This is a genomic window from Streptococcus sanguinis (assembly GCA_013378335.1).
In the GTDB taxonomy this organism is placed as follows: Bacteria; Bacillota; Bacilli; order Lactobacillales; family Streptococcaceae; genus Streptococcus; species Streptococcus sanguinis_I.
Genome location: CP040556.1, coordinates 865074 through 1095759, shown reverse-complemented (window position 1 = coordinate 1095759; position 230686 = coordinate 865074). Strand labels below are relative to the sequence as shown.

Annotated in this window: 202 protein-coding genes, 1 tRNA gene, 43 pseudogenes and 1 riboswitch (1 of these 247 running past the window's edge); of the genes and pseudogenes, 35 read left to right on the top strand and 211 right to left on the bottom strand. The window is 42.3% G+C overall.

Translation table 11 applies throughout. From position 1 onward, the window contains the following. Window positions 1-42 precede the first annotated feature (42 nt). The 4 genes and pseudogenes from mnmE (at window position 43) to FFV08_05830 (ending at window position 3313) form a co-directional block, all read left to right on the top strand. Window positions 43-1416 (top strand): tRNA uridine-5-carboxymethylaminomethyl(34) synthesis GTPase MnmE, encoded by a 1374-nt coding sequence (gene mnmE / locus FFV08_05845; GenBank protein ID QLB52190.1) that lies wholly within the window; start codon window positions 43-45, stop codon window positions 1414-1416. A gap of 140 nt (window positions 1417-1556) precedes the next feature. After that, window positions 1557-1841 (top strand): annotated as a pseudogene (locus tag FFV08_05840) (hypothetical protein). A 69-nt stretch (window positions 1842-1910) separates the two neighbouring features. Beyond that, window positions 1911-3016 (top strand): IS3 family transposase gene (locus tag FFV08_05835; GenBank protein ID QLB52189.1). Its coding sequence is split into 2 segments (ribosomal slippage): window positions 1911-2187 and window positions 2187-3016, totalling 1107 coding nucleotides; the frame shifts between segments, so codons are not numbered across the junction. Window positions 3017-3064: 48 nt separating this feature from the next. Then, window positions 3065-3313: pseudogene (locus tag FFV08_05830) on the top strand (hypothetical protein). A 281-nt stretch (window positions 3314-3594) separates the two neighbouring features. Here the strand turns inward: FFV08_05830 and FFV08_05825 are convergent. The 8 genes from FFV08_05825 to FFV08_05790 all read right to left on the bottom strand — a co-directional run bounded on the left by FFV08_05825 (window position 3595) and on the right by FFV08_05790 (window position 8265). After that, window positions 3595-4332 (bottom strand): alpha/beta hydrolase, encoded by a 738-nt coding sequence (locus FFV08_05825; protein ID QLB52188.1) that lies wholly within the window; start codon window positions 4330-4332, stop codon window positions 3595-3597. A gap of 29 nt (window positions 4333-4361) precedes the next feature. Continuing rightward, window positions 4362-4433: transfer RNA gene (locus FFV08_05820), tRNA-Arg, on the bottom strand. Window positions 4434-4473: 40 nt separating this feature from the next. Continuing rightward, a complete protein-coding gene (locus FFV08_05815; protein ID QLB52187.1) occupies window positions 4474-4821 on the bottom strand; it encodes a 50S ribosomal protein L19 in 348 nt (115 codons plus the stop codon). A gap of 118 nt (window positions 4822-4939) precedes the next feature. After that, window positions 4940-5290, bottom strand: a complete 351-nt coding sequence (gene crcB, locus FFV08_05810; protein ID QLB52186.1) for a fluoride efflux transporter CrcB — start codon at window positions 5288-5290, stop codon at window positions 4940-4942. After that, on the bottom strand, window positions 5263-5637 hold the full coding sequence (gene crcB, locus FFV08_05805; GenBank protein QLB52185.1) for a fluoride efflux transporter CrcB: 375 nt from the start codon (window positions 5635-5637) through the stop codon (window positions 5263-5265). The genes crcB (FFV08_05810) and crcB (FFV08_05805) overlap by 28 nt, the downstream gene beginning before the upstream one ends. Continuing rightward, window positions 5637-5900 carry a chorismate mutase gene (locus tag FFV08_05800; GenBank protein ID QLB52184.1) on the bottom strand — a complete coding sequence of 88 codons (264 nt, stop codon included), beginning with the start codon at window positions 5898-5900 and terminating at the stop codon, window positions 5637-5639. The genes crcB (FFV08_05805) and FFV08_05800 overlap by 1 nt, the downstream gene beginning before the upstream one ends. Before the next feature lie 417 nt (window positions 5901-6317). Beyond that, a complete protein-coding gene (gene sufB / locus FFV08_05795) occupies window positions 6318-7700 on the bottom strand; it encodes a Fe-S cluster assembly protein SufB (protein QLB52183.1) in 1383 nt (460 codons plus the stop codon). A gap of 124 nt (window positions 7701-7824) precedes the next feature. Continuing rightward, window positions 7825-8265, bottom strand: coding sequence for a flavodoxin (locus tag FFV08_05790; GenBank protein ID QLB52182.1), 441 nt, complete (start codon window positions 8263-8265; stop codon window positions 7825-7827). Window positions 8266-8370: 105 nt separating this feature from the next. Between FFV08_05790 and FFV08_05785 the strand changes: the two genes are divergently transcribed. Both FFV08_05785 and FFV08_05780 read left to right on the top strand, forming a co-directional pair. Continuing rightward, window positions 8371-9306, top strand: coding sequence for a bifunctional oligoribonuclease/PAP phosphatase NrnA (locus FFV08_05785; protein ID QLB52181.1), 936 nt, complete (start codon window positions 8371-8373; stop codon window positions 9304-9306). Between the two features lie 107 nt (window positions 9307-9413). Then, complete coding sequence (locus FFV08_05780; protein ID QLB52180.1) at window positions 9414-9656, top strand: type B 50S ribosomal protein L31; 243 nt, start codon at window positions 9414-9416, stop codon at window positions 9654-9656. A gap of 73 nt (window positions 9657-9729) precedes the next feature. On the opposite strand, the gene FFV08_05775 is transcribed toward FFV08_05780, so the two are convergent. The 25 genes and pseudogenes from FFV08_05775 to uvrC form a co-directional block, all read right to left on the bottom strand. Further along, entirely contained in the window at window positions 9730-10674 is a 945-nt protein-coding gene (locus FFV08_05775; protein QLB52179.1) for an IS30 family transposase, read from the bottom strand. Between the two features lie 195 nt (window positions 10675-10869). Beyond that, on the bottom strand, window positions 10870-12828 hold the full coding sequence (locus FFV08_05770) for a CAP domain-containing protein (GenBank protein QLB52178.1): 1959 nt from the start codon (window positions 12826-12828) through the stop codon (window positions 10870-10872). Between the two features lie 704 nt (window positions 12829-13532). Then, window positions 13533-13823 carry a cupin gene (locus FFV08_05765; protein ID QLB52177.1) on the bottom strand — a complete coding sequence of 97 codons (291 nt, stop codon included), beginning with the start codon at window positions 13821-13823 and terminating at the stop codon, window positions 13533-13535. Window positions 13824-13855: 32 nt separating this feature from the next. Then, window positions 13856-14641: a D-alanyl-D-alanine carboxypeptidase family protein gene (locus FFV08_05760; protein ID QLB53276.1), complete on the bottom strand. Its 786-nt coding sequence runs from the start codon at window positions 14639-14641 to the stop codon at window positions 13856-13858. Between the two features lie 10 nt (window positions 14642-14651). Beyond that, window positions 14652-16382, bottom strand: coding sequence for a hypothetical protein (locus FFV08_05755; GenBank protein ID QLB52176.1), 1731 nt, complete (start codon window positions 16380-16382; stop codon window positions 14652-14654). Window positions 16383-16400: 18 nt separating this feature from the next. Then, window positions 16401-17495, bottom strand: a complete 1095-nt coding sequence (locus tag FFV08_05750; protein ID QLB52175.1) for a hypothetical protein — start codon at window positions 17493-17495, stop codon at window positions 16401-16403. Between the two features lie 98 nt (window positions 17496-17593). After that, entirely contained in the window at window positions 17594-17881 is a 288-nt protein-coding gene (locus FFV08_05745; GenBank protein QLB52174.1) for a rhodanese-like domain-containing protein, read from the bottom strand. 18 nt (window positions 17882-17899) lie between these two features. Next, a pseudogene (locus tag FFV08_05740) lies at window positions 17900-18861 on the bottom strand (zinc-binding dehydrogenase). After that, window positions 18858-19031, bottom strand: a pseudogene (locus tag FFV08_05735) (ProV protein). Before FFV08_05735 ends, FFV08_05740 begins: the two co-directional pseudogenes overlap by 4 nt. 104 nt (window positions 19032-19135) lie before the next feature. Further along, a complete protein-coding gene (locus FFV08_05730) occupies window positions 19136-19624 on the bottom strand; it encodes a prolyl-tRNA synthetase associated domain-containing protein (protein QLB52173.1) in 489 nt (162 codons plus the stop codon). A gap of 12 nt (window positions 19625-19636) precedes the next feature. Then, on the bottom strand, window positions 19637-20221 hold the full coding sequence (locus FFV08_05725) for a uracil-DNA glycosylase family protein (GenBank protein ID QLB52172.1): 585 nt from the start codon (window positions 20219-20221) through the stop codon (window positions 19637-19639). A 53-nt stretch (window positions 20222-20274) separates the two neighbouring features. Then, window positions 20275-21681: a dipeptidase PepV gene (pepV, locus tag FFV08_05720; protein ID QLB52171.1), complete on the bottom strand. Its 1407-nt coding sequence runs from the start codon at window positions 21679-21681 to the stop codon at window positions 20275-20277. A 69-nt stretch (window positions 21682-21750) separates the two neighbouring features. Then, a complete protein-coding gene (locus FFV08_05715; protein QLB52170.1) occupies window positions 21751-22356 on the bottom strand; it encodes a nitroreductase family protein in 606 nt (201 codons plus the stop codon). A 293-nt stretch (window positions 22357-22649) separates the two neighbouring features. Then, window positions 22650-23105 (bottom strand): annotated as a pseudogene (locus tag FFV08_05710) (DUF4274 domain-containing protein). Window positions 23106-23113: 8 nt separating this feature from the next. Further along, the gene (locus FFV08_05705) at window positions 23114-23599 is read right to left on the bottom strand and encodes a hypothetical protein (protein ID QLB52169.1); all 486 of its coding nucleotides are present in this window, start codon (window positions 23597-23599) and stop codon (window positions 23114-23116) included. Window positions 23600-23609: 10 nt separating this feature from the next. Next, the gene (locus FFV08_05700; GenBank protein QLB52168.1) at window positions 23610-24098 is read right to left on the bottom strand and encodes a hypothetical protein; all 489 of its coding nucleotides are present in this window, start codon (window positions 24096-24098) and stop codon (window positions 23610-23612) included. Window positions 24099-24189: 91 nt separating this feature from the next. After that, a pseudogene (locus FFV08_05695) lies at window positions 24190-25295 on the bottom strand (IS3 family transposase). A gap of 70 nt (window positions 25296-25365) precedes the next feature. Beyond that, window positions 25366-25521, bottom strand: a pseudogene (locus FFV08_05690) (50S ribosomal protein L7/L12). Window positions 25522-25559: 38 nt separating this feature from the next. Continuing rightward, window positions 25560-26033 carry a hypothetical protein gene (locus tag FFV08_05685; GenBank protein QLB52167.1) on the bottom strand — a complete coding sequence of 158 codons (474 nt, stop codon included), beginning with the start codon at window positions 26031-26033 and terminating at the stop codon, window positions 25560-25562. 532 nt (window positions 26034-26565) lie between these two features. Further along, window positions 26566-28167 (bottom strand): annotated as a pseudogene (locus FFV08_05680) (hypothetical protein). Next, window positions 28164-28643, bottom strand: coding sequence for a hypothetical protein (locus FFV08_05675; protein QLB52166.1), 480 nt, complete (start codon window positions 28641-28643; stop codon window positions 28164-28166). The pseudogene FFV08_05680 and the gene FFV08_05675 overlap by 4 nt, the downstream one beginning before the upstream one ends. Continuing rightward, window positions 28619-29314: a hypothetical protein gene (locus FFV08_05670; protein ID QLB52165.1), complete on the bottom strand. Its 696-nt coding sequence runs from the start codon at window positions 29312-29314 to the stop codon at window positions 28619-28621. Before FFV08_05670 ends, FFV08_05675 begins: the two co-directional genes overlap by 25 nt. After that, on the bottom strand, window positions 29311-29646 hold the full coding sequence (locus tag FFV08_05665; protein ID QLB52164.1) for a hypothetical protein: 336 nt from the start codon (window positions 29644-29646) through the stop codon (window positions 29311-29313). Before FFV08_05665 ends, FFV08_05670 begins: the two co-directional genes overlap by 4 nt. Continuing rightward, the gene (locus FFV08_05660) at window positions 29647-30078 is read right to left on the bottom strand and encodes a hypothetical protein (protein QLB52163.1); all 432 of its coding nucleotides are present in this window, start codon (window positions 30076-30078) and stop codon (window positions 29647-29649) included. A 127-nt stretch (window positions 30079-30205) separates the two neighbouring features. Then, a complete protein-coding gene (gene uvrC, locus FFV08_05655) occupies window positions 30206-32041 on the bottom strand; it encodes an excinuclease ABC subunit UvrC (protein QLB52162.1) in 1836 nt (611 codons plus the stop codon). Between the two features lie 363 nt (window positions 32042-32404). On the opposite strand from uvrC, the gene FFV08_05650 reads away from it, so the two are divergent. From FFV08_05650 to FFV08_05640, 3 genes are all read left to right on the top strand, one after another. Further along, entirely contained in the window at window positions 32405-33655 is a 1251-nt protein-coding gene (locus FFV08_05650; GenBank protein ID QLB52161.1) for an extracellular solute-binding protein, read from the top strand. Between the two features lie 79 nt (window positions 33656-33734). Next, window positions 33735-35093 carry a sugar ABC transporter permease gene (locus tag FFV08_05645; GenBank protein QLB52160.1) on the top strand — a complete coding sequence of 453 codons (1359 nt, stop codon included), beginning with the start codon at window positions 33735-33737 and terminating at the stop codon, window positions 35091-35093. Continuing rightward, window positions 35093-35929 (top strand): sugar ABC transporter permease, encoded by an 837-nt coding sequence (locus FFV08_05640; GenBank protein ID QLB52159.1) that lies wholly within the window; start codon window positions 35093-35095, stop codon window positions 35927-35929. Before FFV08_05645 ends, FFV08_05640 begins: the two co-directional genes overlap by 1 nt. 233 nt (window positions 35930-36162) lie before the next feature. Here FFV08_05640 and FFV08_05635 read toward each other — a convergent pair. The 4 genes and pseudogenes from FFV08_05635 to FFV08_05620 all read right to left on the bottom strand — a co-directional run bounded on the left by FFV08_05635 (window position 36163) and on the right by FFV08_05620 (window position 39467). Continuing rightward, a pseudogene (locus tag FFV08_05635) lies at window positions 36163-36228 on the bottom strand (NUDIX hydrolase). A 13-nt stretch (window positions 36229-36241) separates the two neighbouring features. Continuing rightward, window positions 36242-38806, bottom strand: coding sequence for a secretion protein (locus FFV08_05630; protein ID QLB52158.1), 2565 nt, complete (start codon window positions 38804-38806; stop codon window positions 36242-36244). A 187-nt stretch (window positions 38807-38993) separates the two neighbouring features. Continuing rightward, window positions 38994-39152: pseudogene (locus FFV08_05625) on the bottom strand (tRNA (guanosine(37)-N1)-methyltransferase TrmD). Beyond that, complete coding sequence (locus FFV08_05620) at window positions 39153-39467, bottom strand: helix-turn-helix transcriptional regulator (GenBank protein QLB52157.1); 315 nt, start codon at window positions 39465-39467, stop codon at window positions 39153-39155. A 95-nt stretch (window positions 39468-39562) separates the two neighbouring features. Here FFV08_05620 and FFV08_05615 point away from each other — a divergent pair, with 95 nt between their 5' ends. Continuing rightward, on the top strand, window positions 39563-40180 hold the full coding sequence (locus FFV08_05615; GenBank protein ID QLB52156.1) for a nitroreductase family protein: 618 nt from the start codon (window positions 39563-39565) through the stop codon (window positions 40178-40180). A gap of 49 nt (window positions 40181-40229) precedes the next feature. Here the strand turns inward: FFV08_05615 and trmD are convergent, their stop codons facing one another. Both trmD and rimM read right to left on the bottom strand, forming a co-directional pair. Continuing rightward, the gene (gene trmD / locus FFV08_05610) at window positions 40230-40943 is read right to left on the bottom strand and encodes a tRNA (guanosine(37)-N1)-methyltransferase TrmD (GenBank protein ID QLB52155.1); all 714 of its coding nucleotides are present in this window, start codon (window positions 40941-40943) and stop codon (window positions 40230-40232) included. Beyond that, window positions 40933-41451 (bottom strand): ribosome maturation factor RimM, encoded by a 519-nt coding sequence (gene rimM, locus FFV08_05605; protein ID QLB52154.1) that lies wholly within the window; start codon window positions 41449-41451, stop codon window positions 40933-40935. The genes trmD and rimM overlap by 11 nt, the downstream gene beginning before the upstream one ends. 198 nt (window positions 41452-41649) lie before the next feature. On the opposite strand from rimM, the pseudogene FFV08_05600 reads away from it, so the two are divergent. Further along, window positions 41650-42107: pseudogene (locus tag FFV08_05600) on the top strand (hypothetical protein). A 251-nt stretch (window positions 42108-42358) separates the two neighbouring features. On the opposite strand, the gene FFV08_05595 reads toward FFV08_05600, so the two are convergent. From FFV08_05595 to FFV08_05575, 5 genes are all read right to left on the bottom strand, one after another. After that, complete coding sequence (locus FFV08_05595) at window positions 42359-42952, bottom strand: hypothetical protein (protein ID QLB52153.1); 594 nt, start codon at window positions 42950-42952, stop codon at window positions 42359-42361. A gap of 5 nt (window positions 42953-42957) precedes the next feature. Next, a complete protein-coding gene (locus FFV08_05590) occupies window positions 42958-44607 on the bottom strand; it encodes a hypothetical protein (protein QLB52152.1) in 1650 nt (549 codons plus the stop codon). After that, window positions 44607-45161, bottom strand: a complete 555-nt coding sequence (locus FFV08_05585; GenBank protein QLB52151.1) for a hypothetical protein — start codon at window positions 45159-45161, stop codon at window positions 44607-44609. Before FFV08_05585 ends, FFV08_05590 begins: the two co-directional genes overlap by 1 nt. Before the next feature lie 52 nt (window positions 45162-45213). Further along, complete coding sequence (locus FFV08_05580) at window positions 45214-45486, bottom strand: TIGR04197 family type VII secretion effector (protein QLB52150.1); 273 nt, start codon at window positions 45484-45486, stop codon at window positions 45214-45216. A 158-nt stretch (window positions 45487-45644) separates the two neighbouring features. Further along, a complete protein-coding gene (locus FFV08_05575; GenBank protein QLB52149.1) occupies window positions 45645-46448 on the bottom strand; it encodes an alpha/beta hydrolase in 804 nt (267 codons plus the stop codon). Window positions 46449-46698: 250 nt separating this feature from the next. On the opposite strand from FFV08_05575, the gene FFV08_05570 reads away from it, so the two are divergent. Then, window positions 46699-47007, top strand: coding sequence for a VOC family protein (locus FFV08_05570; GenBank protein QLB52148.1), 309 nt, complete (start codon window positions 46699-46701; stop codon window positions 47005-47007). On the opposite strand, the gene FFV08_05565 is transcribed toward FFV08_05570, so the two are convergent. The 17 genes and pseudogenes from FFV08_05565 to lepA all read right to left on the bottom strand — a co-directional run bounded on the left by FFV08_05565 (window position 46929) and on the right by lepA (window position 66263). After that, window positions 46929-47450, bottom strand: coding sequence for a GNAT family N-acetyltransferase (locus FFV08_05565; GenBank protein ID QLB52147.1), 522 nt, complete (start codon window positions 47448-47450; stop codon window positions 46929-46931). The genes FFV08_05570 and FFV08_05565 overlap by 79 nt on opposite strands. Window positions 47451-47608: 158 nt before the next feature. After that, complete coding sequence (locus FFV08_05560; GenBank protein ID QLB52146.1) at window positions 47609-48280, bottom strand: TrkA family potassium uptake protein; 672 nt, start codon at window positions 48278-48280, stop codon at window positions 47609-47611. Window positions 48281-48290: 10 nt separating this feature from the next. Continuing rightward, a complete protein-coding gene (locus FFV08_05555; GenBank protein QLB52145.1) occupies window positions 48291-49640 on the bottom strand; it encodes a TrkH family potassium uptake protein in 1350 nt (449 codons plus the stop codon). Further along, window positions 49637-50188: a hypothetical protein gene (locus FFV08_05550; GenBank protein QLB52144.1), complete on the bottom strand. Its 552-nt coding sequence runs from the start codon at window positions 50186-50188 to the stop codon at window positions 49637-49639. The genes FFV08_05555 and FFV08_05550 overlap by 4 nt, the downstream gene beginning before the upstream one ends. A 252-nt stretch (window positions 50189-50440) precedes the next feature. Beyond that, on the bottom strand, window positions 50441-50680 hold the full coding sequence (locus FFV08_05545; protein ID QLB52143.1) for a KH domain-containing protein: 240 nt from the start codon (window positions 50678-50680) through the stop codon (window positions 50441-50443). A gap of 19 nt (window positions 50681-50699) precedes the next feature. Continuing rightward, a complete protein-coding gene (rpsP, locus tag FFV08_05540; protein QLB52142.1) occupies window positions 50700-50972 on the bottom strand; it encodes a 30S ribosomal protein S16 in 273 nt (90 codons plus the stop codon). Between the two features lie 232 nt (window positions 50973-51204). Further along, entirely contained in the window at window positions 51205-51894 is a 690-nt protein-coding gene (locus tag FFV08_05535) for a noncanonical pyrimidine nucleotidase, YjjG family (GenBank protein ID QLB52141.1), read from the bottom strand. Window positions 51895-51974: 80 nt separating this feature from the next. After that, window positions 51975-55099 (bottom strand): annotated as a pseudogene (locus FFV08_05530) (type I restriction endonuclease subunit R). An 11-nt stretch (window positions 55100-55110) separates the two neighbouring features. After that, entirely contained in the window at window positions 55111-56232 is a 1122-nt protein-coding gene (locus FFV08_05525; GenBank protein ID QLB52140.1) for a restriction endonuclease subunit S, read from the bottom strand. A 1-nt stretch (window position 56233) separates the two neighbouring features. Next, a pseudogene (locus tag FFV08_05520) lies at window positions 56234-58992 on the bottom strand (type I restriction-modification system subunit M). 196 nt (window positions 58993-59188) lie between these two features. Continuing rightward, a complete protein-coding gene (locus FFV08_05515; protein ID QLB52139.1) occupies window positions 59189-60115 on the bottom strand; it encodes a DNA repair protein RadC in 927 nt (308 codons plus the stop codon). A gap of 53 nt (window positions 60116-60168) precedes the next feature. Continuing rightward, window positions 60169-61002, bottom strand: a complete 834-nt coding sequence (locus tag FFV08_05510; protein ID QLB52138.1) for an AraC family transcriptional regulator — start codon at window positions 61000-61002, stop codon at window positions 60169-60171. A 196-nt stretch (window positions 61003-61198) separates the two neighbouring features. Beyond that, entirely contained in the window at window positions 61199-61693 is a 495-nt protein-coding gene (locus FFV08_05505; GenBank protein QLB52137.1) for a YkgJ family cysteine cluster protein, read from the bottom strand. A 154-nt stretch (window positions 61694-61847) separates the two neighbouring features. Beyond that, window positions 61848-62492 (bottom strand): hypothetical protein, encoded by a 645-nt coding sequence (locus FFV08_05500; GenBank protein QLB52136.1) that lies wholly within the window; start codon window positions 62490-62492, stop codon window positions 61848-61850. Window positions 62493-62596: 104 nt separating this feature from the next. Further along, the gene (locus FFV08_05495) at window positions 62597-63388 is read right to left on the bottom strand and encodes a nicotinamide riboside transporter PnuC (protein ID QLB52135.1); all 792 of its coding nucleotides are present in this window, start codon (window positions 63386-63388) and stop codon (window positions 62597-62599) included. 447 nt (window positions 63389-63835) lie between these two features. Next, window positions 63836-64171 carry a DUF3592 domain-containing protein gene (locus tag FFV08_05490; GenBank protein ID QLB53275.1) on the bottom strand — a complete coding sequence of 112 codons (336 nt, stop codon included), beginning with the start codon at window positions 64169-64171 and terminating at the stop codon, window positions 63836-63838. Between the two features lie 259 nt (window positions 64172-64430). Beyond that, entirely contained in the window at window positions 64431-66263 is a 1833-nt protein-coding gene (lepA, locus tag FFV08_05485) for an elongation factor 4 (protein ID QLB52134.1), read from the bottom strand. A gap of 113 nt (window positions 66264-66376) precedes the next feature. On the opposite strand from lepA, the gene FFV08_05480 reads away from it, so the two are divergent. Next, window positions 66377-67192, top strand: coding sequence for an HAD family phosphatase (locus tag FFV08_05480; GenBank protein ID QLB52133.1), 816 nt, complete (start codon window positions 66377-66379; stop codon window positions 67190-67192). 77 nt (window positions 67193-67269) lie between these two features. On the opposite strand, the gene FFV08_05475 is transcribed toward FFV08_05480, so the two are convergent. The 6 genes and pseudogenes from FFV08_05475 to FFV08_05450 form a co-directional block, all read right to left on the bottom strand. Next, window positions 67270-67635 (bottom strand): hypothetical protein, encoded by a 366-nt coding sequence (locus tag FFV08_05475; protein QLB52132.1) that lies wholly within the window; start codon window positions 67633-67635, stop codon window positions 67270-67272. Window positions 67636-67686: 51 nt separating this feature from the next. Continuing rightward, window positions 67687-68784: a ferrochelatase gene (hemH, locus tag FFV08_05470; GenBank protein ID QLB52131.1), complete on the bottom strand. Its 1098-nt coding sequence runs from the start codon at window positions 68782-68784 to the stop codon at window positions 67687-67689. Between the two features lie 192 nt (window positions 68785-68976). Further along, window positions 68977-70260, bottom strand: coding sequence for a glycosyltransferase family 1 protein (locus tag FFV08_05465; GenBank protein ID QLB52130.1), 1284 nt, complete (start codon window positions 70258-70260; stop codon window positions 68977-68979). Beyond that, a complete protein-coding gene (locus FFV08_05460) occupies window positions 70229-70891 on the bottom strand; it encodes a hypothetical protein (protein ID QLB52129.1) in 663 nt (220 codons plus the stop codon). Before FFV08_05460 ends, FFV08_05465 begins: the two co-directional genes overlap by 32 nt. Further along, window positions 70869-72058: pseudogene (locus tag FFV08_05455) on the bottom strand (ceramide glucosyltransferase). The gene FFV08_05460 and the pseudogene FFV08_05455 overlap by 23 nt, the downstream one beginning before the upstream one ends. Next, window positions 72013-72783 (bottom strand): SDR family NAD(P)-dependent oxidoreductase, encoded by a 771-nt coding sequence (locus tag FFV08_05450; GenBank protein QLB52128.1) that lies wholly within the window; start codon window positions 72781-72783, stop codon window positions 72013-72015. Before FFV08_05450 ends, FFV08_05455 begins: the two are co-directional and overlap by 46 nt. 139 nt (window positions 72784-72922) lie before the next feature. Between FFV08_05450 and pepT the strand changes: the two are divergent. After that, a pseudogene (pepT, locus tag FFV08_05445) lies at window positions 72923-74145 on the top strand (peptidase T). 111 nt (window positions 74146-74256) lie between these two features. Here the strand turns inward: pepT and FFV08_05440 are convergent. The 11 genes and pseudogenes from FFV08_05440 to FFV08_05390 all read right to left on the bottom strand — a co-directional run bounded on the left by FFV08_05440 (window position 74257) and on the right by FFV08_05390 (window position 91144). Continuing rightward, window positions 74257-75054, bottom strand: coding sequence for a hypothetical protein (locus tag FFV08_05440; protein ID QLB52127.1), 798 nt, complete (start codon window positions 75052-75054; stop codon window positions 74257-74259). Window positions 75055-75255: 201 nt separating this feature from the next. Then, on the bottom strand, window positions 75256-78801 hold the full coding sequence (locus tag FFV08_05435) for a pneumococcal-type histidine triad protein (protein QLB52126.1): 3546 nt from the start codon (window positions 78799-78801) through the stop codon (window positions 75256-75258). A gap of 9 nt (window positions 78802-78810) precedes the next feature. Beyond that, on the bottom strand, window positions 78811-79749 hold the full coding sequence (locus FFV08_05430; protein ID QLB52125.1) for an adhesion protein: 939 nt from the start codon (window positions 79747-79749) through the stop codon (window positions 78811-78813). 277 nt (window positions 79750-80026) lie between these two features. Further along, a pseudogene (carB, locus tag FFV08_05425) lies at window positions 80027-83205 on the bottom strand (carbamoyl-phosphate synthase large subunit). A gap of 23 nt (window positions 83206-83228) precedes the next feature. Then, a complete protein-coding gene (gene carA, locus FFV08_05420) occupies window positions 83229-84305 on the bottom strand; it encodes a glutamine-hydrolyzing carbamoyl-phosphate synthase small subunit (GenBank protein ID QLB52124.1) in 1077 nt (358 codons plus the stop codon). Between the two features lie 114 nt (window positions 84306-84419). After that, on the bottom strand, window positions 84420-85337 hold the full coding sequence (locus FFV08_05415; GenBank protein ID QLB52123.1) for an aspartate carbamoyltransferase catalytic subunit: 918 nt from the start codon (window positions 85335-85337) through the stop codon (window positions 84420-84422). 107 nt (window positions 85338-85444) lie between these two features. Continuing rightward, window positions 85445-86727 (bottom strand): annotated as a pseudogene (locus FFV08_05410) (uracil permease). An 8-nt stretch (window positions 86728-86735) separates the two neighbouring features. After that, complete coding sequence (pyrR, locus tag FFV08_05405; GenBank protein QLB52122.1) at window positions 86736-87254, bottom strand: bifunctional pyr operon transcriptional regulator/uracil phosphoribosyltransferase PyrR; 519 nt, start codon at window positions 87252-87254, stop codon at window positions 86736-86738. Window positions 87255-87487: 233 nt separating this feature from the next. After that, on the bottom strand, window positions 87488-90028 hold the full coding sequence (locus FFV08_05400; GenBank protein ID QLB52121.1) for a pneumococcal-type histidine triad protein: 2541 nt from the start codon (window positions 90026-90028) through the stop codon (window positions 87488-87490). Window positions 90029-90165: 137 nt separating this feature from the next. Next, the gene (locus FFV08_05395) at window positions 90166-90798 is read right to left on the bottom strand and encodes a hypothetical protein (GenBank protein QLB52120.1); all 633 of its coding nucleotides are present in this window, start codon (window positions 90796-90798) and stop codon (window positions 90166-90168) included. Window positions 90799-90805: 7 nt separating this feature from the next. Further along, entirely contained in the window at window positions 90806-91144 is a 339-nt protein-coding gene (locus tag FFV08_05390; GenBank protein QLB52119.1) for an alkylphosphonate utilization protein, read from the bottom strand. 274 nt (window positions 91145-91418) lie between these two features. Here FFV08_05390 and FFV08_05385 point away from each other — a divergent pair, with 274 nt between their 5' ends. After that, complete coding sequence (locus tag FFV08_05385) at window positions 91419-91943, top strand: hypothetical protein (protein QLB52118.1); 525 nt, start codon at window positions 91419-91421, stop codon at window positions 91941-91943. 38 nt (window positions 91944-91981) lie between these two features. Beyond that, on the top strand, window positions 91982-92494 hold the full coding sequence (locus FFV08_05380; protein QLB53274.1) for a transcription repressor NadR: 513 nt from the start codon (window positions 91982-91984) through the stop codon (window positions 92492-92494). A gap of 43 nt (window positions 92495-92537) precedes the next feature. Here the strand turns inward: FFV08_05380 and FFV08_05375 are convergent. From FFV08_05375 to FFV08_05330, 10 genes and pseudogenes are all read right to left on the bottom strand, one after another. Beyond that, window positions 92538-92882, bottom strand: a pseudogene (locus tag FFV08_05375) (8-oxo-dGTP diphosphatase). 61 nt (window positions 92883-92943) lie between these two features. Next, window positions 92944-94140, bottom strand: coding sequence for an FRG domain-containing protein (locus FFV08_05370; GenBank protein ID QLB52117.1), 1197 nt, complete (start codon window positions 94138-94140; stop codon window positions 92944-92946). A 441-nt stretch (window positions 94141-94581) separates the two neighbouring features. Further along, window positions 94582-95049: an 8-oxo-dGTP diphosphatase gene (locus FFV08_05365; protein ID QLB52116.1), complete on the bottom strand. Its 468-nt coding sequence runs from the start codon at window positions 95047-95049 to the stop codon at window positions 94582-94584. 23 nt (window positions 95050-95072) lie between these two features. Next, window positions 95073-95515: pseudogene (locus tag FFV08_05360) on the bottom strand (hypothetical protein). Beyond that, window positions 95493-96034 (bottom strand): annotated as a pseudogene (locus tag FFV08_05355) (hypothetical protein). Before FFV08_05355 ends, FFV08_05360 begins: the two co-directional pseudogenes overlap by 23 nt. Further along, window positions 96024-96569, bottom strand: coding sequence for a DUF1697 domain-containing protein (locus FFV08_05350; protein ID QLB52115.1), 546 nt, complete (start codon window positions 96567-96569; stop codon window positions 96024-96026). The pseudogene FFV08_05355 and the gene FFV08_05350 overlap by 11 nt, the downstream one beginning before the upstream one ends. A 61-nt stretch (window positions 96570-96630) precedes the next feature. Beyond that, a complete protein-coding gene (locus FFV08_05345; protein QLB52114.1) occupies window positions 96631-97317 on the bottom strand; it encodes a hypothetical protein in 687 nt (228 codons plus the stop codon). A 178-nt stretch (window positions 97318-97495) separates the two neighbouring features. Next, window positions 97496-99484 carry an excinuclease ABC subunit B gene (gene uvrB / locus FFV08_05340; protein QLB52113.1) on the bottom strand — a complete coding sequence of 663 codons (1989 nt, stop codon included), beginning with the start codon at window positions 99482-99484 and terminating at the stop codon, window positions 97496-97498. 161 nt (window positions 99485-99645) lie between these two features. Continuing rightward, the gene (locus FFV08_05335; GenBank protein QLB52112.1) at window positions 99646-100593 is read right to left on the bottom strand and encodes a CPBP family intramembrane metalloprotease; all 948 of its coding nucleotides are present in this window, start codon (window positions 100591-100593) and stop codon (window positions 99646-99648) included. A gap of 67 nt (window positions 100594-100660) precedes the next feature. Next, on the bottom strand, window positions 100661-101605 hold the full coding sequence (locus FFV08_05330) for a CPBP family intramembrane metalloprotease (GenBank protein QLB52111.1): 945 nt from the start codon (window positions 101603-101605) through the stop codon (window positions 100661-100663). 194 nt (window positions 101606-101799) lie between these two features. On the opposite strand from FFV08_05330, the gene FFV08_05325 reads away from it, so the two are divergent. Both FFV08_05325 and FFV08_05320 read left to right on the top strand, forming a co-directional pair. Next, complete coding sequence (locus FFV08_05325) at window positions 101800-103968, top strand: ABC transporter permease subunit (GenBank protein ID QLB52110.1); 2169 nt, start codon at window positions 101800-101802, stop codon at window positions 103966-103968. Beyond that, entirely contained in the window at window positions 103968-104708 is a 741-nt protein-coding gene (locus FFV08_05320; protein QLB52109.1) for an amino acid ABC transporter ATP-binding protein, read from the top strand. Before FFV08_05325 ends, FFV08_05320 begins: the two co-directional genes overlap by 1 nt. Window positions 104709-104765: 57 nt before the next feature. Here FFV08_05320 and FFV08_05315 read toward each other — a convergent pair. Continuing rightward, window positions 104766-105014 (bottom strand): annotated as a pseudogene (locus FFV08_05315) (methicillin resistance protein FmtA). Between FFV08_05315 and FFV08_05310 the strand changes: the two are divergent. The 3 genes and pseudogenes from FFV08_05310 to FFV08_05300 all read left to right on the top strand — a co-directional run bounded on the left by FFV08_05310 (window position 105006) and on the right by FFV08_05300 (window position 106734). Continuing rightward, a pseudogene (locus FFV08_05310) lies at window positions 105006-105593 on the top strand (IS256 family transposase). The pseudogenes FFV08_05315 and FFV08_05310 overlap by 9 nt on opposite strands. 106 nt (window positions 105594-105699) lie before the next feature. Continuing rightward, window positions 105700-105818: pseudogene (locus FFV08_05305) on the top strand (TIGR00730 family Rossman fold protein). Next, window positions 105790-106734, top strand: coding sequence for an IS30 family transposase (locus FFV08_05300; GenBank protein ID QLB52108.1), 945 nt, complete (start codon window positions 105790-105792; stop codon window positions 106732-106734). The pseudogene FFV08_05305 and the gene FFV08_05300 overlap by 29 nt, the downstream one beginning before the upstream one ends. 10 nt (window positions 106735-106744) lie before the next feature. Here the strand turns inward: FFV08_05300 and FFV08_05295 are convergent. Next, window positions 106745-106828: pseudogene (locus FFV08_05295) on the bottom strand (DNA polymerase III subunit delta). 263 nt (window positions 106829-107091) lie between these two features. Here FFV08_05295 and FFV08_05290 point away from each other — a divergent pair. Further along, the gene (locus FFV08_05290; protein QLB52107.1) at window positions 107092-108618 is read left to right on the top strand and encodes an ABC-F family ATP-binding cassette domain-containing protein; all 1527 of its coding nucleotides are present in this window, start codon (window positions 107092-107094) and stop codon (window positions 108616-108618) included. Window positions 108619-108831: 213 nt separating this feature from the next. On the opposite strand, the gene FFV08_05285 is transcribed toward FFV08_05290, so the two are convergent. From FFV08_05285 to FFV08_05245, 9 genes are all read right to left on the bottom strand, one after another. Next, window positions 108832-110568, bottom strand: a complete 1737-nt coding sequence (locus tag FFV08_05285) for an ABC transporter ATP-binding protein (GenBank protein QLB52106.1) — start codon at window positions 110566-110568, stop codon at window positions 108832-108834. Beyond that, a complete protein-coding gene (locus tag FFV08_05280; protein QLB52105.1) occupies window positions 110558-112300 on the bottom strand; it encodes an ABC transporter ATP-binding protein in 1743 nt (580 codons plus the stop codon). Before FFV08_05280 ends, FFV08_05285 begins: the two co-directional genes overlap by 11 nt. Window positions 112301-112395: 95 nt before the next feature. Further along, window positions 112396-113583: an MFS transporter gene (locus FFV08_05275; GenBank protein QLB52104.1), complete on the bottom strand. Its 1188-nt coding sequence runs from the start codon at window positions 113581-113583 to the stop codon at window positions 112396-112398. Between the two features lie 156 nt (window positions 113584-113739). Continuing rightward, a complete protein-coding gene (gene asnS, locus FFV08_05270) occupies window positions 113740-115086 on the bottom strand; it encodes an asparagine--tRNA ligase (GenBank protein ID QLB52103.1) in 1347 nt (448 codons plus the stop codon). 21 nt (window positions 115087-115107) lie between these two features. Beyond that, window positions 115108-115473, bottom strand: a complete 366-nt coding sequence (locus tag FFV08_05265; GenBank protein ID QLB52102.1) for a VOC family protein — start codon at window positions 115471-115473, stop codon at window positions 115108-115110. 179 nt (window positions 115474-115652) lie between these two features. Continuing rightward, the gene (locus FFV08_05260; GenBank protein ID QLB52101.1) at window positions 115653-116003 is read right to left on the bottom strand and encodes a hypothetical protein; all 351 of its coding nucleotides are present in this window, start codon (window positions 116001-116003) and stop codon (window positions 115653-115655) included. 9 nt (window positions 116004-116012) lie between these two features. Beyond that, the gene (locus FFV08_05255) at window positions 116013-116606 is read right to left on the bottom strand and encodes a hypothetical protein (GenBank protein QLB52100.1); all 594 of its coding nucleotides are present in this window, start codon (window positions 116604-116606) and stop codon (window positions 116013-116015) included. Between the two features lie 14 nt (window positions 116607-116620). Continuing rightward, a complete protein-coding gene (locus FFV08_05250) occupies window positions 116621-117040 on the bottom strand; it encodes a hypothetical protein (GenBank protein ID QLB52099.1) in 420 nt (139 codons plus the stop codon). A gap of 233 nt (window positions 117041-117273) precedes the next feature. Further along, the gene (locus FFV08_05245) at window positions 117274-117729 is read right to left on the bottom strand and encodes a hypothetical protein (GenBank protein ID QLB52098.1); all 456 of its coding nucleotides are present in this window, start codon (window positions 117727-117729) and stop codon (window positions 117274-117276) included. 348 nt (window positions 117730-118077) lie between these two features. Here FFV08_05245 and FFV08_05240 point away from each other — a divergent pair, with 348 nt between their 5' ends. After that, window positions 118078-119334 (top strand): ISL3 family transposase, encoded by a 1257-nt coding sequence (locus FFV08_05240; GenBank protein QLB52097.1) that lies wholly within the window; start codon window positions 118078-118080, stop codon window positions 119332-119334. Between the two features lie 65 nt (window positions 119335-119399). Here the strand turns inward: FFV08_05240 and FFV08_05235 are convergent, their stop codons facing one another. Both FFV08_05235 and FFV08_05230 read right to left on the bottom strand, forming a co-directional pair. After that, complete coding sequence (locus FFV08_05235) at window positions 119400-120581, bottom strand: pyridoxal phosphate-dependent aminotransferase (GenBank protein QLB52096.1); 1182 nt, start codon at window positions 120579-120581, stop codon at window positions 119400-119402. Beyond that, on the bottom strand, window positions 120578-121066 hold the full coding sequence (locus FFV08_05230; protein QLB52095.1) for a peptidase: 489 nt from the start codon (window positions 121064-121066) through the stop codon (window positions 120578-120580). The genes FFV08_05235 and FFV08_05230 overlap by 4 nt, the downstream gene beginning before the upstream one ends. A gap of 113 nt (window positions 121067-121179) precedes the next feature. Here FFV08_05230 and FFV08_05225 point away from each other — a divergent pair, with 113 nt between their 5' ends. Together FFV08_05225 and FFV08_05220 are read left to right on the top strand one after the other, a co-directional pair. Then, entirely contained in the window at window positions 121180-121626 is a 447-nt protein-coding gene (locus tag FFV08_05225) for a MarR family transcriptional regulator (GenBank protein ID QLB52094.1), read from the top strand. 87 nt (window positions 121627-121713) lie between these two features. Next, window positions 121714-122262, top strand: coding sequence for an NAD(P)H-dependent oxidoreductase (locus FFV08_05220; protein QLB52093.1), 549 nt, complete (start codon window positions 121714-121716; stop codon window positions 122260-122262). 99 nt (window positions 122263-122361) lie between these two features. Here FFV08_05220 and FFV08_05215 read toward each other — a convergent pair whose 3' ends face one another. From FFV08_05215 to FFV08_05150, 14 genes and pseudogenes are all read right to left on the bottom strand, one after another. Further along, a complete protein-coding gene (locus FFV08_05215; protein ID QLB52092.1) occupies window positions 122362-122661 on the bottom strand; it encodes a DUF4176 domain-containing protein in 300 nt (99 codons plus the stop codon). A gap of 31 nt (window positions 122662-122692) precedes the next feature. Continuing rightward, window positions 122693-123238: a hypothetical protein gene (locus FFV08_05210; protein ID QLB52091.1), complete on the bottom strand. Its 546-nt coding sequence runs from the start codon at window positions 123236-123238 to the stop codon at window positions 122693-122695. Then, on the bottom strand, window positions 123235-123777 hold the full coding sequence (locus FFV08_05205; protein QLB52090.1) for a hypothetical protein: 543 nt from the start codon (window positions 123775-123777) through the stop codon (window positions 123235-123237). Before FFV08_05205 ends, FFV08_05210 begins: the two co-directional genes overlap by 4 nt. A gap of 97 nt (window positions 123778-123874) precedes the next feature. Further along, window positions 123875-124429, bottom strand: coding sequence for an ABC transporter permease (locus FFV08_05200; GenBank protein QLB52089.1), 555 nt, complete (start codon window positions 124427-124429; stop codon window positions 123875-123877). A gap of 63 nt (window positions 124430-124492) precedes the next feature. After that, window positions 124493-124756 (bottom strand): annotated as a pseudogene (locus FFV08_05195) (hypothetical protein). A gap of 85 nt (window positions 124757-124841) precedes the next feature. Then, complete coding sequence (locus tag FFV08_05190; protein ID QLB52088.1) at window positions 124842-125507, bottom strand: hypothetical protein; 666 nt, start codon at window positions 125505-125507, stop codon at window positions 124842-124844. A gap of 295 nt (window positions 125508-125802) precedes the next feature. Continuing rightward, window positions 125803-126318, bottom strand: a complete 516-nt coding sequence (locus FFV08_05185) for a hypothetical protein (GenBank protein QLB52087.1) — start codon at window positions 126316-126318, stop codon at window positions 125803-125805. Between the two features lie 226 nt (window positions 126319-126544). Beyond that, window positions 126545-127034 (bottom strand): annotated as a pseudogene (locus tag FFV08_05180) (hypothetical protein). A 215-nt stretch (window positions 127035-127249) separates the two neighbouring features. Continuing rightward, window positions 127250-127780, bottom strand: a complete 531-nt coding sequence (locus FFV08_05175; GenBank protein ID QLB52086.1) for a thiol-disulfide isomerase — start codon at window positions 127778-127780, stop codon at window positions 127250-127252. Continuing rightward, window positions 127770-129346: pseudogene (locus FFV08_05170) on the bottom strand (ATP-binding protein). The gene FFV08_05175 and the pseudogene FFV08_05170 overlap by 11 nt, the downstream one beginning before the upstream one ends. Continuing rightward, window positions 129337-129695 (bottom strand): annotated as a pseudogene (locus FFV08_05165) (hypothetical protein). The pseudogenes FFV08_05170 and FFV08_05165 overlap by 10 nt, the downstream one beginning before the upstream one ends. After that, the gene (locus tag FFV08_05160; GenBank protein QLB52085.1) at window positions 129695-129958 is read right to left on the bottom strand and encodes a TIGR04197 family type VII secretion effector; all 264 of its coding nucleotides are present in this window, start codon (window positions 129956-129958) and stop codon (window positions 129695-129697) included. Before FFV08_05160 ends, FFV08_05165 begins: the two are co-directional and overlap by 1 nt. Before the next feature lie 9 nt (window positions 129959-129967). Continuing rightward, window positions 129968-130711: a peroxide stress protein YaaA gene (gene yaaA, locus FFV08_05155; GenBank protein ID QLB52084.1), complete on the bottom strand. Its 744-nt coding sequence runs from the start codon at window positions 130709-130711 to the stop codon at window positions 129968-129970. Beyond that, window positions 130712-131296, bottom strand: coding sequence for a VanZ family protein (locus FFV08_05150; GenBank protein QLB52083.1), 585 nt, complete (start codon window positions 131294-131296; stop codon window positions 130712-130714). Between the two features lie 129 nt (window positions 131297-131425). Here FFV08_05150 and FFV08_05145 point away from each other — a divergent pair, with 129 nt between their 5' ends. The 3 genes from FFV08_05145 to FFV08_05135 all read left to right on the top strand — a co-directional run bounded on the left by FFV08_05145 (window position 131426) and on the right by FFV08_05135 (window position 133906). Further along, entirely contained in the window at window positions 131426-131887 is a 462-nt protein-coding gene (locus FFV08_05145; GenBank protein ID QLB52082.1) for a DUF1836 domain-containing protein, read from the top strand. After that, entirely contained in the window at window positions 131853-132518 is a 666-nt protein-coding gene (locus FFV08_05140) for a hemolysin III family protein (protein QLB52081.1), read from the top strand. The genes FFV08_05145 and FFV08_05140 overlap by 35 nt, the downstream gene beginning before the upstream one ends. Window positions 132519-132586: 68 nt before the next feature. After that, a complete protein-coding gene (locus FFV08_05135; GenBank protein ID QLB52080.1) occupies window positions 132587-133906 on the top strand; it encodes a PLP-dependent aminotransferase family protein in 1320 nt (439 codons plus the stop codon). 49 nt (window positions 133907-133955) lie between these two features. On the opposite strand, the gene FFV08_05130 is transcribed toward FFV08_05135, so the two are convergent. The 30 genes and pseudogenes from FFV08_05130 to miaA form a co-directional block, all read right to left on the bottom strand. Beyond that, entirely contained in the window at window positions 133956-135695 is a 1740-nt protein-coding gene (locus FFV08_05130) for an ABC transporter ATP-binding protein (protein ID QLB52079.1), read from the bottom strand. A gap of 1 nt (window position 135696) precedes the next feature. Further along, window positions 135697-137439 carry an ATP-binding cassette domain-containing protein gene (locus tag FFV08_05125; protein ID QLB52078.1) on the bottom strand — a complete coding sequence of 581 codons (1743 nt, stop codon included), beginning with the start codon at window positions 137437-137439 and terminating at the stop codon, window positions 135697-135699. 87 nt (window positions 137440-137526) lie between these two features. Next, entirely contained in the window at window positions 137527-138198 is a 672-nt protein-coding gene (locus tag FFV08_05120; protein QLB52077.1) for an MmcQ/YjbR family DNA-binding protein, read from the bottom strand. 34 nt (window positions 138199-138232) lie between these two features. Next, entirely contained in the window at window positions 138233-138868 is a 636-nt protein-coding gene (locus tag FFV08_05115; protein ID QLB52076.1) for a copper homeostasis protein CutC, read from the bottom strand. Between the two features lie 61 nt (window positions 138869-138929). Beyond that, complete coding sequence (locus FFV08_05110) at window positions 138930-139790, bottom strand: GNAT family N-acetyltransferase (protein ID QLB52075.1); 861 nt, start codon at window positions 139788-139790, stop codon at window positions 138930-138932. 90 nt (window positions 139791-139880) lie between these two features. After that, window positions 139881-140480 (bottom strand): hypothetical protein, encoded by a 600-nt coding sequence (locus tag FFV08_05105; GenBank protein QLB52074.1) that lies wholly within the window; start codon window positions 140478-140480, stop codon window positions 139881-139883. Window positions 140481-140683: 203 nt separating this feature from the next. After that, entirely contained in the window at window positions 140684-141730 is a 1047-nt protein-coding gene (gene rfbB / locus FFV08_05100) for a dTDP-glucose 4,6-dehydratase (GenBank protein QLB52073.1), read from the bottom strand. Window positions 141731-141946: 216 nt separating this feature from the next. After that, window positions 141947-142012 (bottom strand): annotated as a pseudogene (locus FFV08_05095) (NUDIX hydrolase). Window positions 142013-142122: 110 nt separating this feature from the next. Further along, on the bottom strand, window positions 142123-142716 hold the full coding sequence (locus tag FFV08_05090) for a dTDP-4-dehydrorhamnose 3,5-epimerase (GenBank protein QLB52072.1): 594 nt from the start codon (window positions 142714-142716) through the stop codon (window positions 142123-142125). A 4-nt stretch (window positions 142717-142720) separates the two neighbouring features. Beyond that, a complete protein-coding gene (rfbA, locus tag FFV08_05085) occupies window positions 142721-143590 on the bottom strand; it encodes a glucose-1-phosphate thymidylyltransferase RfbA (GenBank protein ID QLB52071.1) in 870 nt (289 codons plus the stop codon). Between the two features lie 33 nt (window positions 143591-143623). Further along, window positions 143624-143725: a hypothetical protein gene (locus tag FFV08_05080; GenBank protein ID QLB53273.1), complete on the bottom strand. Its 102-nt coding sequence runs from the start codon at window positions 143723-143725 to the stop codon at window positions 143624-143626. Next, window positions 143725-144549 (bottom strand): ZIP family metal transporter, encoded by an 825-nt coding sequence (locus FFV08_05075; protein ID QLB52070.1) that lies wholly within the window; start codon window positions 144547-144549, stop codon window positions 143725-143727. The genes FFV08_05080 and FFV08_05075 overlap by 1 nt, the downstream gene beginning before the upstream one ends. A gap of 22 nt (window positions 144550-144571) precedes the next feature. Further along, entirely contained in the window at window positions 144572-145042 is a 471-nt protein-coding gene (locus tag FFV08_05070) for an 8-oxo-dGTP diphosphatase (GenBank protein ID QLB52069.1), read from the bottom strand. Between the two features lies 1 nt (window position 145043). Further along, complete coding sequence (locus tag FFV08_05065; GenBank protein QLB52068.1) at window positions 145044-146138, bottom strand: FAD-binding oxidoreductase; 1095 nt, start codon at window positions 146136-146138, stop codon at window positions 145044-145046. Window positions 146139-146149: 11 nt separating this feature from the next. Next, window positions 146150-146947 carry a Nif3-like dinuclear metal center hexameric protein gene (locus FFV08_05060; GenBank protein ID QLB52067.1) on the bottom strand — a complete coding sequence of 266 codons (798 nt, stop codon included), beginning with the start codon at window positions 146945-146947 and terminating at the stop codon, window positions 146150-146152. Further along, the gene (locus tag FFV08_05055) at window positions 146934-147623 is read right to left on the bottom strand and encodes a tRNA (adenine-N(1))-methyltransferase (protein QLB52066.1); all 690 of its coding nucleotides are present in this window, start codon (window positions 147621-147623) and stop codon (window positions 146934-146936) included. Before FFV08_05055 ends, FFV08_05060 begins: the two co-directional genes overlap by 14 nt. Window positions 147624-147763: 140 nt before the next feature. After that, window positions 147764-148552, bottom strand: coding sequence for a glutathione-dependent disulfide-bond oxidoreductase (gene yghU, locus FFV08_05050; GenBank protein QLB52065.1), 789 nt, complete (start codon window positions 148550-148552; stop codon window positions 147764-147766). A gap of 67 nt (window positions 148553-148619) precedes the next feature. Beyond that, window positions 148620-149300, bottom strand: a complete 681-nt coding sequence (locus FFV08_05045) for a DnaD domain-containing protein (GenBank protein QLB52064.1) — start codon at window positions 149298-149300, stop codon at window positions 148620-148622. A gap of 8 nt (window positions 149301-149308) precedes the next feature. Next, window positions 149309-150250, bottom strand: coding sequence for a homoserine O-succinyltransferase (locus FFV08_05040; protein QLB52063.1), 942 nt, complete (start codon window positions 150248-150250; stop codon window positions 149309-149311). A 147-nt stretch (window positions 150251-150397) separates the two neighbouring features. Beyond that, window positions 150398-150910, bottom strand: coding sequence for an adenine phosphoribosyltransferase (locus FFV08_05035; protein ID QLB52062.1), 513 nt, complete (start codon window positions 150908-150910; stop codon window positions 150398-150400). 276 nt (window positions 150911-151186) lie between these two features. Continuing rightward, window positions 151187-153409 carry a single-stranded-DNA-specific exonuclease RecJ gene (recJ, locus tag FFV08_05030; GenBank protein QLB52061.1) on the bottom strand — a complete coding sequence of 741 codons (2223 nt, stop codon included), beginning with the start codon at window positions 153407-153409 and terminating at the stop codon, window positions 151187-151189. A gap of 162 nt (window positions 153410-153571) precedes the next feature. Beyond that, window positions 153572-153637 (bottom strand): annotated as a pseudogene (locus tag FFV08_05025) (NUDIX hydrolase). Between the two features lie 33 nt (window positions 153638-153670). Beyond that, window positions 153671-154261, bottom strand: a complete 591-nt coding sequence (locus FFV08_05020; protein QLB52060.1) for an HD domain-containing protein — start codon at window positions 154259-154261, stop codon at window positions 153671-153673. Window positions 154262-154384: 123 nt separating this feature from the next. Beyond that, complete coding sequence (locus FFV08_05015) at window positions 154385-155347, bottom strand: acyltransferase (protein QLB52059.1); 963 nt, start codon at window positions 155345-155347, stop codon at window positions 154385-154387. A gap of 106 nt (window positions 155348-155453) precedes the next feature. Further along, window positions 155454-156164, bottom strand: coding sequence for a methyltransferase domain-containing protein (locus FFV08_05010; protein ID QLB52058.1), 711 nt, complete (start codon window positions 156162-156164; stop codon window positions 155454-155456). Between the two features lie 6 nt (window positions 156165-156170). Next, window positions 156171-156926: an SDR family oxidoreductase gene (locus FFV08_05005; protein ID QLB52057.1), complete on the bottom strand. Its 756-nt coding sequence runs from the start codon at window positions 156924-156926 to the stop codon at window positions 156171-156173. Further along, a complete protein-coding gene (locus FFV08_05000) occupies window positions 156923-157852 on the bottom strand; it encodes a ribonuclease Z (GenBank protein ID QLB52056.1) in 930 nt (309 codons plus the stop codon). The genes FFV08_05005 and FFV08_05000 overlap by 4 nt, the downstream gene beginning before the upstream one ends. A 10-nt stretch (window positions 157853-157862) precedes the next feature. Then, the gene (locus tag FFV08_04995; protein ID QLB52055.1) at window positions 157863-158546 is read right to left on the bottom strand and encodes a cystathionine beta-lyase; all 684 of its coding nucleotides are present in this window, start codon (window positions 158544-158546) and stop codon (window positions 157863-157865) included. Next, window positions 158479-159717, bottom strand: a complete 1239-nt coding sequence (gene hflX, locus FFV08_04990; GenBank protein ID QLB52054.1) for a GTPase HflX — start codon at window positions 159715-159717, stop codon at window positions 158479-158481. The genes FFV08_04995 and hflX overlap by 68 nt, the downstream gene beginning before the upstream one ends. A gap of 31 nt (window positions 159718-159748) precedes the next feature. Beyond that, window positions 159749-160633, bottom strand: a complete 885-nt coding sequence (gene miaA / locus FFV08_04985) for a tRNA (adenosine(37)-N6)-dimethylallyltransferase MiaA (GenBank protein ID QLB52053.1) — start codon at window positions 160631-160633, stop codon at window positions 159749-159751. Window positions 160634-160714: 81 nt separating this feature from the next. Between miaA and FFV08_04980 the strand changes: the two genes are divergently transcribed. Continuing rightward, on the top strand, window positions 160715-160885 hold the full coding sequence (locus FFV08_04980; GenBank protein ID QLB52052.1) for a DUF3042 family protein: 171 nt from the start codon (window positions 160715-160717) through the stop codon (window positions 160883-160885). Window positions 160886-160977: 92 nt separating this feature from the next. On the opposite strand, the gene FFV08_04975 is transcribed toward FFV08_04980, so the two are convergent. The 10 genes from FFV08_04975 to FFV08_04930 form a co-directional block, all read right to left on the bottom strand. Next, window positions 160978-161376, bottom strand: coding sequence for a hypothetical protein (locus FFV08_04975; protein QLB53272.1), 399 nt, complete (start codon window positions 161374-161376; stop codon window positions 160978-160980). Window positions 161377-161456: 80 nt separating this feature from the next. Next, on the bottom strand, window positions 161457-161684 hold the full coding sequence (locus FFV08_04970; protein ID QLB52051.1) for a hypothetical protein: 228 nt from the start codon (window positions 161682-161684) through the stop codon (window positions 161457-161459). A 762-nt stretch (window positions 161685-162446) separates the two neighbouring features. Beyond that, window positions 162447-162674: a ComC/BlpC family leader-containing pheromone/bacteriocin gene (locus FFV08_04965; protein QLB52050.1), complete on the bottom strand. Its 228-nt coding sequence runs from the start codon at window positions 162672-162674 to the stop codon at window positions 162447-162449. A 468-nt stretch (window positions 162675-163142) separates the two neighbouring features. Continuing rightward, window positions 163143-163790: a CPBP family intramembrane metalloprotease gene (locus FFV08_04960; GenBank protein ID QLB52049.1), complete on the bottom strand. Its 648-nt coding sequence runs from the start codon at window positions 163788-163790 to the stop codon at window positions 163143-163145. Between the two features lie 24 nt (window positions 163791-163814). After that, complete coding sequence (locus FFV08_04955) at window positions 163815-163961, bottom strand: ComC/BlpC family leader-containing pheromone/bacteriocin (GenBank protein QLB52048.1); 147 nt, start codon at window positions 163959-163961, stop codon at window positions 163815-163817. Between the two features lie 14 nt (window positions 163962-163975). Then, the gene (locus FFV08_04950; protein ID QLB53271.1) at window positions 163976-164128 is read right to left on the bottom strand and encodes a bacteriocin; all 153 of its coding nucleotides are present in this window, start codon (window positions 164126-164128) and stop codon (window positions 163976-163978) included. 390 nt (window positions 164129-164518) lie between these two features. After that, on the bottom strand, window positions 164519-165478 hold the full coding sequence (locus tag FFV08_04945) for an LPXTG cell wall anchor domain-containing protein (protein QLB52047.1): 960 nt from the start codon (window positions 165476-165478) through the stop codon (window positions 164519-164521). A gap of 464 nt (window positions 165479-165942) precedes the next feature. Continuing rightward, entirely contained in the window at window positions 165943-166158 is a 216-nt protein-coding gene (locus tag FFV08_04940) for a bacteriocin (GenBank protein ID QLB52046.1), read from the bottom strand. A 6-nt stretch (window positions 166159-166164) separates the two neighbouring features. Beyond that, the gene (locus FFV08_04935; protein QLB52045.1) at window positions 166165-166551 is read right to left on the bottom strand and encodes a hypothetical protein; all 387 of its coding nucleotides are present in this window, start codon (window positions 166549-166551) and stop codon (window positions 166165-166167) included. Window positions 166552-166581: 30 nt separating this feature from the next. Next, window positions 166582-166800: a ComC/BlpC family leader-containing pheromone/bacteriocin gene (locus FFV08_04930; protein ID QLB52044.1), complete on the bottom strand. Its 219-nt coding sequence runs from the start codon at window positions 166798-166800 to the stop codon at window positions 166582-166584. Between the two features lie 247 nt (window positions 166801-167047). Between FFV08_04930 and FFV08_04925 the strand changes: the two genes are divergently transcribed. From FFV08_04925 to FFV08_04915, 3 genes are all read left to right on the top strand, one after another. Then, window positions 167048-169201: a peptide cleavage/export ABC transporter gene (locus FFV08_04925; protein QLB52043.1), complete on the top strand. Its 2154-nt coding sequence runs from the start codon at window positions 167048-167050 to the stop codon at window positions 169199-169201. Between the two features lie 14 nt (window positions 169202-169215). Continuing rightward, the gene (locus FFV08_04920) at window positions 169216-170577 is read left to right on the top strand and encodes a bacteriocin secretion accessory protein (protein QLB52042.1); all 1362 of its coding nucleotides are present in this window, start codon (window positions 169216-169218) and stop codon (window positions 170575-170577) included. Window positions 170578-170701: 124 nt separating this feature from the next. Continuing rightward, window positions 170702-170830, top strand: coding sequence for a ComC/BlpC family leader-containing pheromone/bacteriocin (locus FFV08_04915; protein ID QLB52041.1), 129 nt, complete (start codon window positions 170702-170704; stop codon window positions 170828-170830). 75 nt (window positions 170831-170905) lie between these two features. Here FFV08_04915 and FFV08_04910 read toward each other — a convergent pair whose 3' ends face one another. From FFV08_04910 to aroA, 33 genes and pseudogenes are all read right to left on the bottom strand, one after another. After that, complete coding sequence (locus FFV08_04910) at window positions 170906-171940, bottom strand: GHKL domain-containing protein (protein ID QLB52040.1); 1035 nt, start codon at window positions 171938-171940, stop codon at window positions 170906-170908. Window positions 171941-171948: 8 nt separating this feature from the next. Next, window positions 171949-172278, bottom strand: coding sequence for a hypothetical protein (locus tag FFV08_04905; protein ID QLB52039.1), 330 nt, complete (start codon window positions 172276-172278; stop codon window positions 171949-171951). A gap of 25 nt (window positions 172279-172303) precedes the next feature. Beyond that, window positions 172304-173044 (bottom strand): response regulator transcription factor, encoded by a 741-nt coding sequence (locus FFV08_04900; protein ID QLB52038.1) that lies wholly within the window; start codon window positions 173042-173044, stop codon window positions 172304-172306. A gap of 1 nt (window position 173045) precedes the next feature. Beyond that, window positions 173046-173387: a LytTR family transcriptional regulator gene (locus FFV08_04895; GenBank protein QLB52037.1), complete on the bottom strand. Its 342-nt coding sequence runs from the start codon at window positions 173385-173387 to the stop codon at window positions 173046-173048. A 241-nt stretch (window positions 173388-173628) separates the two neighbouring features. Then, a pseudogene (locus tag FFV08_04890) lies at window positions 173629-174093 on the bottom strand (GNAT family N-acetyltransferase). An 11-nt stretch (window positions 174094-174104) separates the two neighbouring features. Further along, window positions 174105-174854 carry a hypothetical protein gene (locus FFV08_04885; GenBank protein ID QLB52036.1) on the bottom strand — a complete coding sequence of 250 codons (750 nt, stop codon included), beginning with the start codon at window positions 174852-174854 and terminating at the stop codon, window positions 174105-174107. Between the two features lie 33 nt (window positions 174855-174887). After that, window positions 174888-175201, bottom strand: a pseudogene (hisE, locus tag FFV08_04880) (phosphoribosyl-ATP diphosphatase). Window positions 175202-175327: 126 nt separating this feature from the next. Then, window positions 175328-175672: a phosphoribosyl-AMP cyclohydrolase gene (gene hisI / locus FFV08_04875; protein QLB52035.1), complete on the bottom strand. Its 345-nt coding sequence runs from the start codon at window positions 175670-175672 to the stop codon at window positions 175328-175330. Then, window positions 175672-176430 (bottom strand): imidazole glycerol phosphate synthase subunit HisF, encoded by a 759-nt coding sequence (gene hisF / locus FFV08_04870; protein QLB52034.1) that lies wholly within the window; start codon window positions 176428-176430, stop codon window positions 175672-175674. The genes hisI and hisF overlap by 1 nt, the downstream gene beginning before the upstream one ends. A 2-nt stretch (window positions 176431-176432) precedes the next feature. Continuing rightward, window positions 176433-177161: a 1-(5-phosphoribosyl)-5-[(5-phosphoribosylamino)methylideneamino]imidazole-4-carboxamide isomerase gene (gene hisA, locus FFV08_04865; protein ID QLB52033.1), complete on the bottom strand. Its 729-nt coding sequence runs from the start codon at window positions 177159-177161 to the stop codon at window positions 176433-176435. Then, window positions 177133-177756: an imidazole glycerol phosphate synthase subunit HisH gene (hisH, locus tag FFV08_04860; protein QLB52032.1), complete on the bottom strand. Its 624-nt coding sequence runs from the start codon at window positions 177754-177756 to the stop codon at window positions 177133-177135. Before hisH ends, hisA begins: the two co-directional genes overlap by 29 nt. A 34-nt stretch (window positions 177757-177790) precedes the next feature. After that, entirely contained in the window at window positions 177791-178375 is a 585-nt protein-coding gene (gene hisB / locus FFV08_04855; GenBank protein QLB52031.1) for an imidazoleglycerol-phosphate dehydratase HisB, read from the bottom strand. Window positions 178376-178386: 11 nt separating this feature from the next. After that, on the bottom strand, window positions 178387-179679 hold the full coding sequence (hisD, locus tag FFV08_04850; GenBank protein QLB52030.1) for a histidinol dehydrogenase: 1293 nt from the start codon (window positions 179677-179679) through the stop codon (window positions 178387-178389). Then, window positions 179676-180319: pseudogene (locus tag FFV08_04845) on the bottom strand (ATP phosphoribosyltransferase). The gene hisD and the pseudogene FFV08_04845 overlap by 4 nt, the downstream one beginning before the upstream one ends. Next, window positions 180316-181305: an ATP phosphoribosyltransferase regulatory subunit gene (locus FFV08_04840; protein ID QLB52029.1), complete on the bottom strand. Its 990-nt coding sequence runs from the start codon at window positions 181303-181305 to the stop codon at window positions 180316-180318. Before FFV08_04840 ends, FFV08_04845 begins: the two are co-directional and overlap by 4 nt. Window positions 181306-181360: 55 nt before the next feature. Continuing rightward, window positions 181361-182418: pseudogene (locus FFV08_04835) on the bottom strand (histidinol-phosphate transaminase). A gap of 457 nt (window positions 182419-182875) precedes the next feature. Then, a pseudogene (locus tag FFV08_04830) lies at window positions 182876-183180 on the bottom strand (DUF4298 domain-containing protein). A gap of 33 nt (window positions 183181-183213) precedes the next feature. Beyond that, window positions 183214-186888 carry a helicase-exonuclease AddAB subunit AddA gene (gene addA / locus FFV08_04825; protein QLB52028.1) on the bottom strand — a complete coding sequence of 1225 codons (3675 nt, stop codon included), beginning with the start codon at window positions 186886-186888 and terminating at the stop codon, window positions 183214-183216. Further along, on the bottom strand, window positions 186885-190166 hold the full coding sequence (gene rexB / locus FFV08_04820; GenBank protein QLB52027.1) for an ATP-dependent nuclease subunit B: 3282 nt from the start codon (window positions 190164-190166) through the stop codon (window positions 186885-186887). The genes addA and rexB overlap by 4 nt, the downstream gene beginning before the upstream one ends. 201 nt (window positions 190167-190367) lie before the next feature. Continuing rightward, a complete protein-coding gene (locus tag FFV08_04815; GenBank protein QLB52026.1) occupies window positions 190368-190679 on the bottom strand; it encodes a hypothetical protein in 312 nt (103 codons plus the stop codon). Between the two features lie 46 nt (window positions 190680-190725). Next, window positions 190726-191546 (bottom strand): annotated as a pseudogene (locus tag FFV08_04810) (DUF4300 family protein). 59 nt (window positions 191547-191605) lie between these two features. Next, window positions 191606-192145 (bottom strand): annotated as a pseudogene (locus tag FFV08_04805) (ClbS/DfsB family four-helix bundle protein). Between the two features lie 159 nt (window positions 192146-192304). Further along, window positions 192305-194062 (bottom strand): alpha-glycosidase, encoded by a 1758-nt coding sequence (locus FFV08_04800; GenBank protein ID QLB52025.1) that lies wholly within the window; start codon window positions 194060-194062, stop codon window positions 192305-192307. A gap of 226 nt (window positions 194063-194288) precedes the next feature. After that, window positions 194289-195166, bottom strand: a pseudogene (locus FFV08_04795) (phosphotransferase family protein). Window positions 195167-195475: 309 nt separating this feature from the next. Beyond that, window positions 195476-197017 carry an ABC transporter ATP-binding protein gene (locus tag FFV08_04790; protein ID QLB52024.1) on the bottom strand — a complete coding sequence of 514 codons (1542 nt, stop codon included), beginning with the start codon at window positions 197015-197017 and terminating at the stop codon, window positions 195476-195478. A gap of 131 nt (window positions 197018-197148) precedes the next feature. Next, window positions 197149-197763, bottom strand: a complete 615-nt coding sequence (locus FFV08_04785) for a hypothetical protein (protein QLB52023.1) — start codon at window positions 197761-197763, stop codon at window positions 197149-197151. Further along, window positions 197756-198496 (bottom strand): ABC transporter, encoded by a 741-nt coding sequence (locus FFV08_04780; GenBank protein QLB52022.1) that lies wholly within the window; start codon window positions 198494-198496, stop codon window positions 197756-197758. The genes FFV08_04785 and FFV08_04780 overlap by 8 nt, the downstream gene beginning before the upstream one ends. Continuing rightward, a complete protein-coding gene (locus FFV08_04775; protein ID QLB52021.1) occupies window positions 198486-199385 on the bottom strand; it encodes an ABC transporter ATP-binding protein in 900 nt (299 codons plus the stop codon). The genes FFV08_04780 and FFV08_04775 overlap by 11 nt, the downstream gene beginning before the upstream one ends. A gap of 89 nt (window positions 199386-199474) precedes the next feature. Beyond that, window positions 199475-200829, bottom strand: a pseudogene (gene rlmD, locus FFV08_04770) (23S rRNA (uracil(1939)-C(5))-methyltransferase RlmD). 84 nt (window positions 200830-200913) lie between these two features. Further along, window positions 200914-202263, bottom strand: coding sequence for a LytR family transcriptional regulator (locus tag FFV08_04765; protein ID QLB52020.1), 1350 nt, complete (start codon window positions 202261-202263; stop codon window positions 200914-200916). Window positions 202264-202281: 18 nt separating this feature from the next. After that, window positions 202282-203115, bottom strand: coding sequence for a prephenate dehydratase (gene pheA, locus FFV08_04760; GenBank protein QLB52019.1), 834 nt, complete (start codon window positions 203113-203115; stop codon window positions 202282-202284). Further along, entirely contained in the window at window positions 203112-203588 is a 477-nt protein-coding gene (locus tag FFV08_04755; GenBank protein ID QLB52018.1) for a shikimate kinase, read from the bottom strand. The genes pheA and FFV08_04755 overlap by 4 nt, the downstream gene beginning before the upstream one ends. Beyond that, a complete protein-coding gene (gene aroA / locus FFV08_04750; protein QLB52017.1) occupies window positions 203581-204864 on the bottom strand; it encodes a 3-phosphoshikimate 1-carboxyvinyltransferase in 1284 nt (427 codons plus the stop codon). The genes FFV08_04755 and aroA overlap by 8 nt, the downstream gene beginning before the upstream one ends. Between aroA and FFV08_04745 the strand changes: the two are divergent. Next, window positions 204800-205055: pseudogene (locus FFV08_04745) on the top strand (hypothetical protein). The gene aroA and the pseudogene FFV08_04745 overlap by 65 nt on opposite strands. On the opposite strand, the gene FFV08_04740 reads toward FFV08_04745, so the two are convergent. The 10 genes and pseudogenes from FFV08_04740 to FFV08_04695 form a co-directional block, all read right to left on the bottom strand. After that, window positions 204998-205336 (bottom strand): YlbF/YmcA family competence regulator, encoded by a 339-nt coding sequence (locus FFV08_04740; protein ID QLB52016.1) that lies wholly within the window; start codon window positions 205334-205336, stop codon window positions 204998-205000. The pseudogene FFV08_04745 and the gene FFV08_04740 overlap by 58 nt on opposite strands. Window positions 205337-205354: 18 nt before the next feature. Next, entirely contained in the window at window positions 205355-206461 is a 1107-nt protein-coding gene (locus FFV08_04735) for a prephenate dehydrogenase (GenBank protein QLB52015.1), read from the bottom strand. 15 nt (window positions 206462-206476) lie between these two features. After that, window positions 206477-207643 carry a chorismate synthase gene (gene aroC, locus FFV08_04730; GenBank protein ID QLB52014.1) on the bottom strand — a complete coding sequence of 389 codons (1167 nt, stop codon included), beginning with the start codon at window positions 207641-207643 and terminating at the stop codon, window positions 206477-206479. Window positions 207644-207732: 89 nt separating this feature from the next. Beyond that, entirely contained in the window at window positions 207733-208800 is a 1068-nt protein-coding gene (locus tag FFV08_04725; protein ID QLB52013.1) for a 3-dehydroquinate synthase, read from the bottom strand. A 10-nt stretch (window positions 208801-208810) separates the two neighbouring features. After that, window positions 208811-209665: a shikimate dehydrogenase gene (locus FFV08_04720; protein ID QLB52012.1), complete on the bottom strand. Its 855-nt coding sequence runs from the start codon at window positions 209663-209665 to the stop codon at window positions 208811-208813. After that, window positions 209655-210332 carry a type I 3-dehydroquinate dehydratase gene (locus FFV08_04715; protein ID QLB52011.1) on the bottom strand — a complete coding sequence of 226 codons (678 nt, stop codon included), beginning with the start codon at window positions 210330-210332 and terminating at the stop codon, window positions 209655-209657. The genes FFV08_04720 and FFV08_04715 overlap by 11 nt, the downstream gene beginning before the upstream one ends. Next, window positions 210329-211492 carry a class I SAM-dependent rRNA methyltransferase gene (locus tag FFV08_04710; protein ID QLB52010.1) on the bottom strand — a complete coding sequence of 388 codons (1164 nt, stop codon included), beginning with the start codon at window positions 211490-211492 and terminating at the stop codon, window positions 210329-210331. The genes FFV08_04715 and FFV08_04710 overlap by 4 nt, the downstream gene beginning before the upstream one ends. Before the next feature lie 340 nt (window positions 211493-211832). Further along, window positions 211833-212371, bottom strand: a pseudogene (locus FFV08_04705) (HlyD family efflux transporter periplasmic adaptor subunit). Window positions 212372-212412: 41 nt separating this feature from the next. Further along, window positions 212413-213087, bottom strand: coding sequence for a hypothetical protein (locus tag FFV08_04700; GenBank protein ID QLB53270.1), 675 nt, complete (start codon window positions 213085-213087; stop codon window positions 212413-212415). A 234-nt stretch (window positions 213088-213321) separates the two neighbouring features. Then, a complete protein-coding gene (locus FFV08_04695) occupies window positions 213322-213468 on the bottom strand; it encodes a hypothetical protein (protein ID QLB52009.1) in 147 nt (48 codons plus the stop codon). A 101-nt stretch (window positions 213469-213569) separates the two neighbouring features. Between FFV08_04695 and FFV08_04690 the strand changes: the two genes are divergently transcribed. Continuing rightward, window positions 213570-215765 carry an LTA synthase family protein gene (locus tag FFV08_04690; protein ID QLB52008.1) on the top strand — a complete coding sequence of 732 codons (2196 nt, stop codon included), beginning with the start codon at window positions 213570-213572 and terminating at the stop codon, window positions 215763-215765. 194 nt (window positions 215766-215959) lie between these two features. Here FFV08_04690 and pulA read toward each other — a convergent pair whose 3' ends face one another. The 4 genes and pseudogenes from pulA to FFV08_04670 all read right to left on the bottom strand — a co-directional run bounded on the left by pulA (window position 215960) and on the right by FFV08_04670 (window position 221818). After that, window positions 215960-218257 carry a type I pullulanase gene (gene pulA / locus FFV08_04685; protein QLB52007.1) on the bottom strand — a complete coding sequence of 766 codons (2298 nt, stop codon included), beginning with the start codon at window positions 218255-218257 and terminating at the stop codon, window positions 215960-215962. A 23-nt stretch (window positions 218258-218280) separates the two neighbouring features. Continuing rightward, entirely contained in the window at window positions 218281-219231 is a 951-nt protein-coding gene (locus FFV08_04680) for a YegS/Rv2252/BmrU family lipid kinase (protein QLB52006.1), read from the bottom strand. Window positions 219232-219240: 9 nt separating this feature from the next. After that, a pseudogene (ligA, locus tag FFV08_04675) lies at window positions 219241-221198 on the bottom strand (NAD-dependent DNA ligase LigA). A gap of 105 nt (window positions 221199-221303) precedes the next feature. Continuing rightward, a pseudogene (locus FFV08_04670) lies at window positions 221304-221818 on the bottom strand (queuosine transporter QueT). After that, window positions 221816-221951, bottom strand: a riboswitch (PreQ1 riboswitch). It overlaps the preceding pseudogene by 3 nt. Before the next feature lie 28 nt (window positions 221952-221979). On the opposite strand from FFV08_04670, the gene FFV08_04665 reads away from it, so the two are divergent. Beyond that, window positions 221980-222420 carry a GtrA family protein gene (locus tag FFV08_04665; protein QLB52005.1) on the top strand — a complete coding sequence of 147 codons (441 nt, stop codon included), beginning with the start codon at window positions 221980-221982 and terminating at the stop codon, window positions 222418-222420. A 71-nt stretch (window positions 222421-222491) separates the two neighbouring features. Here the strand turns inward: FFV08_04665 and FFV08_04660 are convergent, their stop codons facing one another. From FFV08_04660 to FFV08_04620, 9 genes are all read right to left on the bottom strand, one after another. Then, complete coding sequence (locus FFV08_04660) at window positions 222492-223199, bottom strand: hypothetical protein (GenBank protein ID QLB52004.1); 708 nt, start codon at window positions 223197-223199, stop codon at window positions 222492-222494. 17 nt (window positions 223200-223216) lie between these two features. Then, complete coding sequence (locus FFV08_04655) at window positions 223217-223666, bottom strand: MarR family transcriptional regulator (protein ID QLB52003.1); 450 nt, start codon at window positions 223664-223666, stop codon at window positions 223217-223219. Window positions 223667-223785: 119 nt separating this feature from the next. Continuing rightward, complete coding sequence (locus tag FFV08_04650) at window positions 223786-224790, bottom strand: hypothetical protein (GenBank protein ID QLB52002.1); 1005 nt, start codon at window positions 224788-224790, stop codon at window positions 223786-223788. A 46-nt stretch (window positions 224791-224836) separates the two neighbouring features. Beyond that, entirely contained in the window at window positions 224837-225748 is a 912-nt protein-coding gene (locus tag FFV08_04645) for a YihY/virulence factor BrkB family protein (protein QLB52001.1), read from the bottom strand. 48 nt (window positions 225749-225796) lie between these two features. Continuing rightward, on the bottom strand, window positions 225797-226654 hold the full coding sequence (locus FFV08_04640) for a methionyl aminopeptidase (protein ID QLB52000.1): 858 nt from the start codon (window positions 226652-226654) through the stop codon (window positions 225797-225799). A 21-nt stretch (window positions 226655-226675) separates the two neighbouring features. After that, window positions 226676-227971 (bottom strand): CBS domain-containing protein, encoded by a 1296-nt coding sequence (locus FFV08_04635; GenBank protein ID QLB51999.1) that lies wholly within the window; start codon window positions 227969-227971, stop codon window positions 226676-226678. Then, window positions 227946-228497 carry a GNAT family N-acetyltransferase gene (locus FFV08_04630; protein ID QLB51998.1) on the bottom strand — a complete coding sequence of 184 codons (552 nt, stop codon included), beginning with the start codon at window positions 228495-228497 and terminating at the stop codon, window positions 227946-227948. The genes FFV08_04635 and FFV08_04630 overlap by 26 nt, the downstream gene beginning before the upstream one ends. Window positions 228498-228530: 33 nt before the next feature. Beyond that, window positions 228531-229790, bottom strand: a complete 1260-nt coding sequence (locus FFV08_04625) for a UDP-N-acetylglucosamine 1-carboxyvinyltransferase (GenBank protein QLB51997.1) — start codon at window positions 229788-229790, stop codon at window positions 228531-228533. Between the two features lie 267 nt (window positions 229791-230057). After that, window positions 230058-230686, bottom strand: partial view of a methionine adenosyltransferase gene (locus tag FFV08_04620; protein ID QLB51996.1) — the 3' portion only. It continues 562 nt past the right edge of the window; only the last 629 of its 1191 coding nucleotides appear in the window; its start codon lies off the right edge, out of view — the gene reads right to left on this strand; its stop codon occupies window positions 230058-230060.

Below are 230686 nucleotides of genomic sequence, written 5' to 3'. Positions count from 1 at the left end.
CAATTAGGGTAATTGATTTTAAAACACAAGGAAAAATACAGTATGATTACCAGAGAATTTGATACCATCGCTGCCATTTCTACGCCTCTTGGCGAAGGGGCCATTGGCATCGTCAGACTAAGCGGGACTGACAGCTTTGCTATTGCCCAAAAAATCTTCAAAGGGAAAAATCTGAGCGAAGTAGAAAGCCACACGCTCAACTACGGCCATATCGTTGACCCACAAAATCAGGAAATTCTAGACGAGGTCATGCTTGGTGCCATGCGCTCTCCCAAGACCTTCACGCGCGAGGATATCATCGAGATAAATACCCACGGTGGAATTGCGGTCACGAATGAAATCCTACAGCTAGCTATCCGCGAGGGCGCTAGAATGGCTGAGCCTGGTGAGTTTACCAAGCGGGCCTTTCTCAATGGGCGCGTAGATTTGACTCAGGCTGAGGCTGTTATGGACATCATCCGCGCCAAAACTGATAAAGCTATGAACAATGCTGTCAAGCAGCTGGATGGTTCTCTCTCCAACCTTATCAACAATACCCGTCAGGAAATCCTCAACACACTGGCGCAGGTGGAGGTCAATATCGACTATCCTGAGTACGACGACGTGGAAGAGATGACGACCCAGCTGATGCGAGAAAAAACAGCTGAGTTCGAGACTCTGCTGAGTAATCTCCTCAATACTGCACGACGAGGAAAAATTTTACGTGAAGGTATTTCCACTGCTATCATCGGACGGCCTAATGTTGGCAAGTCCAGCCTGCTCAACAATCTCCTGCGCGAGGACAAGGCCATTGTGACCGATATTGAGGGGACGACTCGTGATGTGATCGAGGAGTATGTTAATATCAAGGGCGTGCCGCTCAAGCTCATCGATACTGCAGGAATTCGAGAAACCGATGACCTTGTAGAGCAGATTGGAGTTGAGCGCTCTAAAAAAGCCCTGCAGGAAGCTGACTTGGTTCTCTTGGTTCTCAATGCCAGCGAGCCCCTGACAGACCAGGACAGACAATTGCTTGAAATCAGCCAAGACAGCAATCGCATCGTCCTGCTTAACAAGACTGACCTTGAAGAAAAGATTGAGCTGGATCAGCTGCCAACTGATGTCATCAAGATTTCTGTCCTTCACAATCAAAATATCGATAAAATTGAAGAAGGCATCAATCAGCTCTTCTTTGAAAATGCTGGTATCGTTGAGCAAGATGCCACCTACCTGTCCAACGCCCGTCATATCTCCTTGATTGAAAAAGCCCTGGAAAGTCTGCAAGCCGTCAACCAAGGCTTGGAAATGGGTATGCCGGTAGATCTTCTCCAAGTCGATATGACCCGAACCTGGGAAATCCTCGGCGAAATCACCGGCGATGCGGCACCAGACGAACTCATCACCCAACTCTTCAGTCAATTTTGCTTGGGGAAATAGAGAAACAATAAATACCTGTCATTTCCAAACTTACATTTGTTCTACTTTCCTTAGTTCTATCAAGTTCCACTGCCCTCTAATAAAACTATTGCTAAAATCTTCAAATTCATATAAAATAATTCTATCATATCAAAAAGGAGATTCTCCATAAAAAAAACTTTCAAGTATTCTTACTAGCAGCTAGTCTATTAAGTTTGGCTGCTTGTGCCCAATCTCAATCAAAGAAGCCAGCTCAATCAAGTGATAAGGCTAAAACTTCCAAAAAATCATCCTCTAGCAGTAAGGTCAGTTCTAAATCATCTAGTAAATCTGATAGCTCTTCGTCATCCAGTTCATCTTCTGACTCTAGCAGCATTCCAAGCACTAACAGCAGCTCAAGCTCTACTATAGTAGATGGCAAGGAAGTTTCTATTACTTCCGAAGGTGTGAATCGGTTACACTAAACTAGACAGATTTTATAAAGTGTTCTACACTAAAGAAAAGAGGAGAACAATATGTCTAGAAAAACTCGCCGTCACTTCACAGATGACTTCAAACAACAAATCGTTGATCTTCATAATGCTGGTATGAAACGAAGTGAGCTTATCAAAGAATATGATTTAACACCCTCTACCTTTGATAAGTGGGTCAAACAGGCAAGAACGACTGGTTCCTTTAAGTCTGTTGATAATCTCACTGATGAACAACGTGAGCTCATTGCTCTTAGGAAGCAAAATAAAGAGCTTGAAATGCAATTAGATATCTTAAAGCAAGCGGCAGTGATTATGGCACAAAAAGGGAAGTAATCACTGCTAATAAGGATAAATATTGCATTTCAGCCATGTGTCATTGCTTGAACATCCCTCGTGCTAGCTATTACTACAAAGCCATAGAACCAAAGTCTGAGGCAGAGCTTGAAGAAATGATTAAAACCATTTTCCGTGAGAGCAAGTCTAGATATGGTGCTAGAAAACTCAAGAAATGTCTGGAAAACGAAGGGATTATCTTGTCTCGTCGGCGGATTCGTCGCATCATGAAGCGATTGAATCTCGTATCCGTCTACCAGAAGGCTGCCTTCAAATCGAATTCTAAAGGGAAAAATGAAGCACCTATTCCAAACCTATTGGCTCGACAATTTGACCAAGAAAAGCCACTTGAAGCAATTGTAACAGATTTGACCTACGTCCGTGTTGGAAATCGTTGGGCTTATGTTTGTTTGATCATTGACCTCTTCAACCGTGAAATTATTGGTCTGTCAGTTGGGTGGCATAAGACTGCAGAGCTCGTCAAACAAGCCATTCAAAGCATTCCTTACGCGCTTACCAAAGTCAAGCTGTTCCATTCTGACCGTGGTAAGGAGTTTGATAACCAGCTGATTGATGAGATGCTAGAGGCATTTGGCATCGCTCGGTCTCTAAGTCAAGCAGCTTGTCCCTATGACAACGCCGTTTCTGAGAGTACTTACCGTGCCTTCAAACTCGAGTTTGTCAACCAAGAAACCTTCCATTCGCTGAAAGAACTAACCCTTAAAACAAAGGACTACGTTTACTGGTGGAATCATCATCGCATTCACAGCAGTCTTAACTATCAAACCCCAATCGCTAAGCGAATCAGCACTTAACAAAAAACACTTTATAAATTTTGTATAGAAAAGTGTTGCCTTTTCAGTGCTTTTATCACTTTTCCTGAAATCGGTAAAGTCGTGAAGAAAGATGATGGCTATCTATTCGCTTCGCAAGGCCTTTGGGTAATGATTAGAACTGATGGACAATATATGTCTATCACATCAGAAGGTAGAAATATCAATAGCATTGATGTTGATCCTGGTCCAGTTAATGACGTTTATGCAAAATTTGGAGTTTCTGGCACTGCCGATATTGACGCGATTATAGAAAAAGCCAAATCATCAAACAACTAGAGTAAAAATGAAGCATCCCTAACTAACTTTGCTTTGGGAAATAGAGAACAAGAGTTTGGGACAAAAGTCCAACCTCAAATATAAAAAGCGAACAAAACTAGTTTTCTGGTAATCAGAATTCTGCTTTGTTCGTTTTTCGCATTTAATTATAGATCTGAAGGGCCTAATAATTAAGATTTTTAAAAATTGAAATCTTTTTGTCCCAGACTCTTTTCAAATGCAATATTTCATTCTTTAAAGTCATTAATTATCGTTTTAAATGAAAAAGAGTATTCTAACTCTCAATCTAAAACAGACCTTACCATCTTAGCCAGCCCCAAAGGATTGTCTCCATAGATATTGTGTCCGCAATCTTCAACTTCCATTAACTGAACATAATCAGGTAATTCCTTCAATGCCTGAACTTTCCAATTCGGATCAGATTCACCTTGCTGAGGAATAAATAAATAGATTTGACGGTCACTGAGCTTAGATAAACAGCCGTAGACAAGTCGTCTCAATGTCAGCAAGTTTGTCACTATTTGCTGAGAAATTCGCAGCTTCCAGACCTGGGTCTTCTCATCAAAGATTAGATTAGTTTTGACAGCTTTAGCGCAATTCTCCGACCAATATCTTGCTTCATCGTGCTCCAAGGAAATAGCTTCCTCAATACTGCTATAGGAAGTCTGCTCCAAATAGGCAAGAGCATCTCCCATCTCTTCTTCCAGATTACAGATTTTGTCTAGGTTTAAGTAGCCACCATCCAGTAGAATTAACTTCTTAACAGAAGGAAAGACAGAAGCCAAATAAACTGCAAAATCAGCCCCAATGGAATGGGCAAGCAGGGTCACATCTTCGTTCAAATCAACTTGCCGAGCAAACCACTGCTCCAGCTCAATCGGTCGGCGAATTTCTTGGCCATATAAATCCAGATATAGAAATGGAAGACCTAAAGCAGTGAAAAAGTCTTGCGGATAATAAAGATTGCATCCCAGACCACCAATAAAGCAAAAAACTATCTCTTTTCCTCCTGAGAGTATTGAAAAAAGCCTTAGACAGGCTTTTAAAATGTCCCCTGCCGGAATCGAACCAGCAACTACTCCTTAGGAGGGAGTTGTTATATCCATTGAACTAAGGGGACTTAGAGAAAAACTCTGCCCAACGACAGAGTCTTTCTGAGATTAACGGCGAATTTCTTTGATACGCGCTGCCTTACCTTGCAATGCACGAAGGTAGTACAATTTAGCACGACGGACTTTACCGTAACGAACGACTTCAATCTTGTCAACACGTGGAGTGTGGATTGGGAAAGTACGTTCAACACCGATACCGTTAGAGATCTTACGAACGGTGTAAGTTTCTGAGATACCAGCACCTTTACGAGCGATAACCACACCTTCAAAGATCTGGATACGTTCACGACTTCCTTCGACAACTTTCGCGTGAACGCGGACAGTGTCACCAGGACGGAATGCAGGGATGTCAGTACGAAGTTGACCTTCAGTCAAACTTTGGATTAATGGATTCATTTTTTCTACTCCTATCTTACTAATCTTAAGGTTCATGACCGCAGCGGATTAGCCGTTTTTTGTGCTTCCATTAGGCACAAACTATATTATATCAAAATTTCTAAAAATGTAAAGATGTTTAAATGAAAATTCCCAAAAGAATCGCTAAAAATCCGAGGATATAAGTCAAAGCCAAGTAGAGAAGAAATTTCTTTCGCTCCGAAAAGAGACCGGCCAGCTCAGCATTCAAAGTGGAAAACGTCGTCAAACCACCACAGAATCCTGTTGCCAAAATCACATAAAACTGCTTGTCTTCTATATGATTATAAAAATATCCAATGAAAAAAGCACCTAGCAAATTTGCTAATAAAGTTCCAATCGGCAGAGATGCTCTGCTATTGACCTTGGAGAAAACATAACGCACAAGAGAACCAGCGCCGCAGCAGATTAACATCGCCCACATCATGACTTCACCTGCTTCCCGGCCCATAGGGCGATTGCAAGGCCACCACCTACACTTAAAACTAGATAGATAAGAAGCTCCATATAGCGCCCTGAATCTGCTAGTTTGATACTGTCTAGCAGAAGACCAGAAAAGGTCGTCAAACCTCCGCAAAAACCGGTCGAAAGAGCTAGAATTAGGCACTGAGACTTAACTTTACTGCTAAGATAGCCCTTGATAATATAGACTAGCAAAAAAGTTCCCAAATAATTGACCAGTAAGGTACCTAGCGGAAATGAATCATCAAAAACTGATATGAGCGCTACTTGGTAACGTAGCCAACCGCCTGCCATAGCAGATAAAGCCACAGCTATCGAATTCTGTACTTCTTTCATTAGATATTTTTATTCTGAAATTCACGCGAACGTTTTAAAATGTCAGAAAAGGTCGCAACAACTGTTTCTTTGTAGTCCTTGTTTTCAACCTTATCCGCAACTCTGGCAAAAATCACATCTTCTCTCTTGCTATCCAAGACAGCTGTTCCTGTTGATTTTTTTAAAGCCACGACTTGGCCAACCAGATTCATGCGTTGCTCCAGCAGGGCAACGATTTCATCATCCACTTGATCAATTTCCTGTCTGATTTCTTCTAACGTCATCTACTTCCTCCTTGTATTCTATCTATCATAACAAAAAATAGTAAAATTTTCTAGTACAATTCTAAATAAAAAGCTACAAGTACCGTGATTAAAAGAAAACTCGCAAAGACGAGTCCCTATCTAAATATTAAAAGAGTCTGGGACAAAAGTCCAGCCTTAAATATAAAAAGCGAACAAAACTAGTTTTCTGGTAATCAGAATTCTGCTTTGTTCGCTCTTCGCATTTAATTATAGATTTGAAGGGCTTAATAATTAAGATTTTTAAAAATTGAAATCTTTTTGTCCCAAACTCTTTTAAAGTGCACTCGCTTAAGCGAGTGTTTATCCGCAACCTAAAAATACCCGTTAAGAGTTTCTCTAGGTAAACCGACTGACTTCGGTTCTTATCTACAGATTAAAAAGGTCCACTGGACCTTTTTAACCAACCGATCCTTCCATACTCATGTTGATGAGTTGGTTGAGTTCGACGGCGTATTCCATTGGAAGTTCTTTGGTAATGGGTTCCATAAAACCGTTGATAATCATAGCTGTGGCTTCTTCTTCGCTGATGCCTCTGCTCATCAGATAGTAGAGCTGGTCCTCAGATACTTTGGAAACCTTGGCTTCATGCTCTAACGCGACATTGGAATTATGGATTTCATTAAAAGGAATAGTATCAGAACTAGACTCACCATCCATCAGAATGGTATCGCACTCAATATGAGATTTGGAGCCAGCGCTATTCTTACCAAAGCGAACCTGACCACGATAGTCTGTCTTGCCACCATCCTTGGCCACTGATTTAGAAATTAAGGTACTGGAAGTCTTGGGTGCATTATGAAAGACCTTACAACCCGCATCCAAGTGCTGACCATAGTTGGCAAAGGACATAGAGAGGACAGAAGTCCTTGCATTACGGCCATTAAGAATGCTACACGGATATTTCATATTGACCTTGCTGCCTAAGTTCCCATCAATCCACTCTAAGGTACCGCCTTCATCAACAATCCCCCGTTCCGTTACGAGGTTATAGACATTGTCCGACCAGTTTTGAATGGTTGTATAGCGAAAAAAAGCATCCTTTTTTACAATGATTTCGACATTTGCCGCATGAAGACTATTGCTTGTGTAAGTCGGTGCTGTACAACCCTCGATATACTGGATGGAACCGCCCTCCTCGATAATCATCAAGGAGCGCTCAAACTGGCCGGCATTTTCACCATTGATACGAAAATAGGTCTGAACAGGAACTTGGCACTGGACGTTTTTAGGCACATAGATAAAGGTTCCGCCGGACCAAACCGCACTATTAAGCGCAGAAAATTTATGCTCAGCATTTGAAATCACAGTACCAAAATACTGCTTGACCAAGTCCGGATATTCCTGAACAGCCGTATCCGTATCAGTGAAGATAATCCCCAGCTTGGCAAACTCTTCCTTCATATTGTGGTAAACCACTTCAGATTCATACTGAGCCACTGCTCCAGATAGAAACTGCTTCTCAGCTTCTGGAATTCCCAATCGGTCAAAGGTTTTCTTAATCTCTTCTGGGACTTCATCCCAACTGCGAGCCCGATCTCCGCTTAGCTTTTGATAATAGATAACATCATCAAAGCGAATCCCTGACAAATCAGGGCCAAAGTCGGGCATAGGTAACTTATGAAAGAGTTCCAAGGAGCGCAGACGATAGTCCAGCATCCACTGGGGCTCATTCTTGATTTCTGAGATTTCTCGAACTACTTCTTCTGTCAGGCCTTTACCAGTCGAAAAGAGCGGCTTGACATCATCATGAAAGCCAAAGGCATAGTCGCGTTCTTTCATAGGAACTCCTCCTTTATCTGACGGTTAGCGCTTACCTACATTATACTCCTAATCATGAGAATTGTCAGAAAATAACACTTTCGCAAAATAAAAACGGCCGCAGCCGTTTCATCTATCTATCACTTTAAACTTTATTAACCAAGCCTTCTGCAAAAGCTTCTAAGCGTGCAATATCATCATCTTCCGCAGATAGGTCTACTTTAACACTTTCTGCCCCCTTCACTGCTCTTGTAGCAGCAAAGGCAGCATCAAAGTCATCAACAGCCTTGCAGAATTCATCATAGAAAGTATCGCCCGAACCGACCACTCCGTAGACCTTGCCAGACAAATCCAATCCGGACAAGTCTTCGTAAAAGTCCATCATCTCATCAGGCAACTCACCATCACCATAGGTATAGGTCGCTACAATCGCAATATCTGCTTCCAAGAAATCTTCTGCATCGACAGTGGTGCACTCGTCCACTTCAACTTCTACATCCAGGTCTCTTAGCTTATCCGCCACAATATCAGCAATTTCCTCAGTGTTTCCAGTCATGCTGGCAAATACAATTTTTGCTAAGGTCATAGTTTCCTCCAAATTCTAATCTGCTCTCATTATATCATATCTTTTTTATTTTAAAAATAAAAACTCTTATGCTACAATGGGTAAAGAAAGTTGACGAGGTTATTTATGACTCTTTATCATGATATTTTAAGTAAGATCAAAGAATACGATACTATTATCATCCATCGCCATATGCGGCCAGATCCCGATGCTCTTGGCAGTCAGGTCGGACTGCAAAAGCTGCTTCAGTACCACTTCCCAGAAAAGACGTTCAAAGCGACAGGCTACGATGAACCCAATCTCATGTGGTTGGCACAAATGGACCAAGTCGCAGACGAAGAATACCAAGAGGCCCTAGTCATTGTCTGTGACACTGCTAATACAGCCAGGATTGACGACCAACGCTACACGACAGGCGACTTCCTCATCAAAATCGATCATCATCCTGATGATGAGGTTTACGGAGATATTTCTCTGGTAGATACAAGTTCCAGCAGTGCCAGTGAAATGATTGCTCTCTTTGCCTTTGAAAATAACTTAGACTTGAGCAAGGAAGTTGCAGAACTCCTCTATGCTGGTATCATCGGCGACACTGGCCGCTTCCTTTATCCTTCTACTAGCGCCCGCACATTCGAAGTAGTTGCCAAGCTGCGCCAGTACGATTTCGACTTATCAGCCTTGTCTCGCAAAATGGACTCTATCAGCCGCCAAGTAGCTAAACTGCAGGGCTATGTATATGAGCAATTGGAAATAGATGAAAATGGTACTGCGCGTGTCATTCTGCCTCAGGAAGTTTTACAAGCCTATCAACTGACCGATGCTGACACAGCAGCCATCGTCGGGGCACCTGGACGAATTGAAGAAGTCGGTCTGTGGGCTATCTTTGTTGAGCAACCTGAAGGTCACTACCGTGTCCGCATGCGCAGCAAGGTTATTCCTATCAACGGTATTGCTAAAAATCATCACGGCGGAGGGCACCCCCTAGCCAGCGGAGCCAATGCATTTTCTAAAGAAGAAATAGAGCAAATCTACACCGAGATGAAAGAATTGGCAAAAAAGTAAGAAATTAGTCTAAAAGTCTTGTCAAATCAACCAGAATTTGATAAACTATCAAAGTAACTAATCTATGGCTCGCAAAGAGACCATGGCAGAAAGGAAATTTTTGTAAAATGAGAAAAGATATTCATCCAGAATACCGCCCAGTTGTCTTCATGGACACTTCTACCGGCTACCAGTTCCTTAGTGGTTCAACTAAACGTTCAAACGAAACAGTTGAATTCGAAGGGGAAACTTACCCATTGATTCGTGTAGAAATTTCATCAGACTCACACCCATTCTACACTGGACGTCAAAAGTTCACTCAAGCAGATGGACGTGTGGATCGTTTCAACAAAAAATACGGTCTCAAATAATCATAAGCACCAATCGGTGCTTTTTTTGCGCCCGAAAGTTTCTTTCTGCTTTTTAAAATCCTAAATTGTCAAATTAAGTTAGACTTTTCAAGTAACTCAGAAAAACTTGGTATGGTGTTTGATAATTTAAAGATTTCCTAGGAATTCTATTTCTTTTATCAGCGATAGCTGATAAATAATTTTGAGAAATAGCAGTAAAATCCATTTGTTTCGGTAATCCATTTCGTCTTAATAAGCCATTAGAATGTTCATTGAGGCCTCTTTGACCAGGACAGCCTGGATCCGCAAAGAAAATATCAATGTCATGCGCATTCGAAATAGACTTCCAATTAGAAAATTCTTTCCCACAATCAAAAGTTATCGACTTAAAAAGATGGCTGGGAACTTGAGACAACCATTGATTGATGGAAACCTCAATATCACTTGCTTTCCGTCCATTAGTTTTCAGTGTGATGATGGCTTTTGAGAGGCGTTCTACCAAGGTAATAACCGCACTTTTGTGTTTCTCGCCAACAATGGTATCCCCTTCTAGATGACCAAATTCTGTCTTAAAATTAGGATAAATGGCTGCTCTCTCACGTAAATCTCTGCGAAACGCTTGTTTTCCTCGTTTTTCGCTATGACCATTTGGTTTTCTTTTGCCTTTCCAAGGGAGATCCTCTTTCTTTAGAATACCACGGTCTGCTAGTCGATAGAGAGTTCTCATAGAACAAGAAACCCTATCTGGATAAGTTCCTTTAATGACATCAAGGCTCCAATTTTGTTCCAAATGAGTTTGGATAAAATTTTTTTCTGATTGTATAAGCCTTGTTTTATTCCGACCACATCGTTTCTTATTGACTTTATACCGTTCATAGTAGTCATAGGCAGAGTGCCCTTCTTTCAGATAGTTGATGACATTGTAGATGGTCTGTTTTGATCTTCCAAGAGCTTTTATAATATCTGTAACTTTTATACCTTCTTTGTAGTAAGCCTCTATCATTACAAGCTCGTTTGTGGTAAGATGAGTATAGGTCATTTATGTTAGTTCCTTTCAGACAAATGTGGTGTTTATCTGAGCCTAACATAGATGGCTTTTTCTGTCTAGCTTAATTTTACAAATTGGGTCAACAAAAAAACTCCAAAAGTCAGACGGTTAAAATCCAACTTTTGGAGTGTGGTTTATATGCAACCAAAGATTAAGAGCACAGATATTTAAGAATGCAATTCCTTATTATTTATAGCTGTAAGCCCAGTAGTAAACACCGTTTCCGTCTACAACTGTCGCTACTGCACCTTCAGTTACGTTAGGATCAAGGAGCAATTCTCTCAAACCGCTGTTAGCCCATTTCTTAACGACAACAGATGCATCTTCATCACGACGTCCAACAAAGCCTGAGCTATCGTATTGACGTGAGATTTCATTTACTTTTGGAAGTGCTTGATTTTGATAAATGTCCTCTGACCAAGTCAACTCTTTCAAACCTTGAGCTTTACGCTCTTCATTGATTTTAGCGAAAGCTTCTTTAGCTTTTGAAACATAGTCATAGTTTGTATCGTTTGTTGCTTCAACACGGTAAACAAACTTCACATAACCAAATTCTACATCACTGTATTTCTTGTCCTCAACACCACTCTTAAGGTTTGCAATCAAGACATAATCCTTAGCATATGGGTTTTCTTTAGTATTCTCAAAGATTTCTGGATCTTCGATTTCCCACTCAACTTTGGCATCCCATCCTGCGTTATCAAGGAACTTAGGATTCATCTTTTCGATAACATAGTTCTTGAATTCTTCAACGTTTTTGAATGGCAGCGGTTGACCTGCTTTAGCAGTTGTCACTAGGTTAGTTGAGTACAATTTCACGCTAGAGTCTTTATCACTGTACATGTATTCATCATCAGCAGTGTTTTCGTGAAGTTTTGGATCAACACCTGGATCGTTTGGATCAGTCATACCTTGCAGTTTCCATTTTTGTCCAATCCACTTCCAGTATGCTGAATAACCTGTACGCTCTGTGTTAGATGGTACATAATAGTAGTGTGTACTACCATCGAAGTAGTAATTTTTATCATTCTCAAGGGCTTTATCACCTGGTTTTCCTGGTGGGTAAACCAATTTTGGAGTTTGTCCATTTGGTGCCCATGCTAAATGCTCAAGACCTTCTGCAGGTTTTTCAACGTATGACGGGATTTGATCTTCACTTGGTTTATCAGTCGTTACCAAACCAGGAGTCTCTGGCACAGCAGGTGTTGTCGGAGTTTCTGGTTTTGGTTCTGCTGGTTGCTCTGGTTTCGGAGCAAATGGATCAAACTCACCTTCTGCACCGTTAATTGGAGGATTTTCTGGCAAATCAACACTTGGAGTTTCTGGTTGGCTTGGTACCTCTGGTTTTGGTTCTGCTGGAGTTGTTGGTTGTTCCGGTCTATCATTTGGAGCTGGAGTTGGTTGCTCTGGTTCCGCTGGTGTCGGAGTTGGAACTTCTGGTTTAGGTTCTTCCGGCTGGCTTGGAGTTGTTGGATTAGTTGAGTTATCAGCAGAATCCTTAACAAACACCCACTTACCATTTTTATAGTAGTAATAGTCTCCATTATCTAATACATAGTAATGATAACCATTTTCATAACGATAATGCGGATCGTTTTCCAAGTTGTTATTGGATGTGCTGTTATTGTTAGTATTTGTCAGTGGCTTCCACTCACCATCACGATAGATACGGTAAGAACCATCCGTCATACGGTAGTAATGGTTACCATTCCAGTAAATATAGTTCTCATCATTTGCCAGATTGTTGTAGTTATTCCAACCATTATAGCCATAATTGTTGCTATAGTTGTAATTCCAGTTGTTATAGCCTGGATAATGGTTATTATAACCATAGTCGTAATTATAGCCATTGTAACCATAGTTATATCCGTAGTTATAATTGTTATAGCCATAATTGTAGTTATTGTAACCATAGTTATAATTGTTGTAACCATAGTTCCAATTATTATAGCTTGGATAATAATAGTTATTGTAACCATAATTATAATTGTTATAGCCGCCATTCCAGTAATTATAGCCTGGTTGATAGTAATTATAACCATAGCCATAATCTTGTGCTTCAACATTATTCGCAGCAGCGATTGCTGGAATAAGAGCTGCAGCAGCCACAACAGATCTTGATAAGAGTCTGAAACGATTGTTCATATTAATTAAACCTCCAAAGTGACCAACATCACTTCATATTTTTGTGGGGGGAATTTATATTTTGTGCACAACTTCATAAAAAAGAATTTCTCGAAAAAACGCCAGCTGGCAGCTGACCACTCCATCTTTAGCAAATGGTAAAAACTCGAATCACTAGTTAGTGAATCCACCTAAATAAAGGCTGCACCATAAATGTTTTTATATCATTTGTTTAAGAAAGCAAGCAGTCAATATGCTAAAAAATACTTTTTTATGCATATCTCACCCTCGAGATGAATTATAGCACAAGAAATTTTTGAATGCAAGTATTTTGGTTAACAATGTGTAAATTATTTTTATGGGTAATTTTTTATAGTTCGTATTTTTGTTCGTTATCCTGTTTTCTATCTATGAAAATCCATATAATCTTCTTATTGACGAACTAAATTAATATAAAAAAGTTTATAATTTGGTTTACATTGTGTAAATTATTTTTGTTGTTTATTTATAGAAAATCCACTCCCTATCATTCTGTTTTTTTATTTAAGTTTATTTTAAGCTTATCTTAAGCCTTTTTTAAGCATATCTTAAGTTTATTTTAAGAATAAAAGAATCTGTTAGCGATTTTTTTGCTTATGGGTTTTTATGTACAGAAATGAATAAGTGTTAAAAAGTAGTAAAAAATACTAGAAGCATTTATTCCAGCTTCTAGTATTTTGAATTTATTAATATTTTAGTTGTTTGATAACCAAGAGGTGGCTATCTTCTTCTCCAACTAGGCTGTGTAGCTCATTGGGCTCCATCGTTAGAAAGGAACCTGCCACTAGCCGTACAGTATGCTCTCCAGCAGAAAAGCTTACATTTCCTGATAAACAAACGACTGTTACTAGTGCATCAGCACTGTGCTCTGGAACTTCTTTTCCTTTAGCAAGATGCAGATGATGGATGATTCTGCCTTCTTCTTGCACAGGTGTTTCTGCAAAATCATTATTGGGATTGGTAACAAAAAATTTCATTTTCTTCCTCCTTGTAACGGATAATAGGATGATTATTCTTCGTAATCACCGCCAGTAATTCCGAAATATTCTTCTAAGGACTTGCCTGATTGAGCGATTTCTTTGGCTTCTTTACCAATATAGCGCAGATGCCAGCTTTCAGGCATGTAGCCAGTTGAACCTTCCTTACCCTCTAGATAGCGAACGATAAAACCGTATTTATAGGCGTTATCTAGAAGCCACTGACTTGCTCCAGCTTCTTGTACGAGATTGCCATTTTTATCAATCAAGTCAAATGCCAAACCAGTCTGGTGCTCGCTGTAGCCTGGCCGAGCAGAATAGCGGTCTGCAGCAGCTTTACCGTCCTGATTGACATAATTTTGATAGAGTTCGGTCTGAGTATCATAGCTGCGAAAACCACTGTATTGGTCGCTAATAGCATAACCTTGTGCCTGCATGTCTGCAATCAGTTTGAGCAATTCTGCTTTAGCAGTCGCATTCTCACCTGGGTTATAGGAAGCTGACAAAGGATAGTGTTTGTTGACTACGAGAATCTCACCATATTTCCCTTTGACACTGTAGTAGCTGCCGTTATAAGAAACATTTTGATCAAGAGTTTTGGCCTCATGATTTTGCTCCTTTTTAGTATCAGCGCTCTCTGAAGATGTTGTCGTATCTTGGCTAGAATTTTTGTCTTTTTCAGCGTCTTGTTTCTTAACTGTACTAGTTGAGCTAGCCGCTTGTTTATCAGAACTGTCTCCAGTAGTGTCTTTACCTGACGAACATGCGCCTAGAACAAGAACAGATGCTGCAAGAATAATTAGTTTACTGTATTTCATTGTCATAATATCAACCTTCTGAAACTTCAAGATTATAGATTACAAAAGAATCCCCGCTAGGTTTCAAGTAATAAGTCTTATTTTTACGATTTACACTATTTGGAGTGTTATCGGTATAGTGGACTGTATAGTCCTCATATGTTTTCACGATATAGGAACCATTTTCTTCCTTGATTTCGCGGATATCCAAAGCTCCTGGCTCATAATAGTTAATTTTTGCTTTCTTAACACCACCACCAGTGGTCCACTCAACCATTTCTCGATATACTGCGCTAGAGGTATCGTAGTATTGAGAATAGCTGTTGCTCCTGTTAGAAACAGAGCTGAAAACAGCACTGCGGTAGTCATTCAGGAAAGTAGAGACTTTTGCTTTTTGAGCCTCAACCTTTTTCGCTTCTTCGTTCTTTTCTCTAATCTTAGAAACCACTTCCTTAGGAAGAGATAATTTCACATTGGTGGTGTCATCTTCCACAACAACTGTCTCTTTATTGGTAGTAAAGGTAGTATCAGAAATAGTAAATTTAGCATAAATTTCAAGTTCTTGATAAGGAACAAGCTGCAACTCAGGGGTCAAACTGCTACCACTTTCTTTACCATTAACAACGATTTTAATATCTGTTGCTTTTGAAGTTTCAGAAGGCATAGTTATTTTTAGCTGTTTCTTTTCAGACTTGAGATCCAGTTTGATTTCATTATCCTTAGCCGTAGCTAAATCAAGCTGAACCTTACTCTCTACATCTCCAACATCCGTCTTACCTTTGAGAGTAAAGTCTTGTTTGATAAAGTGATATTCCCCCAATTCAGTGTCTGTATTTTTCTTAAGAGTAATAGTTTTTTTCTCACCAGGTTTAATGGTAGCATTATCCAAATTGGTATTGACTTTAACTTTGACTGGATAGGAAACCATCTGATATTCCTGGAAAATACCGAATTTCTTACTCTTTTCAGTAACACCTAAAATCTTATTATTGTTGTCATCGATATAAGCAGATTTGCCATTTGACTCAACAATGTTATCTAGCTCAGTTTCGAGATTAATCTCCTGGCTCTCTAAGTGCTCAACTAGTGCTCTTGCTTCAGCACGTGTCCACTTATCGGATTGAGTAGAAAGAAGACTTGCAACTTCATCAAAATCTTTACTAGAGACTGCTTTTGCAAAATGGTCTGTAACAACTTTAACCCCAGTTATAGAGTTTAGATAGAAGAAAGCTCCAATCAAAGCGGCAACTAGAAGGGTTGCCCCCCCAATCATGATTGCTTGCTTTTTGGATATTCTCTTTTTAGCCTTTTTTACTGGTTTCTGTGGTAATTGTGAGTCGACCAGTTCAGAGCGGATAGGCAGGTTAGAGAATCCTTGGCTCTTAGCTTCTGTAAATTCTTCTTTGGTAGGTTTTCGACCAATATTATTTTCAAAAGCTTGCAGCCAATTCTTGCGAAGTTCTTCATATTGGCTAGACTCAGAATAACCTTGCTTCTCATCTTGGGAAGATGGTTGAATCGATTCTTCTGTGATAGGATCTTCAGAAGGTGTCTCCTGAACAATATTTTGATTATCAGAAACTTCATCAGTAGTATTTTCTACTGACGAAGTTTCTGTGGTTTCTTCCTCTGCTTCGCCTGCAATCTCCTTAATCTTTTTTGGATCAAAGTTAGATTGTTTGCCGGCTAAGAACTCACTTGCAGTTGGTTTTCGACCAATTACTTTTTCAAAGAGATCAACCCATTTTTCTTTTGTTGCCATAAATCTCCTCCTCCAGCATTACATCATTACCATACTAGCTAGTAGAGAAAAAGCGATGAAAGAGAAGATAATTGTAATCACACCATTGATAATAATGGCTAATAGATATTTATAAAAAGGATCCATAGAGTTGTTTGTCTTAGAATAAATCAAAGCAAAGGTCGCTCCAACTCCAATCAACAAAAGACCAATCCATGTGAAGAACAGAGATAAATGAATAACATCCAACAGAGCAAACAGAGCTGAAACAGCAATAAATGGAAGAACTATAGCATACAGTCGACCGTACCAATCAAAAGCCTTGTTAAAGGTAAAATTTCCATCCTGATAGACCAAACGCTTCACAACAAAACCACCTAAAATAATAGAAAAAAGGAAGAGAGCCGCTGCTATCAGGGAAACAAAGAAAACTTTGAAATTAAAAGTCGGTCCATTATACATACCTAAGCTTATGATGCCAAGGGTACTGAAAATATTGTAGTTTGCGACAATAGCAAAAAAGAACACTGTCAAACCTAGAGATAGGTAGCCATTCACCTTGCTGCTCTCAACTTCAGATGTCGGTGATTTCCAAGCTGAAACAAGCCAAGTCCAGAAACCTTTCATTGTTTTAGAAAACTCGTTGGGCTGAGGAGGTTGTTGACTGTAATAAGCCTGTGGTCCTTGTTGAGGTACTTGTGAATTGAACTGTCCTTGCTGTGGGTTGTTCTGATAAGCTTGCGGGCCAGAAGACTGAGGCTGTCCAGTAAAGGAAGTCGCTTGCTGAAATCCTTGTTGCTGATAAGCTTGTCCCTGATTAGCAAATTGATTTGGATTTGCTTGTTGCTGAGGAACTTCTTGATATTGTTGAGAAGCCTGCTGAGCAAAAGGCTGTTGGAAATTTTGTTGCTGGGCAAAGTTTTGTGGTTGACCTTGTGTTTCAACTGTTTGAGCTTCTTGTTGCGGCTGTTCAAAGCTTGATGAAGCTGGGCTAGCTTCACTAGGCGCTTGCTCCGCACTTACCTGTTCCACTTCAAGAAATTCTCCAGCAGCCAAAGCTTGAGCAATTTCTTCCTCTGTAGCTGAGCGTCCATTAACGGCCTCAAAATATTCAAGCCAATCTTCTTTTGACATAAAATATCTCCTATCTATAATTTATTATACTACTATAGTATACAAAAAAAGGTCCGGAAATTCAATCTATTCCGGCATTTGTACTTCTTAATCGCTTGTCATGTCGTCAATTTAGCGGGAAAAGCTTCCACTCCTCCTTCGACATTGATTACTTGGTAACCCTTGGCTTCCAAAAATTCGCAGGCGCGCGCTGAACGGCCTCCTTTTTGGCAGATGATATGGTAGGGAATTTGTTTATCCAATTGCCCATAATTCTCCGGTAGGCTGCTCAGAGGCAAATTCTGAGCTCCAGAGACATGTCCAACTGTAAATTCGTCCACCTCGCGGACATCAATCAACTGCAGTTCTTCTGCCTGCAATTTGTCATATAAATCTTTAGCACTAATTTTTGCATCATTTTTCTCCTATTCATTCATAATCACAATTTTTCCAAAACCTGCCGTCCCCTCTATAAAAGCATGAGCTTTGGGCACTTGCTCTAGGGAAAAGACACGCCTTGGTGTAACATTGACCTGATAGCGGTCAATATAGTTAAATAACTCATCCATCAAGTCTTGGCTCACATGAGCAGAGTGAAAACTTGTCAGAAAACTGTTATTTTTAATTTCTTCAATTGGGTTGAAATCATCCAGTTCCCACTGCCCCCCAAGAGACCGGTGACACAGATAATCCCCCCTTCTGCGATATGGTCAAAAGAATCCTTGATAGTTGCCGGACCGACCAACTCAAGGATTTTATCAAACTTATCCTCTGTTTCCAGTCGGCCATCCTGGTCTATAATGATATCGTCGTAGGCTTGGTTCTTGAGTAGAAACTGTTTGGAACCACTATTGACAGAACCGACGATATGTGTGTCTGGAAATTGTGCCTTGACCAGACGAGCAAAGGCCAAACCGACACCGCTAGTAGCAGCTCGGACTAAAATCTTGTCATTGGGCTCAATGCACAGATTTTTCATAGAGCCTAGAGCAGTATAATAAGTCTCTGGCACTGCTGCCAGCTCAGTCCAGGTCAGGTTGGTCGCGACTGTATAAATTTGGTCGTTAGGCAGGAGGACATACTCAGCATAAGAACCATCAAAAGCTCGCCCCATTTCACCCATGATGGAAACCACTTTCTGGCCGACCTCTAAATCTGCTCGAGTCGTCTCGGCAACTTGGCCAACACACTCAATGCCTAAAATCCGAGGGAAGGTGACACTAGGCGATAAGCCCTCACGAGTAAAAATCTCCGAGTGGTTAATCCCAAATCCTCTGACCTTGACCAGGGTCCAGCCTTCTTGAAGTTCTGGAATCGGTCTTTCTTCCAGCAGAAGCTTTTCTGGGCCACCCGATTCGTAAATGACTATAGCTTTCATCGTTTTCATAGAATCACCTCGCTTTCTACAAAGTTTAGCATTCTAAGCTTAGACTTTTCAAAAAATCAGTCAGATACTCCAGCAAGATCTAATAGTTGTTTGACAAAAACATTATCCAGCTGTTGGAGAATTCCCTGAGCCAAAGCAAGTTGCTGGATACGTCCTTCATCCAAGTTCAAAATAGAGGGACAAGACGCTAGCAAACGAGTGATACCAATCCGCTAGGTTCGACCATCCGAAAGAGCAGCTAGATAGCGTTCCTCTATCACAGTAAAACGGTTAGTTACAGCTCCAGCACTTGGTAAGAGTAGCCCAAATCTTGCAAGAATTTAAACAAATCTGTTGTAGAGACAAAGATAGTCTTTTCATTGGTATTAGGATGGAAACTCATGCGTTCTTCGTTGATAATCTCTTTATCAAAATAAACTTGAATATCCTTTCCCTTATTGTTTAGCAGACCAAAAGGCGATACAGTTCCTGGTGGCAGCTGCATTTTTTCGAAGAGAGAATCCGCTGAAGCCATGCGAATACGGTTGGCTGAAACCAGCTCTTTAAACAAGTCCATATCCAGACTTTTCTTGTCATCCATAATCAGCAGGTAATACTGAGTTTTCTTCTTATTGGTCAAAAACATGGTCTTGGTTCGAACGCCCTCGATTCCTTCAATAAAGGCGTCTGCTTGCTCTGTGGTAAATGCAGGTGGGTGCTCCACCACATCAAAGGTAATCCCCAACTCTTGCAACTTATTAGCTACTTGTTGATAAGCATCCATAGTTTTTCTCCTTTATTGATGAATAATCTTTTGTATCAATTTTTGTAAATCTGGCACAACATGCTCTGCAAACCAAGGATTTTTAGCCATCCAAATTTGGTTGCGGGGCGATGGGTGAACCAAAGGGAAAAAATCAGGCAGGTAGTCTTGATAATGCTGAACCGTCTCGGTCAGCTTGATATTTCCTTTTTGATGCAGATAGTATTTCTGTGCATACTGACCAATCAAAATGGTCAGCTCAATATCTGGCAAAAGCTCTAAAATCGGCTGATGCCATTTGTCCGCAAAGCCCTTACGAGGTGGTAAATCTCCAGACTTCCCATGTCCTGGAAAATAAAAATCCATGGGCAAAACCGCAAAGTATCCAGAATTATAAAAAGTCTCTTCATCGACACCAAGCCATTTTCTCAGCCGGTCACCACTCTTGTCCTTCCAGTAAAGCCCTGCCTCTTGGGTTTTCAACCCCGGCGCTTGACCAACAATGTTAATCCGAGCATTCTTAGGTGCCGCAAAAAGAGGCTTAATCCCCTGCTCCGTAAATTTCTGATTATCTGGATCAGCCATGATGGCCTTAGCAATATCCTCTATTGTATGCATAGCAGCTCCTTGCAAAGAAACTCATCCAGCAAAGCCAAACGAGTTCTTCTTTTTTATTTGATTAGCTCGTAGATAGCCTCCGCGTAAATGGCCGCAGCACGGAAAAGGTCTTCTACATCTGTAAATTCATTGGCTTGGTGCATAGTGTTGACATAGTCAGGGAACATAGCTCCAAAAGCCACACCGCGCTTCAAAAGACGGCCAAAGGTTCCACCACCAATGACTTGCTCATGTCCTTTGAAACCCGTTTGTTTTTCGTAAACACTCAAAAGTGTTGCTACAAACTCATCATCTGCTGGGACATAGTGTGGAGTGTGTCCATGCTCAGATAGGCTTACTGACACAACACCAGCAACTTTTTCAAGACCAGTTTGAATCGTTTTCGGATCAGTACCTTGAGGGTAACGGATGTTCAGAGCAATGGTATTATCAGCCTTGGCACTGTCAAAATGGAAGACACCAGCATTCATGCTGAGAGAGCCCATTTTAGCATCTGTATAAGCAATTCCTAACTTCTCACCTGTAAAGTCCTCGTGCAGAACTTGAGCTGCCACTTCCAGATAAGACTTGGCGTCACCAGCAAAGTCAAATTGGTTGAGGAAGAGAGCTAAATAAGTTGCTCCGTTGATACCATCCTCTGGTGTAGAACCATGAGCTGATTTCCCAATGACTGTTACTTCAAGAGCGTCGCCATTTTCTTTCAGACTAGCTGAAACCTTGTGGGCAACAGCAAAATCTTGTAATTTCTTATCCAATTCCGCTGCGTCAACTGCTGCTGTAAAAATAGCTGTCGCTGATTCTGGCACCATATTCTCACGAAGTCCGCCAGTGAAGCTCTTGAGTTTAAAGCTGCCATCATTACTATTACCAAAGTGGAGATATTCTGTGATATTCCCTTTTTCACCGTTAATGATTGGAAATTCTGCATCTGGTGAGAAACCAAAGTCTGGCTCAGGTAGTCCAACATGTTTGAAATAATAGTCCATGTCTTGCCAACCGGATTCCTCGTCTGTCCCCACCACAAAGCGCACACGCTTAGATACTGGCAATCCCAAGTCTTTGATGATTTTCAAACCGTAGTAACAAGCTATAGTCGGCCCTTTGTCATCAGATGAACCACGCGCATAAAGCTTACCATCAATAATTTCAGGTTTGTAAGGATCTGTATTCCAGCCACTCCCGGCAGGAACCACATCCATGTGGGCAAAAATCCCAAGTTCTTCCTCACCCTCACCAAAAGTAAAGTGACCAGCATAATTGTCCACATTTTTGGTTTCATAGCCATCGCGTTCAGCGATTTCTAAAAACTTATGCAGAGCTTGAACAGGACCAGGTCCAAAAGGATGTTCCTTATCCGCCTTGGAATCATCTCGTTCTGAGTTGATTTCCAAAAGACTGAACAAATCAGCCAAGAGGGCTTCTCTGCGTTTTTCAACTTCCGCTTTAAAATCAATTGTCATTATTTTACCCCAATTTCCAATTCGATTTAAATCGATATAATTATGAATTAAATCGAAAATATAACTATATCAACGTTTCTCAATGATTTCATCAACTGGCAAACGATAACTAGGTTCTAGTTTTTCATCAGTATAACCAACAGTAATCAAGAGTTCCGGACGGAAACGCCCATCAATTTCCAGAACCTCATTAACCTTAGATTTATCGAAGCCTAAGATGATGTTAGATCCGATATCTTGGTCAGTCAGAGCCAGAACAAGATTCATGGCCACTAGACCAGCATTGAGAGCTAAATAATCGCTCTTTTGTTGTTCACTATAGTGAGCAAACTCAGCTGGCAGATTCTGCATATAGAATTGGAGCTGCTCGTCAGAGAAATTTCTCACTCCAGCCACACGCGCAATCTTACGAGCCCTCTTAGTCAAATCTGTATCCGTAAAGAGAGCAATGGTTACTGGTGCTTCCTTAATCTGGTCCATATTTCCACCGAAAGCTGTTTCAGCTAAGGCTTGGTTGCGCTCTCGTACCACAACGAACTTCCATGGCTGGCTATTGTGAGCACTGGGTGCCAACGTTGCAATTTCAATGGCTGTGCGAACATCCTTTGGATCCACAGGTTTGTCATTGAAATGCTTGGTCGCATGACGCTTTTTATTGAGTTCTAGAAATTTCATAGGTCTCTTCCTTTTCTTAATATACTAGCTTCATTTTATCATATTTTGTAAGAGTTTGCAGGAGTTTTTCATTCTCTATAAAATATGGCTATCATCTCTTGCGACTTGATAAGTTTATTCTGTCGCAGAGGTTTCGTTTTCTCCATTTTGGCTACTTGAATCTCTTAAGCCCCTTATCAAATCGCTATAACTAGAGCTTCTTTCTTGATCAAAGACATTAGTTTTGATTTTTCATAGATATCTCAAGTCTCGGTTTAGGTTTTCATTTTTCAGATGTTTAACTAATTATTTGATTAAATTATTATATTCAAATCTTTCCCAGAAATTTCATCAAGGAAAATTGTATTTAATGCCGGTTTTAATTTTTTAAGTTTAAACTTTTGAATTCTCGTTATTTCGGGTTGAAAAATGATATTCCCATGCGGAAATTTCTTTCTGAAAATTTTATTATAGAAATCTTTTACAAAATCTTCCCATTCCTTAGATAAAGAATTTGCAAAGGCCGCTTCTCCCTCAAGTAAATACCTGATACCATCTGCACGATAAAGAGCTAATAAAGCCACTGAAAGACTACATTTGGGATGAGTTAGCACTGCTTTTGGCACTTCAAATCCATTATTCCAGTTAAAATTGTCAAGCAAGACAAACAGTTCATCTTCAGTTTGAAGCTTCTCAAGGCTCGCCACAGCTTTAGCATTGCTTTCAGCATACAAAATATCAGATATTTGTTGAATTTATCGATTATCCATTTCAAACGTCAACTCCCTTCTAATAAAGCTAAGCTATCTAATTTTTTCAAGGCATTATTTTTTGAAGGCGATGAATCCATCAGCACAAAATTTTCAATTTCTTCAAGATGATTATAAAAATTGATATTGATTTCTTTTAAATTCGCAATAAATAAGTCTATTAAAATTGAATCAATATTTTCCAAAGGGGACGGCAGTTGCTGATTGTCCAGCAGATAAGCTTCCTTAGCAGTTGCTCCGATTGCATAGCTAAGATTGTCCCAAGATGGAAGATTAGCCTCATTCTCGTCTAATTGCATGTAGATGAAAATTCCCTTAAAATCAGTTCCATCATCTAGCAGACCGTAAAGCTCTTTTCCCGTTTTGTTTCTGTTCTCCACAAAACTCCAGCAAGCGTCCAAGGCAACTCGAATTTGTGGCTTATATTCTGTTTCCATATGACTTAAGATAGCTTCTGAATAGACCAGCATGAGGTAAAGTTGATTAGTATTCATATGCTCGCATTTACTCCTCAAATAAAAATTTCAAATAACTGCTAACAGACGGATCTACAAAGCTCGCCTCCTCCTCAAGCAATTTCGTTCTCCTTGCAATGTCATTGTACCTTTTAACCAGTTGTTTATAATGAATAAAATAATCTTCGAGCGTATCTTCATCAACACACTCTATGGTTTGGGGCAAATACCGCTGTCCAACTGCTTTGTATGAATGATAAACTACTAACGCAATGAACGAATCAATACATCTCCACACAGCTGGATCGGTGCTTTTATCCAGCTCCGAATAGGTTAAGATGTCTTCCTCGTCTAAATTTTCCAATCTATCATACAATAAACCTGGGTCAGACTCACTAAGCCTATCAATAAACCCGCCTGCAATTTCTAACGTTTCACACACAAATTCCTTATAATCCGAATTACCTATATATCCTTCTAGCGATTCTGTTAATTTTTGCATAAATTGCAAAAGATTTAGATTAAGAGTAAATTTCATTTTGATTCCCTTCTGAACTTAGGACGCCGAAAAAGCTACCTTAGCTGAAAAGGCAACACTTTTCTATACAAAATTTATAAAGTGTTTTTTGTTAAGAGCTGATTCGCTTAGCGATTGGAGTTTGGTAGTTAAGACTGCTGTGAATGCGATGATGATTCCACCAGTAAACGTAGTCCTTTGTTTTAAGGATTAGTTCTTTCAGCGAATGGAAGGTTTCTCGGTTGACAAACTCGAGTTTGAAGGCACGGTAAGTACTCTCAGAAACGGCGTTGTCATAGGGACAAGCTGCTTGACTTAGAGACCGAGCGATGCCAAATGCCTCTAGCATCTCATCAATCAGCTGGTTATCAAACTCCTTACCACGGTCAGAATGGAACAGCTTGACTTTGGTAAGCGCGTAAGGAATGCTTTGAATGGCTTGTTTGACGAGCTCTGCAGTCTTGTGCCACCCAACTGACAGACCAATAATTTCACGGTTGAAGAGGTCAATGATCAAACAAACATAAGCCCAACGATTTCCAACACGGACGTAGGTCAAATCTGTTACAATTGCTTCAAGTGGCTTTTCTTGGTCAAATTGTCGAGCCAATAGGTTTGGAATAGGTGCTTCATTTTTCCCTTTAGAATTCGATTTGAAGGCAGCCTTCTGGTAGACGGATACGAGATTCAATCGCTTCATGATGCGACGAATCCGCCGACGAGACAAGATAATCCCTTCGTTTTCCAGACATTTCTTGAGTTTTCTAGCACCATATCTAGACTTGCTCTCACGGAAAATGGTTTTAATCATTTCTTCAAGCTCTGCCTCAGACTTTGGTTCTATGGCTTTGTAGTAATAGCTAGCACGAGGGATGTTCAAGCAACGACACATGGCTTAAATGCAATATTTATCCTTATTAGCAGTGATTACTTCCCTTTTTGTGCCATAATCACTGCTGCTTGCTTTAAGATATCTAATTGCATTTCAAGCTCTTTATTTTGCTTCCTAAGAGCAATGAGCTCACGTTGTTCATCGGTGAGATTATCAACAGACTTAAAGGAACCAGTCGTTCTTGCCTGTTTGACCCACTTATCAAAGGTAGAAGGTGTTAAATCATATTCTTTGATAAGCTCACTACGTTTCATACCAGCATTATGAAGATCAACGATTTGTTGTTTGAAGTCATCTGTGAAGTGACGGCGAGTTTTTCTAGACATATTGTTCTCCTCTTTTCTTTAGTGTAGAACACTTTATAAAATCTGTCTAGTTTAGTGTAACCGATTCAAATTCATCTAGTTTCAAATCATTGACTGACATTACCGGTTTGTGTTTTTCTATTCTAGACTTTATTTCACTTAAAGAGAATGGAGTAAACTCTCTTAGTACCTTATATGTCATTGTTTTATTTGTAATGTATTTGATTATTATATCTACTGTTTTCATGACTAAAATAAACTTAGAGTTAATTGTAATTTTTAAAATTATTGCTTTTCAGCAATCTTCAAAAATGCTTGCTTAAAATCTTCATACATTTCAAAAGCGATTTTCATGACATCCCGAAAATCAACGTAGTCGGAAATAATTGGTTGTTTTATAATATAATCACGATCAATCATCAACCTAGCATATCTAGTCCAAGGAGACCCAAGGAGCACTTCATCTTCTTCATAAACAACCCAAATCAATTCTAGTCTACCTGATTTAAGAGCAAAATGAAAACCAAATTGAAATTTTTCGACTGATTCCAAATCAATATAGAAAAAATGTTCTCGTTTATCATAATGAACTTTGTAGCCTAATAATTCCACAATCTCCATCAGAAAATCGCCATCAAAATAATCTAATTCCTCTCCTTTTGGAGTTCTTTCCCTACTGTATTTTTTAGAAATATTCTCATACCTTTCTACAAAATTAATTTCCTTTAAAGCTTTTTCAACTTTTGGGTTCAATACCATTCTATTCCTCCGTAAATCTTAATTCGACATTGTATTCTCTTGCAATGTTTTTATACCTTTCAATATCCGGCAAAAATCTATTACTTGCAGGAATTTCCAGTATATATTTACCTTCTAACTTTAAACCATCCAGCTCTGGATATGCGTTTGAACGAATAGTTTCGCCAACAGAATATTTATCGTGAATTTCTTCTAAATACCCTCTAAATGTCTTCTCCTGAATCTTATCTAAATCTGTAGCTTTACGAGATATGATCTCCCCAAAATCAGGATCGTAAGAATCTAGACGTTTTCCGCTCTCTAAATTCACTTCATGATATTGATACAAATCACTTTCTTTAACAGTCTCATTAAACCTGTTCCCGCGAGCAATAGGGGAATTTTGAGTATAATAATCACTTGCCTCTTTCCAATCCAACCGGTCTCGAATTTTATCAGCTTCAATACCAAGCTTTTGTTTACCCTGAACATACTTTTGATATCTTTCTTCAAGCTCAGGATTATCAAATATACCATCTTTATTAAGCAAATGTTTTGAACTACTATTTCCTCCAACACCCTCAAAATCCTGAATCTGCTGTCTGCGCTTGACAGAAAACTGCTGGATCTTTTGAGATAAGTTTTCCATACTTTCAGAGAAATTAGGGTTGACTCCAATGCCTGGGGCACCTCCTGCCAACTGAAACTCAGGAACAAGACCTCCTTGCATAGCCGTCAGATTTCTCTGGAAGTTTTGCTTTTGAGCTCCCCATTTCGCATTAAGGTTATCCAAGTTCTTAGATAGCTTCTCTCCTCCTGAGGCAAGAGTTTGATTCATCTTATTGGCAGTCTTCATTTTGAAGTCATCCCAACCCTGACTAGCTTGGGCTCGGACATTTCCGACCTTGGTCTTGACATTTGTCCAAGAATTACCTAGTCGTTCCCGAATACTTCCTTTGTAGGAAGCTGCCTTTCCGCTTCCCAGATTAACATCTGCTGCTTTACTAGCTCGATAAGTCTGAAAGCGCTGGCCAAGATGCCCCACCGTTCTACCGATTAGCTGACTGGTTGCTAGGTTAGTCAGGGCCATTTGCGGATCTTCGATAAAGTCATGGCCAAACTGGGCAACATCATAGGCATTAGCTCCTAAACGAGCAACCTTATCCGCATTGAGCAAGCCTTGGGAGACTGTCCGTTCTGCAATACTAGCTCCCTTCAGATAGGAACCAAGACCGCCTGATACAAGAGTAGTAACTGCCTCTGCGCCGGCCCATATTCTCTGCTCATTCGTTAGGACATCGCCTGTAATGGTTTCTCCGGAGATAGCGCGATAAGCTGCTTCTCCACCTAGAAGGGCTGTTCCCAGACCCAAAGCTACTGGAGCTAAAGTTCCACCAGATGCGAATGTTCCGACAACCAAGGCTGCTGTTCCAACGACCTTGACACCTATATCCACCCAACCTAGCCACCATTCATTATCCTTTGACCAAGTAGATTTAAGACGTTTGTATTCACCTAGTTCTGTAGGGAAGAAAGTCTCAACTAGCTCTTTCTCAGACAGGTCTTTGACTTTATCATAGGTCTCCTTGTCTTCCGCTTCCAGCTTTGCAAGGTTTTCTTTGGCGACCTTGAGCTTATCCTGATATTTAGCTGCAGCTGATGAGATAGGGCTCTTATCGCTGTTCAAGATATCGGACAGGCTGTAATAGGCTTTACGTTTGCCCTTAGCTGTCTGTATGCCATAGCCTGTCTGATAAGATGTCTGATAGGTGTACGTTTCTTCATAGGTCAGGTGCTCAGACTTATATTTATTCTTCCCTTCATTGATCTTATTCAGAGCCTCCATCGCATCTTCCAAACCACTTATGTACTTGTTCTCAATGTTTTGGACAATCTCCCGATGCACCCGTTTCATCTCTTCCATCATGTCTAAGATTCTATGTTCAGAATCAACGAATGTTTTTTCTGGCATATCTTTGCCTAGGGTCGCGCCACCTTGAGCAATATAAAGATGAGATAAATCATTATTCTTGACGATTTCAGCTGTTTCAGAAATATCTTTAAGTAGATCCTTGACTTGACTAACATTATCCTCAAACCAACCAATCCGCTTCCCCTGCTCTAAGTCGCTTTTATTAGTATAGTACTCTGTCATGAAGCACCTCCCTGAGAAGTCTGACCACTATAAAGTATGGCTTCCTCTGACTTAGGTCCTTTATAGTCTGGCGCTGCTTGATCTTTTTTCAAACCATCACGTGTCAACTCAAAAGCTTTCTGAGGATCCTGCTCTAAGGCTTGACGAGTTTCAGAATCTAGGTTTGGATCTACCAAGGCCGCATTGACAATATCCGCTGCTAAAAGTTTATCAGTATCGATAAAGCCACGGTAGGTTGCCTGTATATGGTGAAAAAGAAGCTCTGTTAGCGCCTGAAAAGTCTGCGCTTTTGCAGTGAAATGATTGAGAGGAAGTTCACCCAGACGAGATTGGAGAGATCCTTCTTTACATACAGCAGGAATTTTATCAATCAGACCTTGCAATTGAGTTGTTAGCTGGCTAGAGCTTGTTGCTAGCTCACGGGATGCTAACAGTAATTCCTCCTGTTCTGTTAAGGAAATACTAATTTTTGGCATGGTTGTATCCTCACTTTCAACTGGTTGATGATTTCTTTCTTTAACTCGTCAGTACTGATAGAGCGGATTCTCTGCTCAAGAACATCATACTGATAGATAGCCGAAGGCGCATTCAGATAAAGATAATCTCTGGATTTATTTTGTCCTGAGTATGACGTAATTCTCAAAGCAGGGGCTTTACCATAGTAGATAATCAATCTCTCTTCAGAATAGGCTCTCCATTCCGCCGCTGCTGGATTGGGATCTCGTTCTGGTATCTTCTCACTCAAGAAGAGATGCTCCTTTATAACCGTACCTAAAAATTGGAAGCTATGTATACGATCCAATCTATAGGCGTTTTTGTCTACTTTTTCAATGACGATATGATACCAACGATTGGAGTCTACTAACTGGGCACAAAAATACTTATCATCTACTTCGCAGTGAGAATAGGCCTCTTGGTACTTTTGAAGATAGACAGCTTTGGCCATGCAGGCTGTTGTCGGATCACTATTTTCATCAATAAGCCCCATAGACTGGAGGTCAGAAAAACCTTTTTCCAGTATCTGCTTGAGCTGCACAGGCTTCTCCTCATCGGTAAGTTCTGGAAGAGGAAGCAGAAACAAATCCTCAGAGTAACCATTATAATTCAGCATATGCAGAGCATATAAAGATTCTAGTGTAAATATCATTTGCTTTCTATATCCTTCAGTACTTGTGCATCTTTGATGTGATAAAAGAGAGTTTCTAAGCCGTCAGTAGCTTCGTGAAGCTTTCCTACTGCTTCTGCAAAATCTGCCTGATACTGTTCAATGAAGTCCTTAAGTCCCAAATACTGTTCCTTAGTCTCACCCGACCAGAGCGAATCTTTTTGTGCCAAGGTGTTAACTTGAGAAGGAATAGTTGTATTGATTAAATCATGGAGCGTCTTAAGATGAGAGATGATATTCCTTAGTTCTCCATCATCATAACGAATTGTATCATGAGAAAATCTATCTTGAATGCTATTGATATTTGTATCCATTTAAAAGATGCCTCCTCCAAAAAAATCAAGCGGATTTTCATCCAAACCAAGTCTATTGAAGTGCTTCTTGCCTTTATTGTACTCTGTTTTAATACTTTCTAGCTGAGATTCTAAAGAGCTAATCTTGGCTACAACATCATTATAAAGGCTTATAAAGGACGAATTAGAATTCTGCACAAAGTCTACATAATCCTGTAGGACTTGCTTATGCTCTTTTAATTTGCTCGAAGCTGACTCCAAGTAAAAATAACCACTTTCACTATCAATGGTATTAACAATACTCTCAATATAGCTGATATAATCTTCCATATCTGAAGTAGAACGTTTGTAATCTAGCCGATGACTGGAAATACCATCACGTACTCTCCGGTAACGGTCTAGATCCGCTTTGACACTGTAATACTGACTTTTTAATTCTGCATCGCTTGCCATTTTACACCTCGCATTCTTTTGCTGCCTCTAGTTTACCATAATTATTATTCCTTTTACACTTTTAGCAGTTTTTTATACCAGATATATTGTTTTATTTTTTAATCACTTAATGATTAAAAAATCCCATCTACTCCAAACCTATTTGTGGCTCCGCCACCTCTCGCAACTGTGCTTGTTCCTGCTCCTGAGTTTTCGAATTCAACTTCTCCCGCACTGCTTCTGCCACTGCTCGTGGTACGCCGACTTCAACAATTTGGTCAACACTGGCTTCTTTAATCTTGGTTAGCGATTTGAAGTGTTTCATAAGATTTTGCTTGCGTTTTGGTCCCAAGCCTTCAATGCCATCTAGTTGCGATGAGAAGGAATTTTTAGACCGGAGCTGGCGGTGGAAGGTAATAGCAAAGCGGTGGACCTCATCTTGGATACGCTGGAGTAGGAAAAATTCCTGCGAATTGCGGGATAATTCTACAACCTGCAGAGGGTCACCAAAGAGCAATTCATGGGTCTGGTGCTTGTCATTTTTTTGCAGTCCAGCGATAGGAATATCCAATCCCAACTGCTCCTGGATTACTTCCTTAGCGACATTGACCTGGCCCTGTCCACCGTCAATGACAATCAAATCAGGCGGAGTCAGTCCATCCCGAATCACCCGACTATAGCGCCGCTTGATGACCTCACGCATACTTGCGTAGTCATCAGGTCCTACCACAGTCTTAATCTTATACTTGCGATAATCCTTCTTGCTTGGTTTACCATTGACAAAGACCACCATAGCCGATACAGGACTGGTCCCCATGATGTTGGAGTTATCAAAAGACTCAATACGAACAGGTGTCGGAATGTTAAGGAGCTGCCCTAGATTCTCGATAGCCCCTTGAGTCTTTTCAATAGATTTCTCCAAGAGGTCAAATTTCTGCTGAAGACTGACTCGGGCGTTTTTGATAGCCAGATTGACCAACTGCTTCTTCTCGCCTCGCTGTGGCTTAAGCACCTTGGTATCGACCATGGCTCGGACAGCTTCTTCGTCAATATCTGCCGGAATCAAAATTTCATTGGGCTTGAGATGGGACTTTTCCTGGTAGAACTGGCCGATATAGGTCAGAAAATCTTCATCCGGATCATTGTAATAGGGAAAAAGGTTGACATCACGTTCGATTAGCTTGCCCTGACGGACAAAGAAGACCTGTACGCACATCCAGCCCTTATCCACATAGTAGCCAAAAACATCACGATTCTGCAGATCCTTAGCCATAACCCGCTGCTTGGTTCGCAGGGTGCCAATGGACTGAATCAAGTCGCGGTACTCCGCTGCCTTTTCAAACTCCATAGCTTGTGCTGCGCCAGCCATTTTCCCCCGTAAATCCTCAATAATCTGGTCATCCTGACCCTTGAGAAAGGCTGCTACTTCCTGGGCTAGCTCCTTGAAATACTGGCTGTCTGCCTGGCAAATAGTGTGGGCCTTGCACTGCCCCAGATGGTAGTAAAAGCAGACCTTTTCAGGTGGATTGGTACACTTGCGAAAAGGAAAGAGCCGATCTAAAAGACGCTTGATTTCATTGGCCGCACCGACATCCGGATAAGGGCCAAAATAAAGTCCGCCGTCTTTTTTGACTTGGCGCGTGATGATTAGGCGCGGATAGGTTTCGTTGGTAATCTTAATAAATGGATAGGACTTATCGTCCTTGAGCATGATATTGTACTTGGGCTGGTTTTCCTTGATTAGATTGATCTCCAGAAGCAAAGCCTCAATGTTGGACTCGGTGACAATAAACTCAAAATCCTCAATCTCAGAAACCAGAGCCTCCGTCTTGGTATCATGGCTACCGCGGAAATAAGAACGAACCCGATTGCGAAGATTCTTGGCTTTTCCGACATAGATGATGCTACCGTTTTTGTCTTTGTGAATGTAACAGCCAGGACTGGTCGGCAACAGTTCCAGCTTTGATTGGATTAGCTTGTTCATAGGTCTATTATAGCAGAAAAGGGAAGCATTCAACAGGTAGACACTAGATTATTAGAAAATCATAAGTTTGATTCTTTTCATAGGTAATGATGAACTATAACTTCTCATCATCTCTTCATACAAGTACCAAAAATATATTGCGAGTGAGACAAAATTTTCTTCATAATAAAGCGTTTTCTAAGCAAAATCAAGCAAGCGATTGCACAGCCATTTTAATAGGCTTTGATTAAATAAACAGAAATAAAATAGAAAAGTTTTAGAAAAATTAATATATTTTTAAAAAAATTTCAAAAAAAGGCTTGACAAAAATTGCAAACGGTTGCATAATAGGATTGTAAATAAAAATTCCGGGAGGAAATAGGAATGAAAACATGGAAAAAAGTAGTATTGGGCAGTGTCAGCTTGCTGGCTGCAGGAACGCTCTTAGCAGCTTGTAGCTCGAATAGCAGCAAGGAGAGCTCTTCTTCTGATAGTAAAACTCTGAAGCTTTGGGTTCCTACTGGCGCTAAAGACTCTTATGCTGAGACTGTAAGTGCGTTCGAGAAAGAATCAGGCTACAAGGTTGACGTAGTCGAAATGGAAGATCCAAACGCTCAGGAAAACCTTACAAAGGACGCAAGTACTGCTGCTGATGTCTTCTCACTGCCACACGATCAGCTTGGTAAATTGGTTGAAGCTGGTGCTATTCAAGAAATCCCTTCTGATTATGCAGCAGAGATCAAGAAGAACGATACAGAACAAGCAACTCTTGGTGCTCAGTATAAAGGTAAAACTTACGCTTTCCCATTCGGTATCGAGTCACAAGTAACCTACTATAACAAGTCAAAACTTTCTGCTGATGATGTTAAATCATACGAAACAATTACATCTAAAGCTAAATTCGGCGGAAACTTGAAAGAAGCTAATGCTTACGTTACTGCTCCACTCTTCCTTTCTGTAGGAAACACTCTCTTTGGTAAAGACGGTGAGCAAGTGGACGGAACAAACTGGGGTAACGAAGCTGGTGTGAACGTTCTGAAGTTCATCGCAGCTCAAAGAGACAACAGCGGTTTTGTAAACGTCGATGCTGCTAACCTTCTTGCTAAATTTGAAGATGGTTCAGTTGATGCTTTCCAATCTGGTCCATGGGACTATGCAGCTGCTGAAAAAGCTGTCGGCAAAGACAACCTTGGTATCTCTGTTTATCCAACTGTTAATATCGGTGGACAAGATGTTCAACAAAAAGCATTCCTCGGTGTAAAACTTTACGCAGTTAACCAAACACCTTCAAATGGCGACACTGACCGTATCGCAGCAAGCTACAAACTGGCTCAAGCACTTACTAGCAAAGAAAGTCAAGAAAACCAATTCAAGTTTGAAGGACGTCACATCATCCCAGCTAACAAAGAAGTCCAAGAGTCTGAAGATGTGAAGAAAGATGCCTTGGCACAAGCTGTTATCACAATGGGATCTTCTGATACCTACACAACAGTTATGCCTAAACTTAGCCAAATGTCTGTCTTCTGGACTGAAAGTGCTGCACTCATCAGCGATGCTTTCAACGGTAAATTTGGTGAAGATCAATTCCTCGCAAAATTGCAACAGTTTGATAAAGACTTAGCAGCAGCTAAATAATACTCAAGCAAATTTAAATAAGCATTGAAGTGAGGGGCAGCCTTCTCACTTCTTTCTTTGTAAATATAAGGAGAATACTATGACTCAGTCATCTTATGACAATGCATCCATGGTTCAGGTCTTTAAAGAGGGAACCTGGGATGTCAAACTCTCTTTTCTGATAATGGGGCTGAGCAACCTCGTAAACAAACAATTTATCAAGGGGCTGCTCTTTCTCTTCTCAGAAATTGCTTTCCTGATTGCTTTTGTTGTTCAGATTGTACCAGCTATTAGCGGCATGATTACACTTGGGACTCAGGAGCAAGGCGAGACTATAAAAAAAGTAAACGGCATTGAAATCACCGTTCAAGTAGCTGGTGACAACTCTATGCTGATGCTGATTTTTGGACTTGCTTCTCTTATCTTCTGTGCGGTCTTCGCCTATATCTACTGGTGTAATCTGAAAAGTGCTCGTCACTTGATGGCTCTCAAGCAGTCAGGCCAGAAGATTCCTAACTTCGTTGAGGACTTTAAGACACTTGCTGACGGCCGCTTCCACATGGGCCTAATGAGCATTCCACTTATCGGAGTATTGCTCTTTACCGTCCTGCCTCTGATCTATATGATCTGTTTGGCCTTTACTAACTTTGACCATAACCATCCAGCTCCTAAGTCACTCTTTGATTGGGTTGGTTTCTCTAGTTTTGGTCATGTTTTCTCAGGTCGTATGGCTAGCACCTTCTTCCCAATTTTAGGCTGGACTTTGATTTGGGCGGTTGCTGCGACAGCTACTACTTTCTTCTTCGGTATTGTTTTAGCTCTCTTACTCAATACCAAAGGCCTCAAGTACAAGAAAGTTTGGCGCACACTCTTCGTTATCACTATCGCAGTTCCACAATTCGTATCCCTGCTCTTGATGCGTAATTTCCTGAATGACAATGGACCTTTGAACGGATTATTGCAAAGCCTTCATCTCATTCAGCATCCGATTCCATTCTTGAGTGACCCTGTTTGGGCTAAGTTCTCAATCATCTTTGTCAATATGTGGATTGGTATTCCATTTACCATGCTGGTAGCGACCGGGATTATCATGAACCTGCCTAGTGAGCAAATCGAAGCTGCTGAGATTGATGGAGCTAGCAAACTTCAAATCTTCAAGAGCATTACTTTCCCTCAAATTCTCTTGATTATGGCGCCATCACTCATCCAGCAGTTTATCGGGAACATCAACAACTTCAACGTTATCTACTTCCTGACAGGCGGTGGACCTACTAACTCTTCCTTCTATCAGGCAGGCTCAACTGACCTCTTGGTTACCTGGCTCTATAAACTAACCGTTTCTGCCAAGGACTACAATCTGGCATCTGTTATCGGTATCCTGATCTTTGCAATCTCTGCAACCTTCAGTCTCTTAGCCTATACTAGATCCGCATCATTCAAGGAAGGAACTGCTAAATAATGAAAAATAGAAAAAAACTCAGTTTATTAGGGATTTACGTCTTACTGACTGTTTTAGCACTCATCTGGCTAACGCCGATTATCTGGATTTTTCTAACCAGCTTCCGTGGTGAAGGTTCTAATGCGGTCCCTTACTTCTTCCCTAAAACTTATACTTTTGACAACTATATCAGACTATTTAATAACAACACATATCCTTTTGTTCAGTGGTTTATGAATACCCTGATTGTTGCAACAGCAACCTGTATCCTATCTACTTTGATTACTGTGGGTATGGCTTACTCACTCAGCCGTATCAAATTCAAGCATAAAAACCGTTTCCTCAAGCTGGCTTTGGTTCTTAACATGTTCCCAGGCTTCATGTCTATGATTGCGGTTTACTACATCTTGAAAGCCCTCAATTTGACACAAACCCTGACCTCACTGATTTTGGTTTATTCAGCTGGAGCAGCTCTAGGCTTCTATATCGCCAAAGGATTCTTTGATACCATTCCTTATTCTTTGGACGAATCCGCTATGATCGACGGAGCTACCCGCTTCCAAATCTTCCGGACTATCACACTGCCGCTGTCAAAACCGATTATCGTTTATACGGCACTTATGGCCTTCATGGGACCTTGGGTCGACTTCATCTTCGCCTCTGTCATCCTAGGCGATGTCAAGGAAAAATACACGGTTGCTTTGGGACTTTTCCAAATGCTTAATAAGGACGCCATCAATAAATGGTTCTTGCCTTTCACATCTGGAGCGATTATCATCGCTATCCCAATCACTCTTCTCTTCATCTTCATGCAGAAATACTACGTAGAAGGTGTAACAGGCGGGGCAGTCAAATAGAATCTATTATATATATTGAAAACTTCCGACAGTTAATATCGGAAGTTTTATTCTTAGAAAATGCAGAACTTGGCTTCTCTTTCCCTTTTATATGAGATTGCTTATTAGCTATAGACAAAAAAATGAGGCTGGGACAAAAGTCCTAGCCTCTCAATTGTCTTTGGATTGTCGAGGAAGACGCAGTGGTTGAGTGGGCTCTATTACGCTGATTTCATCAGCTTTTACAGCCCTACTCAACTGTGCGGAGGTGGGACGACGAAATCGAATTCTAACGAATTACCGATTTCTGTCCCACTCTCATTTTATATTTCTTTAATTATAATCTTCGTCTCTGCGACGGCGCTTGTTGGTTCCCAAAAAGGCAGCTGCACCAAGTGCCATACCAAAAATCGCAAAACGTTCTGCTTCTGAACCAGTATTGGGCAGAATAGCAGGAACTGTTGGAGCCTTATCAGCAGTTGTAGCCACGCTAGCAAGCTGAGCTGCAGGATTTACAACAAATTCAGTGAATGCACCACTACCAGCGGTTTGAACGGCACCTGTAGTTGCTCCTTTGACTTCACGAGTGTTCGCATGAACTTCTGCAGTCTTAGCATCTGAATCTTTCTTAGATTCATCCTCTGTACCTGGACCAGCTGCTCCGCCTTTTACAGCAGTTAGAGGCTCTTCATCTTCACCTGAGCGATAGTTGCTATTCAGAGCATTTCCATAAAGGAGAAATGCTTGGTTCAAGATATTCAAGAGAGTTTCATAATTGGCTTGAAGACTGTTGTAAGCCTCTTCAAGAACAGCTAAAGTAGCAGTTTCTTGATTTAAGATTGCTTGTTTAGCTTCATAATCAAGCTGCGCTTCTGCCAACTCCCGCTCTGCTTCTGCAAGTAACTGAGGAGCATTTTGAAGGTCAATGACTTTCTTTTTAGCTGCTGCTAATGTTTTTTGAGCAGCCAGCAAATCCTCTTGAGCAGTTGCCAAATTAGCTTTCGCAGATTCTTGATCTGACTGAAGTTCTGCCAACTTATCCTTAGCTGCTGCTAGAACTGCCTGAGCGTTGCTCAAGTTAGTCTGATAAGGTGCTAGGTTTGCTGCAATCTTAGCTGTCGCTCTGTCGAGAGCTTCCTGCTTAAGGGCAACATTTTGCTTGGTCAAAGCTAGATTATTTTCAGCAGTTGCTACCTTCTGACGAGCTGCTTCAACTGCTGCAATTTGAGTTGCCGCTGCCTTTTGAGCATCAGCTAATTGAGCATTGAGGATATTGATAGCTGATTCCTGACCAACTTTTTGAGCCTTGAGTTCAGCTAACTGATTCTTAAGTGCTGTAACATTTGCGTTAGAACCTGCAGAACGACCACCACCAGCACGTAACAACTGCTCCATAGCCGCAACAGTCAGCAAAGTACCATTATTAACACGTTGGTCAAAGTTGCTAATATGATGGAAACCAACTTCGGATGTACCATGAGGTGTACCCCATTGGTTTGGATGTTTATCATAAGCTGCTGAGATTGCATTGGCTTTATTGTCCATCATCTGAACATAGTGACCAATCTTAGCAAATACTTCTGCTCCAACTCTCATGTAGATAGCATTAGCATCAATCTGAGTTTCATCAGTAGGCAGTCCATATTGCGCTGCAATCTCTTGGTAGTGTGCTTTTTCTTCATTATGCCAGAAATTGACAGCCCCTTGCGGATCAAAACTAATCGCCACATTCTCGTTACCAATCAACTTACCCATGTGCATGTTATTGCGCTCAAAGTAGATAGTCTGAATCTGGCTGGCCACATTCGCATACGGATCAACCAACAACTCTTGTAAGCCGGCATTACGACGGTAAGCATTGATGGCCTTAACCAACTCTAAAGCTTGCAGGTTATTTTCTAAATTAGCTGGACTTGTTGGGTCAGAATTAACTGAAATACCAAATTCATTTTGTCCGCGTTGGTAGACTGCAAGAGCGTTGTTGGCAGCATCACGAATTTCCTGATTAGCCGCATTGTTACGAACATTTTCTAAAAATTGAGAATAAGTCGTATTGCGAAGGTCAACAGGAGCTGTTGCTGCTGCTTTCTCGGCAGCCGGAATCTGTCCTTCAAGAGAGTTAATAGCTTGATTGGTTTGGCTCAAAGATTCCTTTGCCTGATTAATTTTATTCTGGATTTCAGCCTGCACTTGGGGAGCAGAAGACGCTGCTTGTTCTGCCTTTGTCAGTTCAGACTTTGCATTGTCTAAAGCAGTCTGTGCTTGACTTTGTTGGCTCTTAGCAGTTGCTACAGCTTGCTCTTCTGAGTTAAGTGGTGTTTTAGCTTGTTTCAATTCAGTCTCTGCAACATCTACCAGAGATTGACTCGCCTTAATAGTATTTGCTTGGTCTTTAACAGCCTGTTCTGCCTTAGCAGCTTTAGCAGCAGCTTCTCGGACGGCAGTGTCTTTTGCGCTAACCTCTTGCTCTGCCGTTTTCACTTCCGCTTCTGCTTTAGTGATATTTTCTTCTGTTGCTTCTGCTTGGTTTTCCTTAGCAGCTTCAACAGCAGCCTCTGCAACTTTCACACTTGTTTCCGCATCTTCAGCTTCTGTTTTAGCAGTATCTACTATTGATCTTTGTTCATCAAGTTTAGCTTTGGCAGCTTCAGCATTTTCTTGGGCAACAGCTACATCTGCTGCTGTCACTGGTTTCTCAGTTACTTCAGTCGCTTGTGGAGCTGTTACAGTTGATTCAACCAACTCATCCGCGTGCACTTGATGGGTCAGTCCACCAGAAATAATAGTTGTAGCCGCGATACCAGTCGCTACAACAGACTTGCCTATTTTCTTTTCCATAATCAATCTCCTTTTTATAATCTCACATACTATAATTAATTTGGGTATAGCAGCCCACATAGTAATATACTATCACAAAACGCTAGTATTAACTAGTAGCAAACGTATCCTTTTAATAGTTTTTTTATTACATTTTTGTTACAAAAATGTTGTATTAGAAAAATAAGGTGGCTTTCCCAACAAAAATGAGCATTTCTGTATCGAATAAAGCAAAAACTCCTAGATTCTTTCTAAGAGTTTTTGCTTGTCAGTTCGATTGAGCTTGTCGAATTTCCTCTAACATTGCTTCTTCTTCGGCCGTCATTTGATAGCGTTCCAGCAAGTCAGGACGTCTTAGATAGGTCTTTTTAAGACTTTCATAAAGACGCCACTTGCGGATATTTTCATGATGGCCGCTCATAAGGACTTAAAGATTTTCTTTCCCCCACTGATTTAATTCCAGTAACAAAGGAAATAGCTTTTTCCCCTTGTCAGTCAGGGAATATTCCACCCTAAGTGGCATAGAATGAAAATCCTTGCGCAGTACTAGTTCATCAGCAATTAATTGATTCAGAGAGCGAGTTAGACTAGTTCTCGTAACTCCTTTTACCCTTCTCAATAAATGATTAAAGCGGATCTGTTTATTTGAATAAATTACCCATAAAATATTCAACTTCCATTTTCCACTAACTGAATCCATTACTCTCGTAATGCCACATTCCCAATGTTGATGGCTATTCATCTTTCTCTCCTCAGTCACAAAAATGTGCCTACTGTTTTTTTCACTTTATCCATATTATAATGAAATAGTTATTATTTTGTAAAGGAGAAAATTTGATGAAAACGAATCTCGATTTCCTCAATAAACGACAATCCATTCGATCATTTGATCCAAATGACACTATTTCAGATGACACCATTTACCAAATATTGGAAAGCGCTAGTAAGGCGCCTTCGAGCAATAATTTTCAACCTTGGAAAGTTGTAGTTTTTAAGAACAAAGAAATCCAAGAACAATTAAAAAACTTTTCCTATCAACAACAGCAAGTAGCAGATGCTTCTGCTGTCTTTCTACTGCTTGGTGATAAAAAGGCCTATGACATTGACAAACTACTAACATTCTATATCCAAAATGGTATAATGGACTCTTCTGAGGGTGAAGGTCGTAAAAAAAGGATTGAAGCTTATTTTTCTTTACATCCCGAGGATAAGGATAAAGAAGGACTACGCTTTGATTTAGGTCTATTTGCCATGAATTTAATGTATGTTGCCCAAGCGTATGGTTATGACTCTGTCCCCATGCGAGGTGTTGATTTTGAAGCCATCATGACTACATTTGAAATTGATCCCGAATTAGATCCAATTCTTCTTTTGCCTATTGGAAAAAAACTATCTGAAGGTTTCCCCAAAATACGTTACTCTGTGGAAGATTTTAGTACTTTTATCCATAAATAGCCATCATATTGAAGAAGCTTCGTGAGGCAATCATCGAAGCTTCTTCTATTTATAATTTTTTTATTTCCTCTAGCATAGCTTCTTCTTCGGCCGTCATTTGATAGCGTTCCAGCAAGTCAGGACGTCTTAGATAGGTCTTTTTCAGACTTTCATAGAGACGCCATTTGCGGATATTTTCATGATGGCCGCTCATAAGGACTTCAGGAACAACCATACCCCGATAGTCATAAGGTCGAGTGTACTGAGGATATTCCAAGAGTCCAGATGAAAAACTGTCATCTGTATGACTGGCTTCCTTTCCAATAACCTCTGGAATCAGGCGAACGGTAGCATCAATCATGGTCATTGCCGCCAATTCTCCCCCAGTAAGGACATAGTCCCCAAGCGAGATTTCGTCTGTCACTAAAGTCTTGATCCGCTCATCATAGCCTTCGTAATGGCCACAAATGAAAATGAGTTCCTCTTCCTTAGACAGTTCCTCAGCATAGGCTTGGTCAAAAGTCCGACCAGCAGGATCCAGCAAAATCACACGCGGTTGCTTCTTTTCAATGGCATCATAGGTATCAAAAATAGGTTGGGCCCGTAGCAGCATACCCTGGCCTCCGCCGTATGGCTCGTCGTCTACATGCCGGGATTTTTCAGCCTTTTCTCGGAAATTGTGGTAGTTGATTTCTAAGAGACCTTTTTCCCGAGCTTTACCGACGATAGAGTGTTCCAAGGGCGCAAACATCTCCGGAAAGAGAGTCAAAATATCAATTTTCATCGTCCAGTCCTTCCGGTATCTCTACATCAACCCGACCTTGCTCAATGTCAATCCCCAGCACCACTGGCGGAATATAAGGCAGCAGCAAGTCGCGCTTGCCTTTACGCTTGACCACCCAGACATCATTGGCTCCTGGCTGCAGAATTTCCTTAATCGTACCAAGAAGAATGTCATTTTCATAGACTTTAAGGCCGATGATTTCATGGTAGTAAAATTCCCCGTCTTCCAAGTCCGTCAAATCTTCCTCTCGGACTTTCAGAATGAAATCACGGAATTTCTCGATGTCATTGATGTGGTACATCCCCTTAAACTTGATAATATCAAAGTTCTTGACCTTGCGATGACTGGCAATCTCCACATCCATGATAAACTGATCCTTCTTGTCAAACAGGGCAAGGGTATTGCCTTTTTTAAAACGCTCTTCTGCAAAATCCGTCACTGACAAAACCCGCATCTCACCTTGCAGACCTTGCGTATTGACAATTTTTCCAACATTAAAATAATTCATCTCGACTCCAACATATTATACTCTGCCTAGTATTTTATCATGATATAGGGGAATGTACAAGGGAGATAAGGGGGAATTCTCTTGCCTATATTTATTTGATTAAAGTTACTGTTTAATGTATAATTATACATATAGAACCTCAATACTATAAATACCCAAGTGTGTTTACGCAAAACCAGAAAGAAGTTGGTGATAGCTATGGGAAAAAAATTAATCAAGCTCCTGCTCTCTACTGCTCTTCTAGCCACAACAGCCGCCAGTCTGACTGCTTTGACACAGGTCAAAAAAGGCCAAGCAATGGAAAATGAAACGAGAGAAACTAGAAATGTTTCAGCTCTTGACGAAAAAATTGCTCAAATTGACAATCCAACCATCAAGGCTTTTCTAGAATACTATGCGAGTCAGAACATGACCTCCGCATCGTCTCTTCCAATGATAGATGATCTGGAGTCCAATACGCGCATCATCGTTATTGATATAGACTATGCAGATACAAGCATCCCCCTGCCATTGGAACATCAATCGATGGATCCGAAGGGCCTGTCGGGGGAACTGTTGATGATGATGGCCAATATATCGAGTTTGATACCAGTAACCATAGCAAATCCGCAACTGTTCAGGAGATTCGAGATGCTATTGCTGAGATTCTTGGGTAGACTCATCTTAATATTAAAATTACCAGCTAAAACAAACGAAGTCATTAAAAAATAAACGGCAAGCTCGACGAAAGTTTTACTTATTTCAAAGAGCGTCAATTTCAAACTCAAATATGATAATAGTTTACATAAAAAACGCATAAAACCAATGTTCACAGAAGCATTAATTTTATGCGTTTTGACTATTGAAAAATTTTTTCCACTACCTCTTTATTAGATAGGTAATTCATATTATCACAGCTATGCCTCTCTTACTTCCATTTTTTTACAACCTTTACATTGCCTTTATCACTGGGAGAGAAGCGGCCGCTTGAAACAGCTTCCCATTCTTTGAGGAAAACTTTCTCAAACAAAGAAAACTTTTCTTCAATCTTAGCTTGAGTCAAGCCATAACTTTCAAACTTATCTCTAGGAATGACAACATCTTTGCTGTCATAGTCTAGCAGTTTAGCTTCCTGTGTGAGAGACTTCGTCTTTATGTCATAACTAGCTGTCAAGGAAAGCTGAACGTTCTCATCCCATTTCTCTTCATAGTCAAAAATAAGCATCTGATTTTTATTTGCGATAATATTGAGATTGCTGTTTTTTGGGAAATCCTTTGATTTATAGATTACCATCACTGTTCCAGCCTGAAAGTCCGAACTATCCTTTTCCGTGACAAGATCTGCTCCTTTTATTTTCAAGAGCTTCATCTGACTCTTATCGCCAGAACTCACATATTGGATTACATCCTTGTAAATCTCATCAAAAATACTGCTAGACTGACTACTCTGATAGTAAAAGACTAGAAAAACAACTACCAAAAGTAAGGCAAGAACTGATATAAAAATTAGATTCTTTTTCATAATTATCATTCACTTTCTGCATAATTTCCCAGTTGATTATCACGTTCCTCTAAACTTCTGAGGAAGTTATAGGAGTCAGGATAATGTTCTTTAATATAGGCGAGTTTTTCTTCATCAGTCCGACTGGCATATCGAAATCCATCTTTATTAGATGCAGGTACCGTTTTTGGCGGAACCATATCAAAAATTTCTTTTTTTACGTGATTGATATCAGTAGATTTAAGAAAGAGCTCTGAGCGAGTCATCTTGTCTGTATTAGGATCTGCTTTTTCTTCCAGCTGATTGTAATAATAATTAGATGCTGCAACATAAGAAACATTCTTTTCTTTCATAATATTTGTAATATTTACGGCATCTAAGTCAGCTTTATAATCAGCATTCCCCATTGAAGGATTTGCTTCTGCATCTTTTGTCACATCTCCGCGCCAACCTGAAACTTCCTCAAGATCTTTTTTACCCCAAAACCACATTCTTGCCAAGCCCCAACCAGAATACAGATGAGTAGCTGTTGTGATGGACTGATGAGCAAAGTCTGTCTTATTAGCATAGCGTTCATTTTGTTCCCTCCAGTCTTTTAGGAAGGCAGCTTCTATTTCAGAATCAGACATGCCTGAAGTATCATGATTCTCCTTGTATAGCTTTAAACGTTCAGCATAGCGCGCTTTATCTGCTGTAGGATCTACCACCTCGCCAGGATCTAAAGCAGAAAAGTCATTTTGTTTTTTGATTTCATAATACAAGATTTTAGCTTCAGCATCTGTCAGCCCCATTTTTCTATAGAACTCCTGAGGGGAATCTCCTTCAAGATTACCTGCAGTATTATCCCACCAAAAACCATCATAGTTTGGAGCTCCTAAAGCTCGGTTGAGCAGATAATCTCTCTCTTCCTGTGACTTATCAGGGTATTTTGTATCTATCCCCTTTTTAAGTTTGAGTATTTTGAGAGCTGTTTCTTGATTGAAACCATACTGTTCCATAAGGTTTTCGACATATTTTCGCTCTTCTGGCTGTAAATTCGAAAGGTCTGTTGGTTTATAATTTATCAATTTAGTTGCCCAAGTCAAATTCGCTGGTAAAACATAAACACCCTTATTAGCATCCCAGCCAGTACTCAGTTGACTAAGACCGATATCAAGCAGATTTTTCAGAATTTCAATCTCTGAGAAAATTTGGGGCGATGAAAGATTGAAAGCTCTTAGTTTCTGTAGTTTTTCTTGGAGAACTCGTCGCGCCTCATTTAAAATATCAAGCATCTTCTGATGGCCAGCCACTAATGCTGGTGCTACCAATGCGCTTGAAAGCATGGAAGCTTTAGTGGTTGTTATCAAGGCATCTAGTTTCTGAATATCAGCTTCTAAATCAGACTCCTTTAGGCTTTCATTGGCAACCTGTACGACATAGAATTCTGGAAATTGCTTGACTGTCTTCCCGACTGCTTCTGATAATAGTTTTCCACCATGGGCCAAAGGGCGAAGAACTCTGGCAGAATAATTTCGAGCAGAATCATAAGCTTTTCCCTTTAGCGATTCCGCACTGGATTCAAAATCTGTCAGACTTCTTTCCAGTTCTTCATAAGCTCTAATTTCCTCTTGTATCATTGTCTGGGTACTGTTCGCTTGAGACTGCGAATCTCCTAAATACATGTCTATACTCATCAATGTTTCCCCTTATCTTCTAAACTGTTAACCATTCGAACGCGCTCATGATGGATTTTATCACGCTCCTCAGAGACTTCTTTTCTTTGCTGTTTTAAAGCACCGCTTTCCTCTTCAAAACTTCCCTGAAAGCTCTGCCAGTTCTGAAAAAAATCATCGCGCATATGCTCAAAGCCATTTTGAGAACTGTAGCGATAAGCCAGATCATCTAAAAAAGCATGCATTTGATGCGCATCAGACTCTACAGACTCATAATATTCAGTAACCTTTTTTAAATCACCATCTATCTGGTATTCCTTTTCCAGTAAGTCCGATTCTTTGCGGCAAAGGTCCTCAATCTGCTCCTCTGGGGACTTTATTTTTTCCTGCTCTTTCTGATATCGCTGGCTTATCTTATACATAACCTTATCTTGATTAGCCAGCATTCGCTTCAGCTCTTCCTGCTCCCGCAGATTTTGCAGCTGCTCGCGTTGCGCACGCAAGCGCTCTGCCAGAGTCATATCAGGATCATATATAAACTTAATTGGCTTCTTCTCTGTATTTTCTTCTTCCATGAGCAGTCTGTTCTCCTTGATTTCTGGGTAAGCGTTGTATCTTTAACTTTATTTAACCATTTACAGACTCCGCTATCTGCTGATCCACTGCTTCAAATTCGCCAGCAACACTATGGATATTCGTCACCATTTCAGAGAGAGCATTGGAAATGCCTTGTCTGGCAACTTGGGATGCCTTCATAGCCTCATGAGCATTTGAATTCCCCGAAACGGTCGTTTTATCATCCTGTTGGGCCTGTCCGATTCCTGATAAGTTGGAACTCCCTTGTTTGATTTTGGTTGCATAATTCTGGGCATCTGACATACTACTCTTAATTTCAGACATCTTTTTTCTCCTTTATTAAATATACTAACATTTATCTGTAGCATTTTTATTATAATGTCTTTGCAAAGATATTACAAAATAATACAGGATAATATCTCTCATTAACAAGGAATATTTTATATTACTTTGAACTTTCTCTACATACCATCATCTTGCTTTTAAATGCTGGCTTCGCAATCACACTTCAAAAGAAGCTCAGCTATCTTTTCTGACTGACTCCAATGTAAATAATGATGGTTGCCTCCTAAAATAATCCGAGTATTTTGTGAAGCAAATTCGGAATCTTTATATTCTTGTTCTCGATAGGCCTGACTCAGAATAAAAATCGGGAATTGAAAAGAGATATCTAAGTTTTGAAAATCGCTTTTTGCGATACTGCAATAATGTTGAAATCCTTCTTGTACAGATTTTAATCTATCAGAACTCCTTTCTGCCTTCGCCCATAAGATTTTAAAATCAGCTACTGAAAAACTCTTTTGTCCTATTTTTTTCAGATATTCATATCCTCCACCGAGCGTCTGAACTTTCTCCTGTAAGGATAAAAATTCGGGATAAGGATTCTGAGCTAATTCGCCATATAGAACAGAATAAGTGGTCGGCTCAATTAAGATTAGTCCCTGACAAAACGGCTCTGATTCAGCAACTTTAACTGCTACAAGACCACTAATACTGTGCGCGCAAATAGCATACTGGAGGACTTTAAAATGTGATAAAACCTCTATAATAGATTGAACCAAATCGTCCAAAACAAAATTTTCTTGATTTTCCAGTGCGCTTTGGCCAGCATTAGGGTAATCTATTGTTAAATAACCCCAATTTTTAGGTAACTTCCGAATAACTGGCAAAAAATTTTCATAGGTCGGCAGACTCCCTACACCGCTTAAAAATACAGCAATCTTTTCCGCAGGTTGATAAGATACAAATAGCTGTCCTACTTTCGTTTTGATTATTTTTTCTCTCATATTGTTTCCAATCAATTCTTACAAATATTATCCGGGCACACACTACTATCTGAGAGCTAGCTATTTTACTAGCAGAATAAGGACACCCCAATACCAAAAATTATATACCAAAAATTTTTTATATTCAACCAAGATCCGTATTACAAGAGGCAGTTGCTTGCACTGTAAATGAAGGCTAATCTCAAGGCTTGTTTTTCCTAAAAATCTATGCTAAGGTAAAGGAAAAATATAAGAAGGAGGAACTGCTGGGATGAGGAGTGGGCATCTTATTTACAAGGTTAAAAAGTTGCAAGAAGCGGTCAAGGAATGGGAAGCAAAGGGTTTTGTCGTCGAATACGGCAGAAGGGAAAAACCCAACAATGCCTTAATATACTTTAGTCAAGGCCCCTATATTGAGCTACTGGAAAATACAGGCATTCCTGTAATAGCCAAAATCATAACTAAGCTATTTGGCAGGCCTAGAAATCTAGAGCGCTTTTTCTATTGGGATGAGTGCGTGGAAGGCTGGCAAGGACTTTGCATCGAAAAAGATTCTTCGTCAAAAGAATCCCCTCGATAAAGAATTTCAAAGCTAAGATCCTCATATTCCAGAAATGCATTCGACGAGCGGAAACCCTTGCTTTTATAAAATTCCCAGCGAGCCTGACGCTGTTCAAGATTATCACACGGCTCATCTAGGCGCTTGATTTCTAAAAGCATGGTTCGCTGATAGAAATTGACCATCTTTTCGATGATTTCACCGCCATAGCCATGGCTGCGCAAGTGGGGCATAATAGCAAAGAAACTAACATAAAAGGCTTGCGCGTTGGAGATGGCAAAGGCAAAACCAACAAATTCCTTTTCATGATAAAAGGCGAAAAAATTAGCATCTTTCTGTTCCTCATATCGTAAAAATTCACTGAGCGCAATCCTTTCCCCTTCTGGGAAAGCTTCATTATTCAAGGACTCTACCTTATCCAAATCTGAAAAATCTGCTGTAATGATCTGGCTGGTTAAGCTCATAAAATCACTCCTTTTCTAGTGATAGTATAAGAAATTTTGCAACTGGTTTCAAAAAAGAGCCCTGAAAGAGCTCCTATGTATCCATTTTTTCTTCATATAATAGAAAGGTGCCGAATGCCTAGATAGAATCGGTTGGCCCCCAGCGAAGAGGAATTATCCTAGCTGCTACTCACTATTTCACGTAAATTATCCAAATGCTGGTTATCAGTCACAACCATAATGCTGACGCCTGCTGGCCAGACAAAGTCTGGGGTAAACTGGCTTTCCAAAGGCTGATTTTTTTTCAGACGATAGCCGATAATATTAAGATGATAAAGCCTGCGAGCATCTACTTCACGGACCGTTTTCCCGACCCAGCTAGCAGGCAACTCAAACTCAGCCACCACTACATCATCATCCAGCTGGAAAACCTCAATCGAATAGTTAAAGAGAATGGTCTTGGCCAATGAAATACCAGCCTCCACTTCAGGCAGGATAACTAGATCAGCTCCTACCTTTTCTAGCACCTGTTGGGTCACTTCATCCTTGACCTTGGCAATGACATTTTTTACGCCCAATGCCTTGCAGTGCATGACCGCTAGGACGCTGGATTCCAGACTTTCTCCCGTCGCTACGACCACCGTATCACAGGAACCGACGTCTGCCGCCTCCAAAAGCTCCATATCGGTAATGTCCCCGATCACACCAACGGCAATCATGTCTTCATACTGATTGATTGTCTCTTCGTGATTATCAATCGCAATGATTTCTACATCTTGAGAAATCAAAGCCTCAATGATACTCTGTCCAAAAATCCCCAAGCCGAGGATTCCAACTGTTTGATTTGCCATTTCTTTTCTCCTATCCAATCATAATGTCCGCCTTGCTGTAATGCAAGGTTGCAGCCTTCTTCGGTTGATAATGGTTGAGACTGACCATAAGAGTCAGCGGCCCCACCCGTCCAATAAACATTAGCAACATAATCACAATCATACCAGCTGTATTGAGGCTGGTAGTGATATTGGCCGTGACACCAACTGTAGCCAATGCCGACACAGTCTCAAATATCAGGTAAATAAAACGATGACTGCTATCGGTCACTAGCCCAAGAGCCAAAAGACCAAGCAGAAATGTCAGCTGAAAAATCACTGTCACACCAAAAGCCTTCTGCACTAGCTGAGGAGACAGCGTTCTCCGTCCCATATTGGTATGAGGCAAGCCCAGGATTTCCTTTCGAGCAAAAAGCAAAAGAACTAGGAAGGTCGTAATTTTCAGACCGCCAGCTGTACCACCCGGAGCCCCTCCCAGAAACATCTGGAGCAGATAGATAAACAGGGTTACTGGACGAGCAGCTGTATAATCAATGGAAGCAAAGCCAGCTGTCCTCATACTGACTGTCTGAAAAAAGCTGACCAGTAGCTTATCGCCAAAGGAAAGATTGCCAATCGTTCCAGGATTACTGTACTCCGTCCAGAGACTCGTGACCGTCCCAAAAACGAGGAGACCAGCAGTCAGCAGCAAGACTACCTTAGTATGAAAGTGCAGCCCCTTCTGTTTTCCTCCCAATTTAGTCGCCAAGTCAAACCAGACCATAAAGCCCAGTCCTCCAGTAATGATGAGGAGAGCCAAGGTGATATTGACCAAAACATCTGTCTGCAAGCCTAGTAGGCTATCATTGCCAAAATTATCAAAGCCCGCATTACAAAATGCAGAAACGGCTAAAAAGATAGAATTAAAAATCCCTTTTCTCAGACCAAACTTGGGAATGAAGCGAATCATGAGAAGGAGCGCACCCAGTCCTTCGATAGTAAAAGTCGTGATAAAAATCGAACGGACAAATTGACCTAAGGTACGATTGTGACCATAACTAAAACTATCCCGCAGAATACGGCGATCCTTGAGGCTGAGCTTTTTCCGACTTTCCATGGTGAAAAATCCGATAAAAGTCAGGATGCCCAAACCACCAATCTGAATCAGCAGCATACAAAGGAGCTGTCCCCAGACATTATATGTATCCACAACCGATCGAGTAAAAAGCCCTGTCACACAGACCATCGAGACAGCAGTAAAAAGATGATCCAGATAGCCCGCTTGGGAACTTGCCGTCTGCACCCAAGGCAGACTGAGTAGCAAGGAGCCACAGAATATCACCAGAAGAAAAGACAAGATAATCTTTTGCGCTGGTGACAAGCGTGAAAATAAATGCTTCATAAAGTTTCCTTTCCTGATCTAATAAAAGCAGAGGCCAGCTCTATCTGCCCTTCTCTTTCCTTGACAGCCCGCTGCAAATCATCTGGACTCTGCAAGTTTCTGACTTTGATGGCATAATCCGCTGCGACAATAGCATGGCCCCGCATGTGGGCTGTTGCAACCGCTTGGGCAAAGACACGCGCAGCATATTTACCGATTTGTGATTGGGCTTGTCGAGACAGTTTGTTAGCCAAGAAACCAGCCGTCCTTAGTTCATAGGCAGATGCCCTCCCATCAAGTCGAGCCTGAAAAATCGCTCCTATCTGAGGCAAAATCCTCTGCTTTTCAGACTCATCTTTCGCATCAATCAGAAGTATAAAGCTTGACGCTATTTTCATAGCCCATCGAGCCAGTTGCCCCTGAGGAAGCTGTTCCAAAACAAGCTCCAATTCCAATCTCTCCTCACCATCATCCAGGATTTTCAGCTTGTATGGACTCGGTAAAATCACTTGGCTATTCTCATAACACTTGCGCTCATGAGCGTTCCAAGCATAATCTTCTGGCTTCATATGTCCTCCAGTTTCGAATTTTTCTAAACTCGCCCCTGCATTTCGTTCTTCTCTTAAATGAAGTGTCTAGTTCTCACATACGCTCGAACTGCATCAATTCCCCTAAATTCAACTGCGCCTAACGGCTTGTTTCATTAAGGGGCTTGTACCCACGCTTTGCTGGGCATCAATTTCTCTAAGCTCACTTGAGAGCTGTGCACTCAGTTCGCTAAGAGAAATAGAAAAAAAACGGGACACATGCCCCGCTGCTTCTTATTTCTCATCAATGACGATGCGAACTTTTTTGTACTCGGTTGGGACAGAGTAAACAATCGTCCTTATAGCGGAGATAGTACGACCTTTACGACCGATTACACGTCCAACATCACTCTGATCAAGATCCAGGTGATATTCTAAAAATTCAGGTGTATCCTCAATCTTGATAGTTAAGGCATCTGGCTGTGAAATCAAAGGTTTCACTATCGCAATAATTAGATTTTCAATCGTGTCCATATGTCAACCTACGCTTCTATTATTTAGAGTATTTTGAATCGTGGAATTTCTTCAATACGCCTTCTTTTGAAAGGATGTTGCGTACAGTATCAGAAGGTTGTGCACCATTACCCAACCACTCAAGGATACGGTCTTCCTTCAAAGTTACTTGGTTTTCAGCTACAAGTGGGTTGTAAGTACCAACTGTTTCGATGAAACGTCCGTCACGGGGTGAACGTGAGTCTGCAACATTGATACGGTAGAAAGGTTTTTTCTTAGAACCCATACGAGTCAAACGGATTTTTACTGCCATTATTAAGGTCTCTTTTCTTTATTTTTTTCTTTTGGTGAAATAGCAAAGCTATTAAGCACATGTTCTATTATAGCAGATTAAAAACAGCTGTCAAGTTTTTTTTCTTGACAGAGTTAAAAATTTTTTAGATTAGTCTTTTTGTCTTAAAAACACAATGCGTTTTTACTAGCTTACTTGATAAAAATATATTTAAGAGAAAACAAGGCAAGGATTTTTTTCATTTGCAGTCTCCTTATGGAACCAAGAGTCTAATAATGTCGTCGTAAGAATAGGCGGTATAGGTCGGTTGAAAAAGACTTTCATTTTCTAGCTGCTTGGGATTGTACCAGATAGAGTCCAGTCCGGCATTATTAGCGCCAGCAATATCAGCTGTCAAGGAGTCTCCAATCATCAAAGTCTGAGACAGGTCAAAATCTGGTATCTGCTCTGCTATTTTTTCATAAAATAAAGCTTCAGGCTTCTGAGTCCCCATCTTTTCCGAGATAAAAATATGATTAAAATAAGGAGAAATGTCGGAATGGGCCATGCGGCCGGTCTGAATAGCCGTGATGCCATTAGTCGCTCCGTAAATCTCATAGTCAGCCTCTGTCAGACTGTCCAAAAGCTCGCTTGCACCAGAGTAAGTTTGCCCTTGCTGAGCAATATGCTGCTGATAAAGGAAGGCTAACTCGGCGCCATCCTTCTCAATGCCAAAATGGGCAAAAAGACGAGAAAAACGAGTATTGACCAGCTCTGGCTTGGTAATTTTACCCAGCTCCAGGTCTCGCCAAAGCCCTTTGTTCATGGGAATATAATAGTCTTTGTAGGTCTGAATCTCTGTCACGCCCTGCTCCTCCAAAAAATTAGTCAAGGCAATATCTTCTGCCGTATCAAAATCCAGCAACGTATGGTCAAGGTCGAAAAGTAGAAATTTGTATGACATTTAATGGCCTTTCTGAAATGAATTGATATTCACGATGATAAAATATTTGAACTAAGAATATCAGGATGAAAGCAAATTAATTAGACTTCAAAACCGCCTTCAAGAATAAATCTCTTGAGTAAATTTGATGTTTTTACATTTACCTTAAACGGTGCCAGTGTTTCTCCAGTTATATTTTCAAAATATGACTTAGCTTTCTGTTTATCAACAGAATTTTTTAAAAGATCAAAACGACCAAATTCATTCAATGTTGTTTCAGTCAACTTCATAGACATCATTTGTCTTAACAGTTCTTCATCAAGACCAAAGGTATCGGTCAAACGTTTAATTCGATCATAATGAATTCGAACCTGATAATCATTAATGTAGTCACGAAGTGTCAGCGCACTATCTACCTCTATCTCACCATTTTGAATATCATGTAAGATTAAATTTGCAATTTTTTGCTCTTCTTGTGTCAATGTTGCAAAGGTTTTGTGCAGTTCATTCAAAAGACTTTCAGATTCCTCCGTTCCCAAAGCTTTAATATACTTTTGGAAACGAGAATTCATATAATCAGCATCAATAATTCCAGTATCAATTTCAATTATAGAGGTTGATAAATCAAATGGTACATCATCTGGACCATTGCCTCCACCACCATTACTCATCAGTTCCTTATAACGAATAACTAAAATGTTATAAGTCATCTCATCGCAGACTACATTCACAACTGACTTTCTCTTTCCAGCACCTTTTGAAATTTCATAGTGTAATTTAGACCATTTAAAGCCCTGGATCCGAGCTGCTTCAAGATAATCGTTAAACGAATTAAATAGTTTAGCAAATTTTGCTTTTTCACTTCTCTCAGCAGGGAGTTTCTCGAAATTTTCTACACCTGCACTTTCAAAAATGTCCTGAATCTGATAAAAAAGAACATTTAACATTTCTAAATTCTGATCTAGCTTATTGACAAAAAGCTCTACAGGACTGTCGCCTGAATAAAGCTGAACTGCATCTTCAATATTCCGTTCCATAGTGTGAGGCTTACGATAATAACGGATGGTACCAAATGGTTTGTCCTCTCCAAAAATCCGATTGGTCCGAGAAAATGCTTGAATAATCAGTTCATCCTTCATCAACTGGTCTACATAAAGAGTATTAATCCATTTAGAATCAAAACCTGTCAACATTTGATTTACAACGATAAGTAAGTCTAATTGCTTTTCTGGCTCTCTCTCAATCCATTTATGCTGGTGTTTGTGCGCCAAGCGATTAGAAACATCCTTTTTGAAATGGTCATGAGATGCCAAAGTGTAAGGATGGCCATACAGTTTCTCATAATCAGTTAGAATCTCTACAAGAGCATCTTCTTTAAAATCAAAGCCGTCATTATTATCAACATTTGGATCAAATAATGCTGTTACTCTTAACTCAGGCTTTGTTGCTTTTAGCAATCGATAATAGGAAATAGCTTCCTGGATACTGCTAGTCGCAAAAATAGCATGGAATTTTCCGTTACGACTCAAGGTTAGCCAGTTATCACAGATGTCCTTCACAACAGCTTTCTGATAGTCAGGTGTCTGATATTGACTTTTTGGTAAGTAGTCTTCAATTCCTTTGATGTACTTATCTTTTTTATTCATAAAGCCTGCCATCTTGACTTTTGAACCATTCATAAAGTGATAGTAGACTTCACTCTTTTCTGGATTACTGAGTGCTTCTTCTACACTAGACGCTTTCGCCTGATCAAGGGCTACTTTTTCTCTGATTTCGCGATCTTTATAGATTAGGATTTTATAAGGATCAAACCCTAGAACATTTTATCGCGAATTCCGTCCGCAATGGTGTAATGATGTAATTCTTGACCAAAAATCGAAGTCGTTGTATTCTTTTTTCGCTCATTTTCCTTTTTAATAGGCGTACCAGTAAAACCGAAGAATAGAGCTTGCGGAAAGGCCTCTTTAATGGTAATCATCATCTCGCCAAAAGTAGAGCGATGGGCCTCATCGATGATAAATACAATCCTGTTCTTTCTCATCGCCTCCAGCTCTGCATCTGTCATCCCGTCCTCCTCTTTGATATTACTCATCTTTTGAATGGAGGTGACAATCAAAGTATTTTCAGGCGATTTACTTTTCAACCGAGTCTTGAGCATAGCTGTATTTTCTGTTTCTTGAACTGATTCTCTCTCCTCAGCAAAACCTCGGTATTCTTTTATAGACTGAGTTCCTAGCTCAATTCTATCCAATAAAAATATTACCTTATCTGCATCTTTTGAGTTAGCAATTAGCTGGGCTGCTTTAAAACTAGTCATGGTCTTGCCAGATCCAGTTGTATGCCAAATAAAACCGCCAAGCTGATTGCGATCTGCCCACTTATTTTCAGCTACCCGGTCAGAGATTGCAGCAACTGCATAGTATTGGTAACTACGCAAAACTTTTAAAATTCCATCCGACTGATCAGCTATAGTGTAATAGCCAATTAGCTGATGTGCCATCGGGATTGATAAAAGATAAACAGCAATATCTTTCCAGTTGTTAATCAACTCATTATTAAAATCTTCCCAATGGAAATAATAATCTGGATTAAAACGTCCATCTGGCCCTGGATTGGCAAAGTAGACAGTTTCATTCGGCTCCATGGCCACAAAGATTTGAACCAAAGAGAAGAGGCCTGTGAAAATGCCCTCTCTGGCATACTTTTCGATTTGTGTTGTGGCCTGGCTAACTGGAATACCACTGCGTTTTAGCTCCAAGTGAAAGACTGGTATGCCATTAATCAAAAGCATCAAATCGCCCCGTCTGTCATGGAGAATGGGAGATTTGGTGGGAAATTGAGGTTGTCTTGCGATCTGATAGCGACTTGAACCTGCAGCAATCTCCTTACGATTATAGATTTTGAGACTAATCTCTTTTCCAAAATGCTCAGGATCTGCTGGATTGTCTCTTTTGACCGATACCGAACCTCCGTTGATGAAACCGTTCAGCTTTAGTGGTGTTCGGAGGTTTTCAATCTGCTCTAAAATCTGAGCCATTTCACCGTCTGTTAAAGGCTGGTCATTGAGACGGTCGCGTTCACGGTTGTTATCAAAGAGGATCTTAGCCCAATTCTCAATCAGATCCTGCTCAGTGGGATAGTAGAGGATTTCTTTTTCCCAGCCCTTGGTAAAAAGTACCTCTATCAAGGCCTGTTCAAAATCAGCTTCTTTGCTAAAAACAGTCATCTGTAACTCCTTTACATCATCATTTGTTCAAGTAAAGCTTTTTTCATATTCTGCAGTTTGTCCAGTCTACACTGTTGAAGGGTAATGAACTTGTCCAGATCTTGGAAGAAACTGCCAATAGCCCTTTGTTCGGGAGGGGTAGGGAGTTTTAAAGGTAATTTCATCATGATATCTGCATTAAGTTTTGCTCTACCGCCACCAACTAAATATGGTTTAAAATTAATTTGTTTCATTGCAAATGCCAAAAACTTAGTATCTACCATTTTACTTCGTCCCTGTACTACATGAGCATGATTATTAACCCAAACTTTCCCATTAACATATTGAATCGGATAATCTTTTAGATCATTAGCACCATCTTCAGCAATCAGAACATATTCCCCATCATGAGTATAACCATCTACATAATCTTGTATTCCGTTAGCCCCATAGTATGGAATGGAACCAGATTTTCTTTTGTTTGCAGATACTGGTATTCGCAAATTATCAAATCTATCTGCCACTTCCTCCAACTTCCACTTTTTCCAAGCGACACCTGAAAATTCTTTGAAACGAATAGCCGGAACAGTTTGTTTATTCCCTGGAAACATCTTTTGCAACATGGCCTTTTTGATACGACGGCTTTTTTCGAGCTTACGCTGTTGAAGGGTAATGAGCTGGTCTAACTCTTGGAAGAAGCTACCAATGACCCTTTGTTCAGGAGGGGTGGGGAAAAAGGATTGAATATTATTGATAGTAATTTTTGACAAAGATGGAACCCCTGTCGATTCATCAAGATTTTTCCAAGTAACATTATTAAAAACAGAATAAACAAAATAAAGATTATTAGCATCTTTTGGTATACAGTAAAATAAAGTATCAACAGTCCAAAATGGAGCTTTTAAAATATATGGTTTATCTATCGTTCCTTTTCTACCAATACCGATGCCATCAACATCTGAGAGTGATTCTGAAACAGAAAGCATGTACCCACCTGTACCATAGACAGGGATCGTACCCGTAGACAGATGTTTATAATCTTTTCCACTATTAACTTCCACGACCTCCTCCAACTTCCGCTGTTCCCAAGCTTCCGCATTTTGACCTGAAAATTCTTTGAAACGAATAGCAGGTGCTTTTCTTTCTTCCGTCATCTTATTTTCTATTTAGGAGATTTTGAAACTCCCTCAATCCTTTCATATCAAATTCTGACCCCACCAACTTGTCAATCATATCAGAGAGACTTTGCTCGACAGCTGCTAGATCCTTGCTGACATCTTCAAAAGTTTCTGAGTATTTATCCGCTACTCCTGTGACATGTTTTATCAGCTGAGTAAATAAGGAATCTGGTAATTGCTTCAGCTGCTCAACGACTGGAACAATCCATTTCTTCTCAAGCAGTTCATTGGCCTCCTCATCTGACAGGTTTTCAATAACTTGCTTCGTTTTCAAATGGAGATCTTTCTCGGCTTCCTTAACTGTAGCAGCTAGGTACTTTTCTTCTTCTTGAAGTTCAATGACATTCTGTAAAGTGGCCTCAAAGCTTCCTTCCTCAAAAACTGTTTGACTCTGCAACAACCGAATATAGCTTCTCACACCAACTACTCCGTAAGTTTTGTCTTTTAATGCCTCCATTGATGACCAAGATACTTCAGGGTGAGCAGCTATAAAATCTATTTTTTCTACTTTCTTAGCTTTCCTATCTAACAGATCGAGATAAGTTCTTAGAGCCGAAATTTCCAAGCTATCCACATTGGCATAAATGTCCTCCAGCAACAGATTGACTTCCTTAGTGATAAAAGCATCTTGCTCCTCATTTAAAATCTGAAGTTCTTTTTCTTCTTCAGAAAGATTATCAATCAATTGAACATATGTCTCCTTAATGTCCTGCAGCCTAGCTTCTTGCGCTTTTATCTGTTCCAATTCTTCTTTAAGGTAGACTTCCTGAACCAACTCAAAAGGCAGTATGCGACCTAGCCAGCCTTTCTGTTGTTGTTCTTCTGATTCTTTTCCCTTCTTCTTTATGACAATATTGGGATCCACGCGCTTAACAGTTTGAAAGCCTTCAGTCTGAATCATCTCCAAATCCTGAGAAATTTCCTGCCATCTATCGTCTAAAAGTTGATAGGCAGTGTAAGGATCAACTATAGGATAGTTATGTAAATTCTTGAATAGCTGTTGACTAATCACAGACTCGGCCTGGGGCAAAGGAACAGATAAAGCCTGAACCACCAAATAATCATATAGAAATGCAGGAAATCTTTCAAAGCTCCGATGATAATCAGATAAGAATTTTTTTACATCCTTATTGTCTAAAATCACTTGTCTTAAGTCTGAACTTTTAACCACGACATAAGGGGAACCATCATCTTCAAAAAGATCAGAAAATAAACTAGGGAAAGTACGCCAAAAAGAATCTAATTTGGCCAGCTCTGATTTAGGAATTCCTCCATACATAGAGGCATAAATATCCCAAGATTCCTGAGGTTCAGATGAATCAACATAACGTGGAATATTGAGGTTATAGTCTTGTTGGCGAAGCTCTTCTTTTGATACCAGACGAGAATATCGCTCTATCCTTTCACGATTATTCACGGTATCAACAATCTTCTTAATGTCAGAAGCACGAAGTTGGTTGTTTTTTCCTACTTTTATAAAGCCTTTAGAGGCATCGACAATCAAGATATCATCTTGATCCCTATGCTGTTTTAGCACCATAATAATCGTAGGAATCCCTGTGCCAAAAAAGATATTTGAAGGCAAACCAATAATTGCATCAATCTTGTTTTTTTCGATTAAATTCTTACGAATTTCTTTTTCTTCACCCCTCGGAAAAGGACACCGTGAGGAAGGACGATAGCCATAATACCATCCGGCTTTAGATGGTATAAATCATGAAGCAAAAAAGCATAGTCTGCTTTGGTTTGAGGAGCTAAACCAAAACCAAAATAGCGGGGATCCTCTCCCTTATGTTCAGAATCCCATTTCTGCGAATAAGGTGGATTTGAAACAACAGCATCAACGTAGAGTGGATTATAAGTATTGACAGGATCGTTTTCATTAAAATAAGGCCAGTCATCCTCCAATGTATCCCCGTTTCGAGTGATAATATTGGACGGCAAAATCCCTCGCATAATCAAATTCATACGTGTTAGATTGTAGGTATTGCTCTTTAATTCTTGGGCATAATATTGGATTTTATTTTCCCCTTGGATAAATTTTGAAGCCGATTGCCCGATGTTGATGAGCAAAGAGCCCGATCCACTAGTCGGGTCATAAATTTTAATCTCATCTTTATCATGGAGATGATGGGCTACAATTTCAGATATCAGCACAGAGACTTCATGAGGGGTATAAAACTCACCTGCCTTTTTACCAGCATTTGCCGCAAACATACTAATCAGGTATTCGTAAATAAAGCCCAAAACATCATAGTCTCTTCTTCCTTCCATGGGAATTGACTTTATTAATGTAAGAAGCCTGCTAATAGCTTTTGTCTGAGAAGCAGCTGATTCCCCAAGTTTACTTAGGCCCGTCTGTAGAGTATCAAAAACACCTTCAAAAACATGTTTATGTCCTTTACCGATTAATCGATTAAATGCTGATAAGGCATCTCGAACATTCGATACATCGAAATCAACCCCTTTTTTAATCCAAGTAGAAAAGAGATTATCATAACTGATAAAATAACCAATTTTTTCTTGTATGTATTTTACAGTTTCTTTATCAGACTCTGATAAATCAGATAAATCATCACCATATCCTTCTTGAAAAAGAAATTGTTCTTCTTTATCTGATAAAAACTTGTAAAACATAAATCCTAAAATATAATCTTTATATTCGTTGGCTTCTATTTTAGAACGCATTTCATTGGCTGATTCCCAAATTTTTGCAGCTAATTGTTGCTTATTCATCTTTGTATCCTATCAATTTAAAAAATATTTATTCTCTATTATACCACAAGCTACAAAAAAACCAGCCGCTCAAAAATGAACGGCTGATTTCTAATCTATTTCACTACTGGTATCCAGACTTTCATTTGATAATTTGGTTGCTCTTGTTTTGATTCTGTTGGATTACCAAACAGTATCTTCGCTTTTCTCACTTCTTTTACTCTTCTTTATAGTGAATACACAAATCTCTAAATTTATTATCTAGCGCAGCAATATCATACAAGACTTCTGATAGTTTCTGATAATCTTCCTTGATACAAAATAGATGAGCTTGGCCGAACAATCTTGCTAAATTTTCTTTTATTTCTGATCTGACAGCATCGTATTCTTTTAAGAAGTTGCTCATGTATAGATTTCTGATAGAAGCTAATTTGAAACTAAAGTATTGATGAAGATGTTTTTGTTCTTCATTCAAGCCATTGTTCGCTACCGACTTAGCATATCTTGCTATCACATTCTCCTCGCCGTGCTCATATCGTTGCTTCATCAGTATAGATGTTTTCTTATAAATCTCTTTGGAAGTTGAAGATTTGATTTTTTGGAAGTTTCCCCACATGGAGAAAGAACCTCTTTTATAGTCGATATTTTTAGCTTCCCAGGCATTCGAAAATTCTGAGAAAGTCATTTTCATACAAGCAAAACCTGCTGGATCATGGAAATAGATAAACTCATCATCTAGATCATAAACCGAAACAAAATGGTCCACCCCATACAAATGAATATGATTGGGATTATAAGTCAGATACCCCATGTCCAAAGGGCCAAGAACAACTGGTCCGCTGAGCAAGAACTTACTTAAGATCTCTCTGATAGAGAGAAGATCCACCGCATTTGAATCCTTTATATAGTATTCATCATATGTAAAACCCAGAATGTTTAAAGAATGGCTGATAGAACTATCTGGCATCCCATTATCAAAGAAGACTAAGGGGTGTTTTTCATCTTCCTTTACAATACTAGCGCCATTTCCCATCACCATAATGGCTTCCAAAAACTCAGGGCGAACATCATACCCATACGAATGCAGCGCCATCGCAAGTGAATATGTATAGCAAAGAGAAACGTCCCCAAAATACATCTGCATAGCATTACCCTCCTCTGTAATCAATAGCTAAAAAATGACTTGCAATCGGCATTTTATTTCACCACTGGTATCCAGAGTTCCATTTGATAGTCTGGGGAGTACATATCACCCTCGGTGTAAACTTCAAAATCTGGTGCTCCTGAGTGGCGATAGCCAGTTTCTGGGAAAAAGACTTCCAAGACATATTTCCAAGCATGGTGGATGCTGGCTGGTATAGCGCCTTTGACTGGTACGATGGCATATTCAGCTTCTGCAATTTCTTTGATTGACAGACCCAGTTCTTCTGCTTTCGCTTTATCCGTCACATCATAAGAAGCCATATAGTTGATGATTTCGCCTTCTTTGACATCCGAGCAGACGCCAAAGGATTGGCCACTTCCCAGACTCTCTAGGCTTTCAAAACTGTGATTTGCATAGAGCTGCTCCCATGCATACGGGCACTGGCTATTGTCAATAGCTTCCAATAGGACGCCTGCTACGGTAAAAGCAGGTTTCTTTTGAATCTTGATATCCATGTTCTTTCCTCCTGTAATCTTTAAGGATAATTGAAGTCTAGGAAAGACCCGATAAGGTTTTCCATTTCGAACTTCTGAGGGGGTCGCACCATGGAATTTCTTGAAGGCTGCGCTGAAGGCATCCGCAGACTCATAGCCGTATTTCATCGCAATGTCAATGACTTTCTCAGAGCTTTCCCGCAAGTCCGTCACAGCTTCTGACAACCTGCGATTGCGTAGATATTCTGCTAACGTCATATCCGCAAGGATGGAAAAGAGCCTGCTAAAGAGAGCATAAGAATAGCCTGATAGCTGCTGAAATTTCTGCAAATCCACTTCTGCATCCAACTTACTTTCCAGATATTCCATGGTTTGATTGAATTGATGCATCATATTCTTTTTCACCTCACAAAAGATATTAAGGCCGTTAAAAACAAAGTGAAAATAGGAAAATTGGCGGAGGGGCTCCTGCTCCGAGAAATTTTATCTTTTTCACAAAGCTTTTAGGCCGTGTTCAATTCTAACTATAGTCTAACAGATATAAGATACTTCCGCCCCAGAATTTTTGTACAAGATTTAGAGGGGGATTCTACAACCTATCCCGCAACTTCTCCACAAAGAGATAAGCCGCAGGACAGGTCAGGGTATTTTTGATTGTCAGATGATTAATCTGATGAATCTTCTTGCGGTCTGTGTGGGGAAATTCTCTGCAAGCCTTGGGACGGACATCGTAGATTGAGCAGAGATTGTCTCCACCTAAAAAAGGACAAGGCATGGCCTTGAAAACCTTGTCACCGTCTTCGTCCACCTGTAGAAACTCCTCTTCAAAAGCCGGCAGCTTCATCTTGAAATACTTAGCAATACGGACAATATCAGCTTCCTTAAAGTCTGGCCCTAAAGTCTTACAGCAATTGGCACAAGCTGTACAGTCAATCTCCTCAAAGACCTCATAATGGATTTGCTGGGCAATCTTATCGAGGTCTTTTGGTGGCTTTTTCTTGAGATTTGCTAAAAATTTTCGGTGCTCTTTCTGCTTTTGCAGGGCTAATTGGTGGTACTTTTCAAGGTCGATTTCTTGAGTCATATATTTTTCTTTCTGTATTCAAATTGTTTTTATTATATCATAAAATGAGCGCTCTTAAATGTTGTCAAACCCCAAAAATATGACATATTCCACCTCACAAAAAAATCTGAGAACGAGTCCCAGATTTGCTTTTTATAAACTTAGAGAGTTATCATCAAATGCTTGTCCCGCCGTCTTTGCTGACACTCCATGTATCTTCGATATAGGGGATAAATTCATACAGAGTATCTTCATCGCCTTCAAAGGACATCATATAGACCTTATCGCCTTGTTTGAAGACCCAAACCGTTAGGTTTTGAGTGGATTTTAAAACAACATTAATCTGAAAGGCTTCATTTCCAGCTACGGTACTCTTTGCACCCCAAAAATCATCGACTTCCTTATTATCCTTCCAGTGGTAAGCAATCCGTTGGGCAATGGTTTCAGCGTTGAATTCTTCACCTTCTCCGATGTTAGCTTTTTCTTTTGTATAAGCGTTCATCGTTACAATGTTATAGCCACTTCCATCCGTATACTGGACACTGTCGCCACCATCTACATCTGTAAACTTAATCCAATTATCAGGAATACTAATATAGCCATAATCATCAGAGCCAACCCGCTGCGTACCAGTAGTCTTTGACGAATCTTTGTTTCTACGACTGCTACTACTTGTATCGCTGTCATCTCTCAGGGAAACCCGACTGGAAGAATCAGATGGTTTCCGACTGCTATAGCTCTTAATAAGGCTACAAGAAGACAGAGAGAGACCGGCTAAGATTGTCAGTGAGAGCAGAAAGTACTTCTTTTTCATGGTCATTCCTTCCTAAATCTAATAAATTTTACTAATACTAGTTTACCATATTTTTAGTACGAAAGGAAAGAGATACATTGTCACGTCCGATTAATGTTCCGTTTATAGGACTATGCTTTTTTAGCAGCCTTATTCCACTGGTACCATCCGACCAAACTGTTGATTAAATAGATCAAATATTTCCCTTGAATTTGAAGACTTTCACCCCACCAGAGGTAGATAGAAAAAATATTGGTTGCTGCCCAGAAAATCCACTGTTCACGATAAACAGCCGTCATCAAGATTTGCCCTACTCCATTTGTCGCATCCGTGATTGAATCACGATAAGGACGATTGGCACCAACAGACTGATAAATCAAGCCAAAGACCAACCACCAAAGCACACTGAGCGATAGATACTTTGTCCATCCTTTAGCATCTAGCTTACGAGCAACAAACTCTTGCTTTTCTTTTTTGAACTGACCTTGGTAAATCCATACCAAGAGTCCAATTGGCTGCATGATTGTAAAGTAAAGAGTCGTCAGGACCTCGCCATAGAAGCCTTTCTGCAAAGCCAAAATCAAGTAAATCACAGAATTGATCAAACCAAAGAGGTAATTGCTAGCCCGTCCTTCAGAAACGAAGATCACACAGATAATCCCAGTCAGACTGCAAATCATCCCCGTCCAATCCACGATGCGATGTTCATATATCAGCTCCAGCCAGAGCGGAAAACTCCCTAGAATCAAGAGGTAAACCCATTGACCTAGACTGCGATGAGCAAACAAATCGTCCCAGATAAGCTTCAAGGTACCAGAAAAGCCGAGCTTCTTCATGCTAGTCACCATGCGTTTGTAGCCACCAGACATTTCAGAAAGCGTCAGCTTCATGTTTGCGATTTTCTTTTGGATATAAGTATTCATTCTTTCTCCTTTTGTTTTTTAAGAGCCGTGTCAAATTGACTTACGGATGCAACGCTCTATTATTTTCGAACACGTACAAGATTTGTCTTATACAGTGTTCACATTTTATCACATTCCTATTTCAGAAAATGTCAAGTAAAATCAAAAAAAGATTTTCTAACGTTCGGATTTCAAGAAAAGACCTACAAGTTTTTGTAGGTCTTTTCACTTGAATTTGGTAGTAGCCGAACTTTTTTCTGATTTGTTACTATCTTTTTGTGAAGCATAATTAAATGCATCATTAAAATTTGACGATTTATGATTGCTATAATTTTCATTAGACTATAAGTAACAAGAGATAAAGCTACCAAGACTATCAGGAAAGTTAGAAGACATTTTTGAGACTAAGGCATTTCATAGCTGAAAATGCAGAATAATGAGCAAACTAGTTTCAAATAAGTATCAACTCTAACAGGAAATTACTAGAACTATTGCGATAAGAACAAAACCAATAATGGAAAAAATTATTATTAGCAACTTAAAGATGATTCTATCATGGCTAGCATAACGTTCTACAAAGGCTTTTTCAGGCCTCTCAGGATTATAATAAACCGCCATGGCTGAGCCTTTTGGAAATATTTCTCTTAACTGTAAATTCTTTCCAGCGCTAAGAATATATTTCCTGTCAAAGACATCTTTTTGCTCTTTCTTCCTGGGAGTTTCTACATAATAAGCATATTCAAATTTTTTTCTGTATGTTGTCCCATTCACGAGATATTCTACAACAGGCAAAGGGATAGCCATTTCATTACGGTTGTCATAGTCAACCACAAGACCTTCAATTTTAGAAGTACATTTTTTCTGAATATCCTTCTCCCGTCGATAAAATAGGTATAAAACCAAATTTGTAAGACCGATAAAGAAACTTATGGCTACAATCATGATAATCGTTTTATCCAAGATTTGCCTCACTCTCCTATTTCCAAGCTCGGATGAATAACATCACCTGAAATTTTCTTCGCTTTTATAATTCAGGGCTCAGGCGAATAAAGTTCATCGGACTTTATTCCTCATCCATGCTCAAAACACTGAGGAAGGCTTCTTGCGGGACTTCGACAGAGCCGATAGCTTTCATCCGTTTTTTACCGGCTTTTTGTTTTTCTAGGAGTTTGCGCTTCCGAGAAACGTCACCACCATAACACTTGGCCAAGACATTCTTACGCAGAGCCTTGATGTCTGTCCGAGCCACGATTTTCTGACCAATAGCGGCCTGAATGGGTACTTCAAACTGCTGACGAGGAATGATTTTCTTGAGCTTGTCTACAATCAGCTTACCACGCTCATAGGCAAATTCCTTGTGAACGATGAAGCTGAGAGCATCAACCTTGTCGCCATTGAGGAGAATATCCATCTTCACCAGCTTGGACGAGCGATACTCAGAGATTTCGTAGTCGAAGCTAGCATAGCCACGAGTAGATGACTTGAGCTTGTCAAAGAAGTCAAAGACAATTTCAGCAAGTGGGATTTGATAGATGACATTGACCCGATTATCATCGATATAGTCCATGGTCACAAAGTCACCGCGCTTGCGTTGAGCCAACTCCATCACCGCTCCGACAAATTCTTGGGGCACCATAATCTGCGCCTTAACATATGGCTCCTCGATGGAATCAATCTTGGTCGGATCCGGAAACTCGCTCGGATTGGACACATCAAGGGAGGCACCATCTGTCATATTGACCTTATAGATAACGGATGGTGCCGTCATGATGAGGTCGATATTAAACTCACGCTCCAAACGCTCCTGAATGACATCCATGTGCAGCAAGCCCAAGAAGCCACAGCGGAACCCAAACCCTAGTGCTTGCGATGTTTCTGGCTCAAACTGCAGACTGGCATCGTTTAGCTGGAGCTTTTCAAGAGCCTCGCGCAGGTCATTGTATTTATTGGACTCGATAGGATAGAGACCAGCGAAGACCATAGGATTCATTTGCTTGTAGCCAGCTAGTGGCTCTGCAGCTGGATTGTCCGCCAAGGTCACTGTATCTCCGACTCGAGTGTCCTGTACCGTCTTGATAGAGGCTGCGATATAGCCAACATCCCCAGTAGCCAAGAAATCACGACCAATGGCTTTGGGAGTAAAGATGCCGACCTCAGTCACATCAAAGGTCTTACCATTGCTCATGAGCTGAATGGTATCTCCTGGCTTGACCACACCGTCCATCACCCGCACTTGCAGGATTACCCCACGATAGGCATCGTAGACTGAGTCAAAAATCAAGGCCTTGAGCGGTGCTTCAACATTTCCAGTCGGAGCTGGAACTTTTTCTACTATCTGTTCAAGGATTTCTTCAATTCCGATACCAGCCTTGGCAGAAGCCAATACGGCTTCGCTAGCATCCAGTCCAATCACGTCTTCAATCTCTGCCCGCACCCGCTCTGGATCCGCAGCTGGCAGGTCAATCTTATTGATGACTGGCAGGATTTCCAAGTCATTATCCAGCGCTAGATAAACATTGGCCAAGGTCTGAGCTTCAATCCCCTGAGCCGCATCCACGACCAAAATAGCTCCTTCACAGGCTGCCAATGACCTCGATACCTCATAGGTAAAGTCCACGTGTCCCGGTGTATCAATCAAGTGGAAGATATAGGTTTCGCCGTCCTTGGCAGTATAATTAAGCTCGATGGCATTGAGCTTAATGGTGATACCACGCTCCCGCTCCAAGTCCATGCTGTCCAAGAGTTGGGCCTGCATTTCCCGGCTGGAAACCGTCTCAGTCGCCTCCAAAATCCGGTCGGCTAAGGTTGATTTCCCGTGGTCGATGTGGGCAATGATGGAGAAATTGCGGATCTTCTCCTGACGTTTTTTCAAATCTTCTAAATTCATTTTTCTCATCCTTTTAGGGTATTCTATTTATTATAACACAAGACCAGTGATTTTTCCTATAGACTCGGACTTTCTCTATAAATTATGCTATACTAGTCAGAGAATAATTTTGGAGACACTTTATGATTAAAATTCTTGCACTTGATATGGACGGCACCTTGCTCAACAGCAAAAAAGAAATTCCCCAGGCTCACATTGAGGCTATCCACCAAGCTATTGAAAAAGGAGTCAAATTGGTTCTTTGCACAGGTCGTCCCTTGGTTGGCGTCAAGCCTTATTATGACAAGCTGGGCCTGACACAAGAAAATGAATATATCATCGTGGACAATGGCTGCGCTACACACCAGACCAGCGACTGGAGTCTGGTAGACTGGCAAGAGCTGAGCGGTCAGGATATTCGCTATCTATATAGCCTTTCTGAAAATAGCCCTGTCCAGCTGACTCTCTTTGATGAAGAGCATTATTTCGTCGTCGGAGAAAAAGCCAGTTCCTATGTCGTGAATGACGCTAGCTTAGTCTTTACTAGTCCAACCGAGATTAGTCTGGAAGAAGCTTGCAGTGATCAACACAGAATGTTTCAAGCTATGTTTTTAGGCAGCCAAGAGCAGGTAGATGCTTTTGAAGCTGACTTTGGTCAAGAAATCTGCCAGCGTTTCAGCGGCGTTCGCTCTCAGTCAGTCATTTACGAGGCCATGCCGTCTGGTGTGACCAAAGCCTTTGCCCTGGAGCGATTGGCTAAACAATTGGACGTCAAGCCTCAGGAAATCATGGCAATCGGTGATGCCAACAACGACATCGAGATGCTGGAATATGCAGGTCTCGGTGTTGCTATGGGTAATGCTTCAGACTATGTCAAAAGCCTAGCCGATGCCGTCACAGACAGCTGTGACGAAAATGGGGTCGCTACAGCTATTGAGAAGTATATTTTGAACTCATAAAAGGCAAAAAGGAAGAGCGCTGTCTCTTCCTTTTTTGTTCTATATCTCTAATACTATGCCATCTTGGCACTTGGGAATCAGACAATATCTATTCCCTTATCCTTCAGATTTTCCAAGCATTCTTTCAGATAGGCTGCGTCATGCTCCGGATAAATAGGATGTTCGAGCTCCTCAGCTGGCAACTGCTGGTAAGGTGGACAGGTCTTGCCACGGTAGTCCTTATCCAGCCAAAGAGGATCCGGCTGATAGCCCCGTCGTTGCATCTCCTCCATAATCAAGAGATGATAAGCACACAGGTAATAAGGGCTATGCTCAAAAACATAGTTGACCGTCGCATGCGGCTTGCCCCACCCTCGACCACGTAAGGCTGCACACTCTCGGTGCTGGCCTAAAAGCTGCTGGCGCGGAAGTTTTTCAATTAAATCTTGGTGCCAAAGTCTCACGGTTTTCTCCTTCTAGAATAATCTTATAAAGTCATCAACGAATATGAACAATCAACTCTTGGGCAGCTTTCCTGCTTTCTCCAGCATTTTCTTGACAAAATACGGCATCTTAACATTCTCACGCCCCTTTTTCTCAATTAGCTTCTTGACGAAATCTGGCATTTTCAGCTCTGCATCCTCTGCAAGAATCTGGCTGCTCTCCTCCGATGGCTGTAATTCATCGAAGGTTTCTTCTTCTGGAAAACATTCTTTGAAGGGTTCATGCTCATGGCGGCGGATACTTTGAATCAGGGTATCAATTAGACGGTCATCTGCATTGGGCATAGGCGGTCTATGATAGGCAACACCCAAATCTTCGCAAAGTTCCTTGCACTCCACGTCATTGTCAAAAAGGACCTCTATATGCTCACTGATAAAGCTAATCGGCACAAAAATATAATGCTGCGGATGTGTTTCTTGCTGGCGCATGTAGTCCAGTACATCAGGTTTGATCCAAGGGAGCCCAATGTCACTCTCACTCTGCCAAACATTGAGATAATCCTCCTCTGTCAAACCCAACCTGTCAGCAATCAAACGGGCATTGTCATAAATCTGATCAATGTAAGGATCTCCGAAATCCAAGGCCAGAATAGGCACACTGTGGGCTGAAAAGAAAATCTTGAAGGTCTCTTCTCCAACCTCTTCTGTAAGAATCTTTCTCAGCTCCTCTGCCCAATAATCAAGAATAGCTTCTTCCTGGTACCATTCCTTAATGATATTAAAGCGGATGGAATCACTCTGGATAAACTTCTCATAGCCCATGACAGAATAGTAAGAAAAATGAGGCTCTAGAATCAAACAGATACTATCCTCAATACCATCCTCTTCCATCTGCTCAATCACATCTGGTATAAAAGGACGTGAAAATTTATTGGCAAAATAAACCGCATACTCACCAGCCAAACGCTGACGAACCTTTTCCACCTCTTCTAGACTGATACGCTGCAGAGGCGTTCCACCGATGAGGACATAGTTATCATAGAGGGTCTGAATCTCATGGTCTTGCGGTCTGACACCGCGGCGAATATTGGTGAAAAATTCAGCCACTCCCTCAAAGCTAATCTCCTCTGGCGAGCCAAAAGTCATCATTAGAATTGCTTTCTTCATCATCTTTCCTCTTCTGTCACTCCGAGAAAGCCAAGAAGACTTTCCAATGACTTGTTTGTAATCACTTTCATTTTAACATCTTAAAAAAGACTTGAATAGACCAAAAAACCTATTCCTTGAAAAGAATAGGGAAATTTAATAATTCAGATATTTTAATGTTGGAGACATACTTTAATAGTTTGTTGAATTCTCCAATTATAAATCAATATTAAGCAGGCACCCCAGCTCTTGATAGAGAATCTCTGTAGGCTGATATTCTTTGCTTTGCTGGGCAAGAGTTTTCAACTGAGACCAGTCCGCGCGATTCGTCAATTCTTTAAAAAGCCGCAGCACTTCTGCATCAGTCTTTCTGCGAGCAACCAACCCCACCTGGGCCAGCTCAGCACGAACGGCATTGTCAAACTGGTCATAATCCTGCGGCAAAATGAGACTGGGAATCTCATGCTCAATACAGGCCATCATAATACCCGTTCCTGCGTGCTGAATGGCAAAATCTATCTTATCCAGAATATCGGTATAGGGCAGATAGTCAAAGAGCAGCAGGTTTTCCGCAAGTCTCTTCGGAGCATTGCCCAAGCCACTAGATTCTCCCAAGGTGACGTAAAAGAGGTAATCTGGGTAGAGCTGGCTTAGCTTTTTCGCCCGCTCCACCATGCGCTCCTTCTCCCATTTCAAATGAGTGCCGCAAGTCACTAAAACCCGCTTCTTTTCGGTCTCAAAATAAGACTCATGAGCTGCAGGCAGACGATCAAAGGACAGGCATTTGTAACCAACCCAGCGAAGCTGCTTAGGAAAATCGTCTCGAAACTCTAGCTCTTTCATGCCCAAAGCTAAGATAGAGTACGGCGAATAAATGGCTTCTGTACCGTCTTCCCGATAGAGTTTAAAATCTTGATAATCTCCCAAACTCTTCCGGACTAAAGCAAAGGCCATTTTCTTTCCACAACGAATAGCTTGCCTGCCTAAGACATCTCTGAATTTGTACAAGACACCCTGATGAGGTTTCCAACCTCCCAAATAGGTCGGAGTTGTCGTCCGGCACTCAATCGCAACGGGACTCGGAATCGTAGTTATCCAGGGAATGCCAAAGCGATCAGAAATCAAGCCTGCTGGCGAAGCAACAAAGTCCGCTATGACCAAATCCGGTTTGCTGCCCTCTTGCCAAATTCGATTTAATTCGTCTATAACTTCTGGAATTAGTCTAGAATTAGCCCGAAACTGCTGATAAGTAATCAGGGGATTGCTTTGCTGCGGTGTATTGGCGATGTCCTCCATCACTGTCGGTCTTTCTGGAAAGAGTGCCAGACAGTCAAAACCGATTTCCTCTACCAGCTCTTTCTTTTGACAGCCAGTGATAACCCGAATCTGAAAACGCGGATCCGCTAGCAGAGGCTTGACTAAGGTCAAAGTAGGCAGCAAATGTCCACTAAAAGGCACACTAATCACATCAATCTTTATCACTTTTTCTAATCCAGTCATAAACTAATCCTTTCACATCTTCCCTGTATTCATAATCAAAATGGTTGCTATCCACCATCACATCAGCTGGATGGCCATCTAGAAATCTGCTGTAAATGTCATTCCTGCCCTTAATGACCAGCAAGTCAATATCCTTGCGATTTAGGAGTCTCTGTGAAACAGGCCCCAGCGCAATCACTCTCAGTCTGTACGGCAGATTTTCCTCACCCAAGCCCTCTAGCCACTGGGTTAGCATATTGAGTCCAGAGCTTTTGCAGATAATGACAGCCTCCTCAGCATCCAGTAAAGGAGACAAGTGATGCTGTAAAGCCTCCTGAAAGCGAAGATTGCAGAGAGTATGCCAATAGTAACGGATATTGGAAATGGATGCTGTCAACAAGGAAACTTGGGTTTGTCGCTCATGCTCAAATTTCTGATTAAATGGAAAATTGCTAGCCACCACTGAGAAATCCGGTGGACAAATCTGTTCAAGAAACTCAAGCTGTCCAGCAGTGAGACTAGCGCAGTCCAAATGACTGCTGCCACTGAGAAAAAGCAAGACCTTGCTAGATTTCAACATGGTTTGGCCTAGCGACAGAGCATCCAACTTATCCAAGTACTGCTTCATCTTACTCATAGCGGATTTTCCCATCCGTCACTCGAATCTTTCTTCCCCGCCAGTTAATCAGAGGCGGACTAAGCAAGACATAGAGGAAAAGCCAAGGCAAGACAAGGTCATTCAGTACCTCGTAAAACACCTCATCCAGATACGGCCGGCCGGTTAGGATAAGGCGACGATAAGCCAGCATCCAAACCGCCTTGACCAAGAGCAAAAACAAAGCCAGAAGTACAAAACGCCAGCCAAGAAAGAAACTAATGAGCAAGGCAGTAAGAGGCAGGAAACTAGGCAATGCAATTAAAATAATAACTTTCCAGTCCAAGTGCTCCTTCAGATAGATAGAGCTAAAAAGCAGCCAACGCTTCATCTGCAGCAAATATTGCTTGGCATCCTTGATAGTAGTCCGAACATTACAGGTTACCCGCGTCTGGATAATCTCCACTCCCTTGCTGCGCAGAAAATCCGCTACAGCCAAATCATCACATAGGTAGTCCTTTATAACACTGAAAAGCTTCTGCCCCCTAGCCAGTTCAAGCGGTAAAATGTAGAACATTCCATTAATTGAGTGATTGGCTTTGACTTCTGCCATGGTAAAATAGGTAATGAAAGAATTGCCATTGACAAAAGCAGCTACTAGTTTGGACCAGAAATTGCTTCGCTCCTGATTATAGGGAATGCCGGTCAGAATAACATTCTCTCCCATATAATCCGTCAACTCTCCCATTTTTGAAAAATCAATGACGCTGTCGTCGTCGAGAACAATCAGATAAGGCCGGGTCAGCTCATCTATAATCTGCTCAATCTTATAACTCTTAGGATTAATCCCCTGAGGGACATCCTCCATGAGAAAAATGTGAATACGCTGGGCATAAGAAGGATTTTGACAAATCTTATCAGCCACTCGCTGAGCCTCTGGGTCAGACTGATCAATCAGCCAATAAAACTCTACTTTGTCTGTCTGCTGGAGATTGGCTAGCAAGTCATTTTCCAAACGAGGGTCACCAGATAGGATGGGCTGGACCACCGTATAAAGCTCCTCTTGAAAGTCTGATGAAGAGCTCTGCCCTTTTTCAAATAAGCCAAAGACAAGAGCCAACGCAAGATAAAAATAAGCAGGTAGGCAGCAGCCAACAGGAAAAAAATAAGTTTCATGATTAAAGCCCCTTTCGTAGATAAGCGCCAATCAAACGGATAATCCATCTTTGCGGAAGTAGCTTCATGAGCCAAACCAGTAGTCGATATCTCTTGCCCACTATAGCATAGGAACGGCCTTGATAGAGCAGTCTGATGATGCGTCGTGCTGCTATCTCCGGGCTCATCTGCAACTGACTTCCACCCAAAGCATCCTGCAGCTCTGGAGGAAAGATATCAGTCTGAACCGGTCCTAAAATGTAAAGACAAACTTTCGCCTCAGAGCCTTTGAGCCGCAGCTCTTCTTGCAAGGCTAGACAGTAAGTCTGCAAAGCGGCCTTGCTAGCGCTGTATGCCGCTAGATAAGGATGGGGACAAAGCGCTGCCAGAGAGGAAAGTTGGACAAGTCTTATCTTGCGATTGCGCTCCACAACTTGCTTCATCAGCCGAATCGCTGCTTGGTAATTAACCTGCCAGATCGCATTTTCATCTGCTTCCGAAAGAGATAGCGCTGGACCAAAATTAGCCAGACCGCAGCAATTAATCAGTAGATCCGCCTCTAGCTGCTGAGCAAAATCGTCCACAGCAGTCGCATCCAGCAAATCCAAAACTCTGCAGGAAAGCTTAGCTCTAGCTCCTGACAAGTCCTCTTGCAGCTGAGTGAGTTTCGCTCCATCTCTGCCGACCAAGACCAGATGGTCTGTCCTTTGAGCTAGTTCACTAGCCAACTGACGACCTATACCTCCCGAAGCCCCCAAAATCACAGCTTTGCTAATTGTTTTTTCCATTTGCATAGATATAGTTTACCAGATTTTGACAAGATAGAAAACTAATTGCTAGATTTTACCTTTGCCCTCAAGAAACGAAAAACATTTCTCACCTGCCCCTGAATATGCTAAAATAGACTTAAATGAAATGAAACAAGGAGCATTTATGAAATATCCCAATCTTTTAGAGCGTTTCCTGACTTATGTCAAGGTCAACACGCGCTCAGACGAGACATCTACTACTACACCTAGCACCCAGAGTCAGGTGGATTTGCCAAAAATGTCCTCATCCCTGAGATGAAGCGGGTTGGCTTGGAAAATGTCTACTACTTGCCTAATGGCTTTGCTATTGGGACTCTGCCAGCCAACGACCCTAGCTTTACACGGAAAATTGGCTTTATTTCCCACATGGATACGGCGGATTTCAACGCAGAAAACATCCAGCCGCAGGTTATTGAGAATTATGACGGCGGTGTGATTCCGCTGGGGCAATCTGGCTTTAACTTAGATCCTGCTGACTTTGCTAGTCTCCATAAATACAAGGGTCAAACCTTAATTACGACCGATGGAACCACTCTTTTGGGAGCAGACGACAAGTCCGGTATTGCTGAAATCATGACAGCTATCGAATACCTGTCTGCCCATCCAGAAATCAAACATGGAGAAATCCGAGTTGGCTTTGGACCAGACGAAGAAATCGGTATCGGTGCTGATAAGTTTGACGCTGAAGACTTTGATGTGGACTTTGCCTACACAGTAGATGGCGGACCTCTAGGCGAACTCCAGTATGAAACCTTTAGCGCTGCTGGAGCAGAACTAACCTTCCAAGGCCGCAATGTCCATCCGGGAACTGCCAAAGACCAGATGGTCAATGCTCTGCAATTGGCTATTGACTTCCACAACCAACTGCCAGAAAGCGACCGACCAGAGAAGACCGAGGGCTACCAAGGCTTCTACCACCTGATGAACCTGACTGGTACAGTCGAAGAAGCTCAAGCTAGCTACATTGTTCGTGACTTTGAGACAGAGGCTTTTGAAAATCGCAAAGCTGCTATGCGGACCATTGCTGAAACGATGAACCAAGAGCTGGGCAGCGAGCGCGTTATCTTGACCCTCAAAGACCAGTATTACAACATGAAGCAGGTCATTGAAAAGGACATGACACCTATCCATATCGCCAAAGCAGTCATGGAAAGTCTGGACATCCAGCCCATTATCGAGCCTATCCGTGGCGGAACTGACGGCTCTAAAATTTCCTTTATGGGCATCCCGACACCTAACCTCTTTGCTGGTGGCGAAAACATGCACGGCCGCTTCGAATATGTCAGCCTAGAAACCATGGAACGTGCTGTCGATACCATTATCGGCATTGTTTCCTATCAAGATTAAAAACGAAACCACAGAAGTTCACGAGGAATTTCTGTGGTTTTTCGTGATTTGCAGAGAATAATATATTCGGATAATTTAAACACTTTACTCCTAAACATTTCTTATCAACTATCATTCCGTGAACTTATTTTGTGTTTTCTTATATTCTTTCGATTTTTCTCCATACCAGTCCTTAACTGTGTAGCCAAATTGTTTCCGATATTGTTCGGAATATTTAAAGAGATAGTATCCTCTCAGAATGTCAATAGAAAAAACATATATAGCAAATAAAAGAATCGCAGGCACAAAAGGTGTGACAATAGCATTAATTGCTCCCCTAGTATCACTTCCTGTCGAACGATCAAATAGTGCTAAAAAAGCAGTAATTCCCGTTCCCCCTATAAAAATAAGGCCATCAGATACTTTCTCCGTAAACAAAGCTGATAAAGGAACAAATGGTTCCCGATTTTCTATAGATTCTCTTATTTTTCTAGGAACGGTTCTCATGAGATAATAGCAGACAATTACAAACAGAAATCCCGATAGAATTCCTAGAAGATTTCTTCGTGAAGCTATTGATAAAGTTAAACAAATTTCCATTATGAATATTAACAAAAGCATATAACAAAAAGTTATATATTTTAAAATCATTGGATTGTTTCTATATTTTATAGAGGAAATAATATAAATGATGTAAAACATAAGGAACATAAGAATTAAAGGTACATTGAACCAACTGAAATTTTGCGTAGTATATATAGTATCACCGCTTAATAGTACAGGAACTACTAAAGATAAAACATATAGCAAGATTGAAAACAATGCAAATCCTATGAATCTTTTATAATTTCCTTTCGTCTTTACTTTAGTTACAATATCTTCATTAACGAAAGATTGACTTTCTTCAAATGTATAATTGAATAATCTCATTTTAATATTCCTCTCCAAGCAATGGTCAAATCATTCCAATAATAAGCATACCTTGCCAATCCTTATTATTTTCTCTGTTTATTTTAACACAATATCAATCAAATAAGTATAGGGTTGTCAAAATCAAAAACGAATGATGGTCTTAGACTTGGCTTGGTCTTCATCATTCGTTTTATTCTTGTTTTACATCAAAATGTAAGCTTAGCTAATCTGAACAGTTTTCAGTTGGCCGTCAGCTCCTGTAAAGCTGATGCTTTTGCTTGCTGGATTGTAGCTGAAAGTCTCTGAGCTGACACCGTAGAGCTGAGAAAGCTCCTGCAATTTCTGGTTGAATGCTTCCTCTGTCATTCCAAAACTCGCTGCTAAGCTTGATTGACCAGCTGGATCTGCAGCTGCCGAAGCTTCTGCTGGTTTGTCAGCTTGGTTTTGAGCTGCTTCTGCAGCATCAGATTCGGAAGGTAGATTGCCATTTTGCGCAGTATCTAGAGCACTGCTGCTGGCTGGCTGACCAGAAGCAGGTTGTTCAGCCGGTGCTTTCAGAAAGCCTTTTTGCACCGCATAGGCATCTGCTGCTTGGCGCTCGGCTTCTGACAAGTCCTTCTGGTAAATATAGTGCTCGTGGTCCAGATGGGCTACCCGATAGCCTTGCTCATCCGCTCCGACCATATCCTGCAGATTAAAGTGATAGCCGTCATCGTCCCCATGCTGAGAATGAGACTCGCTTACCCCCTCAGGATGGACGAGTGACTGCTGGAAGGCCAGGATTTCCTTAAGCAGCTCTTTCTTGTCAGCAGCTCTCTGTCCAAGCTTATCAAAAAGCTGGTCCAGCTGCTGGTATTGCTGCTCACTTCCTTGATTCTTTTCCAGATACTGATGGATAGACATGAGCAGATTATAAAGCTGCTGATAAACTTCCTGATTTTCCGTATTAGCTGGCTCTTCCTTTTGCCCAGCAATGGTCCGACTCATCTGGTCCAAAAGCTTCTGACTGGCTGCCAGCAGAGCTTGCTTGTCTGAGCTGCTGCTCTTTAACTCCTTACCTAATTCCAAGATTTTAGCTGCATAATCTGACCGGCTGTTCTGGTCCTTTACTTCTCCAAGCAGTTCCTGCGCTTTTCCAAGGAAGACAAGGGCTTGAGTGCTCTTTTCGCTATCATCTGTCGTTCCAAAATCGTTATAAATGCCCTTCAAAAAGTCATAAATCATGGCCTTATAGGTCGGCTGATCTGGCTCACCCTGATCTAGCTCTGTCTTTTCAGAAGACGGAGAAGGCTGATCGCTAGCAAGGGCAGCTGCAATCTCTTTCTTAGTCTGATAGAGAGCGGGGAAAAGCTGTTGGAGATCGGTCGCTTCTATAAAGGCTTGAGACTTATAGAGAGTCAAGGTCAGCCCAGCTGCTTTTCTGCGCAGCTCAGGGCTCAAACGCCCGTCCTCTAAAGCTTGGTAGAAATAACGAATATAATCAACCGCTGTGACACCTGTCCGATCATGATAATCTTCTAAAGCGGATAGTAATTGTCCAAGCTCTGCCATTTCAGCATGATTCTGGCCAGCATAAGCATTTTGCAGACGCTGCAGCAAGTCAGCTTTCTTCATTCCATAACTATCCGTGTCAAGTCGGTTCATTCTCTCCAAAAGTCCTTGATAGGTCTTGTCTAGCTCGGTCTCTTGGATTGGCTTGACCGTCTGATCCACATGGATAAACTGCTTATCAAAGTTATCCAGACTGTTCAGATAACCAGCTGTTGAGTTACTAGGCAGCTTATTCATGGTTTCCACGAACTGCCCCAAAGCAAGCTCAATCCGCCGCTGCATAAGAGGATCATCGGCATAGAGACGCTGACTGTCTGCTTTCAGGCTTTCTACTTTTCGCAAAATAGCAGTCTCATCATAATCGCCTTGCTCATACTTAGATTGAATCTGAGGCAGACGATTTTTCAGGGCTTCTGCAGCTCCCTTGGACTGGATCTTGATATAGTGATTGTGGTCGCCATGAGGAATGACAAACTGACCATCTTCTACCTGCAGACTGTAGGGCGAAAGACCTGAGCGCAAGGCTGTTGTGTAGAGTTCATTCATGAAGTCCAGCTCTGCATTGCCCGTTACCAGAGGAATGCGAACATGCTCCTTGCGGACAGCATAGGGGTGGATATGAGTCGGATCATAGGCTTGGTCAGGGTTATTAAAGACAAAGAAGCCATTTGAGATGCGAACCGCTTCCTTGGGAACGCCATAGGTTTGGGAGATATAAGCAATCTTTTCCTCATCGCTGGCATCGCGTGAATAGCGTTCAGCGTCATTGACTGCTACAGACGGTTTTGTGGGCTGCTGCTTGGCCAAGACTTTCTCTGCTGCTTGAATCTGCTCAGCAGTCAAGTCTTTCTTGTAAAAGTAATGAGCATGATCTCCATGCGATACCATGTAGCCTTGATCGTCCTTGCCAATGACAGCCTCCGCATGAAAACCATGGTCGTGATCAGGCTGTGATGGTAGCTGAGGCTTCAAAGATTGCAGAGGATCTCCCAGCGGCTGATAGGTATAACCTATAGGAATCAAGCGGGCAATCTTCGCTTCCAAGTCTGACAGCTTGTCATAAGGAATGAAATGATGGTGATCTCCGTGGGGGATAACAATCCCATTTTCTGTCCGACGGCTGATTTTCAGCGGGTCAAACACCACTCCGTCCCCTTCATGATAGCGCTGAGATTGAGGCAGGGCATAGAGTTGCTGCAGCAGACTTGGCAAGGATGGCTTCGATGGTTGAGACGGCTGGAACGGATTGGACGGACTCGGCTGAATAACCGCTAAGCCAGGACTTGGCTGCTCAATCTTTGAATGATTTGGCAGCTGTGGAGTCGGATTTGAGACTGTTCCACCCTGATTGCCAGCACTATTCTGATTCCAAGTATTGGAAGAAGCAATCGTCCTGCCGTAGTTAGGCGGATTCACCCTTCCGCCAGCCCGTCTGCTATTCCAGTAGCTCTGAGCCGCAGCTAATTCTGCTGGCGACAGGTCGCTCTTAGGAATATAGTGAAAATGCCCGCCATGCGGCACGATAAAAGCATCGCCAGTATCCTCGATGACATCAGAGGGACTAAACGTATAACCATCATTCGTCCTATATCCCCCTTGGCCTTGATAAGAAACTCCTGCAAGATCTGCTGCCGTCTTTCCCGCAGCTAAGGACTTGCTAGGCTGGCTAAAATCGCGAGTCCTGCTTGATTTTGTAGTGAAAGAATTGCCACTATCGCCTTCTTCCTTGGTCTTATGAAGCTTCTTCTGCCGCGCAATCTCATCTACCGAGCGGACATTACTGGTATGCTTGGCATCCTTGAGGTAGAGATAATACTTCCCCTCCACCTTAATGATATAACCATCCTTGACCTCATTGACTATATCTGCTTCCTGCAGCGTGTAGTTAGGATCTCGGATAATCAACTCTTCGCTGATAATGGCATCAAAAGGCACTTTCCCATCAAAGTAATGATAATGGTCTCCATGGGAAGTGACGTAGCCCTGATCCGTGATTTTCACGACAATCTGCTCTGCTTCAATACCTTCCTCATCATTGATTTGGTCAGATGTCAAATTTTTATCCGTCTTGTCACCCGAAGTCTTATCCTCAATATAGGCTACTTTGTTATCTTTGGTCTGAGGTCGGGGCTGAGCTTGCCATTGGATAAGCCCGTAAGTTCCGAGACCAAGAGCTAATACGGCAGCTGAAGCAAGGAAATATTTCTTTTTCATGGTTTTCCTTTATCCTTTCAAATCTTTAGCTAAAACGGCTAAATTTTTTTCTAAATTTTCTAAATAAGATAGTTGATTGGCCGGGTCTGCTTCCAGAGGATTCAGCTCCTTGATTTGTACACCGGTCGCCTTGACCAAGGTTTGAGCCACTTTGGAAGAAGCATTGCTTTCCACAAAAATGGTCTTGACCTGGTGCTCCTTGACAAAGTCTTCTATTTCTGTCAGCTGGCGTGGGCTAGGCTCCTGCTCCGGTGAAATACCAGCAATGCCCAGCTGAGTCAGCCCGAAGCGCTTGGCTAGATAAGAAAAGGCTGTATGCTGGGTGACAAAGGTCTTGTTGGGCACTTTATCAAAAATCTTCTGATAGCGTTCTGTCAGCTCCTTGGCCTCTTCTTGAAATTTTCGGGCATTGGTCTGATAAGTATCCCGATGGTCACTATCCAACTCTGACAGCCTATCGGCGATAATCTGGGCTTCCTCCGAAGCCTTCTGAGGATCCAGCCAGGTATGGGGGTCATAGAGCGTCTTCTCATCCACTCCCTCTCCCGCTTGGACATCTTCTAAGCCAGCGACTCGATCCAGCTCCATACCCTGTGAAGCCTCAAGGACTTGAACCTTGGAATTCTTGAGACTAGGATTCAGCTCTCCAGCCCAGGACTCCAAAGTCCGTGAGTGATAGACAAAGACATCTGCATCATAGATGGCCGCCACGTCATTGGCTGAAGGCTCAAAATCATGAATACCACTGCTAGACTGAATCATGCGCACATCATTCTGATCGCCCGATATAGCCTTAACCATGGAGTAAATAGGATAAAAGCTGGTTACAATCCTCAATCCTTGCGACGAACTGGATGGACTGGATTCCTTTTGAGACTGACAAGCCCAGAGACACAAGGCCAGGGCCAGCAGGCTAAGACAAGCTGAGATTTTTAAAGCTCGTTTCATAATATCTCCTTAACTAATTATTAACCGGTTTATTAACTGGTTAATATCATACACTTTGTCAACTTCTTTGTCAAGTTTTTTAAGAAAATAAAGAAAAAAGGAGGTAGGATTCTTTCCCACTTCCTTTGTTTGCTTTTAATTCCAATATATCTGAACGGTTATTTATTATGACTATTCAAGTATAGAATAAGATTGGACAGATGCATTTTTCAAGCTTAACTGTATGAGATTACTTTTCAGACTGTCAAATGACAATCTGGAACTGAAAACTCCAGCTCTATATCGCCTCTGTAGTGAAACTACGGCTTTCCAGCACTTTCAGCATGGCATCGGCCGTGTCCAAGGCTGTGAAGAGGGGCACTCCGTGCTCAATAGCTGAGCTGCGGATAATTTGGCCATGCTTATCTGCTGTCCGCTTGGTTCCGACTGTGTTGATAATAGCTTGAATCTTGCTCTTGCGGATATAGGCTGGGATGTCCTTGTGATCATCACTGCCGATTTTTTCCACCAGACGGACGTGTAGGCCGTGATTTTCAAAATAAGAGGCTGTTCCCTTTGTTGCCCAGATACCATAGCCAATATTGGCAAAACGCTGAGCCAGCTGCAAGGCTTCTTCCTTGCTATCATCTGCAATAGTAAAGACGACATTTCCAAAGTTTGGCAGATGGAGATAGGAAGCCTCAAAAGCCTTGTAGAGCGCTTTTTCCAAAGTGCGGTCACTGCCCATGACTTCGCCGGTAGACTTCATCTCAGGTCCCAAAAGACTGTCAACCTTCGCTAGCTTGGTAAAGGAGAAGACCGGCGCCTTGATATGAACCATGGAACTTTCTGGATGGAGACCATCTTCATAGCCCAGCTCTGCCAAGCTTCCCCAAGAATCAAACGAGTCGCTACTTGCGCCATCGGAATATCGGTCACCTTGGACAAGAAAGGAACAGTCCGGCTGGCACGCGGATTGACCTCAATGACATAGACCTGCTCATCTTTGATGACGAACTGAATATTCATCATGCCGATACAGTTCAGTCCCAGAGCCAAACGTTTGGTATAGTCTACAATAGTATCCTTGACTTTCTGAGATAAAGTTTGTGGCGGATAAGCCGCCATTGAATCCCCTGAGTGAACCCCTGCCCGCTCAATATGCTCCATAATCCCTGGAATCAAGACCTGACGGCCATCAGAAATGGCATCCACTTCGCACTCATCCCCAACAATGTAAGAATCGACCAAAACCGGATGGTCTGGACTGGCCTTGACCGCTGTTCTCATATAAGAGCGTAGATCCGCTTCGTTTTCTACGATTTCCATGGCACGGCCACCCAAGACATAGGAAGGCCGCACCAGAACGGGGAAGCCAATCTTACGAGCAGCCTCTACTGCCTCCTCTTCATTAGTGGCCGTCTGACCTGGCGGCTGCGGAATATCCAGCTCCTTCAGAGCTTGCTCAAATAGATCCCGGTCCTCAGCTCGATCCAAGTCCGCTACTTGAGTGCCTAAAATCTTCACACCAGCCTTGGACAAAGGCTCTGCCAGATTAATGGCTGTCTGCCCGCCAAACTGAACGATAACCCCCTTAGGCTGCTCCAGCTCAATGACATTCATGACATCTTCAAAGGTCAGTGGCTCAAAATAGAGCTTGTCAGAGACAGAAAAGTCAGTCGATACAGTCTCTGGATTACTGTTCATGATAATCGCTTCATAACCAGCTGCCTGAATAGCCTTTACAGAATGAACGGTCGCATAGTCAAACTCGACCCCTTGACCGATTCGGATAGGACCTGAGCCCAGCACCAGAACTGATTCCTTTCTGGATTTGACAGATTCATTTTCAAAACCATAGGTGGAGTAGAAATATGGCGTCGCAGACTCGAACTCAGCAGCACAGGTATCCACCATCTTGTAAACTGGAACAATCTTCTGCTCCTGCCGGATGCGACGCACCTGCTCAGCTGTCATGTCCCACAAGGCAGCAATCTTAGTATCCGCAAAGCCATTTTGTTTGGCTTTCTTAAGCACATAACTATCTCCGATATGACTGCCCAGTTCCTGTTCGATTTCGTAAATGTGGAGCAGCTTATCCAGGAAAAAGACATCTATCTTGGTCAGCTCGGCAATTTCATCCGGACTGTAACCACGGCGAATAGCCTCTGAGATATAGAAAAGCCGGTCGTCTTGCGCCTTGACAATCTTCCTCATCAGCTCATCATCGCTTACTTGACTGAGAGCAGGCAGCTCGTTGTGGTCTGCACCAACTTCAAGAGAACGGCAAGCCTTGAGCAAACTCTCCTCAATATTGCGGCCGATAGCCATGACTTCACCTGTCGCCTTCATCTGGGTTCCCAGACGGCGCTCACCCTGCTCGAATTTATCAAATGGAAAGCGTGGAATTTTAGCGACCACATAGTCCAGAGCCGGCTCAAACATAGCATAGGTAGAGCCTGTTACCGGATTGATGATTTCATCCAATGTAAGCCCGACTGCGATTTTCGCCGCAAGCTTGGCAATCGGATAGCCAGTCGCCTTAGAGGCTAAAGCTGATGAGCGGGAAACCCGCGGATTGACCTCGATGACATAGTATTTGAAACTATGCGGGTCCAGAGCCAGCTGCACATTACAGCCGCCCTCAATCTTCAGCGCACGGATAATCTTGAGACTGGCGTCCCGTAGCATCTGGTATTCATAGTCTGAGATAGTCTGACTAGGTGCAAAGACGATAGAATCCCCTGTGTGGATACCAACTGGGTCAAAGTTTTCCATATTACATACGACCAGCGCATTGTCGGCGCCATCCCGCATGACTTCATATTCGATTTCCTTAAAGCCTGCTATGGAGCGCTCGATCAGACACTGAGTAACAGGAGAAAGTTTGAGGCCGTTTTCTGCGATTTCCTGCAGCTCTTCTTCATTGCTACAGATACCGCCCCCAGTTCCTCCCAGTGTAAATGCCGGACGGACAATGACTGGATAGCCGATGCCAGCCGCAAATTCCAGTGCTTCATCAACTGTATTGACAATCTCTGACTCAGGGATGGGCTGGCCTAGCTCTTCCATCAGCTGCTTGAAAAGGTCTCGGTCTTCCGCTTGGTCAATGGCCGATAACTTGGTCCCTAAGAGTTCTACTCCCAGCTCTTCTAAAAGCCCTGACTTGGATAATTCCATGGCCATATTGAGTCCGGTCTGGCCGCCCAAAGTAGGCAGAAGAGCATCTGGCCGCTCCTTACGCAATATCCTCGCAACAAACTCCAGCGTGATAGGCTCGATATAAACCCGGTCTGCAATTTCCTTGTCCGTCATGATGGTCGCTGGGTTAGAATTAACCAAGACAACACTGTAGCCCTCTTCTTTCAAAGACAGGCAGGCCTGGGTTCCAGCATAGTCAAATTCCGCTGCCTGGCCGATGACGATAGGACCAGAACCAATGACCATAATTTTCTGAATATCTTTACGTTTTGGCATAGTGCACCTCTCAATCTTGCTTCCTAGTAAGCCTGATGGGCATCCATCATTTCCATAAACTCATCAAAGAGATAGTCTGCATCATGCGGTCCCGGCGCAGCATCCGGGTGGAACTGCACAGAAAAGGCAGGATAATCCCGATGGCGCACACCTTCGACAGACTTATCATTGATTTCTTCATGAGTCACAATCAGGCATTCCGGCAAATCCTCACGGCTGACTGCATAGCCGTGATTTTGACTGGTAAAGTCAACTCGGCCTGTCGCAATCTCACGCACCGCATGGTTGAAACCACGGTGGCCGAACTTCATCTTATGCGTCTTAGCACCGTTAGCCATGGAGAAGAGCTGATGTCCCATACAGATTCCGAAAATTGGAATCTTGCCCTGAACACCACGAATCATGTCCAGAGCCTCCGGCACATCTTCCGGATTGCCCGGGCCATTTGAGAGCATGACGCCGTCAGGATTGAGCTGGAGAATTTCCTCAGCGCTGGTATCATAAGGCACCACTGTCACGCTGCAGTTGCGTTTGGCTAACTCCCGCAGGATAGAATGCTTCAAACCAAAGTCCACCAATACCACGCTGCGACCCGTTCCCGGAGCTGGATAGGCTTGCTTGGTAGAAACCTGCTTGATATTATCAGTCGGCAGAACAGTCGCCTGCAGCTGGTCTTGCAGATGCTCTATGCTATCCTCTGCATTAGCAATGGTCGCCCGCATGGTTCCATGCTGGCGGATAATCTTGGTTAGTGCCCTTGTATCAATTCCCGAAATTCCTGGTATCTTCTTGATTTTGAGGAACTCATCCAAAGACAATTGCTGGCGCCAGTTGCTGGCACGACGTGCATACTCATAGACTACCACTCCCTTACAGGTCGGCAGAATGGATTCATAGTCGTCCCGGTTGACACCATAATTTCCAACCAAAGGATAGGTAAAGGTCAAAATCTGGCCATTGTAAGACTGGTCCGTAATCGATTCCTGATAGCCTGTCATGCCTGTGTTAAAGACGATTTCCCCTGTTACAAAAAGATCCGCTCCAAAAGCTTCCCCTTCAAAAATCATGCCATTTTCTAATATTAAAAGTCTCTTTGCCATTGTTCCCTCCTGTCCAAGATGCAGACTGCCTGTCGACCCTCCACATCAAAATATAATAATAGGGAGTGGGATTGCTTCACATAGCTTCACCCACTCCCGGCCTACTGTCCGAGATTATTGACGACCTTTCAGAACTGCTTCGATAATAGCCATTCTGACAAAGACGCCGTTGGTCATTTGTTCAACGATACGTGATTTTGGCGCTTCGACCAAGTGATCCGCAATTTCTACATCACGGTTAACTGGAGCCGGATGCATCAGAATTGCTGTATCTTTCATGCGGTCATAACGCTCTTGAGTCAGACCATGCAGTCTGTGGTAATTTTCTTTAGAAAAGATGGACTCGTAGTCATGGCGCTCATGCTGCACGCGCAGGAACATCATGACATCCACTTGATCAATCACCTCATCAATGGTGACAAATTTACCATAGTCCGCAAACTCCTGGCTCCGCCATTCTTCCGGACCTGCAAAGTAGAGCTCTGCTCCCAAGCGCTTGAGAATCTGCATATTTGACTTAGCCACGCGCGAATGATCCAAGTCACCAGCAATCGCAACCTTGAGTCCTTCAAAGCGACCAAACTCTTGATAAATGGTCATCAGGTCCAGCAAGCTCTGGCTAGGATGCTGACCAGAACCGTCTCCTCCGTTTACGATAGAAGTCGTAATGGTTGGGCTTTCAACTAGCTCTTTGTAATAGTCCACCTCTGGGTGGCGAATGACACAAACATCGACGCCAAGGGCAGACATAGTCAGGATTGTGTCATACAAGGTTTCTCCTTTATTGACCGAGCTGGTCTTGACATCAAAGTCCAGAAGATCGCAGCCTAACTTCAACTCTGCTACCTCAAAGGCCTTGTGTGTCCGCGTAGAAGGTTCAAAGAAGAGGTTAGACACGATATGCTGCTCATCATAATGGACTTTAGCGCCATTTTTAAATTCGATTCCGCGTTTAATCAGCGCCATAACTTCTTCATTTGACAGAGTTTCCATAGAAACAAGGTTCTTAAGAGCGATTTGATTGGATGACATGATGTAATTCTCCTTTATGAAAGAATGAGGGCTTCCAGAGTGCTGCAAGTAAAGTCGCTCTGAGAGCAAGCTATTTTTGTACGAAAGTTAATGATTTATCGCCTAGCTCAATCCTTGGGCTCAGGCAGGACAAGATAGAGGACAATTCCCAGAATAGTTGACAAGGCAACTCCTGAGATTTGCAGACCCGACAGCTGCAAGGTCAGACCACCGATACCAGATACCAAGATGACACTGGCAATCAAGAGATTCTTTTTATTGTCAAAGTTGGTCTGTGCTTCGATCAGAATTTTGAGACCGCTCGAAGCAATTACCCCAAAGAGAGCGATGGAAATACCACCCAGCACAGGACTCGGGATGGATTGGAGCAGGGCTGAGACCTTGCCCACAAAGCTCATGACAATAGCCAGCACTGCTGCACCTGCAATGACATAGACGCTGTAGATTTTATTGAGCGCCATGACTCCGATATTCTCTCCATAGCTAGTCACGGGCGGTGCTCCGAAAAGCCCTGCAATAATCTGAGCCAGACCATCACCAGTCAAGGTCTTGTCTAGACCTGGATCCTTGAAGAAATCCTTGCCTGTCAAGCTATTCAGTACCATGACATGCCCGAAGTGTTCTGTCATGGTTACAAAGGCGATAGGCGCCATGGTTAAAATCGCACTAGGATAAAATTTCACATCGTAGTCCAAGAAAGGCAGACTCATAGGCGGAAGGTGGAACCAAGAAGCTTCCCCAACCTTGGCAAAAGACACAATTTCCTGACCAGTCACAGCCCCTAGAATCAAGCTAAAGATGTAGCCGACTATCAAGCCTAGTAAGACTGGGATAATTCCCACAATCTTCTTACCATAGATATTAAAGAGGATGACTGCCAAGAGAGTAACCATACCGATAATGAAATAGGTCAAATCATAAACCTTTTCGCCATTAGCTGCAGTCTTGTTCATCACATCGCTAACAGCTGTTCCAGCCAGGCTCAGACCGATGACCATGATGATGGGGCCAACTACTACTGGCGGCAGCACCTTGTCAATCCAAGCATTGCCAGCAAACTTAACAATCAGTGCTACAATGAAATAAACCAAACCACCGGTGATGGCTCCCTGTGCAACCGCTCCGATGCCATCAGTCTTCATCAGCATCTGCATGGCTGCGATATAAGCAAAGCTGGAACCCATGTAGGCCGGAATCTTATACTTGGTAACAGTCAGATGGGCCAGTGTCCCAAACCGCTGGAAAAGAGGGCCACCGCTGGGTCAATTCCCACCAGAATCGGTACCAAGACTGTCGCCCCGAACATGGCGAACAAGTGCTGAAAGGATAGTCCTAAAAGCAAACCTGGCTTTGGCATATCATGCACATCATACTTAACATCTTGACTCATTTAGCTTATTACTCCCCCATAATCAACACGCGATCTTGACCGTCTGTCTCAGTCACCTCAACAACAATCTCCTCAGTTTGGCTAGTCGGAATGTTCTTGCCAACATAGTCTGCCCGAATCGGCAGTTCGCGGTGACCACGGTCTACCAAGACAGCCAGACCAACTCGAGAGGGCCGTCCATGACTGACCAGATTGTCGATAGCTGCTCGGATGGTCCGGCCTGTGTAGAGAACATCGTCGATCAGGATTACTTGACGGTCGGTAATATCCACTGGAATCACTGTCGTATCTTCCTCAACCTTGATATCATCTCGGAAAGGCTTAGTGTCTATTTCTGCGACTGGAATATCAATATTCTCCAACTGAGCCAATCGCTTCTGAATCCGGTGTGCCAAGTGAACCCCGCGGGTCTTAATGCCAGCCAAGACTACTTGGTTCAAGTCCTTGTTGCGCTCGATGATTTCATAGGTAATCCGCGTAATCGCACGGTTCATGGTAATGTCATCGACAACTTCTTTTATTTTCATTCTTTCCTCCTCAAACAACAGAAAAAGTCTCCTCATACAAGGAGACTTCAGAAAAATCTAGTCAGGCAAACTAAAACAAGACGCACTTGCTTACACTCCACCCATCTTTTTACTTGCTCCTTGTCTATCTCTCTGGATAGAATTAAAGGATTATTTAATTTTTTTATACTATATCACAATTTCAAAACTATTTCAAGAAAAAATTGTATTTTTTCTGCTCAACTGGATAAGGATTAGTGATTAGCTTCTTTCTCTTCTTGTTCCTTATCTTTTGAATCCTTTTGATTTTCTTTGCCTTCTGCTTGAGCTGACTCAGATTTTAATGCAGGATTTTCAGCAGTTGGTGCTTCTTCTGATGATGGTTTAGAAGAGTTTTCTAGTTTCTCAGCTTGATTGTTTAACTCTGCTTCAGAAGATCCAGCAGCATGCTCGCTATCATTTGAAGCTCCTTGGCCGCTTGCTTCAGATAAGGCTGGCTTATCGGATGCTGGCTTCCCTTGGACACCTGCCTTATTAGGCTCACTTTGCTTAGGCTCTTCCTTCTTTTCGTTCTTTGCATCGGCCGGCTTATTATTGTCAATGCTGCCACCCTGAACATCTGGGAAATGCTGCGCCAAGGCTTTCGGAATTTTATTTTCATTCAATTCAAGCTCTTCTTTAGGGATGTGATTGTCGCTGACATTGATATAAGTCACCGTTTTATTTGGTTCCTGCAACGCTAAGGTATTGATTTTATTCTTGTTGACAGCAAGATTGTCTAAAGACCTAAACTGATTAATTCCTTCCAAATTTTTCAGCTCATTTTCAGCCAAGTTTAAATTCTTCAAGGAAGACTGAGCGGCTGGAATGTCCAAAGATGTAATCTTATTTTGACTTGCGGACAAAGTTACTAAATTTTTAGCAGCTTCAACTCCTACCAGCGAAGTCAGACGATTGCCATTTAGGCTTAGAGTTGTCAGATTTGGATTAGACTTCAAGAAGTTCAAGTTATCAACATTGGAATTGTCAGCTGTTAATTCTTCCAGATGGGAAGCTTTGAGGGTATTGAGATTTAAGTTTGGGTTGTTGGATAAGAAAAGCCTTGTTAAATCTTCTTTTTGGCTCAGAGCAGAAATATCGTGCAGCTGATTGTGCTCTAAACTTACCGCTTTTAATTTTGAAAGCTTGGTCAAAGCAGAAATATCTGAGATATTGTTGTAGTCAAGGTTCAATGACTCCAGATTTTTCAGCTTCGCCAAAGGTGAGATATCGGTAAGGTCATTTCCCGCTGCTGCCACTGTTTTGAGGTTCGGATAATCTTTCAAAAAAGATAAATCAGTGATGCCATTCTGGGAAATGTCCAAGCCTTCCAAGTTCGGAATCTCTTTTAAGAAATCATAGTTGGTAACGCCCGTCTTTGTCATCCACAGCTGTTTTAAATGTTTAAATTGCAGCACTGGTCTGATGTCCTTTATCGGAGTAAAGCCAATTCCCAGAACTTCAATATTCGGCATCAGTTCCAAGCCTTTTCTTTCCAGCGGATCTTTGCGCTGGCCGATATTTAGATACTTCACAGTTGCCAGCCAGGCTTTCATCTTTTCCGTATCCGTCTCATCTGATGGGAATGGGGTATCTGCCGTAGCATGTAAAATATCCTCAATGATTTCATCATCAAATCCTAGAGCTTTCAAGGTTGCCATACCAACTGCGTCATGAGCATGCGGATTTCCATGAGGGTCAAAAGGCTTGCTCGGATCAATCTCACTGACCAAAGTCGAATGGCTATGATCACCATGTGGATAGATAAATACCTTTCCTTTATCTGTATCGCTCACCTGAATCAGACTTTCATCGATTCCTAATTGCTGAGCCAAATAGGCCTTTTTCTTGGCAATTTCTTCTTCCTCGTTTGATGGGCTAGGCTCAGGATCAGGCGTCGGAGCTGGTGCTGGCGACGGTTCTGGTGAAGGCTGTGCTTGCACTTGCCGGCCATAGTAGGCATCCTCAGCAGCTTTCTTATGTTTCGCTGGAATCAATGACTCCCAAGGTGAAGCAATCAGCTGCTCATAGGGGATGAAATGAGTATGACCATTATGATCTGCCAGCAAGCCAGTGGCCAACTTGCCGGTTACTCCGGTACCTTTAAATAAGAATCCATCACTTGTAGGATAATCAATCCCAGCAAACTGGCGTTTAGTTGTCCCTTGCTGCTGGGGAACAGACGGTCTAAGCGTTGGCTGATAAACAGGTCCGGTAGTATTGCTAGACGGCGTTGGACGATAGCTCGGTGCTTGTGCAAGATTACCAACAGACTGTTTCAAAATGTAATGGAAATGATCCCCGTGGCGCACAACATAGCCGTATTGGTCTTCTGAAACAATGTCTCTAGGATTAAAAACATAGCCATCATCAGCAATGCTCATTTGATTTGCCAGCTGAGGGGAGTCTGCAGGCACTTGCCCATCTTTTGGTATCAGATAGGCCCATTTACTATTCTTTAGGTCAGAATAAAAAATAAAGTGCGTATGGCCATCATGCTCTAAAATCAAACCTTCACTAGTTCTAGCTTTAATTTGAGACTCGCTTTTGAAGAGAAAACCATCATCCGTCGGCTTATCAACACCAGGAACTTGTCCTTTTTTGGTCGCCTTGCTTTTCTTCTTCACTTCTTGCTTGGTCTTCACCTTTTCTTGACTGCTTTCCTGTTGAGACGGCTGAGACTGACAAGCCGCCAAGCAAAGATTACAAGCAAGAATGATTCCTGCTAGACCTAACAGTTTCTGATTGTGTTTCATTTTTTCCCCCTGTTTGTTTAACCAGTTAATAATTAACTAGTTAACTATATCATACAAATCTGATATTGGCAAGAAAAAATCGAAGCAATATAAAAAAAAACAGAGCAAATCTGTTTTTCATCTACAAGTACATGTCTCTAAGAAGTCTTCTTCTTTGAGAAAGAGATGGATTTTATCCCGTAAAAGATAAAACCAAAGATAAGATAGGCCGCAAAGATAATCAGACACATCTGGATGACATAGGGCCAGCCTTTCTTAAAGACATTGAGGAAAAAGTAAGGAAATGGATTATCCTTGGATCTTGGAATATCTATTTTCAAGAAAAAGCCATTAAAGAGAGCAAAGGCCATGTAGACCAAAGGCACACTTGTCCAAGAAATCGGATCAAACCAGCGGTACTGACGCGATTTGTCAAAGATTACTGTATCCAGAAGAAACGCCAAGGGTACTATATAATGACATAAAAAATTCTCTAGGCGGTAAAAATCTGTCGCAATTGGGGCTAGCAAGAGGTGATAAACGACACAAGTAATCATGATGGACATGGTCACCCCGCCCTTGATTCGCAAGATTTTCGGAGCCTTCCAAGCATCGCCAGGTCTCATCATCAGATAGACAAGATAGCCCGTAAAGAGCAGGACCAAGAGATTGGACAGAACCGTATAGTACATGAGCATGCCCACGCCATACTTAGTGATTTCCAGATACACACCCAAAAAGGCGAGAATAAAAAGAATAATTCGATAAATTAAGATAAAACGACGATTCATAGAGACCTCAAATTTTCTTAACAAACTCTGACTTGAGCTTCATCGCACCGAAGCCGTCAATCTTACAGTCAATATTATGGTCGCCTTCCACGATGCGGATATTTTTCACGCGCGTTCCCTGCTTGAGATCCTTGGGTGCTCCTTTGACCTTCAGATCCTTAATCAAGGTAACTGTGTCCCCATCAGTCAGCTTATTGCCATTAGCATCAATCGCTACAGGTCCTTCTTCTGCTTCTTGGACCTCAGCTGGATTCCACTCATAGGCACACTCTGGGCAGACCAAGAGCGTTCCATCTTCGTAAACATACTCTGAATTACATTTGGGGCAGTTTGGTAAGTTGTTCATTTTTTCTCCATTTCTAGTCAAGGCTGCTAAATTTCCATACCAGCCTTCTCTATATGATTAAGCTCTTCTTTCATTTTTCAAGTCCAGCAGAACACTAATCGATGTGAAGGTCAACTAAATTCTAAAAATCTAGTTTACTCCTATTTCCACACCTTTCTAGTATAAGCTATTTTAAGGATTTTGACAAATCTCTTTTAGGATTTCCTACAGGTCTTGACCTTTCTGCAAAAACAGTGTACTATACTAGTGTATATACAGATAAAAAGGAGTCGCTATGAAACCAAAATCTAAAAATCAGTTTATGACACTGACCGCTTTTTTGACTGCACTAGCTATTGTTATCCCGCTGGTTATGCCAATTAAAATTGTCATTCCGCCCGCTTCCTTCACCTTAGCCAGCCATGTCGCTATCTTTTTGGCTATGTTTATCTCCCCTCTCATGACGGTGATTGTCGTGATTGGTTCTGCTATTGGGTTTGGAATGTCCGGACTTCCTTTTATCATCACGCTCAGAGCCCTATCCCACTTGCTCTTCGCTAGCATCGGCGCTCTTTATCTGCAAAAGCACCCGGACACACTGGACAGCCAGAAGAAGACTTGGATATTTAATTTCCTACTGGCCTTGATTCATGCCTTTGGCGAAGCGGTCGTCTGCATCCTCTTTTACACGACTTCTGCCTATCCAGCTAATGCTTTCTATATCTTATTTGGTCTGGTTGGACTTGGTACGGTCATCCATAGCATGGTCGACTTTGTCATTGCTAAATTCATCTATCAAGCACTGAAAAAGATTCGCTAGAGCTTGAAGATTCCTGACTTTTGGTTTACAATGAAACCATGACCAAGCAAAGACGAGAAGAACTATTAGACCTTTTGAAAACATCATCTACTGCCCTCAATGGCCAGTCACTGGCGGAACATTTTCATGTGACTAGGCAGATTATTGTGCAAGATATCGCCCTCTTGCGGGCAGACGGCGCACCCATCCTCTCAACCAACCGTGGCTATCTTTATAAAGACCGCCAAGAAAGCACTGCTGTTCATCAGCTATTCAAGGTTCAGCATAGGGCTGAGGATATGGAAGCTGAGCTGCTGGCTATCGTGGATAATGGCGGACGCGTACAGACTATTTTGATTGAGCACCCGGTTTACGGCGAAATCCAGACTTACCTGAAGCTGACCTGCCGCCGCGATGTCCAACATTTTCTCCAACAGGTCGCATCCTGTGCCTTTCGCCCCTTATCTGAGCTAACAGATGGAGTCCACTATCACCTAGTACAAGCCGACTCCCAGCAGGATTTGGACTATGTAGAAGCCGCCTTGAGAGACCTAGGATTTTTACAAGAATAAAGAACAAAAAAAGACTGATTAGGCCCCAACCTAGTCAGTCTTTTTAGTACATACTCTTGCGCCAACCACCTTCTATGCGCTCGTGATAGTAATATTCAGATAATTCCTCATCTTCCATCATACGCAGAAGTTCAAGCATATCGTAAGCCAAGTCCAGCTGTGGCAGGCTATCCTTGTCTACCCAAGAAATCTCACCCTCTTCAGTCGAGTGAATCTGACCAGAAAATTCGGTTGCTTTGTAACAAAAGACGATGTAGCGAACCCCTTCATCCGTATGCCAGTTCTTAACTCCGACCAATTTCGGATGACTAATAGTCAAACCCGTTTCCTCTAAAATCTCACGGACAACTGAATCATGGAGAGACTCACCCTTCTCAATATGCCCACCTGTTCTTAAGTTAATGTAATTTAATGCAGTTAATCTAGATAGTGATTATTAATCATTCTTCTTATCGATTTAATAATGCACTGGAACGATGTCTAATATCAGGATAAATAAATCCTTCATCTACTCCAATTAAAGACAATTCGTTCTGAATAACTTTCTTCTTATCATTTGGAATCACAATATGAGAATATTCTTTATCTCCTATCCTTATTGACATTGCTTTTTCTATAATTGAATTATGAATTTCTTTTTTAATGTCGTCAAATGCTTTACTAATATCTGCATTAGTAAAGCGCGGATATATAAACGCCCCTTGTTGCTGTCTTAATCGATCTGTTCTTTTTGATGATAGCATAATATGTGCATCTGTTAAATCTTCATATATTCTAACAGGATATCTCAATTTTTCACTTAATTTCGCTCTTTGGTTAATTAGTTCTAAAAATTCTTCAAGTATCTGCTGAAGAGCATTTCTCAAAACTTTATTTGAATCACTAGAATCTAAATCATTAACTTCCGCACAAAATGCATCATATTCATCTTTCTTTAAAATTACCTCTAATGGTATTCCAAAAAAAATCCACTGATTTTCATTCTTTAGTTCTAAAAAATCCGACCAAAGACATGCTTCATCTAATAATTCATTGATGCTTTCATAAAGAAAATATCTATTTCTACCATTTTTATAGCGAATTAAACCATCTCTGTCACCTAAATTTGCAATTAGCTTACTCATAATGATTATGAAAGTATTTATTTTCTCTTGAGAAATAAGATTTAGAGCACTTTTTATAGCTACAGTATGACCAGTATCAAATTTTTCATGATTAATTTCTTCACCGAATATGTAAATATGGCCATCTGATTCATAGTCTTCTGTATTTTTCTGTACACCATTGTTTTCCTCAGTTGCAAAATATAAAGCAACTAACGGATTTGAAGAAATATCAAGCATTCTTGTTTTAGCTTCATAGTGTTGCAATTCAGACAATAATTGAAATAATGAAAAGCTATCACTATAATCAGCTCTACCTAACTCATTAATTAATGAACGGTAATAAAACTCCGATCCTTGCCTTACTAATTTTTCACTATGTTCATGCGTATAAAAATTTGGCAATCGCAGTGGATAATATTGCTTTTCCCCTCGATAATAGAAATTATATTTTGTTTGAGCTTCTCTCGTCCCTTCAATAATACAATTCAGAAATTCAGTAACCGATTCTACCTTAAAAGGTTTATCCATTTGTCTTTGCATCTAATTTCCTCTCCATTAGAATAGCTATAATAAATTCATTATAACACATTTTCTAACAGAAAGAGACTCAAAAATCCTCTTCTGATTTTTTTATAAATGATACTAAATAGCTCCAAGTGATCCACGACAACTCTTTCAACATTTTTTTATTTCTTTGGTTACTGGTCTTACTATTATTAGTAGGAATGCTGTCGAAAATTCTTATTCATATCCTATTTCTATTGCATGATAAACAACTGCTAGAAAGAACTCAAAAACAGTGATAAAAGTATAAAGCTATTTTTAAAATGCAGACGGAAATCTCGAACCGAAACAAGCATTTCTAGAAGGAAAAATGGTTTAACCTCCCCCCAAAAAATGCAACAATAGCAATTCATAGTGAAATCATCACAGCCATCTACCTTTCTATCTTTGCACTTCAGACACAAAAAGAAACACTTTTTAGTACATACTCTTGCGCCAACCACCTTCGATGTGCTCGTGATAGTAATATTCGGATAATTCCTCATCTTCCATCATACGCAGAAGTTCAAGCATATCGTAAGCCAAGTCCAGCTGTGGCAGGCTATCCTTTTCTACCCAAGAAATCTCTCCCTCTTCTGTCGAATGAATCTGACCAGAGAATTCAGTCGCTTTGTAGCAAAAGACGATGTAGCGAACCCCTTCATCCGTATGCCAGTTCTTAACTCCGACCAGTTTTGGATGACTAATAGTCAAACCCGTTTCCTCTAAAATCTCACGGACAACCGCATCATGGAGAGACTCGCCCTTCTCAATATGCCCACCAGGAAAGGCATATCCAGACCAACGATAGCGCTCAGGAGAGCGATATTGCATTAGAAGTTGACCGCGCGACACATCTTCAACAAGGCAGATATTTGTTAGGATTGTTTCTTGGGAACGTGACATGGATTCACTCGCTTTCTAAGTTTTTAAAACGTATCTTCGTTATATTTCACTTCTGACTTCATGACAAAGGGATTAATCAATTCATGATGTTCATAGGTACTATGGACCAAAAAACCTCTGACAATGATGATTTCTTTATCTTGTATATGATAGTCTATATTGATAGGCATGGCTGGATTCGGAATGATTGACAAAGCAAAGAATGCCAAAACCAAAGATAAAGTGCTACTAGTGCACTGAATAATTCAAAAATGAGGTGATACCAATGAAAATCTCTTGTCCTAAAAAAGACTATCCAAGAATGGATAAAAAAGGTCAAACAAAGAATAAAAAACCAGCTATTCCACAAAACCGGAGTAAAGGATAGACCAAAAGCTAACAAAATCAAATGAAGAATGACAAAGGTTAGCAAGGCCAGATAGAGTGTTTTAAATGAAAATAACTTAGAGAGATTTTCTTTGGTCATGTTTTTTCCTCTTTATTTCATTATATTTCAAAATCAACATCGTCAACGCTGGTATAAAGAAAAAGATTAGATAGGTAGCAATCGGAAACCAAACATAGCGAGAATCCAAACTGATTAGAGGTGGTGCAAAATGTTTTCCATCTTTTGATCGAATTCCTATAAAATAATGGATTAAGAAAACCGGCCCGTTCAGATAAAGAAATGCTTCCGCTAAAATCTTCAGAGAAGTAAATCCTTCTTTTCTCAAGCTACCAAATCGAGAATAATAAGGAATAAGCACCAAGAGGAGCAAGTTTACACATAAAGGACTAATATAATTAAAATGACGAAGTGGAGCAGGAATGCTCTCATTACCAAAAGTTAAATATCCCACACCAATCGCAACAACTATTAAGACTAAAAATTTAAAAAAGCTTCTACTACCCGATGTTTTTCCAACCAAAGACTAAACTTATTCCCCTGAACTTTTACTTTTCTTTTATTTTTCTTTTTCTTTTTCTTTTTGGTCTTACTTCTCATTCACCAACTCCACAATCTTCTGGAAAGTCTTGCCATTTCGGATAGTTAGTTGCTTATAGAAACTGGACTTGAGCAGTTTTTTATGGTAGTTGGACTTGAGATAGTCCGCTTGGTCAGCATTGCTATAAAAGAAAGCCGTCTGCCCAAAGTGCAGTTGCTCCTTGTCATTTGCCCAACTGCCAGCCAGCTCTTGAACACTCTCCCTATCTGTCTCCGGCAGATAAAAGAGAACATCTCGCCGAAAAGCTGTTTCATCCTTCCACCAAGCAGGAAGATTGGCTGTTTCTTTTTCAAGCATGGCAGAGCTGACAAGGACAAAAGGCAGAGGAAAATCGTAAGACCGACTGAAATAAGCCGACAATATCTCCCGAATCCTATCCTCCTGCTCCTCGCTATCAAAGAAAAGATTGCCACTATTGATGTAGGAAACTGGATTTTCAAAACCCAACCCAGCCAAATCCTTCTTCAAATCAGCCATAACGACCTTGTTTTTTCCGCCGACATTGATGCCGCGGAGTAAAAGTGCATAACGCATGTGTGCTCCTTTTATCTATTCAGTAAGGCTAAAATAGTAAGTTATATCTGATGATATTCTATTACTTCTCTTTTGAACTTTGTTCATCGCTTCTAAACTCCACTGAGCCTAATTGTGTAATATCAATCCTCTTCACAAAAGGAAATACGGCAAATATAGAACTAGTCAACAAAAATGCTAAATCAATCCAAGTTAGTTCAATTTTACAAATTTTACAAATTAACCATATAGCAAATATAATTAATGCTAGAATTGGGCTTATGAATTTCAATCTATTAAAAGCTTCTCTTAAGCTTTTCTTATTTTCATAATTTTCAGCAGTAGAATTTCGTCTTAACAAATCTTCATAAGTTGGTAAATCTGTCTCTTTGAAAGTAAATTTGGACTTGTGCTCATCATCCTCTTCTTGAAATAGTCTATTAACTGTAAATGGTACTTGATCCTCATTGCTTTTTAAAACATAATAAACTGGGACGTCCATACCATTAGTCTGAATAAGTTGTTTAATTCTACTATTAAAGCCAGACAATTGTTGTTGGTTAAAGGAGTCCGCTTTACTCATTTTTAATTCGAAAATGGCAATAATTTCTTTTGTATCTTCTTTTATAATTGCGAAATCAGTTCTAAAATTTCCAAGTTTACATTCTGGTATCACATTTTTTTCCGAATATTGTTGCAATAACTGTTTCTTAAATTCATTGGCAAACTCTTTTTCAAACCCTACTATGTTAGTTTTATTAGACATCATTATCTCACTTTCCAAATTTTTTTCTCAACATTCTCAATTATAGTACAATAGTTATAATTCTGAACAAATATAAATTCCTGCTCATCCATAGATAAGTTCTCATTATCACGATTTCATAAACATATTATCCATAACCTTGGTTATCTGAATTTATTTAAATTATTATTACATACATCCCTCAATCCATCGCCTTTATTTCCAGAATCATATCGCGGATTTGCGCAGCCAGCTCGAAGTCCAGAAGTCCGGCAGCTTCTTGCATTTGACCTTCTAGTTTCTTAATCATGTCCTTGCGCTCTTGCTTGTTGAGGCTTTCGATTTCGACAGTTTCTTCCTTGTCTGGTAGGGCAGCCTTGGTCACGCTGATCAGATCGCGGATTTCTTTCTTGATGGTCTGCGGTACAATGCCATGCTCTTCATTATAAGCCATCTGGATTGCCCGCCGGCGGGCAGTTTCATCAATAGCGCGCTGCATGGACTGAGTCATGGTGTCAGCATACATAATCACATGACCCTCGCTGTTGCGGGCTGCCCGGCCGATGGTCTGAATCAGGCCACGCTCGTTACGGAGGAAACCTTCCTTGTCAGCATCAAGAATTGCCACCAGACTAACCTCCGGCACGTCAATTCCCTCGCGCAGCAAGTTAATCCCAACCAGAACGTCAAAGACACCCAAGCGCAAGTCACGGATAATCTCGGTCCGTTCCAAAGTCTTGATGTCCGAGTGCATGTACTTGACCTTGACACCCATTTCCTTGAAGTAGTCCGTCAAATCTTCCGCCATCTTCTTGGTCAAGGTTGTGATAAAGGTCCGCTCATTCTTCTCTGCACGCGCAGTAATTTCGCCTAAGAGATCATCAATCTGCCCCATAGTTGGGCGGACTTCCACTTCTGGATCGAGAAGCCCTGTCGGCCGGATAATCTGCTCAATAACAGTATCCGTCTGTTCATTTTCATAGTCGCCCGGCGTAGCCGATACATAGACAATCTGGTGAACATGGCTCTCAAATTCTTCTCGGCGCAGCGGACGGTTGTCCAAGGCAGACGGCAGGCGGAAACCATAATTGACCAGCATCTCCTTGCGAGAGCGGTCGCCATTGTACATGCCCCGAATCTGTCCCATGGTCATGTGACTCTCGTCAATCATAATCAAGAAGTCATCAGGGAAAAAATCCAGAAGGGTATAAGGCGGCTCTCCTTCGCTTCGACCATCCATATGGCGAGAATAGTTCTCAACACCGTTAGTATAGCCCATTTCGCGCAGCATTTCGATATCGTACTCTGTGCGCTGCTTCAAGCGCTGAGCTTCCAGAAGCTTGCCTTCCTTCTCAAAGATAGCAAGCTGCTCCTCCAGCTCAGCCTGAATCTTGGCAATGGCTACTTCCATGTGATCTTCATTGGTCACGAAGTGAGTTGCTGGGAAGATGGCCAAATGGTCCACCTCACCCAAAACTCGACCTGTCAAGGCTTCGACCTCACGAATCCGGTCAATCTCATCTCCGAAAAACTCCACCCGAAAGGCATGCTCATCCCGAGAAGCTGGGAAAATCTCCACCACATCGCCACGAACCCGGAATTTCCCCCGCTGAAAGTCAATGTCATTGCGCTCAAACTGGATATCTACCAAGTCATTGAGCAACTTGTCACGGGAAATCTCTAGTCCAGGACGCAGGCTAACCACGCTATCAGAGTATTCCTTAGGTGAACCCAGACCGTAGATACACGAGACCGAAGCCACGACAATCACGTCGTTGCGCTCCAAGAGGGCTGATGTCGCTGAGTGACGGAGCTTATCAATCTCGTCATTGACTGAGCTATCCTTTTCAATATAGGTATCGCTGGAAGGCACATAGGCCTCAGGCTGGTAGTAATCATAGTAGGAAACGAAGTATTCCACCGCGTTATTGGGGAAGAACTCCTTGAACTCACCATAAAGCTGGCCGGCCAGCGTTTTATTATGGGCAATAACCAGAGTCGGCTTGTTGACTCGAGAAATCACCTGACTCATGGTATAGGTCTTACCAGTACCAGTCGCCCCCATGAGAATCTGAGCTTTCTCGCCTCCCTCGATATTGTCCACCAGCTGCTCAATAGCCTGAGGCTGGTCACCAGAAGGCTCGTACTTGGAAACCAATTCAAATTTATTATCTGTTATTCTGTTAATCATCTTTTATTCCTTAAATTGTGCTTCTATCATTTTACCATATTTGCCCTATTTTCTCTGGATTTGGGTGTAGGTAGAATGGCCACGTTTCTACCATTGTCTGTCTCTTGTCACACCTCTCGTTAAAAGACATAAAAAAGGCCCAGCTCAACTGGGCGAAATACTTATTTCTTAAACATCAGCGCCTGAGGCAGGCGATTTTCTTTTTTGAGTGACCAGTAAAGATAGGCAATGCAGCCAATCAAGACGATACTGGCAAAAATAGATCCTTCAGCACCAAAAGCCCCACCGGATAGCAAATCCACAGAAGATTGTGAGCTGTAGTTCAAGATTGAGGTAGATGCTCCTTGGCCACTGACCTGAATACCATAGATATTTCCTTGCACAAAATTCCAAGCGCCGTGCATGCCAGCCAGTACCCACATATTGTCATACTTGAGCATAAGGAAACAAGCAAAGATACCGTCTAGTATGATATTGACAATAGAAAGAATGCTCACACCAGGGTTAAAAAGGTGCAGAGCCCCGAATAGAGCGCTAGAAATCAAGATACCAATGAAGATATTTGACTTAGCGCTAACTGCTGGAAAGAGCCAACCACGCGTCACTAGCTCTTCTGTCCCACCTTGGAGAATCCAGAAAGGAATGATAGCTAGGACGAAAATAAAATCTTGTAAGCTAACCTGACCTAATTTCAGACTGCCTGTCCCCGTAACCAAGAGCAAGACCACAACCATTGAAAACTGAACTGCTCCAATAAGGAAGCCTTTGAGGAGATTTTTGAACCAGTCTTGTTTATAGAATCCCAAACTAGAAAAAGGACGCTTCTCACGATACCGAACCCAGAGGAAGACTGCTAGGGCGATAAAAAAGAAACCAGCTAGCTGAAAAAAGACCGTATAGGGACCAATCACCGCCATTGCTTCTTTCGGATCAACTGTCGGATTTGCAAAACCAATCAAGAGTCCGATAATTATTCCAATCGGTAACATTCCAATAAAACTTAAAATCCCACCTCCATAAACAAAACCAAGAGCAATCAAGATAGCCAACCAAATCGGCGGAATATAACGCGATTGCTTGATAGCATCCAACATACGAGATTTAAACATATACACATTCCTTTCCTTGTTTGAATTTATTATAGCATATTATTTTAGGATGGGCAAAAGCTAGCTGTCAATACTGTTTCTGAGCCATTCTCACTAAATCTGTCAAACTGCCGTCTTTTTTCATCCTGAAACGCAAGTAAAGCACGGCCAGCAAGAGAATGAGCGAGCTGAAAACAGAGGCTTCAGCGCTGAAAGCTCCTCCAGTCAGCCAACTCCATTCTGACTTAGGGATAAAGTTCAGGACTGCCGCGTCAACACCAGTACCACTAACACTGAAACCATAGATATTTCCTTGAGTAAAGTTCCAAGCAGCATGAAGTCCAATAATCCCCCAGATATTGTCCGTCCGGAGTAGATAGAGACTTGCAAAGAGGCCAAATAAGGCAATGTTAAGAATGGGAAGAATACCAATATCTGGATTGCCTAGGTGCAAGAGGGCAAAGAGCAGGCTCGAAGTTAGCAAACCGATGGGCAGGTTGGTCTTTTTGACAGCAACTGGCAGCAGCCAAGCTCGTGTCACTAGCTCTTCTGCACCACCCTGAATCATCCAGAGCGGAAGCAAGATCAGGATATAGAGAAAAGGTTCCAGCGTCAGCTGTCCCCATTCAAAAGAGCCAGCTCCGCTCAACAGCATAAGCAGAGCGACTAGACTAAAGAGGAGAAAACCTATTGCCAATCCTTTGACTAGCTCCACCAAGCTTCCTTTTTTAACAAAGCCCAGAGTCGCGAGCGGTCGTCCTTCAGCACAGCGCACCCAAAGAAAGAGAGCCAGTATCATAAATACAAAGCCAAATAAGAGAAAAGGCAGGGCAAAATTGAAGAAGATTTCAAAGAATCCTCCTTGCCCTAAGAAACCTAGCATAAGACTGAGGACAGCCGAAATTGGCTCCAAAGCCAGATAGGCCAATTGTTGTCCTCCTTGCACGAAAACAACTGCCAGTAAAAGAGACAAAATATAAGGAGGAACAAAGCGAGCTTGATTAACTCCGTCCAAGATACGTGATTTTTTCATAAGAACCTCATTCTATCCTTGCTTTCATTTATTTCCAGTATAGCAGACTTTACGCTAAGAACAAAGAAAACTTGCGGTTCAACTTACAAAAATAGAGAGTTTATATGTCAGAAAACCTAACATAAAAACAGAAGAAATTTGCCTAATCAATGTTTTTTTGCTATAATGCTAGAATGCTAAAAAGGAGGAAGAAAATGAAGAAAAAATTCTTAGCAGTCTTGCTAACATTATTTCCATTTTTTGCGTTAGGGGCGACAGCCCAGGCAGATACGGTCAAAATCGTATCCGATACTGCTTACGCACCATTTGAATTTAAAGATTCTGATCAGACTTACAAGGGGATTGACGTTGATATCATCAACAAGGTCGCAGAAATCAAGGGGTGGGACATTGACATGAGCTTCCCAGGCTTCGATGCAGCTGTCAATGCGGTCCAATCCGGCCAGGCGGATGCCATTATGGCTGGTATGACCAAGACCAGCGAGCGCGAAAAAGTCTTTACCATGTCTGATACCTACTATGACACCAAGGTCGTTATCGCGACGACCAAGGCAAACACCATCAGCAAATATGAACAGCTGAAAGGAAAGAAAGTCGGTGTCAAAACTGGAACGGCTGCCCAACGCTTCCTTGAGAAGAACAAGGATAAGTATGGTTACACTCTAAAAACCTTTGATACGGGCGACTTAATGTATAACAGCCTTTCTGCTGGTGATGTCGATGCAGTGATGGACGATCAGCCGGTCATTGAGTACGCCATCAATCAAGGCCAAAACCTGAAAATTTCTATGAAAGGTGAGGCTGTTGGAAGCTTTGCTTTTGGTGTCAAAAAAGGCGGCAAGCACGAGCACTTAGTTACTGAGTTTAACGAGGCTTTGGCACAGATGAAGGAAGACGGCAGTCTGGAAGAAATCATCAATAAATGGACGGCTTCTAAAGGCAGCTCTGACTCGGCTGTTCCAGAGACTTCTACTCCTGCCGGTCAAAAAGCTACTCCGAAAAAAGACAAATACATTATTGCCAGCGACTCATCTTTTGCTCCTTTTGTCTTCCAAGATGACAGCAACCAATATACTGGTATTGACATGGAGCTGATTAAGGCTATTGCCAAAGACCAAGGCTTTACAGTGGAAGTAACCAACCCTGGCTTTGATGCAGCTATCAATAGCGTTCAGACCGGTCAGGCTGACGGAATTATCGCCGGCATGTCTGTCACTGATGCCCGCAAGAAAACTTTTGACTATTCCGATCCTTACTATACTGCCAACTCTATCTTGGCAGTCAAGGACAGCAGCAATATCGAGTCCTACGAGGAACTCAAGGGCAAAACCGTCGGTGTCAAAACCGGTACCGCTTCTCAGACTTTCCTTGAGGAAAACAAGAGCAAGTACGGCTACTCTATTAAAACATTCTCAGATGCAGCTTCCATGTATGACAGCCTCAACACTGGCTCTGTCGCAGCTGTGATGGATGATGAGCCTGTTGTCAAATACGCTATCAAACAAGGCAAGAACCTTAAAACACCTATTGAAGGTACACCAAGTGGTCAAGTCGCTTTCGCAGTTAAAAAAGGCAGCAATCCTGAGTTGATTGAGATGTTTAACAATGGACTGGCCAACCTGAAAGAAAGCGGCAAGTACCAAGAGATTTTAGACAAGTATCTGGCTAGCGAGGTAAAAGAATCCACTGTAGATGAGTCCACTATTTGGGGCTTGCTGCAAAACAACTACCAAGAACTTCTTAAAGGTCTTGGAGTGACGATTGCTTTGGCTCTGATTTCATTTGCCATTGCTATGGTCATCGGGATTATCTTCGGTATGTTCAGCGTCAGCCCTTATAAACCGCTGCGCTGGATTGCAGAAATCTTTGTCGATGTCATTCGTGGTATTCCACTGATGATTGTGGCAGCCTTTATCTTCTGGGGGATTCCTAACTTAATCGAATCCATGACTGGTCAACAGAGCCCAATCAATGCTTTCGTTGCAGGAACCATCGCTCTCTCTCTCAATGCCGGCGCCTATATCGCAGAAATTGTCCGCGGGGGTATCCAAGCCGTTCCAGTTGGACAGATGGAAGCCAGCCGCAGCTTGGGGATTTCCTACTCCAAGACCATGCGCAAGATTATCCTGCCACAGGCAACCAAGATTATGCTGCCAAACTTTGTCAATCAGTTTGTCATCGCACTCAAGGATACAACGATTGTCTCAGCTATTGGACTGGCCGAACTCTTCAAAACGGGTAAGGACATCATCGCTCGCAACTATCAGAGTTTCCGCATGTATGCTATCCTAGCCGTGCTCTATCTCATCATTATCACGCTCTTGACCCGCTTGGCAAAACGCTTAGAAAAGAGGATTAAGTAATGGCAAAATTAAAAATCGATGTGAATGATCTTCATAAATACTACGGGGAAAACGAAGTCCTAAAGGGCATTACTGCTAAATTCTACGAGGGAGATGTAGTCTGCATCATCGGTCCTTCTGGATCTGGTAAATCAACCTTCCTGCGCAGTCTCAACCTGCTAGAGGAAGTGACCAGCGGGACCATAACAGTTGATGGCTTTGATCTGACGGACAAGAAGACTGATGTGGATCTGGTCCGAGAAAATATCGGTATGGTCTTCCAGCACTTCAACCTCTTCCCGCACATGACTGTTCTGGAAAATATCACCTTTGCTCCTGTTGAGCACAAGCGCTTGACCCAAGACGAAGCAAATAAGCTGGGTATGGAGCTTTTAGAAAAGGTCGGCTTGGCTGATAAGGCTGATGCTAGTCCAGACAGTCTGTCTGGCGGTCAAAAGCAGCGGGTAGCTATTGCTCGCGGTCTGGCCATGAGTCCAGATATCATGCTCTTTGACGAGCCTACTTCTGCCCTTGACCCTGAAATGGTCGGCGACGTTCTCAACGTTATGAAGGATCTGGCTCAGCAAGGTATGACCATGCTGATTGTGACCCATGAGATGGGCTTTGCCCGTCAGGTAGCCAACCGCGTTATCTTTACAGCTGATGGTGAATTCCTAGAGGACGGCAAGCCTGACCAAATCTTTGACAATCCACAGCATCCACGTCTCAAAGACTTCTTGGACAAGGTGTTGAATGTATAAAACCAAACGAAGAGCCAGCTTATATGCCGGCTCTTTTCTTGTTTCTGAATTTTTAAACTACATCACCCACCATTGATAAAGTGACCAGTAGAGGATATTAGATACTATCGCAAGGGCAGATAAACTAGTCAGAACCGTCAGGAAAAGGCGACCTTTTCCGAGCCCCTTTCGAGCCTTGCTAAAGAGCGGATAAACCGCACATCCTGCTAAGAATAGACCCAGTCCTGCAAAGACCATATAACGCCAAGATTGAACAATTGAGTAGTCCTGATTCATGGCAGCCAGTAAAAGCAGAATGAGATTGCCCCAAATGAAAATAATGCTTCTTGGTCGACTATGCTAGACAAGCTTCAAAATCAAGGGATTCAACAGGTTTCACTCGTAGTCACAGATGGCTTCAAGGGACTTGAGCAGATGATCAGTCAGGCTTATCCATTAGCCAAGCAACAACGTTGCTTAATTCATATCAGTCGAAATTTGGATAGTAAAGTCAAACGAGTAGATAGAGCAGTCATTCTGGGGCAATTTAAAAGGATTTATCGTGCTGAAAATTTAGAAATGGCAGTACAAGCTTTAGAGGACTTTATCGCTGAATGGAAACCAAAGTATAGGAAAGTCATGGAAAGTCTAGAGAATACGGACAATCTTTTAACTTTTTATCAGTTTCCCTACCAGATTTGGCATAGCATTTATTCTACAAATCTTATTGAATCTCTCAACAAAGAAATCAAACGTCAAACGAAAAAGAAGGTTCTTTTCCCTAATGAGGAGGCTCTGGAACGTTATTTAGTTACCCTGTTTGAAGATTATAATTTCAAGCAAAGTCAACGAATCCATAAAGGATTTGGCCAATGTTCTGACACACTTGAAAGCTTTTTTGATTAACACTTCGTAACTCTGCTTGAGTGTTTACACAAAATTATTGACAGTATCGCCTTGAAACCAATATACTTAGAGAGTTTATAAAATAGTATCCAAAAAAACTTTTAAAAACCCAATTTGTAAAATTAAGATAGACAGAAAAAGCCATCTATATTAGGCTCAGATAAACACCACATTTGTCTGAAAGGAACTAACATAAATGACCTATACACATCTTACCTCAAATGAACTCGTAATGATAGAGGCTTACTATCAAGAAGACATAAAAATTTCAGATATTGCGAACTCACTAGGAAGATCGAAACAGACAATCTACACTGTCATCAACTATCTGAAAGAGGGGCACTCTGCTTATGATTACTATAACCGATATAAAGTCAATAAGAAACGCTGTGGTCGGAATAAAACAAGGCTTACGCAAGCAGAAAAAGATTTTATCCAAACTCATTTAGAACAAAATTGGAGCCTTGATGTCATTAAAGGAACTTATCCAGATAGGGTTTCTTGTTCTATGAGAACTCTCTATCGACTAGCAGACCGTGGTATTTTAAAGAAAGAGGATCTCCCTTGGAAAGGCAAAAGAAAACCAAATGGTCATAGCGAAAAACGAGGAAAACAAGCGTTTCGCAGAGATTTACGTGAGAGAGCAGCCATTTATCCTAATTTTAAGACAGAATTTGGTCATCTAGAAGGGGATACCATTGTTGGCGAGAAACACAAAAGTGCGGTTATTACTTTGGTAGAACGCCTCTCAAAAGCCATCATCACACTGAAAACTAATGGACGGAAAGCAAGTGATATTGAGGTTTCCATCAATCAATGGTTGTCTCAAGTTCCCAGCCATCTTTTTAAGTCGATAACTTTTGATTGTGGGAAAGAATTTTCTAATTGGAAGTCTATTTCGAATGCGCATGACATTGATATTTTCTTTGCGGATCCAGGCTGTCCTGGTCAAAGAGGCCTCAATGAACATTCTAATGGCTTATTAAGACGAAATGGATTACCGAAACAAATGGATTTTACTGCTATTTCTCAAAATTATTTATCAGCTATCGCTGATAAAAGAAATAGAATTCCTAGGAAATCTTTAAATTATCAAACACCATACCAAGTTTTTCTGAGTTACTTGAAAAGTCTAACTTAATTTGACAATTTAGGAAATTTTTATTTTTTTGAAAGCGCTTGACGTATCTACTATCTTTTGCTAGACTTAAGACAGAACTATTTCGGAGGTACACGGAGACATGAAAAATTAAATCTATTTTTTAAAGGAAACTTTATTTAGTAGATTTTGTCATGTTTCTGCATATCCGCGGGATGTTCGTTTTTTGTGCCTTCTAGCTTTTATTTGCTTATCTTTAGATTACTATGACAGTGGAAGCTGGAAGCCTATAGACGAATAAGCCTACTTGGACACTCCTATGTCTGCTTTGTGCAATCTCAACAGCTCTGCTAAATAAAGCAGGGCTGTATTTTGTGTTAAAAAACGAAGGAGACATCTATGCTTCAAATAAGAAATCTAACGATCACCCACCTAAAAGACCTGAAAGAGTTAGTCAAAGATTTGTCACTGACTGTCAATCAAGGAGACAAGATTGCTATTATCGGTGAGGAGGGCAATGGCAAGTCCACCCTGCTCAAGCTCCTGCTAGACGAGCGACTGGTCAGTTCCTATGTCAGCTACAGCGGACAGATTGACAAGTCCTATACTGCTGCTGTCTACTTACCCCAGCAGCTTCCTTCAAAGGATGCCCAACTAACGCTCAATGACTATTTCTTTGCTGATTTTGAGACCGAGCTAGACTATGCCAAGCTCTATCGCTATGCTGGCGAGCTCAACTTTGACAGCCAGCGTTTTGCCAGTCAGCAGCAGCTCGCCAGCCTATCTGGAGGAGAAAAGCTTAAAGTTCAGCTCATCAAGAAACTAGCCAGTGATTGGGATATTCTCTTTCTTGACGAGCCCTCTAATGACCTTGATCTCGAAACCCTGACTTGGCTGGAAAACTTTATCACCCATATCCAGCAAACTGTCCTTTTCGTCTCTCACGACGAGCACTTTCTCGCTCAAGCTGCGACCAAGATTGTTCATCTGGAGCGAATCAAAAAGAAGCAGGAGGCTAGAACCAGTGTCAAGAGTCTGAACTATGAAAATTACCGCCATCAACGTCAGGAATCCTTTGAAAAACAAGGTCAATTGGCACGGAAAGAGCGGGAAGAACACGCCAAGACCATGGAAAAACACCGACGGGTTAAGCAGAGTGTGGAGCATACTTTACGAAACACCCATGACGCTACTGCAGGTCGACTGGTAGCTAAGAAGATGAAAAACGTTCTCTCACAGGGCAAGCGATTTGAAAAGGCAGCTGCTGAAATGACAGAAATCCCAACACAGGAAGATGCCATCAGCCTTCACTTCTCAAACATAGAAGCTCTGCCATTGAGCAAAAGAATCCTAAAATTAGAAGAAATGGAACTAGAAATAGACGAACGACAACTGGCGGAAAACCTGACTCTGGAGGTCTGCGGCCAGGAAAAAATCGGACTGATTGGTGCTAATGGCTCAGGCAAGTCTACTCTGCTTAAGGAAATATGGAAGATTCTGCGTGAGCGGACAGATATGCGGGTCGGCTACATGCCCCAGCATTATGGAGACTTGCTGGCTGATGAGAGCAGTCCTTTGGACTTTCTGGCTCCCTCTGGCGACAAGTCCCAGGAGGAGAAAATCCTGACTCATCTGGCCAGTCTCCAATTCACGCGCGACGAGGCCCGCCACCCGATTGGGCAGCTTTCCGGAGGTCAAAAAGCCAAGCTCCTCCTGCTCAAACTTGTCCTAGACCGTCCCAATGTCCTCCTTCTGGACGAACCAACCCGCAACTTCTCTCCCACCTCTCAGCCTCAGGTTCGCCAGTTTTTGGCGACCTATCCTGGCGCCATTATCGCTGTCTCCCACGACCGAATCTTTCTCAAAGAAGTCTGCCAGAAGATTTATCGACTTACGGAGACAGGGTTGGAGGAAGTTGAATTATAAGCAAAAAGAGTCTGGGACAAAAGTCCAACCTCAAATATAAAAAGCGAACAAAACTAGTTTTCTGGTAATCAGAATTCTGCTTTGTTCGCTTTTCGCATTTAATTATAGATTTGAAGGGCTTGATAATTAAGATTTTTAAAAATTGAAATCTTTTTGTCCCAGACTCTTTAGTTTTGTTTAGCATCAATCTTTGAACTTTAATAATGCTCCCTTCTACTCCTGCGCCGTCTGCATTTGGTAATAAACGCCTCTGGCTGCCATGAGCTCCTGATGATTCCCATGTTCGACGATATTGCCATCTACCATAACGAGGATGATGTCAGCATTTTGAATAGTAGACAGGCGGTGGGCGATGATAAAGCTAGTACGCCCCACCATGAGCTTGCTGAAAGCCTCCTGAATCAAGACTTCTGTCCGAGTATCGATAGAGGAAGTCGCCTCATCCAAGATTAGGATTTTAGGAACCGAAAGGAAGACACGCGCAATGGTCAAGAGCTGCCGCTGACCTTGAGAAAGGGAGTCCCCAGCATCCGCCAGGTAAGTATCATACCCCTGAGGCAGCTGCTGGATAAAGAAATGAGCATTGGCCGCCTTGGCAGCTTCAATGACCTCCTCTCGGCTGGCATCTGGCCGGCCAAAAGCTATGTTGTCATGAATGGTCGCCGTCTTGAGCCAAGTCTCTTGCAGTACCATGCCAAACTGCTGACGATAAGAGGCTCTAGTGTAATGACTGATGGGAACATCGTCTAGTGAAATAAGACCACTATCAACATTGTAAAAGCGCATGAGGAGATTGATCAGAGTTGACTTGCCAGCACCAGTGGGACCGACAATGGCGACCTTGCTAGCTGCTGGAATCCTTATATTCAAATCCTGAATCAGCTCTTTTTCAGGCTCATAGCCAAAAGCTACATGCTCAAAACTAATCTGTCCTTTTACATCTTCAGACCGAAGAATTTCCTGACCAGACTCTGCCATTTCTTCTTGGTCCAAAACGCTATAAATCCGCTCTGCACAAGCTAAAGCGCTCTGCAATTCCGACATGACTGACGATATATCATTGAAAGGCTTGGTGTACTGGTTGACGTAGTTGAGAAAAGTTACCAGCTGCCCAACCGTAAAGCCTGTTCCCTGAATGATTCGGACAGCCCCAAAGCCTACAATTAAAGCATAGATCAGGGCATTGATAAAACGAGTCGAAGGATTGACCGTCGAAGAATAGAAAATAGCCGCCTGAGAATAGTCCGCATAGGTTTGATTGCTGCGAGTAAAAGCTGCATCAAACTGCTCTTGAGCATTAAAAGCCTGTATCAGACTTTCCTGGGTCAGACTTTCCTCAATCAGTTGAGTCTGCGCTCCTCTGGCCTGCGTCTGACGTTGGAAAAAGCTAAAACTCTTTTTGGCTATAAAGCGCGCTAAGAAAAGAGAAAGGGGCGTCAAAAGCAAGACCAAAAGCAGGAGGAAAAAGTCCAACTGAGCCATACTAATGATGGTCACTAAAATTGTCAGCAAACCCACAAAAAATTGATTAAAAACCATAAGTAGGCCATTGCTGAGCTGCTCCAAATCTGTCGTCACCCGACTAACCAAGTCGCCAGTTCCCTGCCGATCCAGATAGGCCAAAGGCAGATAGTGTACTTTCTTGATAATACCCTGTCGGAGCTGCTGGCTATAGCGATAGACCAGCTGATTATAGAGCAAGGGATTGAGCCACTGAATCAGCGTATTGGCTAAGATGACCAACAGCATCTGCCCCAAAATCGGCATCAAATGCTGCTCCGCTTGAGGAAGAAGAACACTATCAACCGCATTCCCGATTAAAACTGGAAGAAGAACAGTTAGAGCCACTTGAGCCACCGTTCCCAGACTAGCTAGGAGAAAGAGCCAGCGCGCCTGCAGCAAATCTCGAGTCAAACGCCTCAAGCTACTAGGTGATGTCTTATGCTTCATGCTTTCCCTCCTCTCCTTGACTATGCTGTGAGTGATGAATTTCTCGGTAAATGGCGGAGCTGCCTAAGAGTTCCTCATGGCGACCAAGAGCCACCTGTTCTCCCTTATCTAGGACTAAAATTTGGTCCGCTGAGCGCAAGCTATTGGTCCGCTGAGAGATCAAGACCAAACTGGTCTCTGTCAACTCATTCTTAATAGCATGCAAGAGTCTTGCCTCTGTCAGATAGTCCAGAGCTGAGGTCGCATCATCTAAAACCAAGAAAGGCGCCCTCCGCAAGACAGCTCTGGTAATGGTTAAACGCTGACGCTGACCGCCAGAAAAATTCCGGCCAAAGGCCTCTACAGTCGCATCCAAGCCACCTTCCTTCTGAGAGACAAAGTCTGCCGCCTGAGCAATCTCTAAAGCCTGCCACAAGTCTGCGTCCGTTGGCTTGGTTGACAGTCCTAAAGTCAGATTGGAGCGAACAGTTCCTTGAAAAAGCTCCGCCTTCTGAGGTACCAGACTGATCCAAGACCGCCATTCGCTCAGATTTTTAGGACTGCGTCCTTGGGAAAAGATGGTCAACTGACCAGCAGCAACTGGATAGAGATGAGCCAGCAGCTGAACCAGGGTAGACTTACCTGAACCTGTCCCACCAATAACACCTAAAGTCTGGCCGTTTTTCAAATCAAAAGTCAGACCTGTCAGGGCAGGACTAGCTGCATTTGGATAGGAAAAGCTGACCTGCTGGACTTTAATAGCTTGATCTAGCAGAGCTGTTTCCTGCACTAATTCCTGCAGGACATCTTCTTCTGCTTGCTCGAAGACCTGACTAATGCGGCCTGCACTGATATAGCTTTGATTGAGTGAGTTGACTAGCATAGCCAGCTTGAGCAATTCCACCAAAATTTGCAATAAATAATTGACCAAGGCCACTAGCATCCCCTGGGTCAGCAATCCCTTACCAATAAAAGCATTCCCCTGCCAAATCACAGCAACCAGAGTACCATTGACTGTAAGAAAGGTCAGAGGGCTAATCAGACTAGCCAGAGCTCCCGTCCTGATTTGCCAGGTTTTATAGAGCTCGTTACGATTGCGAAAGGTCTGAACCTCGCGCTGAGTCTGACCGAAAGCTCGTATAACCCGCATGCCCTGCAGCTGCTCACGCGTCAGATTGACTAGCTGATCTGTCAGCTGGCGAATCTTAGCATAGAGAGGATTCATGAGACGAGACATGAAAACGATAATAGCCGTTAAAATTGCCACCATGAGCAAGAACCACAAGGTAATGGCCGGACTGATAGTAAAGGCCATAATGATGGAGCCAAAAACGATGATAGGCGCCCGCAGAAAGAGACGAAGAAATTGATTGATGCCCATCTGGATCTGATAGGTGTCGCTCGTCAGCCGAGTCACCAAGCTTGAGGTCGTCAGCTCATCCCGACTGGCCTTGGGCAAGCGCAGAATCTTTTGATAGAGGTCACCTGTCATCTGACGAGTAAAGCCCACTGCCGCCTTTGACGAATAATACTGGGCCACCACCGCTACCACCACACCCAGCGCAGCCAAACCCATCAAAAGAAAAACCATCCAGTAGAGATGGGAGCTGTCTTGTCTAGGAATGGTCTCGTCCACAATCCTCGCAATCAAAAGCGGAACCAATAGTTCAAAACTGGCTTCCAAAAGCTTGAACAAGGGCCCCAGCAAAGACTCCCTGATATAGCCCTTGAAATATTTCAATAAATCTTTCATACTGCCTTCTTCTCCATTAAACTGTATTTATTTTACCATAATTTTCAAAGGGTAAAAATATTCTCCTTCTGACCAGCAGAAAGAGAATATTGATATTAGACCTCTTGTAAATTCTGGCTTATTTTCTTTAGACCCATATGCAAAAACGGTGTCGTTGCTAATAAGAAGCCGCCCAAAGCTATAAAAGTCCAGGCAAAGCTAAAGTAATCAATCAACCAGCCTGTCACAGGGAAAATGACGATCATACTCAGGCTGAACATCATAGAGTAGACACTGAGCATGGTCGCCCGTACCTCACTTGGCAGCTGTTTTTGTAAATCATTGTCAAAAACCGGCTGGAAAAGAGCATACAAGGCGTTGCTGATTAGATAAATCAAAATATAGATGATTGGCGTTCCAAAATAGGACAGCAGATAGCTTGCTCCAGTAAGAAGGACCACTGAAGGAAAGAGTTTTAGGGCAGAATACTTCTTCCCAATCACACTCGCCAGATAGACCGCTAAGATATTCAAAGCACTGCCAATCAGCATGACTACCGAAATCTGCCAATCTTTTAAGTCAGGCAATTGATTCTGATAATAAAAATAAAACATACACATCAGTGTTCCGATGATTTGGGAAAGAATCATCCAGATAAAAAGACTAGGATTTCTTTGCAACTCCTCTTTGACAGCCCAGATAATCTTTTTCATGGTCAGACGTTCTGCTTTCTCTGCTTTGACACTTGGCTCCTTCAGCATCCAAGTCAAGAAAAGAACGATGATAGAGGTCCCAATCATGATATAGTAGGTCAGATGCAATTGTCCATGGACAAAAAATCCAGCCCAGACCGTTCCCAAAGACCGGGTCGCTTCAGCCACTCCAGACATAAAACTGGAGATGGATAAGTAACGTTCCTTGAGTCCAGCCTCTACAGAAGAATCATAAACCATGGCCGCACTTGTACCCGAATCAAAATTATAGGACCAAGCACTAATCACCATAGCCAGTGCATAAACCCAAAAGTTCCCCTGCCCCGCCAACATGAGAACAGAAGACACAATCCCAGCTATCCGGCTCAGATAAAGATTGGTCTTGTAGGAAAAGCGATCCGCCAACATCCCAGAAGGAATTTCACAAATAAGGCTAGTCGCATGAAAAATACTTTCCAAAAGCCCAATCTGCCAAAGTGACATGCCGTTTTGACTTAGAAATAAAATCCAAAAACTAGTAATGCCTAGAAAGGCAAAAAATTCTACTCCAGCCATCAGGCCGATATTTTTCCGATAACTTCTTTTAAACATATTTTCTCCTTTAACAAGTGTTTTCTAATTTCTATCCTTTGTCACTTGTTAATCTGCTGTTTACATGACTCCTACCTCTTCTTTCTCTAAAATTTTGTATTTGGATTATTTCATAGTTTACTGTTGAAAAAACGCCCCATGGGCGTTCGATTCGTTTTATGGTTTAATACGGTGCAACATTCGTGGGAATGGAATGGCTTCACGGATATGCTTGGTACCTGCTACAAAGGTTACCATACGCTCGATACCGATACCGAAGCCACCATGTGGAACTGTTCCATACTTACGAAGATCAAGGTAGAATTCATATTCTGTCGTATCCATACCAAGGTCATTCATTTTAGCAACAAGAGCATCGTAGTCTTCCTCACGCATGGAACCACCGATGATTTCGCCATAGCCTTCTGGTGCCAGTAGATCCGCACAAAGGACACGGTCTGGATTTCCAGGAACTGGTTTCATGTAGAAAGCCTTGATGGCTGCTGGGTAGTTCACGACAAAGGTTGGTACACCAAAGTGGTTTGAAATCCATGTTTCATGCGGTGAACCAAAGTCATCACCATGTTCCAGATGCTCATAATCTGCATCTTCATCATTTTCATGAGCTTGCAGGAGGTCAATCGCTTCATCATAGCTAACACGCTTGAAAGGCTCAGCAATATAGCGTTTCAAAAGTTCTACATCACGTTCCAGAGTTTCCAAAGCTTGAGGAGCACGGTCAAGAACACCTTGAATCAAGGCTTTAACATAAGCTTCTTGCAAGTCAAGTGACTCATCATGCGTCAAGTATGAATACTCTGCATCCATCATCCAGAACTCAGTCAAATGACGACGGGTTTTTGATTTTTCGGCACGGAATACAGGACCAAAGTCAAAGACACGACCAAGAGCCATAGCACCTGCTTCCAGATAAAGCTGACCAGATTGGCTCAAGTAAGCTGGAGTTCCGAAGTAGTCTGTTTCAAAGAGCTCAGTTGAGTCTTCTGCTGCATTTCCTGACAAGATTGGGCTATCAAACTTCATAAAACCATTCTTGTCAAAGAATTCATAGGTAGCATAGATGATGGCATTGCGGATTTGCATCATAGCCACTTGCTTACGAGAACGCAGCCACAAGTGACGGTTGTCCATGAGGAAGTCAGTCCCATGTTCTTTTGGCGTGATTGGATAGTCATTTGACTCGCCGATGATTTCGATGTCTGTAATGTCCAGCTCGTAGCCAAATTTTGAACGCTCGTCTTCCTTGACAATCCCTGTCACATAGACAGAAGTTTCTTGGCTAAGCTTTTTAATCGTATCAAACTTCGCCAATCCTTCTTCTTCGCCAAATTTCTCGATGAAGTTGGGCTTGAAGGCCACCCCTTGGAAAAAGGCAGAGCCATCACGCAGCTGCAAGAAAGCAATCTTACCCTTACCTGACTTATTGGCTACCCAAGCACCAATGGTCACTTCTTGACCAACATAATTTTTCACATCAATAATTGTTACGATTTTCTTTGACACGTTTTTTCTCTTTTCTATTTTTTATTCTTTATGACAGACTGCCTCGACATTATTACCATCCGGATCCAAGACAAAGGCTGCATAATATGACGAAAGGTTCCCCCGATAATTTGGCGCACCGTTGTCTTTTCCCCCTGCCTTTAAACCAGCCTCATAACAAGCTTGAACCTGCTCATGGTTTTCTGCCAAAAAAGCAAAGTGAATCGGAGACTGCTCTCCCTCCCCCAACCAAAAATCTCCACCAGGATGTGGGCTGTTGGGAGCAACAAAACTGAGTAGAGAACTACTTCTAAAAGCCAATTTGTAGCCTAGAGGAGAAAGAAAACTTGTATAAAAGTCTTTTGAAATTTGTAGATTCCTGACCTTTATCTCAAAATGATCAATCATATCTGCCTCCTAGATTGGTTGCTAAATGTCACTTTATTTCAAGACAAATCTTTTGGACATCTGTTCTATATTTTACCATAAAGCGATTGCAATAGCTATCCTTGAAGAGTCTAAATCTCAGAAAAATTAAAAAACCAGCCTCCTAAAGGCTGGCGGATAACTCTCTCTGAATAAGAGGACTAATTTTTTGTTCCATATAGCAGTCGATCAACCATGTCATCATCATAGTTCAAGACTTTTTTCAAAGCCATCTTAAAGCGCTGATCGCTGAGAATCTGACCTCCTGGACTCTGATCGATCGTCGCATAATTCCCCTCCCAATCCTGAGTAAAGGCTACAGTCAGCTCTTGGTCAGGGTCTTCACAAACATCTCTCTGCGGATCTTTTGAACTGGTAGACGGTCGAAAGTCCATTCTTTGCAGACGAAACGACAGTTCTTTATGAAAAGCCGCAATGTCCTTCTGACGATTGACCACCGGCTCATGTTTGTCCAGCCAAGTCAAAAGATCTTCTCTTGTAATATATATCATCTTCCCCTCCTAAACCAAATCAAAGTTCGCCCTGTAAATGACCGTATCATAGCTTGGGCTAGCTGCTGACAGAGCTGCTTGAATGATATGGAGCACGCGCTGCTGTTGACCTTCGAAAGCTAAGGGCAGAAGCATATTGGAGACATTTTTGACAATCACTCCCTTAGTGAATTCCCCATCTTCATAAGAAAAATCCTGCTGATGAAAAATGGTCTTGGTCTTAAATTCAATCACCTGTCCTTGCAAGATTAGCTTATAAGTCTTCTTCCAGTTGGTTCTGCCACCAAAGCGATAAAGGACCAGATAAATCCCCAAATCATGATCTGCAACCCAATCACCCGTCTCAAAGACTAGCTCATCATCAATCCCAGCCTTCTTTAAAAGCTCAATCCCTTCTTCAGAAATCATCTCGTGCACAAACTTCCAACTTCCTTCTTGAGGAAGAGTTGCTGTTCCCTCAGTCTCCTTCTGAGGGCCACTACTGACTTCTTTATGGTGAACTCTTTTAGGGGTAAATTCTTCCTCCCAAGTCATCTCTTCTTCTATGTCACTGACAGCCCGCCTAGTCGGGAAAAAATCCAGACACTTTTCTAATAATCCCATATCCTATCTCCTCTTTATCTGTACTCCACGTGGTTTACTTCCCTTATCTTTGTATCATAATAAGGGTTAATCTGCGACAGGGCATGTTGAATCACTGTTATGATCTTGTCCTCTCGTCCTTTTAAAACCTTGGGAATAACAAGCTGGGAGATTGTTTCTGTCGATAGACCTTTTACACTTTGATCTTCTTCATTGCGGGCTGGATATCTATCAGCCCTCTCTTCTTCTAGGCGAAATTCAAGCAAGTGGCCACCGAGAATCATGGCTAAGACTTGATATTTCCCTTCCCCAATACGAAATTGCTTGACGCAGAGAAAAATTCCTCTCTCCTCATCCTCTAGTAAAAATGGCAAAGCCAGTTCTTTTTCTTCAATAGAAAAATCCTCGAGAAGCTTCTTCTCTCTTTTCCCTATTTCCTTTCTGATAAAACCCATTTTATCTCCTTTTGTACAAAATAATCTTCATCCCTATTATTACTTAAGTAAAAAGACCATGAGGAACACACTGCAAGTGAATAGAATGCAGGGCTAGACCAAATGGACCTTCTTTTATTATACACCGAAACACCATCGTCTTCAACTAAATACTCCTCAAATTTTTAAGTCGTCTGGTGATTCCTATCAGAAAGTTACTTATACTTAGTTAATCTGCCATTGATAGCTGCTATTTAATCAACAGGCGGATCATCCTTTATCTCTTCTTCCGTCTTCCAGTAGGTCATACTGCTCTTCTCAGTATCTACCTCCATCTTTTTATTAAGTCTAATATCAACCTTATAATAGGCACGTTTAATTAAAAACTTTTGACTGTTCTCCGCAAAACCCCAAGTTCTACAAACCATCAAAAAGCGTGCAGAGCCCTGTCCAGATATCTCCTCCTTAGTGTAAGAACTGGGAGCAGTTGGGCGTTCTAAGATTCTCATATTTAATCTCAGTTCTGGCTGATATTTGCTCAAATACCAGTCTATTCTGGCCGAGTCATTCTCATAATATTGGATACGATAGAGATGACCTTTGGCTTGCAAACTATAGCCATTGGATTCGGAAATAGTGGTCCACCCCACCTCTGAATCAAAGAAAACATAAGCTCCTAGCAAGAATAAGAAAATCAAACGACGTTTCATATTATTCTCCTTCCAATATTTCTTAAAATCCGGTATCAGTTAAATTCTAAGCGAAGCAAATTAACATTTATCCATGCTAAAGCTTTCTAATTTTGGCTAAAGTAAAAAACACTTCCATATCTTTCAATATTATTTAACTCATTGCCAGTACAGTCAAAAATAAATTGAAAAGGACGAACGCTGAGTTCATCCTTATCTATTGTTTATAAATCTTTGTAGGTTTTCTTGGCTCTATAATATCTGTAGTTGGTAAATCCGACACAGAGGTTATAGGGCTTTTTGAATGTATACAAAAAGTCCCATACGACCTATAATGAAAAGCGCAAACAACTCATTAGAAAGACTCATATGGAACACATCAAGAATACCACAGAATTGCTGGGAATGAAAGACTTAAATATCAAAATTACCTTCATCTTGCAGCACCAGACCCATCTTGAAATTCGGGCTAGACTGGATTATGCAGCTCCTTCCTGCCCTCACTGCGGCGGTAAGATGATTAAGTACGGTTTTCAGAGGTCCTCTAAAATCCCACTCTTGGATGCACAAGGGTTTCCAACTCTGCTCCGTCTCAAGAAGCGGCGATTTCAGTGTAAATCTTGTCATCGGGTGACCGTAGCTGAGACACCCATCGTAGACAAGAACCACCAGATTTCACACCTGGTCTGGAAGAAGCTCACCCAGCTCTTGACCGAAAATCGAGCCAATACCGATATTGCCAGAACCCTCCACATCTCCGTCTCAACCGTCCAGAGAAAGCTGGCTCAGTTCACTTTCAAAGAGGATTACACCAAACTTCCCGAGGTCATCTCCTGGGATGAATTTTCTAGGAACAAAGGCAAATTAGCCTTCATTGCACAGGATTTCGAGACCAGGAAAATCATCGCCCTCCTCGAAAACAATCGCCAGAATACCATCAAAAATTATTTCTACCGCTACCCGAGAAAGGTCAGAGAACAGGTCAAAGTCGTGACCGTGGACATGTCTGGCACTTACATTCCAATCATCAAGCAACTATTTCCTAAGGCCAGAATTGTGTTGGATAGGTTTCACATCGTCCAACATCTTGGCAAAGCCATGATGACCACTCGAATCGCTATCATGAAGACCTTTGACAAGAAATCTCTGCCTTATCGTGCGCTGAAAAACCACTGGCGACTATTTCAGAGAGAAAGCAGAAAACTGTCTCGTCATCGCTTTTATTCCAAGACCTTTAGGCAGACCCTAAAGCCTAAGGAAATCGTGGACAAGACACTTCAATTCTCAGAAGAACTCCGTTATTACTACGATCTCTACCAGCTCTTGCTCTTCCATTTCCAAGAGAAACGTACTACAGAATTTTTTGAAATCATCGAAGACAACATGAATCTTGTCAATTCGACCTTCAAAAGAGTTTTTGAGAGCTTCCTAAAACTCAAACCTTACATCACAAATGCACTCCAGTTCGACTATTCCAACGCCAAGCTCGAGGCTACCAACAAGCTCATCAAGGATATCAAACGAGCGGCCTTCGGCTTTCGCAATTTTAAGAACTTTAGAACTAAAATCCTCCTCGCTTTGAACATACAAAAAGAGAGAACCAATTTGGTCCTCTCTCGGATTTAAACTTTCTACCAACTACAGTTGACAAAGAGCCGTTTTCTTTAGCAAGCAATGCCGGATTGTGTTCTCTATTTACTCTCCATAAATTGCTGCAGGCGTCCAACAGCTTCTTTGAGTGTTTCCATATCTGTCGCATAGCTAAGACGGACATTTTCTGGAGCACCGAAGCCTGCTCCGGTCACCAGAGCTACGCCAACTTCTTCTAAAATTGCTGTCGTAAACTCGGTCACATTGGTATATCCTTTCATTTCCATGGCTTTCTTGACATTTGGAAAAAGATAGAAGGCTCCTTGTGGCTTGACCACTTCAAATCCTGGCACCTTAGCCAAGAGAGGATAGATGGTATTGAGACGCTCTTCAAAGGCTTGACGCATAGTCTCAACCGTTTCCTGACTGCCAGTCAGAGCTTCGATAGCTGCATATTGAGCCGCTACTGTCGGGTTAGAAGTCGTCTGACCTGCAATCTTACTCATAGCTGCTATAATCTCTGGCTCACCAACTGCATAGCCAATCCGCCAGCCTGTCATGGAGTAGCTCTTAGAGACACCATTGATGACCACTGTCTGCTTGCGAATCTCCTCAGATAGACTAGAAATTGGCGTAAATTTATTGCCGTTATAAACCAGACGTCCATAAATGTCATCTGCCAAAATCAGAATGTCATGCTCTACAGCCCAGTTCCCAATCGACCTCAGCTCATCCGCTGTATAAATCATACCCGTCGGATTGGACGGCGAGTTCAAAACCAAGACCTTGGTCTTATCAGTACGAGCAGTTTCTAACTGTTCCACCGTTACCTTGAAATTATTTTCCTCAGTAGCTTGGACAAAAACAGGAGTCCCCTCGGCCATCTTAATTTGGTCCCCGTAGCTGACCCAGTAAGGCGTCGGAATGATAGCTTCATCACCTGGGTCAAGCACACTCATAAAGAAGGTATAGAGGGAGAACTTAGCTCCGGTTGCCACCGTCACTTGATTAGGCTGGATTGTGTAGCCGTAATAGTTGGCAAAATACTCCACCACTGCTTCTTTTAGCTCTGGCAGACCGCTAGTCACTGTATAAAAGCTAGCACGTCCATCCTCAATTGCTGCTACAGCCGCATCTCGGATATTCTTAGGCGTCGGAAAATCCGGCTCTCCCAGAGTCAAAGACAGGATATCCCGCCCCTGCGCTTTCAAAGCCTTAGCACGCGCTGCTGTTGCTAAAGTCACGCTTTCTTCCATCTTTAAGACACGATTTGATAATTTCATAGTCCCTCCTTGCTGACCAAGAGTCCGCTTTCAAAACCAATCAGGTAGTAGGTGCCTCCCGACTTGACTTCCCAGATGGGCTGATCCTGAAAATAGCCCATGGTCACCTTATCAATAGTTCCTGCTCCATTTTCCTTGGCAATGCTCTTCGCATCAGCCTGACTGACACCTTGGTCCAGTCGATAGACCCGAATCTCATTGGAATCTTTTGCAATCAATACAGCCTTTTCGACACCCTTACTTGTCTTGCCAAGCAGACTGTAGTAAGATTCCTGCCCATTGTAGATAGCAAATGAGTCAACTTTTTCAAGATCTGCGTATTCCGTGGCCAAGCGGCTGCTTGCTTCCTTAGCCGACTGTCTCGGCTGCATAGATACTTGCAAAACTGCAAAAAATGAAAAGACAAGAACACTGAGAACGATAAAAATACCGATAAGGTACTGCCAAATTGGAAAACTGGCTTTATTTCTATTTTTATATTTCACTCCGTCATTATACTACAAATACTCCTATTTTTCTATCTTTTTTGATGAGAATATTCTCAAAATTCTAAAGCAATATCCTTGCATATGATACTATTTATTGGTAAAATATTGTTATGAAGATTACAGACGATTTAAGCAAAGAAACTCTGCTTGATTTGAAAACCATGATTGTCTTTCATAAGGCAGAAAGAACTATCCGTGCCATTGAAGCCCAAATTTTTAAAAAGCATGATTTGACTCCTACTCAGTTTTCCGTCTTAGAAACCCTGTACAGCAAAGGAGAGTTGCGCATTCAGGACTTGATTGACCGTATACTGGCTACTTCTGGCAACATGACTGTTGTCATCAAAAATATGGAACGCGACGGTTGGATTGTCCGCACCTGCGACCCAAATGACCGCCGGGCTTTTTTGATTGGCTTGACGGAACAAGGCAGAGCTAAAATTGAAGCCGCCCTGCCTGATCATATCAAAAATATCCAGCAAGCTCTTTCCATTCTCGAAGAAGACGATAAGCATGATTTGATTCGCATTTTAAAAAATTTCAAAAAAATGAGCTAAATAATTGCTAACTAGTGATTAATGTTGTAACATATATTGTAACAAGAGAAATTTCTCTTTATATTTTATTAAAAAGGAGACAATACAATGTCTAAAGTATTATTCATCGTCGGATCGCTTCGTCAAGGTTCTTTCAACCACCAATTGGCTGAGCAAGCTGAAAAAGCTTTGGCTGGCAAGGCGGAAGTTTCATATCTTGATTACAAAGAAGTACCATTCTTCAACCAAGACATCGAAAGTCCTGCTCCAGCTGCTGTTGCTAAGGTTCGTGAAGAAATTTTGGCCGCTGATGCCATCTGGATTTTCTCACCTGTCTACAACTGGGCTATCCCTGGAGTAGTGAAAAACCTCTTGGACTGGGCTTCACGCGCTCTGGATCTGTCAGACCCAACTGGCCCATCTGCTCTGAATGCTAAGGTTGTTACTGTTTCATCTGTAGCTAACGGCACATCACCAGATGAAGTATTCAAGCACTACCGCAGCCTGCTGCCTTTCATCCGTATGAATGTGGTAGAACCATTCACAGGAGTTAGTATCAACCCAGAAGCATGGGGAACTGGTCAACTGACTGTCGCAGAAGACAAACTTGCTGAACTCTCAGCACAGGCTGATGCTCTTTTAGCAGCCCTTAACTAAAAAGAGAAGATTATAAAAAGAAAAGAAAACTTATAAGACACTAACCCCCCGCAAATAATTGCGAGGGGTTTTAGAATACTTTACTAACAGGAACAGGTATTATAAATCAGCTAAAGAATATTTAGGATAAGGAATTTGAGATAATTTATCTGCTATTTTTGCTAGCATTTTCTCTTCTGATTCATCAATATACCCCTCAAACCAAACTTTTTCAATATCTTCTTGGTTAAAGAAGCAAGCTTGATTATCCGTCATACCAAAAGGATATACACAACCAGAATAGTCTAAATACCCAATTTCACCCTTGTTATCATAAAGGGGATAACGGTTAATAATCATAATTTTTACCTGTCCATTTTTAAGTTGGACAACACTCCCTATCGGTAGTAGCTCAGTCATTAGAAACCTCCTTTAAAAATTTTCTCGAATTCTAAGTATTTTTCTTTCTTAATCTTTTCAGAACTTTTATCTGTTTGAATAAATGGGATCTTATGAGACCAAAATAAGCAATAAAGAAGCCCATATCACTTAGCAAATAAGACAAATAGCTGCCTTTGCTTAAATACTCAACAGATTGATAGATGGCAAAAACAGCAAAAATCAAGCCAATTCCAAACTTCCCATATACATTTCGACTAAAAATATATAAAAACTCATCTTTTATAGGTAGTGTTTCAAAATGAAACTCTTTAAATGACGGCTCTTTCTTTGTCCTTGCAAGCAATTCTACTAGATACCCAACAATAATATAACCAAAAACTAACAAGATCATTTTCCATAGGAAGGACAAGTGGCTATTCGAAACAGAAGTAAATCCATGTAGCAGCAGAATGCTAGCTGCGGGAACATATTTCGTGATATCCAGATGGAATTGTGGACTATGAACATTTGCATAAATTTTATTAGTTTTAAGATCCAAATAATAGTTTCTACCCTGAAAGGTCAAGAGATAGGTTAAATATTCTTTTTTCTTCATTTTGATTGCTTTTCCAACCTTTTAAGGATAATCAATTTTTCTATTGGCTTGTTTCCAAATAATATGAGTCCTGATACTGGGAGAAAACCAATGATGCCCATAAAAGAAAGAAAGCTTCCTGAAAAATAATAATCAATTATAAATTTAATTGACGTAAAAAATAGTATAGTCCCCAAAAACAATATTCCTTTACATTGTGTTTGTTGCTTATAAAGAAAATTAGGCCAGTCAAAATAAAGTTTCTGATTAAAATTTTTCATAGTTCCTTTTCTAATACTTCTTAGAACAAATATTATCAAAACTAAAACGCTGAGAATAGTCGAACACAAAATAAATATTCTGATAGGCACACTGGCGACCTGAGGTGCTGTTGCTTCTGAATAAATGTTTCGTAAAAGAAAGGAAGCAGGCAGAATAGCCCAAGTGAGATTAGGAGCTTTCTCTTCTTTCTTATCTATAGAGTATAGTTGTCCAGTTTTTCTATCATAAAAAATATTTTTATCTCTGAAATTACCTAACCAAAATAAATTCTTATTCATTGATTTACTCCAAGTAGAGACGGTTCATAATCATAGCACTTCCATTCAATAATTGTTCATACATTATCTTGATCCATAGATTATAAGCTAAAACTCTTTATTTATTTTTCATCAATTGCTTTACTGCCATCATTCTTTTTATAAAATTGCTTTTTGCTATTACCATATAAAAAATAAAATAAAAGGCAATAACTTCTATTAAGTTTGTCATAGTAGGAGCATTCAAATATTCTCTCATTTGAAAAGCAGTTAAGAAAGAACTCACTACAAATGTAATAAGCAGAATGTATAATCGGTTTCTCTCTTCTTCTAAAAAATTACTCCAACCTACATGTTCATATAATTTTGGATTAAATGCTTCAACGTTTTGTCCTAAATACTCGTCTTTAAATCCAAAGTGACAAACCAAAGATATAAGAATAAGACACGCACACAAAACAATGACTCTTAAAATAGGGGATTCAAATTTTATATTGTTTACTTGAACGAGAAAAGCATTTCCTAGAATTCCAAAGGATATTACTAACCATCTGAGATTAGGAAAAACTCTCTCATTTACTTTATTAGAATATAGTTTTCTACTCTTAACGTCAAAAAAAATATTTCTGCCTTGAAAGCCACCTATAATAATCATAAATTTCGTTTTCTTCATTTTTCAATACCATCATATTAATAAAAAAACTAGGACTGAGAGGAAGCAAATCCTTCCTAAACTTTACCTATCCACCACTTGAGCTTCAAATTTAGCCGATTTATTATCTACATTGGTGATAGTGGTAGTGTAGGGGTTGTTATAAGATTCAGCTATCTCTAGCCAGCTCATCTCTGACCCATTTGAACACATTTTGATTACTTAGATTATAATGTAACTAACTACCACTTACAGACTAATAGACTGTCCAGGTTGTAGGGTATACTTCCTAAGATTCTGTGCCCATAAATAAAAGAGAAAAGCAGATACCAGAACTACAACAAACAATAAACAACAACCTAAATTCCAATTCCATTGTTTTTTTCAAGGTCATTTGTGAATCTCCTTATAGTCGTCATACCATCTTGGAGCTCTATCCATTCTGTAAGATTTCGTTTTCGTTCCTTTTTCTCTGCTGACCCGACCACCTGATACATAGCAACAGTACTATCATACGAAGAATCAAATAGACCAAACGAAAGATTCTCATCTTACCAAGAGCAGACAAAAACTCCTCCCTTGTATTCCCCACTTCTTGACCTAACTGTTCAACCGTTTTGCCTGTTTCCTCTTTAATAACAGCTGCATTCTTGGAAATCAAATAATAATTTTGCTCCAAACTGGTGGTATAGGCTCTGGAAATTGGCTCGTCTAAGAAAAAATATACCCTATCAGCATACTTATCTTCAGACAGAGTATAGTATATTTCAACTTCACTCTCCCATTTTTTAGGAAAACTAGTTATTCTAATATTTTCATAGTCTAGATGCATAATTCCATTTAAAACATCACTAGTCCATTCTTCCGCATAGTGGTAAAGATTTGCCTTTTTATCTACCATTGGCCAGACCATAACATACCGACTATGCATGAATTCCTTGGTCAAAGCCGAGTTGCTAGCCAGACTGGTCGCACCAATATCATATAAAGACCAAACAAGCACAATGAGCGTCAAGAAAGCTTGAACGGGTTTTGTTTTGAAATACTCTTGAAGTAAGCTAACCTTAGTATCAGTTTCCCTATTCTGTTTTCCAAACATCTTTAAATTTTACTTCTCCTCAATTCTGTAAACTAAACGAAACAAATAATTGTTTTTTTGTTCATAAGATTGCTTCTTAAAAGCGTCATATTGATAACGCTTATAAACAAAATAGAAAGGAATAAGGATCAGAAGTAAGGACAAAACAATAGTCAGGTATTTATAGCGTTTGAATTTAACGAACATTTGTATCAGCCCCTCTTTCTAAATAGTCAAAAAAAAACTCCTGATTTTTCCTCTTCAACAGTTTTACCATGCTCTGCTTCGCTCTTCCCTGTTCACAATATCTCACACTTTATTTAGAAGCTAGTTGCTCTTTCATTTTTTCAAAGAACTGATTCAACTCTGTTTGAACCTGACGTAGTAGCTCTTTTTCTTGAGTCTTATCTATCTCAATTTTTTTCCTAGTACGATACTTATCCATATAAGTATATCTTGAATAAGTCAATTTTAATTCTTTATCCACGAAAAAACCTGCATCTATTTCTTTACCATCAATTATAGTGGAAAAATGAATCAGAAGCTCACTGTCTTCCAAACTAGTCGGCGGGCGTACATCCAAGTTTAATTTACCAGGTATTGTAAGTTCATTTATTCCCCATCGCCGAATCACCGGCTCATCCGGAATTCCATAGCCTGCGTCTCGGATAATATCCTCGTTGTTACCTGCGAGAATACTTGTCAGTAATTCAATTTTATTGGCAGAAGAAAAATCTGGTTCAGGTCTATCATCAGGCCAAAAGAGCAGCCAAATGGCAAAAACAGTTATTATTAAAAGTAGAATGCTTATTATTTTTTTACGTACCGACATTCTTATCTTCTCCTCGCTTCAAATAATCATAAAAATCTTCTTTTGATTTTTTATGCTCATCCGTATCTGGTTTCCATAAGAAATCCCATCTTTTCCCGTGCTTGATAAATTGTCCACCTGCTATATATTTTCCAAAGTCTAGATTAACTATCAGGCAGTCACGCTCTTTTAGGCAGTCGGTCTGTTACTTGATTGCTAATTTATAAGTTGTTGCCAATGTTCTACCTTACCTATCCACCACTTGAGCTTCAAATTTAGCCGGTTTATCATCTACATTGGTGATGGTGATGGTGTAGGGTTTGTTATTCGTAACATCAAAAATTTTTTTCTCCTTGATAATTAACAACAATCCCATCTTTTACTAAATGAATACCTTTTTGATTATTGGGTAACTCTTCATTATCATTTTCTGAATAGTTTCGTTTAAAGAGTTTTTGCTCTTCAACCCCATAAAAAATGTCACCATTTACCTCAAACCAAACTCCTGAACCTGATAACTTAAGCTTATTATTATCACTTTTCTTCAAAATTAACACAGAATAGTATTCCGCATCTTGTGTCCGAGGTTTAACTCTCAGACTAATAGACTGACCAGGTTGAAGTGTATATTTACCAAGATTTTGTGCCCATAGATAAAATAGAAAACCAGCTGCTAGAACTCCAACAAGCAATAAACTACAGCCTAAATTCCAATTCCATTGTTTTTTCAAGGTCATTTGTGAATCTCCTTATAATCGTCCATACCATCTTGGATGTATTGCGCATCTCCAGTATTATCAACAATAATAACCCTGTTATAGACTTCTTCTTGATTTGATTTAGAAAGTTCTATTGATTAGTTCTGTGCTCTGAAAAGAGACAAATATTAATGCTATTAGAAGAAAGAAGCTAGTATCTTCTGTGTTTTCTATTCAATTTTTCATTACCAACGTTAATCATACAAAGTATGATACATCTTTTTTATGAAACCATCAATTTCACTTTGAACAATTTTCAACAAGCGGGCTTCTTCAGATTGTGAGATAGAAACTATTTCTCTTGTTCCCTTAGCATTTTCCTGAGAATAGCTAGAATAAAGTAAATTCAGATTTTTATCTAAAACGAAAGCTACATGTGTTTGTTTTTCATTAACTTGTGTAATGAAAAATAACTGAAAATCCTTGGCTTGCTTTTGAGGAGGACTAATTTTCAAATGTATATCTCCTTCTATTTCCAGTGGATAAATAACCCCTTCTAACCGAATGGCTCCATCTGGCGGAATGGTAAAGCCTGCTTTGCGAATATCAGGTGCGTACTTCTCTGATTCTAGCAAACGATGAAGAACTTCAATTCTATCATTTTTCTCAAAAGCTACTTTCAATGTATTAGATTGTTGAAAATGATTGTAAGTGAAATACGAAGGTACTAATACAACCAAAAATAATACTATCAACCATTTAAACTGTTTCAATTTATCTAACATTGCTCTCTAAACCTCTTTCTAAATAGTCAAAAAAGGCTTCCTGATTCTTCTTTTGTTCCTCCTCTGACTGACCACGAGTTATATACATATGGCCTCCTGTACTACCATCTGTTACAATGTAATGAACAATATCTTTACCAACTTTGGTATCTCCTTGCCCCATATTTTTATAAAACTCTTCAACACGGTTAATCTTATTAGTTCCAATTCCCTGATTATAGTCTGCTTGTATTTTAAAAATATCTTTTTGATTCACGTCTTTCATTAGCTCATAGCTATTGATTGGATCCAAATCTGAGTTAAAGTCAGTATCACCATAACGGCCAGAGTCCACATCTCCCTTGAAGGAAATTTCATATTTTTCCATGTAATACAGCAGTGAAACTGTGCTGCCCGAAATATTGATTCTAGCAGTATTCCCCACCTCACTCAAAGCATGAACAATTGAATAAGGATTCATGTCCCAGCTTTGTTCAGTAAACGCTGCAAACTGAATTGCTTCATGAGCATAATCTTTATGACTAGTTGAATCATTATGCTGTTCGGGAAGTTTAATTTTCAATAGGTTGATTTCAGAAGAAGATAGACCATATCCTTTACTAAGCTTATCTCTTTCTACTGTCTCAACTACTCCAGCAATCGCTTTAAATCTAAGCGCTAGGAAATTATCTGGCACAAAGGAAGCAATTAGTCTATTGTACTCATAAATAACTTTTTCATTAGACCAATCTTCTTGCTTTGCCTTCTTCAAAATTCCCTGCTGAAGCTTATAAAGCACATGTGCTGTGGGTTCATCCATGTTATAGGATGACTGCAGATCATCCACAATCACTTTCTTTTCCTTCTCAGCTTTAGTCACTGGGATATTTTTATCCAACTGATGTGTCTCAATCTTCTGCCCTTCATTTTAATAGCCCAGCTCATGTCCACTCCATCAACATAGTGATTGCCGTTACTGTCTACTAGGACTTGGCTTAGCTGGCTGGATCCTTGAATAGCTAGATGAAGAACTTCTAGACTATCGCTGAAATATTGAGAAACCTGAGCGACAAAGAACTCTAGCTTTTCAATCTTTTCTTCCAATTCTTTGATTTGTGATTCAATTTGCGATTCTGCACTAGAAAGAATCACCAGAGACTGCATGTGAGAAACGATATTAAATGTAGCAATAGACTTCATGCGCTCTAAGAATGATTCTTTAGCTTCAATAGCCTTTTTGACAGAGGCTAGCTGCTGCTCTCTCAATTCTTTTGTCTTCTTCAGCTGATCCAGATCGAGGTTGCCGTACTCAGCTACCTGAGCATCTGCAGCTCTGTATGAATTTAACTCCGATTGAATGTCGTCCACTGCAGCCTGTAGCTTCTTAATGGCAGGAATGATAATCTCTGAAAAGAGGCCTTTCCCTGCTGTATAGGCAGCTCCCATGAGTTCTCCTGAGTCTAGGGTAGCTATTAGGTGGTCACATCCCTGTGACAATCGGTCTGTCACCTCATTGGCCACTTGAATATTATTAGCCATGGCCTCCATCAGCTGTGAAGACTCTGACGCACTGTACTTTACTCCCATGGTAAAGAGTTCCTTTCTTTCGTCAATTTTTCTCGATTTTCATCTAATTTTTGCCGAACTTTCTTTGTTTGTTTGGAAACACTGTCCAACTCTTGTTCTACGTAGCTATCTATTGTTTGCTGCAAGGCTTGGTTTTCTTCCCATATTTTACGATTGGTAGAACTAGTCTCTGATACGGGTCTATCAAATTTTCTATTTGGGCATTCATCGTCCAAATATCTGTACGAAAATTCATTACTTTCTCTTCATAACGCCTTTTGAGAACTAAAAGATCTTCTTCTTGATTCTCAAGCTGAATAATCTGCTTATGTAATTGCTCACGTTTTTCTTGATTTTTATCTTTTATCATCAGTTGCTCCAACGTTGCGCTTGATCTACATCACGCTTTTCAATTTTATAAGCTATATCAGGAAATTTATTAGCCTGAACCAGGACAGCTGCACTAAAGTCACTGACAGCCTGCAGCATTTGATTGCATGCCTGACGGCCTGCTTCCATCCCAGCAATCTCTGTAGTATAGCTGAACTCTACCTGCTGATTTTGCTTGTCACTTGTATCTATCCCAACCAGTTCACTGATAACATTCTGAGCAGAGATAGTACTCGACTTGATTTCCCCTTTTTACACTTCCTTGACATAAATCAATTCTTGTTCACTAGATAGATCAGGTCGGTAAGTAAAGCCTGCAAAGCTTAATTTCTTCATCTGTTCGACTTCTGTCACTTGGTTAGTTATTAGAGCTGTTAAAAACTCGCCACGTGCCTTTTTAGAAATGGTCGAATGGACTTTCAGCTTGCCATCTCGGTCTTCCAGAAACTTGAAGCCTATCATGCGCTGACGGTTTTCCTTGGAAAAGACCGTTTCAAACTCGCTGGACAGGAGGGAGAAAATCACCTCATCTTCTGCCAGGGCTTGGTCATAAGCTTCTTTCCAAAATGCCTTGAGACTCTTCCCATCTAACTTGAGTGGCATCATAAAGTCCAACCGATGGGGCGCTATAGGCTCCAGAGCAGGGATGACTCCGTAAAGTGCTGATGTGATGGCAAGATGCTTCTCGATATACTGACTCTCTTCTTCGGTATAACCCTCTCTCTTGATATGGCGGTACATGAGGCCGTCAAAAAGGTAAAGGGCTGGAGCATGCTGCGCAGTTCCTTCTCGCAAAGCCTGAATGGCTTGCCACTCTATCTCCGCTCTTTCTGAGGATATTTTATAAAATGATACCAAGTCAGCTACTGACATGGTTGCCAACTCATCCAACACAGCTTGAGTTTGTGCTGATGGTGGATTCGGGATTGCAGATGGCGCAGTTAGATTCAACTCTTTAGCAGTTGGATAAGAATTTTCATAGTTTCCTTCTTTCATTTAGTGAATATGACGGACAACCCATTTGCCTAAGGCTGTCTCTAGTAGATAGCTGCCGATGATGAAGCCTAGCAGATTGGTCAAGATATCACCCAAGTCAAAAATACCAAGGTGAAAGAGATACTGACTTCCCTCAACCAGACTAATAGCCAAGGTAAAATAAGCCACATGTTTCCATGACAGCTTGCAGAGAAAACCCAGCGGAATGAACATAATGATGTTCATAGTCGGTACCAGCTTGTCTCCATAGATCCAATTATAGGTAAAAGATTGTAGATCCAGACTGAAACCCTGCATGCCGATATTTTTCAAAAAGAGGGCATAGAATAGAATGAGAAAATAGAGGGCATAACTAGCCACCACCTGCCAACGGGGAATGTGCCGACTGTATAGACCACGAATAAAAAGTGAGCTGATTGCTGTCAGAGTTAGGATGATAGAAGTTGGTATCAGCAGGTTCCATTCTGGCTGATTCTTGTAAAAGACAATAGCTATATAGGCATAAAAAAAGCGCATATAGAGCCAAGACCAAAAAATCAGACTGCCTAGGAAGGCTGCCATATCAAAGATTGTTTGTTTTTTCATCTGAAACCTCCCTTTCTTCTTTTTTAAATTATATCAAATTTCAATGGGACATTCTATTTTTTGCTTGACTTTGATTTACAGAGATGTTATCATCTAGTTATAAAGACTAGATAAGAAAGTGATAAAGATTTGAACGCTCAACAAGTTTTTCCCAAGTGGGACGAAATACCAGAACTGGATCTATATTTGGATCAGGTTCTGCTCTATGTAAACAATGTCTGTGGCTCTTCCATTTCAGCTATTGACAAAGGACTGACCGCATCTATGATTAACAACTATGTCAAGCATGGCTATATTGCAAAGCCAGTCAAGAAAAAATATCAACGCCGCCAAGTAGCTCGCTTGATTGCCATTACAACCTTAAAAACGGTCTTTTCTATTCAGGAAATTTCTGCCACTTTAAATATGCTGCATAAGGAAGCAGATTCGCGAGATCTCTATAATGACTTCGTTGACTATATGAACGGCAGCAAGCTAGAGGTGGCCCCCATCATTTCCACTGCCTGCCAGACGGTCAAACTCTATCAAAAGACCTTATCCCTAATCCAAGTACCAAATGAGGAGGAAGAAAATCTTGAACTACACGCTTAAACTCAGTAAAAAACTATCCTTTGGAGAGGAAATTGCCAACGCTGTTACCCATGCGGTAGGAGCTGTTCTCATGCTGATTCTGCTGCCTATCTCAGCTATTTATAGCTATGAAGGACACGGGTTGGTGGCTGCTGTCGGAACTTCAATCTTTGTCATCAGCCTCTTTCTCATGTTCCTCTCTTCAACTGTCTACCATTCAATGTCCTATGATTCGACCCATAAGTATATCTTGCGCATTATCGATCACTCCATGATTTATATCGCCATCGCTGGCAGCTACACGCCAGTCGTACTGTCGCTAATGAATAACTGGTTTGGCTATCTCATCATTGCTATCCAGTGGGGCACAACCATCTTTGGCATTCTCTATAAGATTTTCGCTAAGAAGGTCAATGAAAAATTCAGCTTAGCTCTTTATTTGATTATGGGCTGGCTGGTGGTCTTTATCATTCCGCAGATTATCGGTCAAACTGGACCTGTCTTCTGGGGGCTCATGCTGGCTGGTGGTCTCTGCTATACAGTCGGAGCTGGCTTCTATGCTCAAAAGAAGCCCTACTTCCACATGATTTGGCATCTTTTCATTCTAGCAGCCTCTGCCCTGCAATACCTTGCTATCGTTTATTTTATGTAAGAGAAAAACACAAAAACCGTCTGAGGATTTTCAGACGGTTTTTGCTCTCTATTGTAAAATATCTGAAAATGAGTTACAATATGAAAAAATCAAATCTGTATGGGGACAGTTTTATGGTTAAAGCAAAATACCAACGCATCGTTGATAAGATTACTAAAGATATTAAAGAGGGAAAATTGGCTACTGGTCAGAAAATCCCTTCTGTCCGCAAGCTGGCAGAGCGTTATCACTGCAGTAAGGATACCGCGCAAAAGGCTCTGATTGAGCTCAAATATCAGAAGTACATCTATGCCGTTCCCAAAAGTGGCTACTATGTGCTGGAAAATGCTCAGGAAGAAAAGCAGGATTTGGAGCTGCCTGTGAGGGATGACCGCCACCAAGCCTACGAAGATTTCCGACTCTGTGTGAATGAAACTCTGATCGGCCGGGAAAATTATCTCTTCAACTACTACCCTCAGCAGGAAGGACTGGAGGATCTGCGTCGCTCTGTTCAAAAACTGATGCTGGACTCTGCTGTCTATGCTTCTAGGGATCAGTTGGTACTGACTTCCGGCACCCAACAGGCCCTCTATATCCTCTCACAAATTGACTTTCCCAATCAAAAAGAGCGAATCTTGGTGGAGCAGCCGACCTACCATCGGATTAATGATCTTCTGCTAGCACAAAAACTTCCTTATGAAACCATTGAAAGAACTCCACAAGGTATTAATTTGCAAGAACTTGAGAGGATTTTTCAAAGCGAAAAGATCAAATTCTTCTACACCATTCCGCGTTTTCACTATCCCTTGGGCCACTCCTACAGTCGGCAGGACAAGGAAGAGATTCTTCGGCTGGCCCAGCTCTATGATATCTATATTGTAGAGGATGACTATCTATCAGACTTTGATAGCCGGCGGGAGCTAACCTTTCATTATCTAGACAATAGCCAGCGGGTCATCTACATCAAGTCCTTTTCTACCAGCCTTTTCCCGGCCCTAAGGATTACTGCCCTGCTCCTTCCACCCCAGATTCAAAAGACCTTCATCGCTTACAAAAGTGCCGTCGACTATGACAGCAACCTCATCATGCAGAAGGCCCTATCGCTCTACATCGACAGTCTCATGTTTGAAAAAAATAGGCTGGCGCTGCTGCAGCTTCAAGAAGAGGAAGCAAGAAAAGCCCAGATACTACTGGAGCAAGCTCAGCTGCCGCTAACCAGCTATCTGACCAAGGACGGCATCCTGCTAGACTTGAGGTCACTTCCTTCCGTCAGTGCTCTCAAACACAGCAGCCTGCCGCTTGACTTCTTTGAACAGAGCTACCTTACTAGCTGCCCTTACCAGTATGCCAAGCTGCCTTACGATAACCTAGAAGAAAATGTAGAGAAATTAAAAGACTATTTAAAATAGGTGTAGAATTCCAAATGAATTCTACACCTTTCATTTATAATCAGGCTTTTCAAGATTCCATCATCCCGGCCTGCAGTTGGTACATTTTCTTATAGGTGCCATCTTGTCCTAACAATTCTTCGTGGCTGCCGGATTCGATAATACGACCCTTGTCCAAAACATAGATGCAGTCGGCATCCTGAATGGTAGACAGGCGGTGGGCAATGGCAATGGTTGTCCGACCCTGCCGCATCTTTCTCAGCGAGGCTTGAATCAGCTCCTCTGTCTCCGAGTCAATATTGGCTGTTGCCTCATCCAAAATCAAGATTTTAGGCTTGGTCGCGATGGTTCTGGCAAAGGCTAGAAGCTGCCGTTGACCGCTAGAAAAAGTCGCTCCCCGCTCAGTCACAGGGGCGTCATAGCCTTGAGGGAGCTGACTGATAAAGCCATGAGCATCTACAAACTTAGCCGCTTCTATGATGTCTTCTCGCGTCAGCTGCTCTTGGTATAGCTGGATATTGGAAGCAACGGTACCGTGATAAAGGAAGGGATCCTGCAAAACAAGACCAATCTTTCGCCGCAGCTCCTCCTGACTATAGTCTTTAATATCACGGCCATCAATCAAAATTTGTCCCCGCTCAAACTCATAAAAACGCAGGAAAAGATTGATAATAGAGGACTTTCCAGAGCCAGTCGAGCCAACAAAGGCAATCGTCTGGCCTTTTTTGACTGAAAAGGAGATATCCTGCAAAACATCTCGCTTCCCATCATAAGAAAAGGAAACATGCTTGAATTCGATACTGCCATCCTGGATTTGCAAGTCTAGATTAGCCTGCTCAGGCTCGTAATCAGTGCGGTCCATGATTTCAAAAACACGCTCTGCAGCAACCAAAGATGTCTGTAAAACAGAGTAATTCTGCATAACATCAATCAAAGGATTAAAAAGCTGATTGACATACTGGATAAAGGCATACATAATACCAGCCGTAATCCCCGCCACTTGCCAAGTCAAGCCAAAGTAAGTCAGAATCACTCCATAGGCCAAGATTTTCAGCAGGGACATGGCCGGTCTCAGAAAGAGACTATTGATATTGAGATAGCGATTAGTAAAGCCTAAATGCTGACCGTTAATTTCTTCAAACTCCCGCAGCAAGCGCTTCTCTTGCCCAAATGCCTGAATAATCCGCATCCCTTCAATGCTCTCGGATAACTTGACATTCAAATCGCTGAGCTTATTCCGGACCTGCTTGAGCTGGCGATTGGATAAATGCTGATAGAGCAAGATAGAGGCTGCCATCAGAGGCAAAAAGAGAGCGATCATCAGGGTCAATTGCCAGTTAAGGGCAAACATAGCGCTCAAAGTAACAACTAAAATCAGCAGGGAGCTCAAAAAATTAGAAAAAATCTCACTGAACATATCTGCTACTGCCTGAGTATCATTGGTCAGGCGGGAAACGATGGCTCCTGCCGGCGTTTTATCAAAATAAGCCATTTGCAGACGCTGGATATTGGCAAAGCTTTCCTGTCGCAAGTCCCGAACCACACTTTGAGCCACACGTGCAAAGAAATACTTTCCCAAGAAGGTAAAAAGTACCCGCAAGAGGAAAAGACCATAGTAAAGAGCCAGCAAAGGCAGCCCAGCCCAGACTTGATTATGGCTGATAAACTGATCAATAAAATAGCGGGCCAGAAGCGGCAATGCCGTTGTGACCAGAGTCGTCAGCAGAATGAAGGTCAAGGCCATGATGCTCACTATCCTGTAGCGCCACATATAGCCTAGGAGGCGATGAAAAGTTGCATTCTTTTTCATGTTAATCTTCCTCCTTCAAGCTTTCTGCCAGCTGCTGATTATGGTATGTCTGAGCATACCAGCCCTTTTGCTCCAATAGCTCTTGGTGAGTGCCCCGCTCCTTGATTCGTCCCTCTTCCATAACCAAAATCAGGTCTGCATGCACCAAAGCCGACAGCCGATGAGCTGTGATAATGGTTGTCTTGCCAGCACGCTCTGACTTTAGATTTTCTAAAATCAAATGCTCTGTCTTAGCATCGACAGCCGACAGGGAATCATCCAAAATCAGAATTTCAGGATTGGTAACAATAGCCCGACTCATCGCCAAGCGCTGCTTCTGCCCACCAGACAGAGACAAGCCCCGCTCACCGACAACGGTATCCAAACCCTCTGGCATAGCCTGAATATCCTCATAAACACCGCAGAGTTGAGCAGCAGCTAGAACCTGGCTATCTGTCAGCTGGGGGTTAGCAAAGCGGATATTATCCCGAATAGACAGAGCAAAGAGCATCTGCTCCTGTGGTACATAGCCGATGAGACGGCGCAAGTCTTTGAGGCGGTACTCCCGGATATCATGGCCATTCAGATAGATAGCCCCCTCCTGAATATCCTGCTCCCGCAGCAGCAAGCGCAGAAGAGTGGTCTTCCCTGAGCCAGTCTGTCCGACAATTCCCAGTGTCTGTCCCTGCTCAATGGAAAAATGAATATCCGATAGGCTAGTCTCCTCTGCATAAGCAAACTTCTGAATGTCATAATCCAATCGACCATTTTCCGCATGTGAGAGGGGTTGTTCAGCTTCCTTGACATCTGACTCCTGAGCCAGCAGCTTCTCGATCCGTTCATAGGAAACAGCACCCCGCTGGCCGATGTTAAAAAGATAGCCTGTAGCCTGCAGCGGCCAAACCAGCATATCCAGATAAGTGATAAAAGTAACCAACTCTCCTATGGTAAACTGCCCTTGGGAGATGAAAATTCCACCAAAAATCAAGGTCAAAACATAAGAAAGACCAATAAAAAGCAAAACCAAGGGGTCAAAAAGAGAATCGTACTTGGCAGCCAAAACGTTCTTTTCGTAGACTTCCTGATTGGTCTTGGCAAAAGATTGAGTTTCCGCTTCCTGATAGCCAAAGGACTTGGTCACTCGAATCCCTGAAACACTCTCCTGGACCTTATTGTTCAAATCTGAAAACGCCTCTTGAGCAGCCTTAAAACTTTCATGATTTTTACGACCAATCAAGCCCGTGCCCCAGGACAAGAAAGGCATGGGTACAATGGCAATCAAAGTCAGCCGCCAGTCCAAAATGAAAAACATAGTCAGCAGGGTCACCAAGGCTGTAATAGAAGCATCTACAGCTGACATGACTCCACCACCAGCCAGACTGACAACCGCATTGATATCATTGGTCGCATGAGCCATCAAGTCCCCTGTTCGGTATTTCTGATAAAAAGAGGGAGACATGTGAGTAAAGTGCTCGAACAATCGAGAGCGCAGAATCCGTCCCAGATTATTGGACGTCCCCAAGATATAAAGGCGCCAGACATAACGTAGGCCGTACATGATAAAAGCTGAAGCAATCAGCAACAGCAAATTAAAGAGCAGCTCTTGAGAAGTCAGATGTTTGCTAGCAATTCGGTCAATAACCTGACCGATGACTCTGGGTGGTATCAGATTGAAGACACTGACCAAGGACAAGGCCAGGATACCGATGATATAGCGCTGCTTTTCCAACTTAAAAAACCAGGCTAATTTTCTAATGAGATTCATAATTTCTCCTATTCTTACTAGTCTTTTTATTATACTGTTTTTTGAGGAAAAATGAAACACAGCGGATGGGAGCGCTGTGCTTCGATTCTATTTTTTACTGGTCAGCTGGTAACTAACAGCCAGTAAATCAAAGATTTCCTGATCGCTCAGGCTATCATCCAAGGGCAGACTGAGCCAATATTTCTTATTCATGTGAAAGGCTGGATAAATCCCCTTTTTCTGAATCAACTCTGCCACGTGGTTATTCTTAACATTCAGCACCTCAATAGCGCCGCTTCGCTCTGCTTCAAACTTAGACCAGTCTGTTGTCAGAAAGGCTCCGTACCATTTTTTACTGTCCTGATGGCGGAAAACCCCTGCTTTAGTCGAGCTCTTTCTGGACGACTTCTCCCAAAGGTACTCTATCTGACCCTGATAAACCTCAGCCGCATGATCCCGCAGTCGCTTACTCTGCTCATAGAGAAAGCCAACCTCGTCAAAACAGTGCTGACGGATAGCCAGCAGTACTGCCTGACAAGCTTCACGAACCTGACCGACAAACACACCCGTCACTTGCTCCATCTTGACCTGTAGATAGGCGTCATCAGTATCACAGTCAAAAACCTGATAGTCCAGCTCCTCATCTCTGATAGTCACCTCCAAGCGAAAGTCACCCTTCATAATCTTCTGCGAGAAACGGTAAGCTCCATCAGACTCCTTAAAGCCGTAAGTCTGAAGCTTGTCAGGATTAGCCTTGTATTTTTCAAATAGTTCCAACATCTATTTAGCCGCTGCTAGCGCAGCTTCCCCCTCCTTAAAATACAATTTTAGTTCCATGCAGCTGGTCTACTGCCAGACTATCTATAACTTCCTGACGATTGCCCAAATGAATGCCACCGCCCGGCATGATATCAATCCGATCAGCAGCATGCTCGATTAATTCGTCCAGCCAAGCAAAATGCTCCTCAATTGGCTCATTAGCAGGTCCTCCGTGGGTCAAAATTCGCTGGACACCGTTCTCAATTAGCCAATCCATTTCGCCAAACTGGTATTCAGCCGGTATCGCATCAAAAGCCATGTGAAAGACTACTTCCAGTCCCTTGCAAGCCTCTAACAGGCGCTGCATCTTCAGAACATCTATTTCATTCTTCTCCGTCAAGACACCAAAAACGACTCCCTGACTGCCAGCTTCCTTAGCTTTTTGGATATCAGCCAGCATAATCTCAATCTCAAGGTCAGTGTAAACAAAATCACCGCCTCGTGGCCGAATCATGGTCATCACAGTCGCGCCATAAAGCTTGGCCAAGTCAACTGCTGCTTGAATTACGCCATAGCTAGGTGTCGTGCCACCGACAGCCAGATTATCACAGAGCTCAATCCGCTGGGATCCTGCCTTCATAGCCTTTTCTAACAAGGTTACATTTTCCGCACAAAATTCATAAAGCATCATCTCACCTCTGATTTAATATATTGATTCCCTTTATCTATTATAACACAAGAGCTTCGCGATATCAGCTCTTATCAAATTTTCTAGCTTCTCTCTTACACCAATCAAGCCAATTGGTCTGATAGTCTTCCTTGGACAAGATGCGGTTCTGTAAATCAGCTATAGAGAATATGCCTCTATCTTGACAAGCTTGAACACAATATTGATAAAAGTCCCAGTTAAGCTCGTCCCTATCATAATAGATGGGAATATGAGAGAAGCCAGCCTGATAAGCCTTAAAAGCTCTGCTATGTCCATCAGTAAAGAAAATTTTGCCATCCATGCGCTTGACAGGTAAAGCTTCAAGTTCTTGTTGGTCAAAATCAATGCTAATCCTGTCCAGCTTTTCCCGTGAAAGGTAGAACTGACTGGGCTGGATCTGCGCTATGGGCAAGGTCAAATCAAGTGTATAGGACCTGCCTTTCTCCCTAGCAAGAGTTGGATAGAAACCAAGCGACTCAAACAAACTGCGAGAGGGCTGATTGAAATCATAAATTTCTTGAACTACTAGTTTTTGATAGCCTAGATTGCGTGCGCGCTGTATCAAAGCAAAAAGAACTTTCTTACCAATGCCTTTCCCGCGGTAGTCCGCTTTTCCAATGACAATCGGCAAATCATCTTGCCAAAAGGTCACATCCCCAATGGGTAGCCAGCACCCCTGCTCCCATACTTCAATAAAATAAACTTCACCTTGCCTGGCAAGATATTCGTACATCCTTTGAACTCGCTCTGGCGGATAGGGGTCTCTTCTGCCATCAATCATATAAATCATATCTGGATCTTGGTACCAGTCCAAGGCTAGCTCAAACTGACCATCATAAGCCCGCAAACGCAGATTGTCATCAATAACAATCAACTCCTCTTGCTGGATATTAGGAATAGGCATCTTTTCTCCCTCACAATGCTATTGTTCAAATAATAGTATAAAAACTCCATTTGATTCGGAAGACTTCTTCCTCAAATGAAGTTTTCTTTTTTAGATTCCATAACCCATGCTGAACTGGATTTTAGCAGTTCCATTCTGGAAGCTGATTTTGTTAATGCTGAATTGACTCTGCGGCAGAGCGAGAAGGAAACTATCTCCCTCCGTCGTGATAGATGAATTAGAGGCCTGCATTTGTTGCTTCAGCATGCCTGTCACCCAAGATTTAGGGATAGGAAGAGAGCCTAACTTAGCACTATCAATTGTGATGTGCAAGACATTATCCCTCACCGTCACATCCACCTCTAGATCCAGCTTACTGTCAATGAAGAGCAGCTTGACTGGATACTGGATGCGCAGCTTATTGCCTTCAATACTGTAAACACTGTTCAGTAGCTCCTGATTCTCAGAGTCACTCAGAGAAGACTTGAGCACCTGATTAAGCTGGACGCTATTGAGAGAAACCTCCGTGCTGACTCCCTGAGCCGTTACATTGGCATTGCTCAAAGCCGGCTCAATAATACTCATCCAGGAAGCACTGCCTTGGACATTTTTTAATTGTTCACTTTGATTAACAGATGCAGGAACCAGAAACAGCACCGCTGCAAGCAACAGCACCAAAACAATTCCCACTACTCTTTTTACCATTTTCATGTTTGTATTCCTTTAATTTGAGAAAATCCCTTTAGCCAAAAACACAGCAAGGATTTATCTTATTTTACACTATTTTTGCATAATTTTCTGTAACAAACATATTAAAAAGCTAACAATCCTGTGAGAAAAGGCTGGGACAGATCATCCCAGCCTTTCAATCTCATAGCGCTAGTTATGCAAGGCTCATCATAGATAGCCTATTCTTACTTAATTACTTCTTGAGTCTTAGCGTAGTTGGCTTCGACTGCTTCCTTTTCAGATTTCCACCAGTCTTGATTGTCCGTGTACCACTTGATTGTCTCTTTGAGACCCGCTTCAAAGTTGGTAAACTCTGGCTTCCATCCTAGCTCGTCGCGGAGCTTGCTAGCATCAATTGCATAGCGGAGGTCATGACCCGCACGGTCTGTCACATGATCATAAGCATCAGCTGGCTGTCCCATTTCCTTGAGAATCAGCTCCAACACTTCCTTGTTATTTTTTTCACCGTCAGCACCAATCAAGTAAGTTTCGCCGATTTGTCCCTTGGTCAGAATCGTCCAAACACCTGATGAATGGTCATTGGTATGAATCCAGTCGCGGACATTCTTGCCTTCACCATAGAGTTTTGGCTTGATACCGCTCAGAATATTGGTAATCTGGCGCGGAATAAACTTCTCGATGTGCTGGTAAGGACCATAGTTGTTTGAACAGTTAGAAATAGTCGCTTTGACACCAAATGAGCGCACCCAAGCTTTAACGATCAAGTCTGAAGCCGCCTTGGTTGATGAGTAAGGCGAGCTTGGATTGTACTTGGTTTCGGCCGTAAATTTCTCGCCTGGTCCTTCTCCATGACCTGGTAAATCTTCACGCAGAGGCAGGTCACCATAGACTTCATCAGTAGATACATGGTGGAAACGAATGTCGTATTTACGAGCTGCTTCCAAAAGCGTGTAAGTTCCGATGAAGTTGGTGTGAATGAATGGACTCGGATCATTGAGCGAGTTATCATTGTGGCTTTCTGCCGCGTAGTGAACGATAGCATCAGCCTCAGAAGCCAGCTTATCTACCAAGGCTACATCAGCAATATCTCCAACAACCAACTCAACGCGGTCGCCTAAAATTTCTTCAATATTAGCACGGTTCCCCGCGTAAGTCAGTTTATCCAGCACTGTCACATGGACATCTGGAAAGTTATTGTAAACATAGTGGACAAAGTTAGAACCGATAAAACCAGCTCCACCTGTCACGATAATTTTTTTGTATTCAGTCATTTTTATTCCTTAACTTTTTTATAATTGCCTTAAGTGGTGGGAACGCAAGCAAACCTTCGGTTTCATTGCTTATTTTTGAGCCTCATGTCTCAAAAATCCCCTGTCATCAGGCTGGGACAAAAGTCCTAGCCTCTCAATTGTCTTTGGATTGTCGAGCAAGACGCAGTGGTTGAGTGGGCTCTACTACGCTGATTTCATCAGCTTTTACAGCCCTACTCAACTGTGCGGAGGTGGGACGACGAAATCGAATTCTAATGAATTACCGATTTCTGTCCCACTCTCATGACTTACACCACAGCGGCAATCATTTCTTCCACTCGCTCCGCTCGGATAGGAGCTGAGCTAAATCATATATTTCAATATAAATTAATAAATCAGAAAAGAATTCTTTTTTATAAATCTTCTTTTCTTAGAGGTTTGACATCCTTAAGTAGTGGATGGTTCTTGTCTGCTTCTGAGACTTCTGCTGCTTCTAGGTTTTCCCACTGGATGCCTAAAGCTGGGTCTGCATAATTGACAAAGGCATACTTAGGTTTGAGTTCCAAAGCCCAATAGTCATTGACCAGATAGCTATAGGAAACAGTATCAGAAAGGACTTGGAAGCCGTTGGCGACGCCACGTGGCACAAAAATCCCCTTGCTGGCATCGATTACTGTCTGGTAGGTATTACCAAAGGTCTCACCTTCCCGCAGGTCGACCCAAGATCCCAGCACCTTGCCGTCATCTGCAACAGAGATGTACTTGTCCCATGGTTCAGCATGAAGACCCCGCAGGACATTTTTACGAGAAAAGCTGACATTATTTTGCAGTTTTCCTTCTGCAAAGAAGCTTTCAGGAAAGCCTAGCGGCAGCATTTTTTCCTTTTGGAAATTCTCCTTGAACCAGCCTCGGTTGTCCCCCCGCACAGGGATATCAAATTCCAGCATTCCAGGGATTCCAGGAACCTCACGCGCTGCTAATTCCTTATCAAAAAATTGTTCCGTCATCTTCTTATTCTTCTCCAATCAAGCGCAAGAGATAGTGGCCATATTCATTCTTTTTCAATGGTTGCGCCAATTCGTGCACTTGCTCTTTAGTGATATAGCCCATACGATAGGCAATTTCTTCCAGATTCGCCACCTGAACGTTCTGCATACGCTGAACTGTTTCGATATATTGAGCGGCTTCTAAGAGACTTTCGTGGGTACCTGTATCCAACCAAGCAAAACCACGTCCCATGAGCTCAACAGACAAATCACCACGATCCAAGTAAGCCTTGTTGACATCTGTGATTTCCAGTTCTCCGCGAGGACTTGGCTTAATGTTCTTGGCAATTTCGACGACATCGTTATCGTAAAAATAGAGTCCTGTCACCGCATAGTTAGAGCGCGGCTGTTCCGGTTTTTCTTCGATGGAAATAGCATTCATATTTTCATCAAATTCTACTACACCAAAGCGTTCTGGATCCTTAACATGATAGCCAAAAACAGTTGCTCCTTTTTCCTTAGCAGCAGCATTTTGGAGCATCTTACTCAGACCCGGTCCATGGTAAATATTATCCCCAAGAATCAGCGCCACGCGGTCATCTCCAATGAAATCAGCCCCAATGATAAAGGCTTGTGCCAGTCCGTCTGGACTTGGCTGCTCTGCATAAGAGAGCTTGATACCAAACTCAGAGCCATCACCCAACAGATCTTCAAAACGAGGCAAATCCGTCGGAGTGGAGATAATCAAGATGTCCTTGATACCAGCCAGCATAAGAGTTGACAGTGGATAATAAATCATGGGTTTATCATAAACCGGCATGAGCTGTTTTGACGCAGCGCGGGTCAATGGATACAAACGTGTACCAGAACCACCTGCAAGAATAATACCTTTCATATGAGTTTCCTCTCTTAATGTATTCTCCTTATTCTACCATTTTTGAAAGCGGATGTCATCCTTTTCACTACCCTTAAATAAAAGAAAAAGAGCGGAATTTCCGCTTTCTTCCTCTCTTCGATTCCAAGTTTGCATCACCCCAAAGCCACATCCAATACCATCATGAGAACAAAGCCCACCATGAGACCTAAAGTCGCCACATCGGTATTGCCATTGGTCTGCGAATCCGGTATTAATTCCTCTACCACTACGAAAATCATAGCACCCGCCGCAAAAGATAGGGCATAGGGCAGAATAGCCGTCATGGCCATGACAGCTACAGCACCAAGAACAGCACCAATTGGCTCCACAATAGCAGACATGGAGCCCCAGTAAAAGGCTTTAAGCCGAGACTTACCATCCGTCCGAATTGGAATGGACAGAGCAGCCCCCTCCGGGACATTTTGCAGGCCAATTCCCAATGCTAGGCCAATCGCACCGACAAAGGCTTCCGGACTAGGGTTGGCGGCCAAGGCACCAAAGGCTACTCCGACTGCCAAACCTTCTGGAAAATTGTGAATGGTAATGGCTAAGAAGAGCAGGGCTGTCTTGGACAGCTTCTTTTTGCTATGCTCAGGAACACTCTCAGCCTCCGAAATATCCTTGCTCAAGTGCAAGTGAGGCACCACAGCATCAATTAGCCGCAGGAAAAAACCGCCCACTAAAAACCCAATTGCCGCTGGCAGCCAGGAAAGCTTGCCATAAGAACTTTGCGCATATTCTATCGATGGTGCCAGAAGCGACCAAAAGGAAGCCGCAATCATGACGCCTGCCGCAAATCCCATCATAATATCCAGCAGCTTACGACTGACCTGTTTAAAGAAAAATACAACAGCCGAGCCTACAATGGTACATCCCCATGTAAAAAGCCCAGCCAAGAATGCCTGCATAACCACAGGCTGCGATCGTAACCAGTCCATAACTTCTCCTTATTCTCTAAAATCAATCATACAAAATCGTCTTGGTTTCCCCTATACAGTGTTTTTCCTCATTCCAGTAATGAATCCGCTCGAAAGAGCCTTTCCGCCAGTAGAGAGGCAAACGTTCACGTATGTCATCCTGCATATCTATCTGGTCAAGTTCAGAAATCTTCCACCATTTTGGCTCCCCTTCATGATCGTTTCCCCTAACTTGTCCTTCAAAGGCAGTACAAAGAAAATCGTAATACACATAGCGTTCTTTTTTACTCGGATTAGTGAAACCTGAAATCCCCTTCAATTCCAAGTTTAGAGCAGTCAGCCCCGTTTCTTCTTTTAACTCGCGCCTTGCAGCTTCAAAAAAAGATTCTGGAAACTCCACCTTCCCACCTGGTTGTATCCATCCTTTAAAATTATCATGCTGGCGATTAAGCAGTAAAATTTCATCATCTTTTTTAACACAAACATTGACCCAATTCAAAATAGTTTCTGTCATATCAAACTTTCTCCACGTACCGCTCAATAGGATAGTCAGCTGGATTCAGCAGCCCCGCTTCTCCTAGAGCCATCTGGGCCAATTGGCGTCCGATGAGCGGGCCAGTTGTCAGACCAGAAGAGCCTAATCCGCTGGCAGCGTAGACATGCGGCAAGTCTGGAACAGCTCCAAAGAAAGGTGCAAAGTCGCTGGTATAAGCCCGTGTTCCCACGCGCTCACCTAAAATCTCTGCAGTAGCCAACCTCGGCAAGTAAGTTTCTGCTTCTTGCTGCAACTGATTCAGTACCATCTTATCTACCGTCAAATCAAAGCCCTGATCATTTTCATGACTGGCCCCGACACTAACTTTGCCCGCCAGAAAGGGAATGATATCCAGCTCGCCCTCAGGCATCACAACTGGGTAGTCATCCGTCTGGTCAGCCAGTTTAAAATCACGTAGCTGTCCCTTTTGCGGCCGAACATCTGTCTTATAGCCCAGTGGCTGCAAGATTTCTCCTAGCCAAGCACCCACAGCTAAGATGACACAGTCAAAGCTGCGTCCGTCCACAAGAAGTTGCTCTCCATCTACTGTCAAGCTTGCCTTTTTCTCAACCAACTCTGCCTTGCTTGCTTTCAGAAGCATCTCCGTCAAAAGTGCTCCCTCCACACGGGCACCACCGGAAGCATAAAGAAGCCGCTCAAAGCCTTGCAAGTCTGGAAATTTCTCCTGGGCTTCCTGACAGCTGAGAAGATTCAAGTCCCCTATTAAGGGCGACTCTTCACGACGATTAGCAGCCAAATCATAAAGCTCCTGCAGCTTGCTCTCATCCTTTTTCAGCAGATAAACACCTGTCTGTTGGTAAAAGTCTGTCTGGATTCCAGCATCTTTCAGTTCCGCAATCAAGTTCTGATAAAAATCAGCGCCCAGACGCGCCATCCTATACCAAGCCTTGTTGCGACGCTTGGAAAACCAAGGACTGATAATGCCAGCTGCTGCCTTGGTTGCCTGCCCCTTACCATCATCAAAGACAGTCACTTTCACATCTGGGGATTTGGATAGATAGTAAGCCACTGTTGAGCCGACAATCCCAGCTCCAATCACTGCTACTTTTTTCATGTCGCTCCCTCTCAAATATGCCGGAAAGGATTGGTCGAAGCCTGACTAGCCAGAATCTCAATATCCCATCCCTCTTCTGCCTTCCAAGCATCAAGCTTTTCTTTTAATTTTTCCGTAAATAGAACCTCGATATGATGTCCAGGATCCAGCGCCAAAAGTCCTTCTGTCAGCATCTCCTGAGCTGTATGATAGTAAATATCACCTGTAATGTAGACCTGCGCTCCCTTGGCAATGGCCTCCGGATAAAAGGACTGACCGCTGCCACCACAAATAGCTACACGCTCAATCACACGTTCGAGATCTGCTTTTTCATAAGTAACCAGACGCAAACAATCTAGTCCAAAAGTTGCCTTGACCTTAGCCGCAAAGTCCCCAAAGGTCTGAGGAGCAATCTTCCCTACGCGGCCAATACCGTTTTCTGGCCCCGTCTGACTGAGAAAACTTGTCTCCTCAATATCCAATAACTGACAGAACCAATCATTGAGTCCGTCCTCCACGACATCAATATTGGTATGACTGACATAGACAGCAATATCATGCTTGATAAGGTCTAAAATCATCTGATTTTGAGCCTTATCCGCCACTAGGTCCTTAAGGGGGCGAAAAATAGGCGCATGTTTAACGATAATCAGTCCAGCACCTGCCTCAATAGCCTCCGCCACCGTCTGCTCGCGAATATCCAGAGCCACTAGAACCTTGTCCACTTCTTTATCCAAAGTCCCGATTTGCAGGCCTGAAATGTCACCCTCCATGGATAGTTCTTGCGGGCAGTAGGCTTCATAACGGGCGATGATTTCACTTGCTAGCATGGAGTACCTCCTTGATACTTTCGATTTTTTTGGACATAGCAGAGCGTTCCAGCTCATTCTTTTCTGGGATATGGGCTAGAGCTCCTTCAAGTTTCTTCAGTTCTTTCTGCCAACTTAGCTGAAAAGCAGGTGACTGTTGCTTCATCAGAAAAGGACCAAAGCGCTTTTCTTGCTCTGTCAAAGTTTGCTGGCCTGCTTCTGCTACAATGATTTCGTAAAACTTTCCAGCCTCTTCTAAGATATCCTCAGCCAGCAAACGAAAACCGTTAGATCCCAGCCAGCTGCGGAGCTCATCCTCTCGGTTATTGGGCTGCAAAATCAAGCGGGAAATAGACCCAAGCTTAGCTCTGCCATTTTCCAAAATCTCTGCAATCAAGCGACCACCCATACCAGCGATAACGATGGTGTCAATCTGATCTTCCGCTTCAAAAGCTGCCAGACCATTAGCCAAGCGAACTTCAATCTGCTCCGTCAGTCCATGCTCTGCCACATTTTTCTGAGCAGACTGAAAAGGCCCCTCTACCACTTCTCCGGCCAGAGCTTTTGCAATCCGCCCCTGCTGAATCAGGTAAATGGGCAGATAGGCGTGATCGCTCCCAACATCCAGCAACTTTGCCCCATCCGGCACAAAAGCTGCTACTCGCTCCAAGCGCTTGGAAATCGTCTTTTTTTGCATTGCTTACTCTTTTCTAAACATTCTTCTATTCAGTATATCATTTTTAAGGGTATAAAAAAAGCAACGAAAGAAAAATCAGCCTGTTGATAAACTGATTTTGTCTCGCCACTTAATGATGGAGTGTCCTACCCATCACTTTTTTATTTGATTTCCTGATACTCGGCAGCTAAACCACGCTGGACTGCCGGACGAGCTGCAATCTTCTCCGCCCAAACAGATAAGTATTTGTAGGAGGTGGCATCCAAGAACTCAGCTGCGCCTGGATAGAGCTTATCCTGCACCAACTGACCATACCAAGACCAGATAGCAATATCAGCAATACTGTAGTCATCTCCAGCAATATAAGCTTTCTTGGCTAATTCTTTGTCTAATAAATCCAGCTGTCGCTTGGCTTCCATCGTAAAGCGGTTGATGGGATATTCTAGCTTTTCTGGAGCATAGTTAAAGAAATGACCGAATCCGCCTCCCAAGAAGGGTGCCGCTCCTGTCTGCCAGAAGAGCCAGTTGAGTACCTCAGTCCTACCAGCCAAATCTGACGGAATCAGCTTTCCAAACTTCTCTGCCAGATAGAGCAGGATATTGGCTGATTCAAAGACAGGAATCGGATTATGGGCTGACTGATCCAGCAAGGCCGGAATCTTGGAGTTGGGATTGATTTTCACAAAATCTGAGCCAAACTGGTCGCCATCCATGATGCTGATCTTATAGAGGTCATAGGATGCCTCAGTCACACCTGCTGCCAGTAGTTCCTCCAGCATAATCGTCACCTTGACCCCATTTGGAGTTCCAAGTGAATAAAGCTGAAAAGGCTCTTTACCGACTGGAAGCTTCTGCTCAAAGCGCGCGCCTGCAGTAGGCTGATTGATACCTGAAAATTTTCCTTGGTCGCTGTCCGTAGCGGACCAGACTTTTGGCAATTGATAGGCCATACTTTTCTCCTTTTTTATAAAATCAAGGGCCTGTCGTATTTAACAGGCCGCTGTAAATCTAATAAAGTCAGTCCTTCCACAGATTCATGGCATTGAGGAAATCATCTGAAACTGTCACATTTTGAGGATTAGCTGCTTCACGTTCTTCCCGCTTGGCTTCTACCTGAGCAAGTGTAGTAATACCTTCCTTGCGCCAATTGCGCAAGATAGCCTGAATATACTTCCAGTTGGCCTTGCCATTAAACACAGCCTCACGAAGAGCAGCCTTAACTAAGTCAGGATTGGTTTTATCGTCTTGAACAGTCTTGGTCAAGTCCTCAATTTCAAAGGGTGTCAAGAGGCGGCCCAGCTCCTGCTGGAAAGTCTCCACCAAGTCTTTCAAAACATTCTGAGGCGCCTTTGCCACAGTCTGATGACCGCTTTTGGCTGCCAGCAGTTCATCCAGCTTTTCCAAAGCCGGTGAAGCATCAAAGATAACCTCTGTCTCTCCATTCAGCTCAATGGTTTTATACTGCAAGAGACCTTTCTCTGTCAGATGGGACATAGAGCGATTGACTTCTGACAGAGTCTTGCCAATATGCTCTGCAATCTGACTAGGCGCCAGCTCTTCCAAGGAAGTCGTATTTTGCAGATAGAAAAACTGCCAGACCAAAAAATCATCGCTGGAATCAAAGATGTCCTTAAAATGTAAAAGAAGGGCACTCGGGATTACTAGATTGCCCGATTTAAAAGCTGATAAATAAGTCATGTCACCTCTTATAGATAAGCAAAAAACGATACATCATTTTCAGGACTCTCCCAGTCGAAAGGCGTCTCCTGATAGACAGCATAATTGACCCAATTGCTGAAAAAGAGTGCCGCAGCCGAACTCCAACGCAAGGCCGGTGTCGCATGGACATCATCGTTTTTAAAATAATTCTCTGGAATGTGTGGATTCTTCCCTGCCTTCAAATCGCGGAAATACTCCTTAGATAAGGTATCGCGGTCATATTCCATGTGACCGAAACTATATACCTCTCGCAAGTCCCGGCTAGCCAGCACAGAGAGTCCCGTATCCTCTCCATACGAGAGAATTTCCAGATTAGTCAGATTGACAATATCTTCCTTTCGAACTTCAGTATGCCGGGAATGCGGCGTATAAAACTCATCGTCAAAGCCACGGAAAAGCAGATTGCTGCTGTCAGCTGACTGGCTATAGACACCCGATAATTTGCGTGTCATCTGGTGCTTGTCAACGCCGTAGCGAGCGTAAAGCCCAGCCTGAGCTCCCCAACAGATATGCAGAGTAGAAAAGACATGGGTCTTGGACCATTCAATCACCTGCTGAAACTCTTCCCAGTAGTCCACCGCTTCAAAAGGCAGATGCTCTACCGGCGCACCAGTGATAATCAAGCCATCAAAATAGCGATTTTTAACCTCATCAAAAGTCTTATAGAAAGTCTCCATATGCTCTGCACGTGTCGTTTTAGACTGATGAGAGCTCATGTAGAGGAAGTCAATAGTCAACTGCAGCGGAGTATTAGCCAAGTGGCGCAGTATCTGAGTCTCAGTCACCATTTTCTGGGGCATGAGATTGAGTACCAAAATATTCAGAGGTCGGATATCCTGATGGTCCGCCCTATCGTCATCCATGACAAAGATATTCTCAGAACTTAAAATGTCAACAGCTGGCAGTTTCTTATCAATCTTAATTGGCATGAAAATATCTCCTTCAATCGTTAGAAAGGCTTGGAAATACTTTTCCAGCCTATTCTTTGTTTATCCAATGTACTTTCATTATACTGAAAGGAGATATAGTTTTCAATTATACTTTTTCTCTAACTAGATATAGTTAGAAACTATGCATTAATAGTGCATCAGAACCTTATAGTCGTAATCGCCGATAACTTCGCGACCCTTGAGCTCATCCAGCTCAATAAGGAAGGCACAGCCGGCTACTACACCACCAAGGCGCTCAATCATCTCAATCGTCGCCTTCACTGTTCCACCAGTCGCAAGGAGATCATCTACAATCAGAACGCGCTGACCTGGCTTGATAGCATCTGCATGCATGGTCAGGGTATCCATACCATACTCTTTTTCATAGTCAGCTGAGATAACTTCACGAGGAAGCTTACCAGGCTTGCGGACTGGAGCAAAGCCAATTCCCAACTCAAATGCAACCGGACAACCCACGATAAAGCCACGAGCTTCCGGTCCAACGATCATGTCAATCTTCTTGTCTGTTGCATATTGAACAATCTCACGAACAGCGTAGCTATAAGCATTTCCATCTGCCATCAATGGGCTGATATCACGGAATGTCACGCCTTCCTTTGGATAATTTTCGATTGTTGCAATGTAGTCTTTTAAATTCATGATATACTTTCTTTCAAAAAAATTTTTTACTCTCTATTATATCACTTTTTCATCCAAATGGTAACAGAAAAACTTACTTTTTAGGGGGATAGATTATTTAATTTGAAAGAGTATGTTTCATTCATTTATAGACCACCTTATTGAGACTGGGATTGAGTTGGTTAATCTTTATAATCACTTCTTCTACTAGCTCCAAGAACGAAACTTCCTTTTCCCTAACAGCCTGAGCCATAGGTCTAAGCCATTGACTTTTTAACGAGATTACCTGAACAATTTTCAGTCTGCTTCCATCAAATAATCATAAATCTCCTGCACGGTGCCCAATGCCATGAGTTCTTGTTCTTTGACTAGGCGCTTGAGGTCTTGGTAAATGTGACTGCTGTCAATTTCTTTCTTTTCTGCTTCTTTATTGACCGTCATGACGCCTTCTGTGATGCTGACAAAACCAAGTTCTTCAAAAATCTGAATCATTTTGACTAGAAGAATAGGGTCGATTTTCAGGTAAGCTGCCAGGTCCTTGAGCTTATAGCGAACATCAAACTCAGGGAACTGGTAGATAGTTTTGTAGAGTTTGGCAAACTGCTCACGGTTGCCATAACCAGTCAGATAATATGGCTTGGCAATCTCATTCTTAAAGTAAATAGCTTCGAAATCCTGAGACTGAAGAATCCTCTTCAAGTCCTGCAAATCATCAGGCAGATCGTAAACTATAACTGCTCTGCTATTTGTCACATCTGGCAACTCCTCTGTGAAACGCAAGACTGGAACCTTGTCAGGCAGCGTCGCATTTTTGCTGCGGATATTGAAAAGCTGAACACCGTCCACACGGACATCCACCAGCATGAGCTGGAGACTGGTCTGTCCATTCCATTTATTGACAGAGAGACTGACAGCCAGCTCCAGATTCTTGGTCTGGGCAAACTCTGTCGCCAGGTTTCCTTGCCCAAAAGCTACTACTTCAAAAGATGCAGCTTCCTGAGAAATTTTTAACTTGAGATGGCTATTGCCGGCCCCCATGGTCCGTGCATTATCCACTTTAAAGTCCTTGAGGTAAAAGAGTGGCTTCTTATTGTCCATACCGAAAGGAGCCAGTTTTTCAAAGCTTTTGAGTGTATCAAGGGTCAGTTCTGGCAAGTGTAGCTCCTCATCTAAATACAGGGCTGTTTTGCCAGTCAAATCCAAATCATTGTCTAAGATATACTCTGTTAAGATATCAGCAAGCTCCGCCAGCTTGTCTGCTTCGAGAGTCATTCCAGCTGCTCCAGCATGCCCACCAAAGGCTAGAAAGAGATCACGGTGGCTGTCTAAGGCCTCAAAAATATTGACCGCATCAATACTGCGGGCGCTGCCCTTAGCGATGCCATCCTCGATATTAAGCACTATGACTGGCTGGTGTAGCTCTTCCAGCAAGCGCCCAGCGACAATCCCTAGCACACCGGGATTCCAGCCTTCCTTGGCCAACACCTGCACTGGTCTCTTAGGGTCCAACATGGTTTGTGCTTCTTCATAAATCTGCTGGACGATTTCCTTGCGTTCGTCATTTTTCTGGTTGATCATAAGCGCAATGTCACGAGCTTCTTCATCGTCAAAACCTGTTAAAAGCTCAACCGCCGGATTGGGATCATCCAGCCGTCCCAAGGCATTGAGTCTGGGGGCAAGCTGGAAACCAACCGTTTCTTCATCCAGTTCATCTGGCTGAATACCAGCGATTTTAAAGAGCTCCTGAAGTCCTACGCGCTGGGTATTTTTGAGGACGGAAAGGCCATATTTGACTAGGATCCGATTTTCTCCGGTCAGACTGACCATGTCGGCAATGGTACCGATAGCAACTAAGTCCAAAAGTTCGACTTGGACTTCTTCCAGCAAGGTTGTTGCCAGCTTAAAAGCCACCCCACAACCGGCTAGGTGCTTGAAAGGATAATCCGCTCCGCTATGTTCCGGATGGACAATCGCATAGGCATTTGGCAGCTCCTCGGGCATGGAGTGGTGATCCGTCACGATGACATCCACGCCGAGAGACTGAGCCAGCTCGATAGCTTCAAGGCCAGCCACTCCATTATCCACTGTAATAATGAGTGAAATACCTTGATTTTCAATAAAATACTTGTAAACACTGCTATTAGGGCCATAGCCATCCGTAAAGCGATTGGGCAGATAAACCTGACACTCAGCACCCAACTGCTCCAATGCTTCCTTGACAATCGATGCCGAGGTCATCCCATCAGCATCATAATCGCCATAGATCAAAATCTGCTCGTAATTCTCAATCGCTGCGCGAATGCGCTCCACTGCCCGTTCCATATCATGCAGGTCATAAGGGTTGTGAAGCTGGTCTAAATTAGGCTCCAAAAATTCCTGTAAAGCCTCCTCAGTCTGCACTCCTCTTTGATAAAGAAGACTGGCAGCGGCAGGTTCTAATCCAGCTTTCTTAGCTTTTTTTAAAAATTTTTCGTCTGTAAAATTAGTGGCAAACTGCCAGTCGTATTTTGAGCTAATCATGATGAGTGAAACACTTTCTCCGTTCAATCTTGTCTGAATATTATAACATGAAAGAGGCTGGGACAAAAGTCCTAGCCTCTCAATTGTCTTTGGATTGTCGAGCAAGACGCAGTGGTTGAGTGGGCTCTACTACGCTGATTTCATCAGCTTTTACAGCCCTACTCAACTGTGCGGAGGTGGGACGACGAAATCGAATTCTAACGAATTACCGATTTCTGTCCCACTCTCCAAACTTTCTATCTACGAGCAAGACTCTCAAGCTCACTCATCTAGGTAAAGCCCCTTAGCAACACTTTGATCAATAATTTCCTGAGCCAATTCCCAAAGAGTTTCAGAGGTTTCTTGGATAAAGGATTTCTTAGCAATAACCTGCGACTTGGTCAGGCCATAAGGGTTGTCATGGGGTTGAGCGACTTCCAAGTGATTGAGCAGAGGAACCAGAGCGTCCAGCACTCGGGCATATTTAGCTTCTATGCTAATGCCGGTTTCAAATTCCTGCCAAAGCTCTAAAAAGGAATCCTGCTGATCTGACGGCAGCTTGTCTAAACTGATTTTCAAGGACTCAAGCTCTCTATCGTAAGAATCGCTCTTGCCCACGTCGTCAAAGATAAAGGTATCGCCAGCGTATATTTCGCCCAAATCATGAATCAATAACATAGACATGACCTTTTCCAGATTGACTTCTTCGGGAATATATTCTCGAAAGACTAGCGCCATCAGCGCACCCTGCCAACTATGCTCAGCAGAATTCTCAAAACGATAGGCATCCAAGGTTCGATTGTTCCTATGTGTGGCTTTCAGCTTTTCCAGCTCATTGGTAAAAGCCAGCTGCTGTTGTAGACGTTCAAGCATGTAGAACTCCTTTGAAATGTTTTTATAGCTATTTCTATTCAAAATTGATAGTTGCTCTTAACGCTCTATATGATTTTCTTCAAAAACTAAACTTTCACTTCTTTTCTGTTTTTACCCTCGCCATCAAATCACCAACTCTGACGTCAGGTGGGTCAGGATAATCGTCAGAAAGAAGGTCCAACGGCCGGTTTCCCACTTGGTCAGTTGCTGGGATTTGAGCAGAAAGAAAGATAACTCAATAAAGATAGGATGGAGGAAGAAATAAAGGATACTTAGATCTTTTAAATGTCGCCAGTTTTTTTCGCGCTTCCACTCTGCTTTTAACAGCCAATTGAATAAGAAGAGTGTAAAGGGAATGAGAGCAAAGAAAAAGTTTTTATCTAATCCCTGCCTGATGTAAACCAACACTCCTTCGCCTGCTAGGAAAAGACTTGCCAACAGAAGAGACAGCCAGCGTTTTTTCTGAAATAAAGTTATCTGCCCGTAATCAGCTAGAAAGTAGCCTAAATAGATAAAAATGGGCGTATAGAAGAGGCCATTTCTGCTGGTGAAAAAGAGCTTGGCATAGGCATCGTACCAGTCCGTCAGCAGACTAGGCGTAAGGTAGGCGTGATAAGTCTCAATAGCACCTAAGGCGTAGAGAATTAACAAAAGAGCAAATGTTTTCTTTGGGCCTAACTTCCTATACAAGAAACGGACCAGCAGCAAGCCTAAGAGAAAGGCGGGGATATACCAGAGCTGGTAGCTCATTCCTATGTAGAAGAGCGCTGCTAGGATAGCCAGCGGAGCTAGGTAGAGAGGCAAGTGCAGAGATTGGAAATAAGTCAAAGCATAGGGGAGATAGACCAAGTTCCAGAAGCCGTAGACCTTTAAAATGCCTTTGATATACAGAGTCAGTTTCGTAGAACCGTGCTCTCGCTTCCAGCGTAATCGGAAAAAATAGGCTGAAGAAATTAAAAAGAAAGGGACCGCCATGCGGCCAAACATACTCTTCTGAATAAAATGCAGAGCTTCATGTTCAAAAAGCCTCTGGCAGTGAACCAGAATTACCAAAATGGAAGCGATATATTGAAAAAGGCTGAGCAGGGCATAATTGACCGGCTACCCTTGCCCTACGACTTCTCTCCTTTGCATCAAGCTTTCTCCTTACGAGGTTTAGTTTAAGATGTAAATGAGCACTATTCCCTTCAATCTAAGCCTTGGCTAGCCAAACATGCTGAAAGGCAGCGATGTCTCGATAAGGTGATTGGTTGCAGACAGCCAGCTCCATCTCAAGCATCTTTTCAGCCCAGTCAGAGGCAGTTTTGTAGTCATTGGCCTGCAAGCCATAAAAAATCCGAACTCCCTGATAATCTTCAACTTCTAAAGGCAGACCTGAAATCACTTCCTGAACCTGATAGACCTTAGCAGCTCCCATGCTGTGGGTTTGATATTCCTGACCTTTCAAAAGCTGCTGGGCCTTTTCTGGGTCATTTTCAAAAACCACCGTATGCATAATGCGCCCAACCTCGTGATGCTTAACCAGAGAAATTTTGCCGTTCTTTTTTAAGAGGCGGGAAAATTCTGTCAAATAGAGAGCAGGGTCAGATACATACTCTAAAACATTATGGCAGATGATGACATCAAAAGACTGGTCTGGCAATTTTTGCAGAACCTCTAGGCTGCCTTGCAATTGCTCATAGGAAAAGTCCTGCTTGCGCTCAGCAATCATTTCTGAACTCGGCTCAACAGCGGTCACTTGGTTTTTTTCCGCTAGAAAATCAGCCACAATTCCAAAACCACTGCCGAAATCAAGAATTTTCTGGCCCTTCAGCGACTCTAGAAAGGCAAAAACAATATCATATTGAAGTTTGCCCCAAGGCGCTTGCAGATGAGCCTTGTAGGCTTGTAGATTAGCTGTCATAAAACCTCACTTATAGTTAAACATATTGGCTGCCATCTTGTCGGCAATTTTTGGAAAAAGGGTATAAAGCTTGTGGGCTAGATTGAGAATCCCTGGTAGATTAATTTCCCGCTTCTTTTTGCCAAAGGAGCTGATAATTTTGCTCGCTACAAAGTCAGGTTCAAGGATGTACTTGTCCACTGCTTTTACATAGGAACCGTCAGGATCTGCTTGATCGAAAAAAGAAGTTTTGATAGGACCTGGGTTCACCGTCGTGACATAAACCCCAAAAGGCAGGAGTTCCAAACGCAGGGCATTGGAAAAACCAATAGCTGCAAACTTGGTCGCTGAGTAAAGACTAGACTTGCTACTGGCAATGAGGCCAGCCATACTAACGATATTGACGATATGTCCTTGACCTGACTGCTTCATGCGAGCTCCAAAGATACGGGACAAATTCATCAGGGCAAAGGTATTGACTTCAAACATGGCCTCAATATCGCTGGAGCTGATTTTGTCAAATTCTTCAAAAATCCCATAGCCAGCGTTATTGACTAGGACATCAACACGACCGTACTGGCTGTCAATCCGCTCAGCAAATCTTTCCAAAGCTGAGCTGTCTGTGATATCCAGCTCCACTAGGTCAAGATTTTCTTTTTCTCCATATAGTTTTTCCAGCTTAGCCTTGCTCCGTCCGACCAAAATCAGTCGGTCATAGGGCAAGAGCTTAACCATTTCCTGGGCCAGTCCACCGCTGGCCCCTGTGATGATGATGGTTTTCATATCTCCACCTCTTCCAAGTCCTTGACGACATGAACCTGTTCAAAGACGCTACTTGCATCGCGGCGCATTTGGCTAATGTCCTTGGCTAGAAAACGAGCACTGATATGATTGAGGAGGAGGCTCTTGGCACCTGCTTCCTTGGCTACTTCTGCAGCCTGCATATTGGTCGAATGACCGTGGTTACGGGCCAGTTTTTCGTCTCCCTTGCCATAGGTCGCTTCATGGACCAGCACATCTGCTGCCACTGCCAGACGGACGCTGGAAGCAGTCTTCCTAGTATCACCCAGAATAGTAATGGTCTTGCCCGGACGAGGGGCTGAGATATAGTCGGCTGCAATGATTTTGGTCCCATCTTCTAGGACGATATCCTGACCGTTCTTAACTTTACCAAAGAGGGGACCAAAGGGAACACCTGCTGCCCGCAGCTTATCTGCATCCAGCGTTCCTTCCAAATCTTTCTGCATGACCCGATAACCCACACAGAAAATCGTGTGATCCAGCTTATCCGCATAAACAGTGAACTTATCCGTTTCTAAAATCTTACCCAGACTGTTTTCATCAAACTCATGAAAATCAATCCGATAAGGCAAACGAGAACCAGACACACGCAGGCTAGACAGGACAAAGTTCTTAATACCTTTAGGACCATAAATTTCTAGGTCCGTCTGCTCTTCATTTGCCTGAAAAGAACGACTGGATAAAAAGCCCGGCAAGCCAAAAATATGGTCGCCATGCAGATGCGTGATGAAAATCTTGCTGATTTTGCGCGGTTTAATCGTCGTCTCCAAAATCTGATGCTGGGTTCCTTCACCGCAGTCAAACATCCAGACCTCATTGATTTCCTCCAAAAGCTTGAGGACAAGGCTGGATACATTGCGGGCCTTGGAGGGCTGACCGGCTCCGGTTCCTAAAAATTGTAATTGCATGTTATTCTTTCTAAATGATATAAATCATGGCAGAGCGATTCTGCGAGTGATAGTATTTTCTGCCAGCATAGGACTGAGCCAGCTGACTGACTTCATCTTGATTGTAGCCCAGAACCCTCTGGCTGCCATCCGCCAGCTGCTGCCAATCGGTCAAAGCAGTCAGCGCCTGACTGTCCACGACTTGAGACTCATCTTTGAGAGGTACCATTTTTATGCTCTCAGCTTCTTCGTAGACCAAGTACTGGGGAAAGATTTGAGCGATTTCAAAGAGCAAGTCAGTTGTTACCGGCTCTGGCTTTTCAGGGAAGACCAAGCCGACTTTCTCGCTCTCATAGCAAAATCCATAGGACTTGCCAGAAAGATTAAGGCGTACAAAAGGCTTATTTTCTAAAAAACTTGGATTCGGATTCCACAAGTCCAGCGCCTGACTGATTTCTAAAAAATAGGCTGTCGCGGCTTCAGGACTTTTCTTCTGATAAAGCTCAGCAAAGTAGGCATTGATAACGCTGGGCGGCGGTGTGATGTAGCTAAACTTCTGCTCTTCTGTCAGGCCAACCAATACTTGACCTAAGTAGACTTTGTCTAGGCTCGTAAAACCGCCATATTTCAAGGCCAAGTCAATATAATCAGTCATAAAATTCTTCCAGTTTCCATTTATTTTTCTCGGCAATCCAGCCTGAAATGGTTTCAACATCGTCTTTGTATTCTCGATTTCCGATAATTGCGACTTTCTCTAAATCATGAATCTTGTAAGCTTTATCCGGCGCTACCTTGATGGTAAAAGGCAAAAAGAGCTCTTTCATCCGCTCCAGCAGGACTTGCTGCAAAAGAGCTCTGCTATTGTCCGCCTTAGCCGAAATCAAAGAATAAGGAGTCAGGGTCGGAGTAAAATCCTCTGCCTTGTCTGCTTTGTTATAGAGAGTCAGCCGGGGAATATCCAGCATGTCAAGCTCTTTCATAATGTCGAGGACGGTCTTTTCATGTTCCTCATGATGAGGGTCGCTAGCGTCAATAACATGGACCAGCAAATCGACATTTTTACTCTCCTCTAGAGTAGACTTAAAGCTTGACACCAGCTCCGTCGGCAAATCCTGAATGAAGCCAACCGTGTCTGTCAGAGTGACATTGAGCTGACCACTGAGATTGATGTTCTTGGTCGTGGCATCTAGCGTCGCAAAGAGTTCGTCTGCCTCATACTGGCTCTTACTAGTCAAGCAGTTCATAATAGTCGACTTGCCAGCATTGGTATAGCCGATGAGACCAATTTTGAAAATACTGGATTCCAGTCGCTTTTCACGAACGGTAGCCCGATTTTTCTCCACTGCCTTGAGCTGACGCTCAATATCATGAATCTGATTGCGGACACTGCGTCGATTGAGCTCCAGCTGGCTTTCACCAGACCCGCGGGAGCCAATGCCACCGGCCTGACGGCTGAGCATAATGCCCTGGCCGACCAAGCGAGGCAAGAGGTACTTGAGCTGGGCCAGATGTACCTGCAACTTGCCCTCGTGACTCCTAGCTCTCATGGCAAAAATATCCAAAATCAGCTGCATACGATCAATAACCTTGACACCCAAGCTTTCCTCCAGATTGACATTTTGGCGAGGTGTCAAGCGGTTATTGACAATAACGGTCGAAATCTCTTCGGCATCAACCATCTGCCGGATTTCTTCTAACTTACCAGAACCGACAAAGGTCTTGCTGTCATACTTTTCCCGCTTCTGACTATAGGATCCGACTACCTCAGCCCCTGCTGTCTTAGCCAGACTTTGCAGCTCCTCCATGGATAGGTCAAAATTCTCCGTATCTGCCAGCTCCACACCGACCAAAAAGACACGCTCTGTTTTTTTCTCTGTTTCTATCATCTCTTATCCTTACTAAGACTTGGTCAGCCAGTTACTTGTCCAAAAACTTTCTGATGTCTTCCATGACCTGATTTTTATAGGCTGGATTTCCCACCTGATAAAAGGTTACAGACATACGGTTGCGAAACCAAGTCAGCTGGCGCTTGGCAAAACGTCGGGTATTCTGCTTGAGCTTGTCCACAGCATCATCTAGGATCATCTGACCTTCAAAGTAGGGGAAAAGTTCCTTGTAGCCGATACCCTTACTAGCTTGACTGGTCGGAGCCTGTTCATAAAGCCAACGTGCTTCTTCTAAAAGCCCGGCTTCCATCATCAGATCTACCCGCTGATTGATTCGCTCATAAAGTTTTTGTCGCTCATCATCTAGGCAAATCAGCAGGGCTTCATAATCTGGCTGACTGTTTTCTAGCGCCCCCCCCAGATGAGCAATCTCCAGCGCCCTCATAGCCCTGCGTCGATTCAGCTGGGGAATCTCGATACCCAGCTCTGCTATTTTCCCAAACAAAGCCTCATCCGACCAACTATCCAGCTGCGCCCGATAGGCTAGAATCTCCTCGTTAGGGACAGAGCCGCCCAGATGGTAGCCCTCGAGCAAGCTCTGGATATAGAGCCCTGTGCCACCGCAAATGATGGGAAGCTGACCTTGAGACTCAATCTCACGAATAGCCTGAGCCGCCTCAGTCACAAAATCATAGGCCGAGTAGCTCTCTCCAACCTCCCGCACATCCAGCAGATGATGGGGAATGCCCTCTTGCTCCTCCGGACGAATCTTAGCCGTGCCAATATCTAAGCCACGATAGACCTGCTGGCTGTCACCGCTGATGATTTGGCCATTGAAGCGCTTGGCCACCTCGATACTCAGAGCCGTTTTTCCGACCGCCGTAGGCCCCACTATCACAATTATCTTGGTTTTCATCTTTTTTCCTTGAAAAAATTTTGATTTTTCGTTACTATTATTATAACATAAATAATAAAAGTTCAGAAAAGGAGAAATCACATGGCTAAAGGATTTGGAAAAGGCGTTCTTACAGGAGTTGCAGCTACTGTTGCTGCTGTGGCAGGCGCAGTATATGCTGTCAAGAAAAAAGTCATCGAACCTGAAGAACAAAAAGCGGCTTTCATCGAAGAAAACCGTAAAAAAGCAGCTCGCAAACGTGTAGCACACTAATCTTGCTCATTTCACTAAAAAGCCTGGAAAAATCCAGGCTTTTTGCTTTTTTGAAAAAACAGCAGTCAAATCAACTGCTACAAACAAAGCTATTAGACTTTAAAAGCTCTCTCTTTCTTGGGCGGTTGAATGCCATGAGAGCTAAAGATATAATTGCTTAAGAGCAAGAATATTAACAACTCAAGCACAAAAAACAAATCAAAGGCAGGATTGGAAGACAAGGAAACGAAAGGAATTGCGAGACACAAAATTGTGATATAAAAGATTTTTAAGCGCTTGATATAAAGCCAGAAGAGTTCAAGACTTTGCCCGCCATTAATCTGCGACTTAGACCTACTTCCAGAGTACCAGATGATAAATACTTCCGCAAAAAAGAATAGACCTAGCAAAATGATCACTCTCCAAAAATGAACTTGCAGTAGAATTCCCGCTGCTAGCAATAAAAAAACAACCAAGCTCAGTGCTAGCACTGCTCGCCTAGTATTAGTCATAAAATCAACTCCTCTAAAAGATAAATTCAAAGAATTTCTTTTGCAGTTTTTTTCTTTTTATTCTCAAGTAATTCAAAAAATCAATTCCTATTTCTATGATGAGAACTAAAAAATATAAGCGAAACAATTAAAAACGAGACAATTAAACCTACCGTAGTTTGGTTTAAAAACGGATAATTAAAAAAGAAATAATTATAGAGTGTTAATAATAGACCTCCTACCGTTAGCACAAAAGATATAAGCATAGAAATTTTAAAAAACAATTTTTTCCATGTTAGTGACCTCTTTTTTCCTTGTATAATTGTCATAAGATAATCAAATTTATTTTTTCTAGAGAATAATGTAAAGTTAGAATGTTACTAATAACCGAAGCTAGGGTTCATTAAGTCTCATAGCTCTTTTATTATCACTCACTGAGTTCTATATAGGGAATACTATGCTCAATTAGTAACAGTAGTTTAGATTCTATCATCCATCATATCAAACTGCGACCTTACATTTATATCCATAATAAATACCTGTTACTTTTTCTTTGATTTTGATATCATACCTACAGTATAGCACATGTAAAGAATCTAAGCATAAAAATCATAAACAGTCTTTATTTTGTCGTAAATGGTTATTTTAATAAAATACAGCACCTGATAAAATCAAATGCTGTATTATTTCTGTATCTCTTAATAATGCAAGTCTAGAATATTTTTAGTTCCGGCCTCATTTAATAAATATATTATTTTAATGCTCTTATCCCTTAAATCTGCTTTGACATAATAAAAGCAAAAAGTCATTTATCCTTTCTAAAATATAACAAAAAATTAGCTATCATAAGAAGCATAAAATAAGCAATAGCTACTATTTTAGAAAACTCCCATAAATGAACGGAAAATATAAATGCAAACACAGTCATTGTTAGCGCAATTAATTTATTATATTTCATACGAAAAATCCTTTTAAACTTGTATTCATGCCATGACTTTAACTGACAAAAATTTTCTTTCCTATCAGTATCAAATCTCACAGGAGAAAAGATTTTGGGAAAATTCACTTTTAAATACAGATTTCCATTACCATTATGGCAAACAAGCCAACAAAGTAGCTCCTGTTGCCAATGCTTGAGCTCCAAGATATATTGCGACAGGCAAGCCCGCACCTGTAGCTGCTGCACCAATCGCTGACGCTCCAGCAGCAAACGACGCTGCACCATAACCTAAGCAAGCATAGCCAAATCCGCCACCTTCAACTGCAGCTAACATGTTTTCGTCCATCACATCAAATTGTGAAATTGTTTGTGTAGCCATTACATGACTCCTTTCGTGAAATGCGAGGGATTAAAGAAAATATCTCTTGGAGTTTTTCTTTAGTCCAAGTTTAAGTGAATATTTTTGTCCTGTTGCGACTCGACACCTAGAGTATAACACTTTCTTCTAGGTATGTGGAGCAAAATTCATAGATGGAAGCTATTTACTCCTGAATAGTCATTTTTAATCAGAAACAGCACTTGATAGAATCAAATGCTGTATGCAATTGTGTATTGTTATAATGTCTTTATTCGGCCATCCCAATAATATCAAGAAGTTATTGCTATTTTACAGTTATAAGTTTGAAATCTCAATCTAAAATAGACCCAAAATATTAGCTAAAATGACAGATATAAAGTAAATAACAGCTATGATTTTAAAAAGGATTCATAAGTTGGAAGCAGAAGACAAAGTCAAATATAGTCATCTCGCTGGCGATTAATTATCTTTGTCATGTTTCATGACTCCTCAATGGCTCAATCGAACTAATATTATGATGGTATTTAAAAATATATGCAAGGCTAATGAACAGTAAACTGTTTTACTCATCCTAAATAGGAGAACATAGACCAAACCCATGCCAAAGTATGCTAAAAAATCCGTCCATACCCAGCTGTAAAGATGCAACGAAGAAAAAAAGGCTGCAGCTAAAAGGATATCCATACCGTATTTTTTGAACCTTTTCCAGCAATTCAGAGCAAATACACGAGTAATTATTTCCTCATTTATCGGTCCCCCAAGGCTCACGGAAAAAACCAGAAATGCTCTTGTAATTCCTTGAACTGAGGTAAGATTGTGATTCAGGCCTGCTTGATTATGAGTGACTGGAAAATTTTCACGAACATAACTAAGCCAGAAGTAAAGAAGGAGAAATCCTAAAACAGTTAATCCTATCAACTTAAGCTTAGGCCGTCCCAATCGAAACACAGACAACTGATCAAAATGCTTCAAATATAGAACACAGACTATTGCCAATAGGAGATTGACAAAAAACCATATTACCAAATTTGTCCCCTCATTAAAATGCAGCAGTCTTAGCAAAATCCGAGCAGCATTAAAATATAGAAAAACTAAAGCTGGAAGCAACCAATCAATCTTGCGAATTCTTTCAAACATATACCCCACCTCTTATTATAAATACTAATTGCCAAGCCAGCCGTTAATAAACCCTCCTATACTATCTCCAATATTTTTGAAGCTTTTTTGGATATCACGAAGCCAATCACCGCCTCCTATGATATTTTCCAAATGTTCTTGTGATATTTCTTCAAATTGTTGATCTTTCATTTTCTTTTTCCTTTCTATTTACAAATGAAATCGCTCGGTAAAATGGGCTGATGGTAGAGAGCTTTGCGCAACAGCCGCCCTGCAATTAATCCGTTACAGTAACTATTGCGATCCCCACCTTCAATAGCAGCAAGCATATTTTCGTCTATCACATCAAACTGTGACATTGTTTTTGTATACATAAGAATAACTCCTATTATTTTTTCTTTTGTGTCGCGAACACACCAATAGTATAGCACTTTTAAAGATTGACAGATACAAAAATAATAAATAGCTTTTATTTCGTCCTAAATAGTCATTTAAATAAAATACACTCTCTATTAAATAGAGAATGTACTTATTTTATATCATTTATAAATCGGTCTTTGAGGAATTCTTGTAGTAAACGGATTCATTTCTTTTAGGATTCTATTTGTTTAGGAGATAGGCAAATATATTCCAAATCTTAATTGAAAAATCAAGCACCATTTATTTAAGCCAAATCATTTTTGCTCATCACTTTGTAAAACATGACTTATGCTCCTTTTCTGCTTTTTAAATTAATTAGTGGAACTAAATTAAGCCTTTTTATCTTTTTGAGAAAAAGCCATAAGAGTTGCTGCTAGTGAAATAAAGCCTAGAAGTGCGAAGAATTCAGTTGTCTTTTCACCTGTCTGCGGCAATGTCCTTAACATTGATTGTTTCGCCACATCCTCCCTCTTTTGATTTTTAAAATCACTATCAATTAAAATAGGACATTGGCCACTCTTAACTTCTCTCTTGTCCTGCAGATCTGACTTAGAAAATCTTATTTGACTTTCATCGGAAGTTGACGTAGTCGCTTGATAAACAGCAGTAGGATCATTTTCACCACTTGTTACGTTCGATTGTTCCCTTGCTTTCTCTTGTTTATCTGTTGTACTGGTGTACAAGTGTTCATATAATTGTTGAGCTGTTGCTCCTCCTCCGGCCCAACCAGAAATAAGTTTTCCATTTTTTAGATACAGGACTGTAGGAGTTCCTGGGATTCCAACGGTTTCAAATAGAAATTTCTTTGCCTTGCCATCAAGGTCTTTTCCATCAATATCATAATATTCAAGATGATTATCAATTAATCGATTAAACTCTTTCAGCACGGGAGAAAACTGCCGACAATAATAGCAAGTTGGACGACCAACATAGATTGTATGCTCCTGACCATCTTCTGTAAAAGATTGGTACACTTGATCAATCGAAACTTTTTGAAAATCAGCTACATTTTCTAAATAACTGTCTTGAGTCACTTCTGCCTGAGTAGCCTCAGTATGTTCGGAGCGATCCGAATTCTGCTCTGTAGGCTGGCTTGCTTCTGCCCTCCCATTAGATTCAGGCACAGCATCTGATACAGTAAACAAAGCTATATCGGTACTTCTACTGACTTCTGCTTCTTCTTGACCACCTTGCACATCTATACTACCCGTATCAGCTGAAACCGATACAGCACCTAGGCCAAGCAAAAGCGGACAAAGCAATATCGAAATAACCATTTTATTTTTCATAATAAGCTCCTTCTTTTTTTATAAATCTAGTTTAACTTATTCTTATAGCAATAAAAAAAGAAAATCCTAAATAGACTTTATTTACTCTTTAATGGTTGTTTTAAAAAAATCAGGCTGTTTCTGAATCTTTATGAAACCATAACAGACTTTGGACTATTTCATCGCCGAATGAATCCCTATTTTTCATATTATCCAGTAAGTAAACAAACGTGAGGACCGTTCTCTTAATCCTTTATTTAACCAATAACAAAGATACGAAGAAAGAAACTTTCACAAAATAGTTAAAACAAACCTACTTAGTCTTATATAAAAATAGCATCTGCTTACAGCAGATGCTATATATATTATCTCATTACTCATAACTATATAACAATCAAGTAACGAAAACTTTTTTTCTTATGATTGAGTATTAGTATATCACTTAAATCATTTGTAATATAAAAATATATATTAGGCTCAATAAATTAATGAGGAAACATCATCCCTATTGCAGCCCCTCCGGCAGCACACAGTAGGTATGTAGCAGGCATGACAAACGCTCCGCTCTGAGAACAAAGTAATACACCTTCTGCTGCACCACTGACACCAGATAGGAATAAATCCCCCTCTCGTTTTCCACCACCACTTACTTTGCTTAATTCATTCATTGATAGTTCATGAATTTCCTTATAAACTTTCATCCTATATTACTCACTTTCACCTTTTAAAACTACCCCATTTAAACATAAAATATATCCTATAGCATAAAACATCACTAATACATAGCAATAGAAAAACAATATGTCATTTGGAGAATCAGAAAATAAAATCTTATATCCGATAACTGCTAATAAAAATAGAGAACCATATATCGACTTCCTCAAAAAAGTCTTGAACTTCAGAAAAGAGGACTTCCAAGATAAGCAAGAAATTCCTTTCCTAAAGCTAAAATGGTAACATACATATTGAAAAGCTAAGCCAAAAGCAAGAATTTTCGTCACATCCCAAGTAGGTATTTTATAAATAAAACCTAATAAAAATGCACATAAAGCCGATATAATCATTACCAACAATATTTTTTTAATATTTTTCATGTTGACCACCTTGATTCTCTTTTTGAGCATTTAATGCCTAATAAGCGCCCAAGCTCCTGTACAAAATTGTGCTCCCAAAATAGCACCTGCACCGGTACCTACAACTGGGAAAACACTTCCTAAAACTGCACCACCAACAGTACATACACCAACTGCACCAATAAATTCGTTAGCACCTATACCACCTTCAACAGTAGCAAGCGTATTTTCATCCAGCACATCAAACTGTGACATTACTTTTGTATCCATAATAGATACCTCCTATTATTTTTCTTGTGCATCGCGACCACACTTAAAGTATACTACTCTTCCTAAAAATTGTAAGGTCAAAATCATGAATAGCTATTATTTACTCCTAAACGGTAATTGATAAAATTTTTTAAAAATTTTACCATTTAGGATAACATAACAACCATTTGAGATTTTTGAGACCGTTTTACTCTAAATCGTGCGATAATATTAATGCATATATAGTAGGAGAAAGGAAGATTATTTTATGCTCAAATATCGTAAAAGTTTTGTCCCTCAGATAGATGCTAGAGACTGCGGCATTGCTGCCTTAGCTTCTATTGCAAAATATTATGGTTCCAACTACTCCTTAGCACATCTGCGAGAGCTTGCCAAAACTGACAAGGAAGGCACTACAGCTCTGGGAATTGTCAAGGCCGCAAAGGAGATGGGGTTTGAGACACGAGCGATTAAAGCGGATATGTCGCTCTTTGAACTGTCTGATATACCCTATCCATTTATTGCTCATGTCAATAAAAATGGTAAACTTCAACACTACTATGTCGTCTACAAAAAAGAGAAGAAGCACCTTATCATCGGAGATCCAGATCCAACGGTCAAAATAACGAGGATGGGCCTAAAACGTTTTGCATCTGAGTGGACTGGAGTGTCAATCTTTCTAGCTCCTGAACCCAGTTACCAGATTCACCGAGACAAAAAAATTGGATTAATGAGTTTTATACCGCTCATTCTAAGACAAAAGTCTTTGATATTCTATATAATTTTATCCAGCCTTCTTGTAACATTGATGAATATAGTGGGTTCTTACTACCTTCAGGGAATTCTAGATGAGTACATTCCAAATCAGATGAAAACAACTCTAGGCATTATTTCTATAGGCCTAATTATCACCTATGCCTTACAGCAATTCATGTCTTTTTCTAGAGACTACCTATTGACCATCCTTAGCCAACGCTTGAGTATTGATGTAATTTTATCCTATATTCGCCATATTTTCGAGCTCCCTATGTCCTTCTTTGCAACTAGGCGGACTGGCGAGGTTATTTCCCGATTTACGGATGCTAACTCTATCATTGACGCTCTAGCATCCACTATATTATCTCTCTTTTTAGATTTATCTATCTTAATCATTGTCGGTTGCACTTTATTCCTACAAAATGCTAATTTATTTCTAATGACCTTGCTGGCAATTCCTATTTATATCATCATTATTTTTAGTTTTATGAAATTCTTCGAAAAAATGAATAACGAAGTGATGCAAGCGAACTCCATGGTTAGCTCTGCTATTATCGAAGATATTAATGGTATTGAAACGATTAAATCTTTGACTAGCGAAGAGGTCCGTTACCAAAAAATTGATGGAGAGTTTGTAGATTATCTTGATAAGTCCTTTCGGCTCAATAAGTTTTCGATTATACAAAGTTCTTTAAAACAGGGAGCACATCTGATTTTAAATGTATCAATTCTTTGGTTAGGAGCTCAGCTCGTTATGAACAATCATATTTCTATCGGTCAGCTAATTACTTTCAATACCTTGCTTTCCTATTTTACAAATCCGTTAGAAAATATTATCAACCTTCAAACTAAACTCCAATCAGCTAGAGTTGCTAATAATCGACTAAACGAAGTATATCTAGTAGAATCTGAATTTGCAAAAAACCAGCCCATTACAAATACAAGTGCTTTAGCTGGTGACCTTAGTTTTGATAATGTATCCTACAAGTATGGTTTTGGACGAGATACTTTATCTGATATCCAGATAACTATCAAAGAAGGGAGCAAGGTTAGCTTAGTCGGCATTAGCGGTTCAGGCAAGACAACTCTCGCTAAACTAATCGTCAACTTTTACGAACCCTATCAAGGTGAAGTTCGTATCAACGGCCATAACCTTAAGACTATTGATAAAAAAATCCTGCGCCAGTATATCAATTACCTTCCTCAACAACCCTATATCTTTAGTGGTTCTATTCTAGAAAATCTAACCCTCGGAGCCAATGAAACTATCAATCAGTCTGACATTATTCAGGCTTGTGAGATTGCAGAAATTCGCTCCGATATAGAACAAATGCCTATGGGCTATCAGACAGAGTTATCAGATGGAGCTGGATTATCTGGCGGTCAAAAACAACGAATTGCTCTGGCACGCGCACTTTTAACTAAATCTCCTGTTCTTATCCTTGATGAAGCAACTAGCGGACTTGATGTCCTAACTGAGAAGAAAGTTATTGACAATCTAATGGCCATGAAAGAAAAAACTATCATCTTTGTAGCTCACCGGCTTAGTATTTCTGAGCGAACCGATCAAGTGATTGTCCTTGACCGCGGCAAAATCATTGAAATCGGCCCTCATAAAGACTTAATGGAACAGGGCGGATTCTATCAACATTTATTTAATAAATAAAAAGGAGGTATACTATGAATCCTAATCTCTTTAAAAGTACTGAGTTTTACAAGAGACGGTACCATAATTTTGCAACGGTTCTGACAATTCCTTTAACCTTATTGGTCATATTCCTAGTTCTATTTTCTTTATTTGCTACAAAAGAGGTGACTGTTACTTCTGTTGGTCAGATTACCCCTACCAATATTGTCGCTTCTATCCAATCAACCAGTGATCACACTGTTAAAGTCAACAATCTCACCGAAAACCAAACTGTAAAAAAGGGAGAACTTCTGATTAGCTACACTGAAACCTTAGAGGCTTCTCAAAAACAAGCTATTGAAACACAGCTCGAACGCTATAAACACCAGAAAGAAGGCTTGGAAACTCTAAAAACTAGCCTGAAGCAAGGAAATAATCTCTTTGGCGATAATGATGAGTTTGGTTATGGTAATATCTATAACAACTTTGTCAACCAAGTCAATGATATCAATCTTGGAATCTCTAAAGCAAATACAGAGGTAAGCAATCAAACCGCTATCGCTAGCAATGCTGTCGCTGCCATTGATAATCAAATATCTAAACTACAAGCCCAAATAAAAGATTATAATGACCTTTACAACGCTATTTCCAACAACTCGTCCAGCTTACCTGAAGGAAACTCTTATCAAGATATGTTTAATTCTTATCTTAATCAGTATAAAGCAAACCAAGATACCAGCATCACCAGCCAATATCTAACACAAATAGGCTCAAACATATCAAGTCTTGAATCCTCTATTTCAAATCTAGAGATACAAAAGGCAGGTACAGGCAGTCCAAGCGTATATGATGGTAGTGCAACAACCAAGATAGAAGTTTTGCGAACTCAGTTTATTCAAAATGCAGATCAACAACTAGTAACTATTCAGACACAAATTACCGATTTAGAAAATCAGCTTAACCAAACAGATGACCAACTTCAAAATAATCAACTAATATCTCCTGAAAATGGTGTTATTCATCTAAATGAATCTTACAAAGGAAAGAACTTATTACCTAAAGGAACCGAAATTGCTCAACTCTATCCACAAATCAAGGAAAATCAAGAAGTCTTTATCAGCTACTATGTAACTTCAGCCTACTTACCTAATCTGAAAAAAGGACAAACTGTCCGCCTTAGTCTGGAAAAAATAGGAAACCAACCTCTAGTTATCATTGGAAAAATCAATAGCATTGACCAAACAGCCACCGAAACCAAGGAAGGTAGCGTATTCAAAGTAATAGCGAAAGCTAAGCTCTCCAAGGAAAATAGCAAACTAGTCCGATATGGACTTCAAGGACGCGTAACAAGTGTCATAGCAAAAAAAAGTTATTTTAACTACTATAAAGACAAAATTCTTGACCATAACGAATAAAATTAAATTGGTATAATAAATAACCTACCACTCAGGAATAAATAAAAACTGATTAGGATTTTCTCTGCAAAAACATCAATATTTTTGTTACACTAATTTTATTAAAATCAAGGAGGTTCATATTATGAACAAAAAAGAATCATTTGAGCAATTCAATGCACTATCGCCTGAAGAATTAGAAAATATTTCAGGAGGGGGACAAAATTGGTCAAGAGTTATTTCCAACTGGTTTGAAGCTGTTTTTGGTAGATAATAAAAAATCCAGACATCTAATCTAATTATAAATAATAAAAGCCAATTTCATTAACAAATTGAAATTGGCTTTTTATTAGATAGAGCTATAAAAAACATTTAACAGTTTTACTTCTATCTCCTGTTTAAATTTGTTATCATGACTAATGGTACGAAGAGAAACATTGGGATAACGACTGATGATATTTTGAACGTTATAAAGGCCAATCCCTCTATTTTCTCCTTTGCTACTAAAGCCCTTTTTAAAAATATTATTGGAATTCACTGAGAAATCTTTTATTGAGTTTTCTACGATAAAAACCTGTTTACCTTCTTGCTCAAGAAAAGCAAAAGAAACTACTGGATGACTAGTTTCAATAGCTGCTTCTATAGCGTTATCAGCCAGTATGGAAACAATGGTAACGAAATCAAGCAATTCAATTCCTCTAAGCTCAATTTCCTGCGGAACTTCTAATCCGGTCTCTATATGCTTACTCTGAGCTTCGAGAAATTTTGCGGATAAGACACTTTTGAGAGCATCGTTATGGATATTAGACAAACGTCCCAAATCGTACTTAGATTGGTTGAGCGATTGACCAGAGTTCTTTAGGACTTGATTATAGATCTTTTCAATTGCTGGTAAATCCTTAGTATCAATTCCTAATTTTATACTCTTTAAAATATTGACATAATCATGACGAAAACTTCTTAACTCACTATAAAGCTCCTCAATGTGCTTACTGTAGTCGGACATGTTCCTCAATTGTAATTCTCTTTGCTCACTTAATTGCTGTTGAATTCGTTCCCGCAAATTCCGGTCTAAAATATTAACTGAACTTAGAAAGAGAATAATGTAAATAACTACTATCAGTTCACGATTATACAAGTTAGAAGATTGATTATACTTTTCTATATAAGTAAAATATTGGACAAATGTATAATAGAAAATCATGGAAATATTTAGAAAAACAATTAGTTTTATATCTTTTTTATTTAATTTATATTCCCTCAATCGTTTAAAATTATAGTGCAATAACTGAGGCAGGAATAAAGATAGTAAACTAGCTAAAATTGCTGAAATATATAGAATATATTTATCGGGATTTAACTGAGCCTGGGCATGAGAATGCATTATATTTCTTAAAAAAAAGAAAAAAGACGGTGTAAAAGATTCCAAAGAACAACTGGAAAGAAACCATAAAATATAGCTAGAACTTTTGGTGTATATTTGTTTATTAGCAATGAAAAAATTAAAAAATATATAGGAATGGTTAAAAAATTAACATATGAAAAAATATTATTCTCAGTAACCAACTCTATTATTGCAAGTAAAATCCCTATAAAATTCAATCCTAAAGTTGCTAATATATATTTTTTCCAATCCATTTTAGCGCCACTGATATTCGAAAAAAGAATAAATAAAGCTAAAGACTGAAATATCAATGCTACAATTTGCAATCCTATGAACATAAATCCCTCTCCTGCTTCTAGTATACTACTTCCCTTCTGCTTTTAAGGCTGCCCGCAATCCTTTCATCTTAAGTCGAGAAACATAGCAGCTAGCGCCATTGGGGAAATAAGCTATGTTTTCCAATTTATCTATTTGAGCGATATTGGCTGGATTGACCACACAAGATCGGTGGCAACGATAGAGGCGCTTGTCTTGCTTGACAATCTCAGAAAGCTGTCCATAAAATTCAATACGCTCTTTCTTTGTATAGAGGATAAGTCTATGTGGAACATCCGATGTTTCAAAAAAATAAATTTCATTAAAAGGAACTTGAATTTCAGATTTGGAATTTTCAAATAGAAAGGTTTCCTCAGCTTGGAAACTATCCTTTCTCTCGTATAGATAGGCTAGATCCTTTTCAACCTGCTTAATAAAGGCCTCTTCAGACTGCCCTTTATCAATAAAATCAAAAGCTGATACCTGATATCGAAAAGTCAAAGGCATAAACTCTGAGTGAGTTGTTACAAAAACAATCAAAGCATAGGGATCTAACTTACGAATTTGACCAGCTACTTCCAAGCCCTTCTGTGTCTCTTTTTTTATCTCAATATCCAAAAAGAAAATCTGGTGGCTTCCGCGTTCCCGAACAGCATCAAGTAACTTTTGGGGATTGCTGTAGATTTCTAAAAACTGACATTGCCAGCCGTTTTTTTTCAAAATATTCAGAATGGTTGACTCCATATAGAATTGTTGCTTGAGATCATCTTCTAACACAAAGATTTTCATCTTATTTTCCTCCTTCCTGAGACCAATGCTTAATAAGACTGGCAAAACTGCGTCTAGAGCAGACAAGTTCTCCTAGGCTAGATTGCTCAAAGAACAAGGTTTTATGCTCCCTGTCAAAACCCTTAACTTTAGCGAGATTAACAAGAGTTTGGCGATTGCAACGAAACAGATCTTTAGGATAGCTTTCTGCTAGTTCAGTCAGAGAAGCCCTGAGATTGTAATTTCTTTTTCCGGTCACAATAAGGACAAAATGCGGCTTTTGAGGATGGGACTGGATATAGAAAATTGATGAAAGAGCCAACTTCCGAAGAGTGCTGCCGTCTTTAATAACGATTGTAGCCATTTGTCTACCTCCTTTGCTCTAGCATACCACACTCAAGATTCCAAAAGGATATAAAATCCTCAATGGTACCTGGAAAGTCTTAAACGGTAGACAGAAAAGATTCTGATGACAGGAATGGAGCACTAAAGGGTCCATCATTCTTTCTTTTATTTTATCACAAATAAAGAAAAAATAACATTAATATCATAAGTTTAAAAGAGGAAAAAAGACAGTCAAGAGACTGCTTTTCTTCTTGTTACAATCAGCACAGCATCAAATAATCATCTTCCCTCTCTTCAACCGTGACAAAGCCCAGTCTTTGATAAAAGCCAACGGCGGGATTGTCTTTTGAAACGGAGAGGGAGACACTTGGGTAGCCTTTGACCTTGAGCAAGTCCAGCATGGCCGTCATCAACTGCTGCCCTAGACCTTAGCCTCTGAAGTCAGACAGGAATGAAATGGAGAGAGAGGGAGTCTGGTCGTCATAATAGCCGTAATCTTTCATGATCCGAACCCAAACGGCTCCGACCAGCCGACCGTCCACTTCTGCTGCTAAAGCCCAATCATCTGGCTGTTGACCAAAATCCTTGATATACATCTCTAGTTCTGGTTCATTCAATATACTTCTGGGTAGCGGCTCTAGACCTTGAGGGATAAAAATAGCTTGGTAAAGAAATTCCTCTAAGAGCGGGATTTCCTCTGATTTTAAGGACCTAATCTCAGTCATGATTTCTCCTTCTAGATCAACTGCTCCTCACCTATGCCAGCCTCTGCTAAGATTTTGGAAACTCGGTCAAACTGCAAGCGGAAATGCTCCAGCTTGTGGCCATCTGATCCCACTGAAAAGCGCTGACCGCCCAGCTCCTTGACTAGCGAAAGAGCATAGATATAGAGTTCCTCGTGGCCGTACAGATACATGGACTTGCAGTTGAGCTCAAAGGCCAGACCATAATCAATCATCTTGTGAAAAAGCTGTCGCAGCTCTGGTTCAAAAGTTTTTAACTCCTCTACGGTAAGCGCAAATTTTCGGAAACCATAGTCAAAGTGAGCTAGTACATCTGCTGGCACAGCCTCGATAGCCTCTTCTAACTCTCTCAGGTAGCGAGGAATTAACTCCGTCTTATCCAGCTGCAAGACTGGCTCTTCCAGATAGTCAAAACTGCCATTATGGTGGACAGACAGGAGCTTGAGGTCATAATTCTTGTCCGTTAGGAAAGCTAGGATATCGTCCTTACGCGGAGCGTAATAGCCAATTTCAATGCCCTTTTTGATGCGGTTGCCGTATCGCTGGTTCAGCTCTGCTATTTTTGCTGAATAGGCCTCATAGTCAGGCACATCATCATGGGGCGAGGCTGCTTCATAGGGGTAGGGATTGGACAAATCATAGTGCTCTGTGGTGACAATCTCGCCCTTGTAATGGTCCAGATAGTCACAGAAATCTGCCTCAGAATCATAGGAAAAATAGGTATGAAGATGGTTGTCGCGCATGCTGGACCGCCTTTCTGCAAATCTTGTGTTCCTTTAGTAATGGTCAATTTCAGGTCGGTCGTGAATCCGGCTCTGCTTGCCCTGACGAGCTTGGAGGACGGCCTCTACCTGTTCCAGACTGACGCCAGTCTCGACGAGAGCGACCGCCAGATGGTAGAGCAGATCAGCCGTCTCATTGGCCATCTCGTCCTTGTCAGCATTTTTGGCCGCAATGACTACTTCAGTCGCTTCTTCACCGACTTTTTTGAGAATCTTGTCCAGCCCCTTGTCATAGAGATAGCTGGTATAGGAGCCTTCCTTAGGCTCTTTTTACGTTTGAGGGCTTCTTGATAGAGGGTTTCTAGCATAGTATCTCCTTGTTACTGTCCTTATTTTACTATAAAAAGCAATTCTTTCCAATGGCGGGCTGGTGGCTTGATACTGATTTCTTGGTTTTATTGTTGCATTAACCAAGTACTAAAGTAAGGGAGCTTTTAGTCAGTTTTGCTGTCTTCTTCATCCCAGATTTTATGGAAAAAGCAGGATTTGGCACCGGTATGGCAGGCTGCTCCCAGTTGATCTACCTCGATCAGCAGGGTATCTAGGTCGCAGTCAGCCGTGATTTTTTTGACAGTCTGGTAGTGGCCGCTGGTGGCCCCCTTATGCCAAAGCTCCTGACGTGACCGGCTCCAGTACCACATCTGGCCGCTAGTGTAGGTCAGCTGGTAGGCTTCTTCATTTAGATAGGCCAGCATGAGTACTTCTTTGTTGGTGTGGTCTAGGATAATGGCAGGTATGAGACCGCCTTGCTTTTGAAAATCTAACTTTACTTCTGTCATCAGATGCGTACCTCCAATCCAGCTTCCTGCATGGCTCTTTTGGTATCTGAGATGGAAACCTGACCATAATGGAAAATCGAGGCTGCCAAGGCACCCGTCGCTGCAGTCTTTTCAAAAACTTCTAGGATATGCTGGCTAGAGCCAGCACCACCAGAGGCGATAATCGGAACGGAAACCACTTGAGAAACGGCTTCTAGCATCGGCAAGTCAAAACCGGACTTGGTTCCGTCCTTGTCCATACTGGTCAAAAGAATTTCCCCCGCTCCGAGATCGACAGCTTCTTGGACCCAGTCTAACAGGTCGCGACCGCTGTCCTTACGGCCACCAGCCAGATAAACATGCCAGCTGCCATCCGCTTCTTTCTTAGCATCCACGGCCAGCACCACGCATTGACTGCCGAATTTCTCAGCGCAGTCAGCCAAAAGCTGAGGATTTGCCAGTGCTGATGAATTAACTGCAACCTTATCAGCCCCAGCTTGGAGCATCCGCTTCATGTCTTCAACAGTGCGAATGCCACCCCCGACGGTAAAGGGAATGAAAACCTGCTCTGCCACGCGTCGGACCATCTCGACCGTCGTATCCCGCTCCTCATGGGTGGCGGTGATGTCCAGAAAGACCAACTCATCGCATCCAGCTTCATAGTAGGCCTTGGCAGCATCAACTGGATCGCCCACATCAGTCAGATTGACAAAGTTGATGCCCTTGACCACCCGGCCGTTCTTGACATCCAGACAGGGAATGATTCGTTTTTTTAGCATGGCTAGCCCCTTTCTGCTTCCTTGATCTGCTCTAGGCTAACTCGTCCACTGTAATAGGCCTTGCCCACAATGGCACCAGCCAAGCCCAGCTTTTTCAGCTCTTTCAAATCCTCTGCTGACTGAATGCCGCCAGAGGCAATGACTTGAGCATCCTTGAGCGCTGCCAGCAATTTTTGATAATGCTGGATATTAGGGCCAGTCAGAGTCCCGTCTCGATCCACATCTGTATAGACGAAGAGGCGAACTCCGAGTTTTTCCATTGCCAATGCTAGGCTGATATAGTCCTGATTGCTGGTTTCCAGCCAGCCCTCAGTCGCAACCAGCCCGCCTTTCGCATCAATGCCAATCACGATTTTGCTGCTTCCAAAGCGCTCCAGCGCGGCCTCAACAAAGGCAGGATTCTTAACAGCCATAGAGCCAATAATGACACGGTCAATGCCGACCGCTAGATAATCTTCAATCTGCTCCAGACTGCGGATGCCACCCCCGACTTGGATAGCTAAACCAGTTTCCGCTTTAATCTGGGCAATCAAATCTCGATTGGCTGCCCGACCTTCTATGGCTCCGTCCAAGTCAACCACATGAATCATAGTAACCCCGGCTTCTTTGAAAAGTCGAGCTTGCTCCAAAACATCGGGATTGACTACCGTCTTCTGACTAAAATCCCCTTTAAAAAGGCGGACGGCCTGGCCGTCTTTGATATCAATAGCGGGCAGTATTTTCATAGACATACTCCTTAAACTTCTCTAGGATACCGAGACCGACAGCACCTGACTTTTCTGGGTGAAACTGGCAGCCAAAAATCGATCCTCTGTGAATCATGGCTGGGATAGGCAGCCTATAATCAGCCGTCACATCCAAGTACTCCTCCGGAACATCTGTATAGTAGCTATGGACAAAATAGACTGACTGGCCATCTAGACCAGCTGTCAAAGCAGATGGCTGCTGGATTTTTAAGTCATTCCAGCCCATGTGAGGCACAGGCAGACCAGCCTGGTCCGGAATCCGGCGGCAAACACCAGGAATCAAGCCCAGTCCAGAACTTTGACCATTCTCCAATCCAGACTCCAGCAGGAGCTGCATACCTAAGCAAATGCCCAAGAGAGGCTTGCCATCAGCCACAGCCTGCTGGATAACGGAAACCAGCCCTCGCCTTTCCAACTCCTGCATGGCAGTAGGAAAAGCACCGACACCTGGTAAAATCAAACCATCGGCAGCTAGAATTTCCTGCGGATCAGCTGACAGGCGCGCTTCTACTCCGACCTGAGCCAGAGCACGGAGAACATTAGCTGTATTTCCTGCGTCATAATCAATAACAATCATCATCTCTACATCAACTCCTTTCACTCAGAAGGGCAAGCTAGAGTAAGCCCTTGGTGGAGTTGACTCCATGAATCTCTGGATTGATCGTAATAGCCTCCCGTAGAGCTCGTCCAGTCGCTTTAAAGAGGCTTTCCGCCTTGTGGTGACTGTTCTTGCCATGAAGGATTTTCAGGTGCAGATTCATCTGCAGATTAAAGGCTAGGGCTTGGAAAAATTCCTCTACCAGCTCAGTATCAAAATTCCCAAGTTTGGGATTGTCAAAATCAGCCTCAAAGACCAGATAGGAGCGACCGGATAGATCCAGACTGGCCAACCCCAGCGTTTCGTCCATAGGCACAAAGCTAGTGCCGTAGCGGTTGATACCAGCCTTGTCTCCCAATGCCTGACGCAGAGCCTGCCCCAGCACGATGCCTACATCCTCAACCGTATGGTGGCTGTCCACCCAAAGATCGCCTTCAGCCTTGACCGTCAGAGCAATCCGACTGTGGCGGGCAAAAAGGGTCAGCATATGGTCAAAGAATCCGACACCGGTCTCGATGGCTACTGGCTCCTGTTGGTCGAGATTGACAGCCAGCTCAATATCGGTCTCCTGTGTTTTACGCTTGATTTCAGCTTGTCTCATGGTAACTCCTTCTATTTTTCCTGTCTGCGGGCTTCGATGGCCTTGGCATGTCCCTGCAGGCCTTCTGCATAGGCCAGACTGGTAATATCCTTGTCAGCTGCTCCTACAGCAGCACGGCTGTACTGGGTGTACTGGATGCGCTTGATAAAGTCATAGACTCCCAGAGCTGATGAAAAGCGGCTGGTGCTGGTGGTCGGCAAAACGTGATTGGCTCCCGCATAGTAGTCACCGATAGGCTCACTGGTATAATGCCCCAGAAAGACAGAACCGGCATTTTCAACCTGATCAAGATAGCTGTAAGCATCATCCATGGCAATTTCCAAATGCTCAGGTGCCACCTGATTCATGAGTTCAAACATGGCTTCCTTAGAAGGCGCAAGGATGATGCGGCCGTTGTTCTCAATCGAAGCACGCGCGATTTCCTCCCGCGGTAGCTCTTTGAGCTGTCTATCTAGCTCTGCTTCGACTTGGTCTGCCAGCTCCTCCGAGTCGGTCACCAGAATAGCCCGAGCCAGCTTGTCGTGCTCAGCTTGCGATAGGAGGTCGGCCGCCACATAGACTGGACTGGCCGAACGATCTGCAATGACTCCAATCTCCGAAGGACCAGCAATCATGTCAATTCCCACGACACCATAGACCATCTTCTTAGCCGTAGCCACAAAGATATTGCCCGGTCCAGTTATCTTATCCACCTTGGGAATGGTCTCAGTTCCATAAGCCAGAGCTGCCACTCCTTGGGCTCCGCCAATTTGGAAAATCCGATCCACACCAGCCAGCTTGGCTGCGACCAAAATCGCTGGGGTAAAGTGCTCTTGAGGCGGTGTAATCATGATGATTTCTTTGACACCAGCAATCTTGGCTGGGATAACATTCATGAGGACGGAGGAAGGATAGGCTGCGGTGCCGCCGGGTACATAGGTGCCGACCCGCTCAATCGGCCGAATCAACTGACCACGGACAACGCCCTCGCTAGGACTATCCTCAAAACCAGTCTCCAACTGCTGGCGGTGGTAGGATTCGATATTAACTTGGGCATTTTTCAGGGCGACCAAGACCTCTGGATCAATTTCCTCGAAAGCCTGGTCAATCAGCTCCTGCCCAATCTCAAAGTCTGTCACCTCAACCTTGTCAAAAAGCATCGTATAGTCTCTTAAAGCTTGGTCACCGTCTTGTTTGACTCTTTCAATAATCTCAGCCACCGCTTCTTCCACATCTAAGTTTTGCTGGCTGAGCTGCAGTTGCTCTTCGTATAAAATCCGTGAAATTTCTTCATTACTTCCGCTTAAACGTTTGATAATTGTCATTTAAAAGCCACCTCTCTTCTTCCTACTAGGGATTCAATCCTTGCCACAAAAGGCATGATATCTGGGTTATTTTTCAGGGAAGCCTGATTAGCAATGAGCCGGGCCGACACCCGACAAATGTCCTCAAAAACCAGCAGACCATTAGCTGACAGGGTATGCCCCGTCTCCACAATATCGACAATGGCATCCGCCAGACCCAGCACCGGTGAAATCTCCACGCTGCCTTGAATGGAGATGATTTCCACGTCTTCCCCTTTTGATTAAAATAATCAGTCGCCACCGTTGGGTACTTGGTCGCAATCCGCTTGCGCTTGTGATCATGAGGGTTATAGCTGGGTACCGAGGCCAGTGAGAATTTACAAAGGCCAAAGTTCAGATCCAGCAGCTCCAGATAGCCGGTCGGATGCTCAAAGAGAATATCCTTGCCGACAATGCCCAAATCAGCGACCCCATGGCGCACATAGGTCGTCACGTCAGGCCCTTTGACCAAAAGAAAGCGAAAGCGACTGTCTGGACTTTCAAAAATCAAGCTACGCCCCTTGTCTGCCATGAATGACATATCAAAGCCAGCCTTGGTCAAGAGCTTGACCGTATCTTCCTCAATCCGCCCCTTGGTTAGGGCAATAGTAATCTGACTCATCTGCTGTCACCTTCCTTTCCGCCCTCGTCAGGCAGGTCATCATGAATGGCCTGATAGACGCTGTCAATGTCAAGGGACCAGCCGATAGCTGTCAGTTCTGCTGCCCCGAAGCGCTTGAAAAGCTGGTCATAGCGACCACCAGATAGAAAAGCATCTGGCACTCGGTCGCCAAAGACCTTGAAGGTCAATCCAGTATAGTAAGGCATGGCCGCTACCTGCCCCAAGTCCATAGTTGTCTGATCCAGCAAGCCTGATAGACTCCGCAGAACTTGCTCCACATCATCTAAAGCCGTCAATATCCGCTCATTGTCAACTATCTCTCTAGCCCTAGCTAAAACCTGTTGGCTAGGACCAAACAAATAGGGCAGTTCCTGTAAAAAATCATCAAATTCACTCGATCTGGTCTGGGTGAATTCAAAGAGTCCCGTCCTATTTTTCTTGCGAATATAATCTAGCAGCTGGGCCTCCTCCTGCGAATCCAAGGCCAGACTCTCTAGAATTGTCTGCAGGATTGCTGCATGGGAAAACTCGAACTGATAAGACTTAACCTGCGCCAAATCCAGCGACTGCTTGGCTGTCTTGATAGCCTCAAGCACCGCCTCGCGAGCTGGATAGCCGATGATCTCAATACCAGCTTGGCTGAGCTCGTTAACAAGACCGCGCAGCTCTTCTTGATAGTGAAAAACCTTGCCCGAATAGGAAAACTTGGTCGGCGTATGAACCCTGGTCGAAGCAATAACCCGACCAATCTGGCTGGTCACATCTGGCCGTAGCACCAGTAACTCGCCTTTTTTATCAAAAAGATGATAATGATGGGGCTCCACATGGTCGCTGAAGACCTCGAAGTGCTCCAAAGTCGGTGTGTCAATCCGATTGAAGCCCTGAGCCATCAGAAAATCACTGATGTCCCGCTCAATCTCGTAGGTTACACGCGCCCTCTTGAAAAGCTTGTCATGCATGCCAATCGGAAGGGTGATTTTATTCATAGGCTGCTTTCCTTTCTTGCTCTATTCTTACACCTGCTGGCTTTGAGTCAAACTCTCAGCTGCTGCAAATTTCCTTGATAGCTGCCAGGACTGTTTCCATCTCCTCTCGCCGTCCGATAGAGATGCGTAAAAAGTCTTTGATTCGTTCTGCTTTTGGAAAATAACGCACATAAATCTGACGCTCTTCTAGCTGCTGGAAAAGCTCTGCTGCAGAGATTCCACTAGGCTGGGCTAGGACAAAGTTGGTCTGACTAGGCAGGACTTGGAAATCCAGCGCAGCCAATTCCCCAGCAAACCAATCTCGGGTCTCTTGAATGGCACTACCGGTCTCGAGATAATAATCCCAATCTTCCACCGCAGCAAGAGCCAAGCGCTCTGCTAACATATCCACTGAGTAAGGATTGATGGAGTCCTTGACAGCTTTCATGACAGCTATTAAGTCTGGATGGCCGATGCCGTAGCCCACCCGTAGACCAGCCAAGGCAGCATCCTTGGAAAAGGTCCGTGTGATAAAGAGGTTGGGGTAGTTGTCTAGCAGAGACAGGGCAGATTGACCGCCAAAGTGAATATAGGCCTCATCCACCACCACTACCACATCCTGATTGGACACCAGAATTTCCTCCAACTGATCCAGCGGCAGATAAATCCCCGTCGGAGCATTGGGATTGGCTAGGATAATGCCGCCATTGTCTCCAAAATAGTCGGAGGGATGGACCTCAAAATCATCTGTCAGAGGGATTTCTCGAAAAGGCACGTGGTAGAGGTCTGCCCAAACCTTGTAAAAACCATAGGTCAAGTCCGGAAATAAGACCGACTCGCCGCTGTTAAAGAAAGCCAGAAAAGCCATAGACAAGATGTCGTCGCTGCCGTTACCAATAATGAGCTGGTCGGGTGATACACCCAAGTTTACCGCCAAAGCCTGACAGAGCTCCGCCTGATCCAAACTGGAATACTTGCGCAAGTCCTGGGCATCAAAGTTCTGCAGGGCCTCTGCAACCTTAGGACTCGGTCCATAAGCATTTTCATTGGTATTGAGCTTAATCATGTCTGGCTCATTGGGCTGCTGCCCGCTACATAGGGATTGATCTGCCTGAGACCTTTTAGCTTAACCATCTTGCCACCTCTCTTTCACACTAGCCATTATCTTTTAGAACTTCTAATAAATGAAAAACGAAATTTACCGCTTTAGTAAAGGAAAATAGGGGAATTTTCTAGTTTAAATATAATAAAAAGCCCTCGCAAAAAAACTTTGCAAGGACGTTGACACGTGGTTCCACCTTTGTTCGGACCTCAGTCGCCTGAGGACCCTCTGGGAGTACGAGACTCCAGATTGATAACGGCAATCAGCCGTCGGACACTAATCTCAGACTGCTGACTGATTTCGCATCCGCACTCAAGAATGTGTCGTCTAAGGATTGCATGCCGTCTCACCATTAGGCACTCTCTGTTTCTTGTCTTAGACTTTTTCTCTCATCGCTTTCAATTTATTGTTGAATATTCTACATGAATTTTTATTAAAAAGCAAGAGGAAAATTGAAAAAAATTAATTATTTTTTTCTTTCTAAATAAATTAACGTTCTTTCAGCATAGAGCTGGACAAATCCAGCAGATTAATCGCTGTTTCAAAATGCTCCCCATCAAGTCATAGACAGCATCTTCACTTAAGACGCCGCAAGCTATATTTTCAGGGAAATCCGGTCCATTCGAGAACTCTAAATCATCAAAAAACTCCTGACCAGTATAGTAGTCCCTCAGCTGGATATAATCTGACTGGCAGCGCTCCAGCTCAGCTAAAGCTTCCTGGGCTCTTGCCAATACCTGAGAATATTTATTCAGGTGCTTTTCCATTTTTTGAATGCGTTCTAACTGTTCCACAGGCTTCTTTCCTTTCTGGACACGACAAAATAATCAATTCACCTTAACCACCTGCAGCTGCTCACCGCCTAGCAAAATCAAATATTTTTCAATTTGAGAAATGCCATAAGAGCGGCCGAGAGCTTGAGCATATAAGTCTAGCTGCCCATGGTAGCGAGCAATCAACTCAGATGAATCCTTATATTTATCCGTCTTGTAATCAAAGAGGATAATCCGATCCTCAAAGAGCAGGTAGCCATCCAGAATTCCCCGCAAAACAAAGTCCTGACCGCTGATTTCGTCCCTCTTAAGCATGGCAAATGGTGCTTCTCGACGAACTCTATCACTGTTCTCAATCAAGAGTCGTCCCAAATCTGTCTCGAAGAAAGATGCAATCTTAGGCAGCTGAATCTGCTTTTTGACTGCGTCATCGGCCTGAACCTGAGCCAAGGCAGAACGAAGTACAGCCATGCTGGGACTGCTATCCAAAGGAATCCGCTGCATGAGCTCATGAACGGCACTGCCGACTTGCGCTCCAGTCACTTTGGCTTTCTTGCCAAAATCAGGCAACTCAAAGCTAGGCTGAGGCCGAAAAGCTGCTCGCTCATCCATGATGTCCAGACCATCCGTATCCATGATCGGCTCATAAAACTTCTTAATCTGGCTTGGAGTTCGCACACTAGGCAGCTCAATGGCAGATCGGTACTGGCTATTGAGACGATCCACACTTTCTAAAATATCCAGAGCCCGACGGATGTCATCCGACTGACGATTATCTGCCAAATCATCCGCTGGAAAGAGCACAGGCTCATTAATCTGCCCTATTTCTTCAGCAGTTAGCTCCTCATCAGTGACAAAACGGGTCTCGTAGGCGAGATTCTCATCGGAAAAAACAGCCTGAATGGCATAGAGCCAGTCTTGGAAATTACTGATCTGGCTACGCAGACTGGCAGACAAACGTCCTTGTTGGCTTTTGCCCCACTGACGCTTATCCAAAACCTCTTGACTGCCCTTGCCGACCAGATAGAGCTTGGTTTCAGCCCGCGTCATGGCCACATAAAGCAAACGCATCTGCTCAGACAGACTAGCCAACTGCAGTTCTGTAAGATTCTGCTGATAAGGCAGCGTATCCATGGAAATGCGTAGCTGATTCGGCGCATAAGGATCTTCCACAGACACCGATACATCCGCCACATACTTGATGCCGATTCCCTTGGTCCGGCTAAGGATAATAGCAGAGCTGCTATCCTGACGGTTGAAGGCCTTGTCCATATTGAGTAGAAAGACATACTTGAACTCCAGTCCCTTACTCTTATGAATGGTCATGAGACGAACGGCGTCCTTAAGCGCCGCCACTGGCACGCTGGCCAGATCATGCTGATTTTCCAAGATACGATCTATCATCCCGATAAAACGAGAGAGACCTTTAAAGCTAGACTTTTCATACTCATTGGCCCGCAAAGAGAGAGCATAGAGATTGGCCTGTCTCTGGGCACCATTGGCTAGAGTTCCCACCATGTCATAGTAGAAACGGTCCTGATAAATCTTCCAAATCAAATCATACAGGGAATGCGTCTTGGAATAGGTCCGCCAGCTTTGCAGGGTTTCATGGAAATGCTGCAATTTTTTCTGCAGTTCCTGGGTGACTAAAGCAGGGTGCAAACCTCTACCTTCAAGGGCATTGAGCAATTTTTCATAGAGATTTTCCTGAGAACGCTCTTGACTGGCCTGCAGGGACAGCCGAGCCAGCTCGTCCTCACCAAAGTCAAACATAGGAGACTTAAGAAGGGCGGTCAAGGCATAGTCATTCAGCGGATTATTGATAGTCCGAAGGGTATCCAGCATGACTAAGACCTCAACCGACTGCAGATAGTTTGCTGAACCATCATCTGGTACCAGCGGAATATGGTGCTGCTCAAAGGCAGCTAAAATCAAATCATTGCGGGTTCTGGAAGCCGTCAGCAGCGTGATATCTTTAAAAGCCACTCCTTCTTCATTGTGCAGGCGGATGATTTCCTTGATGACTAGGTCCACTTCCCCAGCTGATACCGCCTGTGGCAAGCCTTCATCCCCCTCCTCTTCCGGACTCTCCTTGGAGCCTTCATAGATTAAGAAGGAAGCGCGGTTAGCTGGATTAGGCTCACGTTTAGCTGGATTTCCAGCTACCAGATAGTGGTTTTCATTGTAGTCAATTTCCCCGACTTCTTCATCCATCAGGCGTTTAAAAACATCGTTGGTCGCTTCCAGCACCTCAAGATGACTGCGGAAATTTTCCTTAAGGACGATTAGCTTGCCCTGGCTGCTATCCTCTTGATAGGCCTTAAATTTATCGCTAAAAATCTGCGGGTCAGCTTGACGGAAACGATAGATAGACTGCTTGATATCACCCACCATAAAGCGATTTTGCCCTCTGGAAAGCAAGTCCAGCATGCGCTCCTGCGTGTGGTTGGTATCCTGATATTCGTCCACCATGACCTCGTGGTAGCGTTCCTGATAAAAGCGACGCACCTCTGGGAATGTCTCTAAAATCTCAATAGCAAAATGGCTGATGTCGCCAAATTCAAAGGCATTTTCTGCTTTCTTACGCTCCAAGTAAGCCTGTGCAAAGTCCGCCACAAAGTCCCGCAGAAGCTCAACCAGAGGCAGGCACTCTTCCTGGTGCTGCTCAATAAAGTCCAGTTGATAAAGCTGCTGGTCAAAGCTTCGCAGCCGCTCAATCATAGGCTTCCTGGCCTCATTGTAGTCCTTGGCCATTTCTTTTTTGAACTCGTCTGCATTCTTGCCAACCCGAGCTGTAAAGGCCTGGCCATTGGACAGTTGGGAAAGTGTCACGATCTGTTTGAGAATCTGAGCTGTTTCTTCTATCGAGGACAGTTCATTCAGCCCTGCTAAGACGGTCAGAGCATCTTGGACATTTTCCTGATATTTAGCACCCGCAAATTCTCTTCCTTCATGCTCCAAATGTGCAGAAAAGAAAGCTTCCAGCTCCCAAAGGGCTGATTTGATTTGGTCAAATATCCGCTCTCTCTCTGCTGCAAAGTCACTGTGCTCATAACCATAGAGGAAGGTCTCCTCCAGCCAGCGCTGAGGACTGCTGGTTGACTGCAGAAAACTGTAAATCCGATAAACTTGCTCCCGGAAGCCTGATAAATCCTTGCGCTTACCAGTAAAGTTCTTTACCAAACGGCTAAACAAAGCCTGACGCTCGCTGTCATAGTAACGGTCAAATACTTGGCTAAAGACTTCATTTTTCAGAATCAGCTGCTCACTGGCAGACTGGAGAATCCGAAAATTCGGCGCTAAACCAAGCAGGTAACCATAGCGACTAAGGACTTTCTGGGTAAAGGCGTCCATGGTGCCAATATCGGCATTGGGCAGGTCAGCTAATTGCTGGGCCAAATGTTGCTTGAGTTCAGGACTCTCGGCCTCCTTCAAGGCCTGCCCCAGTTCCTTCTCCAGCCTCTCTTTTAGCTCGCCTGCCGCCTTAACAGTGAAGGTCGAGATAAAGAGCTGACTGACAGCAATACCTCTAAGAATCTGGTCTATAATCCGCTGGACCATGACAAAAGTCTTACCCGATCCGGCTGAAGCGGAGACCAGAATATTCTGGCCAGAGGAGTAGATGGCCTCAATCTGCTCTGCCGTCTTTTTCTGTGGCTTGTCCGAAGCAGCTTCTTGAGCTTGCTTAAGAGCAATTTCTTCTGCAGTTAAAAAAGGAATTCTCTTCATTTTTCCATCTCCTCCCTCATTTTTCCTAGCCAGGCCTGGCGTAACTTCTCACCAGTCGGCCGCCTGTCAAACTTGCTTGTATCCAGCTTTTCTAACTGGCGTGCCTGTCCTAAGTGGAGATTGGCTTCAAAGCCAGTAATGGCCTTAAACTGCTCTACATAAGGAGCAATGCTGCGTCCATTCTCTGTATAAGGATTGACTGCAAAGTGGCCTGCTAGAATACCTTCCGCAGCTTTTTTGTAGAGATAAGCATTGTAGGCCAGCAGCAAGTCCAAATCTTCCTGACTCAGCAAGTTGGTCTTATTTTTTTCATAGAGCGGACCAAGTTCCTTGACAGCATCTGCCACAAAAAGTCCCTTGTACTGGAGTGGCTTCATAGACTGATTGACTGCATCCGCCAAGGTCTTGGTATCTTTAAGTGCCACAATTGGATCGGTCATCTGCAAATACATGGCGCCAAATGTTCCCTTATCCTCTTGATAGTCTGCTAAGTCCTCAATCGCCGCCAGATAGGTCGGCAGCTGAGAATTCAGTCCGTTAAAGAACTTTTCAAAGCTGAACTTAATATCGCCAGACTTATAGTCAACCACTCCCAGACTCTCGGTCTTGGTCAGACGGTCAATCCGGTCCACCTTTCCGCTCACGGTCACTGCTCTGCCATTTTCCAAGGTCAGGAAAGGCTTAGAAGCAGATCCAAAGCCAGTCTCCTCACCAATGGTCTCAATCCCAGTTGGATGAGCCAGCACACGGCCAGTCGCCCGTGCCGTATCTAGTAAGAGCTGGCGGGCAAAACGGGTCTGGCCTGACTCACTGTAGATGCTCTCAAACTCAGCCTCTCGGCTGGTCTCTTCCATAGCCTGCGCTAAACGCCGGTCAAAATCAGCAGACGAATCATCCTGCAAAACCTTTTCAAAGATCCGGTGAAGGAAAATCCCATGACTGCGAGCATCTGGATGAATGGTCCACTCTTCCTGCAGGCGCAGAACATACTTGAGAAAATAAGCATATTGATGCCGGAAATATTCGTTGAGAGCAGAGGCTGAAAGTCGGAGAGGCTCCTCCTGAGGGTAGAGGGCTTGCAGAGTTACCGGCTGCAGAGACTCCGTTTTCAGTTCCTTGCTGATTTGCGGAATGCTGATGCCTTCTGCTGCCAATTTCTTGCGGATAACCCGCACAGCCACCGCCCAAAAAGTCTGCTCCTCTGCTGTCCACTCTCGGTCAATCTCCTCTTGGTAGAGCTCAATGATTTGAGACAAGAGAGCTCGGTAGCTGCCAATATCGTCACTGGAAGCCTGAGGCTTTTTGACAATGATAGGCAAGGAAAGCGGAGCTGCAGTCAATTCCAGCAGATAGGTCGACATGCTGTCCTCTACTTCATTGACCAAGGCTGGCGCAGACAAGACCAGCTCTTTGGTCGCAGAATTCATCAGCGACAGAGCCGTATAGCGATTCTTCTTGAGATTTTCTGAGCTGGCAATCTGCAGTTCCGCCTGAGAATCCGTTGCGTCATTGAGCCGAGCCCGATCTTCATCACTGAGCAGACTCTTGTTTTGCGCGATTTTCGGGAAACGCTCCTGGGTCAGTCCAATTGCGTAGACGTAAGGAGCTGCTAAAGGCTCTATCAGGTCATAAGACTGGACCTTGACCACATCTACTGTCGCTGGCACCGTCCGATAGTTGGACAAAAGCATACCCGACAGAATCAAGGCTAGAAAATCATCCAGTTTGACCTTGCTATCTGCAAAGACCTGAGCAAACTGCTCTAGAACATGACTAAAAGCCTTCCAGACTTCCTCATGACGCTCCTTCTCCTGCTGACTTGCTCCCTGCAGCAGAGTCGTCAAATTATCCGACAAACGGGCTGCTTGGACGAACTCCGTAAACTTAGCTAAGAGCCCCGACGCCGTCTGGCTGCGGGATTTGAAAAAGTCTTGCATCGGAGTCATAACCCGGTGGCGAATATGATTGAGACGGTCTAGGTCAAATTTCCCTTGGCTATTGGTCGTAAAATTCTCAGCTAGCTTACCTGCTCCCTTGATGTCCGCAAAGCGCAGATATTGCTCAAAATGATCCAGCTCCTCTTGACTCAAATCCCCGTAGAGCCCTGTCTTTAAGAGATTGAGCAGGTCTTCCAGTTGGAAATTATAGCGCTTGAGCCGCTCCAAGGACTCGACAAACTGAACCAGCGGATGCTGGGCCATTGACTCGCTCCGCCCCAGATAGTAGGGAATCTGATAGTGGTCAAAAATGGTCTTGAGTTGAAGCTGGTAGGCTGCCACATCTCCCAAAAGCAGACGAATATCCTTATAGCGCACACCATCATGAAGCCGCTGCCGGATGGACTTAGCCACATACTCCAGCTCTTCTTTCTGGTTCATAGTAGCCCAAATCTGAAGCTGCGAGCGGTCTGTCTCACTAAGATTAACCGTTGATTCTGAAAAGTCATAACGACTCTCCAAAATCTTAGAAATCCGCCCCAAGGCATCTTCTGCTTCTGCATGAGGGATATAGTCAGGCTTGACCTGATAGTCCTCGGCTAGTTTTCTTAGAAAATCCACGCTGGCCTGATAGAGATTGCCCTCACGAAAGGCTGCTCGATAGGCTTTTTGACTGGCATAAGTCCCAATAACAATCTCCACACCTTTTCGATGCAGGAGACTGACCAAGTATTCCTCTTCGGCAGAGAAACGAGTAAAGCCATCGATGACAAGGGCCAAATCTGCCAATTCCTCATCCGTATCACCAGCCAGAATATGCTGGGCAAAAGCAGCAATCTGAGAAGACGAATCAAAATCCCCCTTATTCAGAGCAGCGGTCACCGCTGTAAAAATCTTGACCAGATCCTCCCGCTTCTCAGGCTCATCAAGAAATTCCAAATCCGCAAAGGACATCTGGGCGGTCTGCAGTTCATGGTAAAGATCCATCAGCTGCTGGATAAACTGGGCATCCTTCTTAATTCTGCCATAGACCTTAAGCTCTCCATCATCTAACTCTGTCAAGGTCCGATAAATCAGCATTCCCAGACCAATATCGTCCAAACTCTGCCCTTGCCGAACATCATTAAGGACAAAATACCGAGCCATCTGGGCAAAGCGCGTCACCGTAATGGCAAAGGAAGCCTGATTTTCTAAACACTCCAAAACCGCCCGCTCCTTCTCAAAAGAAAGCGAATTTGGTGCAATATAAAAGACTCGCTTACCAGCCGCCACCAAGCTCTCAGCCTCCGCCACCAAGACCTTGGTCAAAGAATGGCGAATATCTGTATAAAGTAATTTCATAGCCTGCCTTTTCCTCTAGAAAATATAGGAACATTATACCATTTTTACCGATAATTCTCATGGAGAATAGTCCCAAAGCCCAATTAGAAGCCTGTATCCAAAGATAGCCTTAGTGAATAGCTTCGTCATGTCCATAAACAAATAAAAAAGCCACTGCTTCCAGTGACTTCCTAAGACTCTTACTTCTTTCAAAGTAAGAACTCATTTAATCTTATGCTTATTCATCTTTTCTTCAAAAATGCTTGTCATAATGGCGCGCAATTCTTCTCTTTCCTTGTCAGGAAGTTCGCCTTGTTGCTTGGCTACAGCGTATAGCTCAGGATATTGCTTGGCAACTCGCTCAACGACCTTGGTCGTCGCATGGCCTCTCACGAAGAAAGGAATTCTCTTAATCCACTCATTGGGCACAAGTTCCAGAATCTTTTTGGCAGCCTCCTTATCGGAAATTTCTGCGGTGCTGAGCCCCTGATTGATCTGCTCCTGTTCCTTTTCTGTAAAATCTTTTAATTCCATACGCTAAATCTCCCAGTTCTATTTTCTTAATGCTAACTGAAGCAGACTACTTATCCTCTACCCACTTATCGTTGTCCATGATAAAAGGCTTGGCCAGTCCTTCCCCTGTGTAGTCTTTATACTTGGTCTGCAAGTATTTGTAAACATCTTCCTTGGTCGCAAACTTGATTGCCTGGTACGGCTCTTCAAAGGTCAGCTTTTCGACAAATAAATATCCATCTTTATCTGGAACCAAGACGCCGACATGGCCTACAAAGAGAGAATCACCGTCAAGATTGTCGTGGACAATGACAGAAAGCATCCTTGCTTTTTCACTAAACTTGAACTGCTTGAAGTATTCCTCCATCTTCTTAGCATGGACTTTTACATCTTGAGTCGCTTCAGTCTTGACTCTTGAAAACAGGATATTAAAATCTTCCTTATCCTTGGCATCAAAGAGCTTGCCCTTGTCAATCGAGTCATTATCTATGAACAAGAGTTCGTCATCTTTTTCAATTTGAGGAATGTCGATGCTATTTTTCAACAAAGTGTAAGTATTAATCCGACAATTTGTCCCGATAAAATCGCCCTTCTTTGCCTGCCATAGAGGATTGATTTTTTCTACATCATATTCTGTTTTGGTAAATTTAGTGAAATCGCCCGTTAATCCAGTAGAGCCAACAAGTCCATTGTAGTCATTGACTAGATTGACAAAGTTATCGACACTGTCTTTATCCAAGTCGGCAGCCAACAAATTCTTGACTTCTTCGACACTCTTTTTACTGTTTAGATTTGAATAAGTCGATGTAGTTTGACTTGTTTCTTTATTTTCTGGGAACTAGCACATGCCACAAGCCCAAAAGTCAAAGCTAGGCAGGCGCAGGACATGATTATTTTACTATATTTTTTTCATATTTTATTCTTCTCCACTACTCGTATTCAATTATTTACTTTAATTTACAATTTTTCTGATGAGCCTTCAACTTTTTCATAGCCCAGTCATAATGGCTGAAGTAGAACTTACAAAATAGGAACCTAGTACAGTCCCTCCGACCCATTTATAGACATTTTTTGAAAATAATTCTTCGTTTGTGAATGTGTCTGCCAAGTCCAAAACATCTTGATGCGACTGATGAAAGATCCCAGTTGCCTCTTCAAGAGAAGTATTCTGATGTTTCTTCCAAAATTCCAGATTCAGCTCTCCATAGGTCCTCCAGTTATAGGGAGCAGGAAGAAAGGACCGCTCTTCCCCTTTTGATTGGAATGCACCCAATTCAACAAGAGCGGATGCCATTCATAGAGGTGAATCAAAACATCTCTTACATTTTATCTCGTCTCCAATGGGCCTCTTTCTTCTTTTCATCCCGAGAAAAATCAAAGGGCGTATTTAGCTCTTCATCAGACATCTTAGAAATGAGAGTTTGTAACTTCTCAAAGTTTTCCTTAGCAGCTAACAGCAAATCTTCTTTAATTTTCGGTCTAGGCATAAGATTGCACCTCTTGCATATTTTCTCTGCTTATAAAGAAATACCTTACAAAAATCATCAAAAAGGAATGACCTGAAGCAGGATAATTTCCATCTTGTTAAAACAAAATTTGATAATATTATATCAGAAAGAAGGAAAGAAAGACATTTACTGCTACGATTAGAGTCTAGAGTAAACTACAAATCCCTTTGGCAAGATGAGAAGTTGCTGGTCATCAGTTTGGCAATGACTCACCAAATCAGCTGAATCTCTGTCTAAAAGATAATTCTCATTCGACTGATTAAAAATGACTCTGATTACTTGATGTTCATGTTGCCATTCTAAAGCCAGCACATTAGGCTCGATTTCTTCTAGGGTAAATTTCCCATACTGGATAATGTCCGCAGTTTCCTTGCGAAGCTGAATCAAGTTCTTCATAAAATTGAGCATATCATTGTTATTGGAAACCCGTTCCCAAGGCATGACCCGTCTACAATCCGGATCCATAGCTCCGCCCAATTCTAGCTCGGTCCCATAATAGATACAAGGCGTCCCTCTTTGTAAAAAGAGAAAGGCGAGTGCGGATTTGACAAGCTGGATATCTCCTTGAGCTGTCGTCAAGATGCGCTCCGTATCATGCGAATCCAAGAGATTAAACATGACCTCAGAAATCTGCTGCTTGTAGTACATGGACTGGCAGTTAATCTCAGCTATGAATTGACTGGTCTTCTTGCTCCTACTCAAAAAGTAGTCCTTGATACTATCCGATAGAGGATAGTTCATGACCGCGTGAAACTCATCTCCATTTAACCAAGGCTGAGAGGTATGCCAAACCTCTCCAAGAATATAAAGGTCAGGCTTTTGGGCCAAAACAGCCTTGCGAAAATCTCGCCAGAATTGATGATCAACCTCATTGGCTACATCCAGTCGCCAAGCATCAATATCAAAATGTTCAATCCAATAGGTCGCAACGCTTAAGAGATAGTCTTTCACCTCGGGATTTGCCGTATTCAACTTAGGCATATAGCTGGCAAAGGCAAAGGTGTGATAAGGGAGTTCTTTTGGGTTCACAAGCTTGTCATTCGTCACTGGGAACTTTTGAATGTGGAACCAGTCTTTGTAAGCTGACTTTTCACCATGTTTGAGAACATCCTGCCATTGGGCGGATTGATCGCCCATATGATTGAAAACCGCATCCAGCATAACCTTCATGCCACGCTGGTGAGCTTGCTCCACCAGTTGACGGAAAGTCTCCTTGTCCCCAAAGTGTCGGTCAATTTCAAAGTAATCTGTTGTATTGTACTTGTGATTACTTGGAGATTCAAAGATGGGACAAAGATAAAGCCCCGTAATCCCCAAGTCTTGCAAATAATCCAGATGATCGATAATCCCCTGTAAATCTCCACCAAAGAAATCCGTAGGTTTAGGACTGATAGCTGCATCCCAAGCTAAAGCTCCTTCTGGTGAAAGTCCAGCATTTCCATTGGCAAATCGTTCTGGAAAAATCTGATACCAGACCGTTTTTGAAACCCATTCAGGAACCTGGCAACCATCGATCTCATGAATATAAGGGAGTTTAAAACCATTGCCCTCTAAAGCAAGGTTTTCTGGACTATTGTCAGTGAAACCTTTATCCCCATACAAGATGCTTTGGCCTTCTTTATCCTTAAGCTCAAAGAGATACTGGAGCCTAGCAAAATCAACCGACACTGCTACTTGCCAATAATCAAATAAGGCATCAGATGTCACTTTGACCATCTCTTTCACATCTTCATAAGATTTCTCAAGAAAAATAAAGGGATCCCCATAGTGCAAAAGGATTTTCTCTATATCCTCTTTCTTAGTCCTAATTCTGATATGCACTTGACCTTCTTTATAAAGATAGGCATACTCCGACTCCGGTCTATGATAAATGGCTGTTAATTCCATACTTTTCATCTCCTAGATTTCTCTGTTTAAACTCATCGCAACTTTATGCAAACGATTCCATAATCTAGCCCTAGTATACTATTTTAAAAAAAGGATTGCAAGTTGTGGCCAATTTGTGAGCAGGAGCTTATCTGAGCAAGTTAAAAAGCCTTGGAGACAAGGCTTAATAGTAATTTTAATTTTGAGATTTCATTTAATTCTACTCATTTTCCAAATTGATATTCCAATGTTTAAATTATTCAGTATTATTCTTGTTCTTATACCAACTTGGGACTAATTGGTTTATACAATCATACCATTCTAAAATTTCCTTAGCTTGATTTTGCATTACTGATACTTCTTCTTCTCCATAAGAAATAGCCCATGGAAGAGCTCCAATTAAGTTACTTAGAATGTAAACAGCAAGAAGTTTCCAAAATAAATCTGGAACCTTGTCGTCAAAATATCCATCTATCATACCTGATGCAAAAGAGGGAGATACTTGAGCTGACCACACAATACGATTGAACTCCTCCCAAGGATCTCCAAAGTCAAAACGATCAAAGTCAATGACATAAATCTCACGATCTTCTCCAATCATGAAATTTCCAATATGATAATCACCATGTTGCAAAACTTGGGGTCTATTCTTTAGCAGTTCACGGTTTTATCCAAAAAATCAATAAAGAGTTGACCACTTTCATATTGGACGGGACATTCTTTGTATTTGGAGATTTTATCATCAATTTTTCGATTAAAAAAGATTTCCCAGTCTTCACAAACTTCTGTAGCAGGAATTGTATGAATCTTTCTAAGCATTCTTCCTGCTTCTATCCCGTAAGTGTATTGTTGGTTTTCTGAATAAGTTAAAATGGTATCTATTGCATCTCTTCCATCTATCCACTCGTGTATAGAATGTACTTCGTCACCGCAGAATTCAAATTTAATCGGTTTACACATACGAACTCCAAGAAATGCAACCTTCTCCATTATATCAAATTCAATTTTCTTAGAATCTAACTTTCCTTTATCAGAAACACGCAATAAATATTTTTGCTGGTTCTGGTCTGTAACACAATATTTTTTATCATCTGAGCAGCCTTTACTTATGGCTATCTTACTAATAAACTCCATCAATAACTCCTCGATTAACTTTACAAGATTACTATATAGTTCAAACTCTAATTCAAGAAAATCGCTTTATTTTTTAAGCTTTTAAAATTCTTCAGTCGTTCATTAAGTTCTTCAACATAATCTTCGTTTGACATTTTTGTACCGATATTTTAAGACGGAGTTGTTTTTTATTATCCATTACGCCGCTCTTCTATACTCCTTTGTTAACTTTATTGTATATTATAAAAGAGAAAAAAGCTAATTATCTTATTTTCCAACTCACAAAAAGGAATGGCCTCTGCCACTCCTTTCTAAAAACTATGTATCCACCTATCTCTCCAGTTTTATGACCTTATCATAGCGCTTCAAGTCCTCTTCGCTATAGTGATGAATCACTTCTACGACTGCTTGTGGGAGAGAGAAGAGAAGCTGGCTGATTTTCTCTTGGTTTTTTAGATCCAGATTGGCCTTAACCTCGTCAGCCAGGATAAATTGGCGATTGTGATAGAGAGCGCGGGCAATTTCTAGCCGCTGCTTCTCGCCGCCTGACAGAGTTTGATTGCCGGGTGTTTTGCCTTTAAGAGCTTTCAGACCGGTTTGCTGCAGGATTTCTTCCATCCGTACAGAATCAAGTTCTTGCCCCAGAGCGATATTTTCCTCTAGTGTCAATCCATCAAAGACATGACTGGACTGGAGAATGTAGGCTCCTGCCTGATAAAGTTCATCCGAGCTTAGCTCTTGTCCATGGTAGCGAATCCGACCTTGACTAGGCTTGATTTCTCCATATATGAGGTTCAGTAAGGTTGTTTTCCCAGACCCGCTTTCTCCTATAATGGCAATCTTTTCCCCTTCCTCAATGGTAAGGTCACAAGGGGCTAGGATTTCTCGACCATCACGCTCTACACTGACTTGCTCTAGCTGGATAGGAAAGATGGAACTTTCAAGAGCTGAAGGTATTATCAACTCCTCTCCCAGCATGTTTTGATATTTATCACAAAGAGACTTAGCTGATTTTCTAGTATTGATAAAGTAAGATAACTCCTGAAATTGGTAGCCGATATTGTGCGATACTAGGTAAATCCCAACAAAGCTGGCTGCAGATAGGTAATTATAATAGGTCATGAAACCACCAATGACAATAGGCGCAACAGAGCAAAAGGCATCAATTCCATTGATAAAGAGACTGTTTATCGTCCGTTGCTTTTCATAGGCGACTTCTTGCTCTAAAGCCTTGTGCAAATCTTTGGAAAAAAGATTGTAAAACAAGCTTTGTCCCCAATAATACCGTATGGAACGAGCACCCGCAATCATATTGGTCACCTGAGAGACATAGCCTTGGTTAGCTAGGGATTTCTGCTTAGTAATCGTATCCAGGCGTTTAGATCCAATTCCACTACAAAGAACAGGTATCGAATAAAAAATGATAAAGAGCAAGCCAAGATAAAAATTTGTCCAGAGTGCATAACAGATAGAGACAGTTGTAAATCCCAAAGAAGAAATGATAATGACAGTAGGCTCAATATAGTTATCTTCTAGCTGTTTCACATCATTTTCCAGGTCGGATAAAACCTCTTCATCCGCTATCCGACGGCTATATAAGAAAGTCTGAAAGATAGCCTGCATAATTCCCGACTTGAAGTCCGTCAGCACTCGTGCATAGTAATAGCGTTTCCCCGCCAAACCCAGCAAGAGAATCAAATTCCCCACAATCCCCCAAGTCAAGACCTGCCACAGCAAATGCAACTGGTGATTGGTAAAACTAGAGACAATATACTGAATCAAAGCTGGTGTAATCACAGCCTCCAGCCAAGTAATCATAATCGCCACAAAATAGGAGAATAAATACTTTTTAGTTACATAAGCTCTAAGCATAGCGTATAAACCTCCTGAAGTTATTTAGCAACTTAGATAGTCGTTTTTTCTAGACGAGGATATAAGAGGAGCTGAATATTTGAATGAAACCATTAAACGTAGGGCTACTTTATAATCTTTCAGAGAAAGATTTAAATGACTAGTTCTAAACATATCAATTTACTTTTATTTTTATTCAAAAACATATCCAATACATCTGCATAGCTAACAAAGGGAGCAGGAAATACTAGTCCAGAATAAAATAGCATTATGGTATTAAATAAATTCAATAAGACGGATACTCGTTTAAAGCGTTCTGTTAAATTAATTGCTATGGTATATAAGACAAAAAATACAGCATAATTAAGTATTGACATCAAAATCAAATCCACTAAATGGAATGAAGGCATAAAAAACTTTCCATTAAAAAACATATACGATAGAATAATTGAAATCAAAAAAATGAGCGTTGACCAAATAAAATAAGTTGTTGATCTAGCAATATAAATCATCATTGGTGTACGTCTAGTTGTTTTGATATTTGTATATTGATTAGTGCGAATTTCAAATTCCAACTCCTCATTAGCAAGCAATATCACATTAGTTATGGAATAATAAATAAAAAAATAGAGTAGATTTATCGGTTTATCACTATTGAAAATAATAATGATTCCTGTAATAAAAATCATGGAATAAATCACTTCGCAAATACTATCAAACGTGTATCGAACTCTATAATTAAAATATCTTCTTAATTCACTAAACATGGAAAAGGCTCCCTCTTTTTTTAGCAATGTTCAATAAAGTGAAAAATAGGAAAGTTCCAGCTGACCAATAGACTGCACAATAAACTATAATTAAAAAAACACTCTGGTAGGACGGAGAAATAATAAAATTTCTCAAGGCATAGTAAGGGAAAAGCTTTCCTATAAAGCCAAATAAACCACCTAGCGGTGTTAGTATGCCAGTAAAATACAGCATGAAATAAGAAATTAACGATGTAATGCTAGAAGTACGATTAAAAATGAAGCAGAGACTTGATAGGCAAAAGCCTAAACCATATATGCTAATAATAGTTAGCATACATGCAGCGAGACTCGCAACTAACTTTAAGATACTATCCGGAAAATCAATATCATTTAACGTGGATAAAATAATAAATATAGGTATGGCTTTAACTAGATCCACCAATATCTGAACAATAATTTTAAACATTAAAACATGAAAAACACTCTTACTACTCTGGATTACACTAATCAAAGTTCTGTCATAAAGGTCATCCTCAATAAAAAAAGTTGGATGCGTAATACTATGACTCGTAAAATACCAAGTAAATAACAAACATAACAATAAAAATTTACTTTGTGTATTTTTAAAGTATTGAAGATAAGCTGAAACCATTATCAAAATTCCAAAATTTGAAAAAAATAAATTAAATTTAAACTGCATCATCTCTTGCAGCTGTCTCTTTAACTCCCTTCTTATTTCTTTAATCATCATTGATAACCTCATACAATATTTCTTCGATGCTTTCCTCAACTTCTTCAAAAAATATTATCTCAAAATTATTAAAGATATTATTTTTCACCTGACTATCTTTTACTTCAACAATCAATCTTTCGTTTTCTACTTGATAAGATAAATCAGAAAACAGCCTCTCAAAAGCATCTTTCTCAGAATCTGAAATACCAATTCTGTATTTAATCCACCTAGTATTTTTCCCAAAGATTTCTGAGAAACTACCTTGCTGTATTATTTCGCCTCTACTCATGATACAAATTCTTGTTGATATTTCTTTTGCAAAATAGATATCATGAGTCGTCATGAGGACAATAGTTCCTTTTTCTTGACTGAGAGTTAGTAATAATTTCGCAAACTGCTTTTTGGCAATGACATCCAGACCATTGGTTGGCTCATCTAAACACAATACTTTTGGCTTACAAAGTAATGCAATAATCAAAGACAATTTTTGTCTTGTTCCTTGTGACAATTCGGACACCAATACATCAACATAGGGATGGAAAGCTAGTTTATTAAATAAATCCTCCAATTCTTCCTTAATCTGACTACGCGAACTTTTATTCAAATGTAAAAAGTAATCAATATTTTGATTTGCCGTCAGATATTCATAGTAGCCTCTACCGCTTTCTAGTACAAGCTTGACATTGTTATGAATATCTTTCGAAGTATTCTTACTGCCAAAAACAAATACATCACCTGCATCTTGTAACATTAAGCCAGAGATAATTTTTATGAAAGTTGATTTACCTGCACCATTGGTGCCCACTATAGAAACAATCTCTCCTGAATGCGATTTAAAGCTAGGAATGTCCAATACAACTTTACCATGAAAATTTTTCTTTAGATTGCGTACAATAATTTCATTCATGCCTGTATTAACCTCTTTCGATTACTAATACTTTGAACTGCCAAAAATTTAAAAACAAGGACTTTTGAATTACTTTCGCTAAAAGATTTCTAAGATTTTACCAGCAGAGCTACACACTCAACATGATGCGTTTGCGGAAATAAATCCACCGGCTGGACTTTCTTCAACTCATATCCTAATTCTTGATAGAGTTTGATATCACGCGCCATAGTTGCGACATTGCAGGAGATATAAGTGATTTTCTTGGGCTCCATGCTGACGCTGGCTTTGATGAAGCTCTCTGTCAGGCCTTTTCGTGGTGGATCGACTAGGATGACATCCGCTTGGATACCCTCTTTAAGCCAGTTTTGGATGGCTTCTTCAGCAGGAGCGCAGACATAGCTGGCATTGGCAATGCCGTTGATTTCTGCATTCTTTCGGCTATTTTCGACCGCTTCTGGGATCACTTCCATACCATAGACCTGCTTGACATGTTTAGCAACAGAGAGCCCAATCGTTCCGATACCCGAGTAGGCATCGATAACCACATCATCTGCAGTCAGCTCGGAAAAGTCAATGGCTGTCTGATAGAGCTTTTCTGCCATTTCGGTATTGACTTGGTAAAAGGCGGGGCAGCAATCTGGAAGTCATTTCCCAGCATCTGGTCGGTAATGTAGCCTTGGCCATAAAGCGTTCGCCAGTCTTTTCCGAAAATCGCATTGCCGGGCTGGTCATTGATATTCTGCATGATGGACTTGATAGCTGGGAAGGCTTCTGTCAAGTGCTCAATCAGCTGCTCCACTCGGAATATTTTAGGACGGGTTGTCACCAGGATTATCATGATTTCCCCTGAATAATGGCCACGGCGGACAACCAGATTGCGAATGAGTCCAGTCTTTTCCTGCTCATCGTAAGGTTTGAGGTCAAAGCGACGCAGCAGGTCGCGTGTAAAGAGGATAACTTGGTCAATGACTGGGTCCTGAATATAGAAATCTTCAATCGGCAGGAGGTCATGGGAATTTTTCCGGAAAAATCCTGTTTCCAGCTGGCCATTGACACGGCGGACAGGCACTTGAGCCTTATTGCGGTAACCCAGCGGCTGCTCCATACCAAGTGTCGGCGGCACCTCTACATCTGACAAACCAGCAATCTTATAAAGACTGTCCTTGACCTGCTTGCGTTTGAAGTCCAGCTGAGCTGGATAGTTCAGATGCCCCAAGTCAGCAATCCCCGTACGCAGATAGGCCATATCAAGGTTTTCATTCCGCTGGTCTGAAGTACGAAGAAATTCCTCCACCTTGCCAAAGCCGATTTTTTTGTTGACCTTGAGCACACGCATGCGGATGAGCTCACCCGGCAGAGCATTTTCCACAAAGAAAACCAGGCCTTCTGCCTTGGCCACCCCTGCTCCCTCATGGCTCAGATCCACGATTTCAACTTCAATCATATCATTCTTTTTTAACATATTTTTCTCTTTCTGCTTTATCGCTCTGCCATTTCCCAAAAGAAAAGGCAGGACATCGTCCTACCTTTCATTATATCATATATCTTATCTGAGACCCATTTGCTGCAGTCTTTCTTTATAGGCTTCGAAGTCAATCAAGAGCCCTTGGCCACCGTACATGTCATAGGTATCCACCCAGTCGCCATTTTCCGGAATCGTCAGGCGCTCAACCCCATTGCGGGAATCTCCTGCCATAGAGAGACCATTGGTCAAAAGGAAGCTGTAAGGCACATTGGTCGAAGTCAAGGCAAAGACCTTACCAAGAGCCTCTGATCCGGTAAAGAGCTTGGTCGGATCCTTGACCTGCTGGAAAACAGCTGTCAATACTTCCTGCTGGCGGCGGGTCCGGCCAAAGTCGCCCTCGTCATCCTTACGGAAACGAGCGTAGTTGAGCAAGGTCCGACCGTCCATCTGCTGCTGACCAACCTTGATTGTTTGGTTGGGCACCACACCGTCTTTCATATTTAAGTCATCTGGCACTTCAACTTCTGTCACCTTTTCCCCATCAATGGTTGAGAACTGAGCATTCATGCTGACGCCATTTGGGAAAAGGGTGTCAATAGCTGTCGCAAAGGTCTGGAAATCCACCAGGGCATAATATTTGATGTCCAAGTCAAAATTGTCCTTGAGCATCTGGCGGACATAGTCTGCACCGCGGTTGTGGTTTTGCTCCCCAATCGTGTAGGCAGAATTGAGCTTTTGGTCATAGTAATCTGCCTGCGACGGATCAGTGTACTCATTGCTGACGCCATCAATGTGAATAAGGGTATCACGCATAAAGCTGACCAATTTCACCTTATGGTCCTTATTACCAACATTCAAGACCATAATGGAGTCGGTCCGTGTCTCAGTCGAGTCATCGCCAACTCGGCCGTCCGTCCCAAGAATGAGGATATTCACTCCGTCTTTAGTGTCCTGTCCGTCAAAGAATTCTGTTTCGGCTGGTTTAGAATTTCCATTGTGTGCTGTCGTCAAGCCTTTGATAAACATGAAAAGCATGCCCCCCAAGACCATCAGCAGGAAAATGCCTGCCCAAAGCAGAATTCGTTTCAAGCGGATTTTTTTGCGAGGCTTCTTGGGCTTGTCTTGTCCCAGACCAGCTTCTGCCAGAGCTTCCGGTGCCTTCTTTTGCCTTCTGCTGCGAGAAGAACGCTCAGGGTACTTGGGCAAGAGACCAGAAGAATCCATTTCCACTGGCTCTTGCTCATAGGCGTCGCTAACTGTATGCGGCTGCTCTTCATGATCCGGCACACTGGCTGAACTGCCAATCCCCTTGGACTTCTGACGCAAATAGTCAAATTCTTTCTTTTCTTTATCGTTTAGATAGTAATAATTCTTATAGAGATAATCTAAGCGGAGCTGTTCATGATGGCTAAGATTTTCTGGTTTCTTCATCTCTTCTCCAATCTACTGCTACTTGTCCTCAATCAGAAACACACTGTAGCTACCAAAAATTTTATAAGTAATTCCAAGACTTGTCAACTCTTGATAGGCAAAATCCGCCAATTTTTTCTGTTCGTTGTCAATGTCAATAATGAAGAAATACTCTCCCAGAGCCGTTTTTAGAGGCCGGCTCTCAATCTTGGTCAGGTCAATCCCACGCCAAGCAAAGGTCGACAAGGCCTTATAGAGGGCGCCAGGCAGATTGTCCGGCAAGGTCAAAGCCAGTGTCTGCTTGTCTCCTGTCTTGGTCAGTTGAAGTTCAGGAACCTCATGACCCAAAATCCAGAAGCGGGTATAATTTTCTTCCATTTCCTGAATGTCGCTGGCCGCTACTTTGAGCCCGTATTCTGCTGCAGCCGTGCGCGGGGCAATAGCCGCAAAATTCTTTTCAGGATGCTCTGCCACAAAACGAGCTGCATAGGCTGTACTAGCCGTCACCTCAATGGCAGCCTGGGGATAATGCTGGCGGATGTATTTCTTTCCTTGGGCAATAGCTTGCGGGTGAGAAAATATTTTCTCAATTGGCTTTTCCAAATCGGTCACTAAAAGCTGCTGCTTGATGGGCTGGACGATTTCTGCCACCGCCTGAATATCTGCTTGATGAAAGAGATAGTCCAGCGTCTCATGGACACTGCCCTCAATGGAATTTTCCACCGGAACAACCGAGTAATCCACTTCTCTAGCCTCATAAGCCTTCATGACCTCGGTGATATTCTGATAAGGCACCAAGTCCTGGCTTGGAAAGGCAGCTTGGGCTACATGGTGAGAAAAGGAGCCTCTGGGACCTAAAAATGCTATTTTCATTGAATTTCCTCGATAATTTCCTGCGGGCTTTTAAGCCTCGTATAGACAATCTGGGTCGCCACTTCCTCATACCAGGCCTGACGCTGCTCAAAAATCTGCTGCAAGTCTGACTTGCTCTGGTTTAAGAACAAAGGCCGTTCCTGCCCAGCATCCTGCTGAATTCGCTGATAGAGCGTTTCAAAATCTGCTTTCAGGTAGATATTGTCAGCATTCTGAGCTAGCATTCTGCGGTTTTCTGGGCTGACGACGACACCGCCGCCAGTTGAGACGACCAAGTCCGTATCGATCAACTCAGCCAAGAGCTGGGCTTCAGCAGATCGAAAGGCCCCTTCACCATGCTGGTCAAAATAGTCCTTGATTGACATGCCTAGCCGCTGGCAGAGCAGTTCATCCATATCGACAAAGTCTTGGGCTAAGCCTCTAGCCACTGTGGATTTTCCGGCTCCCATAAAGCCCAGCAATATCTTAGCCATGCATCAAGCCCTCCAAATCGCTGAAGAAACTTGGATAGCTGGTCTTAATAGCTTCAGACCGCTCAAGTTCTACCTGACCGCTTTGAGCCAACAAAGCAGCAATTGCCGTCATCATTCCGATGCGATGGTCACCAAAGGTATTGACTTGGGCACCATGAAGAGGTGTTTTCCCTTCGATAATCATGCCGTCTTCTGTCGGGGTGATAGCTGCGCCCATGCTATTGAGAGCGTCTGCTACTACCTGGATCCGGTCGGTTTCCTTGACTTTGAGCTCCTCTGCATCACGAATGACAGTTCGTCCCTGAGCCTGAGTCGCAAGAAGCGCAATAATCGGCAACTCATCAATCAAGCGTGGGATAATCTCGCCGCCAATCTCCGTTCCCTTAAGATCAGACGTCTCAACGGTGATGGTTGCAGACTTGGCTACTGGATCGACATCTGACAGCGTCATCCGTCCGCCCATAGCCTCTATCACTTCTAGAATACCTGTACGAGTTTCATTGATGCCAACATTTTCTAAAACAATCTTAGAGTCCGGCACGATCAATCCAGCCACCAGCCAGAAGGCCGCGCTGGAAATGTCACCCGGAACCGTCACTTCCTGAGCAGTAAATTCCTGACCACCCTGAATGCGAATTTCCTTGCCCTTGACCTCAATTTGCCCACCAAACTGGGCAATCATATCTTCTGTATGATTACGGGTGATTTCCTTTTCTATAATAACTGACTCTCCCTGAGCCTGCAAGGCTGCAAAAATCAAGGCCGACTTAACCTGAGCAGAAGCCACCGGCAGCTGGTAATTGATAGGCTGCAGTTCCCTGCTGCCCTTCATCTTGAGCGGTGGCAAATCACGCTCAGTCCGACCAGCAATCTCTACTCCCATCTGTCGCAGAGGAATGGTCACCCGATCCATAGGCCGCTTGGATAGACTGTCGTCACCAAACATCTCCGCTTCGAAATCCTGACCGGCCAAAACACCAGAAATCAAACGGATAGACGTTCCAGAATTACCCATATCCAGCTTATTTTTCGGTGCTTGCAGACCTTCAAATCCTACACCATGAATCTTGACTAGATTTCCATCGTCCTCAATCTGCACACCTAAGTCACGAAAAACCTGCATGGTAGAGAGCACATCTTCCCCTCGCAGAATGTCTCGAACAGTAGTGACCCCCTTGGCCAAACTGCCAAATATAATGGAACGGTGGCTGATGGATTTATCTCCAGGTACGCGGATACGGCCCTTCAGGCCTCTTACATTGGTTGATAATTTCATAGGTGACCTCGTACTTTCCTTTGTTGCTTCTTATTTTATCATAAAAAGACCAGAAATTCTTAAAATTTCTGGAATCCTAGCTGAAGCAAAAAGAATCCGGGTATTCAGCCCAGATTCTTCTTTTTTTATTAGCTTATTTAAGCAAATCCTGCACCGGATCAAAGATGATACGCTCGATATCCGCCAGATAGATGGACAGTTGCTGCTGCTTATTGAAGAATTCAGTAAGAACAGCATTTCCCTGAATCTTCTCACCAAAGGAAGTCATCTTGTCCTGCACCTCCTGAGTCGGTACCTGACCAGTCTGAGCCAGCTGTTGCAACTCCTGCTGGAAAGCCAGATAATCCTCAAAAATGACCTTCGCTTCGCTATCAGCATCCACTGCTTTCTTGCTTTCTGCGACGGCCTTGTACTCAGGTAAATCACGCAGATTTCTGCTCAGTTCATTGGCTAAATCATAAATATTTGACATAGAATTCTCCAATCTATATTAGTCTACGGACACTAGGTAATCCGTATTTTCTCTTACTATTTTAGCAGATTTTTCCAAATCTTGGTGATTTTTAAAGGTGATTTGCAGAATACCGTTTATATCTTCTCGGTTTTCCTCGTTAATCCGAATGTTGACGACAGAAATTCCGCGCAGGAGTTCCAAAATACCCAAAATCGCATCTTCTTCGTCAGGCACTTCAATAAAGAGGTCATAAAAGCTATCCACACCAGCTCGTTTATGAATTTCCATCTGCTTGCGGCTCTGCCTTCCACGGTCGAAAAATTCCCAGATAGCTGTCTCGTCCTTGGTCTTAATAGCTGTAGCCACCTTGTCTAACTGGTCTTTAAAATCTTCTAGCCGCTCCAAAATGGCTTGAGGATTGGTCAAGAGAATAGAGGTCCACATACCAGGCTCACTCTCCGCAATCCGCGTCATATCTCGAAAACCACCAGCTGCAAAAGACTGGGTCAGCTCATGCTCTTGGCTATAAGCTGCCGCTTGCTCCATAAGGCTGGAGGCTAAGATATGCGGAAAATGGCTGATTTGACTGGTCACTCGGTCGTGCTCGGCTGCGTCCACCTGGATAAAGCGGGCATGAAGACCACTCAGCAAGTCTTTCATTTCCTCAAGCGTACCTGACTTGGTCAAACTAGAGGGGGTGAAGATATAATAGGCGTTTTCAAAGAGGTTGACATGGGCAGCCTTAGCTCCAGTCTTGTGACTTCCGGCCATAGGGTGAGCACCGACAAAACGGACGGGCTTATTCTGCAGATACTTTTCTGCAGCTGCCACAATATCAGCCTTGGTTGATCCAGCATCTGAGATGATAACATTTTCCTTCAGAACCATCTCGGCCAAGTCTTTGATAAATGCTATGGTCTGCTTGATGGGTACAGCTAGAATAATCACATCAGCCAAGGGAGCAAAGACCGCAAAATCATCCGTTACCCGGTCTACCATTCCCCGCTCCAAGGCAATCTGTCGCGATTCCTCACCGCGGTTGTAGCCGAGAACTTCATACTCAGGGTGGTCACGCTTGATGCCCAGAGCCAAGGAAGCTCCAATCAGTCCCAAGCCAGCGATATAGACTGTTTTTCTCTCCATGCCCACTCCTCTCTTCTAAAAATTCTTGACAAAGTCCCGATGGCGGGTTACCGCATCCTTTAGTTCTTCCAGATTATCCGAAGAGAACTTCTCCAGAACTTCAGTGGCTAAAACTGTTGCGACCACGCTTTCCATGACTACACCCGCAGCTGGCAGAGCCGTAGGATCGCTCCGTTCCACTGTCGCCTTATAAGGCTCGTGGGTCTCAATATCCACGCTCATCAGTGGCTTGTAAAGGGTTGGAATGGGCTTCATGACACCTCGCACCACGATTGGCTGACCATTGGTCATACCGCCCTCAAAGCCGCCTAGATTATTGGTCCTGCGAGTGAAGCCATCTTCCTCAGACCAGAGGATTTCATCCATGACTTGACTGCCCTTGAGACGGCCGGCTTCAAAGCCCACGCCAAACTCGACTCCCTTGAAAGCATTGATAGACACGACCCCTTGAGCAATCTTGGCGTCCAGCTTCTTGTCCCATTGGACATAGGAGCCCAGACCGACCGGCACACCGCCAACGACAGTCTCAATGACACCACCGATGGTATCCCCGTCTTTCTTAATTTGGTCAATGTAGGCCTTGATTTCTTCTTCGCGCTCGGGATTGACAATGGAAACCTCCGACTGGGCAGCTCTTTCCTTGATTTCTGCTACAGTTAGATTATTCGGTACATCGATATCAATGCCACCGAAGGTTACGATATGACTGGCTACCTCTACACCAATTTCTTCCAGCAAACGCTTGGCTACTGCTCCGACTGCTACACGCATGGTCGTTTCGCGGGCAGAAGAGCGCTCTAGGGAATTTCGCAAATCGTCAAAGCGGTATTTCATACCTCCGACCAAGTCAGCATGTCCAGGGCGTGGTTTGGTAATCTTGCGCAGCCCTTTTTTCTTTTCATCCACATCCGCTACATTCATAATTTCCAGCCACTTCTGATGATCCAGATTTGTGACATTGAGGGTAATCGGACCGCCCATGGTCAAGCCATGCCGAACCCCAGACGTAATCTCGACTTGGTCGCTTTCAATTTTCATGCGGGCACCGCGGCCGTACCCACCCTGGCGACGCTTGAGCTCAGCATTGATATAGTCAGCGGTCAAAGGAAGACCAGCCGGCACTCCCTCAATAATAGCTGTCAGCCGTGGTCCGTGGGATTCTCCTGCTGTTAAGTATCTCATACATTTTCTCCTATTTCTGGGATGGAAACACTGGACAGTCTTTTCGTTTTCATCCAAACTGTCCAATCGTATTAAACTCCATCTGGCACTTATTTCTTCAGAAATTCTTTCATCTCTTCCAGCGGAATCTGGTGAATACTAGCCGACCCTAGCTCGGGCACCAGTACTAGTTTGATAGAGTTGCCTCGAGCTTTCTTATCGTGGGTCAGAGCCTGATAGAGAGCATTCTCATTCCAAGGCTGGTAAACCACCGGCAAGCCAAACTTCTGACACATATGGATGATGTTTTCTGTGATTCCGGCTGGCATGAGGCCTTTCTTTTCAGCGACGCGGGAAACTTGTACCATGCCAATCGCCACAGCTTCACCGTGCATGACTTTTCCATAGCCCGCTGTCGCCTCAATAGCGTGCCCAATAGTATGCCCGAAATTCAGATAGAGGCGAACGCCATTATCCAGCTCGTCCTCGACCACAATCTTACGCTTGACATCGCAGGAATGGTAGATGATGCTTTCAGCATGCTCCAAAATCGACTCTGGGCTGCCATTCATTTCTGACAGCTCGTCCCAGAGTTCCTTATCCTCAATCAAGCCGTACTTGACCACCTCGCCCATGCCTTCAATCAATTCCCGCTGGCCCAAAGTATGCAAGACTTCAGGGTCAATCAGAACTCCATCAGGCTGGGTAAAAGTCCCGACCATATTCTTGGCCCAAGGCGTATTGACACCTGTCTTACCACCGATAGAGGAGTCCACTTGAGCTGTCAGACTGGTCGGAATCTGCACGAAATGAATGCCCCGCATGTAGGTCGAAGCAACAAATCCTGCCAAATCACCAACAACGCCACCTCCCAATGCCACGATACCATCACTGCGAGTCAGACCAACCTTGACCAAAAACTCATAGACTTTGTTGACTGTCTTTAAGTTCTTGCTGGCTTCACCTTCCAAAAAGTCAAAGACAAAAGTCTCAAACCCAGCCGCTTCCAAGCTCAGCTTGACCTTTTCCGCATAGAGTCGAGCCACTCGATTGTCCGTGACGATAACTACCTTCTGAGGCTGCCAAAGCTGACTCAGCCAACTTCCAGCCTGAGATAAAGATCCCTTTTCGATGAGAATATCATAGGGATGATGCGGGAGATTTACGTTCAGTTTCATAAGCGCCTCCTTATTTATACAATTCTTCTAAACACTGCCAAATTTCCTGACTGGGCATAGGCTTGCCAGTCCAAAGCTCAAATGCTTCAGCTCCCTGATAGAGCAGCATACCAAGTCCATTGATTGCTGTGACATTTTGATTTCTGGCCCATTTGAGAAAGGGCGTTTCGAAAGGTTGATAGATAACATCTGCAACTAAAATCTGGTTAGGCAGCTCAAGCTGTTCAGGCAGGGGCAAACTGATGCCATCCATGCCTAGACTAGTCCCATTGACCAGAAGGTCTGATTGGTTGATTGTATTCTGCAAGCTATCCGCATCCTCCAAGGTTAGTACTTGGATACGACCCTTGGTTTGGTGGCTAATAACTGCCATCTTTCTGACAGTCTTCTCATAGGAAGCTTGGCGAGTGAAAACAAAAATTTCCTCTGCATTGTCCAAAGCTGCTTGAGCAATAATAGATGTCGCTGCTCCGCCTGCTCCCAAAATCGTCATTTTTTTGCCCCGAATAGCAAAAGAAGGCAAGCTCTTAAAAAATCCCTTGCCATCTGTGTTATAACCAACTAAAATTCCATTTTTATTCACAACCGTATTGACTGCTCCGATAAGGCGGGCACTGACATCCAGCTCGTCCAGATAAGGTATCACTTCCTGCTTATAGGGCATGGAAAGATTGACACCAAACATATCGTATCTGCGGATATTTTCTATACTGGCCTGCAGATCCTTCGCTTCCACTTCCCAAGCTAGATAGACACCATTGACATCAGTCTTTTCAAAAGCCATATTGTGAATAAGAGGAGAAATACTGTGCTTAATTGGCTTGGCAACCACAGCAGCCATGCGGGTGTGGCCATTAATTCTCATTCAAAATCTCCTGGATTCTCTTCATATTGCTCAGAGAAATCTGACCAGGTGCTGACGCCATCTCCTGGCTGGCAAAAGACCAGCTGGAACCTGTCAAATCAGCCGCAATGCGTGAAATCTTGCCGACTTTTCCCATGGAAATGGTGACAAAATCCTGCTCAGGATTCAAAGTCTTGAAACCGCGAGTATAGTTCATCAAGTCCAGCACATCCTGCTCATTGTGAGCCATGACAGAAACCTTGACCACCTTAGGGGTCAGAGAAGTAAGCTCAGACAGGATTTCCATCATATTTTCAGGCGTCTCCTCAAAGTTATGGTAGCTCAGCACCAGATTAGGAAACTCAAGCATTTCTTCAAATTTCCCCTTGTGAGAGAAATATTCAAAGTCGATATAATCCGGCTGGTAAAAACCGGCTACTTCCTTGATGAGAGCTACATATTCATCATCTGACAGTTCGATTTCTCCGCCTTCCTGACGGGTCCGCAAGGTGAAAATCAATTCACGTCCGGCAAATTTTTCAAAAATAGCTGGCGCAACATTTAAAATGTCATCCTTGGCCAGAAAATCTGCCCGCCATTCAATAATATCCGCATCTTCGTAGCGTGATACATCAATTTCTTGAGCTTCTTCTAAACTCTTGGGCATTACAGAAACGACTAACTTCATTGGTCCACCTTTATTGTAAATACCTTGAGGTAATTACTGCTCCCGTCTTTTTTATTATAGACAAAGTCTGCTGGCAGGCCATACTCCGCAAGATAGCGGTGCTTTCTGCCGGCAAGGCCTTTTTCAATTTCTTGTTTAAACTTACTTTTGGAAAGATTGGCTGCATTGGTACTTAAAATCATGATTCCCTGAGGATTCAGGATTTCCAAAGCTTCTGCAACCAAACGATGATAATCTTTAGCAACTGAGAATGTTCGCTTTTTATTTCTAGCAAAGCTGGGCGGATCTATCACAATGATATCAAAGCTTAGATCGTGGCGCTTAGCGTATTTGAAATAATCAAAGACATCCATCACCTGAAAGCGATGCTGATCCAGTGTCAAACCATTGGCCAGAAAATGAGCCTCTGACAGCTCACGGCTGCGCTTGGCCAAATCCACTGAGACTGTCTGACTGGCACCGCCCATAGCTGCTGCTACTGAAAAAGCAGCTGTATAGGAAAACATATTGAGTAAACTTTTACCAGCAGCCAGACCATCTACCAGACTAGCACGCACATCGTGCTGATCCAGAAAGATACCGGTCATAAGACCATCATTCAGAAATACCTGATAGCGAACACCGTTCTCCAAGACTGTGAAGGTTTCCGGTGCTTCCTCTCCATAGAGATGAGCCGATTCGCAGTTCAAACACTTGAAACGAATCTTTTCATAAGCTCCCTGAATCTCTGGGAAAACCTTAGCGAAGGCTGTCAGAATCTGCTCCTTGATAGCAAAGACAAAGTCATTGTACCAAGAAAAAAGCGCAAAGTCATTGTAGAAATCCACCGTGAAGCCACCGAAGCCATCCCCCTCTTGATTAAAGAGTCGAAAGGCTGTCGTGTCAGACGAATGGAAATAAGTAGAACGTCTGCTCTTAGCCTGCTCAAAGAGGTCTTGAAAAAAATCCGAATTCAGCTCTACCTTCTTCTGAGAAATCAGCCAGCCAACTCCCTTATTCTGAGGAGAGAGATAAGCTGTGCCTAAGAACTTTCCCTGACGGTTTTGCAGCTCCACACATTGATTCTGAAGCGAAAGAGCGCTAAAATCCTTTTTATCTAATAAAAGAATGCCCTTTCTCAGTTTTTCTTCTGCCTCTTGAGTAACAGTAAGTTTATTCATAAATTATATTATACCAAAGATTGTGAAAATTCTCAAAACATATTTTACATTTGAGTTAATAAAAGATTTCACAAACGAGTACAAAACGACTATAAACCTCTCTATAGAGAGGATAAGGCTTTTATAGAAATATTACAATTTCGCCGATTTAAAATATCTCAAATGCGGCTCAAATTTTCCTTAACTGGAGAAATTATGTCTTACTTAGAGGAGAAAATTTTTAGGAAATAAGACAAGGAAGGCTGAGAGGTATATTACAACAAAAAACCTCTCAGAACTATCTTCAAGATTTCTGAGAGGTTGTTCATTCATTCAAAAATGTTCCAAATAGTATCTGAAATTATTTCTCCTTCAGACTGTCATTCAAACCATCTCGAATAGGGTCAAGGAAGTAATCTAAGATACTTCGATTATCTGTTTTTATTTCAAGTATTCCTGATAGGCCTGAAACTAAGTCAATTCCTTTGTGCAATGCTTCTTGTCAATCGCAACTCGGACTAAATATACCATCCCTTTTCCTTTAACTTGAAAAGCGGTCGGACTGATATAAGGCATTTTAGCAGGAATGGTTCCATAGTCTGAATAAGGATAGGCCTGTAATTTAACAACATCCTTCATACCTTTTTGAATATCTGCTCTATCCTTATCAGATACCTGAGCTTCAAATATCAGTTCTGTATCACTAGGGACGAGCGTTGCTACTGGATTTTCTGCACTAACTTTCTGTCCAATATGACTGACGATTAAACTTACAATCTGATCAGTTGAAGGCGCCTTAATCGTTAGATACTCTAGAATATACTGCTGCTGAATCAATTCTGTCTCTGTCTTACGTTTATTCTCCGTTAAAGCAGGCATTTTTTGTGCAAGGCTGGTATCATCATGATATAACTTGTATACTCTTTTCCCATTATTAACTCCTATTCTTCTATAACTGTTTCGCTAAAATAATATTTTTCTGACCGTTCTACCGATAATGTTAAAAAATATTTATCTTGTTTGTCATATTTTGGATATCCCCGAAATTCTAATAATGTCTTGCTTCCTTTGGGCAAATTAATGTAGCTGTTGATGTTTTCATTCGTAATCTCATAGCGGATGCTGTAATTACCTGTGACCGGACTTTCCGTAATAGCGTCTAAATCTAGAGACTTCAAATACTGATAATCAATAGGAAGTTGAGTAAAAAGAAATCTAACATTCTCTAAACTAGAATCCAGAACTTGACCATCTGTAGTTTGGAATCCATTCTTATCACTATAAGTCACAGTTGAAGTCATTATTATTTCATCATTATATGGTTGACTTCTTACTTTCGTATAATCTCCGATAATTTGTTTGGTAGTATGATCACCTCTCAGTTTAAACTCGTGAAAAAATGTTTTATTGTTAGTCCGCTCTTCTCTTCTATATACAATCCTGAACCCCTTGGGAAACTTCTTAAACAAATCCTCCGCCTTGGCTGTCGGATAAACCTCTGAAATTCTTGAGAATCGCTCTTCATACTCCTGTCTTTTCGCGTTTTTCATGATGGAACACCCCACTAATATAGTTCCTACAAGCAATAGGATTGCTAATGCACATAGTTTTTTCATCTTTTTCTTCCTTTCCATTTGTTCTCCAACACTTTCACCCATCATCTGCTAAATATGCTGGAATGAGCGTGATTTTCATAGCCTTCTTCATCATCTCCCCTTTAGATAGACACAAACCATTTATACTATACCATTAACTAGTAATAAAACTCTGCACCAACGACTTTTGATATATCAACTTATCTTAATTATATGTTTTCCTATGTTTTTTGTAAATATTTTTTGAGTGTTTTTTTAGATATTTTCCTGCTGTTTTTCAAGTTTCTGGCCAACGATATTTGATTCTATTCCACTAATGTCTGCGGCAAAATGATCTTCACACAATAATCCTAAGAAAGCTTTCTCCATTAAAAAACTTAAATATTTAACTGCTTCAAACATTTTCCTCAGTCAAAAAGAGGTCAATTTTTCCTTGCGCCGTCTTTTTATGTTATACTTAGAGGAGAAAATTTTTAGGAAATAAGACAAGGAAGTAACTTTTTGTGAAAAAAATAACCAAGAATTTACTCAATTTCATGAGTACGAGACTAGGTTTTGTCTTGATTTTACTGCTCCTCTATTGGATAAAAACCATGTGGGCCTACACGATTGATTTCAACCTTGATATTCAAGGTGCCTATCAAGTATTTTTAGCTATTATCAACCCTATCCCTATCAGCCTCTTGCTGCTGGGACTGGCACTCTATGTAAAACGAACCAAATTATTCTACAGCCTAGCCTTCGGAATCTATCTGCTCCTCTTTGCTTGGCTGGTATCTAACTCCATTTACTACCGCGAGTTCAGCGACTTTGTTACAGTCAATACCATGCTGGCTTCTAGCAGCGTTTCAGCTGGACTTGGGGAAGCAGCACTTGAGCTCTTCCGCCCTTGGGATATTCTTTATTTGATTGATTTCCCGATTTTGGCTTTCTTATTCTTTAAGAAATACATCCGCATGGACGACCGGCCTTTCAATAAACGCGCCAGCTTTGCTGTGACATCCCTGTCTGCCATGCTGTTCTCAGCCAACTTATTCTTGGCTGAAATTGACCGGCCTGAGCTCTTGTCACGTGGATTTTCCAACTATTATGTCGTTCGGGCTCTGGGCTTGCCAACTTTTCTAGGTTACAGTGCTAACCAGACATATACCGCCAATCGTGAGCGCTCCAAAGCTTCTGAAAAAGACTTGGAACCAGTAACAGAATATATCCAATCCCATTATGCAGAACCAAATCCAGAATATTACGGGATTGCCAAAGGCCGCAATGTCATCTATATCCATCTGGAAAGCTTCCAGCAGTTTCTGATTGACTATAAGCTGCAGGCAGATGGGAAAGAGTACGAGGTGACACCTTTCCTCAATTCCCTCTACCACTCCAACTCGACTCTGGCTTTCTCTAATGTCTTCAACCAGGTCAAGGCTGGTAAGACTTCTGATGCTGAAACCATGATTGAAACTGGGCTCTTCGGTCTCAATCAAGGCTCCTTCATGGTTAACTACGGTGGTACCAATACCCAGCAAGCAGCGCCTTTCATTCTTTCCAAAAACGGCGACTATACTTCTGCTGTTTTCCATGGAAATACAGGAAGCTTCTGGAACCGCAATACAGCCTACAAGCAATGGGGTTATAACTATTTCTTCGATGCGTCATACTTTACCAAGCAGGACGACACCAACTCCTTCCAGTACGGTTTGAACGACAAGATTATGCTGAAAGATTCCATCAAATATCTGGAACACCTGCAGCAGCCTTTCTATGCTAAGTATATCACGGTTTCCAATCACTATCCTTACACGACTAGCTTGATTGGTGACGAGATTGGATTCCCGCTGGCTAAAACCAAGGATGAAACCATCAACGGTTACTTTGCCACTGCCAACTATCTAGATTCTTCTGTCAAAGCCTTCTTTGACTATCTCAAAGAATCCGGCCTCTATGAAAATTCCATAATAGTTCTCTATGGCGATCACTTTGGAATTTCTAACACTAGAAATCCTGATTTGGCACCGCTTCTAGGTAAGACTTCTGAGACTTGGTCTAATTATGACAATGCTATGATGCAGCGCGTACCATACATGGTAGTGATACCTGGCATGGACAAAGGAAAGATAATTGATACCTACGGCGGCCAAGTTGATATGCTGCCAACATTGGAGCATTTGCTGGGTATTGACTCTAAGAACTACCTTCAGGTTGGACAAGACCTGTTGTCATCTCAGCATCAGCAAATTGTGGCCTTCCGCTCCAGCAATAACTTTGTCACTCCAAAATACACTAGCTTCAACGGACGGACCTACTACACCCAAACCGGTGAGGAAATTACCAATCCAGACGAAACCATCAAGAAAGAACTGGATGAGATTCGTAATGCTGCCAATACTCAGCTGAAGATGAGTGATGCTATTCAAACCGGTGACTTGATTCGCTTCTACAAGGGAAATGACTTAGGCAAGGTCAACCCTAAAGATTACTCTTATCTTAATTCAATGAAAGCCTTGTTGGCTATTGAAAAAGAAAAAGGCGACCAATCAACCAGTCTTTACTCCCAGCGGGGCAATGTCTCCACTGTGGACCTATTTAACTCGCCAAGCTATAGGGCACTGCATCCAGAGCAGTTCCAAACTAGCAGCAGCGACGAAGACAGCAGTCAAGAAGACTCAAGCTCTTCCAGCTCTAGTTCCACAGCCAATCCATAGATAGCAAAAAAGCCGAGTTTGGGACAAAAAGATTTCAATTTTTAAAAATCTTAATTATTAAGCCCTTCAAATCTATAATTAAATGCGAAAAGCGAACAAAGCAGAATTCTGATTACCAGAAAACTAGTTTTGTTCGCTTTTTATATTTGAGGTTGGACTTTTGTCCCAGACTCGCTTTTCTTGTAGCTAATATCTTATTGAATAACTTCAAAAACAGAAACCGTCAGGTTTTCAACATAGAAAGGCTTCTTATGACGGCTATTACCGACTACGAGGCGCAACTTATCTGCATTAGGCAGATAGTAAGGCAGGCCACTGGCATTAAAAATGACTTGATAATGCTTGTCATCCTTGATTTCAAAGATAATTAAGCCACTGCCCTGCTCTGCTGATTGGACAAAGACATGCTTATAAATATCTTCATAGGTCTGATAAGAAAAGGCCTTGCAGCTTGTCTTGAGGCGAATGATGTCCTTGATAAAATCAATACTCTCTTGATGGTCCTGCAAAATATTCCAATTTACCTGATTGACTGCATCTGGCGCATTGTAGCTGTTCATAGCCCTTTCGCGATCACTGTGAAGAACTTGACCGTCTTCTCCAGTCGCCACTAGCTTGGTACGGGAAAATTCCTGTCCCAGCTCCATGAAAGCCATGCCCTGCATGAGCAGATTCATAGCAGTTGCCAGCTCAATCCGCTTAGTGCGAGTCAGAACATCATCGTCGGGATGCAGCTCCGCCAGCAAATCATGCAGGTTGAAATTATCGTGTGCCTCCACGTAGTTAAGAACTTGATCAGGACTGAGATAGCTACCTAGCTCACTACTGCCAAGGATAGCCTTAGCGACGATATCCTCCGTCGCCTGACCACTGACAAAACCAGCCTTGATGCCGCCGTAAACCTCTGCTCCTTTGACCGCATCCCGCTCTGTATCATTGAAAAATCCAATCCGCGGTAACTGATAAGCATTGTCCTTCTTGGCCTTGTCTTCTGGCATCAGACCTGTGCCCATATCCCAGCCCTCACCATAGAGCAAGATTCGCGGATCCACCTCATCCATGGCCTGACGGATGGCATTCATCGTTTCCACATCATGGATTCCCATCAGGTCGAAGCGGAAGCCATCTACATTGAACTCCTCTACCCAATACAGCAGAGAGTCAATCATAAACTTGCGGAACATCTCGTGCTCGCTGGCTGTCTCACTCCCCACTCCAGTTCCGTTTTGGAAAGAGCCATTAGGATTCATCCGATAGTAATAATCCGGTACCGTAGCTTGGAAAGCAGAATCATAGGTTGAGTAGACGTGATTGTAAACAACATCCAGTGTCACAGAAAGCCCCGCATCATGGTAGGCCTGAATCATTGTTTTCAAATCACGAATGGCCTGCGCTGGGTCGGCAGGATTGCTGGAAAAGCTAGTCTCCGGAGCATGATAGTTCTGCGGGTCATAGCCCCAGTTGTAGATTAGCTCTCCATTTTCATCATAATCCTTGTGACGGTCAGAGACAGGCTGAAGTTGGACAATATTAACGCCTAAATCGCTGATATAGTCAAAACCAGTCTTTTGCCCTAGATGATTGGTAGTTCCTTTTTGACAGGCTCCCAAGAAGGTCCCGCGCAGCTGACTATCCACGCCTGAAGTCTCCGACTTGGTCAAATCCCGGATATGCATCTCATAAATCACTGCCTGATTTGGATTGTCCAAACGCCAGTGAGCTTCTTTGCCCTGCCGAACTTGAAAACCAGCTACTTCTGTCTCATCTGCTCCAAGAATCGCTGAACGCTTGCCATCTGGACTGGTCGCAACAGTATAGGGATCACGAGTATAAAAATTACGGTATTCAAAGCTAACATGGTAGTGATAAGTTTTGCCGGTCAAGTCTTCTGCTATTTCAGTTGACCAGACACCGATGGTATTTTCCTTATGGTCGTGAGAATATCGGTCACCTTTTTGCATTGAGAAGATTTTATAAACAGGAGCTTGATTGTCAGCCGATTCATACACTAACAGCTCTACCTTCCTAGCTGTCGGTGCCCAAACTTTGAATGTATGTACATCGCCCGTTTGACGGTGTCCCAACCAGCCTTGATAGCCCCAGCATTCATCAAAGTAGTCTGTTCTCAGGGCCATATCAAAGTTATGAGGCCGCCGGCGTGAATACTGGTGACTGGTCGTTGCAGCCTGCAGGGAATAATAAACCTGAGCATCTCCCTCAATCAGCCAAATTTCCGTCACCAGATGAGGAGGCAACAAATCAATATGATAGTCACAGGACTGGCTGGACCAGTCTGATCGTTTGATAATGACATGGGCTTGATTCAAGTGCTCCCAGGTCTCAAATGATAATTCTCCCTGAATACCAAAATAATCAAGTTTAGAAAAGGCTGCTTCCTTTCCCCATTGGTTTATTTGCCACTGCCACATATCATAGGAGAAATAATCTCCAGTAGGATTGTGGTAATGGACTAAGACTTTATAGTCTAGCATGTTCTTTCATCTCTCATCTAAAATTATTCTATTGAAAGGGCTGTCTGACTGATTTCATCAATATTGGCAAAAAATTCCAAATGTCCGTGCAGCACTTCCAGTTCAACAGGCGTATCGCCGCCGTATTCTCCATCCAAATTCAGCATAAATGGACCTTTTTTGTCTAAAATTTCCAGCTGCAGCTTGCTTGTTTTGAGGTATTCTACATTGATATCGCCAACGTGCTGACCGCCATTAATAGCCTGCATCATCAGACTCAGCATATCAAAGAGATTGGCTGTCTTGACCAAAATCAAGGTAAAATTTCCATCGTCTAATTTTGTGTCCGGTGCTAACTTTTCAAAACCACCGATAGAGTTGGTCAGAGCTGCAAACATCAGCGAAATCTTACCTTCAAAGACACCGTGATCGTGCTTGATACGGACCTTGCGGAACTTAGAGCGAGGTAGCTTTTTTGCTCCTTCTGCGACATAGGCAAAGTAGCCTAGGCGGGATTTGACCTCGCTAGGTACGCTATAAGTCAGCTCTGTTAAGGTTCCAGCTGCCGCAATATTGATAAAATACTTGTTCCCATAGGCCCGGCCAATATCCATCTTAATGGTCTGGTTCTTTTCAATAATGCGGGCTGCCGCTACTGGATCTCCCATGGGAATCTTCAAAGCACGCGCATAATCGTTGGTTGTGCCAGTTGGAATAAAGGCCAGTTTAGGCCGTTCATCCAGATTCGCCACGCCATTAACTACCTCATTGATGGTACCGTCGCCTCCTGCCGCAATAATCAAATCAAATCCTGCTTTTGCTGCTCTTTCTGCTTCTTTTTGAGCAGAAAGAGGCGCTGGAGTGGTTTGGTAGGCGCTGGTTTCATAGCCCACTTCCTCCAAAACATCCAGAACTTCCGCTATATTTTTCTTAATAATTTCCTGTCCCGAAGTCGGGTTATAAATCAATCGTGCTCGTTTAATCTTATCCTTCATACTTCAGCCTCATAAGCTATCAAGCCAGTCCTCATCACGAATTTCAATTCCTAACTCTTGAGCCTTGGCCAGCTTGCTGCCAGCATCGGCTCCAGCCACTACCAAATCCGTTTTTTTAGAAACAGATCCGGAAACATTAGCACCTAGACTCTGCAATTTTTCTTTAGCTTGATTGCGTGTCAATTTTTGTAATTTACCAGTCAAGACAACTGTCATACCTGATAGGGCTGCATCAGCCGCTGCCTTTTGTCCCAGATAGTCTAGATTCACACCTGCTTCTTGCAGTTCCGCCAAAAGAATCTGAGAGCCTTCCTGCTCAAAATAGGTATGCAGGCTTTGGGCAATCACAGCTCCAAGACTGTCGATAGCCGCAATCTCTTCTTGGCTGGCCTGAGACAGCTTAGGAATATCATGGAATTTCTCCAGCAAAATCCGACTGGCCTTGCTTCCCACATGGCGAATCCCCAAGCCAAACAAGAGGCGTTCGGCCGAGTTTTCCTTGGAAGCTTGAATAGCAGTATACAATTTATTTGCTGATTTTTCCTTAAAGTTCTCTAGTTCTAGTAAATTTTCTACTGTCAGCCGATAGATTCCAGCCACATCCTTGACTAGATTTTGAGCAAAGAGCTTCTCCACTACTGCTGGACCAAGACCCGCAATGTTCATGGCATCCCGGCTGGCAAAGTGAATCAAGCCCTCCTTGATTTGAGCTGGACAAAGAGGATTGATGCAGCGCAGAGCGACTTCATCTTCAAAGTGCACTAGCTCACTCTCACAGCTCGGACAGTGACTTGGTATTTCCAGAGGTTCCTCTGAGACACGCTTGGACTCCACCACTCGCAAGACAGCAGGAATAATATCTCCCGCTTTATAGACGATAACGGTGTCTTTCTGACGAATATCCTTCTCCGCAATATAGTCCACATTGTGCAAGGTTGCTCGGCTGACAGTCGTTCCCGCTAGCTGAACTGGCGTCAAATTAGCTGTCGGAGTCACAACTCCCGTCCGACCCACTGTCCAGTCAACAGACAGAAGCTGGGCTTCCTTTTCCTCAGCCGGAAACTTATAAGCGATGGCCCACTTAGGTGCCTTGACAGTAAAGCCAAGCTCTTCTTGCACCGCCAAGTCATTAACCTTGATGACAATACCGTCAATCTCATAAGGAAGACTGTCCCTCTCCTGAGCAATCTTTTCGATAAACTCCCAAACTGCTTCGATAGAATCCGCCAGAATATGTGTAGGATTGACTGAGAAGTCCAAATCTGCCAGCTTGTTTAAGACTTCTTCTTGGCTGCCAGCCTGAGTCGGACTGGCCTCTTGGTAGAGGAAAGTCGCTAGATTGCGCTTGGCCACAACTGCTGTGTCGAGCTGCCGCAAGGTTCCTGCTGCCGCATTTCGGGGATTGGCAAACTCAGGCTCACCATTCTCCTGCCGCAGCTGATTGACCGCATCAAAGGAAGCCTTGGGCATGTAGCACTCTCCCCGCACAGTGATATCCAGCGGTTCTTTCAAGGTCAGTGGAATGTCCTTGACCCGCTTGAGATTTTCAGTGATGTTTTCACCAACAGAACCATCCCCCGAGTCGCTCCTGCTACCAAGATTCCCTTTTCATAGGTCAGAGAAATAGAGAGCCCATCAATCTTGAGCTCACAAAGATAAGAAACCTGAGGAAAATCCTTGCGAATCCGCTGGTCAAAGGCTACTAATTCTTCACGTGAAAAAGCATCCTGCAAACTAAAGAGAGGATACTGGTGTGGATATTTTTCAAATCCTTCTAAAATCTTCCCTCCCACCCGATGTGTTGGACTGTCAGGCAGGATATCGGTTGGGTACTTTTCTTCTAACTCCACTAACTCACGATAGAGTCTGTCATACTCGCTATCCGATACGCTTGGCCTGTCTGCCGTATAATATTCATGAGCATATCGGTTGAGCAATTTTACTAATTCTGACATTCTTTCTTTCATACTTCTATTTTATCACAAATACACAAAATCTTCCTCTATTTGTTCCCAATTCTTCCTAAAAAGCAAAAGGACATAAAAAGAGCGGAAATTCCGCTCTCTGCTGTCTTATTTTGTCAAATCAATCCTTTTCGCAATCTGGTTAATAAGGATAGCTCCAGCAATCAAGGAAGCAAATTCTCCAATAGCCGTTGTAAACCAAGTCAGGAAGAATGGATAGCCTTGCAAGAAGTGTAACTCTGCAGCAATAGTCACCATCGAAATAGAAAAGAATACTGCAAAATAGAAATGATCCAAACGAATCAAGCCTTTAATCAGATATTGATTCTTATAGCGACTGAAAAGATAGACACCCAGTGACAGGAAAACTAAGGTGGATCCACCGCCGACAAAGACATCGACGATTCCAAAACTATAGAGATTGGCAATCATACAGCCAATGGTCACTCCCATGATATATTTCCGATTATAAAAAGCCATAAAGTTCATCATTTCAGAAATTCTGAACTGGTAAGCACCATAGCTAATCGCATTTAAAGGGGCGTAATCGTAAGAGCTACATAAATAGCAGCAACAATGGCAATCTGAGCCAAATCACGAACTGTCAGTTTTTCTTGTTTCATGTTTTCTCCTTTAGCGGCTTTACCGCGTGTAATATGCTTGGCGAAAGAAGCTAAGCGCCAAGGGTTGCGTTACATGAGAGGGCATCATTTGTTGATTCCCCCACAGATTTGGCAACCCAACTAGTATAGCATAAATCCTAGAAATATGATAGACTATCTTTATGAAAACTTTAATCAAAAAATTCTTTGACAATGAGGTTCTGTCCTATCTTTTCTTTGGTGTGGCAACAACTGTCGTATCCGTTGTCAGTCGGATGCTCTGCTATGAATTAACGGGAAATGAACTACTAGCTACGATAATAGGTGATATTCTTGGCATTCTCTTTGCCTTTGTGACCAACGATACCATCGTTTTCAAGCAAGCAAGGAGCGGCTGGCCTTCTAGACTTGTCAAATTTTTCACTGCACGTTTGGCTACTATGGGCTTAAATTTACTATTGACTTTTATCTTCGTCACTAGCTTCCCACAGATCATAGGCCAGTTTGTCAATAACAATATCAAAATGGTCAATACCATCGAAACTTTCATTGCTCAAGTACTGATCATCATTCTCAACTATGTCTTTAGTAAGATTTTTGTCTTTAAAAACAAGAAAAAATAACAACGAATCAGTCTATTTCACCCTATAAAAGCAAATCTGGACCAGATAATTCTGATCCAGTTTTTTTATTCTCAGATTTCCAAGCTTGGTTTTTCAATAGTCAGATGAGTGATTTCACCTTTGACAACAAAATAGTCCTCAATCAGAGTCTGGAGTTCTTTCATAGCTGCTTGGGCGCGTGTTGCTTGCTCTTCATTAATGGCCTCAATGACCAAGATGGCGTCCTTGGTCTCCTCTGTCAGCATAGTCCGCTGGGCTTCTCTCCAGTTAAGGCAACGGCAGACAGCCCCCTCTTCATCATAGTAGATGATTTCTTCTGGCAGTGCCGGTGCGTCACTCTCAGCGCCCAGCGGAAAAAAGGCTTCCCCACCCTTGGCTTTTCCTAGATGAAGACCTCCAACAATCTTATCCAAATCCTCACCGCCACATGGAACCGCATAAGACAGCGAGACACTGTTGTAGATATCGACCAAAGGATTGATTGGATGAAATTCCCGCCCCTGACTAACCCGCTTGAGTAGGGCCTCGATAGAAGAGCGCGCTCCTTTCTTGGTCTTGAATTGACTGAAGGCCTGCCGCCACTCCTGAATGACTTTATTTTGAGTGAAGTTCTCATCTAAGATAAAGTCTTCAGCTCGTTTCGCTCCCTTATCCAGCAAGGATTTGAAATAAGAGTCCTTACTTTCATCCACTCTATTATCCAGCCCCTTAACCACTAGAATACTAATCTGCGCTTCTGGAAATACTTGCCAGAATTCATGTTCAACTGTAACTTTCATGATGCACCTCTTCAATCTTAATAGTTTCTTTTTTGACCTTTTTTGACTGCTTCCCAGTCACCTGTGATGTTTTCACGCACTCGGATCAGCATTTCCTCCAAGGCTTGAACTTCAGCTTGAGAAAAACCCCGCAGGGATGTCTCTTCAGAATAGTCATTCTCAGCTAGGATAAAAGGATAAAGTGTTTCCCCTTTTTCCGTCACAAACCATTCCTTGTTCTTCTTGTTGTCCTTGGCTGCTTTCTGCTGCACCAAGCCCTTGGCCTCTAGCTTCTTTACAGAACGGGCAACCGTTGAGCGATCCACCTTGAGCAGCTCCGATAGTTCCTCTTGGATAATTCCTGGATTCTCCGCGATTCGCACCAGATAAAGATATTGCCCCCGCGCAAGGTCAATATCACGAAACTCGATATTCGCAATGGAATCCAAAGCTCGGGCAATAATCCCAATTTCCCGCAATACTGACATATCCCCTCCTTTAAAATTTTATTTAAACATATTATATCGCATTTTATTGCAAATGCAATAAAATTAACTAAAAAGAAAAAGAGGAAAATCCTCTTTAAATTTGGCACAAATGTCTTTTTCTAATTTTCTTCTTCCTTGTAGTATTTTTGCAATTCTTCCGCTGAATTAATGACATGTTCCTGCCGATCTACTGAATATTTAGCTGGGATAGTCACGTTCTCAAATACATTCGTTCCTGGCGGAAAGAAGAGTTCAGCAACCTTTTTAACTAACGCTACATCTGTTGTTTCGTTTAGGAATGTAACCTGTCCACCATATCCTTGAATGATTTTATATAAATCTGGATAGTCTTTAGCAAGAACTGTTTTTTTGAGGTTTTCTGGAGGATAGTCCTCACTCAGACCGGCATCAATATAGGACACAATTACCCCCTTTTTAATTAGATTATCATGAAAACTCGTATAAGAAACAAAATTGTTTTGGTTAGATACGCCTTCCATTTTCACCTCATTAGCTGGTAAAATCTTACCTTCGTCCAAATCAATAAAGTGAACCTTATAATCTTCATCTTTTTTAGAATGTTTAGGATGGAGGAGGATTCGAACATACCTCTTTTGATGAGAAATATCTATCCAAATTCTGGTTGATTCTATTTCAGACGGGACAAGACTATTGTCAAAAGAACGCACCATCTTAAAAATATCAAATTCTTTTCTTTCTAGTTTTTCTCCCACCAGTTTATAAACAGCTAACCTCCAATATTCTCCTTTTTCTGGTACATTCCGATTAAAATCATATAGCCCTTGCTCTGGATTATTCTTCAGCTTCATATAGTTATTTATAAAATAGCCATAAGTAAATGCCCTTACACTATTAAACTTACTTGCTTCTGACTTAACTGTTGCCATTTTCTGCATTTCTTCCGAGTCTACAAGTTCCCAATTATAAAACAAAGCTTTTTTTCCTTCAAAAAATTTATAATTCGGTCTATACTCAGGCACATAGTAGGTGTATTGACCATAATTTTCTTGAAACTGTACCTTTTGAAAATTATCCCAGATATAATAGCCTACAAATCCTAGAAGTAAGAGCAGAGCAACCACAATACTCTTCCATTTTGTTATTTTTTACTTTTCATACTTATTTATCCTTCTCCGATCCAAAACAACATCAGTCCTCTTCGTCATCCTGCTCTTTCTTCTTGAAAGTAAAACGCCCTGTACTTTCGACTTCAAATCCTGACTCACAGCAGCTCTGGATACTGGCATTGAGCACTGCGCCAACAATCAAAATTTTAGCAATCATGATAAACCAAAACATCATCACAACCATAATGATGGAGCTAAAAAAGCGAACATCAACTAGGTGATTTAAATAATTATCCATGTAGACGGAAAAGATGTTCAGCAAGGCCAGAATAGTCAGAAGAACGAAGGCGCTGCCTGGCAGAACATAGCGTTTTTTGTTGATTTTCACGTTAGGCAGGAAATAATAGAACATGACCAAAACCGCAAAGAGTAAGGCGTAAATCAGGGGCTCGGTAAAATGCTGCAAGTGCTGATAGAGTTGGCTATCTAGTTTCCAGTAAGTACGGAGGAAATCTAGCGACATATGGCCAAACATGGTCAGAAAGAGGGCCAAGGCAAAGAGAATCTGCAAACCTAAACTCACAAAGAGGCTCATGACGCGACGAGAAATCAGCCCTCGGCTCTTGGCTACCCCATAGGCTTTGTTAAAGGCAATCTGTAGGAAATTCACGGACTTGGAAAAAGTCCAAAGAGCCGACAAGACTGAGAAGCTCAGCAGACCAGTCGAGGGCTGGGTCAGCACTTCACGCATGACTTTTGCTACAACATCATATAAAGTCTCTGGCAGCATGTCCTTGATAGCTGTCAGAAAATCCGCAATTGGAATATGGAAATAAGGCAGAATATTGACGACAATCAAGAGCAAAGGAAAAACGGAAATCAGCCAATAATAAGCAACTGCAACGCTGGTCAGCTCACTGTCTGACTCTTTATAAAAACGGAAAAATTCTCTTAAAAATTGATTGTTGCGAACCTTACCAAATAATTTCTTCACTCTCTTCTCCTTCAAAAAAAGCTGAGACAACTGCCCAGCCTTTGATTTCTAATAAGTTCCTTCTTCTCCCTGGCTGGTCAGAATGACAGGTCCATCTTTTGTAATGACAAACTGATGCTCATACTGGCAAGACAAGCTGCCATCCAGCGTTTTATGTGCCCAGCCGGTCTCAAAGTCCGTATCAATTTCCCAGGTACCTGTATTGATCATGGGCTCGATAGTCAGAACCATTCCCTCACGCAAGCGCAAGCCGCGTCCTGCTCGACCGTAATGCGGCACCATAGGCTCCTCATGCATGGTTGGGCCAACACCGTGCCCCACTAGATCACGCACAACGCCATAGCCATGACTTTCAGCATATTCCTGAATAGCTGCGCCAATGTCGCCGATACGATTGCCAACCTTGGCTGCTGCAATTCCACGGTAGAGACATTCCTTGGTCACATCCATCAGCTGCTGAGCCTCTGGGCTAATCTTCCCTACTGCATAGGTCCAGCAAGAGTCTGCCACACCGCCCCGGAAGCTCTCTGTGTGTTGCTTCATTTGTGCTACATTGTCAAAATCTAGCTTGGACACATCCAGCTCTGCCTTATCGATCAAGCCAACCACCATATCAACGCTGATGACATCACCTTCTACCAGCTTCTGATGACGGGGAAAGGCATGGGCCACCTCGTCATTGAGAGAGCAGCAGGTAGCATAAGGATAGTCCATGACAGAGCCTTCAACACCAATTTGCAGAGGCAGCGCATTGTCTTCTTTACAACGCTTGCGAACATACTCTTCAATGTCCCACATGTCAATGCCTGGCTTAATCAAGTCTCTCAAACCGATATGGACCGAAGCCAGAAAATCTCCACTCTTGTCCATCAAGTCAATTTCACGCTGTGATTTTAAAGTAATCATTCTTTCTCTAAATTCCTCTTCTTAATTAATTTTCACTGTAATCGTCGCTTTGGCAACCAGCATCGCTTCCAGATACATCTCAAAGTCAATAATAGCTGTCCGCCTAGTTTGACGGATAATGCGCGGCTGGATATGCAGCAGGTCATCAATCTGAACCGCTTGAAAGAAATAAATCATCAGTTGATCGATAATCAAGCTGCGGCCGCTGTTGACCATGAGCTGCTGGGTAATCCGAGTCAAAATTTCTGTCAGCACACCGTTGGCTAACACACCATTTTGCTCCAGCATAAAAGGCTCAACGGTAAAGGAAAACAAATCATCCTGACGGCTAATCTTCTGTCCCACCTGCTCACTGAAAGTCGGAAGGCTGGAAATCTGAGAACGGCTCATTTTTTCCATAATGTCCCGCCGCGTAATCACACCCAGCAAGGTCTGATTGCTGCGCACTACTGGTATCATTTCAAAATCTTCTGCAATCATGCGCTGGCTGATATTAGCAATATTGGCAGATAGGCCTGTCATAAAGACGTTTTTCGTCATGACCTTGTCCAAGGTTGTCAGAGGAGACTTATCCCCCGCGTCTCGCATGGTTACTACTCCCACCAGCATCTGCTGCTGGTTGATAACCGGAAACCGGCTGGCACGATTGCGACGAACCAAGTCCAAATAGTCACGAACAGTATCAGTATCATGCAAGAAGCCGTACTCGTGGCTGGAGCGATAGACCTGCTCCACTGTTAAAATATCGGTCTTGATCTGCATATTGGACAGGGCCCGATTAATCATAGTTGCGACGGTGTAGGTATCGTGCTTGGTCCTGAGCACTGGTATATTAAGCAGATTAGCCATCTTTAGAACTTCCGAGCTGACTTCAAAGCCTCCGGTTACCAGCACCGCATTCTCATTTTCCAGAGCCAAGAGCTGAATTTTCGTCCGGTCTCCGACAATCAGGAGACCGCCCTCTGTCAGATAGCGCAGGATATTCTGCTCCGTCATGGCTCCGATGGAAAATTTATTGAATTCTTTTTCTAGACCATCTTCTCCGGCTAATACTTCTGAGCCTGTAATATCAACGATTTCCTTGTAGGTCAGGTGCTCCAAGACCACTTTCTTGGACTTAACCCGAACCGTACCACTCCGAGGTCTGGTCTCAACAATACCGCGGTTCTCCGCTTCCTTGATAGCTCGATAAGCCGTCCCATCGCTGACTCCCAGATAATTTGAAATACTTCGGACACTGACCCTCTTGCCGATCGGAAGATTTTCAAGATAGGTTAAAATTTCCTGATGCTTACTCATTAAAATCTCCTCTCTCATAACGGTACTCCAGATAATCTCTCATCTTCCTCGTGTACCGATCGCTCCCTTTAAACTGCCGGTAGAGGCTGAAGCCAGATTTTTGAGCTACCTTTTGACTAGCTAGGTTCTCTGCATGAGTGATAATACTGAGGCGCTTGAAGTCAAAGCGGGTAAAAGATAGAAAAGTAATTTCTCGAACAATTTCTGTCATCAGCCCTTGTCCCCAGTAGTCTTGCCGCAGAAAATAGCCTAACTCAGCTTCTTTCTTGATCTCGTCCATCTTTTCAAACTTGACAGAGCCAATCATTTCCTGCGTTTCCTTATGACAAATGGCCCAAATCCCCAGAGGATTTTTCATAAAGAAATTGGCAATGACGTATTCACTTTCCTCTAGGCTTGCTTCTGTCGGAAAAATGAACTGAGTATTTTCCGGATTGGACGCAATCTTATATAGAGCCCCTGCATCTTCAAATACAATGGGCCGCAAAAAAGCATGCTCTGTCTCAATAAATGAACAGGCTGCTAAATGTGTCCACAAATTCATCTGCTACCTCTATAAAAAATAAGCGAAAAACGCTTATTCTTCTATCAACTGGATATCTGCACCCAAACTTGTTAATTTTTCAATAATATTAGAATAGCCGCGCAGGATAAACTCGATATTAGTAATCTCTGTCTTTCCTTGAGCCATCAAACCTGCAATAACCAAGGCAGCTCCTGCTCGTAAATCGGTCGCCTTGACCTGAGCTCCCTGCAGTTGATTTGGTCCTTCATAGACAATCTGATCGCTGCTGGTCGAAATCTTACCTGCCATCTTAGCCAGCTCCGCCACATGGTTAACCCGCTTCTCATAGATCGTGTCCGTAATCTTACCGTGGCCATTAGCCGTCAGCAAGAGCGGAGTAATAGGCTGTTGTAGGTCAGTTGCAAAGCCTGGATAAGGGGAAGTCTTAATGTTTATAGCTCTCAGAGTTTGCTGCTCTTCGACAAAAATGCTGTCTTCAGAAACCGTCATCCGAACACCCATTTCCTCAAGCTTGGCAATAAAACTCTCCAAATGCTCATAAAGGACATTATTAATCTGAATTCCCTGACCAATAGCTGCAGCAAGGGCGATATAAGTTCCTGCCTCGATACGGTCAGGAATTACTTGATGACGCGTTCCATGAAGGTGTGGAACCCCCTCAATCGTAATAATATCAGTTCCTGCTCCACGGATGTGCGCTCCCATATTGTTCAAGAGAGTTGCCACATCAATGATTTCTGGCTCTCTCGCTGCATTTTCAATAATAGTCCGACCTTTGGCCTTGACAGCAGCTAACATAGTATTGATGGTAGCACCCACACTGACCGTATCCATATAAATGCTAGCGCCTTTCAGCTGCTGGCCTCCTGTGGATAGGTTCATGTAGTTGCCGTCCATGGTCATCTTGGCTCCCATAGCTTCAAAAGCCTTGAGATGCAAGTCAATAGGACGCGGCCCCAAGTCACAGCCACCAGGTAGACCTACCGTTGCTTCACCATAGCGACCAAGCAAACTGCCATAGAAATAATAGGAAGCTCTTAGACTGTTGATCTTTCCATAAGGCATAGGGACGTTTTGGATACCACGCGGATCAATCGTCAGACTGTCCTCAGAGCGAGTAACACTAGCCCCCATGGCAATCATAATATCAATCAGACTATCCACGTCCGAAATATCCGGAACGCCATCCAATGTTACAATATCATCCGCCAGAATCACAGCCGGAATCAAGGCAACGACACTGTTTTTAGCACCATTAATAGTCACCTCTCCTTTTAAGGGGCGACCACCATGTATTACAATTTTTTTCATGTTTAAAATAAAGCTCTTTCAAGGTATTGCCATTTATTATACCACAGATTCGGGAAATTTCCTATACTTTTAGATAAATAAGACAATTGAAATTAAAATGAAACAGGGAAAATCGCTTTTCAATAATTTTTCAGAAAAAACAGTATTGCAAAAAATGAAAGAAGCGCGAGGCTAGATTGCTTGCCTTTTAAAAGTTGCCTGTATAGAAATGAATTTTTCTTTAAAAAACAGAAAAGTTCCCAATCATTACGATTGAGAACTGTCTTCTTACTGCACAGCTGCTTTCAAAGCCTCTACCTTATCCAACTTTTCCCAAGGCAGGTCAATGTCTGTCCTACCCATGTGGCCATAAGCTGCTGTCTGACGATAGATCGGCCGTTTCAAATCCAGCATTTGAATGATACCGGCCGGACGCAGATCAAAAATCTGACGAACCGCTTCCTGTAATTTGCTTTCTGCAACAATACCAGTTCCAAAAGTATCAATTCGAACAGAAACCGGCTGAGCCACACCAATAGCATAGGCTAGCTGCACTTCTGCTTTCTTAGCCAATCCAGCAGCCACGATATTTTTAGCAATGTAGCGAGCTGCGTATGAAGCTGAGCGGTCAACCTTAGTTGCATCCTTACCAGAGAAGGCGCCGCCGCCGTGACGAGCATAACCGCCGTAAGTATCCACAATAATCTTGCGTCCTGTCAAGCCAGAATCCCCTTGCGGACCGCCAATTACAAAACGGCCGGTTGGATTGATGAAGAATTTTGTCTTCTCATCCAAATATTGGGCTGGGATGACTGCTTTAATCACCTTTTCAATCACATCACGATGAATCTCTTCATTGGTCGCTTCTGGGTCATGCTGGGTCGAAATAACCACTGTATCCACACGCACAGGCTGGT

Coding starts and splice junctions, on each gene's coding strand:
- recJ (QLB52061.1), bottom strand. CDS start 153,409: ATGATTAGCTCAAAATACGACTGGCAGTTTGCCACTAATTTTACAGAC.
- FFV08_05450 (QLB52128.1), bottom strand. CDS start 72,783: ATGCAAATGGAAAAAACAATTAGCAAAGCTGTGATTTTGGGGGCTTCG.
- FFV08_04935 (QLB52045.1), bottom strand. CDS start 166,551: ATGAAAAATATTAAAAAAATATTGTTGGTAATGATTATATCGGCTTTA.
- FFV08_05630 (QLB52158.1), bottom strand. CDS start 38,806: ATGTGGGCTGCTATACCCAAATTAATTATAGTATGTGAGATTATAAAA.
- sufB (QLB52183.1), bottom strand. CDS start 7,700: ATGAAAGAACGCGACTATGCCTTTGGCTTTCATGATGATGTCAAGCCG.
- FFV08_05040 (QLB52063.1), bottom strand. CDS start 150,250: ATGCCAATTAAGATTGATAAGAAACTGCCAGCTGTTGACATTTTAAGT.
- FFV08_04640 (QLB52000.1), bottom strand. CDS start 226,654: ATGATTACTTTAAAATCACAGCGTGAAATTGACTTGATGGACAAGAGT.
- FFV08_04895 (QLB52037.1), bottom strand. CDS start 173,387: ATGGCTACAATCGTTATTAAAGACGGCAGCACTCTTCGGAAGTTGGCT.
- hisA (QLB52033.1), bottom strand. CDS start 177,161: ATGTCTATGAAAATACTGCCCGCTATTGATATCAAAGACGGCCAGGCC.
- FFV08_05010 (QLB52058.1), bottom strand. CDS start 156,164: ATGACAGCTAATCTACAAGCCTACAAGGCTCATCTGCAAGCGCCTTGG.
- aroA (QLB52017.1), bottom strand. CDS start 204,864: ATGAAATTATCAACCAATGTAAGAGGCCTGAAGGGCCGTATCCGCGTA.
- FFV08_04965 (QLB52050.1), bottom strand. CDS start 162,674: ATGGCTACACAAACAATTTCACAATTTGATGTGATGGACGAAAACATG.
- rpsP (QLB52142.1), bottom strand. CDS start 50,972: ATGGCAGTAAAAATCCGTTTGACTCGTATGGGTTCTAAGAAAAAACCT.
- FFV08_05780 (QLB52180.1), top strand. CDS start 9,414: ATGAGAAAAGATATTCATCCAGAATACCGCCCAGTTGTCTTCATGGAC.
- FFV08_05440 (QLB52127.1), bottom strand. CDS start 75,054: ATGAGATTATTCAATTATACATTTGAAGAAAGTCAATCTTTCGTTAAT.
- FFV08_05510 (QLB52138.1), bottom strand. CDS start 61,002: ATGATGCATCAATTCAATCAAACCATGGAATATCTGGAAAGTAAGTTG.
- FFV08_05020 (QLB52060.1), bottom strand. CDS start 154,261: ATGCTTGAACGTCTACAACAGCAGCTGGCTTTTACCAATGAGCTGGAA.
- FFV08_05045 (QLB52064.1), bottom strand. CDS start 149,300: ATGACTTATTTATCAGCTTTTAAATCGGGCAATCTAGTAATCCCGAGT.
- FFV08_05115 (QLB52076.1), bottom strand. CDS start 138,868: ATGATGCTTTATGAATTTTGTGCGGAAAATGTAACCTTGTTAGAAAAG.
- FFV08_04735 (QLB52015.1), bottom strand. CDS start 206,461: ATGGAGAGAAAAACAGTCTATATCGCTGGCTTGGGACTGATTGGAGCT.
- aroC (QLB52014.1), bottom strand. CDS start 207,643: ATGAGATACTTAACAGCAGGAGAATCCCACGGACCACGGCTGACAGCT.
- FFV08_05220 (QLB52093.1), top strand. CDS start 121,714: ATGTCTAAAGTATTATTCATCGTCGGATCGCTTCGTCAAGGTTCTTTC.
- FFV08_05105 (QLB52074.1), bottom strand. CDS start 140,480: ATGAAAATGGTAAAAAGAGTAGTGGGAATTGTTTTGGTGCTGTTGCTT.
- FFV08_05435 (QLB52126.1), bottom strand. CDS start 78,801: ATGAAAAAGAAATATTTCCTTGCTTCAGCTGCCGTATTAGCTCTTGGT.
- FFV08_05345 (QLB52114.1), bottom strand. CDS start 97,317: ATGATGTCTAATAAAACTAACATAGTAGGGTTTGAAAAAGAGTTTGCC.
- FFV08_04975 (QLB53272.1), bottom strand. CDS start 161,376: ATGACTAATACTAGGCGAGCAGTGCTAGCACTGAGCTTGGTTGTTTTT.
- FFV08_05535 (QLB52141.1), bottom strand. CDS start 51,894: ATGTCATACAAATTTCTACTTTTCGACCTTGACCATACGTTGCTGGAT.
- FFV08_04780 (QLB52022.1), bottom strand. CDS start 198,496: ATGATGATTAAAGAAATAAGAAGGGAGTTAAAGAGACAGCTGCAAGAG.
- FFV08_05670 (QLB52165.1), bottom strand. CDS start 29,314: ATGATATTTACACTAGAATCTTTATATGCTCTGCATATGCTGAATTAT.
- pepV (QLB52171.1), bottom strand. CDS start 21,681: ATGACAATTGATTTTAAAGCGGAAGTTGAAAAACGCAGAGAAGCCCTC.
- FFV08_05755 (QLB52176.1), bottom strand. CDS start 16,382: ATGGCAACAAAAGAAAAATGGGTTGATCTCTTTGAAAAAGTAATTGGT.
- FFV08_05070 (QLB52069.1), bottom strand. CDS start 145,042: ATGACAGAAACTATTTTGAATTGGGTCAATGTTTGTGTTAAAAAAGAT.
- FFV08_04885 (QLB52036.1), bottom strand. CDS start 174,854: ATGCGCGACAACCATCTTCATACCTATTTTTCCTATGATTCTGAGGCA.
- FFV08_05060 (QLB52067.1), bottom strand. CDS start 146,947: ATGCTAGCAAGTGAAATCATCGCCCGTTATGAAGCCTACTGCCCGCAA.
- FFV08_05225 (QLB52094.1), top strand. CDS start 121,180: ATGAAGATTACAGACGATTTAAGCAAAGAAACTCTGCTTGATTTGAAA.
- hemH (QLB52131.1), bottom strand. CDS start 68,784: ATGATGAAGAAAGCAATTCTAATGATGACTTTTGGCTCGCCAGAGGAG.
- FFV08_05120 (QLB52077.1), bottom strand. CDS start 138,198: ATGTTGGAACTATTTGAAAAATACAAGGCTAATCCTGACAAGCTTCAG.
- hisD (QLB52030.1), bottom strand. CDS start 179,679: ATGACAATTATCAAACGTTTAAGCGGAAGTAATGAAGAAATTTCACGG.
- yaaA (QLB52084.1), bottom strand. CDS start 130,711: ATGAAAGAAGGAAACTATGAAAATTCTTATCCAACTGCTAAAGAGTTG.
- FFV08_05715 (QLB52170.1), bottom strand. CDS start 22,356: ATGAAATTTCTAGAACTCAATAAAAAGCGTCATGCGACCAAGCATTTC.
- FFV08_05090 (QLB52072.1), bottom strand. CDS start 142,716: ATGACGGAACAATTTTTTGATAAGGAATTAGCAGCGCGTGAGGTTCCT.
- FFV08_05140 (QLB52081.1), top strand. CDS start 131,853: ATGAGGAGGAAGAAAATCTTGAACTACACGCTTAAACTCAGTAAAAAA.
- FFV08_05460 (QLB52129.1), bottom strand. CDS start 70,891: ATGGGAAAATCCGCTATGAGTAAGATGAAGCAGTACTTGGATAAGTTG.
- FFV08_05500 (QLB52136.1), bottom strand. CDS start 62,492: ATGACCATGAAAAAGAAGTACTTTCTGCTCTCACTGACAATCTTAGCC.
- FFV08_05370 (QLB52117.1), bottom strand. CDS start 94,140: ATGCAAAGACAAATGGATAAACCTTTTAAGGTAGAATCGGTTACTGAA.
- FFV08_05465 (QLB52130.1), bottom strand. CDS start 70,260: ATGACTGGATTAGAAAAAGTGATAAAGATTGATGTGATTAGTGTGCCT.
- FFV08_05200 (QLB52089.1), bottom strand. CDS start 124,429: ATGAAGAAAACGAAATTTATGATTATTATAGGTGGCTTTCAAGGCAGA.
- miaA (QLB52053.1), bottom strand. CDS start 160,633: ATGAAAACCAAGATAATTGTGATAGTGGGGCCTACGGCGGTCGGAAAA.
- lepA (QLB52134.1), bottom strand. CDS start 66,263: ATGAGAAAAATGAATTTAGAAGATTTGAAAAAACGTCAGGAGAAGATC.
- crcB (QLB52186.1), bottom strand. CDS start 5,290: ATGGGCCGGGAAGCAGGTGAAGTCATGATGTGGGCGATGTTAATCTGC.
- FFV08_05210 (QLB52091.1), bottom strand. CDS start 123,238: ATGAAGAAAAAAGAATATTTAACCTATCTCTTGACCTTTCAGGGTAGA.
- FFV08_05730 (QLB52173.1), bottom strand. CDS start 19,624: ATGGATGCTTATCAACAAGTAGCTAATAAGTTGCAAGAGTTGGGGATT.
- FFV08_05075 (QLB52070.1), bottom strand. CDS start 144,549: ATGGACTGGTTACGATCGCAGCCTGTGGTTATGCAGGCATTCTTGGCT.
- hflX (QLB52054.1), bottom strand. CDS start 159,717: ATGATAGAAACAGAGAAAAAAACAGAGCGTGTCTTTTTGGTCGGTGTG.
- FFV08_05550 (QLB52144.1), bottom strand. CDS start 50,188: ATGAAGCCAGAAGATTATGCTTGGAACGCTCATGAGCGCAAGTGTTAT.
- FFV08_05660 (QLB52163.1), bottom strand. CDS start 30,078: ATGGCAAGCGATGCAGAATTAAAAAGTCAGTATTACAGTGTCAAAGCG.
- FFV08_04740 (QLB52016.1), bottom strand. CDS start 205,336: ATGTCAAATATTTATGATTTAGCCAATGAACTGAGCAGAAATCTGCGT.
- FFV08_04950 (QLB53271.1), bottom strand. CDS start 164,128: ATGTCACAGTTTGATGTGATAGACGAAAATATGCTTGCTGCTATTGAA.
- FFV08_04775 (QLB52021.1), bottom strand. CDS start 199,385: ATGAATGAAATTATTGTACGCAATCTAAAGAAAAATTTTCATGGTAAA.
- FFV08_05260 (QLB52101.1), bottom strand. CDS start 116,003: ATGATATATATTACAAGAGAAGATCTTTTGACTTGGCTGGACAAACAT.
- FFV08_04755 (QLB52018.1), bottom strand. CDS start 203,588: ATGGCTAAGATATTGCTGGGCTTTATGGGAGCCGGAAAATCCACAGTG.
- hisB (QLB52031.1), bottom strand. CDS start 178,375: ATGAGACAAGCTGAAATCAAGCGTAAAACACAGGAGACCGATATTGAG.
- FFV08_05065 (QLB52068.1), bottom strand. CDS start 146,138: ATGAAAAAAGTAGCAGTGATTGGAGCTGGGATTGTCGGCTCAACAGTG.
- FFV08_04945 (QLB52047.1), bottom strand. CDS start 165,478: ATGAAAAATAAAATGGTTATTTCGATATTGCTTTGTCCGCTTTTGCTT.
- FFV08_05725 (QLB52172.1), bottom strand. CDS start 20,221: ATGCATACAATAGAGGATATTGCTAAGGCCATCATGGCTGATCCAGAT.
- FFV08_05700 (QLB52168.1), bottom strand. CDS start 24,098: ATGAAATTTACTCTTAATCTAAATCTTTTGCAATTTATGCAAAAATTA.
- FFV08_04720 (QLB52012.1), bottom strand. CDS start 209,665: ATGAGAATTAATGGCCACACCCGCATGGCTGCTGTGGTTGCCAAGCCA.
- FFV08_05350 (QLB52115.1), bottom strand. CDS start 96,569: ATGCGTTATGCACTTTTACTCCGCGGCATCAATGTCGGCGGAAAAAAC.
- FFV08_05000 (QLB52056.1), bottom strand. CDS start 157,852: ATGCAATTACAATTTTTAGGAACCGGAGCCGGTCAGCCCTCCAAGGCC.
- FFV08_04915 (QLB52041.1), top strand. CDS start 170,702: ATGAACAAAAAAGAATCATTTGAGCAATTCAATGCACTATCGCCTGAA.
- FFV08_05620 (QLB52157.1), bottom strand. CDS start 39,467: ATGAATAGCCATCAACATTGGGAATGTGGCATTACGAGAGTAATGGAT.
- FFV08_05575 (QLB52149.1), bottom strand. CDS start 46,448: ATGAGAGAAAAAATAATCAAAACGAAAGTAGGACAGCTATTTGTATCT.
- FFV08_05235 (QLB52096.1), bottom strand. CDS start 120,581: ATGAAATTATCAAATCGTGTCTTAAAGATGGAAGAAAGCGTGACTTTA.
- FFV08_05775 (QLB52179.1), bottom strand. CDS start 10,674: ATGACCTATACTCATCTTACCACAAACGAGCTTGTAATGATAGAGGCT.
- FFV08_05595 (QLB52153.1), bottom strand. CDS start 42,952: ATGAAAAAGAATCTAATTTTTATATCAGTTCTTGCCTTACTTTTGGTA.
- FFV08_05335 (QLB52112.1), bottom strand. CDS start 100,593: ATGTTTAAATCTCGTATGTTGGATGCTATCAAGCAATCGCGTTATATT.
- addA (QLB52028.1), bottom strand. CDS start 186,888: ATGAAGAGAATTCCTTTTTTAACTGCAGAAGAAATTGCTCTTAAGCAA.
- FFV08_04715 (QLB52011.1), bottom strand. CDS start 210,332: ATGAAGTTAGTCGTTTCTGTAATGCCCAAGAGTTTAGAAGAAGCTCAA.
- FFV08_05365 (QLB52116.1), bottom strand. CDS start 95,049: ATGTCACGTTCCCAAGAAACAATCCTAACAAATATCTGCCTTGTTGAA.
- uvrB (QLB52113.1), bottom strand. CDS start 99,484: ATGATTAACAGAATAACAGATAATAAATTTGAATTGGTTTCCAAGTAC.
- FFV08_05245 (QLB52098.1), bottom strand. CDS start 117,729: ATGAAACGTCGTTTGATTTTCTTATTCTTGCTAGGAGCTTATGTTTTC.
- FFV08_05580 (QLB52150.1), bottom strand. CDS start 45,486: ATGTCTGAAATTAAGAGTAGTATGTCAGATGCCCAGAATTATGCAACC.
- FFV08_04960 (QLB52049.1), bottom strand. CDS start 163,790: ATGTTTGAAAGAATTCGCAAGATTGATTGGTTGCTTCCAGCTTTAGTT.
- FFV08_05415 (QLB52123.1), bottom strand. CDS start 85,337: ATGTCATCCAATCAAATCGCTCTTAAGAACCTTGTTTCTATGGAAACT.
- FFV08_04725 (QLB52013.1), bottom strand. CDS start 208,800: ATGAAACTGAACGTAAATCTCCCGCATCATCCCTATGATATTCTCATC.
- FFV08_05765 (QLB52177.1), bottom strand. CDS start 13,823: ATGAAATTTTTTGTTACCAATCCCAATAATGATTTTGCAGAAACACCT.
- FFV08_04910 (QLB52040.1), bottom strand. CDS start 171,940: ATGCATTCTCATGCCCAGGCTCAGTTAAATCCCGATAAATATATTCTA.
- FFV08_05175 (QLB52086.1), bottom strand. CDS start 127,780: ATGTTAGATAAATTGAAACAGTTTAAATGGTTGATAGTATTATTTTTG.
- pyrR (QLB52122.1), bottom strand. CDS start 87,254: ATGAAAATAAAAGAAGTTGTCGATGACATTACCATGAACCGTGCGATT.
- FFV08_04660 (QLB52004.1), bottom strand. CDS start 223,199: ATGAAAGTTACAGTTGAACATGAATTCTGGCAAGTATTTCCAGAAGCG.
- hisF (QLB52034.1), bottom strand. CDS start 176,430: ATGCTAAAAAAACGAATCATTCCCTGTCTGGATGTCAAGAACGGCCGG.
- FFV08_05645 (QLB52160.1), top strand. CDS start 33,735: ATGACTCAGTCATCTTATGACAATGCATCCATGGTTCAGGTCTTTAAA.
- FFV08_05750 (QLB52175.1), bottom strand. CDS start 17,495: ATGTCAAAAGAAGATTGGCTTGAATATTTTGAGGCCGTTAATGGACGC.
- FFV08_05585 (QLB52151.1), bottom strand. CDS start 45,161: ATGGAAGAAGAAAATACAGAGAAGAAGCCAATTAAGTTTATATATGAT.
- FFV08_05685 (QLB52167.1), bottom strand. CDS start 26,033: ATGGTATTGAACCCAAAAGTTGAAAAAGCTTTAAAGGAAATTAATTTT.
- FFV08_04710 (QLB52010.1), bottom strand. CDS start 211,492: ATGAATAAACTTACTGTTACTCAAGAGGCAGAAGAAAAACTGAGAAAG.
- FFV08_05005 (QLB52057.1), bottom strand. CDS start 156,926: ATGAAAACCATCATCATCACAGGGGCCAGCGGTGGACTGGCCCAGGAA.
- FFV08_05380 (QLB53274.1), top strand. CDS start 91,982: ATGACCAAGCAAAGACGAGAAGAACTATTAGACCTTTTGAAAACATCA.
- FFV08_05330 (QLB52111.1), bottom strand. CDS start 101,605: ATGAAAAAATCACGTATCTTGGACGGAGTTAATCAAGCTCGCTTTGTT.
- FFV08_05255 (QLB52100.1), bottom strand. CDS start 116,606: ATGGGATTATTAGAAAAGTGTCTGGATTTTTTCCCGACTAGGCGGGCT.
- FFV08_05640 (QLB52159.1), top strand. CDS start 35,093: ATGAAAAATAGAAAAAAACTCAGTTTATTAGGGATTTACGTCTTACTG.
- FFV08_05545 (QLB52143.1), bottom strand. CDS start 50,680: ATGGACACGATTGAAAATCTAATTATTGCGATAGTGAAACCTTTGATT.
- FFV08_05125 (QLB52078.1), bottom strand. CDS start 137,439: ATGAATCTCATTAGAAAATTAGCCTGGTTTTTTAAGTTGGAAAAGCAG.
- mnmE (QLB52190.1), top strand. CDS start 43: ATGATTACCAGAGAATTTGATACCATCGCTGCCATTTCTACGCCTCTT.
- FFV08_04765 (QLB52020.1), bottom strand. CDS start 202,263: ATGAAGAAACCAGAAAATCTTAGCCATCATGAACAGCTCCGCTTAGAT.
- FFV08_04930 (QLB52044.1), bottom strand. CDS start 166,800: ATGGATACAAAAGTAATGTCACAGTTTGATGTGCTGGATGAAAATACG.
- FFV08_05250 (QLB52099.1), bottom strand. CDS start 117,040: ATGGGTTTTATCAGAAAGGAAATAGGGAAAAGAGAGAAGAAGCTTCTC.
- FFV08_05650 (QLB52161.1), top strand. CDS start 32,405: ATGAAAACATGGAAAAAAGTAGTATTGGGCAGTGTCAGCTTGCTGGCT.
- FFV08_05080 (QLB53273.1), bottom strand. CDS start 143,725: ATGCAAACTTGGAATCGAAGAGAGGAAGAAAGCGGAAATTCCGCTCTT.
- FFV08_05400 (QLB52121.1), bottom strand. CDS start 90,028: ATGAAACACAATCAGAAACTGTTAGGTCTAGCAGGAATCATTCTTGCT.
- FFV08_04800 (QLB52025.1), bottom strand. CDS start 194,062: ATGAAAAGTATGGAATTAACAGCCATTTATCATAGACCGGAGTCGGAG.
- FFV08_05675 (QLB52166.1), bottom strand. CDS start 28,643: ATGCCAAAAATTAGTATTTCCTTAACAGAACAGGAGGAATTACTGTTA.
- FFV08_05285 (QLB52106.1), bottom strand. CDS start 110,568: ATGAAGCATAAGACATCACCTAGTAGCTTGAGGCGTTTGACTCGAGAT.
- rimM (QLB52154.1), bottom strand. CDS start 41,451: ATGAATTATTTTAATGTTGGAAAAATTGTCAATACGCAAGGTCTGCAA.
- FFV08_05505 (QLB52137.1), bottom strand. CDS start 61,693: ATGACTCAAGAAATCGACCTTGAAAAGTACCACCAATTAGCCCTGCAA.
- rexB (QLB52027.1), bottom strand. CDS start 190,166: ATGAAATTACTTTATACAGATATTCGCCATTCTTTGACCAAGGTCTTG.
- rfbA (QLB52071.1), bottom strand. CDS start 143,590: ATGAAAGGTATTATTCTTGCAGGTGGTTCTGGTACACGTTTGTATCCA.
- FFV08_05615 (QLB52156.1), top strand. CDS start 39,563: ATGAAAACGAATCTCGATTTCCTCAATAAACGACAATCCATTCGATCA.
- FFV08_05265 (QLB52102.1), bottom strand. CDS start 115,473: ATGATTGATCATTTTGAGATAAAGGTCAGGAATCTACAAATTTCAAAA.
- FFV08_05705 (QLB52169.1), bottom strand. CDS start 23,599: ATGAATACTAATCAACTTTACCTCATGCTGGTCTATTCAGAAGCTATC.
- FFV08_05395 (QLB52120.1), bottom strand. CDS start 90,798: ATGAATCGTCGTTTTATCTTAATTTATCGAATTATTCTTTTTATTCTC.
- FFV08_05055 (QLB52066.1), bottom strand. CDS start 147,623: ATGCAAAAAAAGACGATTTCCAAGCGCTTGGAGCGAGTAGCAGCTTTT.
- uvrC (QLB52162.1), bottom strand. CDS start 32,041: ATGAACAAGCTAATCCAATCAAAGCTGGAACTGTTGCCGACCAGTCCT.
- FFV08_05665 (QLB52164.1), bottom strand. CDS start 29,646: ATGGATACAAATATCAATAGCATTCAAGATAGATTTTCTCATGATACA.
- FFV08_05590 (QLB52152.1), bottom strand. CDS start 44,607: ATGAGTATAGACATGTATTTAGGAGATTCGCAGTCTCAAGCGAACAGT.
- hisI (QLB52035.1), bottom strand. CDS start 175,672: ATGACAGAAGTAAAGTTAGATTTTCAAAAGCAAGGCGGTCTCATACCT.
- FFV08_05280 (QLB52105.1), bottom strand. CDS start 112,300: ATGAAAGATTTATTGAAATATTTCAAGGGCTATATCAGGGAGTCTTTG.
- FFV08_05035 (QLB52062.1), bottom strand. CDS start 150,910: ATGAATTTAAAAGACTACATTGCAACAATCGAAAATTATCCAAAGGAA.
- trmD (QLB52155.1), bottom strand. CDS start 40,943: ATGAAAATTGATATTTTGACTCTCTTTCCGGAGATGTTTGCGCCCTTG.
- FFV08_05240 (QLB52097.1), top strand. CDS start 118,078: ATGGAACACATCAAGAATACCACAGAATTGCTGGGAATGAAAGACTTA.
- FFV08_04920 (QLB52042.1), top strand. CDS start 169,216: ATGAATCCTAATCTCTTTAAAAGTACTGAGTTTTACAAGAGACGGTAC.
- FFV08_05790 (QLB52182.1), bottom strand. CDS start 8,265: ATGACCTTAGCAAAAATTGTATTTGCCAGCATGACTGGAAACACTGAG.
- FFV08_05525 (QLB52140.1), bottom strand. CDS start 56,232: ATGACGGAAGAAAGAAAAGCACCTGCTATTCGTTTCAAAGAATTTTCA.
- hisH (QLB52032.1), bottom strand. CDS start 177,756: ATGATGATTGTTATTGATTATGACGCAGGAAATACAGCTAATGTTCTC.
- FFV08_04785 (QLB52023.1), bottom strand. CDS start 197,763: ATGTTTAGTGAATTAAGAAGATATTTTAATTATAGAGTTCGATACACG.
- FFV08_05110 (QLB52075.1), bottom strand. CDS start 139,790: ATGCCTATTCCTAATATCCAGCAAGAGGAGTTGATTGTTATTGATGAC.
- FFV08_05800 (QLB52184.1), bottom strand. CDS start 5,900: ATGACGTTAGAAGAAATCAGACAGGAAATTGATCAAGTGGATGATGAA.
- FFV08_05570 (QLB52148.1), top strand. CDS start 46,699: ATGAGGAGTGGGCATCTTATTTACAAGGTTAAAAAGTTGCAAGAAGCG.
- FFV08_04905 (QLB52039.1), bottom strand. CDS start 172,278: ATGTTCATAGGATTGCAAATTGTAGCATTGATATTTCAGTCTTTAGCT.
- FFV08_04980 (QLB52052.1), top strand. CDS start 160,715: ATGGCTAAAGGATTTGGAAAAGGCGTTCTTACAGGAGTTGCAGCTACT.
- FFV08_05770 (QLB52178.1), bottom strand. CDS start 12,828: ATGAACAATCGTTTCAGACTCTTATCAAGATCTGTTGTGGCTGCTGCA.
- FFV08_04995 (QLB52055.1), bottom strand. CDS start 158,546: ATGTTGAAACCATTTCAGGCTGGATTGCCGAGAAAAATAAATGGAAAC.
- FFV08_04815 (QLB52026.1), bottom strand. CDS start 190,679: ATGGAATTAAAAGATTTTACAGAAAAGGAACAGGAGCAGATCAATCAG.
- FFV08_05185 (QLB52087.1), bottom strand. CDS start 126,318: ATGTCGGTACGTAAAAAAATAATAAGCATTCTACTTTTAATAATAACT.
- FFV08_05135 (QLB52080.1), top strand. CDS start 132,587: ATGAGTTACAATATGAAAAAATCAAATCTGTATGGGGACAGTTTTATG.
- pheA (QLB52019.1), bottom strand. CDS start 203,115: ATGAAAATAGCATTTTTAGGTCCCAGAGGCTCCTTTTCTCACCATGTA.
- FFV08_05565 (QLB52147.1), bottom strand. CDS start 47,450: ATGAGCTTAACCAGCCAGATCATTACAGCAGATTTTTCAGATTTGGAT.
- FFV08_05385 (QLB52118.1), top strand. CDS start 91,419: ATGAAACCAAAATCTAAAAATCAGTTTATGACACTGACCGCTTTTTTG.
- FFV08_05275 (QLB52104.1), bottom strand. CDS start 113,583: ATGTTTAAAAGAAGTTATCGGAAAAATATCGGCCTGATGGCTGGAGTA.
- FFV08_05325 (QLB52110.1), top strand. CDS start 101,800: ATGAAGAAAAAATTCTTAGCAGTCTTGCTAACATTATTTCCATTTTTT.
- FFV08_04925 (QLB52043.1), top strand. CDS start 167,048: ATGCTCAAATATCGTAAAAGTTTTGTCCCTCAGATAGATGCTAGAGAC.
- FFV08_04680 (QLB52006.1), bottom strand. CDS start 219,231: ATGAAGGATAAGATTAAACGAGCACGATTGATTTATAACCCGACTTCG.
- FFV08_05760 (QLB53276.1), bottom strand. CDS start 14,641: ATGAAATACAGTAAACTAATTATTCTTGCAGCATCTGTTCTTGTTCTA.
- FFV08_04625 (QLB51997.1), bottom strand. CDS start 229,790: ATGAAAAAAATTGTAATACATGGTGGTCGCCCCTTAAAAGGAGAGGTG.
- FFV08_05480 (QLB52133.1), top strand. CDS start 66,377: ATGATTAAAATTCTTGCACTTGATATGGACGGCACCTTGCTCAACAGC.
- carA (QLB52124.1), bottom strand. CDS start 84,305: ATGGCAAAGAGACTTTTAATATTAGAAAATGGCATGATTTTTGAAGGG.
- FFV08_04695 (QLB52009.1), bottom strand. CDS start 213,468: ATGTTTGAAGCAGTTAAATATTTAAGTTTTTTAATGGAGAAAGCTTTC.
- FFV08_05555 (QLB52145.1), bottom strand. CDS start 49,640: ATGAAGCATTTATTTTCACGCTTGTCACCAGCGCAAAAGATTATCTTG.
- FFV08_05515 (QLB52139.1), bottom strand. CDS start 60,115: ATGCAGATGTATTTTGGGGACGTTTCTCTTTGCTATACATATTCACTT.
- FFV08_05495 (QLB52135.1), bottom strand. CDS start 63,388: ATGAATACTTATATCCAAAAGAAAATCGCAAACATGAAGCTGACGCTT.
- FFV08_05190 (QLB52088.1), bottom strand. CDS start 125,507: ATGTTTGGAAAACAGAATAGGGAAACTGATACTAAGGTTAGCTTACTT.
- FFV08_04940 (QLB52046.1), bottom strand. CDS start 166,158: ATGAAAGTTTATAAGGAAATTCATGAACTATCAATGAATGAATTAAGC.
- FFV08_05205 (QLB52090.1), bottom strand. CDS start 123,777: ATGAATAAGAATTTATTTTGGTTAGGTAATTTCAGAGATAAAAATATT.
- FFV08_05785 (QLB52181.1), top strand. CDS start 8,371: ATGACTCTTTATCATGATATTTTAAGTAAGATCAAAGAATACGATACT.
- FFV08_04840 (QLB52029.1), bottom strand. CDS start 181,305: ATGAATAAAATCACCCTTCCGATTGGCATGCATGACAAGCTTTTCAAG.
- FFV08_04655 (QLB52003.1), bottom strand. CDS start 223,666: ATGTCAGTATTGCGGGAAATTGGGATTATTGCCCGAGCTTTGGATTCC.
- FFV08_05490 (QLB53275.1), bottom strand. CDS start 64,171: ATGGCTATCCCTTTGCCTGTTGTAGAATATCTCGTGAATGGGACAACA.
- FFV08_05430 (QLB52125.1), bottom strand. CDS start 79,749: ATGAAACGAGCTTTAAAAATCTCAGCTTGTCTTAGCCTGCTGGCCCTG.
- FFV08_04900 (QLB52038.1), bottom strand. CDS start 173,044: ATGAAAATCTTTGTGTTAGAAGATGATCTCAAGCAACAATTCTATATG.
- FFV08_04630 (QLB51998.1), bottom strand. CDS start 228,497: ATGAATTTGTGGACACATTTAGCAGCCTGTTCATTTATTGAGACAGAG.
- FFV08_04700 (QLB53270.1), bottom strand. CDS start 213,087: ATGAAAAAACTATGTGCATTAGCAATCCTATTGCTTGTAGGAACTATA.
- rfbB (QLB52073.1), bottom strand. CDS start 141,730: ATGACTGAATACAAAAAAATTATCGTGACAGGTGGAGCTGGTTTTATC.
- FFV08_05130 (QLB52079.1), bottom strand. CDS start 135,695: ATGAAAAAGAATGCAACTTTTCATCGCCTCCTAGGCTATATGTGGCGC.
- FFV08_04790 (QLB52024.1), bottom strand. CDS start 197,017: ATGCTTAGAGCTTATGTAACTAAAAAGTATTTATTCTCCTATTTTGTG.
- pulA (QLB52007.1), bottom strand. CDS start 218,257: ATGCTAGACTATAAAGTCTTAGTCCATTACCACAATCCTACTGGAGAT.
- FFV08_05290 (QLB52107.1), top strand. CDS start 107,092: ATGCTTCAAATAAGAAATCTAACGATCACCCACCTAAAAGACCTGAAA.
- FFV08_05300 (QLB52108.1), top strand. CDS start 105,790: ATGACCTATACACATCTTACCTCAAATGAACTCGTAATGATAGAGGCT.
- FFV08_05215 (QLB52092.1), bottom strand. CDS start 122,661: ATGACTGAGCTACTACCGATAGGGAGTGTTGTCCAACTTAAAAATGGA.
- crcB (QLB52185.1), bottom strand. CDS start 5,637: ATGAAAGAAGTACAGAATTCGATAGCTGTGGCTTTATCTGCTATGGCA.
- FFV08_05390 (QLB52119.1), bottom strand. CDS start 91,144: ATGAACAACTTACCAAACTGCCCCAAATGTAATTCAGAGTATGTTTAC.
- FFV08_04955 (QLB52048.1), bottom strand. CDS start 163,961: ATGAAAGATCAACAATTTGAAGAAATATCACAAGAACATTTGGAAAAT.
- FFV08_04635 (QLB51999.1), bottom strand. CDS start 227,971: ATGAGAGAGGAGATTTTAATGAGTAAGCATCAGGAAATTTTAACCTAT.
- yghU (QLB52065.1), bottom strand. CDS start 148,552: ATGGCCTATCAATTGCCAAAAGTCTGGTCCGCTACGGACAGCGACCAA.
- FFV08_04970 (QLB52051.1), bottom strand. CDS start 161,684: ATGACAATTATACAAGGAAAAAAGAGGTCACTAACATGGAAAAAATTG.
- FFV08_04665 (QLB52005.1), top strand. CDS start 221,980: ATGAAAACTTTAATCAAAAAATTCTTTGACAATGAGGTTCTGTCCTAT.
- FFV08_05150 (QLB52083.1), bottom strand. CDS start 131,296: ATGAAAAAACAAACAATCTTTGATATGGCAGCCTTCCTAGGCAGTCTG.
- FFV08_05815 (QLB52187.1), bottom strand. CDS start 4,821: ATGAATCCATTAATCCAAAGTTTGACTGAAGGTCAACTTCGTACTGAC.
- FFV08_05320 (QLB52109.1), top strand. CDS start 103,968: ATGGCAAAATTAAAAATCGATGTGAATGATCTTCATAAATACTACGGG.
- FFV08_05560 (QLB52146.1), bottom strand. CDS start 48,280: ATGGCAAATCAAACAGTTGGAATCCTCGGCTTGGGGATTTTTGGACAG.